The organism is Aquaspirillum sp. LM1 (genome assembly GCF_002002905.1).
Lineage (GTDB): Bacteria > Pseudomonadota > Gammaproteobacteria > Burkholderiales > Aquaspirillaceae > Rivihabitans.
Map to the genome: position 1 here is coordinate 3,560,569 of NZ_CP019509.1, position 230,686 is coordinate 3,791,254.

Here is a 230,686-nt window from a genome sequence, read left to right on the forward strand (position 1 = left end):
TGGTCAGACACTTGGTCGGCTTCCATTACCCAGAAATTTTCCACGCCACGCGTGTCCTGGACGGTCAGGGCGGTAATCACCGACAGCGGATGGCAGCCCAGGCTGGCCAGGGTGAGGATGTCGGCCTGAATGCCGGCGCCACCGGAAGGGTCAGACCCCGCCAATGTCATGACAATCGGCGGAAATTCGGCAACTTGGGTCAAGGTGGATTCTCGAACGGGGTGAACAATGTAGAATTTCATTTTACCTGTCCGACTCCGGAGCAACCACATGAAAACCTGGATGTGCCTTATTTGCGGTTTTATTTACGATGAAGCACAAGGCCGCCCCGAAGATGGCATTGCGCCAGGAACCCACTGGGAAGACGTGCCGATGAACTGGACTTGCCCGGATTGCGGTGCCCGCAAGGACGATTTCGAGATGATCGAAATCTGATCGACTGCCTGCCTGAGGAACGCTGATGGCCTACCTGTACCTGAAAGCCCTGCACCTGTTTTTTGTCGTGGCCTGGTTTGCCGGGCTGTTTTATCTGCCACGCATTTTTGTCAACCTGGCCATGGCCGGCGACATGGTGGAGCTGGCCCGGCTTAAGCTGATGGCCAGCAAGCTGTACCGCTTTATGACCCCGCTGGGCCTGATTGCGCTGGCGCTGGGCCTGGTGCTGTGGCTGGGTTACGGCGTGACTGGCGGCTGGCTGCATGCCAAGCTCACCCTGGTGGGCGGGCTGGTGGTTTATCACATTGCCTGCCGCCAGCTGTTGCAGGTGTTTTTGGCGGATGGCAATACCCGCAGCCACACCTGGTTTCGCGTGTTCAATGAGCTGCCGGTGCTGCTGCTGCTGGCCATTGTCATTCTGGTGATTGTCAAACCTTTTTAACTGCCATAGCCGGCTGTTTGCTGGTGTAGCAAGGAGTTGCCTGCATGGCAATGGAAATTGAACGCCGCTTTCTGGTCAGCGGCGACGGCTGGCGCACTGCGCCAGGCCGGGTGCTGAAGCAGGGGTTCATTGCGGTGTCGCGCGAGCGGGTGGTGCGGGTGCGCATCGACGGCGACACGGCCTGGCTGACCATCAAGGCGATGGTCACCCATACGTCGCGTCATGAATTCGAATACGCCATTCCGATGGCGGATGCCCAGACCATGCTCGACACCTTGTGTCCGGCGGTGATGGAAAAACTGCGCCGCCGGGTGACGGTGGGCAGCCATGTCTGGGAGGTGGATGAATTTTTTGGCGACAACGCGGGTCTGGTGCTGGCCGAAGTGGAACTGGCGCAGGAGGACGAAGCGTTTGTCACGCCAGACTGGCTGGGCGAGGAAGTCACCCAGGATGGCCGTTATACCAATGCCCATTTGAGCCAGCACCCGTATGGCCACTGGCCGGCGTGAGCCCCGATTGATTGTGTTTTTTCAGGAATATTTTTTATGAGCCGCAACCACACCTTATTTGAACGCGCCCGCCAGACCATTCCCGGTGGGGTCAACTCGCCAGTGCGCGCCTTTGGCAGCGTGGGCGGCACGCCGCTGTTTTTTCAGCGCGGCAACGGTGCCTATCTGTGGGATGCCGACAACACCCAGTACATCGACTATGTGGGCTCGTGGGGCCCGGCCATTGTCGGCCACGCCCACCCGGAGGTGATTGCCGCCGTGCAGGCGGCCGTGGTGAATGGCCTGTCGTTTGGCGCACCCACCGAAGCCGAAATCCTGATTGCCGAAGAAATCGTCAAGCTGGTGCCGTCGATTGAATCCGTGCGCCTGGTGTCGTCCGGCACTGAAGCCACCATGAGCGCTATTCGCCTGGCGCGCGGCTTTACTGGCCGGGACAAGATCGTCAAGTTTGAAGGCTGTTACCACGGCCATTCTGATAGCTTGCTGGTGAAGGCGGGTTCTGGCCTGCTGACCTTTGGCACGCCCAGCTCGGGTGGTGTACCGGCGGATTTCACCCGCCACACCCTGGTGCTGGAATACAACAACGTCGAACAACTGACGCAAACCTTTGCCGAGCTGGGCGACCAGCTGGCCTGCGTGATTCTGGAGCCGTTTGCCGGCAATATGAATCTGATCCGCCCCAGCGCCGAGTTTGTTGCCGCGCTGCGCGAGCTGTGCACCCGCCATGGCACGGTGCTGATTTACGACGAAGTGATGACCGGTTTCCGCGTGGCGCTGGGCGGCGCGCAGGAACTGCACGGCATTCGTCCGGACCTGACCACGCTGGGCAAGGTGGTGGGCGGCGGCATGCCGATTGGCGCGTTTGGTGGCCGCGCCGACATCATGGCCTGCATCGCCCCGCTGGGCTCGGTGTATCAGGCCGGCACGCTGTCGGGCAATCCGGTGGCGGTGGCTGCCGGGCTGACCACGCTCAAGCTGATCCAGGCCGAGGGCTTCCATGCCCGCTTGGGCGAGCGCACCCGCCAGCTGGTCGATGGCCTGGCCGCTGCCGCCCGCGAGACGGGTGTGACGTGCAGCACCGACAGCGTCGGTGGCATGTTCGGGCTGTATTTCACCGCTCAGGTGCCGCGCAGCTACGCCGAGGTGATGCAGGCCAACCGCGAGCAGTTCAACCGCTTCTTCCACGCCATGCTGGCCGAAGGCGTGTATCTGGCTCCGTCGGCGTTCGAGGCCGGGTTTGTCTCTGCCGCGCACAGCGAAGCCGATATCGACGCCACCGTGGCGGCAGCTCGCCGCGCGTTTGCCAAACTGGCCTGATTGTCCACTGGTGTCTCCATGCCGGGTGCGTCGTGCCAGATGGGCGACGCACCCGGTGTTTTTATGGGGAGCTTAGGGATGGGCTACGGCTCGCGCCGACGAAACGCCCACGCTCCGGCCAGCACGGTGAAGGTGGCCACCATCAGCACCAGTATCCAGAAGCCGTGGGGATTGTCCGCCAGCGGAATGCCGCCCACGTTCATGCCAAACAGGCCGGCCACCATATTGATGGGCAGCGCCAGCACGGTGACCAGGGTGAGCATGAACAAGGTGCGGTTGCCCTGTTCGTTTAACTGGGCGGCCAGCTCTTCCTGCAGCAGCTTCAGCCGTTCAACCAGCGCGCTCAGATCGCTGAGCACCACGGCAAATTCTTCGGTGGACTGGCGCAGGCCTTGTACCGCGTCGTGGTCCAGCCAGGCGGGCGGACGGTTGAGCAGGCGAAACAGCGCGGCAGGCTCTGGGGCCAGCAAGCGCTGCAGGCGCACCAGCACCCGGCGCATGCTGGCCAGGTCGGCGCGGCTATGGCGCAGGCGCTGGGCCAGCAGACGGTCTTCGATGCCATCCACGCTTTGCGAGGTTTCCCGCACAATCTGCATCAGCACATCGGCCTGACCACGCAGCAGATGCACCAGCAGATCCACCGGCGAGGTGAACACTTCCCCGCGCTTGACTGCCGCCCGCACCGTGTCCACCGAGCGCAAGGGTTTCAGCCGGGCGGTAATCAGGGTGTGCGGGTCGGCGTATACCCATAGCGAGGAGACTTCCACGGTGGCGCAGCCAAAGGTAAAAATCACATCGTTGATCACCGCCAGCAGCGCGTCGCCATCCAGGTGCTCAATCCGGGTGGACGCCGGCCCTTCGCGCAGGCCCTGGTAAAACGCTTCTGGCAGATTCAGGTGGGTGCGCAGCCATTTTTCGCTGCCGCTGTGCGCCAGATTCAGATGCAGCCAGACAAACCGTCCATCTCCGGCTTCTCCTTCGCCCAGACCCTCCAGCAGCTGTGCTGCCGGCATTTCAACCCCTGCCGCCGCCGGGTGAAAACGAAAGCCATAAATCAGCCCGGTCTGCTCGGTGCTGTAATGGGCCAGCTGTTCAGGGCCGCGCATGGCCACCCCCTTCGTTTGACAATGGGGCCAGCCTGCCAGAAATGTATGACAAAATGATGGGCGCAGGAGGGTTGGGTGTGACTGGGCTGGCATGGACGCAACACCTCTTGCGCCCATGCCAGCCCCATGCGATGCTTGCCCATCGGCAAAGCAGGCCTGACCGGTGTATGCTGGATGCCTTGCCATTTACAAGCGCTTGTCTGCGCCCCGGATATCGTGTCCTGGCGCACGGCAACTGAATCTTCCGTGGCCACAAGGAACCCGTACCATGCAGTTTGATGAAGTCAAACCCGAACACTTTTCCACCATCTCCCGTGACCCGTTCCCGCATATCCTGATCGACCGTGCGTTGATGCAGGTCGGCGGCAATGATTCCCGCGCGGCCAAGTTCCGCACCGACGCACTGGCCGCTGCCGGCTGGGCGCACAGCAATCTGGTGCCGTTTGGCCGCTACCCGGACCAGGCCGCTGCCGCATTCAACCGCCTGCGTGCCGCGCTGGAAATCACCGAGAAACCGGCGCAAGTGCTGGCCGAACTGGCCAAGCTGGGTTAAGGCGCATGACTTCCTTGCCCGGCGCGTTGGCGCTGGGCCGGGGCGTCGTGGCAGCAAGCTGTTCACAAGCTGGCAAATGATTGCTAGAATGCCTGCTTCTGTCTGAAGCACTCAGACCGGCGCCGGTATAGCTCAGTTGGTAGAGCAGCGCATTCGTAATGCGAAGGTCGGGGGTTCGACTCCTCTTACCGGCACCAAGTATCCAGCCAAAACGGCGCATCACACTTACATTGGTGTGATGCGCCGTTTTGCTTTTCCCCGCTCCGTTCCCGTGTCACACAACGCACGCCAGTGCACAGCCTGTCCATTTTGCATGATCACGCGCATACTTCTTGCACGCTCTGCCTGTCCATGCTGAACGAGGCCTGATCATGTCTGATTGTTTACTGCGTTTGCCGCTGACCCGACACAGCCAACCCTATCTGTGCCAGGTGCGTTATGGGTTTTTCCGTAATGGTATGCCCTGTTATCTGGTGGAAATGTTCGACGCCCAGCACACCCTGCTGGCGGTGGTGCAGGTGCATCCGCGTGATGCTGTGCATTCCCATCGCCCTGAAGAACTGGATGAACTGATCCGGCGGGTGTGCATCAGTGACTGGTTGCAGGCGTTTGATCAGTTGATGGTGCAGGCCGCGCGGGGCGAGGCGGTGTTGCCGGCATGGTTCAATCTGGGCTTTGAGCAGCTGTGAGCGTGGCGGCGGGCCAGCGGCTGCTGATTGATCTGGATGGCGTGCTGGCGGATTTTGATCTGGGCTTTGTCCGCGCCTGGCAGGCGCTGGGCGGTGAGCGCCCGCTGGTGGCTCCTGCTACGCGCCGGCATTTTCATCTGTGCGACGATTACCCGGCCATCTGGCGCGATGCGGTGACGGCCACCATTGCTCAGCCGGGGTTTTACCGTCAGCTGCCGCCCATGCCGGGGGCGCAGGCCGTGCTGGCGCAGCTGGCGCGGCAAGGGTATGCCCTGACCGTCTGCACCTCGCCGGGGCCATCGCTGGCCGAGCGGCAGGGCTGGCTGGCCGAGCACTTTGGCCCGGCGCTGGCCGCCAGCATGCTGGCGCTGGCCGACAAAACCCTGGCCGATGGTGACTGGCTGATCGACGACAATCCACACCCCTATGGCGCGCAGCCGCCGCGCTGGCAGCATGTGCTGTTTGACCAGCCGTATAATCGCCACCTACCCGGCCCCCGCGTGAGCTGGCTCAACTGGCCGACACACTGGCCGCCGATTCAGACGCTGGCCTGATTGGGCGAGTGTCCGGTTGGCGTGCAGCAAGCTGGTGTTTGGCATACGGGCCTGTTTAAATACACGGTATCCGTATTGCTTGCCGCAAAGGCTTTGCCATGACCACTCTGCCCGACCCGCCGTCTCTTTCGGCCCGCGCCACCGAGCTGGAAACTGCCGCCGCTCCGCTGGTGGCGCACTGGAACGCCTCGCTGGCTGCCCATGTGCTGTATCTGGCGCTCAACCTCAAATGCATGGCCGACTCGCGTCATTTGCCCCGGCTGGCCGAAGCGGCCAAGGGGCTGGTGCATTTTTTACATCACCGGATGAACCAGGGCCACGGCACGGTGGACATGCACTTTGCCGACGAGCTGCGCACCCGGCTGAGCATGATTGTCCAGTATGCCGCGCCGTCGGTGAAGGTGACGCCGATTGCCCACTCCCGCATTGGTCAGGTCAGTCTGCTGGCCCCGCAGGGCGACGATGCGCCGCTGGCGCGCCATCTGGAAAACTTTGGTATTCCGGTGCAGCGCTTCACCACGGTGTCGGGGCTGGCCGAAGCCGCCAGCCAGCAGGTGCCGGCGGCCGTGATTGTGCTGGGTGACCCACACGCCAACAATAATCATCTGTCGCATGTGCTGGCTGCGCTCAAGCACAGTGTGCTGCCGGAAAGCGTGATGCTGATTCTGTCACCGGACAGCAGCTTTGACGCGCGTCTGGCGGCGGTGCGCGCGGGCGCACGCGGGTTTTTGCCGTGGCCCTGCCCGTTCAGCGAGGTGCTGGACACGCTGACACCGCTGCTGGCCCGTGATGATCCGGTGCCGCTGCGGGTGCTGCTGGTGGAAGACATGGAATCGCTGGCCAGTTTTTACGCCACCGTGCTGGCCGAGCGCGGCATGGACAGCCGGGTAGTGAGCAACCCGCACACCCTGCTGGATACCATCATCACTTACCGGCCCGACCTGATTCTGCTGGATATGGCGCTGCCGGAGTGTTCCGGGCTGGAACTGGCCGGGGTGATTCGTCAGCAGCGTTATCTGGACAATATCCCCATTCTGTTCGTCACCAGCGAGAAACAGCGTCCGCGCCATCTGGATGCCCACGATATTGGCGTGGACGGGTTTCTGGTCAAGCCGGTGCCGGCGGATGTGCTGGCGATGACCGTGATGGCGCGGGCGCGTCGCCACCGCCGGCTGGCCGGGCATATCACCACCGACAGCCTGACTGGCCTGCTGAATCATTCACAGCTGCTGTCGCAGCTGGATATGGAATTGGCGCGTACCCTGCGCCAGCACGAGGTACTGTCGTTTGCCCTGCTTAATATCGACCACTTCAAGGATGTCAACGATACCCACGGCCATCCATCCGGCGACCAGGTGCTGCGCACGCTGGCGCGGATTCTGCGCGAGCGGCTGCGGCGCAGCGATATTGTGGGCCGCTTGGGTGGCGATGAATTTGGCGTGATCATGCCGGCCACGGAACCGGGCGAGGCCAAGGTGCTGCTGGAAAGCCTGATGGCGGCGTTTCGCCGGGTGGCGCACAGCGCCGACACGGCCACCTTCTGGCTGGGTTTTCGTGCCGGGGTGAGCTCCACCCATGGCGGGCAGGCATCGCGCACCTTGTTGGCCCAGGCGGCCCAGGCGGTGCAGCAGGCCAAGCTGGCGGGGGGTGAGCAGGTGTGGCTGGCCGACGTTGAGGCGCAGCCAGTGGCTGCACCGGTGGCGGGCGATGCCGGCACTGCGTGACAAGCCGGCGCATGGCACCGGCTGGCGGGTTTACTCGGTTTCTGGCGCGACGGGCTCACCCGGACGCGCCACATGCAGGCGCACATTCTTGTCCGACAGAATCGGCAGCAGTTCCACCGGCGGGTCGTCGTCGGTGAACACATCGTTCACCTCGCTGATATGGCACAGCTTCATCATGGCGTTGCGGCCAAACTTGCTGGAATCCACTGCCAGGTAACGCTGGCGGGCATTTTTCATCATCGCCTGGGCGGCGCGGACTTCGCGGTAGTCGTAGTCCATCAGCGAGCCATCCAGATCCACCCCGGATGCGCCGACAATGGCGTAATCGACGCGGAACTGTTCAATCATGTCCAGCGTGGCCACCCCGGTAATGCCGCCATCCTTGTGTCGCACCACACCGCCGGTGATGATGATTTCAAAATCCTGGCGGCGGGTCAGCACGGTGGCGACATTGATGCAATTGGTGACGATGCGCAGGTGCTTGTGGGTATTGCACAGCGCGCGCGCCACGGCTTCGATGGTGGTGCCAATATTCATGAACAGCGAGGCGTCGTCAGGAATATGGCTGGCCACCAGTTCACCGATACGGGCTTTTTCGGCTTGATGCTTGACCTTGCGCACCGAGTATTCTTCGTTTTCCACACTCGGGCCAAGGGCGGCGCCACCGTGAAAGCGGCGCAGCAGGTTTTCTTCGGAAAGCTGGTTGATGTCGCGGCGAATGGTTTGCGGCGTAACATCCAGACGGCGGGCGAGTTCTTCAATCGGCATGAAGCCGTTGGCACGGATCAGCTTGAGAATTTGCTCGTGACGGGGCAGGCGATTCATGAGAAATGAGGAGGGGTTGGTCGCGAAAAGACCTTTCGGTTTTAGCACGAAAAACACGATGGGCGCAAATCAGCCCAGGCAAAACGGCGCAAAACTGCAACTTTCTTTTCAGAAATGAACCTTTTTGGCCTGTGTGCTGTGTTTTGCCCCTTCGGTGTCGTGCCGTGCGCTGTGCGCTGGCCCTCGGGTGGGTCACCCCGCTGAGATGGCCCACCGGCCTGTGTGGCACGGGTTTTACCCCAGCGCAAAGGCCAGCCCAGCCTGCACATGCAGCGCAGCGGTGTCGTATAGCGGCAGACAGGCGTCGTCCGGGCCAAGCAGCAGGCCGATTTCGGTACAGCCCAGAATCACCGCTTCAGCACCAGCGCCGGCCAGCTGGGTAATCACCTGCTGGTAGGTTTCACGTGAAACATCACGCACCACCCCCTGGCACAATTCGTCGAAGATAATCTGGTGAACCTGATCGCGCGCGGGGGCGTCTGGCGTGACCACCTCCAGGCCGCGCTGGCGCAGGTGCTCAATCAGGAACGGCTGTTCCATGGTGTAGCGCGTGCCCAGCAGCCCGGCACGGCGCACGCCAGCTGCCAGTAGGGCATCGGCCACCACGTCACCGATGTGCAGCAGCGGCACCGAGACGGCGCGGGCAATCTGGTCGGCCACTTTGTGCATGGTATTGGTGGCAATCAGGATGGCGTCGGCCCCGGCGTGTTCCAGCCCGGCGGCCAGCTGCGCCAGATGGTCGCCTGCGGCCTGCCAGTCCCCTGCTTGCTGGTAGGCCACGATGTCGGCAAAGTCCACACTGGCCAGCAGCAGTTTGGCCGAGTGTTGCCCGCCCAGTCGGGCGCGCACGCCCTGGTTGAACAAGCGGTAGTACACCGTGGTGGATTCCCAGCTCATGCCGCCGAGTATGCCGAGGGTTTTCATTTGCCATCCTTGTGCTGTGAGGTGATCTGGCTACCTTAGCGCGGGCGGCAAGCGTTGCCCAGACACAGTGGGTGCGGCACTGTGCTGTTTCCCGGCCAGCACAGCACGGCCATCAGCGCTGGCTGGCGTCGGCAATCGCCAGCACCAGGTAGCGCTTGGGCGTGTCCTTGCCGCGTCGGCCCCGTTTGCCGGTAAAGTCGGCCAGCGCCAGTTTCACTTCATCCAGCCGCCCCGAGCGTGGGGTTTGCACCGACAGCAGCGCCCGGCCACTGTGTACCACGCCAAGCGCCACCACGCTTTCGCCGGGCTCCAGCGGCATCAGCTGCAAGCCGCGCCCGCGCGCCATCTGCTTGAGCTCGTCCAGCGCAAACGCCAGCACCCGGCTGGCCGAGCTGGCCACCACCAGCTGGCTGTGCGCCGGCAGGCTGGCGGCCAGCGGCAGCGGTGGCAGCGCGGTTTCGTCGGCTTCCACACTGAGGAAAGCTTTGCCCGCCTTGACCCGGCTGACCATGTCCTTGAGCTGGGTGGTAAAGCCATAACCGCCAGAACTGGCCACCAGATAGCGGCTGTCGTCGGCAGCCGATAGCACGGCCACCACCTTGGCCTGCTCCTGAATCTCCACCAGCGAGGTCAGCGGTACGCCGTCGCCGCGCCCGGTGGGCACGTCGCTGCTGTCCAGCGTATAGCTGCGGCCACGGCTGTCGAGCACCACCACGGGGTGGATGGTGCGGGTTTCCACCACCTGGCCGAAGGCGTCGCCATCTTTGAAGGTGAGCGTGCTGGTGTCCACATGGTGACCGCTGCGGGCACGAATCCAGCCGTTGCGCGACACAATCAGGCTGATGGCTTCGTCGGCCACGGTTTGCGTCAGCACTGCTTTGTCGGCGGGTTTGATTTCGCTGCGGCGGGCGTCGCCGTAGCGGGCGGCGTCGGCGTTGATTTCATCGGTCATCAGCCCACGGCGGGCGTCGGGATTGTCGAGCAGATGACGCAGGCTGCCGGCTTCGCCGCGCAGGGCGTCCAGTTCTTTTTCCAGCTTGAAGCCTTCCAGCCGGGCCAGCTGGCGCAGACGGATGTCGAGGATGTCTTCTGCCTGCACGTCAGACAGGCCAAAGCGCTGCATCAGCTCCGGCTTGGGTTCATCTGCTTCGCGAATGACGTGAATCACGTCTTCGATATGCAGGAACACCGTCATCCGGCCTTCCAGAATATGCATGCGCTGGTTGACCTTGCTCAGCCGGTGCGCCAGCCGGCGGGTCAGCGTGGCCATGCGGAAGTCCAGCCATTCGCTGAGGATGGACTTCAGGTCTTTCTGCCGGGGCCGGCCATCCAGGCCGATCATCACCAGATTCATTGACACATTGCATTCCAGGCTGGTCTGCGCCAGCAGCAAGGTGATGAAGGCTTCCGGATCCTGCCGGCTGGATTTGGGCTCGAACACCAGCCGCACCGGCTGTTGCTGGTCGGATTCGTCGCGCACCCGATCCAGCTGCGCCAGCATCAGCCCCTTGAGGTTTTGCTGTTCGGCGGACAGGGCTTTTTTGCCAGGGCGGACTTTCGGGTTGGTCAGCTCTTCAATTTCGGCCAGCACTTTTTGCGATGACGTGCCCGGCGGTAGCTCGTTGACCACCACCCGCCACTGGTTGCGCGCCAGCCGTTCGATGGTCCAGCGCGCCCGCACCCGCACACTGCCACGCCCGCTATGGTAAGCCTGGCGAATGTCGGCTGCCGGGGTGATGATGCGCCCGCCGCCGGGAAAATCCGGCCCGGGAATCAGCGTCAGCAGCTGGTCCAGGCTCAGTTCCGGCTGATGCAGCAAGGCCACTGCCGCGCTGGCCACTTCACGCAGATTGTGCGGCGGGATTTCTGTGGCCAGGCCCACGGCAATGCCGGATGCGCCATTGAGCAGCACCATGGGCAGGCGCGCCGGCAACAGCTGCGGCTCTTCAAAGGCACCGTCGTAGTTGGGAATGAATTCCACCGTGCCCTGGTCCAGCTCGCTGAGCAGCAGTTCGGCAATCGGCGTCAGCCGCGCTTCGGTGTAACGCATGGCGGCGGCACCGTCGCCGTCGCGGCTGCCAAAATTGCCCTGGCCGTCAATCAGCGGGTAGCGCATGACAAAATCCTGGGCCAGCCGCACCATGGCCTCGTAGGCCGAGCTGTCGCCGTGCGGATGGTATTTGCCCAGAATTTCACCCACCACTCGCGCCGATTTCACATGCTTGGCTCCGGCGGTCAGGCCCATTTCTTTCATGGCGTACAAGATGCGTCGTTGCACCGGCTTTTGCCCGTCGGCAACCTCCGGCAGGGCCCGGCCCTTGACCACGCTCATGGCGTATTCCAGATAGGCGCGCTCGGCGTAGGCATCCAGCGCCAGGGTATCATCGCCCCCGGCTGCCGGGGCGGATAAAGGATCGAACTGCTTGCTCATGAATTCAGGACTTCACAGGAGAACTGGCGTGCGCGCCAGAGGTAACACACAGGGGGACGCCCAGGGAGGGCCATGGCCGCGATTGTAGCGGGAGCTGGCAAGAATCACCATGTGCGTGCGGTCAGCAGTCGGGTGTTGCCTGAGTGACATACGTTGGTTTGAACGGCGATGCATGGTGTTCCACGTGGAACAGGATGCTACCGGATGCTACGATGCCGGGCTGAAATCATCTGATGTGGTGAGACCCCGATGTCTGTTGAACTGTCCTGGCACCTGTGCCGTTTTACCGAATTGTCTGTGGATGCTTTGTATGCCTTGTTACGCTTGCGCGACCAGGTGTTTGTGGTCGAGCAGGACTCGGTATACGGCGATGTGGATAACCTTGATCCGCTGGCCTGGCATGTGCAGGGCCTGGCCGCATCTGGGGCGTTGTTGGCCTACGCCAGGGTGTTGCCGCCGGGGGTGAAGGACACGCAGGCGGTGTGCATTGGCCGGGTGGTGGTAGCCGCAGCGGCGCGCGGTCTGGGCCTGGGGTCAGTATTGCTCGATCAGGCGCTGGCGTGCGCTGCACAACAGTGGCCGGAGGGGGCGATCATGCTGTCGGCGCAATGTGACAAGCAGGCGATGTACGCCCGACGCGGTTTTGTCGCCGAAGGGGAACCTTACGACGACGGCGGGGTGTGGCATGTCACCATGCGTCGGGCCGGATGATTGCTGCCTGCTGCCGGTTCTGCGTATGATGGCCGATTGATCACCTTGCCTGTGTGCGGAAAGCCCGAGCCCAATCATGTCGACGGATGCTGTTGAATCTCCCACGTATTTTGTTCACCCGCTGGCGGATGTGCAAACAAGCCAGATTGGCGCACATAGCAAGATCTGGCAGTTTTGCGTGGTGTTGGCCGGCGCGCGGATTGGCCGTAACTGCAATATCTGCTCGCATGGTTTTATTGAGAACCAGGTGGTGATCGGTGACGATGTCACAGTGAAAAACGGTGTGTATCTGTACGATGGTATTACCCTGGAAGACCAGGTGTTTATCGGCCCGAACGCCACGTTTACCAACGACAAGACCCCGCGCTCAAAGGTGTATCCCGAGGCGTTCCCGACCACGCTGGTCAAGCGTGGCGCTTCCATCGGCGGCGGCGCGGTGATTTTGCCGGGGGTGACCATTGGGGAATACGCGATGATTGGTGCCGGGGCCGTGGTGACCCGGGACGTGCCGGCCCATGCCACGGTGGTGGGCAATCCGGCTCGCCTGCACGCTCAGGGCTGATGACTTCGGTTTATGGCCGATATGCTTCTGCGCTTAGCCCATGCCGCGCCAGCTTGTCGTACAGGGTTTTGCGCGGTGTGCGCAGCAGTTCGGCGGCCTGCGCCACCTGGCCGTGGCACTGGCGCAGGGCAGCGATGATCAGCTGTTTTTCTGCGTCATCCACCTGTTCGGCCAGAGAGGCGCTGCCCAGGGATGCGCTGGCGGGAGCCTCTGCCGCCAGCGCATCCGGCAGGCCAAGTGCCCAGCGTTCGGCCATGTTTTTCAGTTCGCGCACATTGCCTGGCCAATCGTAGCCGGCCCAGCGCGCCAGATCCGCCGGCGTCCAGTCGGCCAGCGGGCGCTGGTAGCGTACCGCCGCGTCGTGCAGGAACGTGGCCATCAGCAGCGGAATATCCTCACGACGTTCGCGCAGCGGCGGGATGTCCAGGCTGACCACATTCAGCCGGTAAAGCAGATCGGCACGAAACTGGCCGGCGTCAGCTGCGGCTTTCAGGTTCACCTTGCTGGCCGCCACCACCCGACAATCCAGCGTAATGCTGTGATTGCTGCCCAGCCGCTCCAGCTGGCGCTCCTGCAGCACGCGCAACAGCTTCACCTGCAGATTCAGCGGCATGCTTTCAATTTCATCCAGAAACAGCGTGCCGCCGCTGGCGTGCTCGATCCGGCCAATCCGCCGTTTTCCGGCGCTGGTGAACGCGCCGGCTTCGTGGCCGAACAGCTCGCTTTCAAATACGGTTTCCAGCAGTGCGCCGCAATTGATTGCCACAAACGGTCCACGCCGGCCACTGGCTTCGTGAATCGCTCTGGCGACCACTTCCTTGCCGCAGCCGGTTTCACCATTGAGCAAAATATCCACCCCGGTGGCAGCCAGTGTGCTGACCAGCTGGCGGATGCGCTGCATGGCGGGCGACTGGCCAATCATCCGCGCCACGGCGCTGACGCCCACTTGCTCGCGCAGCTGGCGGTTTTCTTCAATCAGCGCGCGTTTTTCCAGCGCGCTGCGCACGGCGGCAACCAGCCGTTCTGATGGAAACGGTTTTTCAATAAAATCGTGCGCGCCTTCCCGCATGGCCGCCACCGCCATGGCCACATCGCCGTGGCCGGTCATCAGCAGCACTGGCAGGTTGCGGTCCAGCTGGCGCAGCTCGCGCAGCACTGCCAGGCCATCGCGGCCTGGCAAGCGCACATCGCTGACCACCAGCGCCGGGCGTGCGCCTGCCGCCAGCGCCGCCAGCAGGGCTTCTGCATCGGCAAAGCCGCGCACCGGAATATCGGCAATCGACAGCGCCTGTTCACAGCCTTTGCGCACGGCGCGGTCGTCTTCAATCAGGAATACTTCAACAGGCATCATCATGGTGGGCACGGGTGGGGAATGTCGTGTTTATCCTAGCCGGCAATGGACTCTGGGGCTACTCTGGCCACGTTGAAATACGCGGGAGTGTTCATCATGTCGGTTGTGGGTCACGTCGAATGGTCTGCCAGGGTGTGCTGGCTGTTACGGGGCATGGCGGTGTTGGGGCTGGTGCTACCCTGGGGATTTTATGTGTATGACTTCAGTCAGGGCGGCAGCTTGGCGATGTTTTGGCTGAAGGCCACGGCCAATCCGGTAGCGACGGCGATTACCCTGGATGTGTATCTGGCAGCGCTGGCGTTCAGTGTGTGGGTGCTGGCCGAGCGGCGCACGCGGCACCCGTGGCGCGTGGTGGTGGTGTGCTTTGCAGTGGGCTTGGCGTGTGCGTTGCCTTGGTATCTCGCCGGGCGGCTGGAATCGCAAGGGCGCGAAGAGGGACGTTTTGCTGTGCGCGAACCTGATTGAGCTAGGGTAATTCATCAACCCAGATGCAGGCCCACTTGCAGCGGCCAGTGTGGGGCGTGAGGGGGCTGGGGCGCGCGGAGTTCGCGCAGCGGTGCACCGGCCAGGCGGCGCAGTTCGCGAGCCATGTGCGACTGATCAAAAAAACCATGGTGTACGGCCAGGTCGGCACCCGTACCGGGTGTGCGCAATGCCGCCAGCAGGGTGGCTTGCATGCGCTGGGTGGCTTGGTATTGCTTGGGCGTGAGCCCCAGCATGGCCTGGCTGCGTCGTTGCAGTTGGCGCAGGCTGAGCCCCAGCATGGGCGGAGTGGCGGCCAGTGGGGCGCTGGCTAAGGCTTGGATGAGTTGCTGGCAGGCATGCAGGTTGGCCTGGTGGCGTGGGGCGTGCAGGATCGGGCGTAGCGCGGAAAACAGCCGTGCCAGCCGCTCGGTGTCGTCGGGCGCTTCGGCCAGTTGTTGGTGGGTATGCCGCCAGTGGGCGGCATCGGGCAAGGTATCCAGCGGCAGTGTGCATCCAGCCAGCCCGGTCAGGCTGCCACCCAGCAGGCAGGGCAGCGCCGCTGGGCGCAAGATCAAACCCAAGACCTGCACTGCACCCAGGTGTAGATAGGCGCGCGGTTGGGCGTGGGGCAGGATGAGCGCATTTGCCGGCAGCGGCTGGCCGTCGGCTTGATGGACATCACCCGCCAGCCGCATGGTGAGCATGCCGTCGCTGAGTGCCGGAAACTGGCTGGCGTGTAGCGCGCTATCGCCATGCAAGGCCACGCCTGCCTGTACCCAGGGGGCCAGATCCGGTGGTGGGGACATAATCAGCAACATGGGTGTGCCGCTCCGTGTGTTATTCAGCAGTGGCCAGCGGCAGGGTCAACACAAATTCTGCACCGCCGTCGGCCATATTATGTGCGCTAAGCCCACCTCCGTAGCTTTCTGCGATGGTCAGCGAAATCACCAACCCAAGGCCCAGGCCTTCGCCCACCGGCTTGGTGGTGTAAAACGGCTCGAACAAATGCTGCTGGGCCTCTGCCGACAAGCCAGGGCCGTAATCGCGCACGCTCAGCCGCACCCATGTGCCATCGGCATCTACGCGCACTTCCACCTGTGGCGTGGGTTGATCGTGCATCGCATCCAGGCTGTTGCGCAGCAGATTGACCAGCACCTGTTCCAGCCGGCCTGCTTCGGCCAGCACCTGTAATTCGCCGGCTGGTTCCACGTGAAACACTGCACCCAGCTCGCGGCGGCGCGGCTCGACGATCAATCGTGCATGGTCAATGGCTGCTGCCACCCGCACCGGCTGCGGTGTGGGCGCTTCTTTGCGGGCAAAGCTTTTTAGCTGGCGCACGATCTGCCCGGTGCGGGCAATCAGCTCGCTGATCATTTGCAGATTGTCGGCCACCTCGGCATGCCGGCCACGCGCCAGCAGCGCCTGGGCGTTGTCGGCAAAGGTTTGCAGTGCCGCCAGCGGCTGGTTCAGCTCATGGCTGATGCCCGCCGACATCTGACCCAGCGTGGCCAGCTTGCCTGCCTGCACCGCCGCGTCGCGGGTTTCGCGCAAAATTGCCTTGGTGCGTTCCAGCGCGTTGATTTGCTCGGTCAGGTCGGCGGTGCGTGCGGCGATGCGGTCTTCCAGCTCGGCGTACACCCGGCGCAGCTCGTCGCGCCGCCGCCGGCGGTGGCGCAAGTGGGCGGCCAGGCCCAATACAAAGGCGCTGGCAAACACGCTGGCCGCACCCACCGCCCAGGCCGCAGCGCGCGCCTCGCTGGGGTCGCCCAGTTGCACCAGCCGCCAGCCTTGTCCACCGACGGGGCGGCTGTGCACCAGCCAGTCGCGCGCGGGGGCATCGGCCAGCGCCAACCGCACGGGTGTGGCGGGGTTTAGCGGCACGGGGTGATTGGCCAGAGGGGGAATCGGCTGGCCGCCGTATTGGCGCGTGCTGGCCAGCCGCGTGGCCGTGGCGGCCAGCAGCGGCGTCAGTGTGTGATAACGCAAGCGACGTGCCGACGACAAAAACACCACGCCGTCGCCATCGGCCAGCAGCAGGGTGTTGCCGGCACCGGCCAGTGCGCGTTCCAGCGCGTCCAGATTCAGCTTGAGCGCCACCACCCCGCGCACCTGATTGCCCTCGCGCACCGGTGCCGCCAGAAAATACCCCGGCTCGCCGGTGGTGACGCCCACCCCATAAAACCGCCCCAAGCCGCCGGCCAGCGCCTCGCGAAAATACGGTCGGAACGCGTATTGGTGGCCCACAAAGCTTTGCGGCAGCCGCCAGTTGCTGGCTGCCAGCGTGCGCCCATCTGCCGCCAGCAAATAAGCCACCGCCACCGCTGCGCCTTGCTGAGCCGCTTCCAGGTAGGCATTGGCCGCTGCTTGCCGCGCCAGATTGTCCGGCTCGCGCAACAGCGCCAGCAAGGAAGGGTCCAGCGCCAAGAGACCGGGCAGGGATTCATGCCGCGATAGCGCTGCCTCCAGCGACAGGGCCAGGCCGTCCAGCTGCTGGGCGCTGGCCTGGCGCTCGCGCGCCAGATTGGCATTCAGGGTCAGTTGATAGCCGGCTTCACCCAGCAGGATGCAGGCAGCGGCAGCCAGCAGCAGCGCAGGCAGGCGAGAGTTCAGGAACATGACGGGCTTTCACGGGCATCTGTTGCAGCATCGGGCAGAAGCGGGCTGAGCACAAGCGTAAAAAAACGCCCTGCCCGGTTCGATGGCCGGCAGGGCGCTCAATTAGGATGGGCTAGGGGTCAATCCACCGCCGCCAGCTTCATTTCATCGTTGGCATGGCGTTGCTGCTCCTCCATCACCAGCGCGCCCAGTTCGCGCTTGAGGGCGTTAAAGGCGGCGGACGATGGGTCGCGTGGGCGCGGCATGTCCACAACCTGGTCGCGTTTGACCGTGCCGGGGCGGTAGGTCATCACCACAATGCGGTCGGCCAGATAGATCGACTCTTCAATCGAGTGGGTGACAAACAGGACGGTCTTGCCCAGCTTTTCCCAGATGCGCAGCAGCTCGTCCTGCAGATTGCGCCGGGTCAGCGCGTCCAGTGCGCCAAAGGGTTCGTCCATCAGCATGATTGGCGAATCCAGCGCCAGCACGCGGGCAATCGCCACCCGTTGGCGCATGCCGCCCGAGAGGTCTTTCGGGAAGCGGTCGCGGAAGTCTTTCAGATGCAGCAAATCCAGCAGCTGGTTGACGGTCTGCTCAATCTCGCCACGCGATTTCTTTTGCACTTCCAGGCCAAAAGCGATGTTCTGGGCAATGGTCATCCACGGAAACAGCGCGTATTCCTGAAACACCATGCCGCGATCCGGGCCGGGGCCGGTGATTTTTTTGCCTTCCACGGTAATTTCACCGCTGGAAGGCAGGGCAAAGCCGGCCACGGCGTTGAGCAGGGTGGATTTGCCGCAGCCCGACGGGCCAAGCAGGCAGACAAATTCACCGGCCTGGATGTCCAGCTGGATATCTTTCAGGGCAATTACGTCTTTTCCCGGTGTTTTGAACACTTTTTGCACATTATTGACGATGATCTGGCTCATATCAGTGCTCCAGGCCGCGATGCCAGCGCAGCAGGTGGTTGTTCAGGCGGCTGACCGCGGTGTCGATGGCCAGGCCCAACAGGCCGATGGTGATCATGCCGGCGATGATTTTGTCCGACCACATGAATTCACGCGCTTCCAGAATGCGGAAACCCAGGCCATCGTTGACGGCGATCATCTCGGAGACAATCACCACAATAAACGCCGTGCCGATGCCAATGCGTACGCCAGCCAGGATATACGGCGTGGCAGCGGGCAGGATGACGCGGGTGAACAGGGTCAGTTGGTTGACGCCCAGATTGCGTGCGGCGCGCAGGTAAATGCCGTCCACCTGGCGCACGCCGGCGATGGTGTTCATCAGCACCGGGAAAAACGCGCCAATGGCAATCAGAAAGAACGACGGCGGGTTGCCCAGGCCAAACCACAGGATGGCTAGCGGAATATAGGCAATCGGCGGGATCGGGCGCAGGATCTGCATCAGCGGGTTGAACAGCGCGTAAGTCCGCTGGCTGGCCCCCATCAAGAGACCCAGCGGCAGCGCCAGGCCAGCGCCAATCAGAAAGCCGGCCACTACCCGGTACAGGCTGGACCAGGCGTCGTGCAGCAGCTCGCCGGACAGCCACCAGGCCAGCGTGCTCTGGCCCGCTTCCTGCGCTTGGGCGGGCAGCAGGTAGGCCCACCATTTGGCCGCCACCGCACTGGGCGAGGGCAGCAGCACCGGGGAAAACAGCCCCAGCCGCGAGCCGGCCTCCCAGAGCAGCAAGAGTAGAACCGGCACCAGCGCGCCCTGCAGGAAATGCATCAGTTTGTTCATCGCCACGGCCTCACTTTACTTTCAGTTCGGTTTTGGCCTGTTGCAGCAGATCCAGCTTCACCCATTCGCTGGCCTTGGGCGGTTTGGCCATGCGGCCTACGCCGTATTTCTGCATGAAGTCGGTGGTGATGTCGATATGCGCCAGGGTGACATCGTAGGTGTAGTCGGCGTTGTCCATGGCGTCGCGGAAGTCCTGCGAGCTGATCTGGCCCTTGAACATCTGCTCACGGACGTATTTTTCTGCCAGGGCCGGGTCGCGGTTGAACTGGGCGGTGGTTTCGACAAAACACTTCATCAGCCGCTGGGCCACGTCTTTTTTCTCGTGGTACAGCTTTTCGGTCATCACCAGCAGCCGCACCGGCTCGCCCATCTTGGTGGTGTAGGGCTTCATGATCTCGACGCCGAACTTCTTGTTCAGCGCCTGCGACGATTGCGGCTCGGACTGGCACATGGCGTCGATCTGCTTGGCGGCCAGCGCCTGGTTCAGGTCGGCAAAGGCCAGGAAAACAATCTGCACATCCTTGCCCGGCTTGTCCGACCAGGTCAGCCCGGCTTTTTCCAGCTCGGCGTACAGCAAGAGCTCATGTGCGCCGCCACGGGTGACGCCCACTTTCTTGCCTTTCAGGTCAGCCAGGGTTTTGATGCCGGTGTCCACGCCAGCCACAATCCGCGCGCCGCCCTTGGCAAAGCCGGCCACGGTGTAGATCGGTACACCGTTGGCGCGGCCAGAAATGGCCCCGTCGGACGCCAGCGCGGCCACGTCGATTTCACCGGCGACAATCGCCGGCATGATGTCCGGGCCTTTGGGGAACATGCGTTCCTCCACTTTCAGGTTGTACTTGCCGCAGGCTTCCTTCATGTAGGACACCGCGCCGTAGTGGGCAAATTTCAGATTGCCCAGGCGAACGACATCAACGGCGTGGGCGGCCAGTGGGGTGGCCAGGGTCAAGGCAGCGGCCAGGGACAGGACTGTGCGCATCGGTTTCTCCTCCGGGTTATTGTTTGAGCGGAGCTTGGCTCCGGCATCATCCAATTGCACGATGCGTGCCACCGGTGGAGATTTTTAATCTATTGATTTTAAATGATTTGTTTGGATTTTTTTGCGCTGGGTGTGCGGTAATCCAGAATGGCCTCCGCAAAGATTCCGGATTACCGCACAAGGGTGCCACACGGTCATTGCCCGTGCTGATGAGGCGGACGGTTACGGTGCCGTTGTGCTCGCCTCGGGTTGCTGCCGCAGCTGCGTCATGATGGCATTGACCACCGGGATGGCCCCGGCATCGGATAAATGGTCGTCGTCAAAGTACAGCGGCAGGCCATGCAGTTGCGCGGCGCAACGCCCCTTGACCGCCGTGTCGCACAGCAGACTGGCCGGCTTGATCCGAATCAGCCGCGGATGCGCGCCGATCCGGTCGAGTGCGGCGTAGGTGTGCTGGTTGCGCTGGATAAAGCTGGCCAGGCTGGTTGAGGCGCTGTCGACAGACAGCTTGCCGTCGCGCAAATACAGGCGGGCCAGCCGGTTGGGCACATCCCAGCCCATTTCCGGAATCGGATACACCAGAATCACTGTTTTACCCTGGCGGAGCAGCCGCTGCACCGAATCGGCATAATCCTGCGCCAAGGCAGCCTGATACCCCAGTGTGGCAGTTTGGGCACTGTGCAGGCTGAACGAGGCACCTGGTTCCTGGCCGCCTTCGCCGTTGTTGCTGCGTTGCTGTTCCATGGCCAGCGTCCAGCGCGCGGCCAGAATCACCGTGGGTGGCAAGGCATTCAGGGTGGCTGGATCAAAGAATGCCTGGCGCAAGGCCTGGCAGGTCTGGCTGGTTTCATCGCGTTCAGTGGATTGGCTGGCCATCACCGGAATGCAGCTTCTGAAGGTGTAATCCAGGCCGTGGATGCCCTGTGCGCGAGCTTGCTGATGCAGCACATCCACCAGCGTGCCGGCGTGGCTGTCGCCAAACAGCACAAACGAGGCGGTTTGGCGGGTATCGCCCAGTTCGCAGGCGTGGGCAAAGCTGCGGTCACGGCTGAGCCGGGCCCAGCAGGCTTCGCGTTTTTGTGACTGGGTTTTGCTGTGGTCAATCGCCTTGACCGTGGCGTCAAATTTCCAGGCAAAGCCCTGGCTGAGTTGCCCGGCCAGCCCCAGCAGGAAGAATCCTGAGCACCCCACCAGGCTGCCGATAAAAATATGGCGGCGGCTGACGCCGTTTTTATGCCGGAACGGGCGTTCCACGTAGCGCCAGCTTAGCCAGGCCAGACCAAGAATCAGAAGCAGCAGGGCGGCCATGACCTCCGGACGGGGCTGTGTCATCAGATAGTAGCGGGCAAAGGCCAGCACTGGCTGGTGCCAGAGGTAGGCGCTGTAGCTGATCAGGCCGATACCCACCAGCAAGGGCGTGGCCAGCAGCTTGCCGACCCAGGTGCCCGGCTGGGCGCAGGCAATCATCAGCACCGCGCCCAGCGTGGGCAGTAGCGCGTACACGCCAGGAAACGGCGTGTGCTGATCAAAGCGCAGCACGGCATAGGTCACCATGGCCAGCCCCAACAGGCTGCCGGCCTGATTCAGTGCGGTGGCATGCGGGATACGGGTGGCCGGGCGGCTGTGGTAATAGGCCAGCAAGGCACCGGCCAGCAGTTCCCAGCCTCGGGTGGGCAGCAGATAAAACGCCAGCGAGGGCTGGTGTAGGGCTGCCCATTGCGCCAGCGCCAAGCTCAGCGCCGCACCGGCCCAGAGCACATGCGGCGTCCAGTGTGGCCGCCAGCGTGCCAGACCCAGCAGCAGCAGGGGAAAAACCATGTAGTACTGTTCTTCTACTCCCAGACTCCAGGTGTGCAGCAGCGGCTTGAGTTCCGAACTGGTATCAAAATAGCCGCTCTCACGCCAGAACAGGATATTCGACAGCGAAATGGCGGCGGCGGCCAGGCTGCGGGCAAAGGCTTTCAGGTCGCTGGGCAGCAGCCAGGCCCAGGCAAACGGCAGGCAGGCCAGCAGCACCACAAACAGCGCGGGTAAAATCCGCCGGGCCCGGCGTTCGTAAAACCCGGTCAGGGTGAATGTGCCGTTGGCCTGTTCGTTGATCAGAATGCCGGTAATCAGATAGCCACTGATTACAAAAAACACATCCACACCCACAAAGCCGCCGCTAAACCCGCTAAAGCCGGCGTGGAACAACATCACGGGAAGCACCGCGAGGGCGCGCAGGCCGTCAATTTCGCGTCGATAAATCATGGTCGTTGCTCGGAGAGTGAATCAGTGGCGGGCGCATGGGGCGGGTCGCTCTGACAGACTGACAACATGACGCCACCTTGACCTGCAAATTCTGGCTGCGGGTCAAGGTGGCGTCATCGGGGTTGGGAACGGCCTGTTGAGGTGCTCCCGGTGTGCTGGCCAGGGCTTACCCCAGCTTGCCGTGGCACTGCTTGTACTTCTTGCCCGACCCGCAGGGGCATGGGTCGTTGCGGCCCACGCGCAGGCCCTGGGCGGCCAGCGCTTCTGGTGCAAACGGGTTGCTGTCGTCGTCGCTGCCGAGTTCTGCCGCGCTGTCGCTGTCGGCCAGCGCCGGGTTGAACTCGGCGTGCTGGAACTGCATCGGGCGCTGGCGCTGCTCTTCGGCTTCCATGGCCGCCACTTCTTCGGCGCTCTGGATGCGCACGGTAAACAGCAGCTGGGCCACGTCGCGCTTGACGCTGTCGAGCATATTGGAAAACAGCTCGAACGCCTCGCGCTTGTATTCCTGCTTGGGGTTTTTCTGCGCATAGCCGCGCAGGTGGATGCCCTGGCGCAGGTGGTCCAGCGCGGCCAGATGTTCGCGCCAGTGCTGGTCCAGGTGTTGCAGCAGCACGGCGTGTTCAAACTGGCGCATGGTGGCTTCGCCGGCCATGTCTACCTTGGCCTGATAATGGGCTTCGCCCAGCGCAATCAGCTGGTCGCGGAACACCGCCACATCGGCTTCCGGTGCGGCTTTCATCCAGTCGCCCACTGGCGCTTGCAGCTGGTACTCGGCTTCCAGGGCTTTTTCCAGCCCGGCCACGTCCCATTGTTCTTCCAGCGATTCTGGCGGCAGATACAGGTCGAACAGCGCACCCAGCGCGCTGGTGCGCATATTGCTGACCATCTCCGACACATCCTGAGATTCCAGGATGTCATTGCGCTGCTGGTAGATCACCTTGCGCTGATCGTTGGCCACGTCGTCGTATTCCAGCAATTGCTTGCGGATGTCGAAGTTGCGGCCTTCCACCTTGCGCTGGGCGTTTTCGATGGCGCGGGTCACCCAGGTATGCTCGATGGCCTCGCCTTCCGGCATTTTCAGCCGTTCCATGATCGCCGACACCCGCTCCGAGGCAAAAATGCGCAGCAGCGGATCTTCCAGGCTCAGATAAAAGCGGCTGGAGCCCGGGTCGCCCTGGCGGCCAGAACGACCACGCAGCTGGTTGTCGATACGGCGTGATTCGTGGCGTTCGGTGCCGATGATGTGCAGGCCACCGGCGGCCAGCACCGCGTCGTGGCGCTGCTGCCATTCGGTTTTCAGCGCCGCTACCTTGGCGTCGCGCGCGCTGTCGCTCAGGCTGTCGTCAGCGGCAATCGCTTTCAGGTCGCTGGCAATGCTGCCGCCCAGCACGATGTCGGTGCCGCGACCGGCCATATTGGTGGCAATGGTGATGGCCCCGGCACGACCGGCCTGGGCAACGATGTCGGCTTCGCGGGCGTGCTGCTTGGCGTTGAGCACTTCGTGCGGCAGTTTTTCCTGCTTGAGGAAATTGGACAGCAGTTCCGAGCTTTCAATCGAGGTGGTGCCCACCAGCACCGGCTGGCCGCGCTGCTGGCAGTCGCGGATGTCGGCCACGATGGCCTGGTATTTTTCCGGGTTGGTGCGATACACCAGGTCCAGATTGTCTTTGCGGATCATCGGCTGGTTGGTGGGAATCACCACGGTTTCCAGGCCGTAAATCTGCTGGAATTCGTACGCCTCGGTGTCGGCGGTGCCGGTCATCCCCGACAGCTTTTGATACAGGCGGAAATAGTTCTGGAAGGTGATCGACGCCAGCGTCTGGTTTTCCCGGTTGACCGTCACCCCTTCCTTGGCTTCCACCGCCTGATGCAGGCCTTCGCTCCAGCGCCGCCCGGCCATCAGCCGGCCAGTGAATTCATCGACAATCACCACTTCATCATCCTGCACCACATAGTGCTGGTCGCGGTGGTACAGCGCATGCGCGCGCAGCGCCGCCATCAGGTGGTGCATCAGGGTGATGTTGGTGGCGGAATACAGGCTGTCGCCCTCGGCCAGCAGACCCAGCTGGGTGAGGATGGTTTCGGCGTGTTCATGGCCGGCTTCGGACAGCATCACCGAATGGGCTTTTTCATCCACCCAGTAATCGCCCTGGCCTTCTTCTTCGGTCTGGCGCACCAGCAGCGCCGGTACGGCGTTCATCCGCTGGTACATGTCGATATTGTCGTCTGCCGGCCCGGAAATCAGCAGCGGGGTGCGTGCCTCGTCAATCAGGATCGAGTCCACTTCATCGACCACGGCAAAGGCCAGCTTGCGCTGCACCTTCTCAGCCAGGCTGAACACCATATTGTCGCGCAGGTAATCAAAGCCGAATTCGTTATTGGTGCCGTAGGTAATGTCCGAGGCGTAGGCCGCCTGCTTGGTTTCGTGCGACATCTGCGACAGGTTCACCCCCACGCTCAGGCCGAGAAACTCATACAGGGGTGCCATCAGCCCGGCGTCGCGGCTAGCCAGGTAGTCGTTGACGGTGACGATATGCACGCCCTGGCCAGACAGCGAATTCAGATAGGCCGGCAGGGTGGCCACCAGGGTTTTGCCTTCCCCCGTGCGCATTTCGGCAATCCTGCCGTCGTTCAGCACCATGCCGCCAATCAGCTGCACATCAAAATGGCGCATGCCCAGCGCGCGGCGGCTGGCTTCGCGGCACACGGCAAAGGCTTCGGGCAGCAGCTGGTCCAGGGTTTCGCCCTGGGTGAAGCGCTGGCGGAACTCAACGGTTTTTGCGCCCAGCGCTTCATCACTCAGCCCGGTTACGCTGCTTTCCAGCGCATTGATGCGTGCCACGGTTTGCCGATATTGCTTGACCAGCCGGTCATTGCGGCTGCCGAACATTTTTTTGAGCAGGGTCGAGATCATGAAGGGCTTTCGGCCAGATGCCGGTAGAAAAATAGTCAAAATTTTAGCACAGCCGGGTGGGCTGTGCCGGATCGTGGATGGGCGGTGGTGCCTGGTCTGGCCACGCTGCGCATAGCGGGTGATCCGGTCGAGCGGCTGCGCCACTGCCCGCTTCCGGCGGGTGGGGCAGCGTCATGCTAAAATCGACCCACCTGCCGCCCTTTTCAAGCCCCCCATGAGTGCCGATCCGCTCACCGACATCGCCAACCGTGATACCCGCCTCAAGCGGCTGTTTGCCGTGGTCCGGCAAAACCAGCGTGCCGCCGCCGTGCTGAATGCCAGCTTGCCGCCAGGGCTGGCCGGCCAGTTTCGGGTGGTGCGCATCGAGCAGGGCGAGGTGCTGGTGTTTGCCCGCAATGGCGGCGTGGCCACCAAGTTGCGGCTGATGTCGGGACAGATGGTGGATACCCTGCGCCTGCGTGGGCTGGACGTGGCCAGCCTGAAGGTGAAGGTGCATGTGGACACCCCGGAGCCAGTGCGCCCGCCCAAGCGTCTGGCGCTGAGCGACAACGCCCGCGCGGCGCTGCAGCGCGCGGCTGCCGGAATTGCCAGCCCGACGCTGCGGGCGGCGATGGAACGGCTGGCGGGCGGCGACTGATTCAACCCGTCAGGCAGGCCATCAGAGGCAGTGCATCAGGTTTTAAACCGCCCCACCAGGTTTTCCAGCTGTGCCACCCGCGCCTGCAGTTCCGCCGTGGCCAGCGAGGTGCGGCGGATTTCTTCGTCGGTGTGGCGGGTCATGTCGTGAATGTCGGTGATATGGCTGGCAACCGTTTGGCTGGCCTGGCTGTGTTCCTGGGTGGCCTCGGCAATGCTGGTGGCGCTGCCCAGCAGGCTGCCCATGCTGTGCTGAATGCCGCTGATGGCCTGGGCGGTGTGGTCGGCCTGAGCCACGCCGTGCTGCATGCAGTCCAGCGTGGCGTGCATGTTCTGGCTGGCGCTGCCCATTTCGCGCTGAATGGCGGTGATCATGCCGGCAATTTCCTGCGTGGCTTTGGCGGTGCGTTCGGCCAGCTTGCGCACTTCGTCGGCCACCACGGCAAAGCCACGGCCTTGCTCGCCAGCGCGGGCGGCTTCGATGGCGGCGTTCAGCGCCAGCAGATTGGTCTGTTCGGCAATATCGTTGATCACCGCAATAATGCTGCCAATCTGGCTGGAACGTGTGCCTAAGGTGTTCAGCGTGCCGGCCAGATGCTGCACCGATTCCGCCGCGCGCTGAATCGCCTGGGCGGTGGCTTCTACTCCGCCGGCCAGCTCGCCCGACAGGCTGCCGGTGCGCTGCGCTTCATCGCGGCCAGCCTGTGCGCCGTGGGCAATCTGTACCATGCTGGCGGTGACTTCCTGCACCGTGTCGGCGGCAATTTGCGCGGCCAGCGCCTGCTGTTCCGAGGTTTGCGCCACGCTGGCGGTGCTGTCTACCAGATGCAGCAGGTGCTGATCCAATTCATGGCTGTGTTGCTTCACTTCGGCAAACATCTCACGCAAACAGTCGACAAAACGGTTGAACGCCGCCGACATCTGGCTGATTTCATCGTGGCCATCCACCGGCAGGCGGCGGGTCAGGTCGCCCTGGCCTTGCGCCAGCGCATCCATGGCACGCGCCATGCGGCTGAGCGGGCGCAGGGTGGTGCGCACAATCCAGCTGGTCAGCGCCAGCATGCAGACAAACCCGGCGGCGCTAATCAGCAGGGTATTGCGCACTACCGCCTGGGCGTCGGCCACCAGTTCTGCCGGGTCCACCGACACCGCCACCGCCCACGGTGCCACGCCATCACCCAGCGCAATCGGTGCCAGCACCATCCAGCGGCCATCGTTGCCCTGCCAGCGCCAGGCTTCGCCCTTGCCCAGCGCCTGACGGGCGGCGTCTGGCAGATCGGTCTGCGCCGACTGGCCAAGCTTGCCGGCTTGCGGGTGCGCCAGCCAGCGCCCCTGGCTGGATAGCAAGGCCAGATAGCCGCTGTCGTACAGTTTTACCGCCGCCAGGTCGGCCTGGATGCGGCTGAGGTCCAGCGTCACCCCCACCGCCCCCAGAAACTGCCCCCCCAGCATCACCGGTGTGGCAGCGCTGATTACCTTGAGCGTCTGACCATCAGCCTGGGCCTGCGTGTAGGGCTCGCTCAATACCGATTCCTGCCGCGCCTGCACCGTCTGGTATGGCCCGGTGGCATTGCTGTCGGCGTAGTCGCGCATGGCGGTGCTGGCCACTTCACTGCCACTGCGGTACCAGTGCGGCACAAAGCGCCCGCTGGCGTCGTGCATCGGCTGGTTTTTCCATTGGCTGTCGCGTCCTTCCAGTGCGTTGGTTTCCCAGACTGACCAAATGCCCTGAAACGCGGTGCGTTGTTCCAGGGTGTTGAGCAGCAGCCGCGCCAGCATGTCGCGGTCACTGATCTGGCTGCGCTTGAGTGACTCGTAGGTGGTGGCCAGTTCACGCGAGGTGTCCAGCGCGGCGCGCAGGCGTTCTTCCACCCAGCGAGCCTTCAATTCAGCCTGCAGTTCGGCTTCGCGCAGGCCCTGACTGCGCGCCTGGCGGATATGCTCAAACGCGCCATAACCGACTATCAGGGTAAAGCCGAGCAGCGACAGCAAGGTCACCATCAGCGAAATTTTCAGGGCCACACTCAATGTGCGGGGGCGGATGGGCATGGCAACACTCCGGTCAGCAGGGCAGACCAGAGTTCAGCAGAAACGGTGCCAGTGTATCTTGGTAGAAAAAACTATATAAAGTTTTGATTTATAATAATTTTATTGTATGACTGATTGGCGCGCGTCCGAAATTCCGACGATTGCCGCCGGAGGTGTCCGGTTTGCCGAACGCCTGAGCGCGCACTGGATCCGCGCATGTGGTGCACGGGTGCGGCTTTGGTCTATGCAGGAAAAATAAGCCGTGCTTGAGCTTTATTTCTATACGACGTATTATTTTATTCATCGTATAGAGATTTGTGAGCCATCCATGACGGTTTCTCCCCCCGCCGAACCAGGCCGCCGCGAACGCAAGCGCCTGCAACAGCTCGACCACCTGGCCGACACCGCCTGGGCGCTATTCGAAGCCGAAGGCTACGAGGCCGTCACCATGGAGCGCATCGCCGCCGAGGCCGACGTGGCCAAGGCCACGCTGTACAAGCACTTTCCGGTGAAAGAAGCCCTGCTGCGCCACCGCTTTCACCGCGACCTGCGCCAGTCGGTGGCCAGCTTGGGCGATGTGATTGCTGCCGAACCCGCCGGCACGGCCCGGCTGCGCAAGTTCTTTGCCCTGAGCGCGGCGTGGTCGGAACAGCACCGCGCCTATTTGCTGCCCTATGTGCAATACCGGCTGGCCGAGCGACGTTGTCCGGAGGATGACAGCCAGCGCAGCGGGTTGGAGCGCATTTTTACCGCGCTGATTGCCGAAGGCCAGGCCGCCGGCCAGTTTCGCACCGACATTGGCGCGCCAGCGCTGACGGTGTACCTGGAGTTTCTCTATCTGGCCGCGCTGCTGCGCTGGCTGACCGGCCAGGCCCCCGCGCTACAGGCCGAATTTGACACCATGCTGACGCTGTTTCTGGGCGGGCTGGAGGTGCGCGCATGAACGCCATATCGGATATATCCCATCGGGTGATCGACGACCACGCCGTGCTGGACACCCGCGCCGACGCGGTGGGCGGCAAAGCCTGGCAACTGGCGCAACTGCGCCGCTATGGCCTGCCGATGGCGGAGTTTATTGTCTTGCCCGCCGCTGCCACTGCGCCAGCGGATGAAGCCGAACACGCCTGGGCGGCGGTGCAGGCACGTGGCTGGGCCGAGGTGCCGCTGGCGGTGCGTTCGTCTGCCGTGGGTGAAGACGGCGCACACGCCTCGTTTGCCGGCATTCATCGCAGCTGCCTGAATGTCTGCGGCGCGGCGCAACTGGCCGAGGCGATTGCCGCCGTGCGCGCCTCTTTGGTGAGCGACAGCGCCCGCGCCTACCGCCAGCGGCTGGGCATTGCTGGCGAGGCGCGCATGGCGGTGATTGTCATGCCGCTGCTGCCAGCGGTGGCCGCTGGTATCGCCTTTACCTGCGACCCGCGTGATGGCCGCGAAGACCGTATGCTGATCCACGCCCACTGGGGGCTGGGTGAAGCCCTGGTGGGCGGCGAGGCCGACGGCGACGAATACCTGCTGGCCGAAGACCACACCGACAGCTGGCGCGTGCTCAACTGCCAGCTGGGCGGCAAGGCGCAGCAACGGCAATGCGCCGACGGTGGCGGCACCGAATTGCGCGCCACTCCCGCTGCGCAGACCACCCGGCAGGTGCTGAACACCACCCAGATTGAAACCCTGGCTGCGCTGTTGCGCGATGCCGCTTACGCGCTGGATTTTGTCACCCCGTTTTACGACCTGGAATGGCTATGGGATGGCGCGCACTTCTGGCTGACCCAGGCGCGACCGGTGACCGGCCGCCCGCACTATACCTATCCGGCGCTGCACGCCCAGCCGGCGATCTGGACACGTGGCAACACTTGCGAGCTGCTGCCCGACCCGCTGGCGGCATTTGACTGGAATTTCTCCCGGCGTGGGGTCAACGCCCTGCTGGAACAAGGCGCGCGGCTGGCCGGCTACCCCTTGCAAGACGGCGTGCAGCGCGCCGGGCTGTTTCATGGCCGCTTGTACCTGGAAGCCAGCATCATGCAATGGGAGCTGTGGAACGCGGTGGACGTGCCGCCGGCATCAATGAACGTGATGATGGGCGGCCATCAGCCAGAAATTACCGTGCCGGCGTCCACCTGGCGCGAACGCCTGCACCGTGGGCTGAACATGCTGCGTTATCTGCGTCGGGCCGGCGCGGTGCGTCAGCGCGGCGAGGCGGCCATTGTCCGCGTGCGCGCCATGGCCCAGCGCCTGCGCGCCGCGCCGCCGCCCACCGACTTTGCCCGCCTGCGCGCGGCAATGCACGAGGCTGGCCAGGTGGCGCGTAGCGAATTCGACATGTTCTTCTTGCAGGGGTCTGGCGGCGGCAGCCTGTCGCTGTTGCGCGACACGCTGGAAAAAGCCTTTCCTGGCGAAGGGGATGCGTTGGGCGCGGCGCTGCTGGCTGGCGGTGAAGCCAGCGTGACCGTGCAGCAAAACTATGCGCTGCTGGCGCTGGCGCAACAGGCACGCCAGTCGGGCCGCGATTTAGCCCCGTTTCAGCAGGCGCTGGCGGATTTTCTCCAGGCCTATGGCCATCGCGGCCATTACGAAACCTATTTTCGCAGCGCCAGCTGGCGCGAACAGCCCGACAGCCTGCTGGCCCAGCTGGACAGCCTGGCCGACATCGACGCCGACACGCTGCGTCAGCGCCAGCAACACGCCGCTGCGCAAGCCTGGGTGCGCATCCGCCAGCATGCGCCGTGGCCTACCCGTCTGCTGCTGCGCTGGCTGGCCCGCGCCGCCAACCGTGAATGCAACCAGCGCGAAGCGGCGCGCAGCGCGCTGATCGACAACCTGGACGCGGTGCGCCATCTGGGTAACGGTGCCATCGCCCTGCTGCGCCAGCACGGCGTGCTGCGCGCCGACGAAGGCCGCGATGCGCTGCAACACCTGTTTCCATGGGAAATCGACAGCGCTTGCCAGGGTGGTTTGCTTGCTGCCGGCCTGCGTGCGCGCCTGCTGGATCGCCAGGCACGCTTTGCCCGCTGGCAAGCGGAAACCGCACCGGATTATCTGCTGATCCAGCCCGATGGCCAGCGTGCGGCGGACGCGTTGCCCATCTCTCCAGTTCACGATAACGGCCAGGGCTGGCGCGGCGTGGCCACGGGTGCCGGGGTGGCACGTGGCCGCGTGCGCCGCATCCGCCACCCCGCCGAAGGCGTGGCGCTGCAAGCCGGCGAAATCCTGGTGGCCCCATCCACCGACCCCGGCTGGACGCCACTGTTTCTCAAGGCCGGCGGACTGGTGGTGGAAACCGGCGGTTATCTGTCGCACGCCGCCATCGTCGCCCGCGAATTTGCCCTGCCGGCGGTGGTGAATCTGCCGGGGATTATGGAGGCGCTACAAGATGGGGAATGGGTGGAGGTGGATGGCGGGCGTGGGGTGGTGCGGCGGGTGGGGGAGGGGTGAGATAGATGAAACGACGGCGGACTAAACCTCCGCCGTGTATTGCGCTTTAAGCGGGCGAGAATACCGCCCGCAACCAACTGACCAATGCTTGATATTGTTGCGCTGTTTCATCCAGCAACCCCGCCTCAATGCAGTGATACAAGCCTTGGCCCGGTTTTTTCTGCCAGGCCAGCCACGTCGCAATATTCGCCTTGGCTTGGTGCAAGGGTTTGAATAGTGGTTGCTCAGGTAATGCGTCCACACAGGTTTTGGCATATTCAAATAGTGATTTTTGCTCTCGGCTAATACATAGGCTCAACCAATCTTCCAGCGCCCCTTCATTATCATGGTTTGACATAATCCACAACCCAAAAGGATTTAATCCATCCTCGTGCGGAAACAAACAGCCGTTTTTTGCATCACTTTCTGGGAGAGTAAACCCGTGTTTTTTAGCTATTTCAGCCACACATAGCTTTGTATAAGAAGCGCCTTGATTATGCTCCTTAGCGTCTGCATCCACTACAATAGCAATTCTCTCAATCTTACTATCATTTATCTGCTCTAGGTGATCACTCAAAGCTTTAAATACATCTGTTTTACTATTGAATGCGCCCCCTATTTCTTTTGGTGTTGCCACAATGACAGAGACTCCTAAGCCTAGTGTTTTACACAGCTCCTTAAAAAATGAGGCATCGGTTGTGCCTTCGACAATTAAGAGGTTTTTGATATCTCTATGCTTTGATTTTCCCATTAGCGCACCTCAACATCAGTTTGCGTAATATTTTGAATTTGCTCTTCATCAAACACGGTGGCAATCACTCTGCCACGATCACTGATACGTGCGCTGCGTCCCATACGGAATAGTACGCCTTCGCTATTTTGGTATTCAATAGCCGTATTAATAAAACTCTCAATACAATCCCAACTATGAGTGGTAGCAAATACTTGAATATCCAATTGCTCGGCCAATTCAAAAATAAGCCCCCAGACTCTTTCCTGTACACTATAATGCAAGCCGTTTTCAAACTCATCAATTAATAAGAGACCTCCCTGGGCAGAAAATACCTTAAGTACAATTTGCAACACTCTCAACATGCCATCACCCATGCTTCCCAAGGGCACTGGCATTGGCTGCCCCTCTAGTTTAACTTTTGCTGTGCGCGTTAAAGAACGTTCGGGATAGCGACGAGAGCCTTCGCGCTCATCACGAACAAAAGAAATATCTACAAATTTTGAATCTATCAGGCGCAATGCCTCTTTAACTGTTTCTTGCTTTTCCGTTAGCGTGATTTTATCCCATTCATTAGCCAAATCATTAATGGAGATAAATCTTGTTGGAATAACTACACAAGGAAGATCATAAGGTGAATTTGAAACACCTCTCCAGCGAGGCTGACGAATCACCTCGTCAATACGAAAACCAAGCAGGCGCTCTCCTTTCTTAATAAATAGTGCGTCAATCAATGGAGACTCATCGGCTTTCTCAACTTCCGACTTAGGTATGCGCTTTAAGCGCTGGCGAGAAAAAACTTCTCCCGCCTCATCGATTAGCGACTCATCCCATTCAACATAATAACCATGCTCAATTATCAAGCATTGATTTGAGTCAACCTCACCGATTTCAATGCCTTCATCTCCTTCTGGAAAAGCCCGTCCAGTAAAAAAACTAGCAAAAGGCAAATCATAAATGGTTTGAGGCATTGTTTCCCAATCAGGGCGAGAAGGCTCACCATGACTTTCTGCCAACGTTTCCAATAAACGAGGATCCCCATTGTTTGCATAAATTTGCAATGCCTCTAATACAGTACTCTTGCCAGAGTTATTTTTGCCGACAATTAAATTGACGCGGCCCAGCTTGGGAACAACAAAGTCTTCCAGTGCTCGAAATCGCTTAATTTTTAGAGAGTTCAGCATAACAATACCTCCAGATTATGGGCTAGATTGTACGCGATTTTTTGGCCATGACCATGGGTCATGTGCTAGATGGTGCCCACGTTGTGCTGTAGCAGAACATTCATCTACAACAGCTGTGAACCTGCCCGGCAGCATGGACGCCCTGCAAGACGGAGAGTCGGTGGAGGTGGATGGTGGGCGCGGGGTGGTGCGGCGGGTGAGCGGGGAATGACGGCAGGAGCAGCTCGGCTCCTGCCGGGGTGATGGCCTCAGCCCTTCAAACGCGCAGCCACTTCCGCCACCCGCGCGCCGTAGCGCTTGGCGGTGTCGATATCACCATCAGGAATCGCCTCAGCGCCGGCGTCGGAAGGCGCTTGCACCAGCAGGCCGACCGAGCCGCCCAGGTTGTTCACGTCATTGCGGCTGGCGTTCAGCGTGTTGGACGGCGGCAGGCCCAGGCTGACCCAGATGCCGCCGTGCTGCGAGGCCAGGGTTTGCAGATTGATCAGGGTGACTTGCTTGTCGCCGTTCAGGCTGGCGCTGACGGTGAAGCCGCCAAACACCTTGTCTTGCCAGGCGCGGGTGAACCAGGCTTTCGAGCTGGCGTCGGCAAACTTTTTGAACTGCCAGGGCACGCTGCCCATATAGGTGGGCGCGCCAAAGATGATGGCGTCGGCGGCGGCCAGATCGTCCCAGGCGGCGTCCGGCACATTACCTTCGCTGTCCACCGCAATCAGCTGCGCGCTGGCGCCTTCAGCCACCGCTTGCGCCACGCGCAGGGTGTGGCCATAACCGGAAAAATACACCACGACTGTTTTGCTCATTGCCTTGTCCTTTGCTGGTCGGGCCTGTGCGCCCGGAGGGAGGAAAAACCCGCGCCCGGCATCAGGCGAGGTGTGACGTCATGGTATCCAGCAGAAACCAAGTATTCAATGAGGCACTTTCAGGTGCTCAGGTTTCCTGCAGGAAACCACCTCGCTTACATGGCTGGCCGCGCGCCCATGCGGTGCACGGTGGCGGTCTGCGCTGTGGCTTGCTCGATGGCGCTGTCGTAGGCGCTTTGCGCCGCCAGCACGGCGTCCATATTCAGCTCCGCCCAGTGCGTCAGCGCCGAGACGGTTTCGGTGAGGGTGTGCCCCAGCGGCGTCAGCGCGTATTCCACTGTCACCGGTGCGGTGGCATGCACCGTGCGGCTGACCAGGCCATCGCGCTCCAGCTTGCGCAGGGTTTGCGTCAGCACTTTTTGCGTGACGCGCTTGATGTCACGCTTGAGCGCGTTAAACCGCTGTGGGCCGTTTTCCAGTCGGTCGAGGATCAGCAGCGCCCATTTGTCGGCCAGCCGCTCCAGCACCAGCCGGGTGGGGCAGCGATCTTGGTAAACGTCGTAGTCGAGGGAGCACATGATGGGAGCCTGCGAGGGGTTAGGTAGTTTCTGAAATATACCATCGTTGCAGTGAGCGGTGCAGGCAGATACCGCCTGCCGCCACCGCCACAACGGGCTACCCCTGCCCCATGGCACTGCTGCTGTCTCCCGACAGATGCGCTAGCCGCTCGCTCAAAAAATCAATAAACACCCGCACCTTGGGCGACAGCCCGCGCCGGCTGGGGTAGACCGCGCCGATTTCGGTGGGTGGGCCTTCCCAGTCGGGCAGCACGGGCAGTAGCTGGCCGGATTCCACTTCCGGGCGGATCAGGATCAGCGGCAGCAGTGCCACGCCCAGGCCGGCCAGGGCGGCAAACTTGATTACGCCGGGGTCGTTGGCCACCAGTTGCGGGGTGATGGCCACTTCGTGCGCTTCACCGTTCTGCCGGGCCAGCGGCCAGTAAAAGCGGCCATGACGGCCCAGGCGCGACAGGGTGAGCGTGGGGCGGTGGATCAGTTCGTCCAGCGTGGCCGGCTGGCCGGCGCGCGCTAGGTAGTCGGGGCTGGCGTACAGTGCCAGCCGGCTTTCGGCCAGGTAACGCACCGCATATGAAGAATCCGCCAGCGGACCAATACGGATGGACAGGTCAAAGCCTTCGGCCACCAGGTCTACCGCGTCGTTGCGCAGTTCCAGTTGCAGACGGATTTCCGGGTAACGCGCCATGAATTCTGGCACCAGCGGCACCAGCGCGCCCATGCCAAACGAAAACGACGCCGACACGCGCAGCTCGCCACGCGGTACGGCCTGCACCCGGCCAACCGCCAGATTGGCTTCTTCCATGTCCTGGACAATACGGCTGCAGTATTCGTGGTAAATCGCCCCGGCTTCGGTCAGCGCCACCCGGCGGGTGGTGCGCTGCAGGAGCCGGGTGCCGAGGCGTTCTTCCAGTTCCTGCACCTTGCGGCTAACCGTGGTTTTGGGCAGGCCCAGCGCACGCGAGGCGGCGATGAAGCTGCCGTGCTCGACCACTTTGGCAAACACCAGCAGCTGGTTGAGGTCAGTGTTGAGCATGTGATTATCCTGATGGCGGAACAATGTTTCCCGTTTTAGCTGGCTTATCCCACAAGCGGCGCTGCGCTACAGTCAAGGCATGCCGCGCATCATCCTTGGCGCGCCCTTCTTTAACTTTGGATTTTCAAGGCTGCAGATCATGCGACAACACCGCTACCGCATTACCGTGGCACCCCTGGCCGATGCCCACGGTGTGCCTTCTACCCATGCCGCCCCACTGGTGTTTGAGGTGGGCAACCACGACGACATCCTGACGGTGGTCGAGCGCCTGCGCCAGCGCAGCGACCTGCCCGCCAACAGTGCCACCGCGCTGGGAGTAGGACTGAAACTGTTTGGTGAGGTGATGCTGGAAAACAAGACCCACCCGCTGTTTGCCGGCCTGTTGCCGCACTTTGGCGACTTCATGCGCCAGCTGAAAAAAAGCCTGCCCGCCGAAGGGTAGACGGCTGTCTGCACATGACGTACCGGGTCAGCGTGTCGGCGGTGTGTCCTTTCGGCATATTATCCCACCCAAGGAACAATGTTTCCCATTTTCGCCAGCTTATCCCGCCGATAGCACTGGCGTACAGTGTAGCCTTCCTGATTTTTGATGCTTGGCGATCATGCGCTACGTGTTTTCTTGTCTTGCCGCCGCCAGCGCTGTCTGGCTGACGGCGTGTGCCGGGCCGGGGGTGCCGGCGTTGCCGCTGACGGTGCCTGCCGCGCTGGCCGGGCCGCTGAGCCAGGGGCCGGCGGCGTGGCCACAGGCACAGTGGTGGCGCGCGCTGGCCGATCCGCAACTGGATGCGCTGATGGAACAGGCGCTGGCCGATGCGCCGTCCATGCAGCTGGCGCGGGCGCGTTTGCGCCAGGCGGTGGCGCTGAGTGAACAGGCCGACGCCCGGCTGCTGCCCGGCGCGGCGCTGAACGCCGACGTCACCCGTCAGCGCTACAGCGAACACGGCACCATTCCGCCGCCGCTGGCCGGCAGCTGGCGCACCTCGGGCCAGTTGAGCCTGGATTTTGCCTATGATCTGGATCTGGCCGGCGGCGAACGCGCCAGCCGGGATGCGGCGCAACACCGCGCCCAGGCGGCCGAGGCCGACCAGGCCGGCGCGCGCCTGTTGCTCAGTGCGGCGCTGACCCATGCTTACTGGGGGCTGGACCGTCTGTACGCGCTGGCGGCGATTGCCCGCGAAGCGCAAGCCAGCGCCGAAAGTGCGGCGGCATGGCATGCCCAGCGCCAACATGCCGGGCTGGCGCACGCTGGCGAGCTGGCTGCCGCGCATAGCCAGGCGGCGGCGGCCCGTCAGGAAACGCTGGCGCTGGCCGAGCAGATCACCCTGCAGCGTCATGCGCTGGCCGCGCTGGCCGGCCAGGGCCCAGGCTTTGCGCAAACACTGCGCCAGCCAGCCCTGCGCGCACCCGCCGGTGATGACTTGCCCAGCGTGCTGCCGGCGGATCTGCTGGGGCGTCGCCCGGATCTGGTGGCGGCCCGCTGGCGGGTGGAAGCTGGCGGACGCGAGGTGGACAGCGCCCGCGCCGCGTTTTACCCCAATATCAATCTGCTCAGTTTTATTGGCTATTCGGCCATTGGCATGAGCCAGCTATTGCAATCCGCCAGCCGGATGGTGGGCGTGGGCCCGGCCTTGAGCCTGCCGCTGTTTGACGGCGGTGCCCGTCGCGCTGCGCTGGGCGGCGCGCAAGCCAGCCGTGATGGGGCGATTGCCCAGTACAACCAGAGCTTGCTCGACGCCGTGCGTGAGGTGGCCGACCAGGCCGCCAGCCTGCGTGCGCTAACCGAGCAGGCGGTGCACACCCATGCCGCGCTTACCCAGGCCAGTCTGGCCCGCCACACCGCACAGGCGCGTGCTCGCGCCGGGCTGGAGAGCGAACTGTCCGCGCTGGCACTGGACGCGCCCTGGCTGGCGCAACGCCGTCAGGCCGTCGAACTGAACACCCGCCGCCAGCAGGCCCGCATTGGCCTGATCAAGGCGCTGGGCGGCGCTTACCACGGCGACCTGCCCGCTTCTGCCCTGCTTTCCCGGAGTCATGCATCATGAGTCAAGCCCCCGTTGCCCCGACGCCGTCAGGCCGTCGCACCCAGCTGTTGATCCGGCTGGCCGCGCTGCTGCTGCTGGCCAGCCTGGCGTACACCGCCTGGTGGGCGCTGGTTGCCCGCTACCACGAACACACCGACAACGCCTACGTCAGCGGCAATCTGGTGCAGATCACCCCGCAAACCAGCGGCACCGTGCTGGCCATTCAGGCTGACGATACCGACTACGTGACCGCTGGCCAGCCGCTGGTGCTGCTCGACCCGGCTGATGCGCGGGTGGCGCTGGAGCAGGCCGAGGCCGATCTGGCCCAGCAGGTGCGCCTGGCGCGCAACCTGTTTGCCAGCCGCGCAGCGGCGGCGGCCCAACTGGCGGTGCGCCAGGCCGAACTGACCCGCGCCGAGGCCGATCTGGCCCGGCGTCAGCAGGCGGCTGGTGGTGCGGTGGCGCAGGAAGAGCTGGCCCACGCCCAGTCGGCAGTGCTGACTGCCCGGGCCGCGCAGACCAGCGCGAAAGAACAACTGAGCGCCAGCGAGGCGCAAACCGAAGGCACCACGCCGGCAGAACATCCGGCGGTGCAACGCGCAGCGGCCAAGGTGCGCGAAGCGCATCTGGCCATGACCCGCGCCATGCTGCCCGCCCCGGTGAGCGGCTATGTGGCCAAGCGCAGCGTGCAGGTGGGCCAGCGCATCCAGCCTGGCGCACCGCTGATGGCGATTGTGCCGCTGACCGGCCTGTGGGTGGAGGCCAATTTCAAGGAAAGCCAGCTGGCGCGCATGCGCATTGGCCAGCCGGTGACATTGCGCGCCGATGTGTACGGCAGCCAGGTGGAATACCACGGCAAGGTGCTGGGCCTGGGTGCCGGTACGGGTGGGGTGTTCTCGCTGCTGCCGGCGCAAAACGCCACCGGCAACTGGATCAAAGTGGTGCAGCGGGTGCCGGTGCGGGTCAGCCTGGACGCCGCCGAACTGGCGGCGCATCCGCTGCGGGTGGGGCTGTCGATGCTGGCCGAGGTGGATTTGCATGACCAGTCTGGCCCGGTGCTGGGCACCACGCCGCGCCAGGCTCCGGCGCTGCAGACCACGGTGTTTGGCGCGAAAGACCAGCAGGCGGAACAGCGCATTGCGCGGATTATTGCTGCCAATCTGGGCAAGAGCCGCTGATGAGCGCCGCTGCTCATCCGCCCGTCGGGCACGCACCATTGCAGGGGCCGGCGCTGGTGGCCGGCACCGTGGCCTTGTCGCTGGCCACCTTTATGAATGTGCTGGACACCACCATTGCCAATGTGTCGATTCCGGCGATTGCCGGCGACCTGGGCGTGTCGTCGTCGCAGGGCACCTGGGTGATTACCTCGTTTGCCGTGGCCAATGCCATTGCCGTGCCACTCACCGGCTGGCTGACCCAGCGCTTTGGCCAGGTGCGGCTGTTTGTTGCGTCGGTGCTGCTGTTTGTGCTGGCGTCGCTGTTGTGCGGGCTGGCACCCAATCTGGAGCTGCTGATTGCTTTCCGGATTGTGCAGGGCGCGGTGGCCGGGCCGATGATTCCGCTGTCGCAGGCGCTGTTGCTCAGCTCCTACCCGCCAGCCAAAAGCGGCATGGCGCTGGCCATGTGGTCGATGACCACCATGGTGGCCCCGGTGATCGGGCCGATTCTGGGCGGCTGGCTGTCGGACAATGTGTCCTGGCCGTGGATTTTTTACATCAATATCCCGGTGGGCCTGCTGGCCGCCTGGGTGACCTGGCAAATTTATCGCCCGCGTGAAAGCCCAACCCGCATTGTGCCAATCGACAAGCCCGGCCTGATTGCCCTGGTGATCTGGGTGGGCGCGCTGCAAATCATGCTGGACAAGGGCAAGGAGCTGGACTGGTTCAACTCGGGCGAAATTGTGGCACTGGGCCTGGTGGCGCTGGTGGCGTTTGTGTTTTTTCTGGTGTGGGAGCTGAACGAAGCACACCCGGTGGTGGATTTGTCGCTGTTTGCCCGGCGCAATTTTGTGGCGGGCACGCTCACCCTGGCGATGGCCTACGGGCTGTTTTTTGGCGGCATCGTGATTATCCCGCTGTGGCTGCAAACCCAGATGGGCTACACCGCCACCCTGGCCGGGCTGACTGCCGCGCCAGTGGGGATTCTGGCGCTGCTGCTGTCGCCCATCATTGGTAAATCCCTGCCCAGGGTGGACCCACGCTGGCTGGCCAGTGCCTCGTTTGTGATTCTGGCCAGTGTGTCTTTCATGCGCGCCGGCTTTACCACTGGGGTGGATAATTTTACCGTGGTGCTGCCGCAAATCGTGCTGGGGGCGGGCATGGCCACGCTGTTTCTGCCGCTGACTGCCATCCTGCTGTCCGGCGTGCCACCGGCGCGCATTCCGGCGGCGTCGGGCTTGTCCAACTTCTGCCGGATCACTGCTGGCGCATTTGGCACCTCAATCGCCACCACGGTGTGGGAAGACCGCACCCACCTGCACCACGCCCAACTGGTGGAACAGCTTACGCCGTATAGCCCCGGCGCGGTGCAGGCGCAAGCCAGCCTGTCCAGCGCCGGCCTGAGTCCGGAGCAAACCCTGGGCACGCTGGAGCGGATGGTAACGGGCCAGGCGGCGGTGCTGGCGTCGAATGAGTATTTCTGGCTGTCGGGGTTTTTGTTTCTTTCCCTGCTTGGCCTGGTGTGGCTGGCGCGACCCCAGGCGCGGGTGGCGATGGGGCCGGGGGCGGATCATTAAGAACGCGCTGATGGATTCATAAAAATCGTTTTTGTGAACGAGGTGAGGGCATCACGCCTTGCCTCGACCCACGATGCCTGCGCCCCCCACGCCCACGGTGTGTTCGCCGAATGGCTTATCCCCTGACCTGGCCATCTCCCAGCACAATCCACTTCTGGCTGGTCAGCCCATGCAAGCCCACCGGGCCACGGGCGTGGATCTTGTCGGTGGAAATACCAATTTCAGCGCCCAGGCCGTATTCAAAGCCGTCGGCAAAGCGGGTGCTGGCGTTCACCATCACGCTGGACGAATCCACCTCGCGCAAGAAGCGCCGGGCGGTGGTGTAGTTTTCGGTGATGATGGCATCGGTGTGATGGCTGCCGTAGTGGTTGATGTGGTTGATGGCCTCGTCCAGGCTGTCCACCACTTTCAGCGCCACAATCGGTGCGGCGTATTCGGTAAACCAGTCGTCTTCGCTGGCCGGTTTGACCTGAGCACCGATGATCTCTTGCGCGCGCGGGCAGCCGCGCAGTTCCACGCCCTTGCTCAGGTAGATGGCGCTGATCACCGGCAGGAACGCCACCGCCACGGTGTGGTGTACCAGCAGGGTTTCCATGGTGTTGCAGGTGCCATAGCGCTGGGTTTTGGCGTTGTCGGCAATCCGCCCAGCCTTTACCAGGTCGGCGTCCACGTCCACATACACATGACAGTTGCCGTCCAGGTGCTTGATCACCGGCACGCGCGCCTCGGCGGACACGCGGGCAATCAGGCCCTTGCCGCCACGCGGCACAATCACATCGACGTATTCGGTCATGGTGACCAGCTCGCCGACGGTAGCGCGGTCGGTGGTGTTGATCACCTGCACCGCACCTTCCGGCAGGCCAGCTTCACGCAGGCCCTCATGCACGCAGGCGGCAATGGCCTGGTTGCTGCGAATGGCTTCCGAGCCGCCGCGCAGGATGCAGGCGTTGCCGGATTTCAGGCACAGGCCGGCGGCATCGGCAGTGACGTTGGGGCGGGCTTCGTAAATGATGCCAATCACGCCTAGCGGCACGCGCATCTTGCCCAGCTGGATGCCGGACGGGCGGTAGGCAAATTCGCCCATTTCGCCCACCGGGTCGGGCAGGGCGGCAATCTGGCGCAGGCCTTCGGCCATTTGCGCCACGCCAGTGGCCGACAGTGTCAGCCGGTCGAGCATGGCCGGCTCCAGCCCGGCGTCACGGGCGGCGGCCAGGTCGGCCTGGTTGGCGGCCACCAGCGCGTCGGCCTCGCGCGTCAGGGCGTCGGCGATGGCGTGCAGGGCGCGGTTTTTTTGCTGAGTGTCGGCTTTGGCCAGTTCGCGGCTGGCGGTGCGGGCAGCGCGGCCCAGCGTCTGCATGTAGGCGTGAATGTCCATCGTATGTCTTTCGCTATGCCCATGGGCCGCTTGGGGGCCGCGTCGGGGCGGAATGGGGAGAGGCCGGTGATCAAGGCCAGCCAGAAGGGATGATAACGAAAATTTATTGATATGTTGTCGATAAATTGTGTTTATTGGCTGGCCCTGTGCTGCTCTGGCCACAATAAAGATGCCAAAGACTAGTTTATGTCGATGCTACATGCCATTACACTTGCCTTTGTGATGTTTTGACCGGGCAAATCGCTGTGGTAGGCTGTGTTTTTCATGGCAAGGCATGGTGGACATGACTGAGTCGCTGATGTTTTTGGGCGTCATGGCGTTTATGGCCGGCCTGATTGACGCTGCGGTGGGCGGTGGCGGGCTGATCCAGATTCCGGCCTTGTTCAACGCGCTGCCTGGCGCGGCTCCGGCGGTGGTGTTTGGCACCAACAAGGTGGCGGCGGTGTCGGGCACGTTGTTTGCCGCGCGCAGCTATGTGCGCCGGGTGCGCTTGCCGTGGCGGCTGGTGCTGCCGGCGGCGCTGGCAGCGTTTGCGCTGTCGTTTGTCGGGGCCAGCGCGGTCAGTTTGATTCCCAAGGCGGTGATGCGTCCGCTGGTGCTGGCGCTCTTGCTGGTGATGGCGGTCTATACGCTGTGGAAGAAGGATTTTGGTGCACTGCACACGCCGGTGACAGTAGGGCGACGCCAGCGCATCCAGGCCATGCTGCTAGGTGGGGCCATTGGTTTTTATGATGGCCTGTTTGGTCCGGGCACAGGCAGCTTCCTGATTTTTTTGTTCATCCGCTGCTTTGCCTTTGATTTTTTGCATGCGTCGGCAGCAGCCAAGTTTGTCAATATCGCCACCAATCTGGCAGCACTGGCGTATTTTTTGCCGCAAGATCAAGTGCTTTGGCATTATGCGTTGCCCATGGCAGTGTGCAATGTGCTGGGGGCGCTCAGCGGCTCGTGGCTGGCCTTGCGCGGTGGCAGCCAGCTGGTGCGCGGGGTGTTTTTGCTGCTGCTGGTGGTGCTGATTGGTCGGTTTGCTTACGAAATTGTGGCCTGAGTGTGACGGCAGTATTTTGCAGTGCAGCATAGGCTGGCCCGACTCCGGGCCGGTTAATTTTTTACTGTAACGCTTGATGTAACAGTGACTTTGGTAATAGTCGCTATGGATTCATGCAGATAGCGCCTTTGGTCATAAGGTCTGACCAAAGACAAGGGGGTGGGATAAGCTGAGGATAAAAATATTGCATTGCATCAAGTTGTTGGTTTATAACGTCGCTTATTCGTAAAAACACTTCACAAAAAGGACGTTGTATGGCTTAAATATGCATAAGGGTAAAACAAGCGTTTGAAATGCGCCGTGAGCCGACTGGCCTTGCCTGCCCGTCGATTGACGACGCCTTTCCGACCGGAACACGCCAGTACTTTCTGACGATTGCGGCCGGCTCTTTGTCCGGGCAGGGTAAGCCCCTGTACCGCCTTCGCCCTTCGCTGGCATGTCATAGGCAATCCATTTTTCAACTCCGCGAGGTTCATCCACATGCATATTGCCATTCCCGCCGAACAGGCGGCCGGCGAAAGCCGGGTGGCGGCGACACCGGACACGGTGAAGAAGTACGTCGCCCTGGGTCATTCTGTGGCCGTCGAAACCGGAGCAGGGCGGGCATCCGCCGTGCTTGACGAAGCTTATATCGCCGCTGGCGCTACCGTGGTGGGCGACCGCTCGGCCTTGTTGGCAGCTGCCGACATTGTGCTGACCGTGCGCACCCTGCCGGCTGCCGATATTGCGTCGCTCAAATCCGGTGCCGTGCTGATCGGCATGCTCGATCCGCACAACAACCCCACCCTGGCCGAGCTGACCAGCCGTCAGGTCAGTGCGTTTGCCATGGAACTGCTGCCGCGCACCACGCGCGCGCAGAGCATGGACGTGCTGTCCAGCCAGAACAACATTGCCGGCTACCGCGCGGTGTTGCTGGCCACCCAGTTCTACCCGCGCTTCATGCCCATGCTGATGACCGCTGCCGGCACGGTGAAAGCCGCCAAGGTGCTGGTGCTGGGCGCTGGCGTGGCCGGTTTGCAGGCGATTGCCACCGCCAAGCGCCTGGGTGCCGTGGTGGAGGCGTTCGACGTGCGTCCGGCCACCAAGGAACAGGTGGAGTCGCTCGGTGCCAAGTTTGTTGAAGTGCCGATGACCGACGAAGAGAAAAAAGCCAACGACGGGGTGTACGCCAAAGAGATGTCCGACGACTACAAGCGTCGTCAGGGCGAACTGATGGCCAAGCACGCCAAGGCTGCCGACATTGTCATCACCACCGCGCTGATTCCGGGCAAGAAAGCCCCGATCCTGCTGGAAGCCGACATTGTCGCCGGCATGAAGCCGGGCGCGGTGATTGTGGACATCGCCGCCGAATCGGGCGGCAACTGTCCGCTGACCCAGGCCGGTCAGGTGATCACCACCGACCAGGGCGTGACTGTGGTGGGCTTTACCAACCTGCCGGGCCTGGTGGCGGCTGACGCCTCCAGCCTGTACGCCAAAAACCTGCTGACCTTCCTGAGCCTGATGCTCACCAAGGAAGGTTTCTCGCTGAACCTGGAAGACGACCTGCTGGCGGCCACCCTGATTACCCATCAGGGCGTGCAACGCTTTGGCCAGCCGGCGTAAGCGACAAGGAGCTCAATCATGACTGATCCGTTCATCATCAGCCTGACCATTTTCGTGCTGGCCGTCTTTGTGGGCTACCACGTGGTGTGGAACGTTACCCCGGCCCTGCATACCCCGCTGATGGCGGTGACCAATGCCATTTCCGGCATCATCATCGTCGGTGCCATGCTGCAAGTGGTGGATATCAACGGCGAAACCCTGACCATCACCTCGATTCTGGGCGCGGTGGGGATTTTCCTGGCCAGCATCAACATCTTCGGCGGCTTCCTGGTCACCCAGCGCATGCTCGATATGTTCAAGAAGAAGAAATAAGGAGCCCGCCATGCAAAATCTGTCTGCTGTGTTGTATCTGATTTCGGCGGTGCTGTTCATTCTGTCGCTCAAGGGCCTGTCTTCTCCGGCCAGCTCGCGCAAGGGCAATACCTACGGCATGATCGGCATGCTGATTGCCGTGGCCACCACCTTCATGGTGCTGGACAAGCCGGTGCTGCTGCTGATTGTGGGGGCCATTGCCGCTGGCGCTGCGATTGGCGCATTCAAGGCCAAAACCGTGGAAATGACCCACATGCCAGAGCTGGTTGCCGCCATGCACTCGCTGGTGGGCCTGTCGGCAGTGCTGATTGCCGTGGCGGCCATCTTCCACACCGGGGTGGAGCATAGCCCGGTGCAAAAGATCGAGCTGTTCATCGGCGCGTTCATTGGCGCGATTACCTTCACCGCCTCGGTGATTGCCTATGGCAAGCTGTCGGGCAAGTTTGGTGCCAAAGCGCTGAACTTCAGCGGCCAGCATCTGCTTAACCTGGTGATGGCGCTGGCGATGGTGGGCTTTGGCGCGGTGTATTTCTTCACCGACAGCCACGCGGCCTTCCTGGTGATGGTGGCGATTGCCCTGGTGCTGGGCGTGACCCTGATTGTGCCGATTGGCGGTGCCGACATGCCGGTGGTGGTGTCGATGCTCAACAGCTACTCGGGCTGGGCTGCCGCTGGTATTGGCTTTACCCTGAACAACCCGGTGCTGATCATTGCCGGTGCATGTGTGGGGGCTTCCGGCGCGATTCTGTCTTACATCATGTGTAAAGCCATGAACCGCTCGATCGTCAGCGTGCTGTTGGGTGGCTTTGGTGCCGAAGTGGCAACAGGTGGCGGCGGCGACAGCGGCCCGAAGAACTACAAGTCGGGTTCGGCAGAAGACGCCGGCTTCCTGATGGCCAACGCCGACAGCGTGGTGATTGTGCCGGGTTACGGCCTGGCCGTATCGCGCGCCCAGCATGCGCTGCAGGAGTTTGCCGAGCTGCTGCATGAAAAGGGCGTCAAGGTTCGCTACGCCATTCACCCGGTGGCGGGCCGGATGCCGGGGCATATGAACGTGCTGCTGGCCGAAGCCGAAGTGCCGTATGACCAGGTGCTGGAAATGGAAGAAATCAACTCGGACTTTGCCGACACCGACGTGGTACTGGTGATTGGTGCCAACGACGTGGTCAACCCGGCTGCGCTGAAGGACAAGAGCAGCTCAATCTATGGCATGCCGATTCTGGAAGCGCACAAGGCGCGTACCATTATTGTGGTCAAGCGTTCGATGAGCGTGGGCTACGCCGGCCTGGACAACGAACTGTTCTACATGGATAAAACCATGATGGTGTTTGGCGATGCCAAGAAAGTGGTGGAAGATCTGGTGAAGTCGGTGGTGCATTAAGCCCCTGGCTGTGCTTCTGCCCCCCGCCCGGCTGGTTTCTGGCCCGGCGGGGGTTTTTGCATTTGCTGGGCGGGCGTGAACACCGGCCAGGCCCAAATCCGGCACAGCAGGCAGTTTGTGGCCTGATGCGCCGTTTATTCGTGCAATTGTCCTGCTGAACCCTGCACGATGGGCGGAATTTTGTTACTATTTCAACACGTTCCCTCATTGTCAGCCATGCACCCCAACGACCCCATTTCCAAGCAGCTGCCCTTGCGCTTTGCCAACGGGCAAACCATCCGCCGTTTTGCCAAACACTGCCCCGCCTGCAAGCAGGTGGTGGACAGCCAATACATGCACGGCATTGCCCAGCTGGTTCAGGAGCGCGTGGTGATTGCCGCCCAGGCCAAATGCCCCGCCTGCGGCCACGCCTTTGCCGTCACCTGCGTGGTGACCGACGACAAGGAGGTACACCGCGTGCTGGTGCCGGGCTGGGTGCTGCGCTGGTGGCTGGGCCGCCAGTCGGCAGATGCGCCGCGTCTGCGCGACCGCGACAGCCGCGAATGGGAATACGAAGACACCCCGCCTGCTGCTGCGGCCACTCCTGCCGCTGCGCCCACCCCCTCATCGCCCGCCCCCAGCCTGAGCCTGGGCGATTCCGTTGCCGCTGAAGAATCCATCGGCCAGTATCAGGGCGCGCCAATCCCGGCCTGGATTGAAAGCCAGGGCCAGCGCTATGTGTTTCAGCGTGCCACCCCGGACGGCCCGCGCACCCGGCTGGGCGAGGGAGAAGTGCTGTACCAGGAGCGGCTGGTGTATTTGCGAGCCGGTGTCAACCTGAGCGCCTGAACCGGCGCAAAGCCAAGACAATACGCAAAAACGCCCGCCTGCAATCCATCGCAGGCGGGCGTTTTTTAATCTGCTGCGGTGCATCGTCGGTCTTTGTTGTCTGACTGCATCCGCCACAAAGACCTGGCCGGGCCTTATTCGCAGTCAGAAATCAGGATTTTGCAGGCTGCATCGCCGCATTCATCCAGCGCGCGCGCTTCAGCAATTTTCTTGGTGGCACCGTAGCCCACGCCGGAATACTTGCGCGAGTTGGCGTAAGCGCCACATTTGTTGAACCACACCGCCACGGTGCAGTTTTTGTTGCCGCTGTTGCGGCATTCTTTCAGGGCACCTGCTTTGGCTTCTTTTTCCGAGCTCATCCCGGTTACGTAGCCGTAGCCAGGTTCGAGTTCGCCCACTTCATCATCCACGGCAATTGCGCCTACGGCAAAAGCGGACATCGGCAGGGCCAGCAGCAGGGCGGCAAACAGCGAACGGGTCATTTTTTTCAAGGGATTCTCCAGGGTGGTTCAACAAGAAACAGCTGCTGTGTCACTTGGGGGTGACATCGTTATTCTGGGGCTGGGGTCGCCGGGTGAGACAGCCGTCTGGCCGTATTGAACCGCTGGCGGTGACCACAGTGTTGCCATGACAAACAAAATCATATGGGGAGCATATATAGCGTGATTGGCTTTGGCAAGCACCGTGCGGGAGCGTGGCGGGTTATGCTTAAAACATATGATATATGTTTAGTTTGCACGCAATAACTGAGTATCTCTATGACGTTGACGGGCGTTTTTTATTTAAATACGTCGATAAGCCAGTGAAAAATCTCAGTTTGCTGTCCGTTTGACCCTGGTGTGGTACAACTGGGTCAGCAGCGTTTCAAATCCACGGGCAAAGCCTGCTGCATTACATAACGGTGACGCCAGCATGCGGGCGCGCAGCGTCTGGCGCAGGGTGGCCAGATAGGGCAGCCTGGCGGCCAGGTCCACGGCTATCTGCACATAGTCCTCGCCGGTGTGTCCGGCCAGTTCGGTCAGGCCCAGCGCTGACAAAAACGCCCAGGTTTGCCGGCTGACTGGCCGCGCCTGCGGCCAACTGACCACCGGCACGCCCATCCACAATGCCTCGCAGCTGGTATGCCCGCCGGTAAACGGAAACGGGTCCAGTGCGATATCCATATCGGCATATTCGCCCAGCAGCTCGGCGTGACAGGAAAACGGACGCAATGTCATCCGCTCCGGGTCAATCCCGCGTCGGGCAAACGCATCCCGCACCTGCTGCCGGGCGCTGGCTTCGCTGTAATCCCGCCATTTCAACAGCAGGCGTGAATCGGGCACAGCAGCCAAAATCTGCGCCCAGCGGTCAAACACCCCATCGTGGTATTTAGCCGGATTATTGAAACTGCCAAAGGTAATATAACCCCGCTGAAGCGCCGGGGGCGGGGCAACAGCCGGGGCAAATCCGGGTGCCCGATAGCAAAACCGCCCGGCAGGCAAATACGCCACCTGCTCGGTAAACTGTGTTTCTGCGCCTGCTGGCACATGCCAGCGATCCATCAGCACATAATCCATCGCCGGCACCCCGGTGGTGGCAAAGTAGCCCAGCCACGACACCTGCAGCGGCGCGGCCCGCCGGGCCAGCACGGCCAGCCGGTGGCCAGCGGTGTGTCCGGACAGATCCACCAGCACGTCCAGCTGATGGCTGCGCAAAGTGGCCAGCAGCGAAGCCGAATCCAGCGCCGACACATCCAGCCAGGCCGCCTGCTGCTTCAGCGCCTGGCGCGTGTCATCGTCGCGTCCGCCAGTGCTATACAACACCGGCTGGATGCGTTGCCGGTCCAGCGCATCCAGCACCGGCAACAGAAACATCCCCACCGGATGGTCGCATAAATCCGGCGACAGGAACCCCACCCGCAATGGCTGCCCCGCCTGGGGTGGCCGGTCCGGCATGGGATCTGCTGGCGGGCACAGCGCGGCAAACGCCTGCGCCTGTTGATACAAGCGCGTTGTTTCCACCGGCTGGTACTGCATCGCCATCAGCCGGGTGGACAGCAGCGCAGCCAGATTGTCTTGGGCTAGCGCCAGGTTTGGCTCCAGCTGCAGCGCCTGGCGCAATGCCTGCTCCGCGGCATCCCATTCCGCCACATCCGCCAGCGCCACGCCCAGATTACACTGCGCCAGCGCCCAGCCCGGCTGCCGTTCGGTGGCCAGGCGAAACGCCGCCACTGCCTCGGCAGGGCGATGGGCGGCACGCAGGGCATTGCCTAAATTATACGCCGCATGCTGATTCGACCCCGGCAGCGCCACCGCACGCTGCAGCAGTCCGATGGCTTCTTCCAACTGGCCGTGCTGGCGCAAGATGCTGCCCAGATTGGTCAGCGCGGGCAGGGTGTCTGGCGCGATGGCCAGCACCGCCCGATAGCCTGTCACCGCCTGATCCAGCTGCCCGGCACGATGGGCAGCAATGGCGTCGGCCAACTGGGTAGAAGAGGCAGGGGCGGTGTTCATGGGATAAGACAATAATTGGTGAGCACTGGGGCGTGCGGAGGATAGGAGGAGGGCGAAGATGAATGCATAGCGGTTGTGCTGCCAGCGATGGAATGACAGGCCTGGGACCCTAACCATGGAGCAAGTCACACTATATTAACACTAACATCCATGCACAAACCTGCTTTGCAGCGCCAGGACACACATCCGCACCGCCATCCATGAGTCGGCAGTGCTCTGGAATTCAATCAGCAGGTAAAGATACACCCATTCGCCGTCGGCCTTCAGTCGTCGGGGATGAAGCCCAGGGCAATCGCATGAACGGATATCAGCCCAAGTCCGCAGAACAGTTGATGGCCATTCTCATGAAATGAACACTCTGCCAGCCGCTACGGGCCTTCTTTGTCCATGATTCCGTCCAAAAAAACCACAAGTAGAGAGGGTGTGGACAGTCTCTGGCTTGTCGGTTGTGGGTAAACACCAGTCAATCGCATGATAAAAACATTCATGCGATTGCCCTGGGATGAAGCCCAGCACCAAGTCACGCACCACTTCGGGGGCGGAGAACAGCAGCTTGTAGGAAGCATCGGTGTCGTGGGGCACGGTGGGTTGTGTAGCGCTTGTCAGGCGTGCTCAAACACCTCGGCCAATGTCTTGGCGTCCAGCACCCGGTCACTCCACCGCTCCAGTTGCGCGGAACTCGCGGAACGGATTCGAGCGACGCAGTCAGCAGGCAGTGCGCCAAAGCGGCGGGTGAGCAAGCGTTGCAGCAACAGGGCTTCGCCTTCTTGTCGACCCTCTTGCTTGCCACGCTGTTCATGCTGCTGTGCCCACTGGTCAAACCGTTCTGCCAAGGTCATTTTCAGCTCCTTCAAGTCGCGCACCTTGGGCAAGGCCAGGGTGTGTTTGCTTTGTCTTAACAGCACGGCCCGGATCCAGATGGCAAACGTGCGTTTCAGCTCTGGCTTGCCTTCCAGCCATTCGTTCAACAGATCAATCAGTTGCAGCAGTGCCTGTTCGTTTTCCGGGTGTTCTACCCGGATGATGGCCGCCACCAGGTTTTTCAGCTCGGCCAGATCGGCGTCGGTGTAGCGGTTTTCGTCGATCAGCAGGTATTCCAGCTTGGGCAGGTGTTTGGCCACCAGGCCGGGGGCTTTGGGAATCAGATCGGCGATGTCGGTGGCGGCGCGCCAGTTGCCCTGGCCGTTATACAGCACAATCGGCAGCACGGGCGGCAACCGCCGGCCTGGCAGTACGTCGCCGCGCCGGATCAGGTCCTGATAGAGCAGGCCGAGGTAAGTCATCATTCGCACCGCCATCCACGGGTCGGCGGTGCTCTGGAATTCAATCAGCAGGTAAAGATACACCCATTCACCGTCGGCCTTGACTCGCCAGACCACATCATCGGCGCGGTCGCGCAGGTCGTCGGTGACGTAGCTGCCGGGGATTTTTTCCAGGGTGGTGTAATCCAGACTGTGCAGCCAGTCGTCGGGGATGAAGCCCAGCACCAGGTCATGCACCACTTCGGGGGCGGAGAACAGCAGCTTGTAAGAGGCGTCGGTGTCGTGGGGCATGGGGGTATTGTCGATCTTGGTCAGGCTTGCTCAAACACCTCAGCTAATGTCCTGGCGTCCAGCACCCGATCACTCCACTGCTCCAGTTGCCCGGAACTTGCGGCCCGGATTCGAGTTACGCAGTCGGCAGGCAGTGCGCCAAAGCGGCGGGTGAGCAAGCGTTGCAGCAGCAGGGCTTCACCTTCTTGCCGACCCTCTTGTCGCCCTTCTTGTCGACCTTCTTGTCGACCTTCTTGTCGACCTTGCTGCTGACCTTTCTGCAAGCCCTCCTGCCACCCCACCAGCTTGCCACGCTGCTCATACTGCTGCGCCCACTGGTCAAACCGTTCGGCCAAGGTCATCTTCAGCTCCTTCAAGTCGCGCACCTTGGGCAAGGCCAGGGTGTGTTTGCTTTGTCTTAACAGCACGGCCCGGATCCAGATGGCAAACGTGCGTTTCAGCTCTGGCTTGCCTTCCAGCCATTCGTTCAACAGATCAATCAGTTGCAGCAGTGCCTGTTCGTTTTCCGGATGTTCTACCCGGATGATGGCCGCCACCAGGTTTTTCAGCTCAGCCAGATCGGCGTCGGTGTAGCGGTTTTCGTCGATCAGCAGGTATTCCAGCTTGGGCAGGTGTTTGGCCACCAGGCCGGGGGCTTTGGGAATCAGATCGGCGATGTCGGTGGCGGCCCGCCAGTTGCCCTGGCCGTTATACAGCACAATCGGCAGCACGGGCGGCAACCGCCGGCCTGGCAGTACGTCGCCGCGCCGGATCAGGTCCTGATAGAGCAGGCCAAGGTAAGTCATCATCCGCACCGCCATCCACGGGTCGGCAGTGCTCTGGAATTCAATCAGCAGGTAAAGATACACCCATTCGCCGTCGGCCTTGACTCGCCAGACCACATCATCGGCGCGGTCGCGCAGGTCGTCGGTGACGTAGCTGCCGGGGATTTTTTCCAGGGTGGTGTAATCCAGACTGTGCAGCCAGTCGTCGGGGATGAAGCCCAGCACCAGGTCATGCACCACTTCGGGGGCGGAGAACAGCAGCTTGTAGGAGGCGTCGGTGTCGTGGGGCATGGGGGTATTGTAGCGGTCAGTGGGGCGATGCAGAAGGTGTTGCCATTGTTGGCGTGACGGGCTCCTCTTGCTGCAGGTTAGCATATTCGCTAACATTTAATGATGAACTGGTCAATCAATTACTTCAATGAGCGTGTCCAACGAGAAATCGCTGAATGGCCAGTGGGGATTTACGCTGACTTTCTGCGCTTGGTGAGCCTCATGGAGAACCATGGTGCCGATCTTCGACTACCGCACTCACGGGCGATGGGCGAAGGTTTGTTCGAGCTACGTTGCAAGGGTAGTGAAGGGATCGGCCGCGCTTTTTACTGCACGATGGTTGGTCACCAGATCGTCATTCTGCACAGCTTCATCAAGAAAACACCGGAAACGCCAGCCCACGAACTCAAAACGGCCCGCAAGCGACTCAAGGAGATTAAACATGGATAACGACCGCTACAATCCAGTTCGCCTAGATATCCAGGCAGAACTTGCTCACGCGATGCAGCGGCCAGGCTTTCAGGCAGCCTGGGAAGCGTCAGAAGAAGAATATGCCGCGATCAGCGAGCTGCTGCAGGCGCGCAAGGAAGCAGGGCTGACACAGGAAGAAGTCGCCACTCGCATGGGCACAACCAAAAGCGCCATCTCGCGTCTGGAAGCCTCAATTCGTAGCAACAGCCATTCCCCTTCATTCGCTACACTACGCAAATATGCACACGCCTGTGGCAAGCGGCTGATCATCAAGATGGTGTGATGTCTCACCTCACCGCCTACGCCACACGCATCCCTGCCATCCCCATCTCTTCATCCCGTTGACCCACGTGCAGGTAAGCTCCATCGCTTAACGGCTACCAGTACAAGCCGCTTGATAAGAGGCATCGGTACGCGGGGCATGGGGTAGCGGAGTGGTTGATCAGGCCGGATCAAACACCTCGGCCAGCGTCCGGGCATCAAGCACCTGGTCACTCCACTGCTCCAGCTGCCCGGAACTCGCCGCCTGAATTCGGGCGATATAGTCAGCGGGCAAGGGGCCAAAGCGGCGGGTGAGCAGGCGCAGCAACAGCAGGGCTTCGCCTTCTTGCCGGCCCTCCTGTCGCCCTTGCTGTTGGCCTTTCTGCAAGCCTTCCTGCCACCCCACCTGTTTGCCGCGCTGTTCGTACTGCTGCGCCCACTGGTCAAACCGTTCTGCCAAGGTCATCTTCAGCTCCTTCAAGTCGCGCACCTTGGGCAAGGCCAGGGTGTGTTTGCTTTGTCTTAACAGCACGGCCTGGATCCAGATGGCAAACGTGCGTTTCAGCTCTGGCTTGCCTTCCAGCCATTCGTTCAACAGATCAATCAGTTGCAGCAGTGCCTGTTCGTTTTCCGGGTGTTCTACCCGGATGATGGCCGCCACCAGGTTTTTCAGCTCGGCCAGATCGGCGTCGGTGTAGCGGTTTTCGTCGATCAGCAGGTATTCCAGCTTGGGCAGGTGTTTGGCCACCAGGCCGGGGGCTTTGGGAATCAGGTCGGCAATGTCGGTGGCGGCGCGCCAGTTGCCCTGGCCGTTATACAGCACAATCGGCAGCACGGGCGGCAACCGCCGGCCTGGCAGTACGTCGCCGCGCCGGATCAGGTCCTGATAGAGCAGGCCAAGGTAAGTCATCATCCGCACCGCCATCCACGGGTCGGCAGTGCTCTGGAATTCAATCAGCAGGTAAAGATACACCCACTCGCCGTCGGCCTTGACCCGCCAGACCACATCATCGGCGCGGTCGCGCAGGTCGTCGGTGATGTAGCTGCCGGGGATTTTTTCCAGGGTGGTGTAATCCAGGCTGTGCAGCCAGTCGTCGGGGATGAAGCCCAGCACCAGGTCACGCACCACTTCGGGGGCGGAGAACAGCAGCTTGTAAGAGGCATCGGTGTCGCGGGGCATGGGGGTATTGTCGATCTTGGTCAGGCTTGCTCAAACACCTCAGCTAATGTCCTGGCGTCCAGTACCCGGTCACTCCACCGCTCCAGTTGCCCGGAACTCGCTGTGCGGATTCGAGTTACGCAGTCGGCAGGCAGTGCGCCAAAGCGGCGGGTAAGCAAGCGTTGCAGCAATCGTGCCTCACCCGTTTGTTCGCCTTCTAGTCGCCCTTCTTGTCGCCCTTCTTGCCACCCCACCAGCTTGCCACGCTGCTCGTACTGCTGCGCCCATTGATCAAACCGTTCTGCCAAGGTCATCTTCAGCTCCTTCAAGTCGCGCACCTTGGGCAAGGCCAGGGTGTGTTTGCTTTGTCTTAACAGCACGGCCCGGATCCAGATGGCAAACGTGCGTTTCAGCTCTGGCTTGCCTTCCAGCCATTCGTTCAACAGATCAATCAGTTGCAGCAGTGCCTGTTCGTTTTCCGGATGTTCTACCCGAATGATGGCCGCCACCAGGTTTTTCAGCTCGGCCAGATCGGCGTCGGTGTAGCGGTTTTCGTCGATCAGCAGGTATTCCAGCTTGGGCAGGTGTTTGGCCACCAGGCCGGGGGCTTTGGGAATCAGATCGGCGATGTCGGTGGCGGCGCGCCAGTTGCCCTGGCCGTTATACAGCACAATCGGCAGCACGGGCGGCAACCGCCGGCCTGGCAGTACGTCGCCGCGCCGGATCAGGTCCTGATAGAGCAGGCCGAGGTAAGTCATCATTCGCACCGCCATCCACGGGTCGGCGGTGCTCTGGAATTCAATCAGCAGGTAAAGATACACCCATTCACCGTCGGCCTTGACTCGCCAGACCACATCATCGGCGCGGTCGCGCAGGTCGTCGGTGACGTAGCTGCCGGGGATTTTTTCCAGCGTGGTGTAATCCAGGCTGTGCAGCCAGTCATCGGGGATGAAGCCCAGCACCAGGTCACGCACCACTTCGGGGGCGGAGAACAGCAGCTTGTAGGAGGCGTCGGTGTCGTGGGGCATGGGGGTATTGTAGCGCTTGTCAGGTGTGCTCAAACACCTCTCACGCCGAGTGATTTTTTCTTCGTCGCGTATTCCAGTTCGGAAAAGCTGGCTTGCTTTGTCATGTCACCATCCACGTTCAATGGGCTGATGTTCGCTGATCAGGAGGCTTAGATCCAGCGGTTGGGGAATAAATCAGTGTGTCCCCAGATACGTTCTTTGATACTGGGAAGTAAATTACCTATACTGTCAACGTATCTACATTTGTTTCAACGGAGATCGGCATGGCACTTCAATTCGTTAAGAAATGGGGTAACAGTCCCGCAGTGCGTTTGCCGGCCGCCATCATGGAAGCCGCACACCTCTCGCTTGATCAGCCCGTCGAAGTGCGAGCTGAGAATGGCCGTATCGTCATCGAGCCGGCAGCACCGGTCTACAGCCTGGATGATCTGCTGGCCGGCATTACAGCCAAGAACCGGCATACCGAGCAGGACTTTGGGTTGCCACAGGGTCAGGAGTTGCTCTGATGGCGGTGTACGTACCGGATGAGGGCGACATTGTCTGGTTGAATTTCACGCCACAGAGCGGACACGAGCAGGCAGGGCGGCGACCGGCTGTCGTCTTGAGTCCGAAGGCCTACAACCAGCGCTCGGGGCTATTGATCTGCGTGCCGATCACCAACCAGATCAAGGGTTATCCTTTCGAGGTCGTGCTTGGGGGGAATGGCGCAACCGGTGCAGCACTGGCCGACCAAGTCAAGAATCTCGACTGGAAATCCCGGCAAGCTGAACGCAAGGGGCAAGCCACACCGACCGAGATGGCCGAGATCAAGGCGAAGATCAAGGTGCTGCTCAAATTTGCCTGAGCTGCGTCAAAAAACCGTCGCCTGTCCCCTATATTCAGTTCGTCATAGCGCATCGCTGGGCGGTGGGAAACCATCAAGAAACAGCGGATAGTCCCCCGTTGGATGCCGATAGCTAGTAGCCAGTCACCATGATCTGAATCGACTGACAGGCGATTAGACCGTTTTCGGCATGAGTTTCATCTGACGTGTCGTTCCCGCGCAGGCGGGAACCCAGACCGCACCACAGTGTGCGCGGTGGGCATGGCGCAGGTAAGCGCTCGTGAGAACTCACCCCGCTGTGCGCTGTGGACACGCCTGGATTCCCGCCTGCGCGGGAATGACTCGGTGTCGTGCGGCGAGTAGTTCTTCATGGCGACATGAACCCTTGTGTTTCAACGTGACTGGCTACTAGGTTAAGCCGAACGAGCACGGTTTGCTTCGCGGTCTTAAACATTCAATGCCGTGTCAGCGTGGGGGCAGCAGGTGACGGGATGGCGTTGAGTTGAAAGGCTTGCCCCCGGTGAGCAGGGGGATTAGGGAGTCGACAGATTAAACGGAGTCTGTTCCCTATTGTTCCTCAGGCAGAAGGGATTTGCCATCCCCAAAACAAATGAGAACCATTGTCAAAAACTATCCTACCCGCTACCATATCCACCAGTATCATGTTTGTCAGCACCCTCAGGCATGACACCCCGCGCCAGCCATTCGCTCCTCTGTGACCCAATCTCGGTCCCTGCCCGGTTCAGATCACAGAGTCACGCCCAGCCAGCCTTGCAGCAGCCAGCACATCCGCATGCCCCCTGACAAAAGCGGTATCACCATGGGAAAATAGCGGATTATCTGGCACACAGCAGCCAGTGCGCTGCATTGAACCCCAACCGCCCTTCCCCAACGCACGCGGAAGCGCCACGTATCCGGCCTGCGGTTGCACCACCCAGCCCAATCCACAAGAGAGACACTGATGGCAAAGGTTTATTTAAGTAGCAACGACAGCTTTATCTTGTCCAGCCTGGCCCCCGTATACGGTGCGGAAGGCAGTGAAAAGCTGATTGCCGATACTGGTTCCGCCGGGGTGGTGGCCGACCAGAATATCGAGCGCATTGAACTGCCGGGCGCATCTAGCAGTTACAGTTTTCAGCAAACGGGAAATCAGCTGCGGATTTACCAGGGCAGCACCCTGTTTGCCACCCTGACCATTCAGGACGACAGCGATGGCACCTTGCTGGTGTTCAGCAATGGCGCGGTAGCGGTAAAAATCAGCAATGCTGGCATGACCCTGGGTGGCAGCAGCGTGCCTGCCAGCGCCGCCAGCCCGGTAACGCCGCTGACGCTGGATACCGGCACGCTGAGCACGGCCAAACAAGGACAAAGTGCAGGACAGAAATTTACCCTGACCAGCGCCACAGATACGCTGGTGCTCACCCAGGGCAATGACACCATTGATGGGGCCAGCGTAGCCAACAGCATCAGCGGCGATGTCATTGTAGACAGCAGCAGTACCGATAACGATATTGCCACCCTCAAGCTGACGCAAACCCCTGCCCGCCCGACCATCAGCCATGTGGAAACCATTGATGTGGCTTTTGAGGGGTTTAATGTCGTGTTTGATGCCACCACCGTGGACCACAGCACCATCAAGGTATCCACCACCACCGACAGCCAGACCAAAGCCAGCCTGACCGGGCTGAACACCAACCAAGTCAACGTGGACGTAAGCACAGGCATCAGCAATCTGGTGTTGGACAGCCTGGCAAACGGCACTGGCAGCAGCACCGTCAAGCTGGCCGGGGGCGCGCTCACCCTGTCCGCCAGCGCCAACCATCTGGCCACGCTCGGCCTGAATAGCGCGGGCAGCAGCGCCAATACCGTGACGCTGACCCACAACCCCGGTGCACTGGAGATTTCTGGCAACCAGAATCTGACCCTGGCAGGGGCGTTAGCCAATTTTAGCGGTGACACGCTGACCAATGGCCTGAGCAGCGGCGCAACCCTGACACTGAAAAATACCAGCACATTGGCCACGGCGGTCAACCTGAGCCAGGTAACGGTACGGCTATATGATCTGTCGGCAGATTCAGGCGGCCAGACGGTCACCCTGATGGCCGGAACAACCGACCTCACCCTGAATGACAGCAAGGCCCATGCCGCTACGTTTACCGCCAATGGCTCGGCCAGCAATGATGTGTTGAATGTCAGCGCCAAGCAAACCTACGGCGCTGGCGCATTCAAAACCGTGGGCTATGAAACGGTGAAAATCACCGACAGCACAAACACCGCCCAAACCCTGACCAGCGCTGATTTTGGCGCGGCCAACGTCAGCATCAGCAATCCCCAAAGCTACACCTTTGCCGGGTCGCTGGTGGCGGGCAATCTGGATGCCTCCGGACTGAGTGGCAGCGCCACACTGAGCGTCAGTGATTTTAGCAATGGCTCTGCCACCAGCAGCACTTTGATCGGCACTAATAATAACGATGTGATTGTGGTGGATAATAATCCAGGTGAGTTCATCACTGTAGATGCCAAAGAGGGTGCAAACAGTATCAGTGTCAAATCTGCGAGCGACACCAGCAATATGCTATTCAAAACAGGAGCAGGTGCAGATACACTAACCGGAGGGGGAGGGAACGATAATTTCATCAGTGGTGCTGGCGCAGATAGTATTACCATGGGTGCAGGTAATGACTTGGTGTTCGCCGAGGCAGGTGATGACAATATTATTGCAGGAATCAACCTAACTGCTACTGACACTCTGCAAGGGGGGGATGGTACGGACACGCTGACAGTGAGCGATGACACGGCATCTACCGACCTAGACAATGTTAGCAGTTTTGAAACTCTCACCCTGGCTTTGACGGGCAATGCGGCATGGGTGACTCGTGATCGCCTGATTGCCTCTGGCGCCACGTTGACGGTGACCCAAACCAACAACTTTTCACTGAACCTAGACGCCTCGGCGGAAACCGACGGCAAGCTGAGTGTCACCGCCAATGGCTCCAGCGCTCACACGGTGATTGGTGGTGCTGGAGCCGACACCATCACCATGGCGGCGTCCGCCACCGGGGCGAACAAAATCACCGGCGGTGGCGGCGCAGACACCATCGCACTGGGTGGCTCTAACAGCGGTGTGGTCTACCTGATTAACCCGACAGACTCCACCGTCAGCAGCTACGACACGATCACCGGTTTTCACAGCGGGTTTGACACCATTAATCTATCCGCAACCAACCTGAATCAGACATTTACCATTGCTGCCAATGTCACTGCTGCCGCTGGGGTGACTAACGGCATTGCCACTGGTAAATTCACTTTTGATAAAGCCGCCGCCACTTCATTAGCTGATGCAATCAGCCGGGTGGGGCAGGATGTCAAAACCAGCGGTAACGCTGTGGTGTTCACCTATAGCTCGAACGTGTATTTCTTTGCCGATATGGACAATACCACCGCCACCAGCAGTGATATCCTGATCAAACTGACTGGTGCAACAATGACCGACCTGATCGCCACAGGCGAAGCATTTGCCATGGCTTTATAAGAAGGTCAAGCACAGTCCCTCTGTCTCGCCAGAAAAACCCTGTAGCACAGCGCATTCACGCCCACTAAAGTGTAGCGCTGTGCTGCCACCTCTCTAACGCCCAAGCTGAATTGTCACAAGCCATACAGGCTAATAACGACTTAGCCATATTGCGTATAAAATAATGGTGGGCATATCCATTCGAGACATTATAACCATGTGGCTATGTGTGATATATCTTCCCCTAAAACTACACATCTAATGAAATTCATAGGGTTTGTAAGGTTATTTCCGAGCCAATGAACTGTTTAATTAATAAGAAACCGCCTCGTACAAGACGAGGCGGTTTCTTTGCCGTGATGAACTGGTGCGGGCAAGTCAATGCAACAGAACAAATACTTGCTGCACCATTTCATCCATCCTAATTAAGCCAGGAACAGGAAGTTAGCAGTTGCGACAGTGGTGACATCCGTGATACCGGTCAGGGTAACCAGCTCGGTGTAAGTGCCAGCAGAAGTCGGGGTGGTCGCGGTGGTGGCCAGGTTGTAGCCGCCGACGTGACCGTTGGTGCCATCAGTCCACACGATGATCAAGTCATCGTTGGCGCTCGGAGCACCAGCCAAGGTCAGAGCGCGGGAGCCACCAGACTCAATCGCCACTTTCATTGCGGCGGACGAAGAGAAGGTACCGTCAATCACGATCACGTTTTCGCCAGCAACCAGGCTCTTCGCTGCAGCAACGTGAACAACCTTGGCCACGGTGCCGGCAGTGATAGCCGTGGTACCGCTACCGTCCTTCGGAACACTCAGGGTGGAAGTGTCACCGATCGAGAAGGCGATCACGTCAGCACCGTTGGTGCCACTGATGGAGAAGTCACTGATGGTGTCAATGGTTGCGCCGTTGGCGATCACAAAACGATCGTCGCCGGTACCGCCGGTCAGGGTGTCAGCAAATGCACCACCGTTGATGGTGTCGTTGCCAGCACCGCCACGCAGGTTGTCAGCAGCACCGCCGCCGGTGATGCTGTCGTTGCTGGAGCCGCCAACCACGGTGGCAGCATTTGCACCAACGGTCACGGTCAGCTTGCCGGTCAGGCTGGAAGCAGTCAGCAGTTCGTTGGTGGTAGCAGTCCAGGTGCCGATGTTCAGGTCCTTGCTGCCGCTCACCACAACGGTGTCCACGGTAGTCGCGGTAGCATTAGTGTTCAACACGGTCAGGGTGGAGTCGATGGTGTTGTTGGTGATCACCAAGGTGCCCACGCCAGCGCCAGTCGTCACCGAATCTTGCACAGCGGCGGTAGCCGAAGTACCGGTCAGGTCCAGCTTCAGGCTGCCGCCACCAGCAGTGATGGCGGTGGTGCTGGCGTTGTCCACGTCGTAAGTCCGGGTGCCGTTATTAACCGAGAGCTTCAGGGTGGTGGCTTCGTTGATGGTGATGTTTGCACCAGTAGTGGCCGTCACGTTGATGGTGTCCACAGCCGCACGGTTGAAGAAGCTAGGAGCCGAAGTCAGGGTGCCGGTGGAGTGTTGCAAAGTAACAGCACCTGCACCAGCAGCCTTCTCAATCGCCACACCGCTTGTACGGGCGGCACCAGCCACAAAGTCCAGGTTGCCCTTCAGGGTCAGCGCTTGATCGCCACCCACGGTCACCTTGTTGCCAGTCGCCACGCCAGCCAGGGCAGCGGTGTTGGCCATGGTGATGGTGTTAGCAGCGGTCTTGCTGTTCAGGGTCAGCGTTTCGATGGTGCCAGCAGTCACGGTCAGACCGTTTGCGCCACCAGTCAGATTCACGGTGAAGGCATCAGTGCCAGTACCACCATCCAGAGTCAGAGTGGAGTTGGCCACAGCGTTCAGGGTGACGGTGTCACCGCCAGCGCCGCCAGTGATCGACACGGTGCTGGCAGCAGCGCCAGCGGTCACGTCAACGTTGCTGCCAGTGCCAGTAGCGGCAGTGCTGAAGCCCAGGATCGACACGTTGTCAGCAGTCACCACAGCAGCAGCCTTAGTGGCAGCGGCGTTGGCGACGGTGGCAGTAGCGCCAGACACGCCTGCAGCCAGCTTCAGGGTCTTGGTGCCGGTCACGTTGGCCAGATCCAGGCCCACGGAAGCGTAGGTGCCGGTAGCGTTGATGGTTTCAACGTTGGTGATGGTGGCGGTTGTGGACACGTAGCCGTTCATCGCCAGATTCAGGGTGTCCGAATCGGTGGTGCTGGAGTCGATCACCAGGTCGGTGGAAGCCAGGGTGCCAGCGGCGCCGGTGACAGTGTCGTTGCCAGTGGTCAGAACCAGGGCGTCCGGGGTGGAGTTGCTGGTCAAACTGAAAGCTTGGCCAGTGGTAGTGGTGCCGGTGGAGGAACCCGAACCAGTAGTGACGGTTGCGTCGATGGTGGTCGGGGTCACGGCAGCAGCAGCAGCGGACGGCACGGTAGCGCCACCCAGGGTCATGCCGGTAGCAGCAACTTTCACGCTCACGGAACCGTTGGTGAACACCACTTGGGTACCGTCGGTGTCATCTTGCACCGGAATGGTGGCCACCAGGGTGGTGCCGCTGAACACCTTCAGTTGGTTGCCCGACTGTTGGAAGGTGTAAGCGCTGGAAGCGCCGGCCAGGTCAACACGTTCCACGTTCTGGTCAGCCACCACGCCGGTTGCGCCGGAGTTGACGATCAGCTTTTCGGTGCCGGTAGAACCGAACACGGAAGCAGCGCCGGACAGGGTGAAGGTGTCGCCAGAATCAAGATAAATCTTAGCCATCTTTAAAAGCTCCTAAAAATTTTCCGGTTCCCCACTGAGCCAGTCAGCTCAGTGAGGGAACATTACAAGTTAATTACCCGAAATTAATCAGGCCAGGCTACCAGCACCGAAGGCGGTGTTGAAGGAGGACACACCGAAGATACCGGCATCGGTTGCTGCCGGGATACCGGTCAGTTGAACCACCACGGTTTGACCACCGGAAGCGTACTGCACTTCAACGATACCATCGGTAAAGCTGGCGTTGTTGACAGTGGCCAGGCCAGCGGTCGGGAACACCAGCTTGTCGCCAGCGCCAAAGCCAGCGATGTTGTAGGTGTAGTTGCCCAGCGCCACGTTGAAGGTGGTGTTGGTAGCTGCGGTTTCGGTAACCGAACCAGCAGCAGTCACAGCCACGGTGCCAGCGGTGCCGGTACCAGTGCCAGTACCACCAGTGCCAGCGGTGCCGTTCAAGCCGGTCGGGCCGTTGGTCAGGAAGTAGTTGGTGGCGCTGGAGTTGGTGAAGTTGGCAGCGGTCAGGCTGGTCCAAGCCACGTCGGCCAGGTCGATGGTGCCTTGCAGGGTGGCCACAGCGTTGGAGGCACCAGCAGCGTCAACCACGGTGTACACCGAAGCGACGTTGTGTGCGTTCACCGACAGGAACACGTGGTCTTGTGCAGCAGCGTTGGCAGCGTTGAACAGGGCTTCAACGGCAGCCTTTTCGGTCACGGTAGCCGAGGTTGCCAGGGTGGTGGCGGCCTGGATGGTGATCGACTTGTCGGTGGTGTAAGCCGCGGTCAGGGTGGTGCCCTTCAGCGCGGTGAAGTCGAAGTAGTCTTGACCGAAGCCGCTGTCGTCGAAGTTCACCACGGTGTCGTTACCGAAGCTGGTGCCGATCACGATGGTTTCGTTGCTGGAAGCAGCAGCGGAGGTGCCTTCGGTGGTGCCCAGCACGATCACGTCGTTGTCAGCGCCCGGCAGAACCAGGTTGTCGCTGGTGGACAGGCTGTTGTTGCCGGTGATGCTGGCAGCGCCGTCGTTGGCCATAGCGGTGACGTAGTCGCCGTTGGTCACGCTGAATGCGGTGTAGGCAGCAGCGATGGCAGCAGACACGGTAGCAGCGGTCGGAGCGGTCAGGCCGTAAGCAGCGCCAGCAGCAGCAATTTCGGTAGCCGACAGGGCAGCCACTTCAGTTGCGGTCAGCGGGGTCAGGGTGACGGCCAGATCGGTGGTGGCCATTGCGCCGTCGATCAGGGACTTCACCACCAGGCTGTTAGCCGGGCCGTCTTCGGCAACCAGCAGCTTGCTCAGCACGGCGTCGCCGTTGATGGCCTTCTTGATGGCCTGGTTGATTTCCAGGTCGGTGGTCTTGTAGCTGGTGCCGGTCACGGTCACAGCGGTAGCGGTCGGGATGCCTTGGAAGGTGACAACCAGCTTGCTGTTGTAGAAGTTGTACGATTCGTTGGTGTCCGAACGCAGGTCGTTGATGTTGCGACCGGAAGCGCCGTACAGGCCAGCAGCCGGAGCAGCGCCGAAGGCGGTCACTTGGTCAACGGTGTTGAACACCCACTGGCCCTTCACGTAGGAAGTGGCAGCGCCGCTGTAGCCGGTAGCGCCCGAGGTGGTCACGGCTTGGAAGCCGGTGTTGTCGGTGTAGATGGTGTCGTTACCAGCGCCACCGTCGATCTTCACATCGCCAGCACCCGGGGTCCAGATGGTGTCGTTGCCAGCGCCGCCGCTCACGGTGACGTTGTTGTTCAGATCCTGGTTGTTGTACCAGTTTTGGCCATTACCCGGGTTGTTGCGCACGCCAGCAACGATGTCGTTGTTGATCAGCTTCAGGGTGATGGAGTCGTTACCTGCGCCACCGTCGATGTTGAAGGTGAAGTCTTCACGGCCAGCAACCACCAGGCTGCGGCTGGATACCACGGAGCCATCAACGTCAACCACGATCTTGTCGTTGCCGGTGCCGGTCAGGTAGTTGAAGTTGGCGATCGAGCCAGTGCCGAAGCCATTCACGCCGTCGCCGGTGTTAACGGTTTCTTTCGGGTTGGCTTGGGTGTCAACCAGGTTCATGTACTTGGCGATGGAGCGTGCGGTCACTTCAGCGGTGAACGACAGGTCGCCAGCAAATGCAGCGTTGGTGGCCACACCAGCGGAGTTGGACGATGCGCCGGAAGCGTCGATCAGGCGAACGTCGGAGAAACCGTAGGCGTTGTGCTGGGTAGCGGAACCCGGCAGGGCGGCGTCGATGCCGGTGCCGTAGCTGGTGGCGGTGCCGGTGGTGGACACAGCGGTCGGAGCCACGTTGTTGTCAACGTTGCTGTTGCCCAGGGTCAGTGCCACGTTGCCATTGACAGTCAGGTCGCCCTTGTCTTTTTCGGTGGTCACGTAGGCAAAGCTGCTGCTGGTGGTGGCACCATTCTTGATCACAACTTCTTGCAGGGTGTTGTTGGTCGAGTTGATGGTTTGCAGCTTGCTGTTGTCGCGCACTTCGATTTCGAAGCGTTCAACGCCCAGGGAGGTGGAGGTGTCGCCCACGGACAGGCCACCGATTACCAGGTCGCCACCGGTGGAGCCACGGCCCACGTCGTCCAGGATAACCTTGGAGGTGACTTTTTCGGTGCTGGTGCTGGCAGCGGTAGACATGTTGGTGTGCAGGCCGGAGCTCGGCGGCACGGCGCCAGCGGCAACCCAGCCAGAGCCGGTGCCGGTGGTCACTGCTTCACCCTTGGTGCTGGTCAGGGTGATGGTGGTGCCGGTTTGCGGGCTGCCCAGGGTGTCGGACACGGTGAACGAACGACCAAAGTCAACGGTGAAGTTGGCCAGTTCCGGCACAGCCTTGACGGCGTCGGTGATGGCGGTTTTCAGTTCGGCGTAGGTCAGCGCGTTGTCGATGGCGGTGGAAGCAACCTTCACCAGCTTGCCGTTCACGTAGAACTGGAAGCCGTTGTACGGGTTGTCTTTCAGCGGGCCGGTGCCGGCAGCGTTGGAACGGGTGTCCATCACTTCCAGGGTCAGGGTGCTGCTGGCGTTGTTGGTGGCGCGCAGGGACAGTTGGTCGAAGTACACACCGTAGTCAACATGGCCCGGGTCGGTTTCGACCATGGCGATGGTGATGTCCTTGGTGATCTGGGTGTCCAGAATGCGGACATCTTCGATCAGCAGGTCAGCACGGCTGTTGTTGGATTCCCACTGGTTCACGCCAACCATGCGTTGTGCGTCGATTTGCACTTCGCTGGTGGAAGCAGTGTTGTTGTCGGTGCTGTCCTTGGATACGGCTTGGGCGCGGATCGACACGGTTTCCACATCGCTGGTTTCAGCGGTGATGGCAAAGTTTTGCGAGTTGCCGATGTCGGCGCTCAGGGTGTCGGTGCCGCCGCCGCCAGCGATCTTGTCACCGGATTGCAGGGTGTTCGAGTTGTCGAAGATGCGAGCGGTAAAGGTGTCGTTGCCGGTGGTGCCAACGATGTTGTCCTGGCCGGTGGTCAGCGAGGCACTCAGCGAAGCAGCAGCAGCGCCGCTGGCCACGGTGGTGGTCAGGGCCGGCAGGGCAGCGGTGGCAGCGGTCACGGTGGACGCTTGGTCGGTCACGGCGCTCAGCCAGGTCTTCACTTGGGACAGGGTGGCGTTGCTGGCTTGTGCGTAGCCAACGATTTCCGAGGTGGTGTCCAGAGCGGTGGTGAACGAGGTGGCAGCAGCAACCTTGTTGTCGATGATGGTCTTGTCGGTGCCTTGGGCGCCAGCGTTCACGGCGTTGGCGATGTTGCCCACGGTGACCTTGCCTGCGTCCAGCTGGCCAACCCAGTAGTTCAGGCCAGCCACGTCCGGGCTACGGCCAAACAGGTTTTGGTAAACGGTATTCACAACTTGGGTGCTGTTCTGACCGGTGAACAGGGCCTTGTACTCTTGCGAACCAGCAAAAGCGTTGAACAGGTCAGCGATGCTGCCGTTGTAGCTGGTCCAGTAGTTCAGGCCAGCAACGTCAGCCGGGCGATTGAAAAACGCCACATAAGCATTTTGAATTTGTGCGGTGGTCAAAGCCATTGTTTACAGCTCCTTGGAAGAATATTCTTGTTAAGACACCCGCCGGCCAACCGGAGACACTGACAGGCGCCTGGTGCAGTAGATTGCGAAGCGTATAGTGTCAGGTTGTGGTTGCCGAGGGTGTGATGTACGTCACATTTCATGGCAGAGCGTGCGAGTGTTGCGTAATAGCAACAGCGGCCATTTTATGGGGCGTTGACGTGCTGTCAAGCTTGATTCGGTGGATGGTTTTGTGGATAAGCCGTGTATTGTTTGGGTGTTGATTGAATTTATTTTTGTTTTTCAATCGGTTACCAGTGGCCAGTTTACCGCACTATCAGCAGGGCGTGTGCCGTGAATTTGTGCTGGAATGCACAAATTGTGTGTAAGGGGCTTGATGGGGAGCGGAGTGGTACTTGGAGGCGATGTGCTTGGTTCGCCGCCCTGCGGCTGATGAATGCCAGCGCGTGGCTTTCTGCTGTTGCGGGGTCGCGCTCATGGAGACCAAGCATCGACTACAGCGATGGGACGGGTGCGGAGGTCGCCAGAACAATGCTCAATGCCGGGTTTCACCAAACACCTCGTCCAGCGATTTGGCCTCCAGCACACGATCACCCCAGGTTTCCAGCTGGGCGGGCGTGGCAGCGGCAATGCTGGCCAGGTGCATGGCCGACAGCGCGCCAAAGCGGCGGGTCAGTTGTCGTTGCAGTAACAAGGCTTCACCCTGTTGCATGCCCTGCTGGATACCTTGCTGCATCCCCTTGGCAATCGCCTGCGCTTCCCAGCGGTCAATATTGGTTTCCAGCATTTCCATCCCTTTCGTCAATTCTTCGGCATCGGGCACGGCCAGTCCGGGCATTTTGCGCTGCAACCGGTGTTTTATCCAGCGCGTCACCACCCGGTCGATGCGTTGCTTGAACGGGGAGTGGGCGACGGCGTCAGCCAGGTTGCGGATGGCGCGTTTGGCAGCGGCGGTGTCTGGCGTGTGTTCAAAACAAAAGATGGCTGCCACCACCCGGTGCATATCTTCCAGTTCGGCGGCGGCAAACGCGCCTTGATCGAGCAGCCAGAATTTCAGCCGGGGCTGAAACGGCTTGAGCACCTGCGGATGGACGCGGATCAGATCGTAGAGTTCGCTGCTTTGCCGCCAGCGGGCGTCGCCGTTGTACAGCACGATGGGCAATACCGGGGGCAGCCCTTCGGCGGGATTGACTGCCTTGCTGCGCAGCAGATGGTCGTAAAGCGCAGCCACATATTGCAGCATCCGCGCCGGCATGGTGTCGTCCGGGGTGGATTGGAATTCCAGCAGCAAATACAAGTAAATCCGCCGTCCCTGCAATTCGACCGACCAGACAAGATCATCCGCGCGCGGCTTCATCGCTGGAGTGACGTAGTTGCCGTTTTCCAGCCGCAAGGTGGTGTAATCCAGCAAAGCGGACACCCCCGGCGGGGCAAAAGCTTCCAGCAGTTCCTGCACCAGTTCGGCGTGGGAAAACAGGTATTTATAACCGCTGTCGTGGAGGTGTGCCATCGCCCAAGTGTAGCGTGACGGATGGGTGGGCTCAAGCTGCTACTTCAGGGCGGCAGAGGGTTGATGCGCTTGCCCTGGGGATACGACGCCCGGCAGCCGGGCGTCGCACTGAGCCACGCGCCCAATCTGCTATTTCTTCACGCCCCACAACGCCACGCCGGTGGCAACGGTCAGGTCGTCGATCCGGGATTGAAAGGTATAGCCGGCCTGGGTGCTGGCTTGAGCGCCGGCCAATACGCCTTGCACGGTCATGTTATTGCCGTCCAGAAACTGGCTGGCGCAGCTGAAGGTGCCATCACTGCCTTGGATCGAAAATAACCTATTTGCCAAAAAAACCTAATAGGTTACAATCAGCGTATGGAAAAAAGCATTCCGCACAACAAGTTGCATGTGGTCAAGGCATTGATCAAGGCCGGTCAGGTCAGAGCCACGGCTACCGCGTTTTGTGGAGCGCGTGAGCTGGGTATCAACAACTTGGCAGGGATGTGCGCAGTGGTGAAGGCGCTTACTTCCGCTGATTTCTACAAAAGCATGACCACTCACGCCGACCACCGTATTTGGCAAGATGTGTACCGCACTCGGTTAGCGGGCGAAGCTGAGGTGTACCTAAAGTTGACAGTGATTGATGACTTGCTGGTTGTTTCGTTCAAGGAGCTTTAACCATGAAATGTCCTGTATGCGGCGCGGTTGAGTTGATTCACGATACGCGCGACATTTCCTATGCCTACAAGGGCGAATCCACCATGATCCCTGCGGTGACGGGCGAGTTCTGCCCTGCGTGTGGCGAAGTTGTTCTGAACCGCGAGCACGGCGATCGTTATAGTGAAATGATTGGTGTATTCCAGCGACAGGTGAATTCGGCATTCGTCGATCCTGGCTATATCACCCGGGTGCGTAGAAAACTTGATCTCGATCAGCGTCAGGCAGCCGAACTCTTTGGCGGTGGTGTGAATGCGTTTTCACGCTACGAAAACGGCAAGACCAAGCCACCGCTGGCTTTGGTCAAGCTGTTCAAACTGCTAGACCGTCATCCTGATCTACTCGACGAATTGAGAGCCACCTAAACTTGCCGCTAATCGGAACCCACCGGCGATGAAGGGACCAAAGACGCGCTGATTTATTCAGAAAAATCGTTTTTGCCAAAAACAGAACTCAGCAAAATCAAAACCCTGGATCCCCACCTTCGCGGGGATCCAGGGTTTTTTCAGCGTTCCCTGGGCACAGCAGCCCCCCCAATCACTATTTCTTCACGCCCCACAACGCCACGCCGGTGGCAACGGTCAGGTCGTCGATCCGGGATTGAAAGGTATAGCCGGCCTGGGTGCTGGCTTGAGCGCCGGCCAGCACGCCCTGTACGGTCATGTTATTGCCGTCCAGAAACTGGCTGGCACTGCTGAAGGTGCCATCACTGCCTACATTGCCTTGCGCCTGGCGCGTCAGGCGGATGTCTTGTGACACCAGGTCAAACTGGGTGGCAAAGCGGCTGCGGTCAAAGTCGATCGACAGGCTGGCATTTTCCAGGCTGGCCAGCTGGGTGGCACCATTGCGCTGAAACTGCGCCATGCTGCCTTGCAGGGCAAAGTTCAGGTTGCCAGTCGGGGCTTGCCAGCTGGCGTTCTGGTGGCGCAGCAGGGCAAAGTCGCCGGTCAGGGCAGCCATCCGGTAGCCTTCGGTGCCCAGGGTGTCCAGATTGATGCTGGCCGATTGTTCGGCAATGGTTTTCCAGCGCCCCCAGCTGATGGGTGCTACCGAGTTGGGCAGGGTGACAGCCGGTGCCGTGCTGCCGTTTACCACGGTGGCTTTATCCAGTTCGGCCAGCTTGAGCGGCACCAGGCTGGATTCCAGGCTGGTGTCGGATGAGCGGCGGATGCTGTTGCGCGAAGTTTTGCCTGGCTCATCCGGAAGCGGCGGGGTGTTCACATCGGGCAATAGCGCCTTGCCCCGGATCAGTTCGGGCACTTGCTGGCCCCGGCTGATTTGCAGCACTTCGGCACTTTGCCGGGCAAACAGTTCGCGGCTGTTCGGGCTTTCGCACGGGCCGTTGCCATCGGGTGAGCAACCCTGGCCGAAGCCGCTGACCACGACGCCTCCGGATAAAACCGCAATACGGGTGGTTTGTGCATCGGTAAATACGGTAAAGTCGGTGCCCCGCACGCCGATAGCAGCAATTGGCGTGTTGAACCGGAAATTTTGCCGGGCATTTTTCACCGCCTGGCCGGAAATACTGCGCGCCACACCCTGCTGGAGCTCAATTTTGAACCGACTGTTGGCCGGTGTGTCAGTATCGGCCTGGTAGGCGACAATGCTGGCTTCACTGTTTGGCCGCAAAATCAGGAAACCGTTGTCCACCGTCTTGATGTAGAGATAGCCATCTGCGCCAGTGCTCAGACGGTCGCCGGGCTGAACGCTGTTGCCGGCCTTGGCCGGCTGGCCCTGCAGGCGGACTTCGCCCACGCTGAGCACCACCTTGCCGGCTTCGCCGGCCCAGCAAACAGTGGCCAGGCTAAACAGCACAGCAGCAAGCAGGTGGCGGATAGGGGTATGGATGCCCATTATTCGGTACTCCCTGTGAAACTCTCTTCATGCAGCCATGCCAGCAGCGTGTTCGCCAGCGGGTTGGCTGCATGTTTGAATATAGCGTAGATGGATCATTCAAGTAGATGGATAGCATAGCATTGTGGGTGTTCCCCAACACGGAAAAATTGCTGGAATGAGGGTCCCACATTCTGCCGGACAAGCGGCAAACACACGCGGCATCCGTTGCTGGGCCACCTTGCTGCTCGGCCTGCTGATGCTGCTGCCTTTCCCTGCGTGGGCGGATACTGACGCCCCTGCTGCCAACCCGTATCTGGAGGCGATGCAACCGCTGATCGAAGGCCGTTTTGAAGAGGCCAGCGAAGCGTTGCACCGGCTGGTGGCGCAGGAGCCGGAACACGCCGGAGCCTGGCTGGATCTGGCCATCCTGCAATGCCGGCTGGGCAATGCCGAAGAAGCCGAAATCCTGTTTCAGGCGATTGAGGTGCGCTTTGATCCCCCCCCCGGCATCCGGGAAATCATTGCCCTGCAGCGCGCCAAAGGCTGTCAGGCTCCTGCGCCACGCTGGGAAGGACGCCTGCGCCTGAGTCGCGGCAGTGACGACAATGTCAATCAGGGGGCGAGCAATCCCAACTTTACTATCGGCCAGGGCAGCAATCTGTTGAGCCTGGTGCTGTCACCCGAGTTTACCCCGCAGCGCGACCGCTTTAATAATCTGTCGCTGGAGGGGTCGGTCAGCGGCGCGAATGGCTGGCAAGGGTATGCCCAGTTACAGGCCCGCCGCTACGATCATCTCTCGCGCTACAACAGCGTGTCCACTTCGGTGGGGGCGGAGCGGGTGCGCCGCTTTGCCGGCTGGGATACCCGGCTGGGGGGCTCACTGGGGCTGACCCAGTTGGGCGGGAAGGACTACCAGCGCTATGTCTCGCTGAATGCCTGGCTGACCCCGCCGCTGCCGCTGCCTGCAGGTTGGCAATTGAGTGGGCTGACCGGGGTCAGCCACGTGATGTACCCGTCGCGCTCGTATTTTGACTCCAGCCTGTGGGAAGCCCGTGGCGTGCTGACCTATCAGCAAGGCCCCATCTGGCTACAGGGCAGCGGCGGCTACGGGGTGGATATTGGCAATGGTGCCCGCGCCGGCGGCGACCGGCACGGCCTGTTTGCCAGCCTGTCGGCACGCGCCGCACTGGGGGGCGGCATGCTGGGTGAACTGGGCTGGTTGTATCAGAGCTGGGCGGGTGCCCGCAGCTATTCTCCCGGCCTGATCGACGTGGCCCGCCGCCAGCACACCCAGCTGTTGCGGGCGATGGTTTCGCTGCCGCTGAGCAAGGAACACGGGCTGTTTCTGGAGTATCGCATGGTGCGCAATCGGGAGAATATTTCCCTGTTTGCCTACCAGAGCCGCAGCGTGCAGCTGGGCTGGCAGTGGCAGTTTGGCCGCTAGCAAACACGGGGAAATCATCTTGGCGCCCCCCCCTGATGTTTGCCTCTGACCGACGGTAATGCCTACAATACCCCATGGCACATCTGCACGATACCGGTTACAAGTTCCTGTTTTCACACGCCGATCTGGTGCGTGAGCTGCTGGAAACCTTCGCCCCGCCAGGCCTGGCCCCCTTGCTGGACTACGCCACCCTGCGCCGCGAAACCGGCAGTTTTATCACCCCGGCCATGAAACAGCGTGAAGACGATATTGTCTGGTCGGTCGAGTTGAGCGGCCAGCGCATCTATCTGTATCTGCTGCTGGAGTTTCAATCCTCGGTGGACCGAGGCATGCCGGTGCGGATCATGCAATATGTGTCGGCCTTGTATGACCATCTGGTGCGCAGCAAAACCGTTGACCTGGCCCAGGGCTTGCCGCCCGTGCTGCCGATTGTGTTGTATAACGGCGACGCCCGCTGGAAGTACAGCCCGGAAGTGTTCAACCTGATCCAGCCGCATCCCACGGTATTGAGCGAATTCCAGCCACGGCTGAAGTTCTGGCTGCTGGACGAAGGCCGTTTCAGCGCCAACTATCTGGAAGGCTTGCAAGGCGTGGTGGCGGCCATCTTCCGGATGGAACACCCGAATGACACCGAAGAAACCCGACAGGCCATCCGCTATTTTGGCCAGATGGTGGCCGACTCACCGTTCAGGGCAAGCATTGGCCGGGCCGCGATGGAGTGGCTGCACTACCGCCTGAGCCACAAAATGCCAGGCCTGGATGTCCCTGATATCGACCAACTGCTGAAAGGAACCGACATGCTGGAAACCCGCGTGGCCAAATGGCGTAGTGACGCAGTGCTGGAAGGAAAACGGGAAGGGCTGCAGGAGGGAAGGCAGGAAGGACGGCGAGAGGGCCGACAGGAAGGGCGGCAAGAAGGGCGAAAAGAAGGACGGCAGGAGGGCCGACAGGAAGCGGAACACAGCACCCGGCTTCAGCTGTTGCAACTGCTGCTCAACAAGCGCTTTGGCCCGCTCGATCCGGCGATTCTGGCACGCTTGCCACTGGCCAGCACGGCCCAGTTGGATGACTGGTTTCAGCGCGCGCTGGATGCTGCCAGCCTGGCTGAGGTGTTTGACCTGCACTGAGCGCCAGCGACTTATCTGGATGCTATATCAGCGCCTGCACGTTATGATACCCCATGGCACATCTGCACGATACCGGCTACAAGTTCCTGTTTTCACACGCCGACCTGGTGCGTGAGCTGCTGGAAACCTTCGCTCCACCAGGCCTGGCCCCCTTGCTGGACTACGCCACCCTGCGCCGCGAAACCGGCAGTTTTATCACCCCGGCCATGAAACAGCGTGAAGACGATATTGTCTGGTCGGTCGAGCTGAGCGGCCAGCGCATCTATCTGTATCTGCTGCTGGAGTTTCAATCCTCGGTGGACCGGGGCATGCCGGTGCGGATCATGCAATATGTGTCGGCCTTGTATGACCATCTGGTGCGCAGCAAAACCGTTGACCTGGCCCAGGGTTTGCCGCCCGTGCTGCCGATTGTGTTGTATAACGGCGACGCCCGCTGGAAGCACAGCCCGGAAGTGTTCGACCTGATCCAGCCGCACCCCACGGTACTGAGCGAATTCCAGCCACGGCTGAAGTTCTGGCTGCTGGACGAAGGCCGTTTCAGCGCCAACTATCTGGAAGGCTTGCAAGGCGTGGTGGCGGCCATTTTCCGGATGGAACACCCGAACGACACCGAAGAAACCCGACAGGCCATCCGCTATTTTGGCCAGATGGTGGCCGATTCACCGTTCAGGGCAAGTATTGGCCGGGCCGCGATGGAATGGCTGCACTACCGCCTGAGCCATAAAATGCCAGGCCTGGATGTCCCTGATATCGACCAACTGCTGAAAGGAACCGACATGCTGGAAACCCGCGTGGCCAAATGGCGTAGTGACGCAGTGCTGGAAGGAAAACGGGAAGGGCTTCAGGAAGGGCGAAAAGAAGGACGGCAGGAAGGCCGGCAAGAAGCGGAACACAGCACCCGGCTTCAACTGTTGCAACTGCTGCTCAATAAGCGCTTTGGCCCGCTTGATCCGGCCATTCTGGCCCGCTTGCCACTGGCCAGCACCGCCCAGCTGGATGACTGGTTTCAGCGCGCGCTGGATGCTGCCAGCCTGGCCGAGGTGTTTGACCTGCACTGAGCGCCAGCGACTTATCTGGATGCTATATCAGCGCCTGCACGTTATGATACCCCATGGCACATCTGCACGATACCGGCTACAAGTTCCTGTTTTCACACGCCGACCTGGTGCGTGAGCTGCTGGAAACCTTCGCTCCACCAGGCCTGGCCCCCTTGCTGGACTACGCCACCCTGCGCCGCGAAACCGGCAGTTTTATCACCCCGGCCATGAAACAGCGTGAAGACGATATTGTCTGGTCGGTCGAGCTGAGCGGCCAGCGCATCTATCTGTATCTGCTGCTGGAGTTTCAATCCTCGGTGGACCGGGGCATGCCGGTGCGGATCATGCAATATGTGTCGGCCTTGTATGACCATCTGGTGCGCAGCAAAACCGTTGACCTGGCCCAGGGTTTGCCGCCCGTGCTGCCGATTGTGTTGTATAACGGCGACGCCCGCTGGAAGCACAGCCCGGAAGTGTTCGACCTGATCCAGCCGCACCCCACGGTACTGAGCGAATTCCAGCCACGGCTGAAGTTCTGGCTGCTGGACGAAGGCCGTTTCAGCGCCAACTATCTGGAAGGCTTGCAAGGCGTGGTGGCGGCCATTTTCCGGATGGAACACCCGAACGACACCGAAGAAACCCGACAGGCCATCCGCTATTTTGGCCAGATGGTGGCCGATTCACCGTTCAGGGCAAGTATTGGCCGGGCCGCGATGGAATGGCTGCACTACCGCCTGAGCCATAAAATGCCAGGCCTGGATGTCCCTGATATCGACCAACTGCTGAAAGGAACCGACATGCTGGAAACCCGCGTGGCCAAATGGCGTAGTGACGCAGTGCTGGAAGGAAAACGGGAAGGGCTTCAGGAAGGGCGAAAAGAAGGACGGCAGGAGGGCCGACAGGAAGCGGAACACAGCACCCGGCTTCAGCTGTTGCAACTGCTGCTCAACAAGCGCTTTGGCCCGCTCGATCCGGCGATTCTGGCACGCTTGCCACTGGCCAGCACGGCCCAGTTGGATGACTGGTTTCAGCGCGCGCTGGATGCTGCCAGCCTGGCTGAGGTGTTTGACCTGCACTGAGCGCCCTCCGTGCATCTCGTTACCCGGCGTGTCCCCGACCTACCGTAAACACCGCCATCATCGACTCGGTACCACGCAGCTGAATGCTGCCCAGCGGAATCAGCGTGTGCTGGGTGATGCGGCTGGCGGCTTCGCTGCCAATGATGATATCTGCCGGCAGGGTGCGCGCGGCGGATTCCAGCCGTGAGGCAAAGTTGATGCAGTCGCCCACGGCGGTATAGCTGCTGCGGAAGGTGGTGCCCAGGTCGCCCACCAGTGCCAGGCCGCTTTCGATGCCGATGCGCACGCGCAATGGCGGCAGCGCCTCGGCATGGCGTTGCTGGTTGAGCGCAGCCACTGCCTGCAAAATATCCAGTGCCGCTGACACCGCGCTGTCAGCCTGTTCCGGGCAGGGCAGCGGCGCGCCCCAGAACGCCACCAGGCCATCTCCGGTGTATTTGTCCAGGGTGCCGCTGTGCGCCAGGACGGGCGCGGTCAGCCGTTCGAGAAAGTCCCGGATCAGCCGGGCGGCGTCGGGCAGCGACAGCGCGGCCATGGTGCGAGTGTAGCTTTCCATGTCGGCTATCAGGATGGTGACTTCGCGCAGGGTGGGGGTCAGGGTGTCGAGCATACCCCGGCGCACCAGTTCATTGAGCACCGATGGCGCGACATAGCGGGAAAACGTGCTGAGCAGGCGCTTGTTGCGCTGCTGGGTTTGCCACCATTCAAACGGGATGGCGGTGGCCAGTAGCAGCAAATAGGCGCTGAGTGGCGCGCTGATGGACCACTCGGCCCCGCGCTGCACGCCCCACAGCCCGAGCAGCAGCCAGCTGCCGGTCAGCAACAGCAGTAACAGCACATTGCCCCAGGCGGGCAGGCGCGGCATGGTGAAGACAAACAGCAGCGCGCTGGTCAGCACCCACAGCGCCAGCAGGCCACGGCCATGCCAGGGGTGCTGGCCACTGCCCTGCTGCACATCCAGCAGCGCCGACAGGCTGGCGGCATGCACCAGCACGCCGGCATTCAGCGGGGCCAGCGGCGTGCTGACATGGTCGCCCAGGCTCAGCGATGAGGCCCCCACCAGCACATAGCGTCCGCCCAGCAGGGAGGGTTCCACCCGCTGCTGCAGGATGTCGGCGGCAGAAATCACCGTATACGCCTGCCATTGGTAGGGGTAGGGAATCCGCCAGGTGGCTTCGTCCAGCTGGGGCAAGCTGGAGGGGCTGCCCGGCGGCTGGGCGCAATCCAGTACAGTGGCGGCAAACAGCGGATAGTCGCGGCCCTGAAACCGGGTGAGCGGGGCCAGCCGGCGCAGCACGCCGTCGCTGTCTGGCCGATAGCCAATATTGCCCAGGCAGCGCGCCTGGCTCAGGCCGGCATGGTTGGCAATATAGCCGTGGGCCGCCACAACCTGAGCCGGGTCAGCCCGCGCCGGCTGGCCGCCGCTCAGTTGCCCTTGCTGCAGCGGCACACTGCGGGCGGTGTAGTCAAAGATTTGCGCCAGGGTGACGGGCGCGTGTTCGGCCAGCAAGGCCAGCCGGGCGTCGCCGGCGGGGTCGGCGGGCTCGGGAAACAGGATATCCACGCCAATGCCGCGCACCTGGTAGTGGGTGAGCAGAATTTCCAGCAGGTCGGCAATGCGCTGGCGCGGCCATGGCCACGGTCCGAGCTGCTGCAGGCTGGCTTCGTCGATGTCAATTACCGCCACCCGGTGTTCGGGCTGCTGGCTGGCGCTGACCTGATGCTGCAGGTCGCGCAGTGCTTCGTCAAACCGGGTCAGCAGTTGCGGGCGCTGCCACTCCACCCAGCCGGCCAGGCAGCAGGCCAGCAGCACCAGCCCCAGGCGAATGCCAAGCAGTTGGGCCGGGCGGGGCAAGCGCATCGCACGCGATCAGGCCAGGCCGCGCGACTGCAGCACGCGCCGGTATACCGCCAGGGTTTCGGCGGCGCATTTTTCCCAGCTGAACGCGGTGGCCTGCACCAGGCCCAGATCTGCCCGGCGGCGGGCTTCGTCGCGGTCGTCGAGCAGGCGATGCAGCCCTTCGCGCATGGCATCCACGTCGTCTGGTGCCACTTGCACACCGGCGTCGCCCACCACTTCCGGCAGCGAGGTGGTGTTAGACACCAGCACCGGTACCCCGGAGGCCATGGCTTCCAGGGGCGGCAGGCCAAAGCCTTCATAACGCGACGGGTAGGCAAATGCCGCTGCGCCGGCATACAACAGCGGCAGCACGGCGTCGTCCACATAGCCCATGAAGCGCAGTTCGCCCCGGCTGACCAACTGCTGGGCCGACGCCATCAGGCCTTCGGTGCGCCAGCCCGGCATGCCCACCACCACCAGCGGATAGCGCTGGCGCACGGCGTCGGGCAGGCCGGCGTAGGCTTCAAACAGGGTGGTGAGGTTTTTGCGCGGCTCCAGCGTGCCCACGCTGAGCAAATAGCCGCCAGGGTTCAGTGCCAGCTCGGCCAGTGCCGGCTTCAGGCTGTCGGCAGAACGCGGGGCAAACCGGGGGTCGGCGGCCAGCAGGGTGACGGTAATGCGCGAGTCGTCCACGCCAAAACGCTGCTGCACGGCCCGGCGGGTGGCTTCGGAAATCACAATGATGTGATCGACCCGCTCCACCGCAGGCGGCAGCTCGCGGTGCATGATGCTGACCCGTTCCTCCGGATGGGTTTCCGGATGGTCAAAACAGGACAGGTCATGCAGGGTGATGACCGTCGGGCCTTCGTAGGGCAGCGGCAGCAGGTTTGGCTCGTGGTACAGATAGCCCTCGCGCAGGATCCGCCGGCTGGTCCAGGTAAAGCGGGTTTCTTCCACCAGCCGTTTCAGCTGGCGTGGACGCGGCAGGATTTTGCGCAACAGGCTGTAGCCGGCCTGCAGGGAGCGGGTGGTGTTGGCGGAGGGCAGATGCAGACCGCGTTCGTAGCGCATGCCATACGACATCAGCAAGTCGATGTCTGGCTGGCGCACCAGCTCGCTGCACAGCTGGCGGGTGTACTGGCCAATGCCGGTCAGCGGAGACAGCAGGGGAATACCGTTTACAAGAAGTTTCATGCTTGATAGAGCCCTTCCGGGGCCAAACTGATAAAAATCACTGCGGCCAGCAAACCCAGCATATTCCCGAGCATGTCGTACCAGCAAAACCCGCTGCCATAGCGGGCGTCCCAGATTTCCTTGCCCAGCCCGGCCAGCCACACGGCCAGCAGTGCCCAAGGCATGGGCCAGAGGATACACGCACCCTGCATCAGCCAGAAGCTCCACAGCATATGCTGCTGTTTATCTTCTTCGCGCAGCTTGTCTTCCAGATGAGCCCATCCGGCGCGCAGGCGCGGCCACAGGCCGCTCACTGCCCTGCCTGCGCAGACGAAGCAGCTGCCAGGCTGGGGTCTTCGAGGGCCATTTTACGCAATAGCTCGGGTTGGCGAACAATCAGACGCCGCATGTCTTTTTCCACTACTTTCTTTTGTAACAACACCTGCAGCGCGCGCGACACGGTTTCCCGGCTGGTGTTCACCATGGCGGCAATGTCCTGCTGGGTGGGCATGCTGGCAATCACCACCATATTGCCCGGCACCGGCTTGGCCAGCTGGTTGAGCACGGCATACACGCGCTGGAAGGCGTTGGGAATGCTCAGGATGGCCCGGTTGGCGGCGGCGGCGCGGATGGTGCCGGCCATGCGCGTCATCACCCGTTCGGCCACCAGCGGGTTGGTGTAAATCAGCTGCAGCGACTGGGCACGCGGCAAAAATGCCACCAGCGCGGTTTCATTGGCCTGCACCGATGCCGACCGCGGCTGACCGTCAATCACCGCCATTTCACCCACATAGTCTCCCGGTGCCAGGGTAGCCAGGTGAATTTCCCGGCCATCTTCGGTCACGTCCAGCACATGCAGATGGCCCGATAGCAAAAACACCAGATGCTCGCCGGCGCTGCCCTTGTGCATCACATACGTGCCTTTTTCCACCGTGCGGAACTGCATGGCCTGGCCCAACTGCTGCAACACCGCCGGGGCCAGCCCGGTCAGCAGCGGGATATTGTTCAGGTGGATGGTGATGACCTGCTTGACTGCCGCGCTCAACGACGCATCCGCCCCTTCCGTCCCGGCGGGATCGGGAGGAATCGCAGAAAAGTCGCTGGGCAAGGCAATATCGGTCATCGGCCTGGGTCACTCGGTTGATCGGACGGGCGGGAGCACGGCATGCAACAACGCCTGGGTGCTGGCTTGCCAGGTCAGCCACGGCATGGCGCCGGAGCGCGGATGGCTGCCAATCGCGTAGCTGTCCAGCCAGTCGCGCACGGCCTGGGCCAGCGCATCGGGCTGGCTGGCGCTGAAATAGCTGGCATGCACACCGGCTACTTCGCGGAATACGGCAATGTCGCGGGCCAGAATCGGCAAGTCGTGCTGGGCGGCTTCAATCAGCGGCAGGCCAAATCCTTCGCATTCCGATGCCGCAATCAGACAATCGGTATGCCGGTAGATTTTTTCAAGATACTCGTCGCTGGTGCTTTCCAGCCAGAGCAGCCGCTGGCCATATTCGGCGTGCTGGCGCAGGCGCTCGGCCAGCTCGGTGATATTCCAGCCAGCCTTGCCCACCAGCACCAGCCGGCAATCCAGCCCGGCAGCCCACAGCTGCTCAAACGCCTCCAGCACCAGGGTGTGACCCTTGCGCGGCTCAATCGTGCCCACCATCAAAAAGCTGGTGTGGGCATCCAGGTTGGCCAGCATGCTGGCAGCGTTATCCGGTAGGCCCGTGCTCGGGCTGGACTGGTCAAGGTCGGCACCCAGATGGAAATGGCCAATTGCCGGCAGCGGCAGTTCAGGATGCTGTTGCAACAGCCAGTGGCGCACATCCTGCGCCACGGCGTCGGAAATGCACATCAGGCCGTCGGCGTGGCGGGCCAAGCCGCTGAGCCAGTGGGCAAACGCTTCGCTGATACCGGCCACGGTCAGATGAGGGTAACGCAGCGGAATAATATCGTACACCACGTAATGCACCTGCGCGCCAGCCAGGCGGAAGGCCGCCAGCTGGCTTTCTACCTCGGGGAAGAGATGCGCGGCCAGATCCAGGCCCAGGAAAATATCCCCGGCGTTGACCCGGATCGGCTGTTCGTCCTGCGGACTTGCACCATGCGGGGCAAATTTGTCGGTATAGCGGAAGGGTTCGCCCTGGCTGGCGTACACCGGGCAAACCGCATACCCTGCTGGCGGCGCGCGAAACAGTTCGTTAAGCACGCTGCGCACCACGCGCTGGATGCCGGTGCGGGCGTCGCGGTGGTATAGCTCTGACACATCCACCAGCAGCTGCTTGCCATGCGCGGCGGCCCAGTCTGCCTGCCAGGCCTGGCGCGCTGGGGCAATGGCCTGGGCCAGCTGGCGTTCGCCGCGCAGGCTGTGCATCACCGTCAGCAGCCGCGCCGACAGCGTGTCCCAATCGCGGGCGCGCAGCCACTGGCGCTGACGCTCCACCAGCGCCGTACACACGTCGGCCTGACGGGACAGGGTAAGCACCGCCTGCACAATATCGTCGGCTTCGTGGCCGTCCATGCGCCAGGTCACATCGGGCAGGTCGGAAAAAATCTCCAGCGGGCTGACCAGCACTGGCTTGAGGGTGGACAGGCCGATGGTGACCGCGCCGCTGGCGCTTTCGCGGGTGTATTTGTACGGAAACACCACATAGTCGGCCACACCCAGCAGTTGCTGGCATTCGGTAATGGGCCGGTAGTCGGTGATCCAGTGTACCTGCCCGGCCACGCCCAGCGCCTGCGCCTGTTCCTGGCAGTGCTGGATCATCTGTTCGCTGCGCGGGTCGAGCACCGAATTCAGCCCAAGCAGATGCACGCGGCGGCCACTGGCCTGTTCCAGTGGGCGCACGGTATCCACCAGAGTGTCGATGCCCTTGTGCGGCAGGGCAAAGCCAAAGCAACCCAGCACCAGTGCGTCGGCAGGAATCCCCAGCGCGGCGCGGGTGGCGGCTTCTGCCGGGTCGGCCAGCGGTTGTACCACGCCCAGGGTGAGCAGCATCACATTGTTGCTCAGTCCCAGCGCCAGCAGATGGTTCAGGTCTTCCGGCTTGTGCACGATAATGCGGTCCAGCTCGGCCAGTGCCGCCACGCCCTGCGCCGACACCCGGCATTCGGCCAGCAGCGGCTGGGTGGAGTGCAGCTCGAGCATCACCACCCGGCCCTGACGATGCAGCTGGGCCAGTTGCGCGCAGCAATTGTCCGATAGCGGGAACAGGCTGGGCTGGTGCTGCACCAGCACCACCTGGGCATTGCCGTGGCCAATTTGTTCCAGCACCAGCGGCACGCTGTCGTTCATCCCCAGCGTCCAGCACACCTGGGCACCGGCGCTGGCCGCCGGGTCGGTGCGCTCGTCGCAGTAAATGCTGACGGCCACTTCGGGCGGGGCCATGGCGCGCAGCAGCTCCTGGCTGTACTCGGCAATACCGCAGCGGGTGGCCCATGGGCTGAGCAGCGCCAGACGCAGCGGGCCACTGTGGGCCGGCTGCTGCTCAAGCCAGTCAGCGCTGGCCAGCAGCGCCTGGGCGGCATTGTCCCAGCGGTAGGTATCGCGCACATGCTGCTGGCCAGCCTGGCGCTGCGTGGTCAGTGCCGGGTCCGCGTCCAGAATGCGCTGGCGCAGCTGGCGCAGTTTGGCGGCCAAATCCACCGGATCAGGCTCCAGCCAGCAGGCGTCGCTGGCGCGCAGGTGGCTGCGCGAGGCGGCAAAGCGGAAATTCACCAGGGTGGCGGTGTCATGGCAGCAGAAATCCGCCTGGGCACTGTGGCCGGTGGTGATGACTGGCAGCCCCATGGCCAGCGCTTCCGCCGCCGGTAGGTTAAAGCCTTCGCCCCGGGTGGGCAGTACCATGGCGTGGGCGCTGCGGTAGAGCGCCAGCATGCCGGCGTCGTCCAGCGGCGCTTCGTCGATGATCACCCGCGCCGACATGTCGCGCCCGGCGGTCAGCGCCGCCAGTTGGGCGTGAATCTGGTTATGCGGGTTGGGGAAGGTCTTGATGTACAGCTCGACTGCATCGTCGGCGCTGAAGGCGTCCAGGTAGGCGGCCAGCAGCACATCCACGCCCTTGCGCTCAAACGCCGACGACACATGCAAGAATCGCAGCGGCTGGCCTTCGCGTACCGATAGCGTGGTCAGCGGGGCGGTGTGCGGGCCAATCAGATGGTCGATGCCGATGGGAATCACCCGCACGGGTGGGCGGCAGCCGGAGTTCAGCAAGGCGCGCTTGACCGACTCACTGGCCACCAGCACCAGATCAAACTGGCTATTCAGATGGGCGATGGTGTCCGCCGGCACCGAGGTTTCTTCCCAGAAAAACACGATGGCGCGCAGCGCAGCCGGCTGTGGGTCGTGGATGAACGGGTAGTGGTGCACCAGCGAAATGGCCCGATCGGCTTCGTGTTCGGGCAGTTGACGGCGCAAGGCGGCGTGCAGTGGCGCATCTTGCTCGGGCGGCAGTTGTGGTGGCTCGGCGTAGGGCTGGCCGTGGTAAGGGACAAACTGCAAGCGTCCATCGGTGAGCTGTTCCAGCGCGCCAGCCAGCCCCCGGTTGACGATGGCCAGGCTGTAATGGCCTTCCACATGGCCGGTCAGCCGCACCCAGGGCGCGTCCGTTGCCGGTGCGGGCAGCAACAGCGCTTCGGGCAGGCGCGGCGACACCGGTAGCACATGCGGGTGCAGGCGGGTGAGCCGGCACGCCGGCGTGGGCACGGCAACGGGCGCAGGTGCGGGCGTCGGGGTCGGCTCGGCAATAGGAGCCTCCACGGGTGCAGGCTGGCCGCGCAGCCGGTTGCGCCAGTCGCGCACCAGGGTAAACGCAGCACGCAGTGGGGCCGTCAGCTTCCACGATTTGCTGTTGAGCAGCCCCTCCAGCGCGGCATGCGCTTCGGCAGCGCGTTGTTCGGCCTGGGCGGTGCGTTGTTCAATGTGCGCAGTCAGCGCCTCCAGCCGGTCCAGCCGCTCTTGCAGATTGCGTTCAAAGCGGCCAGACAGGTTTTCGATATCCAGGCCGTAACGGCGATTGAATGCACTGGCAAACGGAGCCAGCAGCGCCGCCGGCGCGTGTTTTTGCGCAACAATGGCGTAATCCGGGCTCACCCCGCTGAGCACGTCATACAGGCGGATATGCGGGCTGTTGACCAGGATCTTCGGCTCCTGCAACAACACCACCTTGGTGCGGTAAAAACCCTGATGTTCGGGCACAAAGCGCAGCAATCCCGGCGGCAGCGGGCGCTGGTGGGTGGGGTCCAGGTAAAAGCCGGACGAGCCCACCATGATGTTTTCCGGGTTGGGCGTTTCCAGAATCAGCAAGCCGCCCGGCTTGAGCACGCGCAGCGCTTCGCGGACCAGGGTTTGCAGCACCTCAAACGGCATGTGCTCGGCAATATGAAAGCCGGACACAATCGCCTGGCTGGCGTCGGCCAGCTCGGCCAGGGCGGCGATGGCGTCCTGGTTTTTTACCGGCAGCTGGCGCTCCAGGCAGGCGGCCAGCATGCCGTCGTCCAGGTCCACACCATGGGCGTCAAAGCCCTGTTCGCGCAGCACTTCCAGCCATTCACCCCTGCCACAGCCCAGGTCGATGCCGCTGCCCTGGGGGTAAATGCCCTGCAGCGGCAGGATGAACGGGTTATACGCCTGCAGCCGCTGTTTGATCAGTTCGCGCGAGCCCCGGTATTTTTCTTCAAACGCGCGATAAAAGCTCTGGGTGTCACTCACGGGAAAACTCCACCGCCGACGGCAGCCAGGCCGTGCCGACAAATTCGGGCTGGCTGGTGTTGATCATGTTGAAAATCAGCGCGCGGTCGCGCCATTCATAATTGCCGGCAACATGGGTGTCCGACGCATGCAGCGCCACCGCCACCGAATACGAGCCCGCGCCCAGGTTGGCCGGAAAGCGCAGGGTGTAATGAATCTGCTCGCCGGGCTGCAACTGGGTTTGCTCGGCCCCCAGATGGTAGGTGTTGGTGCCAAAGGCGGCCTGGCCCAGCCGATCCTTGATGGCGTAGCCCAGCACCAGCGAATCCAGCGGCGCGTTGACCCTGGCGGTGACCCGCAAGGCCACTTCCTCGCCGCACTTGACCACTTCCACCGGCTCGCCTTCGGCGTTGTACAGGCCAATGGCGGTGATGCTGGCCTCGCCCGAGCCCGACTGGGTTTGCGTGCGGCCATCAGCCAGGGTGGCCTGCTGCACCGTGCGGTTGCCGTTTTCGGCAATCAGCGCGTTATAGTAGTCCATCACCGCTTCCGGCTCGCCTTCCATCGCCACCCGGCCATGCTCCAGCAGGATGGCGCGGTTGCAGATCGACTGAATCGCGGCTTTATCGTGCGAGACAATCAGCAGGGTGGTGCCCTGTTTGCCGAATTCGCGGATGCGGTTAAAGCTTTTGTGCTGAAAATACGCATCGCCCACCGACAGCGCTTCATCAACAATCAGGATGTCCGGGCGCTGGCAGGTGGCAATACTGAATGCCAGGCGCATCGACATTCCGCTGGAATACACCCGCACCGGCATGTCGAGATAGTCGCCAATTTCGGCAAAGGCTTCGATTTCCGGCATCAGCCGGGTAATGTCGTCGGCAGACAGGCCAATCAGCTGGCCGGCCATATAGGCATTTTGCCGGCCAGTAAAATCCGGGTGAAAGCCCATGCCCAGTTCCAGCAACGCCGCCACCCGGCCTTGAATAGCCACCGTGCCGCAGCTTGGCTGGGTGGTGCCGGTAATCAGTTTCAGCAGCGTGCTCTTGCCGGCACCATTCACGCCGACAATCCCCACCGCCTCGCCGGGTGCCACGGCAAAGGAGATGTCATGCAGGATCCATTTTTTTTGATGGCGCGGACGCGATGACGGCAGCAGCCATTCGGCCAGGCGACCCCAGCGGCTGGCATATTGTCGATAGGCCTTGCCCAGACCAGTTACCTGAATCGTGCCCATCAGAGTTCATCCACCATTTCGCCCGCGTGGCGCTTGAAAAGCTGTGCCGCCAGCACGCACATGACCACCGACAGCAGGGTGACCGGCAGTAGCCCGGCCCAGTCCGGTGCCCGGCCATGCACAAAAATCTGCTGATACGCGCCCACCAACGACGCCATCGGGTTGAACGCCAGCCAGTGCGCCAGCGAGGCCGGCAGAATATTGGCCGGGTAGACAATCGGGGTGAACCAGAACCAGAAATTGATCACCACGGCAAACAACTGGCCGACATCGCGGAAAAAGACATTGAATACACCCAGGGTAATCCCCAGGCCAATGGAAAACAGCACCTGAATCAGCAGCACCGGCAGCGCCGTCAGCGCCACCCAGCCCGGAAACAGCCCGGCCAGCAGCAAGAAGCCGATAAACAACCCGGCAATGATGGCAAAATTCAACAGGGCGTTGAGCACCACAATGAGTGGCAGGCACAGGGTAGGGAAACTGAGTTTTTTCAGCAGGTTGGCGTTGTCGATAAAGATGGTTTGCGCCCGGCTGACAATTTCCACAAACAGGCCCCAGGTCAGCACCCCGGCGCACAGATAAATACTGTAGGCAAAGCCGCCTTCCACGCCGGGCAGCTTGGATTTCATCATGTGGGAAAAAATCACCGTATACACCAGGATCATCGACAGCGGATGAATCACCATCCAGGCCGCCCCGAGCAGGGAGTTCCGGTATTTGGACTGGAATTCCCGTTTGACACTGGTCAGGACAAATCCCCTGAACCTCCAGACAGCACGCAGTGCGTTATTCATGACCTACATTCAACCTTATCCGCTGCCAGCCGGGGCGCAGCGCCACCGGCCAGACCAAGTCTGCCGGGGCGCCAGCCCGGAAAAATTTCAGGCAGGAGACTGACGCCATGGGAGCGTCGCCATCCTGCCTGCTGAGTCATGCCGCTGCCACTCAGCTGCGGCCATAATTATCGGCAAAACGCACAATGTCGTCCTCGCCCAGATACTCCCCGCTTTGCACTTCAATCATCACCAGATCAATCACGCCAGGGTTTTCCAGCCGGTGTTTGTGGCCCGCCGGAATATAGGTGGATTCATTGGTGTTCACCATGAACTCGCCGCGCTCGCCGTTCACTACCTTGGCCATGCCGCTGACCACCACCCAGTGTTCGCTACGATGGTGGTGCATCTGCAGCGACAGCGATGCACCAGGTTTCACCTCGATGCGCTTGATCTTGTAGTGCTCACCTTCTTCCAGCACGGTATACGTGCCCCACGGGCGCGACACGGTGCGGTGCAGGCGGTAGCAATCGTGGCCCATGGTCTTGAGCTTTTGCACCACCTTTTTTACATCCTGGGTGTTGTCCTTGTGGCTGATCAACAGCGCATCCGGAGTGTCCACCACAATTAGGTCATCCACGCCCAGCGCGGCAATCAGCCGGTCGTCGCCGTGGATGTAGCAGCCATGGCTGGCAAAGGTGATCACCTCGCCCAGGCTGCGGTTATTGTCGGCGTCGGGCTCCACCAGCTGGCTCATGGCGTTCCACGAGCCAATATCGCTCCAGTCGAAGGTGGCCGGCACCACCACCACATTGTCGGCCTTTTCCATGATGGCGTAATCGATGGAAATATCGTCCAGCGCGGCAAAGCTGTCGGCATCGATTTCCGTGGTCAGCCCGGCTTCGCCACGGCTGGCTGCCCAGCAGGCTTCGGCAGCGGCGTACAGGGCCGGGCAATGGGCGCGAAACGCCGCCAGCAGCGTGCCGGCGGTAAAGCAGAACATGCCCGAGTTCCACAGGTAGTTGCCACTGGCCAGGTATTGCTCGGCCACCGGCAGCGATGGCTTTTCCACAAAGCCCTGCACCTGGCGGGTGTGGCCGTCAGCGCTGGCGGCACCGCAGGCAATATAGCCAAAGCCGGTTTCCGGCGCGGTGGGCACAATGCCAAAGGTCACCAGCTGGCCTTGCGCGGCAGCGGCCACGGCGTATTGCACATGGCGGGCAAAGCCCACGGTGTCGGCAATCAGGTGGTCGGCGGGCAGCACCAGCAGGGTGGCCGCTTCGCCGTGGCTGTCGCGCACCTTGAACGCCCCCAGCAGAATGGCCGGCGCGGTGTTGCGCCCCACCGGCTCCAGCAGGAAGGTGTGCCGCAGGCTGGCATCGCGCAAGCGCAAGGCGGCGTATTCGTCCTTGCTGCGAAAGTAATAGTCGCGGTTGGTGATGGTCAGCACTTCACCCACGCCTTCCTGACGCACGCCGCGCAGAAAGGTTTTTTGCAGCAGGCTCTGACCATCGGCCAGACGCATGAATGGCTTGGGATGCCCCTCGCGGGACACTGGCCACAACCGGGTGCCGGCTCCGCCGGACAAGACGACAGGAACGAGCATGGTGTTATTCTTTGCCTACGCGACGCAGGTCGGCGTCCACCATCATGGTGATCAGGGTGGTCAGATCGGTTTTCGGCTCCCAGCCCAGCTTGGTCTTGGCCTTGGTCGGGTCACCCAGCAGCACTTCCACTTCCGCCGGGCGGAAAAACGCCGGATCAATCACCAGATGGTCTTCGGCTTTCAGGCCAACGTGGGCAAAGGCAATGTTGACCATGTCGCGCACGGTGGTGGTCACGCCGGTGGCCACCACGTAGTCGTCCGGCGTGTCCTGCTGCAGCATCAGCCACATGGCTTCCACATAGTCGCCGGCAAAACCCCAGTCGCGCTTGGCGTCGATATTGCCCAGGCGCAGTTCCTTTTGCTTGCCCAGCTTGATGCGCGCCACAGCGTCGGTCACCTTGCGGGTGACAAACTCAATGCCGCGCAGCGGCGATTCGTGGTTGAACAGAATGCCGCTGGAGGCGTGCAGCTTGAAGCTTTCGCGGTAGTTGATGGTGATCCAGTGGCCGTACAGCTTGGCCACGCCATACGGGCTGCGCGGGTAGAATGGCGTGCTCTCGCTCTGGCGCTCGGCCTGGATCAGGCCAAACATTTCGCTGGTGGAGGCCTGATAGAAGCGGGCTTGCGGATTGACAAAGCGGATGGCTTCCAGCAGTTTGGTCACCGCCGTGCCGCACACTTCGGCGGTCAGCACCGGCTGGTTCCACGAGGTGCCAACAAAACTTTGCGCGCCCAGGTTGTACACTTCTTCGGCCTGGCTTTGCTGCATGGCGCGGATCAGCGCGCCCTGGTCGGTCAGGTCGCCTTCAATGATGCGCACGTCACCGGTAATGCCCAGCTCGTCCAGCCGCCAGTACATATTGTCCGAACTGCGCCGGGCCACCAGCCCGTAGACTTCGTAACCCTTGTTCAGCAACAGCTGGGCCAGATACGCGCCATCCTGGCCGGTCACCCCGGTAATCAGTGCATGTTTGCTCATAGAAATCTGCTTCCGGGTCTGGGCCCGGCTCCTTGCATTGAGATAAATCATTTACACTTGCCCGGCCCGATTGACCGGCAAGTCTTGAAACCTGACCAAAACCATGACCCAACACCGTATTTTTCTGACTGGCGGCAGCGGTTTTGTTGCCTCGCGCATGGTGGCGCATCTGGCGCACACCCACCCTGATGCCTATCAAGTGTGTGCTTGCACCACGGATATTCTGTCCGGCGCGCCGCTGCGCGAGGCGCTGGCGGCATTCCAACCCGATATTGTGCTGCATCTGGCGGCACAAAGTCATGTTCCCACTGCATTCCGTCAGCCGGAACTGACCCTGCAGGTCAATCTGGAAGGCACCCGCCAGCTGTTGGCGGCGCTGGACAGTCTGGCGTTTGCCGGCACGCTGCTGTTTGTCGGCTCGGGCGACATGTACGGTCTGGTAGCCGACAGCGCGCTGCCGGTGGCCGAGCATCAGCCGCTCAGGCCGCGCAACCCCTACGCCGCCAGCAAGGTGGCCGCCGAGGCCTGGTGCTACCAGCACAGCCTGCACTGCGCCTACCGCATCGTGATGGCGCGGGCGTTCAATCATATTGGCCGGGGCCAGAGCAATCAGTTTGTGCTGCCAGCCATGGCCGAACAACTGGTGGCAATTGAACGCGGCCTGCGTCCGCCGCTGCTGGAAACCGGCGATCTGGACGTGACCCGCGACTTTACCAATGTGTCCGATGTGCTTGAAGCGTATCTGGCACTGGCGCAAAACGGCACAAGCGGCGAAGTTTACAACGTTTGCTCCGGAATTGAATATCGCGTTCGCGATCTGGTGGAACAAATGATGGCGCTGACCGGCCTGCCGATTGCGCTGAAAAACGACCCGGCGCGCTTCCGGCGTGCCGAACAGACCCGCGTGGTGGGCGACAACCGCAAGCTGCGCGCCGACACCGGCTGGGCACCCCAGGTCAGCATGACCGACAGCCTGGCCGAAATCCTCAACGACTGGCGCAGCCGCTGAGGCAATACGCCATCATGCCTGGCCACTTCAAGCCATCCGATACCGCCGTGCGCCAGCGCGTCACGCCCACCACAGGGGCATAAAACGCGTGACGCAGGTACAAACCGTTACAAACCGTTGCAGAAGCAGCATGGTAGACTGCGTGCCAGTTGTGGTGGGTGGTGGAAAATCCGTCACCACCTGGCCTGCCAGGTGTGCGTATAGGCCGCTTTGGTCCAACTTTTTTCTTGTTGTGAGCGAATGAAAAAACATCTAATTCCCCGTACTGAACTGGGCGACGCCCTGTACAGTTTTCGCAAAAGCTTTTATCAGCTTGGCGCATTCAGCTTTGTCATCAACCTGCTGGGCTTGATGCCATCCATCTATATGTTGCAGGTGTACGACCGGGTGCTGGCCAGCAGCAATGAAACCACGCTGCTGATGCTGACGCTGATGACGCTGGCGCTGTATGGCCTGATGGAGCTGCTGGAGCTGGTGCGCTCTACCGTGCTGATCCGCATTGGCAACAAGCTGGACATGATGCTGAACAAGCGGGTGTTCACCGCTTCGTTTGAACGCAACCTCAAGCGCTCTGGCGGCAACCCGTCGCAGGCCATCCACGACCTGACCAATGTGCGCCAGTTCCTCACCGGTAATGGCCTGTTTGCCTTCTTTGACGCCCCGTGGACGCCGATTTACCTGCTGGTGTGCTTCCTGTTCCACCCGCTGCTCGGGCTGACCGTGCTGATTGGCGCCATCTTGCTGTTTGGCCTGGCCTACCTGACCGAAGTCAGCACGCGCAAGCCGCTGGCTGACGCCAACCAGGCCGCCATGGCCTCGTCGGCATTTGCCAACAACAACCTGCGCAACGCCGAAGTGATTGAAGCCATGGGCATGCTGCCGGCGATTCGCGAACGCTGGTTTGGCTACCATCGCCGGATTCTGGACAACCAGACGCTGGCTTCCGACCGCAACGCCCGCATCAGCGTGGCCACCAAATTCATCCGCATCAGCCTGCAATCGCTGATTCTGGGCCTGGGTGCCTTGCTGGTGATTGAAGGCAAGCTGACCCCAGGGATGATGATTGCCTGCTCGATCCTGATGGGCAAGGCGCTGCAGCCGGTTGAGCTGGCCATCGGCACCTGGAAACAGCTGCTGGGCGTGCGTACCGCTTACACCCGCCTGGATGAAATGCTGAAAGAATGCCCGCCGCGTGGCGCTGGCATGTCGCTGCCGGCCCCGGCTGGCCAGATTACCGTGGAAGGCGTGATTGCCGTGCCGCCGGGTGGCCAGCATGCCGTGCTGCGCGGGCTGACCTTTGCCGTGCAGCCGGGCGATGTGGTGGGCGTGATTGGCCCGTCGGCGTCGGGCAAATCTACCCTGGCCCGTCTGCTGGTAGGCGTATGGCCCACCCAGGCTGGCAAGGTGCGCCTGGATGGCGCGGATATCTTCCAGTGGAACAAGGACGAACTTGGCCCATGGATTGGCTACCTGCCGCAGGATATCGAACTGTTTGAAGGCACCATCGCCGAAAACATTGCCCGCTTTGGCAAGATTGACTCCGACCAGGTGATTCATGCCGCCCAACGCGCCGGGGTGCACGACATGATCCTGCGCTTCCCGCAGGGTTACGACACCCGTCTGGGCCTGGATGGCGGCATGCTGTCTGGCGGCCAGAAGCAGCGCATTGGCCTGGCCCGTGCCATCTATGGCAACCCGTCGGTGATTGTGCTGGACGAACCCAACTCCAACCTGGATGACGTGGGCGAGGCCGCACTGGTGCGCACGGTGCAGGACCTGAAAGCCCGTGGCAAAACCGTGATCCTGATTACCCACCGCACCAGCATCATCAACTCGGTGGACAAACTGCTGGTGGTGCGCGAAGGGGAAATGGCCGCGTATGGCCCGCGTGACCAGGTGCTGGCCCACCTGATGCAGGCCCAGCAACAAGCCCAGGCCCAGGCTGCTGCCGCGCAGCAACAGGCACAGCAACAGGCGGCTGCTGCCCAACAGGCCAAGGCCGCCCAGGTGGCCGCCGCACCGCAAGCGCCTGCCGTGGCAGCCCAGCCGGCCCAAGACGCCGCCGAGTAATTGCAAGGGATAATGATCAGAATGAACTGGCTCAAACGCTTGAAAGGGCCGTCGAAAGCGACGGCCCAGACTGAACACCTGGTGCCCTTTGACCAACAGCCGGCCATCACCGTGGATGTGGATGCCCACTCTCCGGCACGCTGGGGGATGATGGTGCTGGGCATTGGCTTTGGCGGATTTCTGCTGTGGGCGGCTTTTGCCCCGCTGGACGCCGGGGTGGCCACGGAAGGCACGGTCAAGGTGGCCTCCAACCGTAAAACCATCCAGCATCTGACCGGTGGCATTGTTGATGCCATCGAAGTCAAGGAAGGCCAGGCGGTCAAGAAAGACCAAGTACTGGTGCGGCTGAATCCGACCACGGCCAATGCCCAGTTGGGCATTGTTCAGTCACAATACCTGTCGGCCCAGGCCACCACCGACCGGCTGACCGCCGAGCGTGACGGCAAGTCGGAGATTACCTTCTCGCCTGCGCTGACAGAAAAATTTGCCAGCGACAGCCGTGCCAAGGAAGCCATGGCGCTGCAAACCCAGCTGTTCACCTCGCGCCGCGCCGCACTACAGGCCGAACTGGGCATGCTGCGGGAAAACAGCCAGGGCACCCAGGAACAGCTCAAGGGCCTGGAATCGCTGAAACAGTCGCGCGAGCAGCAGCTGGCCTTCGTCAATGAAGAGCTCAAGGGCGTGCGCGACATGGCCGCGCAAGGCTATGTGCCGCGCAACCGCATGCTGCAGCTGGAACGCACCGTGTCGGAAATCAGTGGTCAGTTGGCCGAAAACATCGCCAATATTGGCCGCACCAAGAATGCCCTGTCTGAACTCAAGCTGCGCATGCTGCAACGGCAAAAAGAGTATCAGAAAGAAGTGGAAACCCAGCTGACCGAGCTGCAGAAGGAAACCCGCGCCCAAGCCGACCGGCTGGCCGCGCTGGAATACGAAATGGCCAACACCCAGATCAAGTCGCCAATTGACGGCGTGGTGGTGGGCATCAATGTGCATACCGTTGGCGGGGTGATTCAGCCGGGCTTCCACATCATGGACGTGGTGCCGCAGCACGAACCCATGGTCATTGAAGCCAAAATTCCGACCACGCTGATCGACAAAATGCACCCTGGCCTGCCGGTGGACCTGACCTTTGCCGCCTTTAACCACGCCCAGACGCCGAATGTGCCTGGTGAAGTGGAAACTGTTGGTGCTGACGTGCTGATCGACGAGCTCAGCCGCATGCCGTACTACCCGATCAAGGTCAAGGTCAGCGCTGCCGGGATGAAAACCCTGAGCAAGCATCAGATTCGCCCTGGCATGCCGGTCACGGTGACGGTGAAAACAGGTGAACGCACCATGCTGAACTACCTGATCAAACCGATGACGGCCCGTATCGGCTCGGCGTTCAAGGAGGAATGATCGTGCGCCTTCGCAAGCTGACCACGCTGGTGACGCTGGCGCTGTGCCTGAACCCCGCCGTGCCGGCCTCGGCGCTGGGGTTCATGGAAGCCTACCGCGCCGCCCTGCAAAACGACCCGACCTACCAGGCCGCCATTTCGGAAAACGAAGCCGGCCAGCAGAACAGCGCACTGGGCCGCGCCGGGCTGCTGCCGCAGATTTCCGCGTCCGGCTCACGCTTCAAGGTGCGCGGGGATCGGGAATATCCCGTGCAAACCGTGCTGGGCCCAACCGAAGTCAAGGACAGGCTGGACTACCGCAGCAACTCGAAAACCGTGCAGCTGCGCCAGTCGGTGTTCAACCTGGCCAATGTGTCCAACTTCCGCCAGGGCCGCGCCCGCGCTGCCTACAGCAGTGAAGTGTTCCGCGCCAAACAGCAGGACCTGGCCATGCGCCTGTCCAGCGCCTACTTTCAGGCACTGCTGTCTCAGCACGGCATCGACCTGGCTGAAGCCAAGCTGCAGTCGATTGGCGAGCGGCTGAAAACCGCCGAAATCCAGTACAAGTCGGGCGACGGCACGGTGACCGACGTGGATGAAGCACGTGCCCGTCGTGACCTGGCCAGCGCCCAGTTGATCGAGGCGCGCAACCAGCTGACCGTGGCGATTCGTTCGCTGCAGGAGCTGGTGGGCGAGCGCCCGGTCAGCCTGGCCACGCTGAAAGCCGACTTTGCCCAGCAACTGCGTCCGGAGCCGGATACGCTGGATGCCTGGCTGGACCGCGCGCTGGAAACCAGCGCCGACATCGCCGCACAGCGCCGGGCACTGGAAGTGGCGGAGCGCGAAGTGGACAAGAACCGCGCCGGTCATTTGCCAACGGTGGATTTTGTGGCCTCGTACAACCGTTCGCTGTCCGATAGCGTGACCAGCATCAACCAGGAATATCGCACTCGTCAGGTGGGGATTCAGGTCAACATCCCGATTTTTTCCGGCGGCTACACCAATGCGCTGACCACCCAGGCAGTGGCCAATCGCGAACGGGTGCGCAGCGAGCTGGAAGCCACCGTGAACAAGACCCATATCGAAGTCACCAAGCAGTATTCCGGGGTGATCTCGGGACTGGCCAAGGTGCAGGCGCTGGAACTGGCGGTCAAATCCAGCGAACGGGCGCTGGAATCGACCAAAATGGGCTTTACTGCCGGCATGCGCACCAATGTGGACATTCTCAACGCAGAAGAACAGGTGTACACCTCCCGGCGCGACCTGGCCGAGGCCAAGTATCTGTACCTGCTCAGCCGCCTGCGGCTGAAAACCGCCGCCGGCATGCTGTCTGAAGTGGACATGGGGGAAATCGACAGCTATTTTGGCGTAGAGAAACCCTTGCGCGATCCCAAGCTGGTGCAAAAACGCCGTAATAACGTATCGTAACGGCCTGCAGCATTTTTCTGCTGACCACGGACGCCCAGCAGGGCGTCCGTCGTTTTATCCACCATAAGGGAAACCGGCCATGCATGTGATTGATACCCCCCTGCACGGGGTGAAACTGATTGAACCCCGCGTGTTTGGTGACGAGCGGGGATTTTTTTACGAAAGCTACAACGCCCGCGCCTTTGCCGAAGCCATCGGCCACAGCGTGACCTTTGTGCAGGACAACCACTCGCGCTCCGGCAGCAATGTGCTGCGCGGCCTGCACTACCAGATCCAGCACGCGCAGGGCAAGCTGGTGCGGGTGGCGCACGGTGAAGTGTTTGACGTGGCAGTGGATTTGCGCGCCGGCTCGCCCAGCTTTGGCCAGTGGACCGGCCAGTATCTGTCGGCGGCCAACAAGCGGCAGATGTGGGTGCCGGCAGGCTTTGCCCATGGTTTCCTGGTAGTCAGTGAATTTGCCGAACTGCTGTACAAAACCACCGACTTCTATATGCCGGAACACGAACGCTGCATTGCCTGGGACGACCCCACGCTGAACATTCAGTGGCCGCTGCCAGAAGGCATTGCCCCGATTGTGTCGGCCAAGGACCGCATCGGGCTGGCACTGGCCGATGCCGAGGTGTTTGCATGAAAAAACCGATTTTGCTGACCGGCCATCGCGGCCAGCTGGGCCATGAACTGCTGCGCAGCCTGTCGGTGCTTGGGCCGGTACTCACCGCCGAACGCAGCCAGCTGGACCTGACCAACCCGGACAGCATGACCCGCTGGATACGCGAGCACCGCCCCGGCCTGATTATCAACGCCGCCGCCTACACCGCAGTGGACAAGGCCGAAACCGACGTGGAACTGGCCTGGGCGGTGAATGCCCGCGCGCCGCGCATTCTGGCCGAAGAAGCCGCCCGGCTGGGGGCTGGCCTAGTGCACTACTCCACGGATTATGTGTTTGCCGGCGACGCCAGCGCGCCCTACCGTGAGGCCGACCCCACCGCGCCGTTGAACGTCTACGGCACCAGCAAGCTGGCGGGCGAACAGGCGATTGCCGCCATTGGCGCGCCACATCTGATCTTGCGCACCAGCTGGGTGTACGGCCATCACGGCCAGAATTTTGTTCGCACCATCCTGCGCCTGGCCGCCGAGTGCACCACCTTGCGCGTGGTCAACGACCAAGTGGGGGCACCCACCAGCAGCCGTTTTCTGGCCGATTGCACCCTGGCGCTGCTCAATCAGGACTGGCGCGCCCAGGGCGGGCTATACCATCTCACCCCCAGCGGCCACACCAGCTGGCATGGGTTTGCCTGCGCAATTGTCGATGCCGCCCGCCAGCGCGGCCAGCCTTTGTTGCTCAGTGCAGACGCGATTGAAGCCATTCCCAGCACCGACTACCCCACCCCGGCCCGCCGCCCGGCCAACTCCCGGCTGGACACCCAGGCGATTCAGCAAGCGTTTGGCCTGCACCTGCCAGACTGGCACACGGTGTTTGCCCGGCATATGGCGTATTGAGCGCAGGGGAGACGCCCATGCCCCGGCGCGTGATGGCCTGGCCACCTCTGGCATCGCCCCTGGCCGTGGGCACATCCTCCCAACGGGGTGTCCCCCAATACCAAACCCGACGCCCCGGCTTTTCGCACCGTTGCCCGGAAAGTTGCCGCAGGGCAGTCGCGCGCCCCCCCTGACAATCCCACTGTCTTGGCGGTTCATCGCTTCTGGCGGTGTGCTACGTCCTGCGTTTTTGGCCCGAGGCATGGCAAACAAGCACAGCAGCATCTTGAGCCCCTCCATCCGCCACGCTACACTCCAGTGATGGCACATCTCCACGACAGCGGTTATAAATACCTGTTTTCCCACGCCGAACTGGTGCAGGAACTGCTGGAAGCTTTTGCCCCGCCGGGTGTGTCCGCTTTGTTGGACTACACCACGCTCCGGCTGGAAAACGGCAACTACGTCACCCCAGCGATGAAGCCGCGTGCGGATGATCTTGTCTGGTCGGTGGAGTTGCAGGGACGGCGGATTTATTTGTATTTGCTGCTGGAGTTTCAATCCACCCCAGACGACACCATGCCGGCGCGCATGCTGCAATATGTGGCCGCACTTTACGACCACCTGCTGCGCAGCAAGGCGGTCAATACCGCCGAAGGGCTGCCCCCGGTATTGCCCATCGTGCTGTACAACGGCGACGCCCGCTGGCGGCAAAGCAGCGAACTCTACGATCTGATTCGCGTCCATCCGCAAGTGCTCAAAGCCTTTCAGCCCCGGCTGAAATTCTGGCTGCTGGACGAAGGGGCATTCCCCGCTGCCGAGCTGGAAGACATGCAGCGCGTGGTAGCGGCCATCTTTCGCTTCGAGCACACGCCAGATAGCGCAGCGGCCAAGCAAGCCATCCGTTGTCTTGCCCAAGCGATTGCTCACTCCCCGTTCAAGCAACGCATCGACCGGGTGGTGACGCGCTGGATAAAACACCGGCTGCAGCGCAAAATGCCCGGACTGGCCGTGCCCGATGCCGAAGAATTGACGAAAGGGATGGAAATGCTGGAAACCAATATTGACCGCTGGGAAGCGCAGGCGATTGCCAAGGGGATGGAGCAGGGTATTCTTCAGGGGATGCAGCAAGGCATTCAGCAGGGCATGCAGCAGGGTGAAGCCTTGTTGCTGCAACGTCAGCTGACCCGCCGTTTCGGCGCGCTGTCGGCCACACAGCTGGCCAGCATTGCCGCCGCCACGCCCGCCCAGCTGGAAACCTGGGGTGATCGCGTGCTGGAAGCCAAGTCGCTGGATGAGGTATTTGGCGACACCCGGCACTGAGCGTGGATTTCCCGTTGCGCTCGGGGGCGAATTGCTGCGGCCATGCCAAAGCAGCGCCCCTCCGATGGTCTTCATGCCCCCGCAATGGCTGTTCACCAGCCCTTGATTATCTAGCTTCCCGCTTTTTTGGGCGCGGCATGCGGCAATCGGATGTGTGTCTCCATCCCGCGCAAGCGGCGGCATCAAGGTGCGTCGCTTGGTTGCGGCAACGTTGAATGAATACCGTGAGCCGCACTTCGGACTTGGGGGGTGTGAATTATGCGATTGCCCGGAAAGTTGCCGCCCATGGCCGCAATCGGCGATAATCACATGATTTTGTTACCGGCTTTGCCGGCCCTCACTTTGCACAAGAGGTTCGTATTTCATGGTCTCCCGCAGCGATCTTGCCAACGCCATCCGTGTCCTGTCCATGGATGCCGTGCAGAAAGCCAATTCCGGTCATCCGGGCATGCCCATGGGCATGGCTGATATTGCCGAATCCCTCTGGCGTCATCACCTGAAGCACAGCCCGGCCAACCCTGGCTGGTTTGACCGCGACCGCTTTGTGCTGTCCAACGGCCATGGCTCGATGCTGCTGTACAGCCTGCTGCACCTCTCCGGCTACGATCTGTCGATTGACGACCTGAAAGCCTTCCGTCAATGGCACAGCAAAACCCCTGGCCACCCGGAATACGGCTATGCGCCGGGCGTGGAAACCACCACCGGCCCGCTGGGTCAGGGCATCACCAACGCGGTGGGCATGGCGCTGGCGGAAAAAATCCTGGCGGATGAATTCAACCGCGACGGTCACGCCATTGTCGATCACCACACCTGGGTGTTCCTCGGCGATGGCTGTCTGATGGAAGGCATCTCGCACGAAGCCTGCTCGCTGGCCGGTACCTGGGGCCTGGGCAAGCTGATTGCCTTCTACGACGACAACGGCATTTCGATTGATGGCGACGTGGAAGGCTGGTTTACCGACGACACCGTCAAGCGCTTTGAAGCCTACGGCTGGCAAGTGATTCCGGCCATCGACGGCCATGATTTTGCCGCGCTGGACGCCGCCATCGCTAGCGCGAAGGCCGACACCACCCGCCCGACGCTGATCTGCTGCCGCACCAAAATCGGCAAGGGCGCGCCCAATAAAGAAGGCGGTCACGATGTGCACGGCGCGCCGCTGGGCGATGCCGAAATTGCCGCCACCCGCGCCCACCTGAACTGGCCCTACGCGCCGTTCGAGATTCCGGCTGACATTGCCAGCGCCTGGAATGCCCGTGAAGCGGGTACCGCGCGCGAAGCCGAGTGGGACAGCCGCTTTGCCGCCTATCGTGCCGCCTTCCCGGCTGAAGCCGCCGAGTTCGAGCGCCGCATGCGTGGCGAACTGCCGGCCAACTGGGCCGCACACGCGGCTGCCGCGATTGAAAAAATCAACGCCAAGGGCGAAACCATCGCCACCCGCAAGGCCTCGCAGAACGCCATTGAAGCGTTTGCCCCGGCACTGCCGGAGCTGTTGGGCGGCTCGGCTGACCTGGCCAGCTCCAACCTCACGCTGTGGAGCGGCTCCAAAGGCGTCAGCCGCGAGCATGGCGGCAACTATGTGTACTACGGCGTGCGCGAATTCGGCATGGCCGCCATCATGAACGGTGCCACCCTGCACGGCGGCTTCAAGCCCTACGGTGCCACCTTCCTGATGTTCAGCGAATACGCCCGCAATGCGCTGCGCATGGCGGCGCTGATGAAGATCAACCCGATTTTTGTCTTTACCCACGACTCGATCGGTCTGGGCGAAGACGGCCCGACCCACCAGCCGGTCGAGCAAATTGCCACCCTGCGTCTGATCCCGAACATGGACACCTGGCGTCCGGCTGACACGGTGGAATCCGCCGTGGCCTGGCAGGCCGCCATCGAACGTCAGGATGGCCCGTCCACGCTGATTTTCAGCCGGCAGAACCTGCCGTTTATTGCCCGCAGCGCCGGCCAGATTGCCGACATCCGCCGTGGCGGCTATGTGCTGAGCGACGCCGACCAGCCCCGTGCCGTGCTGATTGCCACCGGCTCGGAAGTGGAGCTGGCACTGAAGGCCCAGGCCCAGCTGGCGGCGGAAGGCATTGCCGTGCGCGTGGTGTCGATGCCGTCCACCAATGTATTCGACCGTCAGGACAAGGCCTATATTGCCTCGGTGCTGCCGGTTGGCGTGCCGCGCGTGGCGGTGGAAGCCGGTGTCACTGACATCTGGCGCAAATACGTTGGCCTGGAAGGTGCCGTGGTGGGCATTGACCACTTTGGCGAATCGGCCCCGGCGAAAAAGCTGTTTGAAGCCTTTGGCTTTACCGCCGACAACGTGGCACAGACCGTCAAGTCCGTGCTCTGATTCCCCCCATCCCCTGATGGCCCGCGCAGGACGCGGGCCACGCCATGATGATTCACAGGAGAAAAGTTTCATGTCCATTCGCATCGCCATCAACGGTTATGGCCGTATCGGTCGTCAAGTGCTGCGCGCCATCTACGAAAACAATCTGCGCAGCGAATTTGAAGTGGTGGCCGTCAATGCCTCCGGCGACCTGGCCACCAATGCCCACCTGACCCAGTTTGACACCGTGCATGGCCGCTTCAATGCCCAGATCAGCCATGACGACAAAAACCTGGTGGTCAATGGCGATGTGATTCCGTTCTTCTCCACCCGTAACCCGGCTGAGCTGCCGTGGGCCGCGCTGAAGGTAGACCTGGTGCTGGAATGCACCGGCGCGTTCACCAGCAAGGAAAAATGCCAGGCCCACATCACCGCTGGTGCCAAGAAAGTGCTGATTTCGGCACCGGGCGGCGATGACGTGGACGCCACCATCGTCTACGGCGTCAACCACAATGTGCTGACCGCCGACATGACCGTGGTGTCCAATGCCTCCTGCACCACCAACTGCCTGGCCCCGGTGGCCAAGGCGCTGAACGACGGCCTGGGCATCGTCAAGGGGCTGATGACCACCATCCACGCCTTCACCAACGACCAGGTGCTGACCGACGTGCGCCACAAGGACCTGCGTCGCGCCCGCAGCGCCACCCAGAACATGATCCCGACCAAGACCGGTGCCGCCAAGGCCGTTGGCCTGGTGCTGCCGGAAATGAACGGCAAGCTGGATGGCTTTGCCGTGCGCGTGCCGACCATCAATGTGTCGCTGGTTGACCTCACCTTCGAAGCCGCCCGCACCACCACCGTGGCCGAAGTCAACGCCATCGTCAAGGCCGCTGCCGAAGGCCCGATGAAGGGCGTGCTGGGCTATAACGTGCTGCCGCTGGTGTCGATGGACTTCAACCACACCCCGGAAGCCTCGCACTTTGACTCCACCCTGACCAAAGTCTCCAACGGCAATATGGTCAAGGTGCTGGCCTGGTACGACAACGAATGGGGCTTCTCCTGCCAGATGCTGAACACCGCCCGCGCGATGTTTGCCGCCTGACTGGCCTGAGGCGGTTGGGCCGCTGCCGCGCCCAACCCGGTTTTTTCTTCGCCGTTGCCAGGCCTGCCCGGCAACGGCGTTGCCACGGAATGCATGATGAAATTCAAGAAACTCACTGACCAAACCCTGGCCGGCCAGCGCGTGCTGATTCGCGTGGACATGAATGTGCCGGTGAAAAACGGCGTGATTGGCGACGACACCCGCATCCGCGCCTCGCTGGCCTCCATCCAGCATGCGCTGTACAACGGCGCAGCGGTGATCCTGATGACCCACCTGGGCCGCCCGACCGAAGGCGAACCCAAGCCGGAAGACAGCCTGGCCCCGGTGGCCGCCCGCCTGGGTGAGCTGCTGGGCAAAACCGTGCCGGTGGTGGCCGACTGGCAAGCCGGCCTGACGCTGAATGCCGGCGATGTGGTGATGCTGGAGAACGTGCGCCTGAACAAGGGCGAAAAGAAAAACAATCAGGACCTGGGCCGCGCCTACGCCAGCCTGTGCGATGTGTTTGTCAACGACGCCTTTGGCACCGCCCACCGCGCCGAAGCCTCCACCCACGCCGTGGCCCAGTTTGCCCCGCTGGCCTGCGCCGGCATTCTGCTGGCCGCCGAGCTGGAAGCGCTGGGCAAGGCGCTGGAAGCCCCCGCCCGCCCGCTGGTGGCCATCGTCGCCGGCTCCAAGGTATCGACCAAGCTGACCATTCTGGAATCCCTGGCTGACAAGGTGGACCAGCTGATTGTGGGTGGCGGCATTGCCAACACCTTCCTGCTGGCCGAAGGCAAGGCCATTGGCAAGAGCCTGGCCGAAGCCGAGCTGGTAGGCGAAGCACAAAAAGTCATGGCCAAGATCAAGGCCCATGGCGGCGTGGTGCCGCTGCCGATCGACGTGGTGGTGGCACCGGAGTTCTCGGAAAATGCCGACGACACCCTCAAGCCGGTCAGCGAAGTGACCAAAGAAGACATGATCCTCGACATTGGCCCGCAATCGGCGCAAGTGCTGGCCGATATCATTGCCAAGGCCGGCACCGTGGTGTGGAATGGCCCGGTGGGCGTGTTCGAATTTGACCAGTTTGCCAGCGGCACGCAAACCCTGGCCAAGGCGATTGCCGACAGCCCGGCTTTCTCGATTGCCGGCGGCGGCGACACCCTGGCGGCCATTGCCAAGTTCGGCGTAACCGATAAAATCAGCTATATCTCGACTGGCGGCGGCGCTTTTCTGGAGTTTCTCGAAGGCAAGGAGCTGCCGGCGGTGGCCATTCTGGCCGACCGCGCCTGATTGACCCCAGCGCGGGGGCATACGCCCCCGCCATCACTGAACTGACCCCAAGCAAGGAGCTGTTGATGATCCGTTTCGCCCGTTCCCTCGCGGTGGCTGTTGCCGCCGCTGCACTGAGCAGTGCCTGCGTCAATGTCAGCGTCAACCCAGGCCATATGGCGGCCCAGGTCAGCAGCAGCGCCAGCAAGGTCACCCCCATTGCCACCGAAGCCGAAATTGCCGCGCTGTTCGACCGCTGGAACGCCTCGCTGGCCACCGGCAACCCTGACGATGTAGCGGCCAATTATGCGGTGGACGCCATCCTGCTGCCGACCGTCTCCAACAAGGTGCGCCACAACCACGCAGAAATCCGCGATTACTTTGTCCATTTTCTGGAAAAGAAACCGCGTGGCGTCATCCTGGAGCGCAATATCCGCTTCCCGGCCAATCATGTTGCCATCGACTCCGGCACTTACGCTTTTGACACCACCAGTGGCCGGGTACCCGCCCGCTATACCTTTGTGTACCGCAAAACCGGCAAGGAATGGCTGATTGTCGAGCATCACTCGTCGGCCATGCCAGAAAAACCGGGCAGCAAAAGCCATTAATTGACCCCCTCCCACCCGGAAAGCTTGCATGACCTTATCCACCTGGCTGATCTACCTGGCCACCGTGCTGGTGGTATCCGCCACCCCCGGCCCAAACATGCTGCTGGCGATGACCCACGGCATCCGCTACGGCCTGCGTCGCACCCTACCCACCCTGCTGGGCCTGTTGTTGGCGCTGGCGCTGATCATGACCGCGTCAGCCGCCGGCCTGGGCGCACTGCTGGCCACCTCGGAATGGCTGTTTGCCGGGGTAAAATACGCCGGGGCAGCGTATCTGCTCTGGCTGGGCATCAAAACCTGGCGGGCCGAGCCCCAGGCGCTGGATGAAAGCAGCGACACTCTGACCGGCAGCGGCTGGACCGGGTTTCGCACCGGGTTTCTGGTGGCCATGAGCAACCCGAAAGCCATTGTGTTTTTTACCGCGCTGTTCCCCCAGTTCATGGACCCCAATACAGCGCAAGGCCCGCAGCTGCTGGTGCTGGCCGCCACCTTCTTTGTGGTGGAAACCAGCTGGCAATGCGCCTATGCCGCCGGCGGGGCCAAGCTAAAAACCTGGCTGAACACCCCGCGCCGGCTGCGCCTGATGAACCGTGTAGCGGGCGGTTCGTTTGTAGCTGCCGGTCTGGCCTTGTCCAGCGCCAGCCGCCAGTAAGAGCGGCGAACAAACCCCTCCTGGCGTGGTGGCACGACCTTGCCGTTGTCTGCGGTCGCGCCCCTGGCCAGGATCGTTGCGCTGAGTTTTGTGAGCGGCTCTAGCCCACGCCCCACAAGCCGGCACCAAGCCCGGATTTTTACCGTGCGGCGCACCGCCGCACCGATCATGTTTTTGGAGAGACACCCATGGCACTCGTTTCAATGCGCCAACTGCTCGATCACGCAGCAGAATTCAGCTACGGCCTGCCGGCCTTCAATGTGAACAACCTGGAACAAATGCGCGCCATCATGGAAGCCGCCGACAAGTGCGATGCCCCGGTGATCGTGCAAGCTTCGGCTGGCGCGCGCAAATATGCCGGCGCGCCGTTTCTGCGCCACCTGATCCTGGCCGCCGTCGAAGAGTTTCCGCATATCCCGGTGGTGATGCACCAGGACCACGGTACCAGCCCGGATGTCTGTCAGCGTTCCATCCAGCTGGGTTTCAGCTCGGTGATGATGGACGGCTCGCTGAAATCCGACGGCAAGACCCCGGCAGACTACGCCTACAACGTGGACGTGACCCGTACCGTGGTGAATTTCTCCCACGCCTGCGGCGTGTCGGTTGAAGGTGAAATCGGCTGCCTGGGCAGCCTGGAAACCGGCATGGCCGGCGAAGAAGACGGCGTAGGTGCCGAAGGCGTGCTGGACCACAGCCAGCTGCTGACCGACCCGGAAGAAGCTGCCCAGTTTGTGAAGGATACCGGCGTGGACGCGCTGGCCATCGCCATTGGCACCAGCCATGGCGCGTACAAATTCAGCAAGAAGCCCACCGGCGACGTATTGCGCATCGACCGCATCAAGGAAATCCACGCCCGCATCCCCAACACCCATCTGGTGATGCACGGCAGCTCCAGCGTGCCGCAAGAGTGGCTGGCCATCATCAATGAGTTTGGCGGTGACCTGGGCGAAACCTACGGCGTGCCGGTGGAAGAAATTGTTGAAGGCATCAAGCACGGCGTGCGCAAGGTGAACATCGACACCGACCTGCGCCTGGCCAGCACCGGTGCCATCCGCCGCTTCATGGCCCAACACCCGGCAGAATTCGACCCGCGCAAATACCTGGCCGCCAGTACCCTCGCCATGCGCGACATCGTGATTGCCCGCTACGAAGCCTTTGGCTCCGCCGGCATGGCCAGCAAGATCAAGCCGGTGAGCCTGGATGCCATGGCCAATAAATACCTGAAGGGCGAGCTGGCACAGATCGTCAAATAAGCACGCACGCCACACAGCAGCCCAATACAACACCCGGCCCGCCGGGTGTTGTGCCTCTCCCGCCGCCGTAGCGTACCGCCACATCACCCCCAACGCGACGCACCAAGCGCACTCACACTGACGCACTCACACTGATGTCTCCGCCTGCGGCAGATCACCAGGGCGCTTTTGCACCGTGCCCACCACACTCCCAACCACATTGGCCGCCTCAATCAGCGCTGCCGGCGACAAATGCGCGTAGCGCATGGTCATCTTCGGGTCATGGTGGCCCAGCAGGCGCTGGACTTCATACAGCGAACGTCCGGAATTAACCAGGAAGCTGGCAAACGAATGGCGCAGGTCGTGCAAGCGCACCTCATCCAGCCCCACTTTACGGCGGATTGTGTCCCATGCATAAAAAATGGAGACGGGTGGCTTGCGCGTTTTGGGGTTAAAAAATACCCAGGGAATATCGGTTTCACGCGGTAGGGATTGCAGCAATGCCACGGCAGCATCTGACAAGGGGATGTGGCGCGGCTTGCCCGACTTGGACAGCGGAACAGTCAGAATCTGCCGGCCCAGATCCAGATGCTCCCAGCGCGCATCCAGGATCTCGCGCTTGCGGGCTCCAGTCAGCAGCAGCAGCTGGATCACCCATCCCACCTGCACATTCCGGTTCTTTGCCAGCTCGTCAAACAGCAACTGAACCTCGTCTACCGACAGGTAGCGCTCACGCGCCCCCCGATCCTCAAACAATGCCACACCACTACAAGGATTACTGCCTGCTGGCAAGACATCCCAACGAATGGCACAATTGAAGATAAATTTAAGTAACACAAGTATCCGGTTGCATGTTCCGGCGGCATAACCTTGTTCTTTGATGGCCTGATGCATGTTGATCACGTCAGAACGCATAATCCGATTCATACGGAATTCGCCAAATAGTGGCAATAAATGGTTACGCAACAGGGTTTCATCAATTGCCCAGCTGCGTTTTCGGGACTGGGCATAGGAGAGATAGCGCTCAGCGCTGAACTCGGCAAACGTGGGCACCTCTTTCAGTCGATGACGCTCCACCCTGGGGTCTCCCCCCTCCTGCACCATCACGCGCAAGCAGTGCGCCTTGGCTCTGGCATCGGCCAGCGTGATGCCAGGAAAGTGACCAATGCGAAACAAACGCACCTTGCTGTTGGCATCACGATAACGGAAATACCAGGTTGCCCCACCGCTGGCGCGATGCTCCAGCATGAATCCACGAACTTCGGAGTCGAAATAACACACCATGCCCCGAGATGGCTGACGCTCTGGAAGCGAGGCAAGGAATTCAGCAGTAAATGCTTGCGTAGGCATGGTGTAACCCTTCATCCGAGTGCCTGCGGATATTAACACAATGCATCCATAAAGAAACAAAAAATAGCTTAATGGCTGTATTGAACCCATGACAGGAGATCATCAATGCTGGATGGAAGACAAATCCGCGCGGCCAGGGCCATGTTGGGATGGAGCCGGGAAGACCTGCTGAAAGCGGCAGGCATTTCAATGTCAGCATTACTCAGAATGGAAAGTGGCCAGGCAGATAGCCGGGGTTCCACCTTGAGCAAGGTTATCCACGCCCTGGCCAGCGCCGGCATTGAACTGGTGCACCGCGATGATGGCGCGATTGGTATACTGCTTAAAAAACAGGAGGTTAGCCAGCAGTTCTCCTGGCGATGCGACCCTGAGGCCGCACCCTGCCAACTGAACCGAAAGTAGGAAAGTAGTATGATTTTTTGGGGAGAAGCGGGCTTCCCAGCCCGAGGTTTTTGCTTGTAACCATATGAAAAATATGAGTTTTTCAAATGGCGGTTCAGCCGGTGGTGGCTGATGTGATATGAAACTGATATGAACAGCCAGTCAGTAAGTCACATGTACTAAGATAACCTGATGATTTTTAACAGAGCATAAGGTTATGTGACTTTCAGTTTGACTACCAACAAAGATATTTTTGCTGGCAACTCTGGCAACGACACCTTCAATGCCACTCTGGACAACAGCATCAATCAGGCTGACATCGTGTCTGATGGCAGCGCCACTGATTCGGACACACTGAACGCAGCAATCAGTGCAAATGCAGCTACGGCCCTGACGGCAGTCAATATTGAAAACATCAACCTCGACCTCAAAGGCTTCGGTCTGACTTTTGATGCTGCCGGTGTGACCAAAGGCACTGTCACTGTATCCACCACTCAAGCCGGTGTAAATAGCGTTACGGTAAACAACATTGATGGTTCTGCGGGTGTCGCTGTTAAGGCAAGCACTGGCATCTTGACCTTGAATGCAGACAACATTCAGAAAAATGCTGCCATTGATGTGGGCGCAGCAACGACACTGAAACTGGATGGTGTTGCTACGCTGGGTGATTCGACAGCTACCATCAAGCTGAATGGCAATGCCAATACGGTTGCCTTGACGGCAGGTACTCAGGACATGTCGGTGCTGACATTGAATAGCACCACTGCGGCTAACACTGTTTCGCTGGCGACCAGCGTGATTGCTGGTTCCGGTTCGAACATTGCCGTTACCGGTGATAAGAGCCTGACCATCAAGACGGCTGACACCAGCACTCTGACTGCCGCAACGTTGACCAATGGCATCACTAAATCCCTGACCGCAGGGGCAAAGCTGACGGTTGAAGTCGACGCAACCAGCTCGGGCAATGATTTGTCGAAAGTTACCGCAGATACGTTCTATTTCTCTGCAGCAGGCTCTCATGCGGCAGACACCCTGACATTTGCTAACAATGCTGCGTTGAAATTGGTTGCCGATGCTGATGTGCTCACCATCAAATCGGCTGCAACAGGTAGCCTGACGGACGCTATCTCGGTAGAAATCACTGGTGATGTGGCCATTACCAATGACGCGGAAGCATTTAACACGATCAACCTGTCTTCTACCAAGAGCTCGTCTGGTGCTGTGACAGCTACCCTGCTTGCGGGGACTGCAAGTACGGTGAATCTGTCTGGCGCCAAGGCAATTAGTTTGGCCGCGACTTCGACAGCAAAAGCAGTCAATGCTTCAGCGCTGACCGAAGTGCTGACCGTGACTTACGATACTACCAGCGATATTGCTACCGTAACTGGTGGTTCGGCTAATGATGTATTTGCCCTGACCACGGGTGCGGTCACTGCCACCATTGATGGTGGCGCAGGTACGGGCGACAAGATCACACTGGCTATTGGCACTGGCGACATCACCAACATTAACTTCAGCAATATTGAAGTGCTGGATGTCACTAACGTTGGCATTACCAACTCTTCCTCGGCGCAGTTCTCGGGTAAAGAAATGGTGATCGTGGCAACGGGTGCTGGTACTGGTGCGCAAACCATCGTGATTGACACTTTTGCTTCGACAAGTGTTGACCTGAGCAAGATTACGGTTGACACCACGACTTCCCCGTCCACTGATTCTGTCCGGATTGATGCCAACGCTTTGTCGATGAATATGAACATCACCGGCACTAATACTGCTGACTCGATCCGAGGCGGCTCCTCGGCAGACACCATCTCTGGTGGTGCTGGCACGGATAAATTGATCGGGAATGGTGGTGCAGATGTAATTACCGGTGGTGAAGGTACAGACACCATCACTGGTGGCGCAGGTAATGACACCATTAATCTGACCGAGTCTATCTTGGCAGCTGACAATGTTGCGTTCTCTAGTGGTGCGACGAATGGTGTTGACACTATCACCGGCTGGAAGTCCAATGATCTTATCAACGTTGCCGCGCTGGGTGACGGCAGTACTGGGAGTAGTTCGACTGCAATCACCTCGGCTCGTGCACAGTCTACTCTGACTGATGACCGTTCCTTGGTAATCAATACCGATGGTACTGCAGCTAATTTGACCACTGGTGGCACCAAGGTAATCACCGATTGGACGAATATGACCCAAGTGGCAGATTACCTGAATGAAGCGTTTACCACCACTACCAGCACTGAGCAAGTTTTCATTATCAACAACACGGCTTCGGGTGCTAACACCACCTATGTTTACAGCTATGTGGATGCAGGCACTGCTACTATCGCGGCAGCTGAAGTGGTGCTGGTTGGGGTGATTAACAATGGCGGCTCTATGTTGGTTGATGCTAATGTTGTTTATGCTTGATAAGCAGTAACAATAGGGGACAGACCACGTTTAACCGGTTAACCCCCTAAGCCCCCATCTCACCGGGGGTAGCAACAAGCCCTTCAACCCCATCCCGTCAACAGCGGGGTGGGGGTTTTCATGAGCGGGTTCAAAACACACTTGGAACAACACAAACAACATTTTAGGGGACAGACCACGTTTAATCGGTTAACCCCCTAAGCCCCCAGCTCATCAGAGGGTAGCGATAAGCCTTTCAACCCCATCCTATCCAAGCAGGGTGGGGGTTTTTATAAACAATAGAAGGCGGAACCCGATAAACGTAAGCTACCGCGCTGACAAGGTGGCAGCCCACTGCCGCGAAAATAGCCACATCGCATGACCCTACCGTCATTTATAAGCCCGGTGACGGCGTGGTTTCTTCCGGTTCGGCTTACGTGGCGGCGCTGGCTTGCCAGGCCGTCGTTTGCTGATCTGCCCAGCAATTCCAGCAAACAAGGCCGGCCCAATCCTGTCGATTGATGCCGAGTCTTCCAGCAACTGCGGCAGATACAAACGCACCAGATGTGTGGCATGAGTCAGGTTTGGCACCAGCGTGGCCGCATCCAGCTCCTGTTCCGCCAACACATCCTGCGCGGCAATGATGGTCAGATTGTGCAACAGGATTGAGGCGTGGAACTCCTGACGAATCGCCTGTGGCGTCTCTCCGCCAAACTGCTCCAGTTGCAAGCGACATTTGAGATGCCGGAACGCCTCTTCGATGCGCCAGCGTTGCTGATACAGCGCTGCAAAGTCTACTGCGGGCCAGCGTGACGCATCCAGCAGCGACGTGGCCAGAATTTCAATCTGGCCTGTTTTGAGCGGAACACGCACCAGGCGCACCGAGAATGCATCCATCGGCAGCTGGTGCTGGACAAAATCCTGGCGCTGCCCGTGGCCAGGCTGCATCCTGATGACAGCACAAGCCTGACCAGACGCCACAAAAGCCTGAACCTGTGGCGAAAAACTCTGTGGCAGACGAATGCAGAAATGTTGCTGGCGCGCCAGCAACAAGGCAAACAGCCAATAAGCCGGATACCCGCGATCCAACACCAACAAATCGTCAGGGCGCAGATGCTCAAACTGTTCGGCCAACATGCTGCGTTCGTCACGGGTGTCGGCAGCCAGACTGGCGTGCAGAATCAGACCTGAACTGGTTTCACACAAGGCGCTGGCGCGGGCAAGACTGTAGATGCCGCCCTGCGAGTGGTAGCAGTTGAATCCATCTGGGCCGCTGCTGATGGTGTCAGGGTGTGTGGTGGGCAGATAAAGCGTGGTGCCATCGCAGGCAACCACACGCAAGCCGTGCCAATCTGGTGCGGGATGGAGGTCTGCCAGAACCGCCTGGTTAAGTTCGACAAAGGCTTGCCAACGCAACTTCTTGCGCGCCATGCGGAAAGCATCGTCATGAGCGCGACGGCCCAAGGGCAAGGAAATCCGGGAGAAGAACTGATCAAGCTCGACTTGCAGCGAGCGCATCAGATTGACGAGCAAGACGCCGACGACACGCTCGAAGGTGAAAACGGCGCGGCGGGTAAAGTCGCGAGCAGCCTGGCGATGTCGGGCAATGAAGTCCACGGACGTGATGAGGGTGTGAATTTTATGGATTGAACTGGAGTATTGAGAGGGGCGGTTTTTTTGTCATTTTTACATACTGATCAATTGGTTGTGCGCGCTATTCTACCGTAAGGGAAGGTTGCACGGTGTATGATTTTTAGCTAATTTCGCGGCAGTGGGTGGCAGCCTGCCTTAAAACACAAAAAACCTGATAGACTCAATCGCTCTCCGCAGCCACACATCTCTACGCCCTGAATCTACCCGCCAAAGACCATTTTCAGCCAAAATTTCACATAACATGACCCTCTCTCTCCTCTCCTGCCTGAACACGCTAGCCTGTCAAGTCCCGCCTGGTTATAAATGCGCTTCTTGAACAATTCAGGTTTTTTCTTCTGCCATTCTTTCAGCGCCTGAATGGGCGAAAGATGGTTGAGCGCACGCTGCGGAATCTGCTGGTTGTAAGTGTTCACATAGCGCTTAAGCGTTGTCTCCAACTCAGCCGCTGAAGCAAATCGGGTCTGGTTCACCACCTCACTGATTCGGCCATTGAAGCGCTCAACCATCCCGTTTGTCTGCGGGTGGCGCGGCGGGCACAGGCGGTGCTCAATATTCAGCGTCATGCAACGGACATCAAAGGCGTGGCGTCCGGTTGGCTCACGCTTTTTGCTGGTGAAGCGGTCGGTGAACTGACTGCCGTTGTCAGTGAGCAATTTGACGATCTTCATCGGTGCCGCGCGTTCCAGCCGGTTTAAAAAGTCCACGCTGCTTTGCTCACTTTGGTCGGCATAGATATGCATGAACACCCAGCGTGTGGCGCGGTCGATGGCTACAAACAGGTAACGTCGCTCTTTCTCGTCAGGCATCCGCGGCAAGTACTTGATATCCATGTGCAGGAAGCCAGGTTCGTAATCCTTGAAGGTTTTGACCTGTGGCTCAACCTGGCCGGCATCAGCCAGCGCCTGGGCTTGCAGTTGACGCAAATTGGCCACGCCATGGCGGCGCAGACAGCGATCCAGCCCAGAGCGAGAGACGTCTGGATTGATGAATTCGCGCACCACAGCGACCAGGTCATCCAATCCCAGTAGCGTCAGGCTTCGCAAGGCCACGGCAATCGCCTCTTGTGCCGGAGTCAGCGTGGTGCAGAGCTTGTGCGGGCGATGGGATAAATCCTCCGGGCTGTCGCGCTGTTTCCACTTGCGTGCGGTTGCCACGCTGATGTTGTAGCGTTTTGCCAACTCAAGCAACGATGCGGCTGAATTCTTGATCTCCGCTCGCGTACGAGGGGTGGTTCGAGCCTGGGCGTGGACTTCACTCATGTTGATTGCTCTGCTTTCAAGGTCTCAATTAGACCACGCATCATGTCTCTTGCCCAGAAGAGTGGCCTGCTACGAATTGGAATATGATCACACGGGATGCAACAGCTAGCCCACCACGCCCCTCAAACCAATTCACTGCACACCAGCCTGGAACAGGCCCAGGTGCTTTTGCAGGAAGAAACAGATGCACTGGAGAATCTTCAGCGCACATTATGTATGCTGGAACAAAAAGCCCGGCAGCTGAATACCATCAAGCAGCATATTGCGCTACAGCTGGAACAGCAGCATCAGCGCTATGTGCAAGCCAACACGCCGCCAGGCCAGGTTATTCCTATTGATGGTTTGGGGGTATTTGCTGCCGAGGTATGTTTTGGTGTACCCAGGCATGCAGAATATGCTGTGATTAAAGATCGGCTGGCGTTGTTTTGTGCCCAGATTTCCACCAGCAAAACGATCCTCCAGCAAATACGCGCCACCCGGCACTACCAGCAGGATGTGGTGGATGAGGGTGATTCTCAGGCAAGCGATTTTCAGATTGCCATATTGAAACAACATCAGCAGGATGAAGAAAACGCACAGCATCAGGTCGGCCAGCTGTGGCGCACATAAGAATGAAGCCGGCCTGCTGCGAAGGGCAGTAGAGTAACTGTTGCATCCCGTGTGATCATATTCCAATTCGTAGCAGGCCACTCTTCTGGGCAAGAGACATGATGCGTGGTCTAATTGAGACCTTGAAAGCAGAGCAATCAACATGAGTGAAGTCCACGCCCAGGCTCGAACCACCCCTCGTACGCGAGCGGAGATCAAGAATTCAGCCGCATCGTTGCTTGAGTTGGCAAAACGCTACAACATCAGCGTGGCAACCGCACGCAAGTGGAAACAGCGCGACAGCCCGGAGGATTTATCCCATCGCCCGCACAAGCTCTGCACCACGCTGACTCCGGCACAAGAGGCGATTGCCGTGGCCTTGCGAAGCCTGACGCTACTGGGATTGGATGACCTGGTCGCTGTGGTGCGCGAATTCATCAATCCAGACGTCTCTCGCTCTGGGCTGGATCGCTGTCTGCGCCGCCATGGCGTGGCCAATTTGCGTCAACTGCAAGCCCAGGCGCTGGCTGATGCCGGCCAGGTTGAGCCACAGGTCAAAACCTTCAAGGATTACGAACCTGGCTTCCTGCACATGGATATCAAGTACTTGCCGCGGATGCCTGACGAGAAAGAGCGACGTTACCTGTTTGTAGCCATCGACCGCGCCACACGCTGGGTGTTCATGCATATCTATGCCGACCAAAGTGAGCAAAGCAGCGTGGACTTTTTAAACCGGCTGGAACGCGCGGCACCGATGAAGATCGTCAAATTGCTCACTGACAACGGCAGTCAGTTCACCGACCGCTTCACCAGCAAAAAGCGTGAGCCAACCGGACGCCACGCCTTTGATGTCCGTTGCATGACGCTGAATATTGAGCACCGCCTGTGCCCGCCGCGCCACCCGCAGACAAACGGGATGGTTGAGCGCTTCAATGGCCGAATCAGTGAGGTGGTGAACCAGACCCGATTTGCTTCAGCGGCTGAGTTGGAGACAACGCTTAAGCGCTATGTGAACACTTACAACCAGCAGATTCCGCAGCGTGCGCTCAACCATCTTTCGCCCATTCAGGCGCTGAAAGAATGGCAGAAGAAAAAACCTGAATTGTTCAAGAAGCGCATTTATAACCAGGCGGGACTTGACAGATAGCGTTCATTCTTTAGCCATATGTCTTGATCATGGAAGCCTATTGGAGGTGCCCCATGATGCGGCAACCACAGCACTCAAGCGTGAGCGCTGGACGATGCTCGGCCTTGACGGCGGATTCGCATTACCCTGGCGGCAAGCTTCTCTGGATGAACATGACTTCGAACATCGCCGTACAAGAGTTTGTCAGCGCTCGCTTTGGCCATGATGACGCGCAACGGCTCGAACACATTGCCCGTGGTGGCAAGAGCAATAAAAAGGGGGCGGATTTCGAAGGGTGCTATGCGGTTTATGTGATTGCGTCCATTGGGGCAGCGACTACGCCAGCGGAGTGCGCACATCATCATATCAGCAGCCAGGAAACTGCATTTGTGGATGATTTGTGCGTACGTAATCAGGCAATCGGCACAAAGCGCAATTATCAGGCGAAGAACTCCGATGGCTCCGCCGCAGACTGGACGGACGAGCTGCGTGCGCGCTTTGAAAAGCAGATCATCGTGGATATCGAGCATCACCGTGTGCAACAACAGGAACAAGTTCTGGTGGTCAGCTGCGCAGACAAGGCCGCAGCCAATCAGAAAAAAATTCCACACGCCATGCAAAGCTGTTGCCGGGCGGAATATTTTCCTTACGAGCTGACGTCAATTGCATTGCTGATGAGCCATACCCCCCTTCAGTCTGTCTTTGCCAAGTTATGCAACTCGCGTCAGCTCGCCCGTCTGGATGAGGCTTTCAGGATCATTCTTGGGCAATGGCACGCAGACAATCATGCCGGGCGAACTGTGCTGGATGTGCTGACCAAGGCCAAAGCCAGTGCTCGGCCAGATATTTTTGGTGGGTTTCACCCGCCTCAGCTCTGTTGGCAGGAGGGGGCATCAGTGCCGCCATGCACGCCGCCATCATGGCTGACAGAGGTGCTGGATCGTTTTCAAATGGGGGGGACGACGGTAGAATGCGCTGCTTTCAAAGTCAGCTACAATGGGTTGGAAGTGCAGGTGGCGGCTCATGCCCCCGCTCCCCACCCTGACGCGCTTGCCAGCCTGACCAGCCCTCGTGATGTTTTCATGCTGCTGATGTCTGTTGAAGCGGAGATGCTTGCCGCCTCGCCACCTACAGAGGGACACCCACAATGAGCATGGTCAACAGAAGCTACAGCGCCCTTGCCGCAGAAGAAGCCAAGGCCTGCTTGGGAAACCTTCTGTCGTTTGTTGATGCGCCGGACAGCTACACCGAGGAAATGCATAAGCTTGGCATGCTCCTGGGTAAATTGCTCAGCGAGAAAATTCCCTCGACCACGCCCTGCCTGTTGGTCGCCACCGCCGAAGACGCCGATTACCTGGGTCGTGGCATTTATGACTGTCTGAAGCAGGCGCACCCCACCAAAGCAGCGGTGTTCTGGAACAACCATTACACCATTCCCGGTGGTGGCAGCATTGCGCCGGTGGTGCACAAGTTTCTGGAGCCTGGCTACGAAAGTGCGGAAGTATTGATCATCGCAAAGTCTGTCATTTCCGGCAGCTGCGTGGTGCGGACCAACCTTCTGGAACTGATCGACACCCTCTCCCCCCAGAAAATCTTCATTGTTTCTCCGGTCATGTATCGCCAGTCCGAAGAATGGCTGAGGCAGGAATTTCCGTGCGCGATCTCGGAAAAGTTCGAGTTCATGGTGTTTGCCACTGATGCAGAGCGTACCGAAAGTGGCGAAGTCAAACCCGGTATCGGTGGAGAAGTCTACCCGCTGCTGGGACTGGCAGATCAGCCTGCCCGCTTTGGTTTCATGCCCAAGCTGGTGCAGGAGTTGGCCGCGCTGTGATGACATAGCCGGCTTTTTCCATCAGTGTGCGGCCAGCCTACCCAAAAAAATCCCCCGTCTGGCAACGGGGGATAAGCTGGGGAACTGCTGTGCTGGAACAGGCTATCTGGCAAAGGAGTTAAAACGAATGGCGCAGGCCCACGGCAAAGCCCTTCGGATCCGCCCCGGCGGCCACGCCGCCGATGCTGCCAATGGCAAAGTCATACTTCGCCGCGCTGTTGTTGCGAATCTCGCTGTACAGCACCTTCACCAGGGTCCGTTTGGACAGATCATGTTCGTAGCCCAGTTCGTAGTGCTGCGCCTTGCCGCTGTCGGCCAGGCTGCTGTTGCCGCCACTGAGCTTGCCGGCCTGGCCGTATTGCGCAATCAGCCGGCCATTGGCACCGATGCCCAGCGAGCCATTCACATACCATACCGACTGCTTCAGGCTGCGGTTGCCGTACAGCCTGGCCCCGGCCTGGGTCAGATCGCCTTCGGTGCGGTCGTAGATCACCCCGATGCGGGTGTTGGCCGAGAAGCGGTAAATCGCGGCGGCGCGCAGGTCGTCCACCCGGCGGAAGGCGCTGGTGCTCAGCGCTGCGCCATCGTCCACCCCGGTGGTGGAACGGGTATAAGCCAGCCCGGCATACAGGCTGCCGTTGTCGTATTTCACCCCCAGGTTGGCGTTGTAGGCGCGTGGGCCGCTGCTGTTCTCGCCGGCGCTGTACAGCGCGCTGGCCGAGAAGTGGCTGAAGGTGGGCGTGGTGTACTGCACCGAGTTGCGCAGACGGTTGTCAAATTGGCCGATCTGGCCGGCAGCCTGGGTTTTCAGCGCCGGGTCGGTAATGGCAAAGTTGCCCAGCTTGCCCAGCAGGGCAGCGGACAAGCCAATGCCGGTGGCGGCCTTGTTGATGTCGTAAATCCCACCCATGGCACGCGCCGACGAGGTGAGCAAGCCCAACTGCAGCATGCCCAGGCTCGGGCTGGTGAGGCCGACAAAGCTGTCGCGGGTGGCAAAGTTGCCGGCACCGGTGTCCAGGGCGATGCTGTTTTCCACTTGCCAGATGGCTTTCAGGCCATTGCCGAGATCTTCGCTGCCCTTGAAGCCGATGAAGGTGCTGTTGGAGTTGATGCGGGTGGTCTGGCCGATGTTTTGCGCGCTGTTGGCCGCGCCCCGGGCGGAGACGCTTTCCAGGGTTTCGTCGATGGAGCCGTACAGGGTGACGTCGGCCAGGGCGGCGCTGCTCAGGCTGGCAATGGCGATGGCCAGCAGGGTGTGCGGGTGTTTCATGGTGTTTTCTCCCTTGTGTTGTCGTGTGCCGGTATGTCCGGCTGGTGTGGTGGCGAGGCTGGCCTGGTGCGTCATGCGCTGGGCGCTTTGAGCTGCCGCCAAAACACTAACATGATAGTAATATGGTTACTGCGATATTAGCAATATGGCGTTTCACCACACCTTTTGCCGGCAGACATATGCTGCATCGTAAAAAACACTACGATATTAGGATAATGCCCGGCAACTTACGGTAAAATTCGCCTTCCCCCTGTACATGCTTGACGCACAAAGGCCGTTATGGATCGCCGGATTTCTTATCGCAACCTCCCGCAGTTGTTTTTAAAGGCCCGTGAAGAACTGCTCTGCCACTTTCGCCCGATCATCAACCACTTTGGCCTGACCGAGCAGCAATGGCGGATCCTGCGCACCCTGAGCGAGCACGAACAGCTGGAGCCGCGTGAAATTTGTGAAATCTGCCACATTCTCAGCCCCAGTCTGGCCGGGGTGCTGGCGCGGATGGACGATCTGGGCGTGGTAATTCGCAGCCGGATGCCGGAAGACCAGCGTCGGGTGCTGGTGCGGCTCAGCCCCAAGGGTGAAGCAATTGTGGCGCAGATGGCCCCGCTGGTGCAGGCGCAGTACCGGTTGCTGGAAGACGCGCTGGGCAAGGAGTTGATTCAGGAGGTGTATCAGGTGGTGGATAAGCTGCTGATTGCCCAGCAAACCACGCGGGTGCCACGGGTGGCGCTGCCAGAGTTAGACGCCAGCCTGGCGCGGGAAGCCCCGTCGGGTGAATAAGCGTTGCTGATCGGTTGCACGACAATGTAGCGACCTAATCTTTTCGAACATGCCACCCGTTCATCGCAATTTTATCCCAGCGTTTCAAACGCGCAGTTACCAAACAAATCGTTCCGCAACTGCACCGCCAAACGCTGTGATGAGCTTGATCTGGGCGAGACACTGCGGGCCGGTGCTGGGTCACCCTGTACCACGCCGAGCCTGACCCCAGACCAGCACGCTGCCGGTCAGCTACAGCTGAACGGCGCATCGCCAAGGCGGACAGCGAAATCCTGAAAAACCTGTTTCCTTGTTTGACCGCGCTTACCCCAGCCGCGCCGGCAGCGGGTGTCCAGCCAGAAATTCACGCACAGCCAGGCGTTTGCCGCCAGCGGCCTGCAGCTGGGTGGCCAGCAGCGCGCCCTCACCGGTGGCGATGCGCACGCCTTCGGCACTGTGCGCCAGAATCTGGCCGGGCTCGCCATGGCCGTCGCAGACGTGCGCCTGCCAGATTTTCAGCGGCGCGCCGTCGGCCAGGGTGCTGGCACCGGGAAAGGGGTTGAAGGCGCGAATCTTGCGGTCCAGCACGGTGGCCGGCAAGGTCCAGTCCAGCTGGGCTTCGGCCTTGCCGATTTTCTCGGCATAGGTCACCCCCTGTTCAGGCTGCGGGGTGGCAGTCAGTTGATCCAGCTGGGCCAGTGCGTCCACCATCGCCTGGGCTCCCAGCGTGGCCAGACGGTCGTGCAGGCTGGCGGTGGTGTCGTCGGCGCGGATCGGTTCGCGTACGGTCAGCAGCATGTCGCCCGTATCCAGGCCGACATCCATCTGCATGATGGTGACGCCGGTTTCGGCGTCGCCGGCTTCGATGGCGCGGTGAATCGGCGCGGCACCGCGCCAGCGCGGCAGCAGCGAGGCGTGAATATTCAGGCAGCCGCGCGTGGGCATGTCCAGCACCACCTTGGGCAGAATCAGCCCGTAGGCGGCTACCACCATCAGTTCGGCACCCACCGCCGCGATTTCCGCCTGGGCATCAGTGGTTTTCAGCGTCAGCGGCTGGCTCACGGGCAGTTGGTGCGCCAGTGCCAGGGCTTTTACCGGGCTGGCTTTCAGCTTCATGCCGCGCCCGGCGGGGCGGTCGGGCTGGGTCAGCACCAGGGCAATCTCGTGGCCGGCATCAATCAGCGCCTGCAGCGCGCTGGCGGCAAATTCCGGGGTTCCGGCAAAAATCAGTTTCATCGGGGGCTATCCTGGGCAGGGGCGGGCCGCCGGGGCAGGCCCGCCGGGCGTCACATCGTGCGTTTTTCCAGCTTTTTCAGCTTGGTGCGGATGCGGTTTTGCTTGAGCGCAGACAGGTATTCGACAAACACCTTGCCTTCCAGGTGGTCAAGTTCGTGTTGCAGGCACACCGCCAGCAGACCATCGGCCTCCAGGGTGAAGGGCTTGCCATTGCCGTCCAGCGCCTGCACGGTCACCTGGGTGGCGCGCGAGACGTTGTCGTACACCAGCGGCACCGACAGGCAGCCTTCTTCGCCGATGGCCTGTTCGTCGGAACGGGCGATGATGGTCGGGTTGATGAACACTTGCAGCTGATTTTTTTCTTCCGACAGGTCAATTACCACCAGACGTTCGTGAACATTGACCTGGGTGGCGGCCAGGCCAATGCCGTGGGCGGCATACATGGTTTCGCCCATGTCGGCAATCAGGGTGCGGATGCGGTCGTCCACCTGAGCCACCGGCTTGGCGCGGGTGTGCAGGCGGGGGTCGGGGTAGTGCAGGATATTCAGCAGGGCCATGGCGTGCGGGTGTCGTTCAGCAGGTTTTTGGGGAAATGGGCGCACGGCGGCGCCACAGAAGTCTCTGCATTATATCGTGTGTTGCCGGCGCTCACCTGTTTGCGGGCAATCCGGGCCGGGCGGCCTGCTACTGGCTGCGTGCTTGTTATGGATGAGCACCGGCAAAACAAAAACTGCCCCAAGTCGCCAGATGAACTCCCGTCTGATTGAAGCTGGGATGTTATGATCCGGGACGCTATTTCCGGATCATCAAAGCACGAGTGCACTTATGACCAAAAAAGGTGAAGATCGCCTTCCCATCATTCACTTCACCAGCCACGATTTGTCTGCTGACGAAAACTACACGGTCTGGTGTCAGGCCACAGACGCACTTTTCGATATTGATTTTCATGGCGCAGACCACCCTGTCCGTTTTCAGGCTGATCTGACTTCGTATTCCATGGGCTCCATTCTGCTGGGCCGTACCCGATCGGTGGCGCAGCGGTTTTCCCGCTCCACCGCCACCATTGCCCGCAGCGGCATCGACCATATCATCGTGCAGCTTTATATGGTGGGCGGTTATCACGGCCACGCCGGCTCGGCCAGTATTGTGGTGCAGGCCGGGGATATTTGCGTGCTGGATTGCGCCGAAACCTTTGCCACCCAGGCCAGCGATTTTGAAAACCTCACCCTGGTGATTCCACGGGCGATTCTGGAGACAAAATTGCCCCGGCTGGAAGCGCTGCACGGACTGGTGCTGAAAGCAGGATCCACCTGGAACCGGATTCTGTCGCAACATCTGCTGGTGCTGTTTGAGCAGGCCCCGAGCATGACCCTGCGCGAATGCGAAAGAATCGCCAACGGCTCGATTGCCTTGCTGGCCGCCTGCCTGCAAGGTGAAATCGAGGCGCGCGACGAACAGACTGCGAGTGCCAGCGTCACCAGTATGGTGCTGCAGATTCGCCGCCATATCGACGCCCATCTGTCCGACCCCGCCCTGGGCGCAGACCAGGTGGCGGCCCGGTTCGCCCTGTCACGCGCCACGCTGTACCGCCTGTTCGAGCCATTGGGTGGGGTGGCCGACTATATCCGCGCTCGTCGGCTGCGCCGGGCATTCTTTGCCTTGCGCGCCCGCGAACTGGCCAATTTGCGCATCAGCGAAATTGCCCAGCGCTGTGGCTTTGCCAGCATGGCCACGTTTACCCGTGCCTTCAAGGCGGCTTATGGCATTACCCCTGCCGCATTGCGCAGCGTGTCGGCATTGAATCCGACATCACCAGCACTGCACGACGCCACCCAGGGTGAAGCACTGAGTATTACCCGGTGGATGCATGAAATCACGGCGGATAAAAGCGGTTGAACCACCACCTGCCAGCCTGGCAACCACCATTTCATCGCAAAGATCAATCAGTCTGTCTTAATTCCTCTGACCACGATTGACTTTTCCTGAGGCCATGGCCAACATCCAAGCACACTGAGCAGTGCCGATCCATCCTGTGGCAATTCCACAGATGAATCATGGTGTGCGTGTCGCCGCTTGCGTGAAATGGCTTATCCGGGTTTTAGACCAGGGCAGCACACCGATGCGCACGCAAGACATTGCATGCAGTCAAGGGAGCCATGACCGCGCGGGTCATCATTGATTGTACAAAACACCACTGCGCACGCTAGTTTATCAACACATATATATGCTTTTGGCGTGATGCCCGTTTTGTGAAACCGCACCATTCACAAAACGGGCATAGGCCGGGCTTGTCACGTCCGCAAATCCGTGCATGACGGCTTGGCGATGGGTAAGGTTGGGTCATCCGCAACAATATCGGCACGCTGAACCAATATCCAAAGGCAGAGTGTAAAAACCACAGCAGGAAATATCATGCAATTTTTTTACAAAGCCGGGAATTTCTCCAGCGGATATTCTAACGTGCATGTCATGAAAGCGGCTGGGTCGCCTGCTGTCATCACCTATCCCAGCCTGGATGTGACCGCGAACGGCAGCACGAGCATCGTGATTCAGGTCTATAGCGGTAGCTGGAGAATGAACAACTCGGGGGTGAACAATGGTGGTGCCACCTCCCTTCTTGACACCGCTTCCAATGGACTTTCGACAAGCACCTACGGCGTTCTTCTGTCCTGGAGCGGCCATAGCTCGACGGCCCGCTTTGTCGGGGGAAATTGGGGCGATGTGCTGGAAGGTGGCAGTGGCCATGACACGCTTGAGGGCGGCGGCGGCCACGATAGCCTCACGGCAGGCGCAGGCAACGACAGCCTGCTGGGCGGCAATAATAATGACACCCTGCTCGGCGGCGATGGCGATGACATCTTGAGCGGTGACGCTGACGCTGATGTACTGGACGGCGGCAATGGCAATGATATTTTCCTGGACCCCAATGGCGACACCATTACCACGTTTGAGGCTGCCGACACCATTCGGCTGACCAACGGCGCAGCCCAGGCGCTGACTGCCAGCCATCTGCAATACGACAGCGCAAGCAAAACGCTGACCATCGACTTTGATAAAAACGGCACGTTTGGCGGTGGCAGCGACGTGGTGGTGACATTCACCAATGCACCCGCCACGCAGAGCTTCCAGGTCAACAACAACGGCGGATTTGCCGACATCACCCTGGCCCCGCCCTCTCTCACCAGTGCCAGCTACGACGCCAGCACCGGCGTGCTGGCCGTCACGGTTGCCGGTAATGTGGGGGTAGGCGACACCATCGCGGTGAATAAACTCACCCTGAGCGGCGAAGACAACAGCGCCTACACACTGACCAGCAGCGATGTCACCACCACCAGCACCAGCGCATTTTCCGTCACGCTCAATGCCACCGACCAGGCGGCGGTCAATCAGATTCTGAACAAGGCCGGCACCAGCGCCACCGGGGGTGCCACCTTCAACCTGGCCGGCGCAGCAGGCTGGGACAGCACAGCCAATGCCCCGGCAGACCTGACTGACAATGGCGTAACGGTCAGCAACCCGACCATCCCCACCATCACCAGCGCCAGCTACAGCGCCGCGACTGGCGTGCTGACCGTCACCGGATCAGGGTTTTTGCAGCTCGCTGGCACCAATAATGACATCAATGTCAGCAAGTTCACCGTGCATGGCGACGCCACCGATTACACCCTGACCAGCAGCAGCGTGGACATCACCAGCGGCACAAGCTTTACCGTTACCCTGAACGCTACCGATCAGGCCGAGCTGGCCAGCCGGGTGAATAAAAGCGGAACCAGCTCGATTGGCAGCGTCACCTATAACCTGGCCGCCGCAGAAGACTGGGCGGCAGGAGCCGAAGCCGCGGTCAACGTGGCGGATTTGACCGGTAACAGCGTCACCGCCTTATTACCCAACGTGGCGCCAACCATCACCTCCGCCGCCATCGCCAGCGTTGCCGAAAACACTGCCACCAGCACCGTGGTCTACACCGCTACTGCCACCGACCCGGAAGGCGACGCCCTGACCTACGCGCTGACCGGCACCGACGCTGCGTCATTCTCCATCAACGCCACCACCGGCCAGGTGCGCCTGCTCACCCCGGCTGATTACGAAACCCAAAGCAGCTACAGCCTGAACATCATGGTTTCTGACACCGCCAGCCACACCAGCAGCCAGGCGCTGACGGTCAGCGTGAGCAATGTCAACGAGAAACCGCTGATTAGTGCGCCGACCACGCAAAATGTCACCCAGGGCGTCGCCACCGCGCTGACCGGGATCAGCCTGGCCGATCCGGACGCCGGCAGCAGCGTGCTGACCCTGTCGGTGTCTGGCGAGCCGGGGGTGTATCAGGCCATCAGCGGCAATGGCGTGACCGTCAGCGGCTCGGGCTCGCCCAGCATCACGCTGACCGGCTCGCAAAGCGACCTGAATGCCTTTCTGGCGGCCGGTCAGCTCAGTGGCACCATGCCCGCCGGCATGGCCGGCCCGTTTACCATCAGTCTGGACAGCAACGATGGCGGCCACAGTGGCACAGGCAGCGCCCAGCAGGACAGCAAGACACTCACCGTTACCGGTGTTCCGGCCAACGTCGCGCCAGTCATCACCAGCGCCGCCAGCGCCAGTGTGGCGGAGAACACCGCCACCAGCACGGTGGTCTACACCGCCACGGCAACCGATGCCGAGAGCGACACCGTGACCTACTCGCTGTCCGGTACTGACGCAGCGGCGTGCACCATTGACGCTACCACCGGCCAGATCAAGCTGCTCACCCCGGCAGACTTTGAAACCCAGTCCAGCTACAGCATCACCATCAACGCCAAGGATGCGACCCACACCACCACCAAGGCGGTGACCCTCAATGTTTCTGACGTCAACGAAGCCCCAACCAATATCAGCCTGTCGGCCAGTAGCGTGGCGGAAAACACCAGTACCGCCACCGCGCTGACCATCGGCGCGCTGACCAGCACCGACCCGGATGCTGGCAACACCTTGACCTACAGCATCGTTGGCGGCGCGGACCAGGCGCGTTTTCAGGTCAGCGGGAGCAATCTGCAATTCAAGGCCGGCACAGTTCTCGACTACGAAACCCAGAACAGCTATGCGGTAGCCGTGCGCAGCACCGACCAGGGTGGGCTGACGTATGACAAGACGCTGACCATCACCCTGACCGACGCCAACGACACGCCACTGCTCACCGCACCAGGCACCCAAACTATCACCCTGGCCACCGCCACCGCGCTGACCGGCATCAGCGTGGCCGATCAGGACGCCGGCAGCGCCAGCCTCAGCGTTACCCTGGCGGCCAGCGCCGGCACACTGGCCGCTACCAGCGGCGGCGGCGTGACGGTCACCGGCTCTGGCAGCGCCAGCCTGACCCTGACTGGGGCGCAAAGCGCAATCAACAGCCTGCTGGCCGCCAGCGGCGTCAGCTATACCCCGGATGCCGGGGCCAGCGCCGGAACCAGCGCCACGCTTAGCCTCAGCAGCAACGACAATGGACACACTGGCGGCACAGCACAAACCGACAGCAAAACCCTCACCCTGAATCTGGTCGCAGCCAGCAATGGCGGCGGTGGCGGTGGGGCACCCACTCCGCCAGACCCGACGCCCCCCGTCACGCCGGTAACCCCCACCACACCCACGGTGCCAATCGAGCCAACCACACCCACCGTGCCCACCCCGCCGACGGAACCAAGCACTCCGACGACACCCACGGTGCCGACCACGCCCACCGCGCCGACGGAACCCACCGCGCCAACCACGCCCACTGTGCCGGTTGACCCAACGCCGACGACCCCAACCGTGCCCACCCCGCCAGTGGCCCCCACCCTTCCGCTAGTCGATGGCGTGGTCATCACCCACTACACCCGCGCCCGCCCGGATGGCGGCACCGTCAATGCGCTGAATATTCCGGTGATCAGCAGTGAGCGTCAGGACCAGGACAGCAGCAGCCCACAGGCGGATATTGCCCTGGCCGTCAGCCAGGGCCAGACGCTGCTCAAGGCCGAAGTGCCCACCGGCATTGGCATGGCAGTAGAAGACCTGTCCGACACCCCGTCCCGCCGCACCGATCTGCTGGACGCGATCAAGAGCCGCACCACCGCGCAACTGACCGACCAGAGTCAGATGGTCAAGCTGGGACAAACGTTTCTGGCGTCGCTGCCCGACGCCGCCAATCTGTGGGTGCGCACGGTGATTATCAGCCAGGCCTCCAACAGCGACGCCAGCGGCAACCTTACCTTCCGTGGTGTCAGCGACAGCAGCAACCCCAGTGCCCTGGTGCTCGACTTTACCAGCCTGCCGAAAAACAGCACCGTCGCGCTGGAAAATGTCCAGTTTGGTGCCATCGTCGGTGAAGTCTCGGTCACTACCGGCGACGGCAATCAATTGCTGGCCGCCGACAGCAAAGCACAAACCCTCGACCTGGGGGCCGGCAACGACACCGTCTACGCCGGATCGGGCAACGATATCCTGAACAACAGCCAGGGTAATGACAAGCTGTTTGGCCAGAGTGGCAATGATGTGTTCAACGCCGAAAACGGCCAGAACATCCTGCACGGCGGCACCGACTCCGACACCGCTAAATTCACCGGCAAAGCCGACGACTACACCGTGGAAAAACACCATGGCTTCGTCAAGGTGATCAACAAAGCCGACCCAAGCAAGAGCACGCTGGTGATCAATACCGAAACCCTGCAGTTTGCTGACAACGCACTGAACGTGCAAAACCCACCCGCGCTGAATGCGTTGGCCGGCATGTACCAGCAGGTGCTCGGACGTCAGGCGGATATTGATGGCTTTGACTACTTTGGTGAGCTGCAGGCCAAGGGCTACAGCATGGGCAGCATGGCGTTGAACATGATGAAAACCGCTGAAGGCCAGGCGCGTGGCTGGGCGCTGACCGGCGACCCGGTGAACGACGTGGAAATGCTGTACCAGGGGTTGCTGGGCCGGGCGTCGGACGCGGGTGGCAAGGCGGCGTGGGTACAGTTACTGAAGTCGGGCTTTATGTCGCTGGATCAGGTGGCGACGGCGTTTGTTGAGTCGCCGGAGATGAAAACCCATTATGTCGGGCCCACCGGATGGGATTTCTTGGTTTAGTGCCGTTTCCCTCCTGACATGGTTGCACCGCCTGGCCGTACGGCTTCTTGTCCTGCCTGGCGGCTGCGCCCCTGACCAGAAACGCTACGCAGAGGGTTGTAAGCCGCTCTTACGCTACTTTACTACATTGCCAGGGAGCGGTTCTCTCTGGCGCAACGGATCAGCGCCTGTCACCCGAGGCGCACCTTTGGCAAATCACTGCGCATCAATCACAACCACCAAAAAGCCAGCACAGATCAATCACCTTGGCTGTATGGCTACTTGGCCGCCAACTGCATTTCCTTTCACCCCGGATGATTCTCCATGCCCACCGCCGCTCCCAAGCAAATTGCCCTGATAGACACTTCATTGCCTGATTGGCCACGCCTGGCCGCTAGCCTGCCGACCAACATAGCGATCGAAACTTTCTCCAGCCTGGCGCAGCTCAGCCAATGGGCATCCAGCCATGCTGGCGAATATACGGCGCTACACCTGTTTACCCACGGCGCATCTGGCAAGCTGCAACTGGGGAAAGAGACGCTGGATGCCTCCGGACTGAACCAAGCCGGCGTACAAGGGCAACTGCAGGCGCTGGCGCAGGCGTTGACCCCGGATGGCGATCTGCTGCTGTATGGCTGTAATGTGGCCGATGGCCAGGGTGGCCTTGAATTTATCAGCAAGTTGGCCCAAACCACCCAGGCCGATATCGCCGCCTCTACCAACCTGACCGGCATGCACGGCGACTGGGCGCTGGAAAGTACCTACGGCGTACTGGAAACCATCCCTCTGGCCACCGACTGGCAAGGCGAGCTGGCAATGAGCATCACGCCAGTACGGATGGGCTCTCCCGGCAAAGCGGCCGGGGAATACCGCAACGGAAACGCCTTTGCCGCATTGAAAATCGATGGCAGCGTGGTCACCTGGGGCGATGGCAGCAACGGCGGCAACAGCAGCGCGGTGGCCGCCAGCCTGAGCAGTGGCGTCAGCCAGATTTACAGCACCGGCGCGGCCTTTGCCGCCCTGAAAAGCGATGGCAGCGTCGTGGCTTGGGGGCATGCCAGTTACGGCGGCGATAGCAGCGCGGTGACCGCCAGTCTGAGCAGCGGCGTCAGCCAGATTTACAGCACCGGCACCGCCTTTGCTGCGCTGAAAAGCGATGGCAGTGTGGTGGTTTGGGGGCATGCCAGTTACGGCGGCGACAGCAGCGCGGTGACCGCCAGCCTGAGCAGCGGCGTCAGCCAGATTTACAGCACCACCTACGCCTTTGCCGCACGCAAAAGCGATGGCAGTGTGGTGGCCTGGGGGCATGCCAGTTACGGCGGCGATAGCAGCGCGGTGGCCGCCAGCCTGAGCAGTGGCGTCAGCCAGATTTACAGCGCAGGCGGCGCTTTTGCCGCGCTGAAAAACAATGGCAGCGTGGTCACTTGGGGCGATGCCAGTTACGGCGGCGATAGCAGCGCGGTGGACGCCAGCCTGAGCAGCGGCGTCAGCCAGATTTATAGCACCGGCTTTGCCTTTGCCGCCGTCAAAAACGATGGCAGTATGGTGGCCTGGGGGCATGCCAATTACGGCGGCGATAGCAGCGCGGTGGACGCCAGCCTGAGCAGCGGCGTCAGCCAGATTTACAGCACCGGCTTTGCCTTTGCCGCGCTGAAAAACGATGGCAGTGTGGTGGCCTGGGGCGATAGCAGCAATGGCGGCAACAGCAGCGCGGTGGCCGCCAGCCTGAGCAGTGGCGTCAGCCAGATTTACAGCGCAGGCGGCGCTTTTGCCGCGCTGAAAAACGATGGCAGCGTGGTCACCTGGGGCGATAGCAGCAATGGCGGCAACAGCAGCGCGGTGGCCGCCAGCCTGACCAGTGGCGTCAGCCAGATTTACGCCACCCACACCGCCTTTGCCGCGCTGAAAAGCGATGGCAGCGTGGTCACCTGGGGCGATGGCAGCCAGGCCGGCAACAGCAGCGCGGTGGCCGCTAGCCTGACCAGTGGCGTCAGCCAGATTTACAGCACCGACTCGGCCTTTGCCGCCCTGAAAAGTGACGGCAGCGTGGTCACCTGGGGCGATGGCGGCCATGGCGGCAACAGCAGCGCCGTGGCCGCCAGCCTGGCCAGCGGCGTGGTGGGGCTGGCCAATATCGCGACCGATGACCGCTACAGCAATTCGGCACCGACCCACATCGCCCTGAGCCATAGCAGCGTGGCAGAAAACACCGCCACCGCCGGCGCTTTGACCATCGGTGCACTGACCAGTACCGACCCGGATACCGGCAACACCTTCAGCTACAGCGTGGTTGGCGGCACCGATCAGGCGCGCTTTCAGGTGAGCGGCGCCAATCTGCAATTCAAGGCCGGCACCACGCTGGATTACGAAACCCAGAGTAGCTACGCCGTCACCGTACGCAGCACCGACCAAGGCGGGCTGACTTACGACAAGACACTGACCGTCAGCCTGAGCAACGTCAACGAAACTCCCACTGCGGCCAGTTTCACCAGCGCCGGGCTGGATAACACCACCGCCATCACTGGCGCTGCGGTCGGCACGCTGGCCGCCGTGGACCCGGATGCGGGCGACACCCACACCTTTACCCTGGTGGCGGGCAATGGCAGCAATGATGCCGACAACAGTAAATTTACCGTCACCGGTAATACGCTGAAAGTGGGCAGCACCGCACTGACCGCCGGCACCTACCAGGTGATGACCCGCGCCACTGACGCCGGAAGCCTGACCGTCGATCAAGCGCAGACCATCACGATTAGCGCGCTTAATGCTGCGCCTACCATCACCAGTGGGGCCAGCGGCAGCGTGGCGGAAAACGCCGCCACCAGCACCGTGGTCTACACCTCCGCCGCCACCGACACCGACAGCGATACCCTCACCTATTCGCTCACTGGCACCGATGCTGCATCGTTCTCGATCAACGCCACCACTGGCCAGGTGCGCCTGCTCACCCCGGCAGACTATGAAACCAAGTCCAGCTACAGCATCACCGTCAACGCCAAGGATGCGACTCATACCACCACCCAGGCGGTGACCATCAATGTCACCGATGTGAACGAAGCACCCAGCATCACCAGCGGGGCCACTGGCAGCGTGGCCGAAAATGCCGCCACCAGCACCGTGGTCTACACCGCCACCGCCACCGACCCGGAAAGCGATACCCTCAGCTATTCGCTCACCGGCACCGATGCTGCGTCGTTTACCATCAACACGGCAGGTGCCGTGAAACTGGTCACCCCCGCCGACTTTGAAACCAAGGCCAGCTACAGCGTCACCGTGAACGCGATGGACGCGACCCACACCACCACCCAGGCGGTGACCATCAATGCCACCAACGTCAACGAAGCGCCCACCGCCGCCAACTTCACCAGCGCCGGGCTGGGTAACACTACCGCAATCACCGGTGCTTCGGTAGGCACGCTGGCCGCCGTGGACCCGGATGCTGGCGACACCCACACCTTTACCCTGGTGGCCGGCAATGGCAGCAATGATGCCGATAATGGCAAATTCACCATTACCGGTAATACGCTGAAAGTGGGCGGCACCGCACTGGCCGCCGGCACCTACCAAGTGATGACCCGCGCGACTGATGCTGGCGGGCTGACCGTCGATCAGGCACAGACCGTGACGATCACTGCAGCCAATATCGCGCCCACCATCAGTAGCAGTTCTACCGGTAGCGTGGCGGAAAACGCCGTCACCAGCACGGTGGTTTACACCGCCGCCGCCACCGATGCGGAAAGTGACACTCTCACCTACTCGCTGACCGGCACCGATGCCGCGTCGTTCTCGATTGACGCCAGCACCGGTCAGGTCAAGCTGCTCACCCCGGCAGACTTTGAAGTCAAGAGCAGCTACAGCATCACCGTCAACGCCAAGGATGCGACCAACACCACCACCAAGGCGGTGACCATCAATGTCACCGATGTGAACGAAGCACCCAGCATCACCAGCGGGGCCACTGGCAGCGTGGCGGAAAACGCCGCCACCAGCACCGTGGTCTACACCGCCACCGCCACCGACCCGGAAAGCGATACCCTCAGCTATTCGCTCACCGGCACCGATGCCGCGTCGTTTACCATCAACACGGCAGGTGCCGTGAAACTGGTCACCCCCGCCGACTTTGAAACCAAGGCCAGCTACAGCGTGACCGTGAACGCGATGGACGCGACCCACACCACCACCCAGGCGGTGACCATCAATGCCACCAACGTCAACGAAGCCCCCACCGCCGCCAACTTCACCAGCGCCGGGCTGGACGCTTCCACCGCCATTACCGGCGCTTCGGTCGGCACGCTGGCCGCCGTGGACCCGGATGCGGGCGACACCCACACCTTTACCCTGGTGGCGGGCAATGGCACCAATGACGCTGATAACAGCAAGTTCACGATGGTGGGTAACACCCTCAAAGTGGGCGGAACTGCGCTGACCGGTGGCACCTACCATGTACTGACCCGTGCCACCGATGCTGGCGGCCTGACCGTTGATCAAGCGCAGACGATCACGATTAGCGCTGCTCCAGTCATCACCTCTGGTGCCAGCGCCAGCGTCGCCGAAAACGCCGTTTCCAGCACCGTGGTCTACACCTCCGCCGCCACCGACGCCGACAGCGACGCCCTGACCTATGCGCTGACCGGCACTGACGCTGCGTCGTTCTCGATTGACGCCACCACCGGCCAGGTCAAGCTGCTCACCCCGGCAGACTTTGAAGTCAAGAGCAGCTACAGCATCACCGTCAACGCCAAGGATGCGACTCATACCACCACCCAGGCGGTGACCATCAATGTCACCGATGTGAACGAAGCACCCAGCATCACCAGCGGGGCCACTGGCAGCGTGGCCGAAAATGCCGCCACCAGCACCGTGGTCTACACCGCCACCGCCACCGACCCGGAAAGCGATACCCTCAGTTATTCGCTGACCGGCACCGATGCTGCGTCGTTTACCATCAACACGGCAGGTGCCGTGAAACTGGTCACCCCCGCCGACTTTGAAACCAAGGCCAGCTACAGCGTGACCGTGAACGCGATGGACGCGACCCACACCACCACCCAGGCGGTGACCATCAATGCCACCAACGTCAACGAAACCCCCACTGCCGCCAACTTCACCAGTGCCGGGCTGACCAGCAGCACCGCCGTCACCGGTGCTTCGGTAGGCACGCTGGCCGCCGTGGATCCGGACGCTGGCGACACCCACACCTTTACCCTGGTGGCAGGCAATGGCACCAATGATGCCGACAACAGCAAGTTCACGATGGTGGGTAACACACTCAAAGTAGGCGGAACGGCACTGACCACCGGCACCTACCAGGTGATGACCCGCGCCACTGACGCCGGCGGCCTGACCGTCGATCAAGCGCAGACCATCACGATTAGCGCTGCCGGTGGCGGCGGAGGCGGTGGCGGTGGTGGCGGTGGTGGCGGCGATCCGACCCCGCCGGACCCGACACCTCCCACTACCCCAACCACACCGACGGTGCCGACCACGCCAACGGAACCGACGACGCCCACGGTGCCGACCACGCCCACCACGCCGACGGAACCCACCACACCGACCACGCCCACCGTGCCGGTGGATCCGACGCCACCCACGCCTAGCGTGCCCGAGCCACCTGCGCCAGTCACGCCCACACCGCCGGTCACCCCCAGCATTCCGCTGGTCGATGGCGTGGCGGTGGCGTCCACCACCATGACCCGCGTCGATGGCTCACAAGTCAATACGCTGATTATTCCGGTGATCAGCCGTGAGCGGCAGGAGCAGGACACTTCCAGTGGCAGCGCCGACATTCCGCTGGCAGTCAGCGATGGGCGCACCCAGATCAAGGGCGAGATTCCCACCGGCATCGGCATGACCGTGGAAGGCGGCGACAGCACCCAGCCAGGCAACACCGACCTGCTCATCGCCATCCGCAGCCACACCACCGAGCAATCCGCTGACCAGACCGCCATGGTGAGCCTGGGGCAATCTTTCCTTAACGCCCTGCCCGGCAGCACCGCGCTGTGGGTGCGCACCGTGGTGGTCCGCGCTGACTCCAGCCAGGATGCCAGTGGCACACTGGTATTCCGTGACCAGACCGCAGACAGCAACACCGACACCGCCCTGGTGCTGGACTTCACCCACTTGCCAACCAACAGCACCGTGGGTCTGGAGAACGTGAACTTTGCCGCCATTGTTGGCAGCGTGTCGGTGACCACTGGCGATGGCAACCAGCTGCTGGTGGCCGACGGCAAGGCGCAAACCCTCGACCTGGGCGCTGGCGACGACACCGTCTACGCTGGATCGGGCAACGATGTCCTGACCAACACCCGTGGCAACGACAAACTGTTTGGCCAGGGCGGCAACGACACCCTCAGCGGGGAAAACGGCCAGAACATCCTGCACGGCGGCACCGACTCCGACACCGCCAAATTCACCGGCAAGGCCGACGACTACACCGTGGAAAAACACCATGGCTTCGTCAAGGTGATCAACAAAGCCGACCCAAGCAAGAGCACGCTGGTGATCAATACCGAAACCCTGCAGTTTGCTGACAACGCACTGAACGTGCAAAACCCACCCGCGCTGAATGCGCTGGCCGGGATGTACCAGAAGGTACTCGGACGTCAGGCGGATATTTATGGCTTTGACTACTTTGGTGATCTGCAAGCCAAGGGCTACAGCATGGGCAGCATGGCACTGAACATGATGAAAACCGCCGAAGGCCAGGCGCGTGGCTGGGCGCTGACCGGCGACCCGGTGAACGACATGGAAGTGCTCTACCAGGGGCTGCTGGGGCGCAATGCCGACGCCGGTGGCAAGGCAGCCTGGGTGCAGTTGCTCAAGTCAGGTTCGGTATCGCTGGATCAGGTGGCGACGGCGTTTGTGGAATCGCCAGAAATGAAAACCCATTATGTCGGGCCCACCGGATGGGATTTTTTCATTTGAATTCAATTCATCTGCTGGACCCCCGGAGAGACATGCCTCTCTGGAGCAATTGACCGACCCAAGCGGGACCACCGCTTGGGCGGGCTTGTTGAGTGCAGCAAGTCGCTCATGCCATTCTCTTCCCTCTGGACAACACGCCATGCACACCGTTTTCCCCCAGCCCATTGCCCTGATAGACGCCTCGTTGCCCAACTGGCAAACCCTGGCGGCTGGTCTGCCAGCAGGCACCGACATCGAAACATTTACCAGTCTGGCTCAGCTTGGCCAATGGGCGCTCAGCCATGCCGGTGAATATTCTGCGCTGCACCTGTTTACCCACGGCGCATCTGGCAAGCTGCAACTGGGAAAAGATACCCTGGATGCCTCCGGACTGAACCAAGCCGGCGTGCAGGGGCAACTACATGCGCTGGGCCAGGCGCTGACCCCGGATGGCGACCTGCTGCTGTATGGATGTGATGTGGCCGAAGGCCAGAGCGGCCTTGAATTCATCAGCAAGCTGGCCCAAGCCACTCAGGCCGACATTGCCGCCTCCACCAACCTGACGGGCATGCACGGCGACTGGGTACTGGAAAGTGCATACGGCGTGCTGGAAGCCGCTCCCCTGGCCACCGACTGGCAAGGCGATCTGAGCATGAGCATCACCCCGGTGCGGATGAGCTACCCCGGCAAGGCCTCGGGAGAGTTCAGAAACGACTACGCCTTTGCCGCATTGAAAATTGATGGCAGCGTGGTCACCTGGGGAGGCAGCACCAATGGCGGCGACAGCAGCGCCGTGGCCGCCAGTCTGAGCAGTGGCGTCAGCCAGATTTACAGCACCGGCTTTGCCTTTGCCGCCCTGAAAAGCGATGGCAGCGTGGTCACCTGGGGGGGCGGTGCCAATGGCGGCAACAGCAGTGGAGTCGCCGCCAGCCTGACCAGCAACGTCAGCCAGATTTACAGCACCGGCTTTGCCTTTGCCGCCGTCAAAAACGATGGCAGCGTGGTCACCTGGGGGGACTCCATCAACGGAGGCAGTAGCAGCGCAGTCAGCGCCAGCCTGGCCAGCGGTGTCAGTCAGATCAGCAGCACGGCCTACGCCTTTGCCGCACGTAAAAGCGACGGTAGCGTGGTCACTTGGGGCGATGGCATCTATGGCGGCAACAGCAGCGCAGTGGCCGCCAGCCTGAGCAGCGGCGTCAGCCAGATTTACAGCACCGGCACCGCCTTTGCCGCGCTGAAAAGCGATGGCAGTGTGGTGGCCTGGGGGCATGCCAGTTACGGTGGCAACAGCAGCGCGGTGGCCGCCAGCCTCACCAGTGGCGTCAGCCAGATTTACAGCACCGGCGCGGCCTTTGCTGCATTGAAAAGTGACGGCAGCGTCGTCACCTGGGGCGACGGCAGCAACGGCGGCAACAGCAGCGCGGTGGCCGCCAGCCTGAGCAGCGGCGTCAGCCAGATTTACAGCGCAGGCGGCGCTTTTGCCGCGCTGAAAAGCGATGGCAGCGTCGTCACCTGGGGCGATAGCAGCAACGGCGGCAACAGCAGCGCGGTGGCCGCCAGCCTCACCAGCGGCGTCAGCCAGATTTACGCCACCCACACCGCCTTTGCCGCGCTGAAAAGTGACGGCAGCGTGGTCACCTGGGGAAGCAGCGTCAGCGGCGGCAACAGCAGTGCCGTGGCCGCCAGCCTGGCCAGTGGCGTCAGCCGGATCTACAGCACCAATTCCGCCTTTGCTGCGCTAAAAAGCGATGGCAGCGTGGTCACCTGGGGCAGCAGCAGCTATGGCGGCAACAGCAGCACGGTGGCCGCCAGCCTCACCAGCGGCGTCAGCCAGATTTACAGTACAGGTGCCGCTTTTGCTGCACTGAAAAGTGATGGTAGCGTGGTTGCCTGGGGAGATGCCGCTAACGGCGGCAACAGCAGCGCAGTGGCCGCCAGCCTGACCAGCGGCGTGGTTGGACTGGCCAATTTCGCCACCGATGACCGCTACAGCAATTCAGCGCCCACAGATATCGCCCTGTCTCCCAGCAGCGTGCAGGAAAACACCTCCACTGCCACCGCGCTGACCATCGGCGCACTGAGCAGCACCGACCCGGATGCCGGCAACACCTTCAGCTACAGCATTGTGGGCGGCGCGGATCAGGCCAGCTTTCAGATCAATGGGGCCAACCTGCAATTCCAGGCGGGTGCCACACTGAATTACGAAACCCAGAGCAGTTATGCCGTCACCGTGCGCAGCACCGACCAAGGTGGCCTGAGCTACGACAAAACGTTGACAGTCAGCCTCGGTAATGTCAATGAAGCGCCCACCGCTGCCAATTTCACCAGCGCCGGGCTGGATTCGGCAACCGCCATTACCGGGTCCACGGTAGGCACGCTGGCCGCCGTGGACCCGGACGCCAGCGACACCCACACCTTTACCCTGGTGGCGGGCAATGGCAGCAATGATGCCGACAACGGCAAATTCACCCTCATCGGCAATACCCTCAAAGTAGGTACAAGCGCACTGACCGCTGGCACTTACCATGTGCTGACCCGCGCCACCGATGCCGGCGGCTACTATATCAATCAGGCGCAGACCCTCACCATCGGCGCGGCCAATACCGCACCGACGATAAGCTCTGGCACCAGCGCCAGCGTGGCGGAGAATGCCGCCACCAGCACCGTGGTCTACACCGCCGCCGCCACCGATGCGGAAAGTGATGCCCTCACCTACGCGCTGACCGGCACCGATGCAGCCGCATTCTCGATTGACGCCACCACCGGCCAGGTCAAGCTGCTCACCCCGGCAGACTTTGAGGTCAAGAGCAGCTACAGCATCACCGTCAATGCCAAGGATGCGACTCATACCACCACCAAGGCGGTGACCATCAGCGTGACCGATGTCAACGAAGCACCCAGCATCACCAGTGGCACTACTGGCAGCGTGGCGGAAAACGCCGCCACCAGCACCGTGGTCTATACCGCTGCCTCCACCGACCCGGAAAGCGACACCCTGACCTACGCGCTGACCGGCACCGATGCAGCCGCGTTCTCGATTGACGCCACCACCGGCCAGGTCAAGCTGCTCACCCCGGCGGACTTTGAAACCAAGGCCAGCTACAGCGTGACCGTGAACGCGATGGACGCGACCCACACCACCCCCCAGGCGGTGACCATCAATGCCACCAACGTCAACGAAGCGCCCACCGCCGCCAACTTCACCAGCGCCGGACTGGATAACACCACCGCCATTACTGGCGCTTCGGTCGGCACGCTGGCCGCTGTGGACCCGGATGCCAGCGACACCCACACCTTCACCCTGGTGGCCGGCAATGGCAGCAATGATGCCGACAACAGCAAGTTCACTATCGTCGGCAACACCCTCAAAGTGGGCACCACGCCGCTGACAGGCGGCACTTACCATGTGCTGACCCGCGCCAATGACGCGGGTGGCTTGATGTTTGATCAGGCGCAAACCATCGTGATTAGCACGCTCAACGCTGCACCAGTCATCACTTCCGGTGCCAGCGTCAGCGTGGCGGAGAATACCGTCTCCAGTACCGTGGTCTACACTGCCACGGCCACCGATGCCGAAAGCGATGCCCTGACCTACGCGCTCACCGGCACCGATGCCGCGTCGTTCTCGATTGATGCCACCACTGGCCAGGTCAAGCTGCTCACCCCGGCAGACTATGAAGTCAAGAGCAGCTACAGCATCACCGTCCACGCCAAGGATGCGGGCCACACCACCACCCAGGCCGTGACCCTCAACATCACCGACGTCAATGAAGCGCCCACCTTCACCAGCGGGTCTACCGGTTCCGTGGCCGAAAACGCCGCCACCGGTACTACCGTTTACACCGCTGCCGCCACCGATCCGGAAACCGGCACCGTCACCTATTCGCTGTCGGGCACCGACGCCAGCGCTTTCAGCGTGGGCAGCAGCACCGGCGTGGTCACGCTGAATGGCTCGGCCAACTACGAAACCAAATCCAGTTACAGCCTCTCCGTCATCGCCGCAGACGCCGCCAGCAACACCAGCAGCAAGGCGGTGGCGATCAGTGTCACCAACGTTAACGAAACGCCCACCGCCGCCAACTTCACCAGTGCCGGGCTGACCAGCAGCACCGCCATCACCGGTGCTTCGGTGGGTACACTGGCCGCCGTGGACCCGGATACCGGGGACACCCACACCTTTACCCTGGTGGCCGGCAATGGCAGCAATGACGCCGATAATGGCAAATTCACCGTCACCGGCAACACGCTGAAAGTAGGTGGAACCGCACTGACCGCTGGCACTTACCAGGTGATGACCCGCGCCACTGATGCTGGCGGGTTGACCGTGGATCAAGCGCAGACCATCACGATTAGCGCTGCCGGCGGTGGCGGCGGTGGCGGCGATCCGACCCCGCCGGACCCGGCGCCGCCGATCACCCCAACTCCCCCAACCCCACCGACAGTACCCACCCCGCCGACGGAACCGACGACACCCACGGTGCCGACCACGCCCACGGTGCCCACCACGCCGACGGAACCCACCGCGCCAACCACGCCCAGCGTGCCGGTTGACCCAACGCCGACGACCCCAACCGTGCCAACTCCGCCGGTGACCCCCACCCTTCCGCTAGTCGATGGCGTGGTCATCACCCACTACACCCGCGCCCGCCCGGATGGCGGCACGGTCAATGCGCTGAATATTCCGGTGATCAGCAGTGAGCGTCAGGACCAGGACAGCAGCAGCCCACAGGCGGATATTGCCCTGGCCGTCAGCCAGGGCCAGACGCTGCTCAAGGCCGAAGTGCCCACCGGCATTGGCATGGCAGTGGAAGACCTGTCCGACACCCCGTCCCGTCGCACCGATCTGCTGGACGCGATCAAGAGCCGTACCACCGCGCAACTGACCGACCAGAATCAGATGCTCAAGCTGGGACAAACATTTCTGGCGTCGCTGCCCAGCAGCATTGACCTCTGGGTGCGCACCGTGGTGGTCCGCGCTGACTCCAGCCAGGATGCCAGTGGCACACTGGTATTCCGTGACCAGACCGCAGACAGCAACACCGACACCGCCCTGGTGCTGGACTTCACCCACTTGCCGACAAACAGCACCGTGGGTCTGGAGAACGTGAACTTTGCTGCCATTGTGGGCAGCGTGTCGGTGACCACCGGCGACGGCAACCAGCTGCTGGTGGCCGACAGCAAGGCGCAAACCCTCGACCTGGGTGCTGGCAACGACACCGTCTACGCCGGATCGGGCAACGATGTCCTGACCAACACCCGTGGCAACGACAAACTGTTTGGCCAGGGCGGCAACGACACCCTCAGCGGGGAAAACGGCCAGAACATCCTGCACGGCGGCGCGGACTCCGACACCGCCAAATTCACCGGCAAGGCCGACGACTACACCGTGGAAAAACACCATGGCTTCGTCAAGGTGATCAACAAAGCCGACCCAAGCAAGAGCACGCTGGTGATCAATACCGAAACCCTGCAGTTTGCTGACAACGCACTGAACGTGCAAAACCCACCCGCGCTGAATGCGTTGGCCGGCATGTACCAGCAGGAGCTCGGACGTCAGGCGGATATTGATGGCTTTGACTACTTTGGTGAGCTGCAGGCCAAGGGCTACAGCATGGGCAGCATGGCGTTGAACATGATGAAAACCGCTGAAGGCCAGGCGCGCGGCTGGGCGCTGACCGGCGACCCGGTGAACGACGTGGAAATGCTCTACCAGGCACTGCTGGGGCGTAATTCCGATGCAGGCGGCAAGGCGGCGTGGGTGCAGTTGCTGAAGTCGGGTTCGGTGTCGCTGGATCAGGTGGCGACGGCGTTTGTTGAGTCGCCGGAGATGAAAACCCACTATATTGGCCCGACAGGATGGGATTTTCTGGTGTAAGCAGGTTGCACCCAGGTGCGCATGGGCTACTGGGCAGTAACGTCCGTGTGCACCAACTGCATCAGCAGCCCGATCAATTGGCTTCTTTCCTCCGCCGTCAACGCCCCACGCAGCCATTCACCCGCATTGGCCACGGTCTCCGCCATGGCCTGTTCAATCAGTGCCTTGCCATCTGTCGTCAGCCGCACCGGCTTGATGCGGCGGTCGTCGTCGCGGCATAGCCGGGCAATCAGCCCGCGCGCTTCCAGTTGCGCCATCACCTTGCTCAAGCCCCCGGAGGTGAGCAGCATCTGCGTCAGCAGTTGCGAGGGGGTCAGGGTGTGTTCCGGTTCGGCATTGCGCAGGGTGGCCAGCAGGTCGAACTCGGCACTGGACAACCCATGCCGGGCCAGCGTGGGCTGCATGGGTTGCAGCGAGCGGCGATGCGCCCATTGCAGCCAGAGGAACACCGGCACGGTGTGCGGGTCCAGGGAGACATCCCAGTGGTGGTGTTGCAGGCTATTCATCCGTTTGCCTTTTTTGCGGTGGCGTGGCGGCCCCGCCATGCACGACGGTGTGTGCGCCATGTAACATAAAGTAAAACCTCACCGGATATCTTGCTGGAAAGATAGTGTCAGCATACCCTTATCCCCTTTGGACACGCTGATTTATTCAGAGCAATCGTTGTTGCCAAACGCAAAACCCAGCAAAATCAACACCCTGGATTCCTGCTCTCGCGGGAATGACGATTTTTTCAGCGTTTCCCTTGGCCATCCAACTGAATTCCAACCCGCCGCCAGTCTACCTTCTGATCCCGACAAAGGAACCCGCCATGACGCTTGTGAAGCGCCGTTTTTGTTCATCCTTATCGTGCCGTCCCTCCCGCACGGCCTGGCTGGCCATGGCCTGCGCGGGGGCTTTGCTGGCCGGTTGCGGCGAGAAAAAAGCCGATGCCCCGCCGCCGCAAGGCCCCATGCCGGTTACCGTGCTGGAGATGCAGCCGCAAAAGGCACCGATCCGTGTCGAGGTGATGGGCCAGGCCGAAGGTGCGCGCGAGGCCGAGGTGCGCGCGCGGGTGGGCGGCATTTTGCTCAAGCGCCTGTATCAGGAAGGCGAGCCGGTGAAGGCCGGGCAGGCGCTGTTCCAGATCGACCGCGCGCCGTATGAAATCGCCGCTGCCGAGGCGCGCGCCCGCGCCGAGCAAACCGCGCGCGAAGTGGCGCGGCTGAAAGGGCTGGCCGAGGCCAAGGCCGTGGCACAAAAAGACTACGACGACGCGGTGTCAGCCAATACCATGGCCCAGGCGGCGCTCAGGCAGGCCGAGCTGAATTTGTCGTGGACCACGGTCACCGCGCCGGTGGCCGGGGTGGCCGGGCGGGCGGTGAAATCCGAAGGCAATCTGATTTCCAGCGCCGACAGCCTGCTGACCTCGGTGCAGCAGCCCAACCCGGCCTGGGTGCGTTTTGCATTGGGCGAGGGCGATCTGGCCAAGTTTCCGGCGCGCCGGGTGACGGCCAACGCCGTGCAGAGGGTGGAGCTGGTGTTGCCGGATGGCTCGGTGTCTCCCACGCGCGGCAAGCTGAATTTTGTCGCCAGCAATATCGACACCACGCTGGGCACGCAGCAGCTGCGCGCCGAGTTTGACAACAGCGAACAGCAGATTCTGCCTGGCCAGTTTGTGCGCGTGCGCCTGGTCACCGGCGAGCGTGACGGGGTGTTTCTGGTGCCGCAAACCGCCGTGGCGCAGGGTGAGCAGGGTGCGCGGGTGATGACGGTGAGCGCCGACAACAAGGCCACGCCACGCCCGGTGCAGGCCGGCGAATGGCTGGGCAAGGACTGGGTGATCCTGGGCGGGCTGAAGGCCGGTGACAAGGTGATTATCGACAATCTGATCAAGCTCAAGCCGGGCATGCCGGTCACCCCGCGCGCGCCGAGCGCAGCAGGCGGCGACAAGCCGGCTGCTGATGGCAAGAAAGGCTGAGCCATGGCCAAATTTTTTATTAACCGGCCAATTTTTGCCTCGGTGATTTCCATCATTATCGTGATTGCCGGGCTGGTGGCCATGCAGGTGCTGCCGATTGCGCAATACCCGCAAATTGCCCCGCCCACCGTGGTGATCACCGCCACCTATCCGGGTGCATCGGCAGAAACCCTGTCCAAAACAGTGGCGGCACCGATTGAAGAGCAGCTCAACGGCGTGGAAAACATGCTGTATTTCACCTCGTCGGCAGCGGCCAATGGCGTGGTGAGCATCACCGCCACCTTCGAGGTGGGCACCAATGCCGATATGGCGGCGGTGAACGTCAATAACCGGGTGAAAGCCGCCGAGCCGCGCCTGCCAGAAACCGTGCGGCGCAATGGCGTGGTGGTGCAAAAGCGCTCCACCGATATTCTGCAGGTGGTGGCGCTGAAATCCGATGGCGGCAAGTACAACACGTTGTTCTTGTCCAACTACGCCTCGCTGAACATTGTGGATGAACTCAAGCGGGTGAACGGCGTGGGCGATGTGACGGTGTTTGGCGCGCAGGATTACTCCATGCGCATCTGGCTCAAGCCCGACCGCATGGCCCAGCTGGCGGTCACCACCAGCGAAATTGCCGCCGCCATCAACGCCCAGAATGCGCAAAACGCCGCAGGCAAGATTGGCCAGGAGCCGGCCCCGAATGACCAGCAACTGGTCTACACCGTGACCGCCAAGGGCCGGCTGCTGAGCGAGGCAGAATTTGGCAATATCGTCATCCGCGCCAGCGGCCCCGGCGGCGTGCTGCGGCTGAAGGATGTGGCGCGCATCGAGCTGGGGGCCTACAGCTACGAGCAACGGGTGACACTGGACGGCCAGCCCACCATCGCCATGGGCGTGTTTCTGCAAACCGGGGCCAATGCGCTGGAGGTGGCCGAGCAGGTGCGCAGCAAGATGCAGGCGCTGCAACAGAAGTTCCCGCCGGGCATGGGCTATGTGATTCCGGTGGACAGCACCCGCTTTGTCACCGCCTCGATCAAGGAGGTCACCAACACCCTGATTGAAGCCATGGTGCTGGTGATTGCCGTGGTGTTTTTGTTCCTGCAAAGCTGGCGCGCCACGCTGATTCCGATGGTGGCGGTGCCGATTTCGCTGATTGGCACCTTTGCCGGGCTGTGGCTGTTTGGCTTCTCGATCAACACGCTGACCCTGTTTGCCATGGTGCTGGCCATCGGCATTGTGGTGGATGACGCCATTGTGGTGCTGGAAAACGTCGAACGGCTGATGGCAGAAGAAAAACTCTCGCCCAAGCAGGCGGCCATCAAGGCCATGCACGAAGTGACCGGCGCGCTGATTGCCATTGTGCTGGTGCTGTGTGCGGTGTTTGTGCCGGTGGCTTTTCTGGGGGGCATTGCCGGCCAGTTGTACAAGCAGTTTGCCGTGACCGTGGCGGTGGCGGTGGTGCTTTCCGGCGTGGTGGCGCTGACGCTGACCCCGGCCTTGTGTGCCTTGCTGCTGAAAGCCCAGCACACCGAAAACAAGCTGTTTGCCCCGTTCAACCGGGCCTTTGACCGGCTGACCACCCGCTACACCGGCACCGTGCGCTTTACCCTGCGCCACGGTGTGGTGGGCGTGCTGGTGTTTGCCGGGGTGATTGCCATGACCGCCCTGCTGTTCAAGATCACCCCCGGCGGCTTTGTGCCCTCCGAAGACCAGGGCCGGCTGATTTCGGCACTGAGCCTGCCCGACGGTGCCACGCTCAAGCGCACCGAAGCCACCGGCGAGCGCATGCGCCAGATGGTAACCAAGGATGAGGCGGTGGAGCACACCTTTATTGTCTCGGGTTTTGATTTGATCAGCGGCGGCAACAAAACCAACGCCGGCACGGTGTTCGTTACCCTGAAAGACTGGTCAGAGCGCCAGGGCAAGGCGCAGGATCTGGTCGGCAAGTTCATGGGCTACGGCATGCGCCAGCCAGACGGCATGGCGCTGGTGTTCAATCCGGCACCGATTCAGGGCCTGGGCACCACCGGCGGTTTTGAGGTGTATGTGCAAAACCGGGTGGATGGCGACCCGAAAAAGCTGAACGCCGTGCTGGAAGCTTTTATGGACGCGCTGAAGAAACACCCGGAATTCACCCGGATTTCCACCTTCTTCCGCCCCACCGTGCCGCAGCTGTTTGTCGAAGTAGACGAGCAAAAAGCCCTGGCGCTGGGCATTGCCATCACGGACGTATACACCACGCTGCAAAGCACCCTGGGCGCTTACTACGTCAACGACTTCAACAAGGCGGGGCGGGTGTATCGGGTGCAGTTGCAAGCCGAAGCGTCATACCGGATGAAGCCGGACGACATCAACCGGCTGTACGTCAAGAGCCAGCTCAGCCAGGCAATGATTCCGCTGTCGGCGATTGCCACGGTGAAAAACGTGGTCGGCCCCGAGCAGGTGGAGCGCTTCAATGGCTTTATTGCCGCCAAGGTGATGGGCGACAGCAAGCCGGGGGTAAGCTCGGGTCAGGCCATGCAGTTGGTCGAGGACGTGGCTGCGGCCACGCTGCCGGAGGGCTACAGCATTGCCTGGACCGGCCAGGCTTTCCAGGAAAAGCGCAGCGCCGGCTCGTCGCTGCAAGCCTTTGGTTTTGCCATCATCATGGTGTTTTTGATCCTGGCCGCCCAGTATGAAAAATGGTCGCTGCCCATCGCCGTGGTGATGTCGGTGCCGTTTGCGCTGATGGGCGCGCTCACCGCCATCTGGCTGCGCGGCATGCCCAACGACATTTACTTCCAGATTGGCCTGGTGGTGCTGATCGGGCTGGCGTCGAAAAACGCCATCCTGATTGTCGAGTTTGCCGCGCAGAAATACCGCGAAGGCCTGAGCGCCGCCGATGCTGCCATTGAGGCGGCACGGCTGCGCTTGCGGCCCATCATCATGACCTCGCTGGCCTTTGTGCTGGGCGTGTTCCCGCTGGTCAAGGCCACCGGGGCCGGCGCTGGCGCACGGCAGTCGATGGGCACCGGGGTGTTTGGCGGCATGCTGGCCGCCACCTTTATTGCCACGCTGTTTGTGCCGCTGTTCTTCAAGTGGCTGGAGCGCGGCAAGCAAGTGGATCCGGCGCACATCGACGCCGACGACGAGGAGAAACAGGCATGATGGCGCGCATTACTCCCCTGGCCGCTGCACTGGCGGTGCTGACCCTGGCGGGCTGCGCCATCGGGCCGGATTACCAGCGCCCCAGCGCCGCGCTGCCGGCCAGCTTTGATACCAGCGTCGCCGGCAGCACTGGCGCGGCCAGCACCACGGTGGCCGCCGACTGGTGGACGCTGTTCCAGGACCCCACGCTGAATCAGCTGGTCACGCAGGCGCTGGCGCACAATGCCGACATGCGCCTGTCGGTGGCACGGGTGGAGCAGGCCGACGCCGTGGCCCGTGAAGCCGGCGCGGCATTTTTGCCGGAAATCGACGGGGGGGCCAGCGCCAGCAAGACCCAGGCCAGCACCCGCACCGCCAGCTATTCGGCCAGCTCGCCACGCCTGCGCACCGCGCGCAGCGCCACGCTGAGCACCTCCTACGAGCTGGACGTGTGGGGCCGGGTGCGCCGCGCCAATGAATCGGTGCGCGCCAGCCTGCTGGCCAGCCAGTATGCACGCGATGCCGTGCGCCTGTCGGTGGCCGGCGTGGTCACCAGCGCTTACCTGGATCTGCGTGCGCTGGATGCCCAGCTGGCGGTGGTGGGCGACACCGTGCGCACGCGCGAGGACAGCCAGCGGCTGATGCAGCTGCGGCTAAACGCCGGCCTCAGCTCGCTGGTGGACAGCCAGGCGGCGGATAACGCCCTGCAGGCCGCCCGTGCCCAGCAGGCCGAGCTGCGCCGCCAGCGTGCGCTGGCCGGCCACCAGCTGGCGCTGCTGAGCGGCCAGCCAGAACTGACCCTGACTGCCGGTGATGTGCGCCAACTGCCGCTGCCACCGCATCCCCCCGCCGGCCTGCCGGCAAGGTTGATCGAGGCGCGCCCGGATGTGATGCAGGCCGAACAGCAGCTGGTGGCGGCCAACGCCAATATCGGCGTGGCCAAGGCCGGGTATTTTCCGCGCTTTACCCTCACCGGCAGCACCGGCAGCGAAAGCCAGACCCTGGCCGATTTATTCAGCGCCGGTGCCGGGGCGTGGTCGCTGGGGATTTCCGCGCTGATGCCGATTCTGGATTTTGGCCGCACCTCGGCACGGGTGGATCAGGCGCGCGCGCTCAATCAGCAATCGTTGATCAGCTGGCAAAACGCCCTGCAAGTGGCCTACAAAGAGGTGCGCGATGCACTGGTCAGCCTGCGTGAAGATGGCGAAGCCGAGCGCGCCCAGGCCAGCCGGGTGGCCAACGCCCGTCACACGCTGGGCCTGACCCAGCTGCGCCAGCAAGCCGGCCACGCCAACCTGCTGGACGTGCTGGACAGCCAGCGCACCTTCAACGACACCCAACTGACACACATCGCCGCCCGCCAGGCGCAGCTGAATGCCAGCGTGGCACTGTTCAAGGCGCTGGGCGGTGGCTGGGAGCCTGCGCCTTCTGCTCGCTGACACTTTCCCGCCCGCCTTGCCCCGACAACACGGAGTAGCGGGCGGGACGGCGCAGCAAACCCCTGTTTTTGCATGGGCTTTTGCTGCGCCGCATCAGCGCCAACTATGCCGTCGCGGCATGGCGTGATGAACAAACAGCATTGGTCAGCCGTTTGCCGGCATGGCTATAGTCCGCTCCCGTTGTTCCCCATGCCTGACTGGACTTTTCCCCGATGACTTCGCCTGCCTCCCGCCTTGAACACGACCTGCTGGGCGCGCGCCACCTGCCTGAGCACGCCTATTACGGCATTCACACCCTGCGTGCGCTGGAGAATTTTCCCATCAGCGGCGCGCCGATTTCGGTGTATCCCGAGCTGATCCGCGCGCTGGCCTGCGTCAAGCAGGCCGCTGCCGAGGCCAATGCCGAGCTGGGGCTGCTGCCCGAGGCCAAGCGCCGGGCGATTGTGGCCGCCTGCACCGAAATCCGTGCCGGCGCGCTGCACGAGCAGTTTGTGGTGGATGTGATTCAGGGCGGTGCCGGCACCTCGACCAATATGAACGCCAACGAGGTGATTGCCAACCGCGCACTGGAGCTGATGGGCCATCCGCGTGGCGATTACCAGCATCTGCACCCGCACCAGGACGTCAACCTGAGCCAGAGCACCAACGATGTCTACCCCACCGCGCTGAAGCTGGCCGCCTACTTTGGCATCAGCCGGCTGCGCGAAGCCATGGCCCACCTGCGGCTGGCGTTTGCCGACCGCGCCGAGGCATTTGCCGATGTGCTGAAAATGGGCCGCACCCAATTGCAGGATGCGGTGCCAATGACGCTGGGGCAGGAATTTGGCACCTATGCGGTGATGCTGGGCGAAGACGAAGCCCGCCTGGGCGAGGCGTCCTTGCTGATTACCGAAATCAATCTGGGCGCTACCGCCATTGGCACCGGCATCAACACCCATCCGGATTACGCCCATGTCGCCTGCCGCCACCTGGCGCGCATCAGCGGCGTGCCGGTGTCCACGGCGGATAATCTGGTAGAAGCCTCGCAGGATTGCGGCAGCTTTGTGCAGCTGTCTGGCGTGCTCAAGCGGGTGGCGGTCAAGCTGTCGAAAACCTGCAACGACCTGCGCCTGCTGTCGTCCGGCCCACGCGCCGGCCTGGGCGAAATCAACCTGCCGGCCACCCAGGCTGGCTCCAGCATCATCCCCGGCAAGGTCAACCCGGTGATTCCGGAAGTGGTCAACCAGATTGCCTTTGAAGTGATTGGCAACGACCTGACAGTGAGCTTTGCTGCCGAGGCTGGCCAGCTGCAGCACAACGCCTTCGAGCCGATCATCGCCCACAGCCTGTTCAAGAGCATCACCCACCTGCGCAATGGCTGCCTGGTGCTGGCCGACCGCTGCGTGCGCGGCATCACCGCCAACCGCGAGCACATGCGCGCCCAGGTGGAAAACTCGATCGGCATTGTCACCGCGCTGACGCCGTATATTGGCTACGAACAGGCCACCGAGCTGGCGCAGGACGCGCTGCAAACCGGGCGCAGTGTGTACAAACTGGCGCTGGCCAAGGGCTTGCTCACCCGCGAGGCGCTGGAAGAAATTCTCAAGCCCGAACGGCTGACCCGCCCGCGCAAGTTTGTGCCGCTGCGCTGACAGGCCAGTAGCCCGTCACGATGATATGGACCGAATGACTGGCGGCTAGACCGCTTTCGGCATGAGTTTCACCTGACATGTCGTTCCCGCGCAGGCGGGAACCCAGACCGCGCCACAGCGTGCGCCGTGGGCCGTTGAGCTTTGCAGGGTCGTCAGCACACGGTGGATGCCCCTGGATTCCCGCCTGCGCGGGAATGACGCGGCGGGGTGCAGCGAATGGTTCATCGTTTCAAGTCAAGGTGTTGTTTTGAAATAAATTAAGCAAGGCATCCGACGTCGGCTTGCTCGCAAGCACCCTCGTGTTTCAACGTGACTGACGACTAGTAGCCAGTCACCATGATCTGAATCGACTGACTGGCGATTAGACCGTTTTCGGCATGAGTTTCATCTGACGTGTCGTTCCCGCGCAGGAGGGAACCCAGACCGCACCACAGTGTACGCGGTGGGCATGGCGCAGGTAAGCGCTCGTGAGAACTCACCCCGCTGTGCGCTGTGGACACGCCTGGATTCCCGCCTGCGCGGGAATGACGCGGTGGGGCGCGGCGAGTGGTTCGTCGTGGAACGTGAGCCATCGTATTTCAACGTGACTGACGACTAAGGTGGTCTGGCCCAGCCGGCTTACGCGGCGCAGCGCAGCGGTATGGCGGTGGGCAGCAGCCGGGTGGCCACTTCGCTACCGCCCTGCTTGCGCCCGACAAACGCCACGCTGATGCGCTGGTCGCGGGCAATCGCCTTCATGCGCCGGGCCAGCGTGTGGTTGACAAACTCCAGCAGGATGACCATGTGGGTCACCCCGGTAGGCAGAGGGCGTTTCAGGTCGTTGTTCTTGCGGCCACTCCAGTGCACCACGTCGGTATAGCCCGAGGCGTAGAGGGCGCGTTTGGTGGTGTCGACATGGTCGCCACCGACTATCAATGCTCGCATGTCTGTTTCCTTGAAAAAAACTCAGCCAAGCCACCAGGCAAAAGTGGGCAGGCCACACCTGAACGCCTGCGGGTGGCTTGGGTGAATTTTTTTGCTGATGGTGGCGGGCAACAGCGGCCATGACACCCGGCGCTGCCGCCCCCCTCTTACCGTCGCTAGACAATCTCGGCCACATCGGCAAATGCCAGGCGCGGGCCGCGCGGTGACACGCCTTCACGCACGCCATAGCCCAGATTGACCAGCAGCAGGCTCTTGTACTGGCCATCGGCAAAAAACGCCTGGTCCACCGCGCTGGCGTCAAATCCGGCCATTGGCCCGGCGTCCAGCCCCAGCGCCCTGGCGGCCAGAATCAGGTAAGCCGCCTGCAGGGTGGCGCTGCTGCGGGCGGTGGGTTCAATCTGCTGCGGATGCTGCTCATAAAACCCTTTGGCGTTGAACGCCGGAAACTGGCTGGGCAGTTGCTGATGAAAGGCGCTGTCGTAGGCAACAATCACCGTCAGCGGCGCGGCCAGGGTTTTCTCGCGGTTATTGCCGGCCAGCGCCGGTGCCAGCCGGGCCTTGGCCTCACTACTGCGCACAAACACATAACGTCCAGGCTGGCCGTTAAATGCGGTTGGCCCCCATTTCAGCAATGCATACAGGGCTTCAATCTCGGCATCGCTGACCGGCTGGTCGGTAAAGCGGTGAATGGAACGGGCCTGGCGGAACAGTTGGTCCAGCGCGGCGTCGGGCAAAGTGGCCATGGCAGATCCTTTTGGTGAATAGTCGCTCACAAAACGCTCCTGGCGTTGTGGCGTGACCTTGCCGTACTCCCTTGTACTGTCTGCGGTCACACGCCTGGCCAGGATCGCTTCGCTGAGTTTTGTGAGCGACTCGACGCGGAAAACGTCCCCTGCCTTAAGCTGTGAAGCGTGGCCGGCAGGGGAGAGCGGCTCAAGAAGCCGGTGGGTGGGCCACGACTTACAGCGTGGCGATCGACACCTCGGTGGACTTCACAAATGCCACCACTTCGGTGCCCACCTTGAGTTGCAGCTCCTTGACCGAACGGGTGGTGATCACCGAGGTGACAATGCCCGAAGCGGTTTGCACGTCCACTTCCGACAGCACCGGCCCTTCGATGATTTCCTTGATGGCGCCGCGAAACTGGTTGCGTACATTGATCGATTGAATGGTCATGGCAAATATCCTGAAAAGTAAGGGGAATGGCTGCTGGGCGGGTTTCCGGCGGAAATCACAGCGCCCAGTTCAGTTGTGAAAAATGAATGGTGGCCGGTTCTGCCGCAGCCAGCCCGGTGTGCTGACTCTCCGAGCCATCCGGGCCTTGCAGCACCCGGCGCAAAATGGTGTGTTCCAGGCGGACAAAGCCCGGATGGGCGTGGTCGCGGCTGCGTGGCAGGGCAATGGGCACATCCAGCGCCACCTGGCCGTCTTCCACCAGCACCACCCGGTCGGCCAGCGCCACCGCTTCGCTGACGTCATGCGTCACCAGCACCGTGGTGCAGCGATGCGCCAGCCACAGCCGTTCGATCAGCCCCTGCATTTCCAGCCGGGTGAGCGCGTCCAGCGCGCCCAGTGGCTCGTCCAGCAACAGCAGGCGCGGGCGATGCACCAGGGCGCGGGCCAATGCCACCCGCTGCCGCTGGCCGCCAGACAGGCGGGCCGGCCATTCCTCGGCGCGATCGGCCAGACCCACTTCGGCCAGCGCCTCACGCGCCTGCGCCCGCCCGCTGGCTGGCAAGCCCAGCGCCACATTGTCGAGCACCGACTTCCAGGGCAGCAGGCGGGCTTCCTGAAACATCACCCGCACGGTCTGCCCTTCCGGCTGAATCAGTTCGCCACCATCGGCCTGATCCAACCCGGCCAGCAGGCGCAGCAGCGTGCTCTTGCCGCAGCCGGAGCGGCCCACTACGGCCAGAAACTGCCCGTCAGGAATGGTCAGGTCCAGCTGTTTGAGCACCGTGCGGCTGCCAAACTGGCGCGACAGGCCACGCAAGTGGATCGACGCGCTGTCGGCGGGAAAATCATTGAGTTTCATCATGTCCTTTCCGCACTCAGGCCGGCTGAAAATACGACGGATGCCATTGCAACCAGCGCCGCTCCAGCCAGCGGGCGGCAGAATCCACCAGCTTGCCCAGCAGGGCATACAGCAGGATGGACAGCACGACGATTTCGGTTTGCAAAAACTCGCGAGCATTCGATGCCAGGTAGCCAATGCCGCTGGTGGCCGACAGGGTTTCCGCCACAATCAGCAAAATCCAGGCAATCCCCAGCGCATAGCGCACTCCGACCAGAATCGACGGCATGGCACCAGGCAGCACCACCTGGCGGAACAGTTCGCGCCCGGTCACGCCGTAGCTGCGCGCCATTTCCAGCAGGGTCGGGTCGATCGAGCGGATGCCGTGGTAAGTGTTCAGGTACACCGGAAACAGCGTGCCAAACGCCACCAGAAACACCTTGGCCGATTCATCAATGCCAAACCACAAAATCACCAGCGGCAAAATCGCCAGCGGCGGGATGTTGCGCAGCATTTGCAGCGTGGTGTCGAACAACGCCTCGCCAAACCGCGACAGCCCGGCAATCAGCCCCAGCACCAGCCCCAGGCCGCCACCAATCAGAAAACCACTGGCGGCACGGCCAAAACTGCTGGCCAGATGACGAAACAAATCCCCGCTGATCAGCAACTCCCATCCCGACACCAGCACCGCCAGCGGTGCCGGCAATACCCGGTGGTTGATCCAGCCCAGCATGGAAAACCCCTGCCAGACCAGCAGCAGCGCCAGCGGCACCAGCCAGGGCACCCAGCGCGAGGTACTCAGCGAAAACGTCACAGGTTTCTGGCTCATGATGCGGACACCAGTCGGGGCACATGCTGGTTAGCCATCACCTCGCCGGCGGCATTGCCGGTGGGCGTGGCCTGCTGACGGCCAGGCAGGTGCGGAAACAGCAGCTCGGCCACCCGATAGGCTTCGTCCAGATGCGGGTAGCCGGACAGCACAAAGGTGTCCACCCCCAGCGCGGCGTATTCCTGCATGCGCTGGGCCACGGTCGGGCCATCGCCCACCAGCGCGGTGCCGGCACCGCCGCGCACCAGGCCCACCCCGGCCCACAGATTGGGGGCGATTTCCAGCTGCTCGCGCCGGCCACCGTGCAGCGCCGCCATGCGTCGCTGGCCTTCGGAATCCGCCCGGCCCAGGGTGCGCTGGGCGGTGGCGATGGTGTCATCGTCCAGCTTGCTGATCAGTTGCTCGGCGGCGCGCCAGGCTTCCTCGTTGGTTTCACGCACAATCACATGCACGCGCAGGCCAAAGCGGACAATCCGTCCACGCTTGGCCGCCCTGGCGCGCACATCCTGAATTTTTTTCGCCACGTCCTCCAGCGGCTCGCCCCAGCTCAGATACACATCCACGTGTTCGGCGGCCAGCTCATGCGCGGCTTCCGACGAACCACCAAAGTACACTGGCGGATGCGGCTGGCTGACCGGGGGAAACAGCTGTTGCGCGCCTTTCACCTGAATGTGCTTGCCGTCCAGGTCCACCACATCGCCGGACAGCACACCTTTCCACACCGTCAGAAACTCGCTGGCGGCTTGGTAACGCTCATCGTGGCTCAGCCAGGAGCCATCACCCGCCAGCTCCACCGGGTCGCCGCCGGCCACCACATTAATCAACAAACGGCCCTTGGAATGGCGGTCAAAACTGGCGGCCATCCGCGCCGCCACGGTGGGCGACATGATGCCGGGACGCACCGCCACCAGAAACTTCAGCCGCTGCGTGGCCGGAATCAGGCTGGCGGCGGTGACCCAGGGGTCTTCACACGAGCGGCCAGTGGGAATCAGCGCACCATCAAAGCCCAGCGAATCGGCTGCGCGGGCAATCTGGGTCAGGTAGTCATGATCTACCGTGCGCGCCCCTTCGGTGCTGCCCAGATAGCGGCCATCGCCGTGGGTGGGAAAAAACCAGAACACATTCATGTCAGCAGGCTCCTGCAAAAATCAGATCAAATTCAGCGTGGGCAAGGGGGCTGGCGGATCAGGGCCGTGACGGGCGCCAGGCGGCGTCCTGCACCTTGATCGGGCGCGGAATCAGGCCCAGCCCATGAAAGGCGTCCGCCACCTTTTGCTGGTCCTGCAATACCGCCGGGGTGAGGTAGTCCACGCTGTAGTTGGGGTGGCGGCTGAGCATCACTTCGTAGGTGGCGGCGTCCAGCCCGGTGTAACCAGACAGCGTGGCCGCCACCTTTTTCACCTCGCCACTCAACTGGGCGTTGTTGTCGGTCAAGGCCTTGAATACCAGATCAATCACCCTGGGATTGGCCTGGGCAAAGCTGCGGGCGGCCAGATAAAAGGTATTGTTGCTGGTCAGCCCCTTGCCCGACGCCAGCACGCGCACCCCGCCAGCGCGCTGCGCAGCGGCGTAGTACGGATCCCAGATGGTCCAGGCATCAACGCTGCCGCGCTCAAAGGCGGCGCGGGCTTCTGACGGACTGAGATACACCGGCTGAATATCGCTGTAGGCAATCCCGGCTTTTTGCAGCGCGCTCAAGGTCAGGTAATGCGCGCTGGAGCCTTTGGTAAAGGCAATTTTCTTGCCCTTCAAATCGGCCAGGGTTTTAATCGTGGATTGGGTGGGCACCAGAATCGCCGAGGATTCCGGCTTGGCTGGCTCCTGGCCGATATACACAATCTCGGCACCCGCTGACTGGGCAAAAATCGGCGGAGAATCGCCGGTCATGCCCACACTGATACTGCCGGCATTCATGGCTTCCAGAATCGGCGGGCCGGCCTGAAATTCAAACCATTTCACCTCAACCCCCAGCGGCTTGAGTTTTTGCTCAAGCACGCCCTGGGCTTTTAACGAGGCCAGATTGACCGCGCTTTTCTGGTAGCCGATATTCAGGTCCAGCGCCAGCACCGGCGCAGCCAGCACCAGCCAGGCCGTCAGGGTGGCCATCAGCCGGCGGGAAGACATCAGGGAAGCAGGCATGGACGCGCTCCGGGGCAGGGGTTACAGGCTGATGCGCTGGGACAGCCACTGGCTGCTGGGCGGCGGCGGCGTGATGGTCCGGCGCGGGGTGCGGCCGGGCAGACGGTCGATGAATTCGCTGACCGCCGCTTCCAGCCGCGCCGCCAGGTCTTCGGCCAGTTGTGGCTGGGTGTGCGCGTCGCGGGCAATCTGTGCCTCGACGGCAAACACGCCTTGATGGATGTCACTGGCTTTCAGCGCTGCCAGCACCGGTTTGATGGCGTAATCCACCGCCAGCAGATGGCCAGGAGAACCGCCACTGGCCAGCGGCAGCACCGGCTTGCCGGTCAGCCCGCCTTCCGGAATCAGGTCGAGCAGCACTTTCAGCGCACCAGCATAAGCCGCCTTGTATACCGGGGTGGCAATAATAATGCCCTGCGCCCGCGCCACTTGCTGCTGAAACTGTTTGACGGCCTCGCTGGAAAAATCAGCATGCAATAATGCCTGCGCCGGAAAATCGTGAATGCTGCTGCGCTGCAGTTGAATATCGGCAACCTGCAGAATCTCCGCTGCCCGATCAACCAATTTGGCAGTGCGGGAGGGGTGGCTTGGGCTGCCCAATATGGCAAGGACGGTCATGGCACATCAATCATCAATCAAAAAGTAAATTGATCCTAGCATGCAGGGCGCAGCCGGATAACCAAGATAAAATCAGATCGATTGCAGGTTTTCTTCTAAGGCCGTGCTGATTTATTCAGAAAAAATCGTGTTTGCCAAAAGCAATATCCAGCAAAATCAACACGCTGGATTCCCGCCTTCACGGGAATGACGATTTTTTCAGCGTTTCCCTCATGAAATGGACTGCGCCGGACATTCTTCCAGCAAGAAATGCCCCCAAGAAATGCCCCTTCAGGCAGTCGGCCAGCGCCCATCCGTCGGCGGCCAACCGGTCTGCGCCGGGCCTGGCCGCCACTCTGCGCGCCAGCGCACCGACGCCCCGGCGAACGCCGTGCATGGTGTCGACACCGGCTCTGCGCATCTTCGCGGGAGACGGGAGACATTGGGAAGATCACCATGCATCCACCGATCAAGCAGTCCGTCCCCTTCTGGCCATTCACGCCAGCGGCGCACCCAGACCCCGACACTCACGAGCCGCATCCGGTCAGGGCCAGCAGCCCGTCCAGCGCCGCCAAGCGCTGTTACCCCCACGTACAAGAATGGAAAAAATCATGAATCTGCCCAGCGTTGAACAAATTCAAGGCAAATGGAAACAACATGTTGGTGCCGCCAAAATTGCCTGGGGCGAGCTGACCGAAGATGAACTGCTGCAAACCGAAGGCCATGTGCAAAAGCTGACGGGGCTGGTGCAGGAACGCTACGCCATCAGCCAGGAAGAAGCCGATATCCAGGTGAAGCATTTCTTCAATAAACACGCCAGTTGAAGCCTGGCCCGCTGGTCAGGGCAGGCAGGCTCACCCTGGCCAGCGGGCACTTCAAGAGGAGGCGTCACCCATCACTTCGACCCCGTCACCGACGGCAAATAGGGCAACAGACGGTCGGTTTCTTTTTTGACTACCGCATAGCACTCGCAGCACAGCGCTTCCAGCTTGGGACGATTCAGCACGGTGATATGGCCACGGCTGTATTCAATCACTCCGAGCTTTTGCAGCTTGCCCGCCGCTTCGGTCACCCCTTCGCGGCGCACGCCGAGCATGTTGGCAATCAGTTCCTGGGTCATCACCAGGTCTGGCCCGGACAGCCGGTCCAGCGACAGCAACAACCAGCGGCACAGTTGCTGATCAATCGAATGGTGGCGGTTGCACACCGCGGTTTGCGCCATCTGGGTAATCAGCGCCTGCGAATAGCGCAGCATCAGATGGAGCATTTCGTTATGGCGATTGAATTCTTCCTTGAACAGGCTGCCCAGCAGGCGGTAGCCGTGGCCAGCGCTTTGCACAATCGCCCGGCTGGTGGTGCTTTCCCCGCCCATGAACAGCGCCACGCCAATCAAGCCTTCGTTGCCCACCACCGAAATTTCTGCCGATGCGCCACTTTCCATCACATACAGCAAGGACACGATGGAGTCGGTGGGAAAGTACACATGGCGCAATGTATCGCCTGATTCGTACAGCACCTTGCCCAATGGCAGCAACACCGGCTCCAGAGCAGGAAACAGGCGGCTTTGCACCTCTGCGGGCAGGGCGGCCAGCAGATGGTTCTGGTACGGCGAAAGGGGGTCCGACATGGCGATCTCCGGTCACGGGGCATGACATCGCAGTATAGCGGGATGGCGGTTCCGCTCTGTGCGCTAACGCACAGACAATCTGGTGTATCTGTGTATTCCACCCAGCGCACCAGGAGGTCCATTTTATCCATGCAGGCAGAGCGGGCTGTCGCCCGCCATCACTTCATCGAAAGGCTTCATCATGCTTGAAACCATTGCCGTTATTCTGTTGGTCCTGTGGGCGCTCGGGCTGGTATCGTCATACACCGTCGGCGGATTCATTCATGTGCTGCTGGTGCTGGCGGTGGTGGTGATCCTGATCCGGGTGATCCAGGGCCGGCGCCTATAAACGCCCCAGCTTGAACCGCCCCACCTCGCTGTCCAATTGCTGAACAATACTTTTCAGCTGCTGGGCCAGGGTAATCGCCTGGTCGGCGTTGACACTGAAGGTGGCCGCCGAATGGGCCACCTGGCCGGTGCGCTGGCCAATGTGCTGCGCCGCCTGATTTTGCTCGGCCAGCGCGTCAAGCAGCCGGGTCAGCTCGCTGTGCGCCGACTGCGCACCCTGGCGCAATTCGGCAAACGGTGCCAGCAGCTCGCCAATCAGCTTCACGCCAAACGCCACCAGATCCTCGCCCTGCAGCAGATTGTCGGCTGAGGCGCGGGTTTGCTGCTGGATGGCGGCAATGGTGTCGACAATTTCCTGGGTCGAGCGCGTGGTGTGCTCAGACAATTTGCGGATTTCGTCGGCCACCACGGCAAACCCGCGTCCGGCCTCACCCGCGCGGGCCGCCTCAATCGCGGCGTTCAGTGCCAGCAGATTGGTCTGCTCGGCAATCGAACGAATCACCCCAACCACCCGATGAATTTCGTCAGTTTTGCCTGCCAGCTCGGCCACCTCCCGCGACGAGGCATGAATGGTGTCCACCATGCGGTGAATTTCTCCGGCGGCTTCGCGCAGCAGCTGGTCGCCACGTTCGGACAGGGTCAGCGCCCGCGCCGACACCGCCTGCACCTGATGCGAGCTGGCCGACAGCCGCTCGATATTGCGCCCAAGCTGGTCCACTGCCGTGGCCATGGCTGCGGTGGCATCGGTTTGCCCCGCCGCCCCCCGATGAATATGCTCGCACAGCGAACTCATATTGCAGGCCGCACCGGACACACCGCCGGCGGCCTGCTGAATTCGCGCCACCAGGGCATGCAACTGGGCGCGCATCCGCTCCAGATTGGCCATCAGGCTGTGCGGGCTGGCCTGCGGAGCAACGATATGATGGGTGAGGTTGCCCTCGGCAATACTGGCCAGCGCCAAGGCGGCATGGCGCGGGTCGCCACCCAGCGGCTGCTGCACACTGCGCAAAATGCCCAGCCCCACCCCCAGCGCCGCCAGGCCGCTGAACAGGGTCAGCCCCCAGAGCAGCTGGCGCTGTTGCTGGCCAGTGGCTTCGGCCTGCTCCGCCGCCTGGCGCAGCAATCCTTCCTGCAACGCCAGAAATTCACGCATCCGTGTGGTGTAGTCGTGCAGCACCGGCACGCCCTCACGGGCAAACAGGTCACGCGCTTCTGGCTCCTGCCCGCTTTGCAGCAGCGCCACCAGCTGCGGCGTCACCGCGCTAAGCGCCTGATGCTGGGTTTGCAGCCGGCCCAACAGCGCCTTGCCTTCCGGCAGTGTCACCAGCTGGCCCACTGCCGCCAGCTCGGCACGAATGGCGGCGTCGCGCTTGGGCAGGCTGGTGCTGAAGCGGCGCAGGTCGGCAGCAGTGGGGTTTTCGTTCACCAGCGCGTAAATATCGCGCTCCATATCGTTAATCAGGAACAGCGTCCGGGTGGCGTGGGTCACTTTAGCCGCTTCCACCTGGGTGAGCTGACGCGAACTGGCCTGCATGCGCGACATGCCATAGCCCGAGGCCAGGCTCAGCACGGCAAACAGGGCAATCAGCAAAATCACGCCCAGACGGATACGCCAGATCAGGCTCAGGGACGACAGCATGGCAGACACTCCAGCAATGGCAGGCAGCCGGCGCACCGGCTGCTGCCGTCGGTCAATGGGCGGGCGGGGAGGCAAACAGGGTGTGCAGGGTGTGTTGCAAAGCCAGTATGCGCTGGCCAAGATCGTGCAGTTCACGGCGCAGGGCGTGGCTGGAGTGGTAAGTGGCAGGTTTCATCGGGGTCATCCTCCAAAAAAAACGGCAAGGCCGGGTCATGCCTTGCCGTCATAGCCAGTGACAAGTCGAGAAGAAGCGGAAGGTTTCCGCACTACCGACTGTAACGGGGGATAGGCAGATCAAAAAGTAATGAATGATTAGATTTTAATTGCTAATTGATCTAAGAAACACCCGGACACACTGCCCCATTGCAGCAAACCGCCCGAAGGCTGCCGCGCATTTGCGTCCGTGCGCCAGGCAACGCCAGACAAAAAAAGGGCATGCCCCTCAGCATGCCCCCAAACGTCCTCGCTACTTTTACCAAGTGTGCGGAAAGCCTCGTCCTTCAGGGCGGGGATGAATAGCACGAAGGCGTAGCCGTCTTTTCGCTGCACTTAATGTGGCGTCTGCTGTTGTTCAATGTACTGCCGGATGACGGCAATCGGCGCACCACCACAACTGCCTGCAAAATAGCTGGGTGACCATAGCGCACCATCCCACAGTTTTTGCTTAATACTGGGGTAGTTTTTTTTGCGAATCATACGGCTCGATACACCTTTCAGACTGTTCATCAGATTAGATACAGCCACTTTCGGTGGATAGTTCACTAGTAGCCAGTCACGTTGAAACACGATGGCTCACGTTCCACGACGAACCACTCGCCGCACCCCACCGCGTCATTCCCGCGCAGGCGGGAATCCAGGCGTGTCCACAGCGTACAGCGGGGTGAGCGCTCATCAGCGCTACCTGCGCCATGCCCACCGCGCACGCTGTGGCGCGGTCTGGGTTCCCGCCTTCGCGGGAACGACACCTGAGGTGAAACTCATGCCGAAAGCGGTCTAATCGCCTGTCAGTCGATTCAGATCATGGTGACTGGCTACTAGTAGGTGAACATGGTCGTCTTCGCCGTCAAACGTGCCGAATATTGTTGTCATTTGTCATATGCCAAACTATACTTCAAGGCATGGAACGCCTACAAGCCTTCAAATTCGAGCTACAGCCCAATGGCGAACAGCAGCGCAATATGCGCCGCTTCGCGGGCTCATGTCGCTTCGTGTTTAACAAAGCATTGGCGTTGCAGCAGGAACGACGCGAGCAAGGCGAAAAGAAACTGAGCTATGCGGGGCTGTGCAAAGTGCTGACCGAATGGAAAGCACAACCAGAAACGATTTGGCTGAAAGAAACGCACTCGCAGCCATTGCAGCAGAAGCTCAAGGACTTGGAACGCGCCTACGTTAATTTCTTCGAGAAACGTGCGGACTTCCCGCGCTTCAAGAAAAAAGGCATGGGTGACAGCTTCCGCTTTCCGCAAGGCTGCAAGCTAGAGCAAACCAATTCCCGTATCTTTTTGCCCAAGCTGGGCTGGCTGCGCTATCGCAACTCACGTCCCGTTTTGGGTGATGTATGCAATGTCACGGTCAGTCAGTCGGGCGGCAAGTGGTTTGTGTCGATTCAAACTCGGCGCGAAGTTGAAACAGAGCAACCACAAGGCGGCATTGTCGGTCTCGACATGGGGATTGCCCGTTTCACCACTTTGAGTGATGGCAGCCACTACGACCCGCTCAACAGTTTCAAAAAACACCAGCAACGCCTTAAAAGGTACCAACGCCGTATGGCGCGAAAGGTGAAATTCAGCGCCAATTGGAAGAAAGCCAAGGCCAAAGTCACGCAAGTGCATATCGACATTGGCAACGCCCGCAAGGACTATCTGCACAAAGCTTCAACAATAATCAGCCAAAACCACGCGATTGTATGTATCGAAGATTTGCAGATACGGAATATGTCCAAGTCCAGCAAGGGCAATGTTGAGCAGCACGGCAAAAAAGTGGCACAAAAGTCCGGCTTGAATCGGTCGATTCTCGACCAAGGCTGGGGCGAGTTTCGCCGCCAGTTGGACTACAAGCTGGCGTGGCGCGGAGGGCACTTAATTGCCGTGCCACCGCACAACACCAGCCGGACGTGTCCCGCTTGCGGTCATGTCTCCGGCGAAAATCGCCAGACACAGGCCAAGTTCGAGTGCGTCGAATGTGGTTATGAAAATAACGCTGACTATGTTGGCGCGATTAATGTATTAGAGCGCGGACAGCGCTTGTTAGCCTGTGGAGAATTGGCGCAGTCAGGCCGTTCTGCGAAGCAGGAACTCGCCGAAGCGAGTCAGGCGCAAGCCTAACCGCAGTAGGAATCCCCTTCCTTCCCGCTCTTAAGAGCGGCGAGCCATAGGCGAGAGGGAGGGGAGGATGTCAAAACTCAATCACCGTCAGCGTTTCCCGTGCGCCAACCGTTTGACCACTGCCACCAGGGCATCCACTTCCTCGCAGGTGTTGTAAAACGCCAGCGACGGACGCACGGTGGCTTCCAGGCCAAAGCGCCGCAAAATCGGTTGGGCACAGTGGTGGCCGGAGCGCACGGCAATGCCTTCGCGATTCAGCGCCGCGCCGATTTCCTCGGAGCGGTAGCCCGGCAGCACAAACGACAGCACGCTGGCCTTGTGCTGCGCGGTGCCAATCAGGCGCAGGCCGGGCACGCTTTGCAGACCATGGGTGGCGTAGCCCAGCAGGTCGTGCTCGTACTGGGCAATCCGCTCGATCCCGATGCTTTCCACGTAGTCAATCGCGGCACCCAGGCCCACGGCATCGGCAATATTGCCGGTGCCGGCTTCAAACCGGTTGGGTGCCGGCTGGTACACGGTTTTCTCAAAGGTCACGTCGGCAATCATATTGCCGCCGCCCTGCCAGGGCGGCATGGCCTCCAGCAGCGCCGCCTTGCCATACACCGCACCAATGCCGGTGGGCGCAAACACCTTGTGTCCGGAAAACACAAAGAAGTCGGCGTCGATGGCCTGCACATTCACCCGCATATGCGACACCGACTGCGCGCCATCCACCAGCACCCTGGCCCCCGCCGCATGCGCCAGCGCGACGATGGTTTCCACCGGCGTGATGGTGCCCAGTGCATTCGACACCTGGGTGATGGCCACCAGCTTGGTGCGGCTGTTGAGCAACTGACGGTATTCATCCAGCAGGATTTGCCCGCTGTCGTCTACCGGAATCACCCGGATGGTGGCACCCACCCGCTGCGCCAGCAATTGCCACGGCACGATATTGGCGTGGTGTTCCAGCTGCGACACCACGATTTCATCGCCGGCACCGATGTTCTGCTGGCCCCAGGTGTTGGCCACCAGATTGATGGCCTCGGTGGCCCCGCGCACAAAGATGATTTCATCCGGCGAGGCGGCACCGATAAAGCGCGCCACTTTCTGCCGGGCCGCTTCGTAAGCGTCGGTGGCCCTGGCGGCCAGTTCATGCGCCGCACGGTGGATGTTGGAGTTTTCGTGCTGGTAAAAATACGCCAGCCGGTCAATCACCGCCTGCGGCTTGTGCGTGGTGGCGGCATTGTCCAGCCAGATCAGCGGCTTGCCGTTTACCCGCTCAGCCAGGATGGGAAAATCCCGGCGCACGGCCTGCACGTCCAGCCCACTGCTGTGCTGGCCTGCGCGTGGCGTGGCGTCTGGCGCAGCGTCCAGGCGCGGCACGTCGCCGTCCAGAAAGTAAAACGACGACGGCGTGGCCGGGGCGGCGCTGACCGGTGCCGCCGGCTGACGCGGCGACTCGCTCAGCAAATCCCGCAGGCTGTCTTCGCTGGGCAAGCCAAACGAGCGAGCCACCACGGCGTCGTCGCCAATCGGCAGCTGCGGCGTGGCCGGTACATTCGGACCCGCGCGGCTGAACAACGCGCCGCTTTCGGCCAGAAAGTAATAGCCGCTGGCGCTGTCCTGAGGCGGACGAGCCGGCTGCGGCAGCTCGGGCAAGCCGGCGCCGTAACCCACCGGCACGGCAAACGACGCCGGGCCAGCGCGGCCAAAGTCGCTCAGGCCGGGTGTGCTGCCATTGGCCCCGCCCACACCGGGCGAGGACGGCGGCGCAGACGGCAGCGCGCTTACCGACGGGGTGACGCTGCCTGCGGCGACCGGGCCAGCAGACGGAATGGCAGCGGGAGCCTGTGCCGCTTCAATCGGCGTGGGGGCCTGGCCGGGCAGGCTGGCAAAGAAGCTGTTGGCCAGTTGGGTCAGTGTGGCGATGTCAGGCAAGCCTGCCGCCGGATCACTTGTAAGTATTGGGGTAGTCATGGTACTTGCCAATCTCCACATCATCGAGCACGGCCACGGCATCTTCGGTCAGCACGGCCAGCGAGCAATACAGCGAAATCAGGTAGGAGGCGATGGCATTGCGGCTGATGCCCATGAAGCGCACCGACAGACCGGGGCTTTGTTCGCCCGCCAGGCCCGGCTGGAACAGGCCCACCACGCCCTGACGCTTTTCGCCTACGCGCAGCAGCACAATCTTGGTTTTGCCATCCTCGATCGGCAGCTTGTCCGACGGCACCAGCGGCACGCCGCGCCAGGTGAGGAACTGCGAACCAAACAGACTGACGGTCGGCGGCGGCACGCCACGGCGGGTACATTCGCGGCCAAAGGCAGCAATGGCCAGCGGGTGCGCCAGGAAGAAGCCCGGTTCTTTCCACACCTTGGTCAGCAGTTCGTCCAGATCATCCGGGGTGGGTGCGCCGCTCAGGGTGCTGATGCGCTGGGTGGCGTCCACATTGTGCAGCAGGCCGTATTCCGGATTGTTGATCAGTTCGCTTTCCTGGCGCTCTTTGATGGTTTCAATGGTCAGGCGCAGCTGTTCGCGAATCTGGTCGTGCGGGCTGCTGTACAGATCCGACACGCGGGTGTGTACGTCCAGCACGGTGGTGACCGCATTGAGGAAATACTCGCGCGGGTTCTGTTCGTAATCGACATAGGTTTGCGGCAGTTCGGCTTCATCGCGCTGCGAGCAGGCCACTTGCACGTTCGAGGCGTTTTTCACCCGGTTCAGACGGAAGATACCCGCTTCCACCGGCAGCCATTGCAGCATGTGCACCAGCCAGCGCGGCGAAATGGTGGACAGCTGCGGCACGGTTTTGGTGGCATTGGCCAGCTGGCGGGCGGCATGGTCGCCCAGTGCTTGCGGGACCGTCGTATAATCTGTCATTTTTAAAACTCCTTGTCATAATTAAAGGGTGCTACTGCCCCGTCCTGAACCATTCAGGCCGGGTCAATCCAAAAGCAGCCCACACACCGGCAGCGCAGGGTTGGAGAGGCGCTGATTGATTGAAAAATCGTTTTTCCAAAACCGAAATCCAGCAAAATCAACGCTCTGGATTCACACCTTCGCGGGAATGGCGATTTTTTCAGCGTCTCCTTAGCTCAATTCGCCGGCGCGCACCTCGCTTTGCACATTGGCCTGGGTCACCTGGCTGCCGGGGGGCACGCTGCGGGTCAGCCAGACATTGCCGCCTATACTGGCACCCTTGCCGATGGTGATCCGCCCCAGCACGGTGGCACCGGCGTAAATCACCACGTCGTCCTCCACCACCGGATGACGCGGCGCGCCTTTTTCCAGCGAGCCATCTGCCGTGGTGGCAAAGCGCTTGGCCCCCAGCGTGACCGCCTGATACAGCCGCACCCGCTCGCCAATCACGGCGGTTTCGCCAATCACCACGCCGGTGCCGTGGTCGATGAAAAATCCACGGCCAATCTGCGCGCCGGGGTGAATGTCGATGCCGGTTTGCGCGTGCGCCAGTTCGGCAATCATCCGCGCCAGCAGCGGCGCACCGGTCTGGTACAGCTGGTGGGCCAGGCGGTGATGAACAATCGCCAGAATGCCGGGGTAGCACAGCAGCACTTCATCCACACTACGCGCCGCCGGATCACCGTGAAACGCCGCCATCACATCGTCGTCGAGCAGGCTGCGCAGGCCTGGCAGCGCGGCGGCAAAGTCCTGCACGATATGCACGGCACGCAGCTTGAGCACCTGGCTGTCGCGCGGGTCGTGGCGGGCCTGGTAATACAGCTCCAGCTTGACCTGCGCCAGCAGCGCATTCAGGGCGATGTCCAGGGTGTGGCCAACGTAAAAATCCTCGCTTTCCTCGCGCACATCCGGCGGCCCCAGCCGCATCGGAAACAGCGCACCGCATAGCGCCGACACAATCTCGGCCAGCGCTTCCCGCGAGGGCAGCTCGCGCCCGCCCAGTTCGCGGCTGCGGCCCTGGCGCTTGCGCCAGGCCATGCGCGCCACCCGCAATCGCGCCACCACATCGGCCAGCGCCCACTGGCCGCCAAAGGTTTCCGGCAATACTCCGGCGCGAACGCTGTCGTTCATGCTGTGCGCTCCTGATTCATCCTGCATGTCAGTCTTGCACCCACGGCAAGCCCCTGTGCCGCCAGCCGCCGCTGTCTCCTCGACGCTGCAGCGGGTCGAGTTCGCCTTCAAAGCCTTCCAGCACGTTGTACACGGCGGTGAATCCGGCCAGCGCAGCGGCCTCAGCCGCCGCCGCCGAGCGTTTGCCGCTGCGACACAGCAACAGCAGCACGCTGTCCTTGCTGGCAATTTTTTCCAGCTCGCGGATAAAGCGCGGATTTTTCAGCAGCGCTGCGCCGGTCATCCACGCCACGTGCTGACTGCCCGGCACATGGCCAACAAATTTCAGTTCTTCTGCCGAGCGCACATCCACCAACTGCGCCGCCCCCGCACTGAACAGCGCCCAGGCTTCCGGCGGATACACCCCGCCGGCGTAAATCACCCCGGCCTGCTGGCCGCGCTCACGGCCAGCACGGAGAAGGTCAGCCGGAGACTGCGGGGTCTGCGCAGCAGAAAGGTCGGTGCGGATCGGGTCAAGCGTGGCAGTCGACATGGGATGGCTCCTTGGCAAAAACAGAAAAGAAACAGCGCATGTCAGCCACTATACCGGCCCGTTATATTTCCATTTGAAAGAAAATAAGATTTTTATATATCTAACAAATATATTGATTTGCGGCAGTCAATACAGACACAGCGCAAGGCTGTCACGCAGAAAAATGGCGCAGTGCGTGGCCATTAGCAAATATGCTAACTTGCAGCAAGAGGGGCCAGTAATGCCAACAATGGCAACAACTTCTGCATCGCCGCGCTGACCGCTACAATACCCCCATGCCCCACGACACCGACGCCTCCTACAAGTTGCTGTTCTCCGCCCCCGAAGTGGTGCGTGACCTGGTGCTGGGCTTCATCCCCGATGACTGGCTGCACAGCCTGGATTACACCACCCTGGAAAAAATCCCCGGCAGCTACGTCACCGATGACCTGCGCGACCGCGCCGATGATGTGGTCTGGCGAGTCAAGGCCGACGGCGAGTGGGTGTATCTTTACCTGCTGATTGAATTCCAGAGCACCGCCGACCCGTGGATGGCGGTGCGGATGATGACTTACCTTGGCCTGCTCTATCAGGACCTGATCCGGCGCGGCGACGTACTGCCAGGCCGGCGGTTGCCGCCCGTGCTGCCGATTGTGCTATATAACGGCCAGGGCAACTGGCGTGCCGCCACCGACATTGCCGACCTGATTCCCAAAGCCCCCGGCCTGGTGGCCAAACACCTGCCCAAGCTGGAATACCTGCTGATCGACGAAAACCGCTACACCGACGCCGATCTGGCCGAGCTGAAAAACCTGGTGGCGGCCATTATCCGGGTGGAACACCCGGAAAACGAACAGGCACTGCTGCAACTGATTGATCTGTTGAACGAATGGCTGGAAGGCAAGCCAGAGCTGAAACGCACGTTTGCCATCTGGATCCGGGCCGTGCTGTTAAGACAAAGCAAACACACCCTGGCCTTGCCCAAGGTGCGCGACTTGAAGGAGCTGAAGATGACCTTGGCAGAACGGTTTGATCAATGGGCGCAGCAGTACGAGCAGCGCGGCAAGCTGGTGGGGTGGCAGGAGGGCTTGCAGAAAGGTCAGCAGCAAGGTCGACAAGAAGGCCGGCAAGAAGGGCGACAAGAGGGTCGGCAAGAAGGCGAAGCCCTGCTGCTGCAACGCTTGCTCACCCGCCGCTTTGGCGCACTGCCTGCCGACTGCGTAACTCGAATCCGCACAGCGAGTTCCGGGCAACTGGAGCGGTGGAGCGACCGGGTGCTGGACGCCAGGACACTGGCCGAGGTGTTTGAGCAAGCCTGACCTGACCAAGCACTACCCACCATGGCCTCATCACCCGGACATCATATTAATTCGAGCCCAAGTACCCGGACTCGTTCTTCGTCCGACCATGCTGTGGCCTTGCGCTTCATGCGCAAGCTCATCTTGTCTTGCCGTTTTTTCCCATCGGAACCGGTCGCACCAGATTCAGCACCATCTTTTTCAATAACGACAGGTTCTGCGGCGCGTCATCCTTGCGCACCGTACTGGCCTCCTCGCCAAATCCCACATCCAGCATCCAGTGCAGCCGGTTTTCGATGCCCCAGTGCGCGCGTACCGCACGCCCCAGCGCCTCACCGTCCAGATCGCGCGAACTGATGTAATAACGCCGCTCCCATTGCGCCGGCTTGTCGCCCACCCGCCGCCACGAATCGATCACGCCGATACTCTTGCACGCTGGCCAGGCCGTTGTGTCGATATGCCCTGCGGCCGGAATCACCCGCGCCGTTTGCACCACTTGCCGGCCATGGCTGTTAGGGTTGGTTACCTTTGACCGCCAGCAGGTAATCACCCTCCTGCCGGTGAATTTGTGCCGCAATGTCGCGCTGGCAACCCATGACATCGATGCTGACCAGCAAGCCCTTGAGGTACAGGCTTTCCAAAGTGCCTTGGCCCTGGCTTCCCATTAGAGAAACGCTGAAAAAATCGTCATTCCCGCGAAGGCGGGAATCCAGGGTGTTGATTTTGCTGGGTTTTGCTTTTGGCAAACACGGTTTTTCTGAATAAATCAGCGCGTCCCTAGGTGTCAAGTCCCGCCTGGTTATAAATGCGCTTCTTGAACAATTCAGGTTTTTTCTTCTGCCATTCTTTCAGCGCCTGAATGGGCGAAAGATGGTTGAGCGCACGCTGCGGAATCTGCTGGTTGTAAGTGTTCACATAGCGCTTAAGCGTTGTCTCCAACTCAGCCGCTGAAGCAAATCGGGTCTGGTTCACCACCTCACTGATTCGGCCATTGAAGCGCTCAACCATCCCGTTTGTCTGCGGGTGGCGCGGCGGGCACAGGCGGTGCTCAATATTCAGCGTCATGCAACGGACATCAAAGGCGTGGCGTCCGGTTGGCTCACGCTTTTTGCTGGTGAAGCGGTCGGTGAACTGACTGCCGTTGTCAGTGAGCAATTTGACGATCTTCATCGGTGCCGCGCGTTCCAGCCGGTTTAAAAAGTCCACGCTGCTTTGCTCACTTTGGTCGGCATAGATATGCATGAACACCCAGCGTGTGGCGCGGTCGATGGCTACAAACAGGTAACGTCGCTCTTTCTCGTCAGGCATCCGCGGCAAGTACTTGATATCCATGTGCAGGAAGCCAGGTTCGTAATCCTTGAAGGTTTTGACCTGTGGCTCAACCTGGCCGGCATCAGCCAGCGCCTGGGCTTGCAGTTGACGCAAATTGGCCACGCCATGGCGGCGCAGACAGCGATCCAGCCCAGAGCGAGAGACGTCTGGATTGATGAATTCGCGCACCACAGCGACCAGGTCATCCAATCCCAGTAGCGTCAGGCTTCGCAAGGCCACGGCAATCGCCTCTTGTGCCGGAGTCAGCGTGGTGCAGAGCTTGTGCGGGCGATGGGATAAATCCTCCGGGCTGTCGCGCTGTTTCCACTTGCGTGCGGTTGCCACGCTGATGTTGTAGCGTTTTGCCAACTCAAGCAACGATGCGGCTGAATTCTTGATCTCCGCTCGCGTACGAGGGGTGGTTCGAGCCTGGGCGTGGACTTCACTCATGTTGATTGCTCTGCTTTCAAGGTCTCAATTAGACCACGCATCATGTCTCTTGCCCAGAAGAGTGGCCTGCTACGAATTGGAATATGATCACACGGGATGCAACAGCTATCATATCAGGCAAACTCTCCCAAGAGGGCGCACGCAAAAAGGCTTTGCGCCTCATTTTTGACTGGTTTGCCTGCGCGGATTAAGCAAAAACGGCCCGATCATCGGGCCGTCTGCTGTTGGTTTACCAAAAAGCTTCAGCTGCTCAACATCGCCTGATGCTTGCTCCCCAGCCCCAGATACGCCTCCACCACCCGAGGATCATCCGCCAGTTCGCGCGCCGGGCCTTGCATATGCACTTGCCCGTTTTCCAGCACATAGGCGTAGTCGGCCACTTGCAGCGCGGCGCGGGCGTTTTGTTCCACCAGCAGGATCGACACGCCGCGCCGGCGCAGTTCGGCGATGATGCGGAAAATATCGCGCACAATCAGCGGGGCCAGGCCCAGGCTGGGTTCGTCCAGCATCAGCAGCCGGGGCTTGCCCATCAGTGCGCGGCCCACCGCCAGCATTTGCCGCTCGCCGCCAGACATCGTTCCGGCGGCTTGTTTGCGCCGTTCTTTCAGCCGGGGAAACAGCGCGTAGACTTCTTCCATGGCGGCGGCGTGGTCGCGGTGGCCCAGCCGGTGGCGCTGAAACGCGCCCAGCAGCAGATTGTCTTCCACGCTCATTTCGGCAAACAGCTCGCGTTTTTCCGGCACCAGGCACAGGCCGCGCGCCACCAGGGTTTCCACCTCGGGCGTGGGTTGTGGTTCGCCGGCAAACACCAGGTCGCCACGCGACGCCAGCAGGCCCATGATGGCCGACAGCAGGGTGGTTTTGCCGGCACCGTTGGGGCCGATCACGGTCACGATCTGCCCTTCGCCCACGGTGAGGCTGATATTGCTGACCGCCTCCACCTTGCCATAGGCCACTGACAGCTGGCGCACGTCCAGCACCGGATTTACAGGGTGATGCAGGCTCATACGCCCCCCAGATAGGCTTCCAGCACGGCTGGATTCTGTTGCACTTCTTCCGGCAGGCCTTCGGCGATTTTTTCGCCGAATTCCATCACCACCACCCGATCCACCAGGCCCATGACAAAGTCCATGTCGTGCTCCACCAGCAAAATGGCCATGCCGTCGGCGCGCAATTGGCGTAGCAGCGCCGCCAGCGCGGCTTTTTCCTGATGGCGCAGGCCGGCGGCGGGTTCGTCCAGCAGCAGCACGCACGGGTCGGCGCACAGGGCGCGGGCGATTTCCAGAATCCGCTGCTGGCCCAGCGCCAGGCTGCCGGCTTCTTCGTGCAGCATGTCGCCCAGCCCCACCCGGCGCAGTTGCCGCGCCGCTTCGGCCAGCAGGCGGGCTTCTTCGCTGCGGTCCAGCCGCCAGGCAGCGGACAACACCCCGCGCTCGCCGCGCAGGTGGGTGCCAATTGCCACGTTTTCCAGCACGCTCATGCTTGGCAGTAGCTTCACATGCTGAAAGGTGCGGCTCATGCCCATGCGGGCAATGTGGCGGGAGTCCTGGCCGGTGACCGGCTGGCCGCGAAACAGCACCTCGCCCGAAGTGGGCGTGTCCACCCCGGAGAGCTGGTTGAACATGGTGCTTTTGCCGGCACCGTTGGGGCCGATCAGCGCCAGGATTTCACCGGCTTTGACATGCAGGCTCATGTTGTTATTGGCGACCAGGCCGCCAAACTGGCGGGTGACACCGCGCGCCTCCAGCACCACTTGCCCGGCGGGCGGCGGCGGCTTGTGTGCCAGCGCCGGCGCGTGCTCGTCCACCGTGCGCACCACGCGGCGCACCGGCACCCAGCGCGCCAGCAGCGGCCACAAGCCCTGGCTGCTGCGTTGCAGGATGAACACCATCAGCACGCCAAACACAATCACTTCAAAGTTGCCACTGTCGCCCAGTACCAGCGGCAACAGGTTTTGCAGCCATTGCTTGAGCACGGTCAACACCCCGGCCCCCAGCAGCGCACCCCACACCTGGCCGGCCCCGCCAATCACCGCCATGAACAGAAACTCAATGCCGCTGGACAGGCTGAATGGGCTGGGGTTGATAAAGCGCTGCATGTGCGCGTACAGCCAGCCAGCAGCAGCGGCGTGCAGCGCGGCGATGACAAAAATCACCATGCGTGAACGCGAAGTGTTCACCCCCATGGCCTCGGCCATCACCATGCCGCCCTTGAGCGCACGAATCGCCCGGCCCTCGCGTGAATCCAGCAGGTTTTGCGTGGTGAACATGGCGCACAGCAAAAACGCCCAGATCAGATAAAACATCTCGTGCGCGTCGTCCAGCAGCCAGCCGCCAATGGCGACCGGCGGAATGCCCGACACCCCGGAATGCCCGCCAAGAAATTCCAGCGTGCCAAACAGGAAGTACAGCGAGATGCCCCAGGCGATGGTGCCCAGCGGTAAAAAATAGCCCGACAGCTTCAGGCTCAGCGAGCCCAGCACCAGCGCCAGGGTGGCCGTCAGCAGCAGGCCGCCCAGCAGCCCCAGCCAGGGCGACTGACCGGCCCAGGCCAGCCAGCCGGGCAAGGTGCTTGAGGTACACAATACAGCCGTGGTGTACGCGCCCAGGCCGACAAATGCCGCCTGGCCAAAGCTGGTCAGCCCGCCCACGCCGGTCAGCAGCACCAGGCCCAGCGCGGCCAGGGCGTACAGGCCGATATAGTTGAGCAAGGTCAGGTAAAACGGCGGCAGCAGCCACGGGCTGAGCAGCATCAGCAACAGAAAAATGCCCAACACCCAATGTGCGGAAAGCGGCTTCATTCTTCGTCCTCCATGTGGTGGCTTTTCAGCGAGCGCCACAGCAGCACCGGGATAATCAGGGTGAATACGATCACTTCCTTGTAGGTGCTGGCCCAGAACGAGGCAAACGCCTCAAGCAGGCCCACCACCAGCGCGCCAGCGGCGGCCACCGGATAACTGGCCAGCCCGCCGATGATGGCGCCAACAAAACCCTTGAGTGCAATCAGAAACCCGGTGTCGTAATAAATGGTGGTCATCGGGGCAATCAGGATGCCGGACAGTGCGCCAATCAGCGCCGCCAGAAAAAACGTCAGCCGACCGGCCAGCACCGGCGAAAAGCCCATCAGCCGCGCGCCCACCCGGTTAAACGCGGTGGCCTTGAGCACCTTGCCGTACAGGCTGCGCTCAAAAAACACATACAGCGCGGCAATCAGCGCCAGCGAAGCCAGCACCACCCAGAGACTTTGCCCACTGATTTGCATCACCTCGTTAACGGAAAACCGCGCATCGCTAAACGGAGGCGTGCGCTGGCCTTCGGCACCAAAAAACAGCAGGCCCAGCCCGGCCATCGTCACATGCACCGCCATCGAGGTAATCAGCAGGATCAGCACCGACGCCGAGGCAATCGGCTGGTACACCAGCCGGTAAATCAACGGCCCCATCGGCACCACCACCGCCAGCGCCAGGACAATCTGCCCCAGCATGGGCAAGCGGGCCAGCGGCAGCCCGGCCAGCGCCAGCCACAGCAAAAGCGGATAGGCCAGGTTCCAGCCCAGTACCCGGCCCAGCCGGGCAAACTGGCGCTTGCGCACGGCGGGCACGCCGTCGAGCACGCAGGCGGCAACGCCCATGGCCAGCAGCAGCCACAGCGTGGCCGGCAGTTGGCCGGTCTGGATCATCGCCAGGGTGAGCGCCCCATAGGCGACAAACTCGCCCTGGGGAATGAAAATAACGCGTGTCACGGCAAACACCAGCACCAGCGCCAGCGCCAGCAGGGCATAAATGGCCCCGGTGGTGACGCCGTCTTGCGCCAGGAACAGTGCAATCTGTACATCCATGGCAAACCCCACGCCGCCAGGCCGGCTCATGGCCGCTGGCGGAATCCGGTAAACAGTGAAAATCCCGCCGGGGCAGACCGCCCCGGCGCATCAGACCCCAGCACAGGCTGGGGGAATTACGGCACCAGCACCCATTTGCCGGCGCTGATTTGCACCATCACCCGCGAACGCTCGTCCTGGCCGAGGTGATTGCCCGGGCTCAGGGTGTACACGCCATGCACGCCGGCCACTTCCTTGCTGGCTTCCAGCGCATCACGCAAGGCGGCGCGGAAGGCCGGCGTGCCTGGTTTGGCCGTTTTCAGCGCCACGGGAAAGGCATTGACCAGCAGCTGGCCAGCGTCCCAGGCATAGCCGCCAAACATCGATGTACTGCCCTTGCCATAGGCGGCTTCGTATTTGCCGACATACGCCAGCGCGGCTTTTTTCACCGGGCTGGCTGCTGGCAGCTGGTCGGCCACCAGCATTGGGCCTACCGGCAGGAAAGCACCGTCGCAATCCTTGCCGCAGACGCGCAGGAAGTCCTGGTTGGCCACGCCGTGGGTTTGATAAATCTTGCCGGCAAAGCCGCGCTCCTTGAGCGTTTTTTGCGGCAGCGCCGCCGGGGTGCCGGACGCGGCGATAAACACTGCATCCGGGCGGGTGGTCAGGGTTTTCAGCACCTGGCCGCTGACCGAGGTGTCGGCGCGGTTGAAGCGCTCGGTAGACACCAGCTGGATGCCCTGCGCCTGCAGCGACACAGTGATGTTTTTCAGCCAGTTATCGCCGTAGGCGTCGGAAAACCCGATGAACGCCACGCTCTTGATCCCGGTTTTTTTCATGTGCGCGGCAATCAGTGCGGTCATCTGCGCTTCGCTTTGCGGGGTGCGAAACACCCAGCGCTGTTTTTTCGGGTCGGCGGGTTCGGCAATCGGGGCAAAGGCAATCATCGCCACCTGCTCGCTGGCGGCGACATCCACCATGGCCAATGAATTGGGCGTGGTGGTCGAGCCGAGAATCACGTCCACCTTGTCTTCGGCAATCAGCTTGCGCACGTTCTTGACCGCCTGGGTGGTGTCGGAGGCGTCGTCCAGAATGGTGTAGTGGATTTTTTCTCCGCCCACCTGGGTGGGCAGCAGGGCAATGGTGTTTTTTTCGGCAATGCCCAGCGAAGCCGCCGGGCCGGTGGCGGAAATGGTCACGCCCACCTGAATGTCGGCCAGCGCCGGGGCGGCGCTCAGGCTGGTCAGCGCCGAAAGTGCCAGCAGGGTTGGGTATTTCATGAAAAGTCTCCTCGTGATGGATCGATCAGGGTCGATCTGTTGTGTTGTATAGGTTGGGTTGACGGCGGGTCATTCGATCTGGCGCGCCAGGTTGCGCAGGCTGTGCGCCGGGTCTTGCAACACAGCGAGGGGCAGCCGCGCCTGTTTGGCAATCAGTTGTCTGGCGCTGCGCATTTCCCGGCCCTGGTTGACAGTAATCGCACCGGTCAGCACGCCGTCATCCAGGCCAAACAGCACGGCCTGGCCTTGGGCCAGTTCGCCGCGCACCCCCCATTCCGGTGCTTGCATATCACCAGCAAACTGGATATTCAGCCCGCACTGATCGGTCCAGAACCACGGTACATCCACAACGGGCAGCGGCAGGCCCAGCATGGCGTGGGCGGCGGCCACCGCCTGGTTTTTGGCGCTTTCCCAGGTTTCCCGGCGCAGGTACTGGCCACTGGCCGGGTCGATCTGGCAGCAGGCATCGCCTGCGGCGTAGATGTCCGGGTGTGAGGTCCGGCTGCTGGGGTCAATCACAATCCCCTGCGCCACCGCGAGCCCGGCCTGTTCGGCCAGGGTGGTGTCGGGGATGACGCCAATGCCGTACACCACCGCGTCGCCAGTCAGTTGCTGGCCATCGGCCAGGGTCAGCGTGATATCGCCGCTGGCGTGGCGCTGTGCCGCCACCAGCGGCTGGCCCAGATGCACCGCCACACCGCGCTGCCGGTGCAAGTCGGTCAGGAAGTCGCGCAGCAGCGGCGGCGCGCAGCGGGCCATGATGCTCGGGCTGCATTCAATCACGCTGGCATGTACCCCCAGCTCGCAGGCGCTGGCGGCCAGCTCCATGCCGATGACGCCGCCGCCCACCAGCAACACCCGCTGGCCAGGGCGCAGCACCGCCCGCAAACGCTGAGCGTCGTCCAGGCTGCGCAGGGTGTACACGTCGTCGCCCAGTTGATCCAGCAGCGGCAGGCGGCGCACCGTCGCGCCAGGGGTGAGCAACAGTTTGTCGAATGCCTGGGTGCTGCCGTCGCTGAGCTGCAGCTGATGCGCGGCGGGGTCAATCGCCAGCACCGACACCCCCAGCTTCAGGGTGATGGCCTGCTGCTGATAAAACGTGTCGGCAAAAATCGGGCAGTGCGGGCGTTCCGGCTGCAGCAGCGCGTCCTTGGACAGCGGTGGGCGTTCGTAGGGCAGGTGGGGTTCCGCCCCGATCAGGATCAGCTGGCCGGTAAAGCCTTGCTGGCGCAGTTCAGCGGCGGCCATGGCCCCGGCCTGGCCGGCACCCACGATGACAAAAACAGCTTCAGTCACGCGCGGCTCCCGTTCACTGGCCCACCGGCTGGGCGCTCATCATGCCCATGCCGGCGATCCATTCCTGGATTGGGTGGTAGTAGCGCACTTCGGCGTGGTAGGGGCCAAACTCGGCCAGCGCGGCAAAGGCGGCAATCCAGGCGCGGATTTCCTGGCCACCCCGGCCACCATCGCGCAGGATGGCTTCGTCGCTGAGCGCGGCCAGCGCGTCAAAATCGCCGATGCGGAAGGCTTCCATCAGCTGTTTATCCCAGTCAGCGTTCAATGGCAGCGACGCGCCTTCGCCGCGCGCCAGCGCCTGGCCGGTGGCCACCACCCGTGCCTGACGCGCCTGGCGCGCTTCTGGCGTCGGGTTGCGCCCGCCAATCAGAAATTCTTCCACCTCGGGCGGCACCGAGCCCATTTGCGGGGTGGGCGGGTCGTGCGACAACCCACCCGAGCCAATCAGCAGAATGCGCTGCTGGCTGCCGGCCAGATGGCGGCCAATGGCACGGCCCAGCGCCACGCTGCGCCGGCACGACGGCAAGGGTTTGGCCGCGCCGTTGACAAACACCGGAATGGCCGGGTAGCGGGTGATACTGCCGCACAGCAGCTCCAGCGGCTGGGTAAAGCCGTGGTCGGCCTGCATGCGGTAGGAGTAGGCCACGTCCACATCGTCAGCCAGCACCGCCTTGACCAGGTCCAGCGCCTGGGCTTCCGGCACCGCCAGCGGGCCGTGGCCGATGTCCCAGTCGCCGGCAGCGGCGGCGCGCACGCCAATGCAGAACGACGGCATCAGGTCATAGAAAAACCCATTGAAGTGGTCGGGGCCAAACACCACCACCAGCTCAGGGTGGTAGTCGCGCACTTCGGCGGCCAGGGTGGCAAAGGTATCGCGCACCGCGCGTTCCACCTCGGCACCGGGCGAACAGAAGTCCATCAGCGGGGTATGCGAGGCGCAGATCAGTTTGACAGGCATGCCAGTCTCCAGGCCCAGCGCCACCGGATGGCACTGGGCGGTTCAGTAGGGGAAATCCGGGGGGTTACAGGTGCAGGCCACCTGCCACATGGCGGATGCCGCGAATGCCCAGCCCGGCGTCGGCGTTGATCAGCACGCCGCTGAGCGTGCGGTTATTGGCGCGCGAGGCCAGCAGCACAAACGGGCCGGTGAAGTCCGCCGCGTCGGGAAAGAATTGCAGCGGCAGAATGCTGGCAATCGCCTCCGGCGTGCGCGAATCCATGATGCGCAGCTGGTCTTGCCCCAGCGAGGCCGGGCCGCGCAAATCGCTGGCCATGCCACACGGGGCCACGCCGTTGACGCGCACCTTGGGGGCCAGCTCGTAGGCCAGCTGGCGAATCAGCCCCACCGCCGCGTGCTTGCTGGCGGTGTACAGCGGGCCGCCACCGCCGGGGTAAAACGCCGCGTTGGACAGGCTGAAAATCATGCTGCCCTGCGAGGCAATCAGCGCCGCCGATGCCGCCTTGGCCCCCAGCAGGTAGCCTTTGACATTGATGGCAAACAGCTCGTCAAAGCCCTGGTCCAGTTGCTCGGCGGACAACCCGGTCAGGCTGGCGGCGTGGTCCCACACCGCTGCATTGCCGATAAAGCAATCCAGCTTGCCAAAGCGCTCAAGGGTGGCGTCCACCGCGCGCTGGTTGTCGGCGTAGCGGGTCACGTCGCCCTGCACGGCGACGATTTCATCGCCAAAACGCTCGCGCAGCAGCGCCACCTTGTCGGCGGAACGCTGAATCACCGCTACCTTGGCACCTTCTTGCAGAAAACGCTCGACCAGGGCCAGGCCCAGGCCTGAGCCACCGCCGGTAATCAGCGCCACTTCATTGTTCAGCCAGCTCATGCTGATTCCTCCGGGACTTCCACATAAATCGCTCCGCCGTCTTCCACCACCGGGAAGGTACGCAACGGGTCGGTGGCGGGCAGGCACAGCGCCCGCCCGGTTTTCAGGCAAAACCGCGCAGCGTGCAGCGGGCACTCCACCGTGCCGTCGTCTTCCAGATAGCCTTCCGACATCGAGGCATTGCCATGGCTGCACATATCCAGGGTGGCGTACAGCACGCCCCCGGAATTGAACACCGCCAGTGCGGCGGGCTGGCAGTCCACCTTGCGGGCATCGCCCTCGGCCAGCTCGCCGGTCTTGCAGACAAAAACCCGGCGCATGATCAGAAAAACACGCTCAGGTTGTGCGAGGTGAGCACCACTTGATCGAGCACGATTTCGCGCTTGCACACCTGCCAGCCCGCCGCGCCGGCTACCTTGCGCAGCCGGTCAAAGCGCACGCCAACGTAAAAGGTTTCGTCGCGTTCCTTTTGCGAGCGGTACAGCAGGTAGTTCACCCGCACGTCAAATTCACCACACACTTCGGTGGGGGTGATGGTCAGGTTGTTGACCAGATGACGGGTGCGCGATGGCGGCTCTTCTGCCCAGGCCATGCCGGTTTCCAGCCGCGCCACCCGGCGCTCCAGCTGGAACTTGTTTTCATTGAAAATCCAGGTGGTGGGCGGCTGCACGCCGCGACGGCGGTCGCGGGTTTGCGCATTGACCACGGTGCGCATGGCGTAGTGGATGTCCTCGCCCAGCAGGTCCAGCCAGTCGCGGAACTTCCAGTCGTCCAGCAGGTTGGCTTCGTGGTAGAGAAACTGGGCGATTTCGTGGTGCAGCTCAATCGACACCGGGGTCAGGGCAGTTTCGGCAAGCGTGCTCACTTCAGAATCTCCTGCTGGAATTGTTGGGTGCGGGCCTGGACTTCTTCCCAGCTGTCAGAAATCAGCAGGTCAGCCCAGCGGCGGTACATGCCGCGCGCGCCGGTTTCGGAAAAAATATAATTGGTGATGCCGGGAATGCCGTCGTCGCGCAGGCGCTCCTGGCCCAGGCCCATTTCCAGGCACAGCGGCGAAGTGCGGGCGCGCTGGCCGCGCAGGATTTTTTGCACTTCCACCCAGTTTTCCGAGTCGTCCTGCTCCAGAAAACCCGCCGGGCCAAAGGCGCGGGTGGCGCTGCGTTCAAAGGCGGTTTTCACTTCGTCCGGGGCATTTTTGTCGGCAATGCAGAACGCCCACACTTCCACCTGGTTGGGGCCGCGCGGGTGCCACACGCGCAGGGTGGCGGTGCCATTGAGCCAGGACAGGTTGGGGAACATATTGTTGTGGCCGGCCAGGCGCAGCGCGCGCACCTTGCCCAGCCGCTGCTCGGCCTCGGCGTAGGTGTCGCGGAAGTATTGCGACACTTCGCCATCCACCCAGACATTGGCGTCGGGTTTTTCGGTAAAGAAAAAGCCGCTGCCGTGGCCATCCTGGCCGTATTGCAGCGCGTCCTTGGCGGTTTCCCACACCGGGCGCGGCGTTTGCCCGCTGCCCAGCGGCTTGTTGACGTCTTCCGGCTTGACACCGAGCACCTGCACGGCAGAGGCGTGCGAGAACAGCGCGTGGTATTGGTCGCTGGCAAACTGCTCAGCCGGGAACTTCCAGTTGCACTCAATCACCCACTTGTGCACGCCACCGATGATTTCGGTACCGCCCTCGCGGCGGTCGAGCACGCCGTCCAGATACCAGGCCATGTCGCCCATGTACGCTTCCAGGCTGGGCGCGGTGGCGTCCCAGTTGCCAAAGATCAGGCCCTTGTAGCTGGTCACCCGGGTGACTTCCTGCAGCCCCCATTTTTCCTTGCACAGCCCTTGCGGATAGGCGCGCGGCTCCAGCGGCACTTCAATCAGCTGACCATCCACCCCATACGACCAGCCATGGTAAGGACAGGTAAAAGCGCGGGTATTGCCCGAATCGGCGTAGCTCACCCGCATTGAGCGGTGGCGGCACTGATTGAGAAAAGCCTTGACCGAACCATCTTTTTGCCGCACCACCACAATGGGGTCTTCGCCCATATAGGTGTTGAAAAAATCACCGGCTTTGGGGATTTGGCTTTCATGGGCCAGAAATAACCAGCAACGGCCAAATACCCGCTCCAGTTCGAGCTGATAAATATCCGGATCGGTATAAATCAGCGGGGTCACCCGGCCCTGTTGCGCATCAACCAGCGCATTAATATCTAACTTGTGGTTCATTTAGACCTCTCCTCCTTGTGTCCCCTTGCCTTGGGGTGTGGGAGAGATCATCGGGGCACTTGACAGCCAAGTGAAATATTTTGTTTATTGTAATTAAGACATTCTAACGATCAATAGGGGGAAACATGGAACTTCGACACTTGCGTTACTTTCTGGCCGTGGCCGACGAGCTGAATTTCACCCGCGCCGCCTTGCGCCTGCATACCGCCCAGCCCTCGCTCAGCCAGCAGATCCGCGATCTGGAAGACGAAATTGGCACCCAGTTGTTCGAACGTTCCAAGCGCAAGGTGGATCTGACCGACGCTGGCCGGGTGTTCATGGCCGAAGCGCGGCTGACCCTGGCCCAGGCCGACCGGGCGGTGGCCCGCGCCCGTCAGGTGGCGCTGCAGCGCCAGGCCACGCTGACCATCGGCTTTGTGCCCGCTGCCGAGGTCAAGATCTTTCCGGTGATCCTGCCCATGCTGCGCATGCGCTTTCCGCAGCTGAATGTGGAACTGCGCAGCCTGCCCACCCTGGAGCAGGAAGATGCCCTGCTGCGCGGCGACATCGACATTGCCTTTATGCGGCCACCCATTCAATCCACTGAATTAAAAGGAGAAGTGGTGTTTGACGAACCGTTTATCCTGCTGCTGCCGGCCACCCATCCGCTGACGGCACTGGAACAGGTACCCAGAGACAAGCTGAATGGCGAGGCATTTGTCTGCACCTACCGGCAGTACTCCGGACGGGTGTACGACGTGGTGGAAGAGTACTGCGCCACCCATCAGATTCAACGCAATGTGGTGCAGCAGGCGTCCAATATCCTGCTCAACCTGAACCTGGTGGGCATGGGCATGGGCTGTGCGCTGCTGCCGGCTTATGTTTCAGCGCTGACCAATGAATCCATTTGCTGTCGTCCGCTGGCCGAAGCGCCGCCCAGCGTCGAGCTGATGATGGTGTGGCGGGCAGACAATCACGCTGCCGAACTGGCCGGTTTGTGTGAGCTGGTGCGCGGCGCATTTGCTGCGACGCACCATAACTAAGCGTTTTTTTCTATTACTGGGCAGAAAATAAATATTGGCGAATTCTCGGTCTTGTTTTCATGCTAATGGCCACAGCTCATCGATAGCCATCATGGAAGGAGACACCAGAATGACCCAGCATTCCCCTATGCATGTCCCGGTTCAACCGGAATTGCGCGCCCTGTGGTCCGCCGTCGCTGGCGGCGAATTCAAGCTACACCATGTCAATGTCAAAGGAATCAACACCCGCGTGCTGGAGGCGGGTAGCGGACCGGATACGCTGATTTTTCTGCATGGCATTGCCGGCCATCTTGAAGCCTATATGCGCAATATCCTGCCGCACGCCGCCCATTTTCGCGTGCTGGCGATTGATATGCTTGGCCATGGATTTACTGACAAACCGGCGCGGGATTATCAGGTCAGCGATTATGTCGAGCATTTGCATGATTTGCTCGATACGCTGGGTCTGGACAGCGTGCATTTGTCCGGCGAATCGCTTGGCGGCTGGGTGGCGGCGCGCTTTGCCGCCCAGTACCCGCAGCGGATCAAACGGCTGGTGCTGAACACTGCTGGCGGCATGATTGCCGACCCCAAGGTGATGGAGCGCCTGCGCACGCTGAGCCTGAACGCGGTGCAAAACCCCGACCGCGAAGCCACCCGCAAGCGCCTGGAATTCCTGATGGAAGACCCGAGCATCGTCACCGAAGACCTGGTGGAATCGCGCTTTGCCGTCTATCGCCTGCCAGACATGCCGCCGGCCATGGCCAGTATCATGTGTCTGCAAGATATGGACGTCCGCCTGAAAAACCTGCTCACCGACGACGAGCTGGGCCGCATCGAAGCGGAAACCCTGGTGCTGTGGACCACCCACGACCCCACCGCGCCGGTGTCGGTGGGCGAACGGCTGGCCAGCCTGGTCAAGCGCAGCCGCATGGTGGTGATGGAAAACTGTGGCCACTGGCCGCAGTACGAAGACCCCGACACCTTCAACACCCTGCATATTGATTTTCTGCTCAACGGCTGAAAGGGTGCGCCCGATGTCCCACTCTGCCCTGACCGCCGCCGACGCCGCCGCCCTGCTGCACCATGCCGCCACCAGCGGCCAGCCCATTGCCCCACTGCGCGATCGCCTGGCCACCCCGGATGCAGACAGCGCCTACGCCATCCAGAACCACAACACCGAACGCGCACTGGCCGCAGGCCGGCGTCTGGTCGGTCGCAAGATCGGCCTCACCTCGCTGGCCGTCCAGGCCCAGCTCGGCGTTGATCAACCCGACTTCGGCATGCTGTTTGCCGACATGGCCGTCGGCGATGGCGAAGCCATTGCCACAGGCCGGCTGATCCAGCCCAAGGTCGAAGCCGAAATCGCCCTGGTGCTGGGGCGAGATCTCACCCACGAGCGTCACACCTACGCCGACCTGATCCGCGCCACTGACTACGCGCTGCCCGCCATTGAGGTGGTGGACAGCCGTATTGCCCACTGGAACATCCGCTTTGTCGATACCGTGGCCGACAACGCCTCCAGCGGCCTGTTTGTGCTCGGCAGCCAGCCGCGCCGGCTGGGAGAATTCGACCTGGCCGCCTGCGCCATGGAAATGCGACAGGGCGACGAGGTGGTGTCGCGCGGCAACGGTCGCGCCTGCCTGGGCAACCCGCTGAACGCCGCCGTCTGGCTGGCCGACGTGATGGTGCGCTATGGCCGTCCGCTGCAGGCCGGCGACATGGTGCTGACCGGGGCCTTGGGCCCCATGGTGAATGCCGGGCCAGGCCAGACCTTTGTCGCCGAGATTGCCGGTCTGGGTTCAGTCACTGCCGTGTTCGCTTGAGTCGCCTCCCCCCACGAGAGAATTGCAATGAGCCAAAAAATCAAATGCGCGCTGATCGGCCCCGGCAACATCGGCACCGACCTGCTCTACAAACTCCGCCGCAGCCCCGTCCTTGACCCGGTCTGGATGGTCGGCATCGACCCGGAATCCGAAGGCCTCAAACGCGCCGCCGAACTGGGGTTGAAGACCACCGCTGACGGCGTCGATGGTCTGCTCCCCCATGTGCTGGCCGATGGCGTACAAATCGCCTTTGACGCCACCTCGGCTTATGTCCACGCCGAGAACACCCGCAAGCTCAATGCACTGGGGGTGTTGATGATTGATCTGACCCCAGCCGCCATTGGCCCGTACTGTGTCCCGCCAGTGAATCTGGCCCAGCATGTTGGCCGCGGTGAGATGAATGTGAATATGGTCACCTGCGGTGGCCAGGCCACCATCCCGATGGTCGCCGCCATCAGCCGGGTCCAGCCCGTGGCGTATGGCGAGATTGTCGCCACCGTCTCCAGCAAGAGCGCCGGGCCGGGCACACGCAAGAACATCGACGAGTTCACCCGCACCACTGCTGGCGCAGTGGAGAAAGTTGGCGGCGCCAAGAAGGGCAAGGCGATCATCATCATCAACCCGGCAGAACCGCCGCTGATCATGCGCGATACCGTGCATTGCCTGACCGAAACCACACCCGACCAGGCCGCCATCACCGCATCCATCCACGCCATGATCCACGAGGTGCAGAAGTATGTGCCCGGCTATCGTCTGGTCAATGGCCCGGTATTTGACGGCAATCGGGTATCGGTGTTTCTGGAAGTACAAGGCCTGGGCGACTTCCTGCCCACCTACGCCGGCAACCTGGACATCATGACCGCCGCCGGTGCGCGCACCGCCGAAATGTTTGCCGAACAGATCCTCGCCGGTCGGCTGACACTGACCCCGACCGACACCGTGGGCATCGCCCGCACCGCCGGTTGCGGCGCGCACTGAGTCCCCCTGGAGAATTTGTGATGACCTTGAACGGCAAAAAGATCACCGTCCACGACATGACCCTGCGTGACGGCATGCACCCCAAGCGCCATTTGATGACGCTGGAACAAATGGTCAGCATCGCCACCGGCCTGGACCAAGCCGGTGTACCACTGATTGAAGTCACCCATGGCGATGGCCTGGGCGGCTCCTCAGTGAATTACGGCTTCCCGGCGCATACCGACGAAGAATACCTCGGTGCGGTGATCCCGAAGATGACCCAGGCCAAAGTCTCCGCCCTGCTATTGCCCGGCATCGGCACCGTCGATCACCTGAAAATGGCACGTGACCTGGGCGTACACACCATCCGCGTCGCCACCCACTGCACCGAAGCGGATGTGTCGGAACAGCACATCACCCTGGCGCGCAAACTGGACATGGACACCGTTGGCTTTTTGATGATGAGCCATATGAACAGCCCGGAGGGCTTGGTCAAACAAGCCAGGCTGATGGAAAGCTATGGGGCCAACTGTATCTACATCACCGACTCCGCCGGCCATCTGTTGCCCGATGGCGTCAAAGCCCGCCTCGGCGCAGTACGTGACGCCCTCAAACCAGACACCGAACTCGGCTTCCACGGCCATCACAACCTGGCCATGGGCGTGGCCAACAGCATTGCCGCCATTGAAGTCGGCGCCACACGGATTGACGCCGCTGCCGCTGGCTTGGGAGCTGGAGCCGGCAACACCCCCATGGAAGTGCTGATTGCCGTGTGCAGCCTGATGGGCATCGACACCGGGGTGGATGTGGCGAAGATCACCGACGTGGCCGAGGACCTGGTAGTGCCGATGATGGACTTCCCGATCCGCATTGACCGCGATGCGCTGACCCTGGGCTATGCCGGGGTGTATGGGTCGTTCCTGCTGTTTGCCAAACGGGCCAGCCAGAAGTATGGGGTGCCGGCGCGGGAGATTCTGGTGGAGCTGGGCCGGCGTGGGATGGTGGGGGGGCAGGAGGATATGATTGAGGATACGGCGATGACGATGGCGCGCCAGCGCGGGCAACTGGGGTAAGGCACCCGCTCGGGCGGGAACGCGGTCGATTGACGCGTTTTCCGCCCCACACGGCAGCACAGCCCCCCTCAGCCATCCAGTATTCAGCGCATCACACGCTGCTGATGCCACCCCGTCAGAATAGGGCGTGCAGTTGTCCTGATCTGTCCGCAATGTGTCCGCATCCCCGCTGGCAAGGCAGGGGCCGCCCGGGTAATCTGCCTGATCTGTTTCCTCCACCGAAAGCCCTCGCCATGCTGGAACTGCGCCCCACCTGCGAACACTGCAATACACCGCTGCCACCCGACTCCCCCGACGCGCGGATTTGCTCCTACGAATGCACCTTCTGCGCCCATTGCGCCGACACCGTGCTGGGCCACACCTGCCCCAATTGCGGCGGCGGCTTTGTGCCGCGCCCGATCCGCCCGGCGCGCAACTGGAAAAACGGCAATTTTCTCGGCAATGATCCCGCCAGCACCGTGGTGAAATACCGCCCGGCTGACCTGGCCGCGCACGCCGAGCTGCTGGCGCAGCTGGCTGATGTGCCGGCGCAAGCACGTTAATCGCACCATGTCTTCAGCGCACGCCAGCCAATAGCCCCTGACACTTCTCCTGCAAAAACTCGCGCAGCAGACGCACGGTAGGCGACAGCTGGCGGCGGTCGGCGCACAGCATGTACAGCGGTGCAGGTTCGCCCTGCCAGTCGTGGCATAGGCTGACCAGCCGGCCAGCGGCCAGGTCGGGGGCAAGGTCGAGCTGGGATTTGTAGATAATGCCATGGCCAGCCACGGCCCAGCGGCGCACCACGTCGGCGTCGTCGGCGCTGCGGTCGCCATGCACTTGCTGGGTGTGCAGCTGGCCATCGCGCCAGAAGTGCCAGCGGTCATGCAGCCGCTCGCCAATCATGAAGCACAGGCAGTTATGCCCGGTCAGCGCCTGCGGGCTGTCCGGCTGGCCATGGCGGGCCAGATAGTCCGGCGAGGCACACAGCATGCGCCGGCAGTCGGCGGCCAGTGGCAGCGCCACCAGGCTGGAATCAGGCGGCTGGCCAAAGCGGATGGCCAGGTCTACCGGCTCGCGGTACATGTCGCTCAACCGGTCGGATACGCTCAGGCGCAGCTGCACATCGGGGTGTTGCTGCTGAAACTGGTCAAGCCAGCCCAGCGCCAGGTTGCGACCAAAATCCGATGGCATCGACAGGTGCAGCGAATCGCGCAGCAGCGCGCCATCCGGGTGCAGCGCAGCGCGGGCTTGCTGGTAGGTGTCCAGCAACTGGCGGGCGTGGGTTAAAAACCGCTCACCGGCCTGGGTCAGGCGCAGGCTGCGGGTGGAACGCAGGCACAGCACGCTGTCCAGCTCATCTTCCAGCCGCTTGATTGCCAGGCTGGCCACGGCAGGCGACAACCCCAGTTCGCGCGCCGCCGCCGACACGCTGCCGCGCTCGGCGGTGCGGACAAACACTTCCAGATCCTGCATGCCGCGCATTTTCAAGTTCCTGTTGAAAGTGAATTGCTGATTGGCAAGTTTATCTGGAAAGTAAAATCGCGCACACTGCGGGCTGTCGTGTTCTTCTTTTGCCATCCTGTCGAGGTTTGCCATGAATATTGCCCAGCTTGCCACCCGCCGCTACACCACCAAGTCGTTTGACCCCAGCCGCAAGATTCCCGCCGAGCAGGTGGAGCAGCTGAAAACCCTGCTGCGCTACAGCCCGTCGTCGACCAATTCGCAGCCGTGGCACTTTGTGCTGGCCAGCAGTGACGCCGGCAAGGCCAAGGTGGCCGAGGCCACCAGCGGGTTTTATGTGTTCAACGCCGCCAAGGTGCAAAACGCGTCGCATGTGGTGGTGTTGTGTGCGCGCAGCGAAATCAACGAAGCGCATCTGGCCCGCCTGCTGGCGCAGGAAGATCAGGATGGCCGCTTTGCCACGGCGGAAGCCAAGGCTGGGCAAAACAATGGCCGCACTTATTTTGCCAATATGCACCGCTTTGACCTGAAAGACGCGCAGCACTGGATGGAAAAACAGGTGTATCTGGCGCTAGGCACACTGCTGCTGGGTGCCGCCGCGCTGGAAATTGACGCTTGCCCGATTGAAGGCTTTGACGTGAAGCTGCTCAACGATGCGCTGGATCTGCGCGCCAAGGGGCTTTCTGCCGTGGTGGTGGTGGCGCTGGGCTATCGGGCGGCGGATGATTTCAATGCGGCGCTGCCAAAATCGCGTTTGCCGATGGATGAGGTGCTGAGCGAGATTTAAACTGACCACCGACCATTCCTTGCCGCTCACGGCCCGCCTAGCGGGCCGTTTCTCATCGACTTTGCCTGTGCCGTACAATGCGGCTTTGCGCATGCAGCGGACCCTCCGATGACCATCACCGTCCTGTTTCCCACCGCCACCGAGGCCAGCCAGTTTCAGCACCCCAGGGTGCGCAGCGTGATTTCCGGCGTCGGGCTGACCGCCACCGCCTACGCCACGGGCAAGCTGATTCACCAGGAACGCCCGGACTGGCTGATTCTGGCCGGGATTGCCGGGGTGTACCCGCATGCCGCGCTGTCGATTGGTCAGATGGCGCTGGTGGCGTCGGAAGTGGAAGGCGATCTGGGGTTCTTTACCCCACAGGGCTTTACCCATCTGGCCGAGCTGCCGCTGGACATGGACTTTGCACGTCGCCACACCCTGCGCTGTCCGCATGTTGAAGCCGTCAGCGGTTTTCAGCTGGCGCGCAGCCTGTCATTGAACGCGGCAATGGCACCGTTTGTGAACAGTGCGGCGGTGGACATTGAAAACATGGAAGGTGCCGCATTCTTTCATGTCTGCCTGCAGGAAAATGTCCGCTTTTTGCAGCTGCGCGCCATTTCCAATGTGGTGGCACCGGGGCACGACGACTGGGACATGGCCGGTTCGGTGCAGGCGCTGACCGAGGGTTTGCACCAGTTGCTGGGCCAGTTGGACGGGTAAGCGTAGCCCCCCTCCTGGCGTTGTTGCGCGACCTTGCCATGTCTGCGGCCTTGCGCTGCAATCTGAGGATCTGACGGCGTGGCGCATAAAAAAAGCCCGCCATGACGGCGGGCCCAACTCTCAAGGGAAACGTTTTCCGACAGCGGACTTCCCGGTACGCCGCCGGCATGCAGTGCGCTTACTTCATGGTGGGCATGACAAATTCCGCACCGCTGGCACGCTGCGGCCAGCGGGTGGTGACGGTTTTCAGCCGGGTGTAGAAGCGCACACCCTCCATGCCATGAACGTGCTGGTCGCCAAACAGTGACGCTTTCCAGCCACCAAAGCTGTGAAACGCCATCGGTACCGGAATCGGCACATTCACCCCCACCATGCCGGCCTGAACCCGATGGGCAAAAGCGCGCGCAGTGGCACCGTCGCGGGTGAACAGGCTGGTGCCGTTGCCATACGGGTGATCGTTGATCAATTGCAGCGCCTGCTCAAAGCTGGCCACCCGCACCACGGCCAGTACCGGGCCAAAAATTTCTTCGCGGTAAATGGTCATCTCCGGGGTGACGTGGTCAAACAGCGTGCCACCCAAAAAGAAGCCCTGCTCGCAGCCGGGCACGCTCAGCGTGCGGCCATCCACCACCAGTTGCGCGCCTTCGGCCACGCCGCTGTCGATATAGCCGGCCACCTTGGCGCGGTGCTCGGCGGTGATCAGCGGGCCCATTTCGGCATCGGGCACTGTGCCAGCGTTGACCTTCAGCGCACGCACCCGCTCGGCCAGCTGCGCCACCAGCGCATCGCCCACCTCACCCACCGCCAAGGCCACCGAAATGGCCATGCAACGCTCGCCGGCTGAGCCATACGCCGCGCCCATCAGCGCGTCTACGGTCAGCTCCAGGTCGGCGTCCGGCATCACCACCATATGATTCTTGGCCCCGCCCAGCGCCTGCACGCGCTTGCCGTGGTGCGCGCCGGTTTCGTAGATATAGCGGGCAATCGGTGTCGAGCCGACAAAGCTCACCGCCTGCACGTCCGGGTGGGCCAGCAGCGCATCCACGGCGGTCTTGTCGCCGTGCAGCACAGTGAACACCCCAGCCGGCAAGCCGGCCTCGGCCAGCCAGTCAGCCAGCAACAGACTGGCCGACGGATCGCGCTCGGACGGCTTGAGCACAAAGCAGTTGCCGCAGGCCAGCGCCACCGGGATCATCCACAACGGCACCATGGCCGGAAAATTGAACGGCGTGATGCCGGCCACCACCCCCAGCGGCTGGCGGGTGGCGTAGCTGTCAATGCCCGAGCCCACTTCCTCGGTGTAATCACCCTTGAGCAAATGCGGAATGCCGCAGGCAAACTCCACCACCTCCAGACCACGGGTGACCTCGCCCAGCGCGTCGCTGACCACTTTGCCGTGTTCACGGCTGATGCATTCGGCCAGTTGCAACTGGCGGGCTTCCAGAATTTCCTTGAAACGGAACATCACCCGCGCCCGCTTCAGCGGCGGGGTGGCGGCCCAGGCTGGCCACGCCGCCTGCGCGGCGGCCATGGCAGCCTGCACATCAGCCACACTGGCCAACGGCACCTCAGCCACTGCCTCACCCAAGGCCGGGTCAAACACCCGCGCCCACCGCGCGCCCTCACCCAAGGTGCGCTCACCTGCCCAATAATGCGGAATCTGTTTCATGCTGGGGAACACTCCATCGCAAATCATCACCATCCCACCACCAGCTGGCGATGGGGAAATTCTTATCTTCACAGCGGATTTTGGGCGCTTGGCACGATTACCGCGCTCCATGCACCGCTCATCGCGCTCCACCTCGTCATTCCCGCGCAGGCGGGAATCCAGACACTCGCCACGGTGTGGTACGGGTGAATGCTCAACAAATGCTGGCAAAAGCCTGTTTCCCCGTCGGCACGCCGTAGAGGCTTGCCTGGGTCCCCGCCTGCGCGGGGACGACGCGGCGGAGGGTGTCAATCGGCCAGCGTGACGCCACTGCTGTGCTACGCCATTGCTCCGCCATGTCCATTCACCCTCCACCCGTCGCGTTTATTTATGCACCACCCGTTGCGCCCCACTCCGTCATTCCCGCGCAGGCGGGAATCCAGGCACTCGCCACGGCGTGGTACCTGCTCATGCTCAACAAATGCTGGCAAAAGCCAGCCTCCCCGTCGGCACGCCGTGGAGACCTGCCTGGGTCCCCGCCTGCGCGGGGACGACGCGGCGGAGGGTGTCAATCGGCCAGCGTGACGCCACTGGTGTACTACGCCATTGCTCCGCCATGTCCATTCACCCTCCACCCGTCGCGTCTATTTATGCTCCACCCGTTGCGCCCCACTCCGTCATTCCCGCGCAGGCGGGAATCCAGACACTCGCCACGTTGTGGTACGGGTGAATGCTCAACAAATGCCGGCAAAAGCCAGCCTCCCCTCCTGCACGCCGTGGAGGCTTGCCTGGGTCCCCGCCTGCGCGGGGACGACGCGGCGGAGGGTGTCAATCGGCCAGCGTGACGCCACTGCTGTGCTACGCCATTGCTCCGCCATGTCCATTCACCCTCCACCCGTCGCGTTTATTTATGCACCACCCGTTGCGCCCCACTCCGTCATTCCCGCGCAGGCGGGAATCCAGGCACTCGCCACGTTGTGGTACGGGTGAATGCTCAACAAATACCGGCAAAAGCCAGCCTCCCCTCCTGCACGCCGTGGAGGCTTGCCTGGGTCCCCGCCTGCGCGGGGACGACGCGGCGGAGGGTGTCAATCGGCCAGCGTGACGCCACTGCTGTGCTACGCCATTGCTCCGCCATGTCCATTCACCCTCCACCCGTCGCGTTTATTTATGCTCCACCCGTTGCGCCCCACACCGTCATTCCCGCGCAGGCGGGAATCCAGACACTCGCCACGGTGTGACGTCGGCTCATGCTTAACACACGGCGGGAAAAGCCAGTTTCCCCGCCTGCGAAGGGACGACGATTTTCTCCGGCATTCCCATGCTGATACAAAGCGCTGCTCGTCGCGCTTAACCGCTTTACCCCCCGTAAAGCCCGCCGAGCATCGCAGACAGTCAGGGGGCTGTCCGGCACGGTTGTTTGAGCGGCGGCATAGCCGACGCGAGTTTCCGGGCCGGCCCTGACTGTCGAGAAGCGCAGGGCACCCGAAGGGCGGGCGTCCCGGGTCGCCTTTCTTTGCCTCCTTTCTTTGGCGAAGCAAAGAAAGGAGGTCGGCTGCGGGACGAACTCCCGCTTTAAATCAAACTCCAGCCGCCCCGCGCATCAGCGCGGCACACCGCCCTCTTTCTGTCTCAACGACACCCCTCCACCGCCTCCGCCACCACCGCAAACAAGTGCGCAATCTGCGCCGGCTCAATAATCAACGGCGGCGACACCGCAATCGTGTCCCCGGTAAAACGCACCATCACCCCGCGCTCCCAGCACGCCTGAAACACCGCATACCCGCGCGCGCCAGCCGGCTTGCCCGCCCATGGCGTCAGCTCAATGCCGGCCACCAGGCCCAGCGTGCGCACATCCTTCACCCCCGACGCGCTTTGCAGCGACAGGGCCGTGTCCATGAACACATCCTGCAGGGCTGCCGCACGGGCAAACAGTTGTTCGTCTTCATACAGCTTGAGCGTGGCCAGCGCCGCCGCTGCCGCCAGCGGATGGCCGGAATAGGTGTAGCCATGCGGAAACTCAATGGCGTATTCCGGCGCGGCGGCCATGAAAGCATCGTGAATTTCCGGTTTGACCAGCACCGCGCCCATTGGCACGCAGCCATTGGTCAGGCCCTTGGCGCAGGTCAGGATGTCTGGCAGCACGTCAAAGCGGTTGGCGGCCCAGTCGGCACCCAGGCGGCCAAAGCCGGTGATCACTTCATCAAAAATCAGCAAAATGCCGTGGCGGTCGCAGATTTCGCGCAGGCGCTTCAAATAACCCTTGGGCGGCAAAATCACCCCAGTGGAGCCTTGCATCGGCTCGACAATCACCGCCGCAATGGTGGACGGGTCGTGCAGGGTAACAATGCGCTGCTCCAGCTCGTCGGCCAGCTCGATGCCAAATTCCGGCTCGCCCCGGCTGAAAGCATTACGGGCAATGTCCAGCGGGTGGCGCAGGTGGTCCACACAGGGCAGCGACGCCGGAAAATGCTTGCGATTGCCGGCCATGCCACCCACCGCCACACCGCCAAAGTTCACCCCGTGGTAGCCACGTTCGCGGCCAATCAGCTTGATGCGGGCGGCGTCGCCGCGCGCGCGGTGGTAGGCCAGGGCGATTTTCAGCGCGGTGTCGGCGGCTTCCGAGCCGGAGTTGCAGAAAAACACCTTGGACAAGCCCTTGGGTGCCATCGCCGCCAGCGCCTCGGCGGCTTCGAATTCCACCGGATGGCCCATCTGGAACGGCGGCGCATAGTCCAGCGTGGCGGCCTGGTGCTGAATGGCCTCGACAATCGGGCGGCGGTTATGGCCGGCGTTCACACACCATAGTCCGGCGCAGCCGTCCAGCACCTGGCGGCCATCGGCATCGGTGTAATACATGCCATCAGCGCTGACCAGCATGCGCGGGTTGGCCTTGAACTGGCGGTTGGCGGTAAACGGCATCCACAGGGCATTCATTGCAGTCATCGAAACACTCCAGAAGTCAGATTCAGGCAGGCGGGGGGAATCCAGCGCGCGGCGCACACTGCGTCCAGCCCGGTTGGCCGGCAGCAGCGTGCGCAGAAGCAGGGGAATATCTTGACGACAAACCCATACAGTTGGCAGTACAGTGATGGCTTATTGCATCGATACTGTATGGGTAAATTAGGCATGACACTTTGCTGGACAGCATTGCAGCGCGAACAGCCGCTGGTGGAACAGATCGTTGACCAGCTGCGCGCCGGCATTGACCAGCGCCAGCTGCGCCCCGGCAGCCGGGTGCCGTCAATCCGCCAGCTGGCCATGCAATTGCACGTCAGCCCATCCACCGTGGTGGAAGCCTACGACCGACTAGCGGCGCTGGGGGTGTTGCACGCCCGGCGCGGGGCCGGGTTTTTTGTCCAGGAGCGCCGTGGCCGACCGGTGCGCGAGCGCGGGCCAAAAGTGACGGAACTGGCGGTGGATGCGCACTGGCTGTCGCGCAATGTGTATGAAACCGACGCCCACGCCCTGCAGGCCGGTTGCGGCTGGTTTCCGCCGGCGTGGTTTGACCGCGACAGCCGCCAGCGCGCGCTCAAGCAAGCTGCCCGTTACGACAGCGCGCTGGCCGAGTATGGCCACCCGCAGGGCTACGCGCCGCTGCGCCGCTATCTGGAAGACTGGCTGGGCGAGGCCGGCATTGCCACCCAGGCCGAACATATCCTGCTCACCCAGGGGGCCAGCCAGGCGCTGGATCTGGTGGCCTGCTGCGTGGCACGCCCCGGCGACGTGGTGCTGGTGGACGATCCTGGCTACTGTAATTTGCTGTCCTGCCTGACTCTGCGCGGCTTTACCGTGGTGGGCGTGCCGTGGACGCCGCACGGGCCAGACACCACCGCGCTGGAACACCTGCTGCAAACCCATCAGCCCAAGGCATTTTTCACCAACCCCTGGCTGCAAAACCCCACCGGTGCCAGCTACAGCCCGGCCACCGCCTACCGGGTGCTGCAACTGGCCGAGCAATACGGCTGTTATGTGGTGGAAGACAATGTCTCGGCTGAGCTGCTGGCCACGCGCACGCAAACCCTGGCGGCGATGGAAGGGCTGCACCGGGTGATTTACATCGGCAGCTTCTCGAAAACCCTGTCGCCCGGCCTGCGTGTGGGCTTTGTCACCGCCGCGCCCGCGCTGATTGACGCGCTGACCCACGCCAAGATGATTGCCGGGCTCACCTCGTCCACCCTGGCCGAACGCCTGGCGCTGGCCATGCTGACCGATGGCCGCTACCGCAAGAATCTGGAGCGGCTGAAAGCCCGGCTGGCCAGCGCCCAGGACGCCAGCCACGCCATGTTCACCACGCTGGGCTGGCAGTTGTTCACCACCCCGGCGGGCGGCCTGTTTGTCTGGGCCAGCCCCGGCCACGCCGGCCCCGACCCGTTGCGTCTGGCCGAATCGGCGCGCAGCCACGCCATCCTGCTGGCACCAGGCTGCCTGTTTCGTCCGAACCAGACGGCTACGCCGTGGCTGCGCTTCAATGTGGCGTTCAGCCACGGCAACGATTTGCTGCAGTTTTTGCGCGGGGCAAAATAAGCCAGCCTCGCCTTGTCCTCTTGCCTGACGCGTTTCCGACATCTCTTCTCTGTGGTCCTGATGCGGCATTCTTCTCCGTCTTGTCAGGCGATTCCTACGGTGGATTTACCCATGCGAAGCTTCGTTTCTCTCCAAGAAACCCTTGTTCTATCAGGGATAAATTCATCAGCCCAGCGATGCTCTATGTTAAAATAAAGTGAATTATTATTTTGCCCAATCGGCAGGCTGCCGAATTTATCAGACTGGTCAGGGTCGGCAGATGGCCAAACAGACCAGCGGAGTGGATCATGTTTGGACGTAAAAAAGTGGCCGACCTGCAAAGTCGTCTGGCCATACTGGAAGAAGAGCGCCGGGTGCTGCAGCGCGAGCTGCACGACGCCCAGACCGCCTTGAGCGGCAGTCAGCAGCAGTATCAGGGGCTGTATGGCGAGGTGGAACAAAACCGGATATTGCGCAACCCGTTTGCCGAATTCTGCCAGAGCATTGTCGATATCCGTGCCTCGTTTTCCACCCTGGCCGAGCGGATGGACAGCTGCTTTGTCACCGCCGCCGATGCCGCCACCACGCTGCACGGCACCCGCAGCATGGTCAATGTGCTGACCGACAGCTTTACCCATATTGCCGCCACCCAGCAGGAAACCCGCCAGCACATGGACACGCTGGACAGCAAGACCGGCGAAATCCGCCAGTTTGTCCAGCTGATCAAGGAAGTGGCCGACCAGACCAATCTGCTGGCGCTGAATGCCGCGATTGAAGCCGCCCGCGCCGGCGAATCAGGCCGGGGGTTTGCCGTGGTGGCCGACGAAGTGCGCAAGCTGGCCGAACGCACCGCCGCCGCCACCCGCGAAATCGACACCCTGGTGGAAGTCATCGCCCAGGCATCCGGTGCCACCAAGCAGCAGGTGCACGAAGCCAGCGAACAAATCCTGCACTATCGCGAAATCGGCGGGCGCACCACGGCCAGCATTCACCGGCTGGTGGACGATACCCACGACATGGCGCAAACCATTGCCTATGGGGCCAATGTCAGCTTCATGGAAGTGGTCAAGCTCGACCATATCGTTTTCAAGCTGGAAATCTACAAGGCAGTGATGGGCTATCACAGCCTGAACCCGGACGCGATTGCCTCGCACCAGACCTGTCGGCTGGGCAAATGGTACTACCAGGGGCGCGGTCAGCAGGAATGTGGCGACCTGCCGGCATTTCGCCAGCTGGAAACACCACACCAGCAGGTGCACGACTACGCCCGCCACGCGCTGGTGGCGCTGGAAATCGGTGACCGCAAGGAAGCCGAGCAGTCGCTGCTGCGCATGGAGCGCGCCTCTGCCCAGGTGATGACGCTGCTGACCGAGATGGAAAGCATTCCCTGTGCGTATACGCTGGAAGGCACGGTGGACAAACGGGAAAAAGTGGCGGCCTGACCCGCTGAGGCAGCTTGACAGCGCCCCACCCGCCGGGTGAAGATAAGCCCACTATGGCACAGCACATTTTGAACGCACATTCGTATTATTGGTGGCGCACCGACTCCGGGCGTCACCTGTTTGCGTTTTTCTGCTGAAAGCCAGCGCCGAATCCCGCACACATGCCGCCCCGGTTGGGCGGCGTGTGTGTTTTAGGGGTTGGTTTTTTCACGCCAGACTTCCTGCACCCAGGCTCCTGACCGCGAACCCGCGAAAGTTATTCAATCCAGGAGCCCACCATGTCCGACCTGAGCCTGCAACACCATCTGAGCCATTCCCAGCAACTGGCCGACACCCTGCACCATTTGCTGCATCAGCATCCCGACCACACCCTGCCGCTGGTGGTGGTGCTGGCCGACCGCGACTTTATCGACGCCACCCCTGGCCGCAACCAGGCCTGCCGCCAGCGTGCGCTGCATCTGGCGGCGCAATGCCAGACGGCAGGCGATGCAGTGCAGTGCGTACTGGAAAGCTTGCTGCCGCCGCAGCGCGGGCTGGCGCACCAGTTGCAGGCCCGCCACGCCGGCTGCGCCAGCCACGCCAGCCCAGCGGCCCAGCTGGCCGCACTGCAACTGGCGCTGGGCGCACGCCACTGCCATGCGCCGGATGAGCTGGCCGAACATGTTGACCAACTCCTGGCCGGCCAGGAGTTGCCCAGCCAGCCGCTGCGAGTGCTGCGCCTGAGCCTGGAAGGCGTGAACGCCGAACCCATCGCCGATGAAGCCGCCACCCTGGGCCGTCTGCTGGCCGACAGCCAGGCGCTGGCGGCACAGATGCGCGGGCGCTGAAAAACTGGCATTCCCGGCAGGCCGGAATTCAGCCAGTGGTTTTTGCTGACGGGGCGTGTCGCCAACACAATGTATCTGAATTCATCCGTATGTCTCCCGGCTTGCCCTGAATGAGGTGCCAATGGCAGGATTGCCATTTTCCGCGCAAATATGGACAAGCCATGAAGGCCATCGCCCTGCTGTTGCCCGAACAGTTTTTTGCCAGCGGTGTGGCCGGGTTGATTGACGCCTTTGCCATCGCCAATTTTCAGGCGGCGGCCAGCGGGTCGGCGGTATTGCGCTGGCGGTTGCTCAGCGTGGATGGCTTGCCGGTGCGCGCCTCATCCGGACTGGAGTTTGCCGCCGATGGACGCTATGACCAGGTGCAGCCGGGCGAACTGCTGATTGTGCCCGGTCTGATCTACCGCACCATCCCCAGCCTTGAACACACCCTGCAGCAGCAAGCCGGATTGATTGCCCAACTGCGTCAGTGGCACGCTGCCGGGCATGTGCTGGCCGGGTGTTGCACCGGCGTGGCATTGCTGGCAGAAAGCGGTGTGCTCGACCACCAGCCGGCTACCATCAGTTGGTGGCTGGCCGGCTGGTTCAAACGCCGCTACCCGGCAGTGCGGCTAAGCCCGCACGCGCTGCTGACCGACAGCCCGCAACTGCTGTGCAGCGGGGCCACCACCGCCTACCTAGACCTGGCGCTGCGCCTGATCGAACGACTGGTCGGCCCCGATATCGCCCAGGCTTGCGCCCGCGTGCTGTTGCTCGACCCACACCGGGCGTCGCAAGCGCCTTACACCAGCCTGCCCAGCTACAGCGGCCACAACGACCCGATGGTGAGCGATTGCCAGCGCTGGCTGCACGCCCATCTGGAACAACCATTCCGCCTGGCCGCCTTGGCCAGCGCGGTGAATTGCAGCGAACGCACGCTGATGCGACGCTTTCGTCTGGCGCTGGACGATACGCCGCTGCATTATCTGCAAAAACTACGCCTGTTTGCCGCCCGCCGGCTGCTGGAAACCACCGCACTGGGCCTGGGCGAGATTGCCCAGCGAGTGGGCTACAGCGATGTCAGCGCCTTTCGCCGGCTGTTCATCCGCGAGGTGGAATGTACCCCGGCAGACTATCGGCGGCGATTTGGCGGGCAGGCAGGGGGGCGGGATCATGCAGGGTGCTGAAATAATCGGCAAGATGGGCAATCTGTGGTCGAGATGACTATCTGCTTCATCCCGAGTGATCATATCCCCATTCGTGGCAGGCCACTCTTCTTGGCAAGAGACGTGATGCGTGGTCTGATTGAAACCTTGAAAGCGGAGCAATCGACATGAGCGAAGTCCACGCCCAGGCCCGAGTCACCCCTCGTGCGCGAGCTGAGATCAAGAACTCAGCAGCCTCATTGCTTGAGTTGGCCGAACGCGACACCATCAGTGTGGCAACCGCGCGTAAGTGGAAACAGCGCGACAGCGATGTCCGCTGTGCGGCGCTGAACATCAAGCACCGCCTGTGCCCGCCACGCCACTCACAGACAAACGGCATGGTGGAGCGCTTCAATGGCCACCGAATCAGTCAGGTGGTAAGCCAGACCCGATTTGCTTCAGCGGCTGAGTTGGCAACGACGCTTGAGCGCTATGTGAACACTTACCATCAGCAGATTCCGCCACGCGCACTCAACCCTCTTTCGCCCGTTCAATGGAGGATGTTTGAATGACAGCCCCAAGGCTATCGAATAAAACCGACCGGATTTGTTCGGTCACCATCGAAGGTTTTCGCAGTCTGAAAAATATTCAGAACCTGGTGCTGCCGCCGTTGACGGTGCTGATCGGGGCCAATGGCGCAGGCAAATCCACCTTGATTCGCTTTTTCGAGATGCTGAGCTGGATGCTCAGGACGAAGAGCTTGCAAGAGTTTGTGCTGCGCCATGGTGGCGGTGATGACCAGTTTTTTATGGGCGCGCGCGTCACCCCAATCATTCGGGCAGAAGTCTGCACCGAACTGGATGACATGGGCTTCAAGTATGGATTTGAGCTGGATTATCTCCCTGCCAAGGATTCCGTGTTGATTCGGGGTGAGCATTGGCATCGTGAGCAGAATGCATTTCCGGTGAGTGCGGTGACATCTCACTTCGGCGGTGCATCTCTGGAATCCCTGTTGCCGGAGGTTGACGATTCAGGCGCGCAGGCCCTCTGTCGTTTTTTCAGCCGGTGTGTCACTTACCAGTTTCATGATACTTCCCCTCTTGCGAACATCCATAAGCGCTGGGATGTCACCGAGTCGTTCCGCCTGCGCTCGGATGGCGGCAATCTGGCGGCGGTGTTGCTGGATTTGCGCAATACGGATGGCAAACGCTATGAACTGATCGTCAAGCAGGTTAGCCGTGTCTTGCCGGCGTTCAAGGATTTTGTCTTGGAAGAAGAGGCTGGCAAGGTGCTGTTGCGCTGGGAGGGTAGGCAAAGCGACAAGGTGTTTGGCTCGCATCTCACGTCAGATGGATCGCTGCGCCTGTTCTGCCTGTTGACCTTGCTGAACCTGCCGCCCGAGCGGCTGCCGAATGTGATGTTCTTCGACGAGCCCGAGCTGGGCCTGCATCCGCATGCCATGACTTTGGTGGCGGAGATGTTCAAGCGTTTGTCGAAAAAACGGCAAATCTTTATCGCCACGCAATCGCCTTATTTGGTGGATTGCTTCGAGCTGGAAAACATCATCGTAGCCAGCGCCAATCATGGGGAGACAGTGCTGCGCAACCTGCCGCGCAAGCACTATCAGCGCTGGCTGGATGAGGAATACCAGCTTTCTGACATCTGGTTGCAGCAGGCCACAGGCGGCGTGGCTTGGTTGGGGGACACTCTGCCTGTCCAGCGGGAAGATGCCGCAGAGGCAGGGAGGGGCGCATGATCCGGGTGTGCATTATCTGCGAAGGTGCTACCGAGGCGGAGTTCGTCAATCGCTGCCTGGAGCCCTACCTGCGGCCCAGCGGCGTCAGCGCCTATGGCACGGTGTTGAGCGCCAGGTCGGGGCGCCATCGTGGCGGACGCGTCACCGTGGATCGGCTGGCCAACAAAATCTCTTTGCATTATAGCGAGGCTGACCGCGTTTCCACACTGGTGGATTTTTACGGTTTTCAAGACCGTGCAAGCCGCACCCGCGCCCAGCTCGAAGCTGACATCGGGGCAGCCGCCCAGGCCATGACTACGGGCTATAACCCACGCTATGTGCTGCCCTATGTGCAAATGCATGAGTTCGAGGGTTTATTATTCACCAACCCCATCGACTTTGAGTGGGTAGAAGACGGCTGGAGCGAAGAGGTAAAAGCTGCGCTGATGGCGGTGGCGCAGGCATTCCCAAGCCCGGAAGACATCAACGACAGCCCTGAGACGGCACCGTCCAAGCGGATTTTGAACATCTTTCCCGATGGTAGCTACTCAAAGCCCGAGCACGGCCCATTGATTGCTGAAGCTACCGGCATGGATGCGATTCGAGCCAAATGCCCGGCCTTCAACGAGTGGGTGGGAAAACTGCAAGCGTGGGGAGGCGGCCAAACATGGCGCTAAAAAAACAGGCAGGCTTGGAAAGCCGCCATGTGCTGTTTATGGGGGACGGTAGTCGTGTGTATTTGCAAAAGCTGTTTGCTGCGCTGACCTGAGTGGGGCGGGCTCACCGGCGTGCACAGCTTCACCAGAAAGCCATTGAGGTTGCTGACATAGACGATGGCCTGCCCCCATGGCTTCTCTCGGTGGGCACGTGCACCCACTGCGCGCCGACGGCCCGCGCGTCGCACGCACGGGGGATTTTGCTTACTTTTTCTGTGGCTTTTGCTGGCTGGCCAGCACCGGAGTCGTCCGCGCTTGCAGCAGTTGGTTCACCCCGGCCAGCACCTCCTGATTGAGCTGGCCGACGGCGGCGGCCAGTTGCAGGCGGGCCATCAGGTACTGGTAGCGCGCCTGGGCCAGGTCGCGGCGGGATTCATACACCTTGCGTTCGGCGTTGAGCAGGTCCACGCTGGTGCGCACCCCCACTTCGCGGCCCAGTCGGGTGGCGTCCAGCTGGCTTTTGCTGGAGGCCAGTACCTGTTCACGCGCGGTGACTTGCGCGGCACCGCTGGTCACCCCCAGATAGGCGGTACGGGTGGCTTGCTCGACCTGGCGACGGGTGTCTTCCAGATCCTGACGCGCCTGTTCTTCCAGCGCCTTGGCTTCGCGCACTTTCGACTGGGTCAGTCCGCCGGAAAAAATCGGCAGGGTGATCTGCACACCGATTGAACTGCCCCGGGTATCCACACTGGCCAGCTGGCTGGTGGTGCGGTCGTTGTAGCCGGCCACCAGGCTGACGCTGGGCAGATGGCCGCTCAGGCTGGTGTCCACGTCCTTTTGCGCCACAATCAGCTGTTTACGCCGAATCGCCAGCGGATAGCTGCCATCTTCGGACTGGCGCACCCAGCTGGGAATATCCGCCGGGCTGGGCAAGTCCAGCGCCACCTTGGCCTTCAGCGGGTCAAGCCGCGAGGTGTCCACGCCGGCCTGGAGGGCAAGCTTGTGGCGCTTGACTTCCAGGTCATTGATGGCCGCCAGTTCGCTGGCCACGGCGGAGTCGTAGCTGGCCTGGGCTTCGTAGGTGTCGGTGATGGTGGCGCTGCCTACTTCAAACGACTTTTTTGCCTGTTCCAGCTGTTTGGCGTAGGCATCCTTGGCCGCACGGGTGAATTCCAGCGTGTCTTCGGCCAGCAGCACGTCAAAATACGCCTGCGCGGTGCGCAGGATCAGCTCCTGTTCGGCATGTTTCAGCTGGTCATCGGCAATCAGTGTGGCTTGCCGGCCTTTTTCCAGCCCGGCAAAGCGGCCCCAGTCAAACAGGGTTTGCGTCAATTGCACGCCGGCGCTGGCGCTGCGGTAGCGGCCAACCGCTGCCGGGCGTTCGGCCTTGTTGCGGGTGTAGTCGCCGCTGGCGTTCAGTTGCGGCAGCAGCGGCGCACGGCCCTGCACGGCTTTTTCCTGGCCAGCTTCCCAGCTGGCGCGGGCCGAGGCGTAGGCGGCGTCGTGCTGGCGGGCGGCCTGCCACACGTCGATCAGATCCAGCGCCAGCAGCGGGGCGGACAGGCTGGCCAGGGTGGTGGCCAGCAGGGTCTGTTTCCATGTCCACATGAGAATGTCTTTCTCCGGAGTGTGTCCGTCAGGCCCGGCGACTTACGCCGGGCGTTTAACCTTGAACCATGCCGCGTACAGCGCCGGCAAGAATAGCAGTGTCAGCATGGTGGCGACCAGCAGCCCGCCCATGATGGCCACGGCCATCGGCCCCCAGAAGGTGCTGCGGGTGAGCGGAATCATGGCCAGAATAGCGGCAGCGGCGGTGAGCATGATCGGGCGGAAGCGGCGCACGGTGGAGCCAATCACTGCTTCCCAGCGGTCGATGCCCTCGCGGATGTCGTGCTCGATCTGGTCAACCAGAATCACCGAATTGCGCATGATCATCCCGGCCAGGGCAATCACCCCAAGCATGGCAACAAAGCCAAACGGCGCGGCAAAGACAATCAGCGTCAGCGTCACCCCGATCATGCCCAGCGGCGCGGTCAGCAGCACCAGCAGGGTGCGCTGGAAGCTGTGCAGCTGGAACATCAGCAATGAAATCACCACCACCAGCATCAGCGGTTGCACAGCGGCAATCGCGGTTTGCGATTTCTGGCTGGATTCCAGCGAGCCGCCCAGTTCGATGTGATAGCCGCCAGGCAGGGTTTTTTCCAGCGCCTGCATCTTGGGCCACAGTGCAATGGCCACATCGGCGGCCTGCACGCCGTCTACCACGTCGGCGCGCACGGTCAGCGTTGGCAGGCGGTTGCGCCGCCAGACAATGCTTTCCTCCGGCTGGTATTCCACCCGCGCCAGCTGCGCCACTGGCACAAAACGGCCCGAGGCGGTCTGGATCATCAGCGACGGCAGGCGCTCAATGCTGCTGCGCTCATCGGAGCCCAGGCGGGCAATCACTTCCAGCGAGCGGTCGGCTTCGCGGAAATCGCTGACCGTGGCACCCGACAGCAACATTTGCAGCTGGCGGGCCAGCGACTGGCTGGACACGCCCAGCGCACGCGCCTTGTCCTGATCGACCACCACGCGCATCACTCGCAGCTGTTCGCCCCAGTCGTTATTCACCTGACGGGTGCCCGGATAATCACGCAGCATGCCTTCCATCTGCCGGGCAATCTGGCGCAGCTGGCCAGGGTCGGGGCCCAGCACGCGGAATTGCACCGGGTAGCCCACCGGTGGGCCGTTTTCCAGGCGGATCACCCGGCCACGCACATTGGGAAAGCCCTGGTCAAACAGCTCGGCTACCTTGTGCTTGACGCCGTCGCGCACTTTTTCGTCGCGGGTCATGATCATCATCTGCGCATAGTTCAGATGCTGTTGCTGCTGATCCAGCGGCAGATAAAAGCGCGGCGAGCCGCCGCCAACGTAGCTGGTGATCGACACAATCCGCTCGTCGTTCTTGAGCAGGGCCTCCATGTGCTTGACTTCACGCTCGGTGGCTTCGTAGCTGGCGCTTTGCGGCAGCCAGAAGTCCACCAGCAGCTCCACCCGGCTGGACGCCGGGAAAAACTGCTGCTGCACAAACAGCTTGAAGCACACCAGCGACAGCACAAAGGCGGCAAAGGTGGCGGCAATCACGGTTTTGCGATGGTCCAGGCACCATTCCAGCAGCCGGCGAAAGCGGACATAAAACGGCTTGTCGTACACATCGCCGTGAACGCCGTGCTCGGTACCGGGCTGGTGTTCTGCCAGCAGCTTGTGGCCGATGAACGGGGTGAACAGCACGGCAACAAACCAGGAAATCACCAGCGCCAGACCCACCACGGCAAACAGGCTGAAGGTGTATTCACCGGCATTGGACTTGGCCAGCCCCACCGGCAGAAAGGTGGCGGCAGTAATCAGCGTGCCGGTCAGCATCGGAAAGGCGGTGCTGGTGTAGGCGTAGGTGGCGGCGTTCAGCCGGTTCCAGCCCTGTTCCAGCTTCAGCGCCATCATTTCTACCGCAATAATGGCATCGTCCACCAACAGGCCCAGCGCGATAATCAGCGACCCCAGCGAGATGCGTTGTAACTCCATATTGAAGAAATACATGGCCAGAAAGGTAATCGCCAGCACCAGCGGAATCGACAGCGCCACCACAATGCCGGTGCGCCAGCCCAGGCTGACAAAACTGACGCCCAGCACAATCACCACCGCTTCGAGCAGCGACTGCATGAATTCGTTGACCGAGCTTTTCACCACACGCGGCTGGTCGGACACCGGGTCGATCTTGACGCCCACCGGCAGTTCGGTGCTGACCTGGGCCATCAGCGCGTTCAGCGTCTCGCCCAGCTTGATCACGTCGCCGCCCTTTTTCATGCTGATGGCCAGGCCCAGCGCCGGCTTGCCGTTGAAGCGCATGGCAAAGCTGGGCGGGGTGGCATAGCCACGGCTGACGCTGGCCACATCGCCCAGCCGGAAACTGCGGCCATTGGCGCTGAGCAACAGCGCGCGCACGGATTCCACGCTGGACAAGGCTCCGCTGACCCGCACCGGCACATGGTCGGTGGCGGTGTCGATCGCGCCCGCTGGCGTGACGGCATTTTGCTCGGCCAGGGCTTTCCACAGCTGCTGCACGTCCATGCCCAGCCCGGCCAGCCGGGCGGTGTCCAGGGTCAGGTAGATTTTTTCTTCCTGCTCGCCAATGATGTCGGCCTTGGCCACGTCAGGCAGGCGCAGCGCCTCGCGCTTGACGTATTCGACATAGCGGCGCAGGTCTTCGTAGCCCAGGCCGTCGCCGGTAAAGGCGTAGATATTGCCGAAGGTGTCGCCAAACTCATCGTTGAAAAACGGCCCCTTGATATCAGCGGGCAATTGCTGGCGAATATCGCCCAGCTTTTTGCGTACCTGATACCAGGCGTTGGGCACATCCTTGGGCGGCAGGCTTTCCTTCAGGTTGACAATCAGCACCGATTCGCCGGGCTTGGTGTAGCTTTTTACAAAGTCCAGATCCGGGTGTTCCATCAGCTTTTTTTCCACCCGGTCGGTGACTTGCAGCTGCATGTCGTCGGTGCTGGCCCCTGGCCACACCACGCGCACCAGCATGGCCTTGAAGGTGAACTCGGGGTCTTCCTTCTGCCCCAGCTTGCCGTACGACCACACCCCGCCAATCAGCAGGATCACCATCAGGTAGCGCACCAGCGAGGCGTGGCGGATGGCCCATTCGGAGAGATTGATCCGTTTCATTTGGCCTGGGTCCCCACCGCTTGCGCCGGGTCGGCAGTCAGCCGGCGCACCGGCTGGCCGTCACGCAGCAAATGCACGCCGGCAGTCACCACTTCCTGGCCGGTGTGTGCCCCGCTGGCAATCCAGGCGGTGTCGCTGCTGACCTGCGCCAGTTTCACCTCAGTGCGCTTGACCTGGGCGTCCTTGCCGCTGATCACCCACAGATAATGCCGGTTGTTTTCATCCAGCACCGCGCTCAGCGGCACGCTCAGCCCGACCGGGCCGCTGCCTTGCGGAAACACTCTGGCAGTCATGCCCAGCTGCACCGCGCCATCGGCGTCATTCAGGGCAATCCGGGCGGTGTAGGTGCGCGTCACCGGGTCGGCATCCGGCGACAGTTCACGCAAGCTGCCGCGATAATGTTTGCTGCTCTGGCCCAGCTGCACGGCAAAGCCGCTGGCCGCGCGCAGCGCCGCCAGCTGCGATTCGGCCACGGCAATCACTGCCTCGCGCTGGCCAGGTTCGGCCACCCGCGCCACCACCTGGCCGGCATTCACCACCTGGCCCACCTCGGCGTCGAGAAAGGTCACCACCCCGGCGCGATCGGCGTTCAGTGTGGTGTAGTGCTGCTGGTTTTCCCCCAGCTGGGCCGTGGCCAGCGCCGACTGATACCCGCCCTTGGCCGCTGCCAGCGCGCTGGTGCGCCGGTCAAACTCGGCCTGGCTGATGAAGTTTTGCGCCAGCAGTTCGCGGTAGCGCCGGATATCGGCTTCGTTCTGCTTCCAGTCGGCTTCGGCGGCGGCCAGCTTGGCCCGGCGCGCCGCCAGATCCAGCTCGACATCGTTGCTTTCCAGTCGGGCCAGCGCCTGACCCGCCTTGACCTCGGCCCCCACATCCACCAGCCGGGCCACCACTTTGCCCCCCACCCGAAACGCCAGGCGCGCCTCATGGCGGGCGCGAATTTCGCCAGCGTGAAAACTGCCCGCCAGTCCGGCGGCGCTGCCCAGCACCACACTGCGCACTGGTCGCACGGCTTCGGCCTGTGGCGCGGGTTTGCTGCAGCCGGTCAACACCAGGCCCACGGCCAGACCAGCCAGCCCAAGATGATGAAACTTCATTGCTTCTTCCTTCATGTAGTCACCCCTTCTGGCGCTGGCCGAGGCGGCCTGCCGGCGCAGAAGGTGATCAGACAGAAACGGGCGATATATTCCGCCTTGTGTTCAATGGGGGGGTGCGTGTTGTGGGTATTGCCCCTGGGCGGCCTGGCCGGCCAGGGTTTATGTGAAACTATAAAACATTTATCTGGAACAGCATAGCGGCCTGAGCAGTTGCCCGCAGGCAACCTTTCAGACCGCAACAAACGTTAAATACTTGAGCCAGAGGGTCTGAATCAGCGCACTTTCAGCCCGTTGAGCAGCACATCCAGCACATTGTCCAGGTGGGCCGGCATGTCGAACTTGGCCGATTCAAAATTATGAAACGAATGCTTCCACACCATGGCCAGCAGCAGCGGGGCAATGACAATTTCCACCGCATGATCCATGTTCAAAATACGAAACTCCTGGCGTGCCACCCCGTCTTCCAGCACATGGCGCACCATATTGCGACAGCGCACAATCACTTCGGCGTGGTAAAAACTGGCCAGCTCGGGAAAATTGGCCGCTTCGGCAATCATCAGCTTGGACAGCCCGGCCAGCCGGGTATTGCCAATGGATTCCCACCAGCGGTAAATCACCTGGCGCAGGCGCACCTCGGCGCTGGCTTCATCCTGACCGGACAAGCCTTCGAGCTCGTCAAACTTGGTCAGCATGCCCTCGCGGATCACCGCCTTGAAAATTTCTTCCTTGTTTTCGTAGTACAGGTACGGCGTGCCCTTGGTCACTCCGGCCTCGCGGGCGATGTCTTCCATCTTGGTGGCGCGAAAGCCTTTTTCGACAAATAGCTTGAGTGCAGCCTCCAGAATCTCGCCGGGGCGGACATCTTTGCGGCGCGACCAGCGCGTGGCGGGAGGAGTGGCGGGGATTGCCGTCATGAGGGTTCCATGCGTTCAGAGTATCAGACTTACTTTATAGTAAGGGGCGTCTGCCGGCAAGGTATAGGTAAATGTAAATTCAGATAAACCCTGGCCGGCGTTGCGTTTACAATACGCCCTTCCCTTCCCTTTGCGACAGGAAACCACCCATGACGCTCACTCCGCATCTGGCCCAGGACAAGGCGGCCATCCTCTCCGAGGCTCTGCCCTATATCCGCAAGTTCAGCGGCAAAACCATTGTGATCAAGTACGGCGGCAACGCCATGACCGACGACGCCCTGAAAGAAGGCTTTGCCAAGGATGTGGTGCTGCTCAAGCTGGTGGGGCTCAATCCGGTGGTGGTCCACGGCGGCGGCCCGCAAATCAACCAGCTGCTGTCCCGGATTGGCAAGCAGGGCGAGTTCATCCAGGGCATGCGCGTGACCGACAGTGAAACCATGGACGTGGTGGAAATGGTGCTGGGCGGCCTGGTGAACAAAGAAATCGTCAGCCTGATCAATCAGCACGGCGGCAAGGCCGTGGGCCTGACGGGCAAGGACGGCAGCTTTATCCGCGCCCACAAGCTGTTTCTGAAAACCGACGACGGCGAAGAATCCATCGACATCGGCCAGGTGGGTGAAATCGAATCGATCGACCCCAGCCTGATTGCGCTGATGGACACCCGCGACTTTATTCCGGTGATTGCCCCGATTGGCGTCGGCCACGATGGTGCCGCTTACAACATCAACGCCGACCTGGTGGCCGGCAAGCTGGCAGAAACCCTGGGTGCCGAAAAGCTGATTCTGATGACCAACACCGAAGGCGTGCTGGACAAGGATGGCCAATTGCTCACCGGCCTGACCGCCAGCCAGGTGGACGGCCTGTTTGCCGATGGCACCATCCACGGCGGCATGCTGCCAAAAATCAGCTCGGCGCTGGATGCGGCCAAAAATGGCGTGCAGTCGGTACACATCATTGATGGCCGGGTGAAGCACGCGCTGCTGCTGGAAATTCTCACCGACGCCGGGGTGGGCACCATGATCCGGGCGGATTAAGCCAAAAACTGCCGCTGGCCGAAAGCGGACGGCCTGCGGCGTTGGCGCAGTGTCCCGGATCGCATGCCAAATCTGTTCGCGCATCCGAAGCAAATATCGCTTATAACTCAAGAGCACGCTTGTCGCGTGCTCTTTTTTGTGCGCGGCACACCGACCAGAAACATCCATCTCAAGGGGATTTGACCATGTTGACCGTTCGCCAACTGCTGCAACAGAAACAACCTGCCGGTTTTGTCAGCGTCCCGCTGGAAGCTACCGTGTTCCAGACTTTGCAAATCATGGCCGAACACAATATCGGTGCCGTGCTGGTGATGAACGGCGAGAGCCTGTGCGGGATTTTTTCCGAACGCGACTACGCCCGCCGGGTGGTGTTGCAGGGCAAAACCTCGGCCAGCACCCTGGTGGGCGAGATCATGACCAACAAGGTGTGTTACGTGGGCCCGGAGCATACGGTAGACCAGTGCATGGCGCTGATGAGCGACAAGAATATTCGCCACTTGCCGGTGCTGGAGCACGGTGCGGTGATGGGCGTGGTGTCGATGCGCGACGTGGTGCGCGCCACGCTGGATGAGCAGGCGCAAACGATTGAGCAACTGGTGAGTTACATCCAGCAGTAAGCGCAGCTCAGGATACGCTGAAAAAATCGTCATTCCCGCGAAGGCGGGAATCCAGGACGTTGATTTTTCTGGGTTTTGCTTGTGGCACAAACGATTTTTCTGAATAAATCAGCGCGTCCCTAAGTGGCCTCAAGGTGCGTCACCCCGCTGGGGCGACGCACCCGGCGCGCGGCGGTCATGCTAAGCTTGCCCGCCCTGGCCGCCTTCAATGAAACCCTGTCATGCCCCGTTCTGCCCGCCTGTGGCTGTTTGACCTCGACAACACCCTGCATCATGCCGGCATCGGCATTTTTCCACGCATCAACCAGCAAATGACGGATTACATCGTCCAGCATCTGGCACTGACGCCCGACGAGGCGCAGCAGCTGCGGGTAGATTACTGGCAGCGCTACGGTGCCACGCTGACCGGTCTGGTGCGCCATCACGCGGTGGACCCCCGGCATTTTCTGCACCATACCCACCCACTGCCGGAATTGCTGGCGCATGTGCACCATGATGCCGGCCTTCCCGCGCTGATTGCCCGCTTGCCGGGGCGCAAGGTGGTGTTTTCCAATGGACCGACCGACTATGTGCAGGCCGTGTGCCGGCATTTGCGCCTGCTGCCGCATCTGCAGCAGGTGTTTGGCGTCGATCGGGTAGGCTTTCACCCCAAGCCGGAACGGCGGGGGTATCTGCGTTTGCTGGCGCAGCTGGGTCGCCCGGCGTCGCGCTGCATTCTGGTGGAAGACAGCCTGGCCAACCTGGCCACGGCCAAGGCCCTGGGCATGCGCACGGTGTGGCTGGCACCGCAGGCGGCGGCGGTGCCAGGCTATGTGGATGTGTGCGTGCGGCGGATTGGCGAACTGGCGCGGCACGCCGGGCTGGCGCGCTGAATCCGGCCAGGTCAGCTCAGTCGGCCTGATCCGGCAGGCTTAAGCCCAGTTCGTTCAGCACTTCCCGCGCGGCGCGAAAGCCTTCCACCGCCGCTGGCGCGCCGGCGTACACCGCACTGTGCAACAGCACTTCGCGCAATTCCACCAGCGAGGCACCATTGTTGATGGCACCGCGCACATGGCCTTTCAGCTCGGTGCTGCGTCCCAGCGCCGCCAGCATGCCCACCGTCACCAGGCTGCGGGTTTTCAGATCGATGCCGCCGCGCTGCCAGGTAGCGCCCCAGGCGTGCTCGGTAATGTACTCCTGCAGCGGGCGGGAAAACCCGTCTAGCTCGGAGAAGGCGCGATCGACAAACGCCTGGCCCATCACTTGGGTGCGGGTGGCCAGGCCACGGTCGAAGTCTTGCTGGCTCATGGATAAAGTTTCCTTGCTTGGCGCACGCCTTCAGCAGCTGGCGCGCGCGGGATGGGCGCTGTCACAGCGTGGAGCGGGGCTGCCGCTCAGTTGGGCGCGGCGCAGTGGGTCGTCCTGGTAGGCCCAGTGCCGCCGCCAGGCCCCCAGTACCAGATCGGGGTAGTCGGCTTTGCCCAGGCTGCCGTTGTAGCGGCCCAGCGCGCGAAACAGGTCGCCGCGTTCGCGGTCGAGGTAGTGGCGCAGGATGGTGCAGCCGTAGCGCAGATTGGTGGTGAGGTCGAACAGGCTGTGTTCGGCCACGCCAATCTGGCGCACCCAGAACGGCATCACCTGCATCAGCCCACGCGCGCCAGCCGGCGAAATAGCGTACTTGTTGAAACCGCTTTCCACCTGAATCAGGCCCAGCACCATCTGTGGGTCGAGCCCGGCGCGGGTGGCTTCGTAGTGCACGGCGGTGAGCAGGCGGCGGCGCATGAATTCATCTGGCACCTTGCTGGCCAGCCGGGCGGACATGGCATCCAGCCAGGCCTGGGCTTCCTGTGGCTGGTCGAACACCAGCCGGGGCGGGTTGGGGTCTACCAGTGCCCGGCGCAGGGTCGAGGCCACATTGGCGGCCAGGTCTTCCTCACGCTGGGCACCAGCCCACACCGGGCCGGCCAGCGTCAGGCACAGCAGCGCCAGTAGCCCGCACCTGCGCATCTCAGGCACTCAGACGCGCCTGCACCCAGGCGGCAATGTCGGTCAGCGCCACACTGGTGGCGGCGGCATCACGGCGGGCCTGGTATTCCACCATGCCTTCCTTCAGGCCACGGTCGCCAATCACCACCCGGTGCGGAATGCCAATCAGCTCGCAGTCGGCCAGCAGCACGCCGGGGCGTTCGTCGCGGTCGTCCAGCAGCACATCCACGCCAGCGGCCTTCAGCTCGGCGTATAGCGCATCGGCAGCGGCCTGCACCGCTTCGCTGCGGCGGTAGCCCATCGGCACGATGCTGACGGTGAACGGGGCCATGGCGTCGGTGAAAATAATGCCACGCTCGTCAAAGTTCTGCTCGATGGCGGCACCCACAATGCGCGACACGCCAATGCCGTAGCAACCCATTTCCATCACTTGCTGCTTGCCGTCGCGGTCCAGGTAGGTGGCACCCATCGCTTCGGAATACTTGGTGCGCAGCTGGAACACATGGCCCACTTCAATGCCGCGACACAGCGCCAGCACGCCCTGGCCATCCGGGCTCGGGTCGCCGTCCACCACATTGCGCAGGTCAGCCACTTCCGGTTCCGGGCAATCGCGGCCCCAGTTCACCCCAGTGTGGTGGGTGTCATCCTGGTTGGCACCGGCAATCATGTCGGCCATCAGCGCCACAGTGCGGTCGGCCACCACCCGGCCACGGAAGCCCACCGGGCCGAGCGAACCCGGCTTGGCACCAAAGGCGTCCTCGATGGCGGCCGGGCTGGCAAACGTCAGCGGCGAGTTGATGCCGGCCAGTTTTTCTGCCTTGATTTCGTTAAGCTGATGGTCACCGCGCAGCAACAGCAGCACCGGCTGCTTGTCATCGCCCTCCACCACCACCGCCTTGATGGTCTGGCGGATGTCGACGTTGAGGAATTCCACCAGTTCGGCGATGGTTTTCACCTTGGGCGTGCTCACTGCCGTCAGCGTCGCAGTGGGGGCCGGGCGCGGCGTGCTCGGGGCCACAGCTTCGGCCAGTTCGATATTGGCGGCGTAGGGTGAGGTCGGGCAGTAGGCAATCACGTCTTCGCCGCTGTCGGCCAGCACCTGGAATTCATGGCTGCCGGTGCCGCCAATCGAGCCCGTATCCGCCGCCACCGGGCGGAAACTCAGGCCCAGACGGGTGAACACCTGGCAGTAGGCGTCGTACATGCCCTGGTAAGTGGTTTTCAGGCTGTCGAAATCGGTGTGGAAAGAATACGCGTCCTTCATGATGAATTCACGCGCGCGCATCACGCCAAAGCGCGGGCGCACTTCGTCGCGGAACTTGGTTTGCACCTGATAGAAATTCAGCGGCAGCTGCTTGTAGCTGCGCACTTCCTTGCGCACGATGTCGGTGATGACTTCTTCGTGGGTGGGGCCGACACAGAACTCGCGCTCATGGCGGTCTTTCAGGCGCAGCAACTCCTTGCCGTAAAACTCCCAGCGACCAGATTCCTGCCACAGTTCAGCCGGCTGCACTGCCGGCATCAGCAATTCGATGGCACCCGCGCGGTCCATTTCTTCGCGCACGATGCGTTCAACTTTTTTCAGCACCCGGTAACCCAGCGGCATCCAGCTGTACAGGCCGCTGGCCAGACGCTTGATCAGGCCGGCACGCAGCATCAGCTTGTGGCTGGGCAGTTCGGCTTCGGAAGGCGCTTCCTTGAGGGTGGACAGAAAAAATTGCGAGGCGCGCATGAGTGGAGTTCCTGGAAGTTGGCGGGCGAGGGAGCGATGTCAGTCTGCCATTGTAACGAGGGCGGGGTTTATTGCACAAATGGCAGGGCTTGCGTACCCGCCCTGCATCCGGGTGGCGACAGGCAGGGCAGCAGCTGACAGGTGTCGCGATTGTGCAACGCAATAGCGCACAGAAGAACCATTCCGGTGCATTCCTGTCGCCACCTTGACGGTAAGAGTTGGCGCAACACCGTAAAGTTACTACCATTCGGGTTTGGCACCTCTCCGGCTTCTCATATGTCCTCTGCTTCCGGCCACAAACCGGCGCTGCCTGCGCTAACCCTTGCTGCCTTAGGGATTGTTTACGGCGACATCGGCACCAGCCCGCTGTATACGCTGAAAGAATGTTTCAGCGCCCACACCCACCTGACCCCCACGGTGGCCAATGTAAACGGCATTCTGTCGCTTATTTTCTGGTCGATCATCTTTGTGGTCACCCTCAAGTACATCTCGTTTGTGCTGCGTGCCGACAACAAGGGCGAAGGCGGCATTCTCACCCTGGCGGCGCTGGCCGGACGCCGGCTGAACGGACTGCCCAGTGTATTGGTGCTGGTGCTGGGCTTGCTGGGGGCCGGGCTGTTTTTTGGTGAAGTGGTGATCACCCCGGCCATTTCCGTGCTGTCTGCGGTGGAAGGGCTGGAAGTGGTGGCCCCTGAACTGGAGGCCTATATCCTGCCGCTGGCGCTGGGCGTGCTGATTGCGCTGTTCCTGATCCAGAAAAGCGGCACCGCCAAGGTGGGCGCATTTTTTGGCCCGATCATGGGATTGTGGTTCCTCACCCTGGGGGCGTTGGGGGTGCACGGCATTCTCAGTCAGCCGGCGGTGCTGCAGGCCATCAACCCGATGTACGGGCTGAACTTCCTGCTAGATCACGGCTGGGCCAGCCTGCTGGCGCTGGGGTCGGTGGTGCTGGCGCTGACCGGGGCCGAGGCGCTGTACGCCGACATGGGCCACTTTGGCCGCAAGCCAATCCGCTACGCCTGGTTCAGCCTGGTATTGCCGGCCTTGCTGCTCAACTACTTTGGCCAGGGCGCACACCTGCTGAGCAACCCGGAAGCAGTGGAAAACCCGTTTTTCCACCTGGCACCGGACTGGGCCACCATGCCGCTGGTGATTCTGGCCACGGCGGCCACGGTGATTGCCTCGCAGGCGGTGATTTCCGGCGTGTTTTCGCTCACCCGTCAGGCGGTGCAGCAAGGGCTGCTGTCGCGGCTGACCATTCAGCACACCTCCGACCATGAAATCGGCCAGATCTATATTCCGGCAGTGAACTGGATGCTGCTGGCGTCGGTGATTGTGGTGGTGCTGGTATTCCAGACCTCCAGCGCGCTGGCTGCTGCCTACGGCATTGCCGTGACTGGCACCATGATCATCACCTCGATTCTGGCCTGCACCGTGGCCCGCCGCCAGTGGGGCTGGCCGCTGGCCGCCGCGCTGTCGCTGCTGACCGTATTGCTGGTCATTGACGTGCCGTTCTTTATTGCCAACGTGCTCAAGCTGTTCTCTGGTGGCTGGCTGCCGCTGGTGATTGGCTGCATGATGTTCATCATCATGAGCACCTGGCGGCGTGGCCGCGAGCTGCTGTTGCAGCGCCTGCAGGAACAGGCCTTGCCGCTGGATTCGTTCATCGACAACCTGGAAACCTATCCGCCCACCCGGGTGCAGGGCACGGCAGTGTTTCTGAACAGCGCCACGCTGGGGGTGCCGCATGCGCTGCTGCACAACCTCAAGCACAACAAGGTGCTGCACGAACGCATCGTGCTGCTGACCGTGCAAAACGTGGACGAGCCATACATCAAGCCAGAAAACCGGGTGACGGTGACCCAGCTGTCGGCCAGCTTCTGGCAGGTGGTGGCGCGTTACGGCTTCAAGGAAATGCCCAATGTGCCGGAAATTCTCGAACTGTGCGCGGCCAGGGGGCTGGAGTTCGAATCCATGGACACCTCGTTCTTCCTGTCGCGTGAGACGCTGATTTCCACCGACCGCCCCGGCATGGCGCGCTGGCGGGAAAAGCTGTTTGTACTGCAGTCGAAGAATGCCCTGCGCGCCACCGATTTCTTCCAGATTCCGGCCAACCGGGTGGTAGAAATGGGCACGCAGGTGGAGCTGTAAGAACGTGTTCAAAGCCTAGCGAACGACGGGTCAGCCAAGGCGAAATGAACCAAAAAGGCGCAGTTGACACGCGGTCAATGCGCATTTTGGGGGCATTTCAACGCAGGATCACCCGAGTCTCGCAGACGTTGAACACACGCTAAGCGCGCTCAGGCCTCGCCCGGCCACACCGGTAGCCCGCACACTGCTGCCGCCCGCACCCAGTCAAACGACGGGCCGGGATCGGTTTTGCGGCCAGGGGCAATCTGCTCGTGGCCGGTCATTTCCACCAGCGGCAGCTGGCTGGCCAGCAGCGTGACCAGCTGGCCCAGCCGGGTGTACTGGGCGTCGGTATAGGTCAGTTCGCCAGTGCCTTCCAGTTCCACGCCCAGGGCAAAGTCATTGCACACCGGACGGCCACGCCAGCACGACGCCCCGGCGTGCCAGGCGCGCTGCGCGGTGCTGACAAACTGCACCAGCTCGCCATCCCGGCGAATCAGAAAATGCGCCGATACCCGCAATGCGGCAATCCAGTGGTAGTCCGGATGGGCGTTAGGGTCCAGCGTATTGGTGAACAGCCGCTCGATATCATCGCCGCCAAACTGGCCAGGGGGCAGGCTGATATGGTGTACCACCAGCAGGCAGGGAGGTTCCGGCTGGGCATCGTGATTGGGCGAGGGCACATGTCGGGCCGGGTGAACCCAGCCGGCGGCATCCAGAGTCAGAGGGGCGAACATGGCGGGCGGGCCGGTGTGGAAGAAGCCCGCATGATAGCGCAACGGCTTGCATCCGGTAGCCACCGCCCATCCCCTGTGTGACAAGGAGGCATCGCCGCCACATAAGGCGCGTTCTCCGTGGCGCGCGCTGGCTGTTTCTCACCCGACAAGGTGCCTGCCGCATGAATCTTTTGCGTCAGCATCGCCAGCTTGTTGCACAATATCCGCGACAGAACTGTTTGCCCAGCCGGCTTTACCGGCTTGGCAAACCGTTTTGATCTCTTGGAGTTTTTCATGTTGCCATCCGAACCGCTGGCCAGCCCGGCTGCCGCCAGCTTTGACGCCCCGCTGGACATGCTCACCACCTGTCATCAAAAGGTGCTGCGCTTCTGCGCCCAGCTGGAAAAGCTGCCGGGCTACCTGGACACGCACGGCATCACCCCCACCGTGGTGACCACGCTGGAAGGGGTGTTGCGCTACTTTGACGTGGCTGGCCCGCTGCACCACGCCGACGAAGAGCGCGACCTGTTTCCGCTACTGGCGCAACGCGCACCGGACAGCCAGCCGCTGCTGACCGAAATTGCCATTGAACACATCACCCTGGAAGGCATGTGGAGCCGTCTGCGTGAACAGCTGCAGGCGGTGAATGCCGGTGAAGCGCAGGCGCTGGATGTGCATCTGAGTCAGGCCTTTGTCCAGCGCTACCGCGCGCACATCGACCACGAAGAAAACCAGCTGCTGCCGCTGGCGCATCAACTGCTCAGCGCCGATGAGCTGGAACAGATTGGCGACACCATGAGCGCACGCCGCCGCGACTGAGCCCCTACCCGGCTGAGCTGACAAACAATCTGCCCCGCGCGCCAGAAGGCGGGCGGGGCAGATTATCCCAGCAAGGTGCAGGCCTCAGGCGGTCAGTGCCAGCAAGGCAGCAAACGCCTCGTCAAACAGCTTCAGCCCGTCGCGCTGCAGTTGCTCGCCAATGGCCGACACATCCACGCCAGCCGCCGCCACCCCGGCCAGCACAGCCTGACTGTCTGCCGGATCACTCAAGGTATCCGCCGCCACGCCATGGTCGCGAAACGCCAGCAGGGTGGCGTCCGGCACGGTGTTCACCGTGCGCGGGCCGATCAGGCTTTCCACATACAGCACATCAGAGTAAGCCGGGTTTTTGGTGCCGGTGCTGGCCCACAGCAGCCATTGCGGCTGCGCGCCAGCCTGACTCAGCTCGGCCCAGGCCGGGCTGTCCAGCCGCGCCTGCCAGCGGGCGTACACATCGCGCGCCAGCGCCACGGCGGTTTTGCCGCGCAGGGCCTCGGGCAATTGCCCATCCAGCAGGCTATCAATCCGAGACAGGAAAAAACTGGCCACCGAACGCACCTGCCCCACCGGCAGACCGTCGGCCAGCCGGGCGCGCAGACCGGCTTCATGGGCCGCCCAGGTGGCCTCCACCTGCGCCAGCGAAAACAGCAGGGTGATATTGACGTTGATTCCTTCGTGAATCAGCGTGGCAAGCGCAGCCACACCCGCTGCGGTGGCCGGCACCTTGATCATGGCGTTGGGCCGGTCAATTTCCTGCCACAAACGGCGGGCGGCGTTCAGCGTGCCAGCCTCGTCGTGAGCCAGCTCGGGCGACACCTCCAGGCTGACATAGCCGTCATCGCCGCCGCTGGCACGGTATTGGTCCAGCAGCAAATCGCAGGCGGCCTGAATATCGGGAATCACCAACTGCTCGTAACGCTGCTCGGCGTCGAGGTCGGGCAGTGCTTTCAGCGCCAGCAGCGCGGTGGCGTAGCGGGCATCGTCGCGGATGGCCTTGTGGAAAATCGCCGGGTTGGAGGTCACCCCGGCAATCCCGTCCTCGTTGATCCAGCGGGACAATTCACCGCTGTGCAGCAGGTCGCGGGAGAGGTTGTCCAGCCAGATGCGCTGGCCGAACGGACGGATGGCTTGCAATCGATTCATACGGATCTTTCTGGCGGTGCGAAGAGGGCGGAGCACATGCCGCGCAGCGGCAAAACCCCATTATGCCAGCAGCACGGCGCAGGGGAAGCAGGAAATGCGCCACATGGCGCAGAATTCATTTGGCTGTCACGTCACGGGGTGGTGGCGCATGTGCGGAATTTAAACGAATTCGTTTTAAAACGATTGTGTTTTAAAACGAATTCGTTTAAATTCCCTATGCCACCCTAGCCCACCCTGAACACAGGCCGTGAGCTTCTGTTGGCGCTGCCATTCCCCGCTTAGCGGCGCTTAAACACTGCCTCACGGAGATTTTTTCATGTTCTACCGCCAAAAATCCTATGGCCGCAACACCGAAGCCACTGAAATTTATCGTCATTTTTCCGCTGGCCAAGACCTGCACATGCCCGGCCCGCGCCGGCTGGGCAAATCGTTTTTGCTGGATCGTCTGGTGGACGCTGGCCCCGAGCACGGCTGGCGCACCATCAAGATAGAGCTGGCCGGCGTCAGCGATGCTGCAAGCTGTTATGCGCGGCTCAGTGAAGCCATCGGGGCTAGCCTGCCCGCCATGCACAAGATCAAAGTCTGGCTGGCGCAGCACGCGCATCAGGTGTTCAGCAGCAGCAAGCCCGCCGGCAGCAGCCTGCCTCAGCACCTGCTGACCCATGACAGTGAGGGCCATCTGGAGCGCCTGTTGGTCAGCCTGGCCGACGAACCGCAGCCCTTGGCCATTTTGCTGGATGAGCTGCCGATTTTTCTCAGCGCTCTGCACCACAAAGGCCCGGATGGCGTGGCTCAGGCGCGCGAGTTCATGAACACCCTCAGCCGCATGCGCGACAAGGCGCGCCATGTGCGCTGGCTGATCACTGGCTCGATTGGCATTGACCCTCTGGCGCGTTTTGGTCAGTATCAGGGCGCGCTGGCCAAATACACCTTGTACCGTCTGGCACCGTTGATGGCCGGGCAAGCCAAGGACTTACTGCAAGACAGTGCAACGGATGGCCAGTTGATCCACCGTCAGCGCATCACCGACGCCGAAGCGCAGGCGCTGATTGAGCAAACCGGCTGGCTGTCGGCGTTCTATCTGCTGGAGCTGGCCGGGTGCTTGCGCGGCGCGCCCTGTGAGGATGCCGCACAGGCGGCGCAACAAGTAGAAAACGCCGCCGCTAAGCTGCTGGGTGACGCCAATAGCAATACGTTTTCCACCTGGGAAGAACACCTGCGCAAACATTATCCCGACCCGCAACGCGGCCAGGTCTTTGCCCTGCTGGCCGAACTGGCGCTTCGCCCCGGCCCGCACACCCTGAACACCCTGCTGGCCGGGCTGGCCGACGCCACCGTCAGCGAGCCATCATTGCGCGCGCTGTTGTTGCGCCTGGATGGCGAAGGCTTTGTCAGCGTCGACTGGGACAATGCCGACTCGCCCACCTTGATGTTTCGCAACCCTCTGCTGCGGCGCTGGTGGGCACGCTATCAACCCACCGCCGCGTAAACCGCCATGGACCTGACCTTTTTTAACCCGCGCGCACAAAAAGAAGCCGACTTTCTGGCCGCATTTTGCGCACGGCAAAACACCCTGGAATTTTTTCTGCGCCAATTGCGTCGCCTGGCGGGCCGTCCGGTGTCGGCACAGCACCATTTGATTGTCGCCCCGCGCGGCTATGGCAAAACCTCGCTGCTGCGGCGCATCGCCATCGCCATCCGCCAGGACGACAGCCTGCGCGCGCACTGGCTGCCGCTGAGCTTTCGCGAGGAACAGCACAACGTCATCAGTCTGGACGTGCTCTGGCAGAACTGCCTGCAATCACTGCAAGAAGCCCTGGACAGCGAAGGCGCCGACGACGCCATGCTGGACGCGCTGGACGACGTGATCGACCAGCACGCCCCGCGCAGCCAGCTCAAGCGCGAAGCACAAGACGGCCGCCCGGCAGAAGCCTATTTAATGGACTACTGCCGCCGCCATGGCCGCCGCCCGCTGCTGCTGATCGACAATCTGGACGCCCTGCTGGCCGGGCTGAGCACCGAACACCAATGGGCCTGGCGCGCCAGCCTGCAAGCGGCAAACGGCCCTGTGCTGCTGGCCGCCGCCGCGCGCTACCCAGATGCCCTGCGCGACCACGACGCGGCGTTTTATGATTTTTTCCGCCTCCACCCGCTGGAGCGGTTGAGCGACGCCGAAGTGATGCAATGCTTAAGCCACATCGCCCGCCAGCGCGGCGACAAAGGCGTGGCGGTGCTTAATCAGCTTCAGCGCCAGCCCGGCAAAATCGCCACGCTCAACACCCTGGCCGGCGGCAACCCGCGCACCCTCAGCGTGCTGTACAGCGTGCTGGAAGCGCATATGAACGAAGACGTGCTGGACAACCTCAGCGCCATGCTGGATCAATTCACCGGCTGGTATCAGGCGCGCACCGAAGAGTTGCCCATGCAGGCGCGCGCCGTATTCGACGCCGTCGCCCTGCACTGGGACCCGATCACCGCCGCCCAGCTGGCCAGCGTCACCGGCCTGGAGGTCACCGTCGTCAACAGCCAGCTGTCGCGGCTGGACAAACAAGGCTATATCGAAGCCGTCAAACTATCCCACAGCGGCAAAGGCCGCAACGCCTACCAAGTCAGCGAGCGCTTTTACAATATCTGGTATCTGATGCGTCACGGCTCACGCCGCCTGGAGCGGCGCATCCGCTTTCTCACCGCCTTTTTGCAAAGCCTGTACACCCCGGACGAATGCCAGCAACTGGGTGAGCGCCTGCTGCAACGCCCCCGCGTTGAACCTGCCACCGCGCTGGCGCTGGCGCATAACCTGCCGGCCAGTGAGATGCGCCAACGCCTGCTGAACGCCGTGGAAGCGCAGTTGGACGATGACGCCAGCCTGGCGCAGGAATACCACAAAGTGCGGCGCATTCTGGCTGAGCAAGACCAGGCCGCCAGCTCATCCTCGCGCATCCCCCCATGGCCGGAGTCGGTGGCGACGCTGATAGAGCAAGAGCGTTATACACAAGCCGAAGTGGTGCTGCGTCAGGCCTTAGCGCACACCCCAGACGATGCTTCGCTGTGGTTTCACCTGGGCCGGTTGCTGCACAAGCATCTAGGGCGCTACGAGGAGGCGGAAGCGGCCTACCGGCAAGCCATTGAGTTAGATGCCAAGGATGCCACTCCGTGGAATGGCCTGGGCCATCTGCTGCAATATCGTTTGGCGCACTACGAGGAGGCAGAGGCGGCCTACCTGCAGGCGATTAAGTTAGATGCCAAGTATGCCAATCCGTGGAATGGTCTGGGCAATCTGCTGCAATATCGCTTGGCGCGCTACGACGAGGCAGAGGCGGCCTACCTGCAGGCTATTAAGTTAGATGCCAAGTATGCCAATCCGTGGAATGGTCTGGGCAATCTGCTGCAATATCGCTTGGCGCGCTACGACGAGGCAGAGATGGCCTACCGGCAAGCCATTGAGTTAGATGCTAAGGATGCCTATCCGTGGAATGGCCTGGGCCATCTGCTGCAACGTCGTTTGGCGCGCTACGATGAGGCAGAGACGGCCTACCGGCAGGCCATTAAGTTAGATGCCAAGTACGCCAATCCGTGGAATGGTCTGGGCAATCTGCTGCAACATCGTTTGGCGCGCTACGACGAGGCAGAGACGGCCTACCGGCAGGCGATTGAGTTAGATGCCAAGTATGCCTATCCGTGGAATAACCTGGGCAATCTGCTGCACTATCGTTTGGCGCGCTACGACGAGGCAGAGGCAGCCTACCGACAGGCGATTGAGTTAGATGCCAAGTATGCTACTCCGTGGAATGGCCTAGGCAATTTGTTGCACTATCGTTTGGCGCGCTACGACGAGGCAGAGGCGGCCTACCGACAAGCGATTGAGTTAAATGCCAAGGATGCCACTCCGTGGGCTGGCCTGGGCGATCTGCTGCAAGATCATTTGGCGCGCTACGACGAGGCGGAGGCGGCCTACCGGCAAGCCATTGCATTAGATGCCAAGGACGCCACTCCATGGGCTAACCTGGGCAATCTGCTGCACTATCGTTTGGCGCGTTACGATGAGGCAGAGGCGACCTACCAGCAAGCCATTGCGTTAGATGCCAAGGATGCCGCTCCGTGGAATGGTCTGGGCCATCTGCTGCAAGATCATTTGGCGCGCCATGACGAGGCAGAGGCAGCCTACCGGCAAGCCATTGAGTTAGATGCCAAGGACGCCACTCCGTGGACTAACCTGGGCAATCTGCTGCAAGATCATTTGGCGCGCTACGACGAGGCAGAGGCAGCCTACCGGCAAGCCATTGAGTTAGATGCCAAGGATGCCTATCCGTGGAATGGCTTGGGCAATCTGCTGAAAAATCATTTGGGGCGCTACGACGAGGCAGAGGTGGCCTACCGGCAAGCGATTGCGTTAGATGCCAAGGATGCCACTCCGTGGGCTAATCTGGGCAATTTGCTGCAAGCTTATTTTGCGCGCTACGACGAGGCAGAGGTAGCCTACCAGCAGGCGATTGTGCTGGATGCTGAGGATGTCTTTCCGTGGGCTTGCTTGGGTTACCTGCTGCAATATCATTTGGCGCGCCCCGACGAGGCGGAGGCGGCGTATCGGCAGGCAATTGTACTGGATGCCAAGAATGTTGTTCTGTGGGCTTGCTTGGGTGACCTGCTGCAAATTCACATGGCGCGCTACGAGGAAGCAGAAGCGTCCTATCGGCAAGCCATTGCGCTGGATGCCAAGTTTGCTTATTCGTGGAATGGCTTAGGTAACCTGCTGCAAGAGCATTTGGAGCGCTACGACGAGGCGGAGGCGGCTTACCGGCAGGCGATTGAGTTAGATGCTAAGAATGCCCGTCCATGGACTAACCTGGGCAATCTGCTGCAAGAGCATTTGGCGCGCTACGACGAAGCGGAGGCGGCCTACCGGCAAGCCATTGAGTTAGATGCCAAGTATGCCTATCCGTGGAATGGCCTGGGCAATCTGCTGCAATATCATTTGGTGCGCTACGAAGAAGCTGAGGCCGCATATCGGCGGGCGATTGAATTGGATTCAGCGCTCAGTGATCTCTGGAATCGTCTGGGCAATCTCCGGCAGGATCGTCTCGGTTGGCTAGATGCCGCCCAAGAGGCGTATCTGGCTGGTTTGGCGCTGGAGCCTGATAATGGTTTCCTGAACACCAATCTGGCGTATTTGCTCAGTTTGCGTTTGCAGCAGCCTCGGGTGGCACAGCCTTATCTGGAAAAAGCGCTGAACTCGGTATGGCTATCTACCGCTGGGCAGCGTTTGTTGCATGCGCTGGCGCAGGCATCCGCCGGCCCGGCTTCGGTGTGGTCAGCGGTGCAGCAGGCCTTGGCCAGCGAAGACCCTGAGTTATTCGGTTCTTATCAAAACGAGTTGCAGCGCCTGTTGGTCTGGCTGGTGGAGCAGGGGCATGGCGCCGAGATGCGTGTGCAGATGCTGGCCGATAAGTATGACGAGCGCTATGCGCCTTTGTATCACGCGGTGATTGCCCTGCTGGATGGGGAGGATCATTTGCTGACGATCAACCCGGAAACCCGCAGCGCAGCGCAGCGCTTGTATGCGGGCATGGTGCAGATGCGCCGTTGCTGGCGGGTGCCGCTGGCTGGTTGAGGACAGGGGACGGCGCGCCATCCGCTGGCTGGTGCGCCTGACGTGGTTTACTGGGCAAACACCCCGGCCAGACTGTCCGCATCCAGCGCCCGATCCAGCCATAACTCCAACTCATCAATGCTGGCGGCTTGCAGGCGGGCGAGCACGTCTTCCGACAGCGGACCGAAGCGTTTTTGCAGTAGGCGGCGCAGGGCGTAGGCTTCGCCCTTGGCGATGCCGCTTTGCTCGCCCTCCAGACGGCCCTGCAGCAAGCCCTTCTCAATCCCAATCTGCTCCACAGAAGTCACGTAACGCATTTTTTCTTGCTCCTCAAGCACTTCGATATTGTGCCACAGCGACCGTTTCAACTGCTCTGGCAGCCGCATCATCCAGTCCATCACGCTGAACAGATCAATCACCCGCTGTTTGTCCCAGCCACGCTGGTATAACAACTGCACCAGCTTCCACTTGGCGGCAAAGCGGGCGTGCATGTCTTGCCGGGTGGCCTGGGTCAGCAGGTGGGCCAGGGTGACCAGGGCAAAGGGGTTGGGGTTGCTGTACAGCGCGTCCTGATCTTGCCCGTAATCCAGCAGCTTGGCCGTGGGGAAATTCAGCACAATCGAACAGCCCAGCGCCTGATAGCTAAACTGGCTGGGTCGCCAGTTGGCGGTGGTGTCGGCTAACAAGGCCAGGCTGGCAATCGGCTGCCGGTAACGATCAAACAGCCGGTAGTGATAGACAAACATCCGCTCGGCAAATTCTGCCTGGGCGCTGCCTTGCACTTCCAGGTGCACATACACCCAGCGCTCGCTGCCGTCTTGCAGGGCCACCTTGGCCAGTTTATCGACAAAGCGCTTGCCCAGTTCAGCATCCTGCACCACGGCGCGCAGTTCCTGATCGAGAAATTCATGACCACGCGCCCAGTTTATTTGCTGGCTGGCGTGGTGAAAGTAAAAGGTGATGAACTCGGGAAAGTAATGCTCAACGGCGTCTTTCCACGGGCTGTCGTAGTCGTCGGGGGTGTCCATGCGGGGCTTTCGGGCAGTGGTGACGCGCTCAGCATAGGACAGGATACGGGCATAAGCTATTCGGAGAAATACGCAATCGGGCGGCTGAACCACCGCCCGCGCACAACAGCATTACTGGCTAAACACCCCGGCCAGGTTGTCCGCATCCAGCGCCCGATCCAGCCATAACTCCAACTCATCAATGCTGGCGGCTTGCAGGCGAGTGGGCACGTCTTCCGACAGCGGACCGAAGCGTTTTTCCAGCAGACGGCGCAGTGCTTTTGCCTCGCCGCTTTGCTCGCCTTCCAGACGGCCCTGCATCAAGCCCTGCAACATTCCTTGCTGCATCCCCTTCTCAATCCCGATCTGCTCCACAGAAGTCACGTAACGCATTTTTTCTTGCTCCTCAAGCACTTCGATATTGTGCCACAGCGACCGTTTCAGGTGCTCTGGCAAGCGCATCATCCAGTCCATCACGCTGAACAGATCAATCACCCGCTGTTTGTCCCAGCCGCGCTGGTATAACAACTGCACCAGCTTCCACTTGGCGGCGAAGCGGGCGTGCATGTCTTGCCGGGTGGCTTGGGTGAGTAAATGGGCCAGGGTGACCAGGGCGAATGGGTTGGGGTTGTGATAGAGCTGGTCTTGATCGGCTGCGTAGTCCAGCAGCTTCACCGCCGGAAAGCGCAGTTCGTGTTCGCAGCCCAAAACCGCAAATCCAAACCGGTTTGGCCGCCAATTGGCGGTGGTGTCGGCTAACACCGCCAAACTGGCCACCGGCTGGCGGTAGCGGTCATACAGGCGGTAGTTCAAGCCTTACGCGCCCGGTGCCAGATGGTCGGCGTTGAACCACACTGAAAACGTGCTGCCGCGCTCCAGCTCGCTGCGCACTTCCAGCCGGGCGTGGTGGCGGGCGAGCACATGTTTGACGATGGCCAGGCCCAGGCCGGTGCCGCCGGTGCCGCGTGAGCGGCCACGGTCGATGCGGTAAAAGCGTTCGGTCAGCCGGGGGATGTGTTGCGGGGCAATGCCGATGCCGGTGTCGCTGACGCTGAACACGCCGCGTCCACGCTCCATGCGCCAGGCCAGGCGGATGACGCCGTCTTCCGGGGTGTAGCGCACGGCGTTGGACACCAGGTTGCCAAACGCGCTGTGCAGTTCGCTGGCGTTGCCCCACAGGCTGGCGCTGTCGCAGGCATCCAGTACGATCTGGTGGCGGCCCTGCGACAGGCCTTCGGCTTCCACGCGCAGGGTGTTGAGCAGCGCGGCCATGTCCACTTTTTCCAGGGTGGTGGTTTTGCTGCCGTTTTCCAGCCGCGACAGGGTGAGCAGGTCTTCCACCAGGCTTTGCATGCGCTTGGCCTGTTCCATCATCATCGGCAGAAACTGGCGGGTGACGTCCGGGGTGGGCTCGGGCATGTCGGCCAGGGTTTCCAGAAAGCCGCCAATCACTGTCAGCGGGGTGCGCAGTTCGTGCGACACGTTGGCCACAAAATCGCGGTGGACGGTCTGCACCCGATCCAGCTGGGTGATATCGCGAGAAATCAGCAGCTTGCGGGTGGAGTCAAACGGCACCAGCTGCACCGACAGCACCTGTTCCACCGGCTGGCTCAGGCGCAGCAGCAGTGGCTGGCTGTAGTTCTGCGCGGTGAGGTAGTCGTGAAACCCCGGCTGGCGCACCAGATTGGCCACCATATTGCCCACGTCGCGCTTGCGGTCGAGCTGAAAGTGCTCCACCGCCATCGGGTTGAGCCACTCGATGCGGTCGTGCTCGTCGAGCACCACCACGGCGTCGGGCATGGCTTCACCTGCGTTGATGAAGCGCTCCAGTGCATTGGTCAGCTTTTTTTGCGACAGGCTTTGCTGGCGGCTTTGCCGGTAGAGCGAGGAAAACACGTCCTGCCAGCTGCCCATGCCTTCCGGCACCCGGTCAGGCGCGGGGCTTTCCAGCCAGCGCAGCAGTTTGTTCAGGTAGTAAAGCTGAAAGCCCAGCCAGGCCAGCAGCCCCCCGACTGCCAGCGCCAGACCATACGCGCTGCCCAGCAGGCCGCCCACCAGCAGGGAAGCCAGGGTGAGGCCAAGCAGCCAAAATGCACAACGTTGCAGAAAAGGGCGCATGCGCATCCTTACAGACAGGGGGTGGAAAAACGGCGCAGACGGCCCGCAGGGTCAGGGTTGGGCAGAAAACCGGTAGCCGGTGCCGCGCACGGTCTGAATCAGGCTGTCATGGCGGGAAGGCTCCAGCGCGCTGCGCAGACGGCGGATATGCACATCCACCGTGCGTTCTTCCACAAACACATGGTCACCCCACACCTGATCCAGCAGCTGGGCCCGCGAGTGTACCCGCTCCGGATGGGTCATGAAAAAGTGCAGCAGGCGGAATTCGGTCGGCCCCAGGTCAATCGGCTCGCCATGGCCGTGCACCCGGTGGGTCACCGGGTCAAGCCGCAGGCCGTTGGTGTCCACAGCGTCGTCGGTCATTTGCGGCGCGCGCCGGCGCAGCACCGCCTTGATGCGGGCCTGCAGTTCACGCGGGGAAAACGGCTTGGTGATGTAGTCGTCTGCGCCGGTTTCCAGCCCGGTAATCTTGTCCTGCTCGTCAGAACGGGCGGTGAGCATGATGATCGGCACGCCACGGGTGCGCTCGTCGGCGCGCAGCTTTTTGGCAAACTCCACCCCGGAGGCTCCCGGCAGCATCCAGTCCAGCAAAATCAGGTCGGGCAGGGCGTTTTTCACCAGCGTCATGGCGTTTTCCGCCGAGGCGGCGCGCAGCACGTGATGGCCGGCCTGGGTCAGGTTGAAGGCAATCAGTTCCTGAATGGCCGGCTCGTCTTCGACCAGCAGAATATTGGCGGGCATGGCGATGTTCCGTTTGAAGAAATTATGGCAAGGATAGAAACTTGCTGTTACGGAAACATGACAAGTCGCCAGCTAATTGTTGGCCAGGGGGCAAAAGCTGTCATGTCCCGGTCAAACCACACGGGCAGACTGGGGGCTGTTTCCTTGCTGGCACAGGATCACATGTTACCGGATACCCTGATTGACCGTGTGTGGCTGGCGATTGGCCTGTTGGGCCAATTATTGTTTGCCGGGCGTTTTATCTGGCAGTGGTGGGCCAGCGAAAAACGCGGGCGCAGTGTGGTGCCGGTGGCGTTCTGGTATCTCTCGCTGTCTGGCGGGTTGATTCTGACTGCCTATGCGATTTACCGCCAGGACGTGGTGTTTGCCCTGGGCCAGGCGTCTGGGCTGGCGGTGTACGGGCGGAATTTGCAGTTGATTCGCCGCCGGCTGACCACACGAAGGGCGAAGCCGGCGGGATGAGCGATACCGCGATTCAGGCGGGCCATCCGGTGTGGGCGGCGCTTTGAACACGCTCTTAGAGCCGCTAACAAAACTCAGCGCAGCGGCCCTGGCTAGGCGTGCGGCCGCAGACAGTACAAGCAGTACGGCAAGGCCGCACAACGACGCCAGGGGGTTTTGTTAGCGGCGCTTAGCGCGCCCGCCACTGCGGCAGGCTGATCCATACCACGGCGGCAATGATCACCGCCATGGCCGCCATTTCTGCTGTGCCAATCTGTTCCCCGGCAAACGCCACGCCCAGCCCCACCGCCACCACCGGATTGACGTAGGCGTAGCTGGTGGCCACCGCCGGGCGCACGGTTTTCAGCAGGTACAGATAGGCGGAAAACGCCACCAGCGAGCCAAACACCACCAGATACAGCAGCGCCAACCAGCCTTCCTGCGTAGGCCAGTGCTGCAGGCGCTCACCGCTGAGCAGGCTGCCCAGCGCCAGCACTGTGCCGCCGGCCAGCATTTCTGCCGCCGGGGCCATGGCACCGGCAGGCAGGTCCAGACGTTTGCCCCACACCGAGCCCAATGCCCAGCTGGCCGACGCCAGCAACAACAGCGCCGCTCCCAGTGGGCTGGCCTGCAGATTGGCCCCCAAATTCAGCAGCACGATGCCGCCCAGGCCCAGGGCGATGCCCCACCATTCCCGCGCCGAACCGCGCTGGCCGCCCAGCTGGGCAAACGCCAGGGTAAACAGCGGCACCGTGGCCACCGCCAGCGCGGCCACGCCCGACGCCACCCATTGTTCGGCCAGGGTGACGCCGCCATTGCCCATCGACAGCAAGAGCGTGCCAATCAGCGCCGCATGCCGCCACTGGCGGGCGCTGGGGGCGGGCGCGCCACGCCAGCGCAGCCAGGCGTACAAGGCACCGCCTGCCAGCAAAAACCGGGCGGCGGCCATCAGCAGCGGCGGCCAGCTGGCCACACCAATACGGATGGCCAGATAGGTGGACCCCCAGATCAGGTACAAGGCAGCAAAGGCCGCCAGCAGGTGCCAGCGTGAGGCAACAGGGGTGGGGGCGGACATCAGTCGGGCTCCTGGCAGGTCATCGGACAGCCTTTGATTGTATAAGGCCAAACCGGCAAAATGCACAGCAAAACCATGGTTATTTGCCATAAAAAACTTATAAAATATGATTTTTATGTAATTATCCCTTGGATTATAAAAATGGCAGAACTGGACCGATTTGACCGGCTGATTCTTGAGGCGCTGCAGCACAACGCCCGCTTGTCTGGTGCGGAGCTGGCGCGGCGGGTCAATCTGTCGGCCCCTGCGGTGGCCGAGCGGATGGCCAAGCTGGAGCGCAACGGGGTGATTCGCGGCTATCAGGCAGTGCTCGACCCGGCGCAGCTGGGTTACCCGATTCAATGCCTGATTGAGCTGACTTTGTACCGGGCCGACTATCCGCATGCACAGGCCACGCTGGCGGGGTTTCCCGAGTTGATCGACTGCCACCGGGTGACCGGCGACGCCTGCATGGTGCTCAAGGCGGCGGTGAGTTCAATGGCGCATTTGCAGGCGCTGATTGAGCGCCTCACCGAGCTGGGCGGGACCAAAACGGCGATTATCTTGTCCAGCCCGTTTACTGGCCGTGTGCCACCGTGGCCGGTGGAGGGTGCATCGACGTGAAGCTTGGCTGGTTTGGCCCGCCGGATTGGGCGCGCCAGTCGCCAGTCACGTTGAAACACAAGGGTTCATACAAGCCAGTTTCTGCCGGGTGTCCCGGCTTAATTTTTGTTAAAACAAAACCTGATTTTGCCACAGTGAACTGTCTTCCACGCCCTACCGCGTCATTCCCGCGCAGGCGGGAATCCAGGAGCATCCACAGCGTGCATCGGGTGTGCGCGCTCACCACCGCTCCGCCCCACACCCACGGCGCACGCAGTGGCGTGGTCTGGGTTCCCGCCTGCGCGGAAACGACAAGTGGGTGAAACTCATTGCCCGAAGAGGGCTGGCCCCCGATGAGGCATCCGGTTTAGTTTCTGTTAAAACAAAGCTTTACCTTTACATGGCAACAGCGAACCACCCACCGCACCCCACCCCGTCATTCCCGCGCAGGCGGGAATCCAGGAGCATCCACAGCGTGCATCGGGGATGTGTGTTCACGACTGTCCGCCTGCTCCACACCCACGGCGCACGCGGTGGCGTGGTCTGGGTTCCCGCCTGCGCAGGAACGACAAGCCGGGTGAGATTCAACCGACAGCGGTCGAGTCGCCGTCTCGTTGAAATACCCGCACGCAGGCGAGCGCGCTGACCCTGGATCTCTGTGCCAATGGTCGGTTCATATCAGGGTGACTGGCGACGAAGCTATTGGCTTGCCCAGGCCAGCACTGCGCGCGGGCAGCGCCATGCTGGTGCATGTGTCCCGTGCCAGTGGGCATCGCCATGGTGCATGCTGAGCCAGACGCTCGCTGCAATGCAGCATAAAGTGGCTGAATGACAAGGATTTTCCCCTGGTTTTCATCGGCACGAAATTTGCGTAAACGTCCAGAACAGAACGCCCGTTCAGATGGCGCAACCGGCCCCATGCCGGATAAAAAACCGAGGGAATCACCATGACCATCCATCGTTCTCCCCCTTTGCCGGTCAAGGGCTGGCTACCGTTGTCGCTGGCTGGCCGTGCCCGCCTGACCTTTGCCCTGCTGATGCTGGCCACCCTGCCGCTGGTGCTGGCGGTTGAGCAGGACAGGCAATGGTCAGCGTGGACACTGGCTGGCGTGGGCTGGCTGGTGGCCTTGCTGGCCGGCTTGTTTACCGTGCGCATCGCCCATCAGGACTGGCGCTCGCTGCGCGATGCGCTGGCCGCACTGGCCGAACGCAACCTCACCCAGCGGGTCCACCTGTACCGCACCGACGCTGTGGGTGCGGTGGCCGACTGGCTGAATCTGGGCACGCGTCGGCTGGCGGATATTTTTGTTGACCTGCACCGCACCGGCACCGAGCTGCGCCATGCCGCCAGCGAAGTCAGCCACGCTGCCGATACGCTCAGTCACAGCATGGACCAGCAACGCGACCTGACCCTGGCCTCCACCGCCACCCTGGAGCAGCTCAGCGCCAGCCTGGATGCGATGACCGACACCATGCGCGACACCGCCCGCAGTGCCGATGCCGGCCATCAGGCCGCCACCGTGGGCGCGACAGAAGCCCAGCAGGTGGCCAGCGCCATGGCCGATCTGGCTGCCGAAACCCGCGCGCTGCGCCACACCCTGGACGGGCTGAGCCAACGGTCAGGCGAAATCACCCAGGTGGTGGCACTGATTCGTGAGGTGGCAACGCAAACCAATTTGCTGGCGCTGAACGCCTCGATTGAAGCCGCCCGCGCCGGCGAGCAGGGGCGCGGTTTTGCCGTGGTGGCCGATGAAGTGCGCAATCTGGCCCAGCGCACCCAGCTTGCCACCGAAGACATCACCCAGGTGGTCAGCGCCATCCAGCATGATGTCAGCCATGCGGTCACCCGCATCGGCGTGTGCGAAAGCAAGGCCGAGCACAGCCAGCACCAGGCCAGCAACGCCGCCACCCGGCTGGAGCAGATCTGTCTGGCCACCGCCGACACCCGCCAGCTCAGCGAACAGATGGCCAGCGCGGTCAGCGAACAGCGTGACGCCAGCCACGCGCTGACCTGCAATGTGGCCGCGCGCGATGTGCTGGCCCAGGACAATGCCCGCCATGTCCACGAAACCGCTGATGTGTCGCGCTATCTGGAACAACTGGCCATCAAGCTGGAAAAACTGGTCAGCACCCACACCCTGTAACCCGCTGTCTGCGCTGGCTGCGGCCTGCCACCCGCCCCCGGAGGAAAGACCATGGAAGCCCTGGAATTGTTACCGATTGCCAGCATGACCCTGCTGGGTGCCGTCACCGCATTGCGCAGCCGTTGGCACGGCCAGCGCTGGCAGCGTCAGCGCCGCCATGAAGGCGTGCAATGGTGCCAGTCGCTGCAGCAGCTGGTGATGCACCTGCAACGCCATCGCGGCTTGTCCAGCATGTGCCTGAACGGTGATACACGCGCCGCCACCCGGCTGGCGCGCGAACGTGAAGACGCCAACCGGCTGATTCACACCCTGGCCCAGCTGCCCGATAGCCATCTGAGCGCAGCCGACGTGCTGCCCAAGGCGCAATGGCAGCAGTTTTGCCACGACTGGCAGCAGCTGTGCAGCACGCTGGAGGGCCTGGACGCCGCCGACAGCATTCACCAGCACACCGAGCTGATTACCCTGGTGCTGAACTGGCTGCGTGCCATTGGCGAAGCCAGCCTGAGCCGCTCCAGCGCCGACCATGCTTGGGTAGGCGTGCTGGTGGACCAACTGCCCGCCTTGTCCGAAGCGCTGGGCCAGGCACGCGCCATCAGCGCCGGCATTGCCGTGCGCGGCCAGTGTTCGGCAGTGGCACGGGTGCGGCTGGCGTATCTGATCAGCCGGATAGAGGGGCTGGCGCACACCTGCCGCCAGGCGCTGAGCGCCGACCGCCACGGTCATCACCCAGCCATGCGCGAGGGCCTGAGCCGCATCGACGCCGCTACCCAGCATATGCTCACCTGCCTGCGCTGCCAGATGAGCGGCAACCCGTCAGCCAATGGCAGCGACTGCTTTGCCGTGGCCACCGAGGCAATTGATGCGGTATTTGCGCTGATGGCCGGTCTGCTGGCCGGCGCGGCACCCCAGCCAGATTTGCCGCTGGCCGCGTAACCTGGCTAACTGGGCAGACGCCTTGGTACTGCGTGGCCTCAGCCTGCTGGCGTGGCGTCGGCCTGGCCGCCATCGGCGGTTGCCGGCGCGTCAGCCTCCTGCGCAGCCGGCACATCGCCCACCCGTCCCAGCACGCGGAATTCCACATCCAGGGTCAGTTCGTCGATGCGCACAATCGCCAGGCGCACCTTGTCGCCAGCTTGCAGGCCGTCGGGCAGGCCAGCCAGGCGGGTGACCATCGGCAGGCCGTCAATGCGGATCAGATCTTCCTTGATCCAGCTGGCCTGCAGGGTGTCGATGCCTTCCTGGGTAAACCAGCGCAGGCACCAGAAGCGCTCCATCTGGTCCTGGAACTGGTTGTAGGCACTGTAAGCGGCGTCGAAGTCGCGCAGGATGCCAAACAGCTTGGCGTCGCCCGGTGCAAACACCGGCGGCTGTTCACGGATCATCGCCACAATCTGGCGCTGATTGACAAAGTCCACCGCGCGGCGCAGCGGCGAGCTGGACCAGGCGTATTGCGCCACGCCCAGACCCACATGCGGCTGGGCGGTGGTGACCATCTTCACCTTGCCCTGGGTCTGCGCACGGTAAATGGCCGGGAAGCCGGCGCGGTCGAGCGCGCCGCCCCATTCGCAGTTGACCAGAATCATCAGCTCGGACACCAGCTTGTCCATTGGCGAACCGCGTTTGCGCCGGGTGATGATCACCTTGCCGTCTTCAATGGCAAAGTTGTAGTCCAGCTGCGGCGGGCGGGTGGGGTCGGCCTTGCCGCGCCGCACTTCCAGTGCATTGGCAAACTCCCACAGCCAGCGCAGCTCGGCCTTGTACGGGTAGTCCACGCCGGGGTCGTTGGCCAGGGTGTCTTCGTTGAACAGCGGCTCCAGTGTGTCGTGGCGCAGGTTGGCGGCGACAAACACCCGGTCTACCCGGCTGTGGTGACTCAGCACGGTAAAGTCGGGGCTCACTTCAAGGTACATGCTCACCGCCGGGCAGGTTTCGCCTTCTTTCAGGGTGAACTGGCTGACCACGTCGTCGGGCAGCATGGTGATCTTGTCGCCGGGGAAGTACACGGTGGACAGGCGGTTGTACACCAGTTTTTCCAGGTCGCTGTCCACGTCAATGCCCAGCGTTGGCGCGGCAATATGCACGCCCACGCGCCAGTTGCCGTTATCCAGCCGGGACAGCGAGAAGGCGTCGTCGATTTCGGTGGTGGCGGCGTCGTCAATTGAAAACGCCTGAACGCCAGCGTCTTCCAGCGCGTCGGGGGCCGGGGTGGCCGGGGCGCAGGCCGGGAAGCCGCGTCCCTTGGGAAAATGTTCCATCAGGAAGCCGGCCAGCAGATAGTCTGGCACCGACGGAATGCCGCCAGCGGCAGCAATCAGGCGCAGCGGCGGCTGGTTGGCGTCGCGGCTGGCGGCGTCCAGGGCTTTCCATTCCAGGGTGTTCTTGTCCGGGCGGTGCAGCAGGGTCATCAGCTGGCTGCGCAGCACGTCGGGGATGGTACCGGCGCACAGGGTGGCGGCCCATTCGTCGATTTGCAGCTGCTGCTGGCGACGCTTTTCCTGACCGGCCAGCGCGGCCTTGAGGGTGTCTTCCGGCGCGGCCTTGTAGTGGCCACGGCCTTTGCGATAGAAGTACATCGGCGCGCCATGCAGGCGCAGGGCAATCGCGGCGGCTTCCACTGCCGACGGTGCATGGCCCCAGTAGTCAGCAGCCAGCGCTTCAAAGCCAAATTCATCACTGCCGCAGCATTCCCACAGGAAATCCACGTCGATGTCGTTGGCAGCGGTTTCTGCCGCAGGCAAAAAATCCGCCAGCGGCGAGGTAAATTTCAGCAGCACGGCCGCCGCCTTGATTTTGCTGCGCTTGCCGTGCGGGGCTTCCACCTGCAGGCTGGCATCGGTGGTGGACATTACCGCGCCAACCTTGAAAGCGCCGTCTTCTTCGTAAAACACGTTCATGTGAGGGTTCCCGTGCGGGAGAGTGGTTAGCCGGACATTATAGCAGTCCGGGATGCGGGGGCTGTGGGTCGGCGCGCTGGCGTTGGGCAGCAAGGCACACCATCGCCCTTACAATGCACATCGCCCCTGGCGTCAGGACTCGACGCCAGGGGCGATGGGTTGTGCTGGCCGTACCGGCCAGCCGGGGTCGGCTCGGGCGCTTACGCGTCTTCCTTGCCCGGTTTCGGTTCCGGCGGAATCACCACTTCGCTGTAGCCGCATTCTTTTTGCGGGCAAACTTTCTCGGTACCGCGTCGTTTGGTCACTTTCAGCGTCAGGATCGGCCAGCCGCATTTCGGGCAGGACTCGGCCACCGGCGGGTTCCAGGTGGCGTACTTGCACTTGGGGTAGGTGTTGCAGCTGTAAAACAGCTTGCCGTAGCGGCTCTTGCGCTCGATCAGATGGCCGGTTTTGCATTCCGGGCAGGCCACGCCGGTGTCCTTGGGCTTTTCCAGCGGCTCGATATGCTTGCACTTCGGGTAGTTGGCGCAGCCGATGAACTTGCCATACGGGCCGTTTTTCACCACCAGCTGACCGCCGTCCTCGGGGCAGACGCGGTCTTCGATCACCACCGGGACTTCCGGCGGGGCGTTGGGGTCGTCGTTCAGGTTACGGGTGTAGTCACATTCCGGGTAGCCGGTGCAGCCGATGAAGCGGCCACGCTTGCCAAAGCGGATGTTCAGCGGCTTGCTGCACTTGGGGCAGGCTTCGTCCAGCGCTTCGGTGGTGACTTCGGCACGGCTGATGCCTTCTTTTTCCACCAGCTGCTTGTGAAAGCCCTTCCAGAAGCCATCCAGCACCGGCACCCATTCGCGCTTGCCGGTGGAAATGTCGTCCAACTGGTCTTCCAGCTTGGCGGTGAAGTTGTAATCCACGTACTGCTGGAAATGCTCGGTGAGGAATTTATTGACGATGTCGCCGGTGTCGGTGGGGATAAAGCGCTTTTTATCCAGGGTGACGTATTCGCGGTCTTTCAGCGTCTTGATGATCGAGGCGTAGGTGGAAGGCCGGCCAATGCCGAATTCTTCCAGCGCCTTTACCAGGCTGGCTTCAGAAAAACGCGGCGGGGCCTGGGTGAAGTGCTGTTCGCCGGAGAGTTTGTCCACCGGCAGCACATCGCCCACTTCCAGCGCCGGCAGCTTGGCCTCGCCTTCGTCGGCCACGTCGTCTTCGCCTTCCTGATACACGGCGATAAAGCCAGGAAACACCAGAATCTGGCCGCTGGCGCGGAAGGTGCTGAGTTCGCCGCCCACGGTGATGTCCACGCTGGTGGTGTCGAACTTGGCCGGCGTCATCTGACAGGCCAGCGTGCGCTTCCAGATCATGTCGTACAGCTTGAACTGCTCGGCGGTCAGGAAGGGCTTGACGGCTTCCGGGGTGCGGTAGATCGAGGTTGGGCGCACCGCT

General features: G+C 61.8%; 186 protein-coding genes, 1 tRNA gene and 5 pseudogenes (2 of these 192 running past the window's edge). 95 read left to right on the forward strand and 97 right to left on the reverse strand.

Going from position 1 to position 230,686, the window contains the following annotated elements:
* A protein-coding gene (locus BXU06_RS15430; protein WP_374754334.1) for a hydroxymethylpyrimidine/phosphomethylpyrimidine kinase crosses the window boundary here: on the reverse strand, positions 1-170 show its beginning. The gene continues 661 nt to the left of window position 1, outside the view; the window shows 170 of its 831 coding nt (coding positions 1-170); it begins with the start codon at positions 168-170; its stop codon lies off the left edge, out of view.
* A 100-nt stretch (positions 171-270) separates the two neighbouring features.
* Here BXU06_RS15430 and BXU06_RS15435 point away from each other — a divergent pair, with 100 nt between their 5' ends.
* The 4 genes from BXU06_RS15435 to hemL are packed head-to-tail and all read left to right on the forward strand — an operon-like array spanning position 271 to position 2,703.
* Entirely contained in the window at positions 271-435 is a 165-nt protein-coding gene (locus BXU06_RS15435; protein ID WP_077301603.1) for a rubredoxin, read from the forward strand.
* 25 nt (positions 436-460) lie between these two features.
* Positions 461-877: a CopD family protein gene (locus BXU06_RS15440; RefSeq protein WP_077301605.1), complete on the forward strand. Its 417-nt coding sequence runs from the start codon at positions 461-463 to the stop codon at positions 875-877.
* Positions 878-921: 44 nt separating this feature from the next.
* Positions 922-1,386 (forward strand): CYTH domain-containing protein, encoded by a 465-nt coding sequence (locus BXU06_RS15445; protein ID WP_077301608.1) that lies wholly within the window; start codon positions 922-924, stop codon positions 1,384-1,386.
* A 36-nt stretch (positions 1,387-1,422) separates the two neighbouring features.
* The gene (hemL, locus tag BXU06_RS15450) at positions 1,423-2,703 is read left to right on the forward strand and encodes a glutamate-1-semialdehyde 2,1-aminomutase (protein WP_077301611.1); all 1,281 of its coding nucleotides are present in this window, start codon (positions 1,423-1,425) and stop codon (positions 2,701-2,703) included.
* 83 nt (positions 2,704-2,786) lie between these two features.
* Here hemL and BXU06_RS15455 read toward each other — a convergent pair whose 3' ends face one another.
* Positions 2,787-3,809, reverse strand: a complete 1,023-nt coding sequence (locus BXU06_RS15455) for a transporter (protein WP_077301614.1) — start codon at positions 3,807-3,809, stop codon at positions 2,787-2,789.
* Between the two features lie 268 nt (positions 3,810-4,077).
* Between BXU06_RS15455 and BXU06_RS15460 the strand changes: the two genes are divergently transcribed.
* From BXU06_RS15460 to BXU06_RS15480, 5 genes are all read left to right on the forward strand, one after another.
* The gene (locus BXU06_RS15460) at positions 4,078-4,362 is read left to right on the forward strand and encodes a hypothetical protein (RefSeq protein ID WP_077301617.1); all 285 of its coding nucleotides are present in this window, start codon (positions 4,078-4,080) and stop codon (positions 4,360-4,362) included.
* 121 nt (positions 4,363-4,483) lie between these two features.
* Positions 4,484-4,559 (forward strand) — tRNA-Thr (locus BXU06_RS15465).
* Positions 4,560-4,733: 174 nt separating this feature from the next.
* Positions 4,734-5,051, forward strand: a complete 318-nt coding sequence (locus BXU06_RS15470; RefSeq protein ID WP_150125235.1) for a hypothetical protein — start codon at positions 4,734-4,736, stop codon at positions 5,049-5,051.
* A complete protein-coding gene (locus BXU06_RS15475; RefSeq protein WP_077301623.1) occupies positions 5,048-5,605 on the forward strand; it encodes a hypothetical protein in 558 nt (185 codons plus the stop codon). The genes BXU06_RS15470 and BXU06_RS15475 overlap by 4 nt, the downstream gene beginning before the upstream one ends.
* Positions 5,606-5,703: 98 nt before the next feature.
* Positions 5,704-7,329: a diguanylate cyclase domain-containing protein gene (locus BXU06_RS15480; RefSeq protein WP_077301626.1), complete on the forward strand. Its 1,626-nt coding sequence runs from the start codon at positions 5,704-5,706 to the stop codon at positions 7,327-7,329.
* 30 nt (positions 7,330-7,359) lie between these two features.
* Here the strand turns inward: BXU06_RS15480 and BXU06_RS15485 are convergent, their stop codons facing one another.
* From BXU06_RS15485 to parC, 3 genes are all read right to left on the reverse strand, one after another.
* On the reverse strand, positions 7,360-8,154 hold the full coding sequence (locus BXU06_RS15485) for a DeoR/GlpR family DNA-binding transcription regulator (protein WP_077301629.1): 795 nt from the start codon (positions 8,152-8,154) through the stop codon (positions 7,360-7,362).
* Between the two features lie 234 nt (positions 8,155-8,388).
* A complete protein-coding gene (locus tag BXU06_RS15490) occupies positions 8,389-9,078 on the reverse strand; it encodes an aspartate/glutamate racemase family protein (protein WP_077301632.1) in 690 nt (229 codons plus the stop codon).
* A gap of 112 nt (positions 9,079-9,190) precedes the next feature.
* Positions 9,191-11,509, reverse strand: coding sequence for a DNA topoisomerase IV subunit A (gene parC, locus BXU06_RS15495; protein ID WP_077301635.1), 2,319 nt, complete (start codon positions 11,507-11,509; stop codon positions 9,191-9,193).
* Between the two features lie 249 nt (positions 11,510-11,758).
* Here parC and BXU06_RS15500 point away from each other — a divergent pair, with 249 nt between their 5' ends.
* Both BXU06_RS15500 and BXU06_RS18525 read left to right on the forward strand, forming a co-directional pair.
* Positions 11,759-12,220: a GNAT family N-acetyltransferase gene (locus BXU06_RS15500; RefSeq protein ID WP_077301638.1), complete on the forward strand. Its 462-nt coding sequence runs from the start codon at positions 11,759-11,761 to the stop codon at positions 12,218-12,220.
* 76 nt (positions 12,221-12,296) lie between these two features.
* Complete coding sequence (locus tag BXU06_RS18525) at positions 12,297-12,782, forward strand: acyltransferase (RefSeq protein ID WP_077301641.1); 486 nt, start codon at positions 12,297-12,299, stop codon at positions 12,780-12,782.
* A gap of 10 nt (positions 12,783-12,792) precedes the next feature.
* Here the strand turns inward: BXU06_RS18525 and BXU06_RS15510 are convergent, their stop codons facing one another.
* On the reverse strand, positions 12,793-14,136 hold the full coding sequence (locus BXU06_RS15510) for a sigma-54 dependent transcriptional regulator (protein ID WP_171982242.1): 1,344 nt from the start codon (positions 14,134-14,136) through the stop codon (positions 12,793-12,795).
* Positions 14,137-14,229: 93 nt separating this feature from the next.
* On the opposite strand from BXU06_RS15510, the gene BXU06_RS15515 reads away from it, so the two are divergent.
* Positions 14,230-14,598 carry a DUF2834 domain-containing protein gene (locus tag BXU06_RS15515; RefSeq protein ID WP_077302969.1) on the forward strand — a complete coding sequence of 123 codons (369 nt, stop codon included), beginning with the start codon at positions 14,230-14,232 and terminating at the stop codon, positions 14,596-14,598.
* A gap of 14 nt (positions 14,599-14,612) precedes the next feature.
* Here BXU06_RS15515 and BXU06_RS15520 read toward each other — a convergent pair whose 3' ends face one another.
* From BXU06_RS15520 to secA, 7 genes are all read right to left on the reverse strand, one after another.
* Complete coding sequence (locus BXU06_RS15520) at positions 14,613-15,416, reverse strand: helix-turn-helix domain-containing protein (protein ID WP_077301644.1); 804 nt, start codon at positions 15,414-15,416, stop codon at positions 14,613-14,615.
* A gap of 19 nt (positions 15,417-15,435) precedes the next feature.
* Complete coding sequence (locus BXU06_RS15525; protein WP_077301647.1) at positions 15,436-17,214, reverse strand: ATP-binding protein; 1,779 nt, start codon at positions 17,212-17,214, stop codon at positions 15,436-15,438.
* Positions 17,215-17,333: 119 nt separating this feature from the next.
* A complete protein-coding gene (locus tag BXU06_RS15530) occupies positions 17,334-18,125 on the reverse strand; it encodes an ABC transporter ATP-binding protein (protein ID WP_077301650.1) in 792 nt (263 codons plus the stop codon).
* Between the two features lies 1 nt (position 18,126).
* The gene (locus BXU06_RS15535) at positions 18,127-18,939 is read right to left on the reverse strand and encodes an ABC transporter permease (protein WP_077301653.1); all 813 of its coding nucleotides are present in this window, start codon (positions 18,937-18,939) and stop codon (positions 18,127-18,129) included.
* A 10-nt stretch (positions 18,940-18,949) separates the two neighbouring features.
* A complete protein-coding gene (locus BXU06_RS15540; RefSeq protein WP_077301656.1) occupies positions 18,950-19,918 on the reverse strand; it encodes an ABC transporter substrate-binding protein in 969 nt (322 codons plus the stop codon).
* 222 nt (positions 19,919-20,140) lie between these two features.
* On the reverse strand, positions 20,141-22,168 hold the full coding sequence (locus tag BXU06_RS15545; RefSeq protein ID WP_077301659.1) for an acyltransferase family protein: 2,028 nt from the start codon (positions 22,166-22,168) through the stop codon (positions 20,141-20,143).
* Positions 22,169-22,334: 166 nt separating this feature from the next.
* Positions 22,335-25,082 carry a preprotein translocase subunit SecA gene (secA, locus tag BXU06_RS15550; protein WP_077301662.1) on the reverse strand — a complete coding sequence of 916 codons (2,748 nt, stop codon included), beginning with the start codon at positions 25,080-25,082 and terminating at the stop codon, positions 22,335-22,337.
* Between the two features lie 214 nt (positions 25,083-25,296).
* On the opposite strand from secA, the gene BXU06_RS15555 reads away from it, so the two are divergent.
* Positions 25,297-25,719 (forward strand): DciA family protein, encoded by a 423-nt coding sequence (locus BXU06_RS15555; RefSeq protein WP_077301664.1) that lies wholly within the window; start codon positions 25,297-25,299, stop codon positions 25,717-25,719.
* 35 nt (positions 25,720-25,754) lie between these two features.
* On the opposite strand, the gene BXU06_RS15560 is transcribed toward BXU06_RS15555, so the two are convergent.
* The gene (locus BXU06_RS15560; protein ID WP_077301667.1) at positions 25,755-27,767 is read right to left on the reverse strand and encodes a methyl-accepting chemotaxis protein; all 2,013 of its coding nucleotides are present in this window, start codon (positions 27,765-27,767) and stop codon (positions 25,755-25,757) included.
* Positions 27,768-28,074: 307 nt separating this feature from the next.
* On the opposite strand from BXU06_RS15560, the gene BXU06_RS15565 reads away from it, so the two are divergent.
* Together BXU06_RS15565 and BXU06_RS15570 are read left to right on the forward strand one after the other, a co-directional pair.
* Complete coding sequence (locus BXU06_RS15565; RefSeq protein ID WP_077301670.1) at positions 28,075-28,689, forward strand: TetR/AcrR family transcriptional regulator; 615 nt, start codon at positions 28,075-28,077, stop codon at positions 28,687-28,689.
* Positions 28,686-31,178, forward strand: a complete 2,493-nt coding sequence (locus tag BXU06_RS15570) for a PEP/pyruvate-binding domain-containing protein (RefSeq protein WP_150125237.1) — start codon at positions 28,686-28,688, stop codon at positions 31,176-31,178. The genes BXU06_RS15565 and BXU06_RS15570 overlap by 4 nt, the downstream gene beginning before the upstream one ends.
* Before the next feature lie 46 nt (positions 31,179-31,224).
* Here the strand turns inward: BXU06_RS15570 and BXU06_RS17540 are convergent, their stop codons facing one another.
* The 5 genes from BXU06_RS17540 to BXU06_RS15590 form a co-directional block, all read right to left on the reverse strand.
* Positions 31,225-31,908: a DUF3226 domain-containing protein gene (locus tag BXU06_RS17540; protein WP_150125238.1), complete on the reverse strand. Its 684-nt coding sequence runs from the start codon at positions 31,906-31,908 to the stop codon at positions 31,225-31,227.
* On the reverse strand, positions 31,908-33,071 hold the full coding sequence (locus tag BXU06_RS15575) for an ATP/GTP-binding protein (protein ID WP_077301673.1): 1,164 nt from the start codon (positions 33,069-33,071) through the stop codon (positions 31,908-31,910). Before BXU06_RS15575 ends, BXU06_RS17540 begins: the two co-directional genes overlap by 1 nt.
* A gap of 248 nt (positions 33,072-33,319) precedes the next feature.
* The gene (locus BXU06_RS15580) at positions 33,320-33,874 is read right to left on the reverse strand and encodes a flavodoxin family protein (RefSeq protein WP_077301676.1); all 555 of its coding nucleotides are present in this window, start codon (positions 33,872-33,874) and stop codon (positions 33,320-33,322) included.
* Between the two features lie 155 nt (positions 33,875-34,029).
* Positions 34,030-34,452 carry a helix-turn-helix domain-containing protein gene (locus BXU06_RS15585; protein WP_077301679.1) on the reverse strand — a complete coding sequence of 141 codons (423 nt, stop codon included), beginning with the start codon at positions 34,450-34,452 and terminating at the stop codon, positions 34,030-34,032.
* Positions 34,453-34,549: 97 nt separating this feature from the next.
* Positions 34,550-35,485, reverse strand: coding sequence for a LysR family transcriptional regulator (locus tag BXU06_RS15590; RefSeq protein WP_077301682.1), 936 nt, complete (start codon positions 35,483-35,485; stop codon positions 34,550-34,552).
* A gap of 139 nt (positions 35,486-35,624) precedes the next feature.
* Between BXU06_RS15590 and BXU06_RS15595 the strand changes: the two genes are divergently transcribed.
* The 4 genes from BXU06_RS15595 (at position 35,625) to BXU06_RS15610 (ending at position 40,240) form a co-directional block, all read left to right on the forward strand.
* Complete coding sequence (locus tag BXU06_RS15595) at positions 35,625-35,927, forward strand: DUF3861 domain-containing protein (protein WP_077302973.1); 303 nt, start codon at positions 35,625-35,627, stop codon at positions 35,925-35,927.
* A gap of 160 nt (positions 35,928-36,087) precedes the next feature.
* Positions 36,088-37,527, forward strand: a complete 1,440-nt coding sequence (locus BXU06_RS15600; protein ID WP_077301685.1) for an efflux transporter outer membrane subunit — start codon at positions 36,088-36,090, stop codon at positions 37,525-37,527.
* Positions 37,524-38,684: an HlyD family efflux transporter periplasmic adaptor subunit gene (locus tag BXU06_RS15605; protein WP_077301688.1), complete on the forward strand. Its 1,161-nt coding sequence runs from the start codon at positions 37,524-37,526 to the stop codon at positions 38,682-38,684. The genes BXU06_RS15600 and BXU06_RS15605 overlap by 4 nt, the downstream gene beginning before the upstream one ends.
* Complete coding sequence (locus BXU06_RS15610) at positions 38,684-40,240, forward strand: DHA2 family efflux MFS transporter permease subunit (protein ID WP_077301691.1); 1,557 nt, start codon at positions 38,684-38,686, stop codon at positions 40,238-40,240. Before BXU06_RS15605 ends, BXU06_RS15610 begins: the two co-directional genes overlap by 1 nt.
* A gap of 115 nt (positions 40,241-40,355) precedes the next feature.
* Here the strand turns inward: BXU06_RS15610 and BXU06_RS15615 are convergent, their stop codons facing one another.
* On the reverse strand, positions 40,356-41,615 hold the full coding sequence (locus tag BXU06_RS15615; protein ID WP_077301694.1) for a glutamate-5-semialdehyde dehydrogenase: 1,260 nt from the start codon (positions 41,613-41,615) through the stop codon (positions 40,356-40,358).
* A gap of 283 nt (positions 41,616-41,898) precedes the next feature.
* Between BXU06_RS15615 and BXU06_RS15620 the strand changes: the two genes are divergently transcribed.
* From BXU06_RS15620 to BXU06_RS15640, 5 genes are all read left to right on the forward strand, one after another.
* Positions 41,899-42,660, forward strand: a complete 762-nt coding sequence (locus BXU06_RS15620; protein ID WP_216352497.1) for a TSUP family transporter — start codon at positions 41,899-41,901, stop codon at positions 42,658-42,660.
* Between the two features lie 480 nt (positions 42,661-43,140).
* Entirely contained in the window at positions 43,141-44,262 is a 1,122-nt protein-coding gene (locus tag BXU06_RS15625; RefSeq protein WP_077301700.1) for a Re/Si-specific NAD(P)(+) transhydrogenase subunit alpha, read from the forward strand.
* A gap of 18 nt (positions 44,263-44,280) precedes the next feature.
* On the forward strand, positions 44,281-44,574 hold the full coding sequence (locus BXU06_RS15630) for a proton-translocating transhydrogenase family protein (RefSeq protein WP_077301703.1): 294 nt from the start codon (positions 44,281-44,283) through the stop codon (positions 44,572-44,574).
* 10 nt (positions 44,575-44,584) lie between these two features.
* Complete coding sequence (locus tag BXU06_RS15635; protein ID WP_077301706.1) at positions 44,585-45,955, forward strand: NAD(P)(+) transhydrogenase (Re/Si-specific) subunit beta; 1,371 nt, start codon at positions 44,585-44,587, stop codon at positions 45,953-45,955.
* Positions 45,956-46,171: 216 nt separating this feature from the next.
* Positions 46,172-46,783, forward strand: coding sequence for a hypothetical protein (locus BXU06_RS15640; RefSeq protein WP_077301709.1), 612 nt, complete (start codon positions 46,172-46,174; stop codon positions 46,781-46,783).
* Positions 46,784-46,917: 134 nt separating this feature from the next.
* On the opposite strand, the gene BXU06_RS15645 is transcribed toward BXU06_RS15640, so the two are convergent.
* The 5 genes from BXU06_RS15645 to BXU06_RS15660 all read right to left on the reverse strand — a co-directional run bounded on the left by BXU06_RS15645 (position 46,918) and on the right by BXU06_RS15660 (position 51,883).
* A complete protein-coding gene (locus tag BXU06_RS15645; RefSeq protein ID WP_077302975.1) occupies positions 46,918-47,265 on the reverse strand; it encodes a DUF4189 domain-containing protein in 348 nt (115 codons plus the stop codon).
* A 330-nt stretch (positions 47,266-47,595) separates the two neighbouring features.
* On the reverse strand, positions 47,596-49,275 hold the full coding sequence (locus BXU06_RS15650) for a tetratricopeptide repeat protein (RefSeq protein WP_171982243.1): 1,680 nt from the start codon (positions 49,273-49,275) through the stop codon (positions 47,596-47,598).
* A 141-nt stretch (positions 49,276-49,416) separates the two neighbouring features.
* A complete protein-coding gene (locus BXU06_RS18680; protein WP_374754319.1) occupies positions 49,417-49,521 on the reverse strand; it encodes an Rpn family recombination-promoting nuclease/putative transposase in 105 nt (34 codons plus the stop codon).
* Positions 49,522-49,877: 356 nt separating this feature from the next.
* Complete coding sequence (locus tag BXU06_RS15655) at positions 49,878-50,828, reverse strand: Rpn family recombination-promoting nuclease/putative transposase (protein WP_077301715.1); 951 nt, start codon at positions 50,826-50,828, stop codon at positions 49,878-49,880.
* Between the two features lie 20 nt (positions 50,829-50,848).
* A complete protein-coding gene (locus BXU06_RS15660) occupies positions 50,849-51,883 on the reverse strand; it encodes an Rpn family recombination-promoting nuclease/putative transposase (protein ID WP_077301719.1) in 1,035 nt (344 codons plus the stop codon).
* 102 nt (positions 51,884-51,985) lie between these two features.
* Here BXU06_RS15660 and BXU06_RS15665 point away from each other — a divergent pair, with 102 nt between their 5' ends.
* Positions 51,986-52,312 (forward strand): type II toxin-antitoxin system RelE/ParE family toxin, encoded by a 327-nt coding sequence (locus tag BXU06_RS15665; RefSeq protein ID WP_077302977.1) that lies wholly within the window; start codon positions 51,986-51,988, stop codon positions 52,310-52,312.
* Entirely contained in the window at positions 52,305-52,616 is a 312-nt protein-coding gene (locus BXU06_RS15670; protein WP_077301722.1) for a helix-turn-helix transcriptional regulator, read from the forward strand. Before BXU06_RS15665 ends, BXU06_RS15670 begins: the two co-directional genes overlap by 8 nt.
* 159 nt (positions 52,617-52,775) lie before the next feature.
* Here the strand turns inward: BXU06_RS15670 and BXU06_RS15675 are convergent, their stop codons facing one another.
* Both BXU06_RS15675 and BXU06_RS15680 read right to left on the reverse strand, forming a co-directional pair.
* Positions 52,776-53,774, reverse strand: a complete 999-nt coding sequence (locus tag BXU06_RS15675; protein WP_077301725.1) for an Rpn family recombination-promoting nuclease/putative transposase — start codon at positions 53,772-53,774, stop codon at positions 52,776-52,778.
* A 20-nt stretch (positions 53,775-53,794) separates the two neighbouring features.
* Positions 53,795-54,781: an Rpn family recombination-promoting nuclease/putative transposase gene (locus BXU06_RS15680; RefSeq protein WP_077301728.1), complete on the reverse strand. Its 987-nt coding sequence runs from the start codon at positions 54,779-54,781 to the stop codon at positions 53,795-53,797.
* Positions 54,782-55,044: 263 nt separating this feature from the next.
* On the opposite strand from BXU06_RS15680, the gene BXU06_RS15685 reads away from it, so the two are divergent.
* Together BXU06_RS15685 and mazF are read left to right on the forward strand one after the other, a co-directional pair.
* On the forward strand, positions 55,045-55,287 hold the full coding sequence (locus tag BXU06_RS15685; protein ID WP_077301731.1) for an AbrB/MazE/SpoVT family DNA-binding domain-containing protein: 243 nt from the start codon (positions 55,045-55,047) through the stop codon (positions 55,285-55,287).
* Positions 55,287-55,625: an endoribonuclease MazF gene (mazF, locus tag BXU06_RS15690; protein ID WP_077301734.1), complete on the forward strand. Its 339-nt coding sequence runs from the start codon at positions 55,287-55,289 to the stop codon at positions 55,623-55,625. Before BXU06_RS15685 ends, mazF begins: the two co-directional genes overlap by 1 nt.
* A gap of 955 nt (positions 55,626-56,580) precedes the next feature.
* On the opposite strand, the gene BXU06_RS17770 is transcribed toward mazF, so the two are convergent.
* Positions 56,581-57,165 (reverse strand): hypothetical protein, encoded by a 585-nt coding sequence (locus BXU06_RS17770; protein ID WP_171982244.1) that lies wholly within the window; start codon positions 57,163-57,165, stop codon positions 56,581-56,583.
* Here BXU06_RS17770 and BXU06_RS15695 point away from each other — a divergent pair, their 5' ends adjacent.
* Positions 57,166-59,136: an S-layer family protein gene (locus BXU06_RS15695; protein ID WP_171982245.1), complete on the forward strand. Its 1,971-nt coding sequence runs from the start codon at positions 57,166-57,168 to the stop codon at positions 59,134-59,136.
* A gap of 404 nt (positions 59,137-59,540) precedes the next feature.
* Here BXU06_RS15695 and BXU06_RS18280 read toward each other — a convergent pair whose 3' ends face one another.
* From BXU06_RS18280 to BXU06_RS18415, 4 genes are all read right to left on the reverse strand, one after another.
* Complete coding sequence (locus tag BXU06_RS18280; protein ID WP_077301740.1) at positions 59,541-61,868, reverse strand: calcium-binding protein; 2,328 nt, start codon at positions 61,866-61,868, stop codon at positions 59,541-59,543.
* A gap of 87 nt (positions 61,869-61,955) precedes the next feature.
* A complete protein-coding gene (locus tag BXU06_RS15705) occupies positions 61,956-65,891 on the reverse strand; it encodes a DUF4214 domain-containing protein (protein ID WP_077301743.1) in 3,936 nt (1,311 codons plus the stop codon).
* Positions 65,892-66,426: 535 nt separating this feature from the next.
* Entirely contained in the window at positions 66,427-67,401 is a 975-nt protein-coding gene (locus BXU06_RS15710; protein WP_077301747.1) for an Rpn family recombination-promoting nuclease/putative transposase, read from the reverse strand.
* Between the two features lie 129 nt (positions 67,402-67,530).
* Complete coding sequence (locus BXU06_RS18415; RefSeq protein ID WP_256364051.1) at positions 67,531-67,653, reverse strand: hypothetical protein; 123 nt, start codon at positions 67,651-67,653, stop codon at positions 67,531-67,533.
* 105 nt (positions 67,654-67,758) lie between these two features.
* On the opposite strand from BXU06_RS18415, the gene BXU06_RS15720 reads away from it, so the two are divergent.
* Both BXU06_RS15720 and BXU06_RS15725 read left to right on the forward strand, forming a co-directional pair.
* On the forward strand, positions 67,759-68,061 hold the full coding sequence (locus tag BXU06_RS15720) for a type II toxin-antitoxin system MqsR family toxin (RefSeq protein WP_077301753.1): 303 nt from the start codon (positions 67,759-67,761) through the stop codon (positions 68,059-68,061).
* Positions 68,062-68,063: 2 nt separating this feature from the next.
* Positions 68,064-68,465 (forward strand): type II toxin-antitoxin system MqsA family antitoxin, encoded by a 402-nt coding sequence (locus BXU06_RS15725; protein WP_077301756.1) that lies wholly within the window; start codon positions 68,064-68,066, stop codon positions 68,463-68,465.
* Positions 68,466-68,640: 175 nt separating this feature from the next.
* Here BXU06_RS15725 and BXU06_RS15730 read toward each other — a convergent pair whose 3' ends face one another.
* Complete coding sequence (locus tag BXU06_RS15730) at positions 68,641-69,954, reverse strand: FecR domain-containing protein (RefSeq protein ID WP_077301759.1); 1,314 nt, start codon at positions 69,952-69,954, stop codon at positions 68,641-68,643.
* Positions 69,955-70,111: 157 nt separating this feature from the next.
* Here BXU06_RS15730 and BXU06_RS15735 point away from each other — a divergent pair, with 157 nt between their 5' ends.
* From BXU06_RS15735 to BXU06_RS15750, 4 genes are all read left to right on the forward strand, one after another.
* The gene (locus BXU06_RS15735) at positions 70,112-71,380 is read left to right on the forward strand and encodes a tetratricopeptide repeat protein (RefSeq protein ID WP_077301762.1); all 1,269 of its coding nucleotides are present in this window, start codon (positions 70,112-70,114) and stop codon (positions 71,378-71,380) included.
* Positions 71,381-71,454: 74 nt separating this feature from the next.
* Positions 71,455-72,507, forward strand: a complete 1,053-nt coding sequence (locus BXU06_RS15740) for an Rpn family recombination-promoting nuclease/putative transposase (protein ID WP_077301765.1) — start codon at positions 71,455-71,457, stop codon at positions 72,505-72,507.
* Positions 72,508-72,560: 53 nt separating this feature from the next.
* The gene (locus tag BXU06_RS15745; RefSeq protein ID WP_077301768.1) at positions 72,561-73,565 is read left to right on the forward strand and encodes an Rpn family recombination-promoting nuclease/putative transposase; all 1,005 of its coding nucleotides are present in this window, start codon (positions 72,561-72,563) and stop codon (positions 73,563-73,565) included.
* A gap of 53 nt (positions 73,566-73,618) precedes the next feature.
* Positions 73,619-74,623 carry an Rpn family recombination-promoting nuclease/putative transposase gene (locus BXU06_RS15750; RefSeq protein WP_077301768.1) on the forward strand — a complete coding sequence of 335 codons (1,005 nt, stop codon included), beginning with the start codon at positions 73,619-73,621 and terminating at the stop codon, positions 74,621-74,623.
* Between the two features lie 19 nt (positions 74,624-74,642).
* On the opposite strand, the gene BXU06_RS15755 is transcribed toward BXU06_RS15750, so the two are convergent.
* The 9 genes from BXU06_RS15755 to gmd all read right to left on the reverse strand — a co-directional run bounded on the left by BXU06_RS15755 (position 74,643) and on the right by gmd (position 87,911).
* Positions 74,643-76,484, reverse strand: a complete 1,842-nt coding sequence (locus BXU06_RS15755) for a CHASE2 domain-containing protein (protein ID WP_077301771.1) — start codon at positions 76,482-76,484, stop codon at positions 74,643-74,645.
* 9 nt (positions 76,485-76,493) lie between these two features.
* A complete protein-coding gene (locus BXU06_RS15760) occupies positions 76,494-77,657 on the reverse strand; it encodes a glycosyltransferase family 1 protein (RefSeq protein ID WP_077301774.1) in 1,164 nt (387 codons plus the stop codon).
* Positions 77,654-77,950 (reverse strand): hypothetical protein, encoded by a 297-nt coding sequence (locus tag BXU06_RS15765; protein WP_077301777.1) that lies wholly within the window; start codon positions 77,948-77,950, stop codon positions 77,654-77,656. Before BXU06_RS15765 ends, BXU06_RS15760 begins: the two co-directional genes overlap by 4 nt.
* Entirely contained in the window at positions 77,947-78,759 is an 813-nt protein-coding gene (locus tag BXU06_RS15770; RefSeq protein WP_077301780.1) for a Crp/Fnr family transcriptional regulator, read from the reverse strand. The genes BXU06_RS15765 and BXU06_RS15770 overlap by 4 nt, the downstream gene beginning before the upstream one ends.
* Before the next feature lie 9 nt (positions 78,760-78,768).
* Positions 78,769-83,337, reverse strand: a complete 4,569-nt coding sequence (locus tag BXU06_RS15775) for a glycosyltransferase (protein ID WP_150125240.1) — start codon at positions 83,335-83,337, stop codon at positions 78,769-78,771.
* Positions 83,330-84,553, reverse strand: a complete 1,224-nt coding sequence (locus tag BXU06_RS15780) for an ABC transporter ATP-binding protein (protein WP_077301786.1) — start codon at positions 84,551-84,553, stop codon at positions 83,330-83,332. Before BXU06_RS15780 ends, BXU06_RS15775 begins: the two co-directional genes overlap by 8 nt.
* Entirely contained in the window at positions 84,553-85,347 is a 795-nt protein-coding gene (locus BXU06_RS15785) for an ABC transporter permease (RefSeq protein ID WP_077301789.1), read from the reverse strand. Before BXU06_RS15785 ends, BXU06_RS15780 begins: the two co-directional genes overlap by 1 nt.
* A gap of 151 nt (positions 85,348-85,498) precedes the next feature.
* On the reverse strand, positions 85,499-86,932 hold the full coding sequence (locus BXU06_RS15790) for a mannose-1-phosphate guanylyltransferase/mannose-6-phosphate isomerase (RefSeq protein ID WP_077301792.1): 1,434 nt from the start codon (positions 86,930-86,932) through the stop codon (positions 85,499-85,501).
* A gap of 4 nt (positions 86,933-86,936) precedes the next feature.
* The gene (gmd, locus tag BXU06_RS15795; protein WP_077301795.1) at positions 86,937-87,911 is read right to left on the reverse strand and encodes a GDP-mannose 4,6-dehydratase; all 975 of its coding nucleotides are present in this window, start codon (positions 87,909-87,911) and stop codon (positions 86,937-86,939) included.
* 103 nt (positions 87,912-88,014) lie between these two features.
* On the opposite strand from gmd, the gene BXU06_RS15800 reads away from it, so the two are divergent.
* The 13 genes from BXU06_RS15800 to fba all read left to right on the forward strand — a co-directional run bounded on the left by BXU06_RS15800 (position 88,015) and on the right by fba (position 103,788).
* Positions 88,015-88,920, forward strand: a complete 906-nt coding sequence (locus tag BXU06_RS15800; RefSeq protein ID WP_077301799.1) for a GDP-mannose 4,6-dehydratase — start codon at positions 88,015-88,017, stop codon at positions 88,918-88,920.
* Positions 88,921-89,160: 240 nt separating this feature from the next.
* Positions 89,161-90,990 (forward strand): type I secretion system permease/ATPase, encoded by a 1,830-nt coding sequence (locus BXU06_RS15805; RefSeq protein ID WP_077301802.1) that lies wholly within the window; start codon positions 89,161-89,163, stop codon positions 90,988-90,990.
* 81 nt (positions 90,991-91,071) lie between these two features.
* Positions 91,072-92,391 carry an HlyD family type I secretion periplasmic adaptor subunit gene (locus tag BXU06_RS15810; RefSeq protein WP_216352499.1) on the forward strand — a complete coding sequence of 440 codons (1,320 nt, stop codon included), beginning with the start codon at positions 91,072-91,074 and terminating at the stop codon, positions 92,389-92,391.
* A 2-nt stretch (positions 92,392-92,393) separates the two neighbouring features.
* Complete coding sequence (locus BXU06_RS15815; protein ID WP_171982246.1) at positions 92,394-93,797, forward strand: TolC family outer membrane protein; 1,404 nt, start codon at positions 92,394-92,396, stop codon at positions 93,795-93,797.
* A gap of 79 nt (positions 93,798-93,876) precedes the next feature.
* Positions 93,877-94,428, forward strand: coding sequence for a dTDP-4-dehydrorhamnose 3,5-epimerase (gene rfbC / locus BXU06_RS15820; protein ID WP_077301812.1), 552 nt, complete (start codon positions 93,877-93,879; stop codon positions 94,426-94,428).
* Complete coding sequence (gene rfbD, locus BXU06_RS15825; RefSeq protein ID WP_077301815.1) at positions 94,425-95,297, forward strand: dTDP-4-dehydrorhamnose reductase; 873 nt, start codon at positions 94,425-94,427, stop codon at positions 95,295-95,297. Before rfbC ends, rfbD begins: the two co-directional genes overlap by 4 nt.
* Before the next feature lie 300 nt (positions 95,298-95,597).
* Positions 95,598-96,596, forward strand: a complete 999-nt coding sequence (locus BXU06_RS15830; RefSeq protein ID WP_077301818.1) for an Rpn family recombination-promoting nuclease/putative transposase — start codon at positions 95,598-95,600, stop codon at positions 96,594-96,596.
* Positions 96,597-96,960: 364 nt separating this feature from the next.
* Complete coding sequence (gene tkt, locus BXU06_RS15835; protein WP_077301821.1) at positions 96,961-98,946, forward strand: transketolase; 1,986 nt, start codon at positions 96,961-96,963, stop codon at positions 98,944-98,946.
* A 70-nt stretch (positions 98,947-99,016) separates the two neighbouring features.
* Positions 99,017-100,027: a type I glyceraldehyde-3-phosphate dehydrogenase gene (gene gap / locus BXU06_RS15840; RefSeq protein WP_077301824.1), complete on the forward strand. Its 1,011-nt coding sequence runs from the start codon at positions 99,017-99,019 to the stop codon at positions 100,025-100,027.
* 96 nt (positions 100,028-100,123) lie between these two features.
* Positions 100,124-101,296 (forward strand): phosphoglycerate kinase, encoded by a 1,173-nt coding sequence (locus BXU06_RS15845; protein ID WP_077301827.1) that lies wholly within the window; start codon positions 100,124-100,126, stop codon positions 101,294-101,296.
* Between the two features lie 65 nt (positions 101,297-101,361).
* Complete coding sequence (locus BXU06_RS15850) at positions 101,362-101,883, forward strand: SgcJ/EcaC family oxidoreductase (RefSeq protein WP_077301830.1); 522 nt, start codon at positions 101,362-101,364, stop codon at positions 101,881-101,883.
* A 28-nt stretch (positions 101,884-101,911) separates the two neighbouring features.
* A complete protein-coding gene (locus BXU06_RS15855) occupies positions 101,912-102,535 on the forward strand; it encodes a LysE family translocator (RefSeq protein ID WP_077301833.1) in 624 nt (207 codons plus the stop codon).
* 188 nt (positions 102,536-102,723) lie between these two features.
* Complete coding sequence (gene fba / locus BXU06_RS15860) at positions 102,724-103,788, forward strand: class II fructose-bisphosphate aldolase (protein WP_077301836.1); 1,065 nt, start codon at positions 102,724-102,726, stop codon at positions 103,786-103,788.
* Positions 103,789-103,914: 126 nt separating this feature from the next.
* Here fba and BXU06_RS15865 read toward each other — a convergent pair whose 3' ends face one another.
* Complete coding sequence (locus BXU06_RS15865) at positions 103,915-105,132, reverse strand: site-specific integrase (protein ID WP_171982247.1); 1,218 nt, start codon at positions 105,130-105,132, stop codon at positions 103,915-103,917.
* 90 nt (positions 105,133-105,222) lie between these two features.
* Here BXU06_RS15865 and BXU06_RS15870 point away from each other — a divergent pair, with 90 nt between their 5' ends.
* The gene (locus tag BXU06_RS15870) at positions 105,223-105,519 is read left to right on the forward strand and encodes a helix-turn-helix domain-containing protein (protein WP_077301842.1); all 297 of its coding nucleotides are present in this window, start codon (positions 105,223-105,225) and stop codon (positions 105,517-105,519) included.
* 210 nt (positions 105,520-105,729) lie between these two features.
* A complete protein-coding gene (locus tag BXU06_RS17550; protein WP_150125241.1) occupies positions 105,730-107,910 on the forward strand; it encodes an S-layer family protein in 2,181 nt (726 codons plus the stop codon).
* Positions 107,911-108,279: 369 nt separating this feature from the next.
* On the opposite strand, the gene BXU06_RS15885 is transcribed toward BXU06_RS17550, so the two are convergent.
* Positions 108,280-109,506 (reverse strand): IS4 family transposase, encoded by a 1,227-nt coding sequence (locus BXU06_RS15885; protein WP_171982248.1) that lies wholly within the window; start codon positions 109,504-109,506, stop codon positions 108,280-108,282.
* Positions 109,507-109,823: 317 nt separating this feature from the next.
* Positions 109,824-110,801: pseudogene (locus BXU06_RS15890) on the reverse strand (IS481 family transposase); the annotation flags it as partial.
* Between the two features lie 96 nt (positions 110,802-110,897).
* On the opposite strand from BXU06_RS15890, the gene BXU06_RS15895 reads away from it, so the two are divergent.
* The 4 genes from BXU06_RS15895 to BXU06_RS15910 all read left to right on the forward strand — a co-directional run bounded on the left by BXU06_RS15895 (position 110,898) and on the right by BXU06_RS15910 (position 114,346).
* Entirely contained in the window at positions 110,898-111,410 is a 513-nt protein-coding gene (locus BXU06_RS15895; RefSeq protein ID WP_077301853.1) for a hypothetical protein, read from the forward strand.
* Between the two features lie 142 nt (positions 111,411-111,552).
* Positions 111,553-112,536, forward strand: a complete 984-nt coding sequence (locus BXU06_RS15900; RefSeq protein ID WP_077298762.1) for an IS481 family transposase — start codon at positions 111,553-111,555, stop codon at positions 112,534-112,536.
* 53 nt (positions 112,537-112,589) lie between these two features.
* Positions 112,590-113,666, forward strand: coding sequence for a hypothetical protein (locus BXU06_RS15905; protein WP_150125243.1), 1,077 nt, complete (start codon positions 112,590-112,592; stop codon positions 113,664-113,666).
* Entirely contained in the window at positions 113,663-114,346 is a 684-nt protein-coding gene (locus BXU06_RS15910) for a hypothetical protein (protein ID WP_077301859.1), read from the forward strand. Before BXU06_RS15905 ends, BXU06_RS15910 begins: the two co-directional genes overlap by 4 nt.
* A 118-nt stretch (positions 114,347-114,464) precedes the next feature.
* On the opposite strand, the gene BXU06_RS15915 is transcribed toward BXU06_RS15910, so the two are convergent.
* Positions 114,465-115,616: a porin gene (locus BXU06_RS15915; protein WP_171982249.1), complete on the reverse strand. Its 1,152-nt coding sequence runs from the start codon at positions 115,614-115,616 to the stop codon at positions 114,465-114,467.
* A 279-nt stretch (positions 115,617-115,895) separates the two neighbouring features.
* Between BXU06_RS15915 and hpaR the strand changes: the two genes are divergently transcribed.
* Positions 115,896-116,396, forward strand: a complete 501-nt coding sequence (gene hpaR / locus BXU06_RS15920) for a homoprotocatechuate degradation operon regulator HpaR (RefSeq protein WP_077301865.1) — start codon at positions 115,896-115,898, stop codon at positions 116,394-116,396.
* A 303-nt stretch (positions 116,397-116,699) separates the two neighbouring features.
* On the opposite strand, the gene fmt is transcribed toward hpaR, so the two are convergent.
* The gene (gene fmt, locus BXU06_RS15925; RefSeq protein WP_077301868.1) at positions 116,700-117,611 is read right to left on the reverse strand and encodes a methionyl-tRNA formyltransferase; all 912 of its coding nucleotides are present in this window, start codon (positions 117,609-117,611) and stop codon (positions 116,700-116,702) included.
* A gap of 50 nt (positions 117,612-117,661) precedes the next feature.
* Entirely contained in the window at positions 117,662-118,168 is a 507-nt protein-coding gene (gene def, locus BXU06_RS15930) for a peptide deformylase (RefSeq protein WP_077301871.1), read from the reverse strand.
* Between the two features lie 268 nt (positions 118,169-118,436).
* Here def and BXU06_RS15935 point away from each other — a divergent pair, with 268 nt between their 5' ends.
* The 4 genes from BXU06_RS15935 to BXU06_RS15950 all read left to right on the forward strand — a co-directional run bounded on the left by BXU06_RS15935 (position 118,437) and on the right by BXU06_RS15950 (position 137,445).
* Positions 118,437-119,507: a helix-turn-helix domain-containing protein gene (locus BXU06_RS15935; protein ID WP_077301874.1), complete on the forward strand. Its 1,071-nt coding sequence runs from the start codon at positions 118,437-118,439 to the stop codon at positions 119,505-119,507.
* A 573-nt stretch (positions 119,508-120,080) separates the two neighbouring features.
* Positions 120,081-124,688, forward strand: coding sequence for a cadherin domain-containing protein (locus tag BXU06_RS15940; RefSeq protein WP_253189582.1), 4,608 nt, complete (start codon positions 120,081-120,083; stop codon positions 124,686-124,688).
* Between the two features lie 303 nt (positions 124,689-124,991).
* Positions 124,992-131,591 carry a cadherin domain-containing protein gene (locus BXU06_RS15945; RefSeq protein ID WP_077301880.1) on the forward strand — a complete coding sequence of 2,200 codons (6,600 nt, stop codon included), beginning with the start codon at positions 124,992-124,994 and terminating at the stop codon, positions 131,589-131,591.
* A 139-nt stretch (positions 131,592-131,730) separates the two neighbouring features.
* Positions 131,731-137,445, forward strand: coding sequence for a cadherin domain-containing protein (locus tag BXU06_RS15950; protein ID WP_171982251.1), 5,715 nt, complete (start codon positions 131,731-131,733; stop codon positions 137,443-137,445).
* A gap of 26 nt (positions 137,446-137,471) precedes the next feature.
* Here BXU06_RS15950 and BXU06_RS15955 read toward each other — a convergent pair whose 3' ends face one another.
* Complete coding sequence (locus BXU06_RS15955; RefSeq protein WP_171982252.1) at positions 137,472-137,951, reverse strand: MarR family winged helix-turn-helix transcriptional regulator; 480 nt, start codon at positions 137,949-137,951, stop codon at positions 137,472-137,474.
* A 305-nt stretch (positions 137,952-138,256) separates the two neighbouring features.
* Here BXU06_RS15955 and BXU06_RS15960 point away from each other — a divergent pair, with 305 nt between their 5' ends.
* The 4 genes from BXU06_RS15960 to aspA all read left to right on the forward strand — a co-directional run bounded on the left by BXU06_RS15960 (position 138,257) and on the right by aspA (position 145,583).
* Positions 138,257-139,405: an efflux RND transporter periplasmic adaptor subunit gene (locus tag BXU06_RS15960; RefSeq protein WP_077301889.1), complete on the forward strand. Its 1,149-nt coding sequence runs from the start codon at positions 138,257-138,259 to the stop codon at positions 139,403-139,405.
* A 3-nt stretch (positions 139,406-139,408) separates the two neighbouring features.
* On the forward strand, positions 139,409-142,534 hold the full coding sequence (locus BXU06_RS15965) for an efflux RND transporter permease subunit (RefSeq protein WP_077301892.1): 3,126 nt from the start codon (positions 139,409-139,411) through the stop codon (positions 142,532-142,534).
* A complete protein-coding gene (locus tag BXU06_RS15970) occupies positions 142,531-143,952 on the forward strand; it encodes an efflux transporter outer membrane subunit (protein ID WP_077301895.1) in 1,422 nt (473 codons plus the stop codon). Before BXU06_RS15965 ends, BXU06_RS15970 begins: the two co-directional genes overlap by 4 nt.
* A 212-nt stretch (positions 143,953-144,164) precedes the next feature.
* The gene (gene aspA, locus BXU06_RS15975) at positions 144,165-145,583 is read left to right on the forward strand and encodes an aspartate ammonia-lyase (protein ID WP_077301898.1); all 1,419 of its coding nucleotides are present in this window, start codon (positions 144,165-144,167) and stop codon (positions 145,581-145,583) included.
* A gap of 618 nt (positions 145,584-146,201) precedes the next feature.
* Here the strand turns inward: aspA and BXU06_RS15980 are convergent.
* From BXU06_RS15980 to ssuE, 8 genes are all read right to left on the reverse strand, one after another.
* Positions 146,202-146,507, reverse strand: a complete 306-nt coding sequence (locus tag BXU06_RS15980) for a DUF2325 domain-containing protein (RefSeq protein ID WP_077301900.1) — start codon at positions 146,505-146,507, stop codon at positions 146,202-146,204.
* A 155-nt stretch (positions 146,508-146,662) separates the two neighbouring features.
* Positions 146,663-147,250, reverse strand: a complete 588-nt coding sequence (locus BXU06_RS15985; RefSeq protein WP_077301903.1) for a malonic semialdehyde reductase — start codon at positions 147,248-147,250, stop codon at positions 146,663-146,665.
* Between the two features lie 217 nt (positions 147,251-147,467).
* Positions 147,468-147,683 carry a molybdopterin-binding protein gene (locus tag BXU06_RS15990; protein ID WP_077301906.1) on the reverse strand — a complete coding sequence of 72 codons (216 nt, stop codon included), beginning with the start codon at positions 147,681-147,683 and terminating at the stop codon, positions 147,468-147,470.
* 55 nt (positions 147,684-147,738) lie between these two features.
* Complete coding sequence (locus BXU06_RS15995; RefSeq protein ID WP_077301908.1) at positions 147,739-148,545, reverse strand: ATP-binding cassette domain-containing protein; 807 nt, start codon at positions 148,543-148,545, stop codon at positions 147,739-147,741.
* Positions 148,546-148,558: 13 nt separating this feature from the next.
* Positions 148,559-149,350, reverse strand: coding sequence for an aliphatic sulfonate ABC transporter permease SsuC (gene ssuC / locus BXU06_RS16000; RefSeq protein ID WP_077301911.1), 792 nt, complete (start codon positions 149,348-149,350; stop codon positions 148,559-148,561).
* Positions 149,347-150,477, reverse strand: a complete 1,131-nt coding sequence (gene ssuD / locus BXU06_RS16005) for an FMNH2-dependent alkanesulfonate monooxygenase (RefSeq protein ID WP_077301914.1) — start codon at positions 150,475-150,477, stop codon at positions 149,347-149,349. Before ssuD ends, ssuC begins: the two co-directional genes overlap by 4 nt.
* 58 nt (positions 150,478-150,535) lie before the next feature.
* Positions 150,536-151,489 (reverse strand): sulfonate ABC transporter substrate-binding protein, encoded by a 954-nt coding sequence (locus BXU06_RS16010; RefSeq protein WP_253189483.1) that lies wholly within the window; start codon positions 151,487-151,489, stop codon positions 150,536-150,538.
* A 21-nt stretch (positions 151,490-151,510) separates the two neighbouring features.
* Positions 151,511-152,107 (reverse strand): NADPH-dependent FMN reductase, encoded by a 597-nt coding sequence (gene ssuE, locus BXU06_RS16015; RefSeq protein ID WP_077301917.1) that lies wholly within the window; start codon positions 152,105-152,107, stop codon positions 151,511-151,513.
* A 590-nt stretch (positions 152,108-152,697) separates the two neighbouring features.
* Here ssuE and BXU06_RS16020 point away from each other — a divergent pair.
* Positions 152,698-152,910, forward strand: a complete 213-nt coding sequence (locus BXU06_RS16020; protein WP_077301920.1) for a CsbD family protein — start codon at positions 152,698-152,700, stop codon at positions 152,908-152,910.
* A 71-nt stretch (positions 152,911-152,981) separates the two neighbouring features.
* Here BXU06_RS16020 and BXU06_RS16025 read toward each other — a convergent pair whose 3' ends face one another.
* Positions 152,982-153,713 carry a Crp/Fnr family transcriptional regulator gene (locus BXU06_RS16025; RefSeq protein ID WP_077301923.1) on the reverse strand — a complete coding sequence of 244 codons (732 nt, stop codon included), beginning with the start codon at positions 153,711-153,713 and terminating at the stop codon, positions 152,982-152,984.
* Positions 153,714-153,894: 181 nt separating this feature from the next.
* On the opposite strand from BXU06_RS16025, the gene BXU06_RS17555 reads away from it, so the two are divergent.
* On the forward strand, positions 153,895-154,041 hold the full coding sequence (locus BXU06_RS17555; protein WP_150125244.1) for a lmo0937 family membrane protein: 147 nt from the start codon (positions 153,895-153,897) through the stop codon (positions 154,039-154,041).
* Here BXU06_RS17555 and BXU06_RS16030 read toward each other — a convergent pair.
* From BXU06_RS16030 to tnpA, 3 genes and pseudogenes are all read right to left on the reverse strand, one after another.
* Positions 154,036-155,679 (reverse strand): methyl-accepting chemotaxis protein, encoded by a 1,644-nt coding sequence (locus BXU06_RS16030; RefSeq protein ID WP_077301925.1) that lies wholly within the window; start codon positions 155,677-155,679, stop codon positions 154,036-154,038. The two genes, BXU06_RS17555 and BXU06_RS16030, sit on opposite strands and share 6 nt — an antisense overlap.
* A gap of 52 nt (positions 155,680-155,731) precedes the next feature.
* Positions 155,732-155,854 (reverse strand): hypothetical protein, encoded by a 123-nt coding sequence (locus BXU06_RS18420; protein WP_256364052.1) that lies wholly within the window; start codon positions 155,852-155,854, stop codon positions 155,732-155,734.
* Between the two features lie 374 nt (positions 155,855-156,228).
* Positions 156,229-156,447, reverse strand: a pseudogene (tnpA, locus tag BXU06_RS16040) (IS200/IS605 family transposase); the annotation flags it as partial.
* Between the two features lie 350 nt (positions 156,448-156,797).
* Here tnpA and BXU06_RS16045 point away from each other — a divergent pair.
* Positions 156,798-158,003, forward strand: coding sequence for an RNA-guided endonuclease TnpB family protein (locus BXU06_RS16045; RefSeq protein ID WP_150125245.1), 1,206 nt, complete (start codon positions 156,798-156,800; stop codon positions 158,001-158,003).
* An 87-nt stretch (positions 158,004-158,090) separates the two neighbouring features.
* On the opposite strand, the gene BXU06_RS16050 is transcribed toward BXU06_RS16045, so the two are convergent.
* The 4 genes from BXU06_RS16050 to BXU06_RS16065 form a co-directional block, all read right to left on the reverse strand.
* On the reverse strand, positions 158,091-159,959 hold the full coding sequence (locus BXU06_RS16050; protein ID WP_077301931.1) for a family 2A encapsulin nanocompartment cargo protein cysteine desulfurase: 1,869 nt from the start codon (positions 159,957-159,959) through the stop codon (positions 158,091-158,093).
* Positions 159,934-160,863 carry a family 2A encapsulin nanocompartment shell protein gene (locus tag BXU06_RS16055; RefSeq protein WP_077301934.1) on the reverse strand — a complete coding sequence of 310 codons (930 nt, stop codon included), beginning with the start codon at positions 160,861-160,863 and terminating at the stop codon, positions 159,934-159,936. Before BXU06_RS16055 ends, BXU06_RS16050 begins: the two co-directional genes overlap by 26 nt.
* A gap of 210 nt (positions 160,864-161,073) precedes the next feature.
* A complete protein-coding gene (gene epsC / locus BXU06_RS16060; protein WP_077301937.1) occupies positions 161,074-162,033 on the reverse strand; it encodes a serine O-acetyltransferase EpsC in 960 nt (319 codons plus the stop codon).
* 28 nt (positions 162,034-162,061) lie between these two features.
* Positions 162,062-162,565 (reverse strand): rhodanese-like domain-containing protein, encoded by a 504-nt coding sequence (locus tag BXU06_RS16065; RefSeq protein ID WP_077301940.1) that lies wholly within the window; start codon positions 162,563-162,565, stop codon positions 162,062-162,064.
* Here BXU06_RS16065 and BXU06_RS17560 point away from each other — a divergent pair.
* Entirely contained in the window at positions 162,564-162,824 is a 261-nt protein-coding gene (locus BXU06_RS17560; protein ID WP_150125246.1) for a hypothetical protein, read from the forward strand. The genes BXU06_RS16065 and BXU06_RS17560 overlap by 2 nt on opposite strands.
* 16 nt (positions 162,825-162,840) lie before the next feature.
* Complete coding sequence (locus BXU06_RS16070; protein ID WP_077301943.1) at positions 162,841-163,863, forward strand: Rpn family recombination-promoting nuclease/putative transposase; 1,023 nt, start codon at positions 162,841-162,843, stop codon at positions 163,861-163,863.
* A gap of 118 nt (positions 163,864-163,981) precedes the next feature.
* Here the strand turns inward: BXU06_RS16070 and BXU06_RS16075 are convergent, their stop codons facing one another.
* The 13 genes and pseudogenes from BXU06_RS16075 to hcaE all read right to left on the reverse strand — a co-directional run bounded on the left by BXU06_RS16075 (position 163,982) and on the right by hcaE (position 176,047).
* Positions 163,982-164,392: an ISAs1 family transposase gene (locus tag BXU06_RS16075; RefSeq protein ID WP_374754335.1), complete on the reverse strand. Its 411-nt coding sequence runs from the start codon at positions 164,390-164,392 to the stop codon at positions 163,982-163,984.
* A pseudogene (locus BXU06_RS18685) lies at positions 164,358-164,483 on the reverse strand (ISAs1 family transposase); the annotation flags it as partial. The gene BXU06_RS16075 and the pseudogene BXU06_RS18685, both read right to left, overlap by 35 nt.
* Before the next feature lie 136 nt (positions 164,484-164,619).
* Positions 164,620-165,603: an IS481 family transposase gene (locus BXU06_RS16080; protein WP_077301949.1), complete on the reverse strand. Its 984-nt coding sequence runs from the start codon at positions 165,601-165,603 to the stop codon at positions 164,620-164,622.
* 242 nt (positions 165,604-165,845) lie between these two features.
* Positions 165,846-166,583 carry an ABC transporter ATP-binding protein gene (locus BXU06_RS16085; protein WP_374754336.1) on the reverse strand — a complete coding sequence of 246 codons (738 nt, stop codon included), beginning with the start codon at positions 166,581-166,583 and terminating at the stop codon, positions 165,846-165,848.
* Between the two features lie 23 nt (positions 166,584-166,606).
* Positions 166,607-168,403, reverse strand: coding sequence for an ATP-binding cassette domain-containing protein (locus BXU06_RS16090; RefSeq protein ID WP_077301955.1), 1,797 nt, complete (start codon positions 168,401-168,403; stop codon positions 166,607-166,609).
* Entirely contained in the window at positions 168,400-169,470 is a 1,071-nt protein-coding gene (locus tag BXU06_RS16095) for a branched-chain amino acid ABC transporter permease (RefSeq protein WP_216352500.1), read from the reverse strand. Before BXU06_RS16095 ends, BXU06_RS16090 begins: the two co-directional genes overlap by 4 nt.
* An 86-nt stretch (positions 169,471-169,556) precedes the next feature.
* Positions 169,557-170,699, reverse strand: a complete 1,143-nt coding sequence (locus BXU06_RS16100) for an ABC transporter substrate-binding protein (protein WP_077301958.1) — start codon at positions 170,697-170,699, stop codon at positions 169,557-169,559.
* Positions 170,700-170,768: 69 nt separating this feature from the next.
* The gene (gene hcaD / locus BXU06_RS16105; protein ID WP_077301961.1) at positions 170,769-171,995 is read right to left on the reverse strand and encodes a 3-phenylpropionate/cinnamic acid dioxygenase ferredoxin--NAD(+) reductase subunit; all 1,227 of its coding nucleotides are present in this window, start codon (positions 171,993-171,995) and stop codon (positions 170,769-170,771) included.
* 13 nt (positions 171,996-172,008) lie between these two features.
* Positions 172,009-172,953, reverse strand: coding sequence for a 3-carboxyethylcatechol 2,3-dioxygenase (locus BXU06_RS16110; RefSeq protein WP_077301964.1), 945 nt, complete (start codon positions 172,951-172,953; stop codon positions 172,009-172,011).
* A gap of 64 nt (positions 172,954-173,017) precedes the next feature.
* Positions 173,018-173,830, reverse strand: a complete 813-nt coding sequence (gene hcaB, locus BXU06_RS16115; protein ID WP_077301967.1) for a 3-phenylpropionate-dihydrodiol/cinnamic acid-dihydrodiol dehydrogenase — start codon at positions 173,828-173,830, stop codon at positions 173,018-173,020.
* Positions 173,827-174,150 carry a 3-phenylpropionate/cinnamic acid dioxygenase ferredoxin subunit gene (hcaC, locus tag BXU06_RS16120; protein WP_077301970.1) on the reverse strand — a complete coding sequence of 108 codons (324 nt, stop codon included), beginning with the start codon at positions 174,148-174,150 and terminating at the stop codon, positions 173,827-173,829. Before hcaC ends, hcaB begins: the two co-directional genes overlap by 4 nt.
* A 2-nt stretch (positions 174,151-174,152) precedes the next feature.
* Positions 174,153-174,695 (reverse strand): 3-phenylpropionate/cinnamic acid dioxygenase subunit beta, encoded by a 543-nt coding sequence (hcaF, locus tag BXU06_RS16125; RefSeq protein WP_216352501.1) that lies wholly within the window; start codon positions 174,693-174,695, stop codon positions 174,153-174,155.
* Positions 174,692-176,047, reverse strand: coding sequence for a 3-phenylpropionate/cinnamic acid dioxygenase subunit alpha (gene hcaE / locus BXU06_RS16130; protein ID WP_077301973.1), 1,356 nt, complete (start codon positions 176,045-176,047; stop codon positions 174,692-174,694). Before hcaE ends, hcaF begins: the two co-directional genes overlap by 4 nt.
* A gap of 125 nt (positions 176,048-176,172) precedes the next feature.
* Between hcaE and hcaR the strand changes: the two genes are divergently transcribed.
* The 6 genes from hcaR to BXU06_RS16160 all read left to right on the forward strand — a co-directional run bounded on the left by hcaR (position 176,173) and on the right by BXU06_RS16160 (position 181,446).
* Positions 176,173-177,069, forward strand: a complete 897-nt coding sequence (hcaR, locus tag BXU06_RS16135) for a DNA-binding transcriptional regulator HcaR (RefSeq protein WP_077301976.1) — start codon at positions 176,173-176,175, stop codon at positions 177,067-177,069.
* A 109-nt stretch (positions 177,070-177,178) separates the two neighbouring features.
* A complete protein-coding gene (locus BXU06_RS16140; RefSeq protein ID WP_150125247.1) occupies positions 177,179-178,072 on the forward strand; it encodes an alpha/beta fold hydrolase in 894 nt (297 codons plus the stop codon).
* 13 nt (positions 178,073-178,085) lie between these two features.
* The gene (gene mhpD, locus BXU06_RS16145; RefSeq protein ID WP_077301981.1) at positions 178,086-178,874 is read left to right on the forward strand and encodes a 2-keto-4-pentenoate hydratase; all 789 of its coding nucleotides are present in this window, start codon (positions 178,086-178,088) and stop codon (positions 178,872-178,874) included.
* Positions 178,875-178,901: 27 nt separating this feature from the next.
* Positions 178,902-179,852 carry an acetaldehyde dehydrogenase (acetylating) gene (locus BXU06_RS16150; protein ID WP_077301984.1) on the forward strand — a complete coding sequence of 317 codons (951 nt, stop codon included), beginning with the start codon at positions 178,902-178,904 and terminating at the stop codon, positions 179,850-179,852.
* A gap of 20 nt (positions 179,853-179,872) precedes the next feature.
* A complete protein-coding gene (gene dmpG / locus BXU06_RS16155; RefSeq protein WP_077301987.1) occupies positions 179,873-180,904 on the forward strand; it encodes a 4-hydroxy-2-oxovalerate aldolase in 1,032 nt (343 codons plus the stop codon).
* 233 nt (positions 180,905-181,137) lie between these two features.
* Entirely contained in the window at positions 181,138-181,446 is a 309-nt protein-coding gene (locus tag BXU06_RS16160) for a DUF1272 domain-containing protein (protein ID WP_077301990.1), read from the forward strand.
* A 13-nt stretch (positions 181,447-181,459) separates the two neighbouring features.
* Here the strand turns inward: BXU06_RS16160 and BXU06_RS16165 are convergent, their stop codons facing one another.
* Positions 181,460-182,368, reverse strand: coding sequence for a LysR family transcriptional regulator (locus BXU06_RS16165; RefSeq protein WP_077302985.1), 909 nt, complete (start codon positions 182,366-182,368; stop codon positions 181,460-181,462).
* A gap of 112 nt (positions 182,369-182,480) precedes the next feature.
* On the opposite strand from BXU06_RS16165, the gene nfsB reads away from it, so the two are divergent.
* Positions 182,481-183,134 (forward strand): oxygen-insensitive NAD(P)H nitroreductase, encoded by a 654-nt coding sequence (gene nfsB / locus BXU06_RS16170; RefSeq protein WP_077301993.1) that lies wholly within the window; start codon positions 182,481-182,483, stop codon positions 183,132-183,134.
* Positions 183,135-183,242: 108 nt separating this feature from the next.
* Positions 183,243-183,836, forward strand: a complete 594-nt coding sequence (locus BXU06_RS16175) for a purine phosphorylase (RefSeq protein ID WP_077301995.1) — start codon at positions 183,243-183,245, stop codon at positions 183,834-183,836.
* A 178-nt stretch (positions 183,837-184,014) separates the two neighbouring features.
* On the opposite strand, the gene BXU06_RS16180 is transcribed toward BXU06_RS16175, so the two are convergent.
* Together BXU06_RS16180 and BXU06_RS16185 are read right to left on the reverse strand one after the other, a co-directional pair.
* Positions 184,015-185,505 carry a CoA-acylating methylmalonate-semialdehyde dehydrogenase gene (locus BXU06_RS16180; RefSeq protein WP_077301998.1) on the reverse strand — a complete coding sequence of 497 codons (1,491 nt, stop codon included), beginning with the start codon at positions 185,503-185,505 and terminating at the stop codon, positions 184,015-184,017.
* Positions 185,506-187,116: 1,611 nt separating this feature from the next.
* The gene (locus BXU06_RS16185) at positions 187,117-188,430 is read right to left on the reverse strand and encodes an aspartate aminotransferase family protein (protein ID WP_253189484.1); all 1,314 of its coding nucleotides are present in this window, start codon (positions 188,428-188,430) and stop codon (positions 187,117-187,119) included.
* Positions 188,431-188,613: 183 nt separating this feature from the next.
* On the opposite strand from BXU06_RS16185, the gene BXU06_RS16190 reads away from it, so the two are divergent.
* From BXU06_RS16190 to BXU06_RS16220, 8 genes and pseudogenes are all read left to right on the forward strand, one after another.
* Positions 188,614-190,011 carry a PLP-dependent aminotransferase family protein gene (locus tag BXU06_RS16190; RefSeq protein ID WP_150125248.1) on the forward strand — a complete coding sequence of 466 codons (1,398 nt, stop codon included), beginning with the start codon at positions 188,614-188,616 and terminating at the stop codon, positions 190,009-190,011.
* Positions 190,012-190,706: 695 nt separating this feature from the next.
* Positions 190,707-190,961 (forward strand): annotated as a pseudogene (locus tag BXU06_RS18285) (methyl-accepting chemotaxis protein); the annotation flags it as partial.
* 84 nt (positions 190,962-191,045) lie between these two features.
* Entirely contained in the window at positions 191,046-191,432 is a 387-nt protein-coding gene (locus BXU06_RS18290) for a CZB domain-containing protein (protein ID WP_256364080.1), read from the forward strand.
* A 278-nt stretch (positions 191,433-191,710) separates the two neighbouring features.
* On the forward strand, positions 191,711-192,259 hold the full coding sequence (locus tag BXU06_RS16200) for a hypothetical protein (protein WP_077302007.1): 549 nt from the start codon (positions 191,711-191,713) through the stop codon (positions 192,257-192,259).
* A gap of 161 nt (positions 192,260-192,420) precedes the next feature.
* On the forward strand, positions 192,421-193,425 hold the full coding sequence (locus tag BXU06_RS16205; protein WP_171982253.1) for a GlxA family transcriptional regulator: 1,005 nt from the start codon (positions 192,421-192,423) through the stop codon (positions 193,423-193,425).
* Positions 193,426-193,712: 287 nt separating this feature from the next.
* Positions 193,713-193,937 (forward strand): annotated as a pseudogene (locus tag BXU06_RS18295) (integrase core domain-containing protein); the annotation flags it as partial.
* Positions 193,938-193,951: 14 nt separating this feature from the next.
* Positions 193,952-195,139 (forward strand): AAA family ATPase, encoded by a 1,188-nt coding sequence (locus BXU06_RS16215; RefSeq protein WP_077302016.1) that lies wholly within the window; start codon positions 193,952-193,954, stop codon positions 195,137-195,139.
* Positions 195,136-195,795, forward strand: a complete 660-nt coding sequence (locus BXU06_RS16220) for a DUF4276 family protein (protein ID WP_077302019.1) — start codon at positions 195,136-195,138, stop codon at positions 195,793-195,795. Before BXU06_RS16215 ends, BXU06_RS16220 begins: the two co-directional genes overlap by 4 nt.
* Positions 195,796-196,038: 243 nt before the next feature.
* On the opposite strand, the gene BXU06_RS16225 is transcribed toward BXU06_RS16220, so the two are convergent.
* The 4 genes from BXU06_RS16225 to BXU06_RS16240 all read right to left on the reverse strand — a co-directional run bounded on the left by BXU06_RS16225 (position 196,039) and on the right by BXU06_RS16240 (position 202,495).
* Positions 196,039-197,382: a TolC family outer membrane protein gene (locus BXU06_RS16225; protein ID WP_077302022.1), complete on the reverse strand. Its 1,344-nt coding sequence runs from the start codon at positions 197,380-197,382 to the stop codon at positions 196,039-196,041.
* A 42-nt stretch (positions 197,383-197,424) separates the two neighbouring features.
* Entirely contained in the window at positions 197,425-200,484 is a 3,060-nt protein-coding gene (locus BXU06_RS16230; RefSeq protein ID WP_077302025.1) for an efflux RND transporter permease subunit, read from the reverse strand.
* Complete coding sequence (locus tag BXU06_RS16235; RefSeq protein WP_253189485.1) at positions 200,481-201,596, reverse strand: efflux RND transporter periplasmic adaptor subunit; 1,116 nt, start codon at positions 201,594-201,596, stop codon at positions 200,481-200,483. The genes BXU06_RS16230 and BXU06_RS16235 overlap by 4 nt, the downstream gene beginning before the upstream one ends.
* A gap of 257 nt (positions 201,597-201,853) precedes the next feature.
* Complete coding sequence (locus BXU06_RS16240; protein ID WP_077302031.1) at positions 201,854-202,495, reverse strand: TetR/AcrR family transcriptional regulator; 642 nt, start codon at positions 202,493-202,495, stop codon at positions 201,854-201,856.
* A 149-nt stretch (positions 202,496-202,644) separates the two neighbouring features.
* On the opposite strand from BXU06_RS16240, the gene argB reads away from it, so the two are divergent.
* The 3 genes from argB to BXU06_RS16255 all read left to right on the forward strand — a co-directional run bounded on the left by argB (position 202,645) and on the right by BXU06_RS16255 (position 205,018).
* A complete protein-coding gene (argB, locus tag BXU06_RS16245; protein ID WP_077302034.1) occupies positions 202,645-203,529 on the forward strand; it encodes an acetylglutamate kinase in 885 nt (294 codons plus the stop codon).
* 185 nt (positions 203,530-203,714) lie between these two features.
* A complete protein-coding gene (locus BXU06_RS16250) occupies positions 203,715-204,146 on the forward strand; it encodes a CBS domain-containing protein (protein ID WP_077302037.1) in 432 nt (143 codons plus the stop codon).
* A 221-nt stretch (positions 204,147-204,367) separates the two neighbouring features.
* Positions 204,368-205,018 carry a pyrimidine 5'-nucleotidase gene (locus tag BXU06_RS16255; RefSeq protein ID WP_077302040.1) on the forward strand — a complete coding sequence of 217 codons (651 nt, stop codon included), beginning with the start codon at positions 204,368-204,370 and terminating at the stop codon, positions 205,016-205,018.
* Positions 205,019-205,034: 16 nt separating this feature from the next.
* Here BXU06_RS16255 and BXU06_RS16260 read toward each other — a convergent pair whose 3' ends face one another.
* Genes BXU06_RS16260 through BXU06_RS16270 form a run of 3 tightly spaced genes read right to left on the reverse strand, consistent with a single transcriptional unit; the run spans position 205,035 to position 207,843 of the window.
* Positions 205,035-205,433 (reverse strand): carboxymuconolactone decarboxylase family protein, encoded by a 399-nt coding sequence (locus BXU06_RS16260; protein ID WP_077302042.1) that lies wholly within the window; start codon positions 205,431-205,433, stop codon positions 205,035-205,037.
* A 30-nt stretch (positions 205,434-205,463) separates the two neighbouring features.
* Complete coding sequence (locus BXU06_RS16265) at positions 205,464-206,132, reverse strand: lytic transglycosylase domain-containing protein (RefSeq protein WP_077302045.1); 669 nt, start codon at positions 206,130-206,132, stop codon at positions 205,464-205,466.
* Between the two features lies 1 nt (position 206,133).
* A complete protein-coding gene (locus BXU06_RS16270) occupies positions 206,134-207,843 on the reverse strand; it encodes a proline--tRNA ligase (RefSeq protein WP_077302048.1) in 1,710 nt (569 codons plus the stop codon).
* A 276-nt stretch (positions 207,844-208,119) separates the two neighbouring features.
* On the opposite strand from BXU06_RS16270, the gene kup reads away from it, so the two are divergent.
* Positions 208,120-209,994, forward strand: coding sequence for a low affinity potassium transporter Kup (kup, locus tag BXU06_RS16275; RefSeq protein ID WP_077302051.1), 1,875 nt, complete (start codon positions 208,120-208,122; stop codon positions 209,992-209,994).
* A 149-nt stretch (positions 209,995-210,143) separates the two neighbouring features.
* On the opposite strand, the gene ampD is transcribed toward kup, so the two are convergent.
* Positions 210,144-210,710 carry a 1,6-anhydro-N-acetylmuramyl-L-alanine amidase AmpD gene (gene ampD, locus BXU06_RS16280; RefSeq protein WP_077302989.1) on the reverse strand — a complete coding sequence of 189 codons (567 nt, stop codon included), beginning with the start codon at positions 210,708-210,710 and terminating at the stop codon, positions 210,144-210,146.
* Between the two features lie 273 nt (positions 210,711-210,983).
* Here ampD and BXU06_RS16285 point away from each other — a divergent pair, with 273 nt between their 5' ends.
* Complete coding sequence (locus BXU06_RS16285; protein WP_077302054.1) at positions 210,984-211,508, forward strand: hemerythrin domain-containing protein; 525 nt, start codon at positions 210,984-210,986, stop codon at positions 211,506-211,508.
* An 84-nt stretch (positions 211,509-211,592) separates the two neighbouring features.
* Here BXU06_RS16285 and tal read toward each other — a convergent pair whose 3' ends face one another.
* A complete protein-coding gene (gene tal, locus BXU06_RS16290) occupies positions 211,593-212,651 on the reverse strand; it encodes a transaldolase (protein WP_077302057.1) in 1,059 nt (352 codons plus the stop codon).
* 316 nt (positions 212,652-212,967) lie between these two features.
* On the opposite strand from tal, the gene BXU06_RS16295 reads away from it, so the two are divergent.
* Both BXU06_RS16295 and BXU06_RS17940 read left to right on the forward strand, forming a co-directional pair.
* The gene (locus BXU06_RS16295) at positions 212,968-214,140 is read left to right on the forward strand and encodes a hypothetical protein (protein ID WP_077302060.1); all 1,173 of its coding nucleotides are present in this window, start codon (positions 212,968-212,970) and stop codon (positions 214,138-214,140) included.
* Positions 214,141-214,146: 6 nt separating this feature from the next.
* Complete coding sequence (locus tag BXU06_RS17940) at positions 214,147-218,259, forward strand: tetratricopeptide repeat protein (protein WP_077302063.1); 4,113 nt, start codon at positions 214,147-214,149, stop codon at positions 218,257-218,259.
* Between the two features lie 47 nt (positions 218,260-218,306).
* Here BXU06_RS17940 and BXU06_RS16305 read toward each other — a convergent pair whose 3' ends face one another.
* From BXU06_RS16305 to phoB, 4 genes are all read right to left on the reverse strand, one after another.
* The gene (locus BXU06_RS16305) at positions 218,307-219,266 is read right to left on the reverse strand and encodes a cytosolic protein (RefSeq protein ID WP_077302066.1); all 960 of its coding nucleotides are present in this window, start codon (positions 219,264-219,266) and stop codon (positions 218,307-218,309) included.
* 111 nt (positions 219,267-219,377) lie between these two features.
* On the reverse strand, positions 219,378-220,058 hold the full coding sequence (locus BXU06_RS16310) for a DUF4351 domain-containing protein (RefSeq protein WP_077302069.1): 681 nt from the start codon (positions 220,056-220,058) through the stop codon (positions 219,378-219,380).
* A gap of 3 nt (positions 220,059-220,061) precedes the next feature.
* Positions 220,062-221,363: a phosphate regulon sensor histidine kinase PhoR gene (gene phoR / locus BXU06_RS16315; RefSeq protein WP_077302072.1), complete on the reverse strand. Its 1,302-nt coding sequence runs from the start codon at positions 221,361-221,363 to the stop codon at positions 220,062-220,064.
* 51 nt (positions 221,364-221,414) lie between these two features.
* A complete protein-coding gene (gene phoB / locus BXU06_RS16320) occupies positions 221,415-222,104 on the reverse strand; it encodes a phosphate regulon transcriptional regulator PhoB (RefSeq protein WP_077302075.1) in 690 nt (229 codons plus the stop codon).
* A gap of 162 nt (positions 222,105-222,266) precedes the next feature.
* Between phoB and BXU06_RS16325 the strand changes: the two genes are divergently transcribed.
* Positions 222,267-222,566 (forward strand): lipid-A-disaccharide synthase N-terminal domain-containing protein, encoded by a 300-nt coding sequence (locus BXU06_RS16325; protein WP_077302078.1) that lies wholly within the window; start codon positions 222,267-222,269, stop codon positions 222,564-222,566.
* Between the two features lie 169 nt (positions 222,567-222,735).
* On the opposite strand, the gene yedA is transcribed toward BXU06_RS16325, so the two are convergent.
* Complete coding sequence (yedA, locus tag BXU06_RS16330; protein WP_077302991.1) at positions 222,736-223,620, reverse strand: drug/metabolite exporter YedA; 885 nt, start codon at positions 223,618-223,620, stop codon at positions 222,736-222,738.
* Between the two features lie 141 nt (positions 223,621-223,761).
* On the opposite strand from yedA, the gene BXU06_RS16335 reads away from it, so the two are divergent.
* The 3 genes from BXU06_RS16335 (at position 223,762) to BXU06_RS16345 (ending at position 227,279) form a co-directional block, all read left to right on the forward strand.
* On the forward strand, positions 223,762-224,223 hold the full coding sequence (locus BXU06_RS16335; protein WP_253189486.1) for an Lrp/AsnC family transcriptional regulator: 462 nt from the start codon (positions 223,762-223,764) through the stop codon (positions 224,221-224,223).
* A 926-nt stretch (positions 224,224-225,149) separates the two neighbouring features.
* Positions 225,150-226,346 carry a methyl-accepting chemotaxis protein gene (locus tag BXU06_RS16340; RefSeq protein ID WP_077302081.1) on the forward strand — a complete coding sequence of 399 codons (1,197 nt, stop codon included), beginning with the start codon at positions 225,150-225,152 and terminating at the stop codon, positions 226,344-226,346.
* Positions 226,347-226,397: 51 nt separating this feature from the next.
* On the forward strand, positions 226,398-227,279 hold the full coding sequence (locus BXU06_RS16345; protein ID WP_077302084.1) for a nitrate- and nitrite sensing domain-containing protein: 882 nt from the start codon (positions 226,398-226,400) through the stop codon (positions 227,277-227,279).
* Between the two features lie 38 nt (positions 227,280-227,317).
* Here the strand turns inward: BXU06_RS16345 and BXU06_RS16350 are convergent, their stop codons facing one another.
* Together BXU06_RS16350 and topA are read right to left on the reverse strand one after the other, a co-directional pair.
* Entirely contained in the window at positions 227,318-229,240 is a 1,923-nt protein-coding gene (locus BXU06_RS16350) for a ribonuclease catalytic domain-containing protein (RefSeq protein ID WP_077302087.1), read from the reverse strand.
* Between the two features lie 200 nt (positions 229,241-229,440).
* Positions 229,441-230,686, reverse strand: partial view of a type I DNA topoisomerase gene (gene topA, locus BXU06_RS16355; protein WP_077302090.1) — the 3' portion only. It continues 1,055 nt past the right edge of the window; only the last 1,246 of its 2,301 coding nucleotides appear in the window; its start codon lies beyond the right edge, outside the window; it ends in the stop codon at positions 229,441-229,443.

Coding starts and splice junctions, on each gene's coding strand:
- BXU06_RS15650 (WP_171982243.1), bottom strand. CDS start 49,275: ATGAACACCGCCCCTGCCTCTTCTACCCAGTTGGCCGACGCCATTGCT.
- hemL (WP_077301611.1), top strand. CDS start 1,423: ATGAGCCGCAACCACACCTTATTTGAACGCGCCCGCCAGACCATTCCC.
- parC (WP_077301635.1), bottom strand. CDS start 11,509: ATGAGCAAGCAGTTCGATCCTTTATCCGCCCCGGCAGCCGGGGGCGAT.
- BXU06_RS15460 (WP_077301617.1), top strand. CDS start 4,078: ATGCAGTTTGATGAAGTCAAACCCGAACACTTTTCCACCATCTCCCGT.
- BXU06_RS15735 (WP_077301762.1), top strand. CDS start 70,112: ATGAGGGTCCCACATTCTGCCGGACAAGCGGCAAACACACGCGGCATC.
- BXU06_RS15970 (WP_077301895.1), top strand. CDS start 142,531: ATGATGGCGCGCATTACTCCCCTGGCCGCTGCACTGGCGGTGCTGACC.
- BXU06_RS18415 (WP_256364051.1), bottom strand. CDS start 67,653: ATGACCGTGCAAGGCGTATTGGCCGGCGCTCAAGCCAGCACCCAGGCC.
- BXU06_RS15720 (WP_077301753.1), top strand. CDS start 67,759: ATGGAAAAAAGCATTCCGCACAACAAGTTGCATGTGGTCAAGGCATTG.
- BXU06_RS16050 (WP_077301931.1), bottom strand. CDS start 159,959: ATGACTACCCCAATACTTACAAGTGATCCGGCGGCAGGCTTGCCTGAC.
- BXU06_RS15750 (WP_077301768.1), top strand. CDS start 73,619: ATGGCACATCTGCACGATACCGGCTACAAGTTCCTGTTTTCACACGCC.
- BXU06_RS15960 (WP_077301889.1), top strand. CDS start 138,257: ATGACGCTTGTGAAGCGCCGTTTTTGTTCATCCTTATCGTGCCGTCCC.
- BXU06_RS16180 (WP_077301998.1), bottom strand. CDS start 185,505: ATGAAACAGATTCCGCATTATTGGGCAGGTGAGCGCACCTTGGGTGAG.
- BXU06_RS15910 (WP_077301859.1), top strand. CDS start 113,663: ATGAGCATGGTCAACAGAAGCTACAGCGCCCTTGCCGCAGAAGAAGCC.
- BXU06_RS15900 (WP_077298762.1), top strand. CDS start 111,553: ATGAGTGAAGTCCACGCCCAGGCTCGAACCACCCCTCGTACGCGAGCG.
- BXU06_RS15790 (WP_077301792.1), bottom strand. CDS start 86,932: ATGCTCGTTCCTGTCGTCTTGTCCGGCGGAGCCGGCACCCGGTTGTGG.
- BXU06_RS15895 (WP_077301853.1), top strand. CDS start 110,898: ATGCAACAGCTAGCCCACCACGCCCCTCAAACCAATTCACTGCACACC.
- BXU06_RS15585 (WP_077301679.1), bottom strand. CDS start 34,452: ATGTGCTCCCTCGACTACGACGTTTACCAAGATCGCTGCCCCACCCGG.
- BXU06_RS16190 (WP_150125248.1), top strand. CDS start 188,614: ATGACACTTTGCTGGACAGCATTGCAGCGCGAACAGCCGCTGGTGGAA.
- BXU06_RS16020 (WP_077301920.1), top strand. CDS start 152,698: ATGAATCTGCCCAGCGTTGAACAAATTCAAGGCAAATGGAAACAACAT.
- BXU06_RS16080 (WP_077301949.1), bottom strand. CDS start 165,603: ATGAGTGAAGTCCACGCCCAGGCTCGAACCACCCCTCGTACGCGAGCG.
- BXU06_RS16285 (WP_077302054.1), top strand. CDS start 210,984: ATGTTGCCATCCGAACCGCTGGCCAGCCCGGCTGCCGCCAGCTTTGAC.
- fba (WP_077301836.1), top strand. CDS start 102,724: ATGGCACTCGTTTCAATGCGCCAACTGCTCGATCACGCAGCAGAATTC.
- BXU06_RS16100 (WP_077301958.1), bottom strand. CDS start 170,699: ATGAAATACCCAACCCTGCTGGCACTTTCGGCGCTGACCAGCCTGAGC.
- BXU06_RS15520 (WP_077301644.1), bottom strand. CDS start 15,416: ATGTTGCTGATTATGTCCCCACCACCGGATCTGGCCCCCTGGGTACAG.
- ampD (WP_077302989.1), bottom strand. CDS start 210,710: ATGTTCGCCCCTCTGACTCTGGATGCCGCCGGCTGGGTTCACCCGGCC.
- BXU06_RS16250 (WP_077302037.1), top strand. CDS start 203,715: ATGTTGACCGTTCGCCAACTGCTGCAACAGAAACAACCTGCCGGTTTT.
- BXU06_RS15560 (WP_077301667.1), bottom strand. CDS start 27,767: ATGCCCATCCGCCCCCGCACATTGAGTGTGGCCCTGAAAATTTCGCTG.
- BXU06_RS18280 (WP_077301740.1), bottom strand. CDS start 61,868: ATGGCTAAGATTTATCTTGATTCTGGCGACACCTTCACCCTGTCCGGC.
- BXU06_RS15940 (WP_253189582.1), top strand. CDS start 120,081: ATGAAAGCGGCTGGGTCGCCTGCTGTCATCACCTATCCCAGCCTGGAT.
- BXU06_RS16090 (WP_077301955.1), bottom strand. CDS start 168,403: ATGAAGCCGCTTTCCGCACATTGGGTGTTGGGCATTTTTCTGTTGCTG.
- BXU06_RS15635 (WP_077301706.1), top strand. CDS start 44,585: ATGCAAAATCTGTCTGCTGTGTTGTATCTGATTTCGGCGGTGCTGTTC.
- phoB (WP_077302075.1), bottom strand. CDS start 222,104: ATGCCCGCCAATATTCTGCTGGTCGAAGACGAGCCGGCCATTCAGGAA.
- ssuC (WP_077301911.1), bottom strand. CDS start 149,350: ATGAGCCAGAAACCTGTGACGTTTTCGCTGAGTACCTCGCGCTGGGTG.
- BXU06_RS17560 (WP_150125246.1), top strand. CDS start 162,564: ATGGGATGGCTCCTTGGCAAAAACAGAAAAGAAACAGCGCATGTCAGC.
- BXU06_RS16295 (WP_077302060.1), top strand. CDS start 212,968: ATGTTCTACCGCCAAAAATCCTATGGCCGCAACACCGAAGCCACTGAA.
- BXU06_RS15745 (WP_077301768.1), top strand. CDS start 72,561: ATGGCACATCTGCACGATACCGGCTACAAGTTCCTGTTTTCACACGCC.
- BXU06_RS16065 (WP_077301940.1), bottom strand. CDS start 162,565: ATGTCGACTGCCACGCTTGACCCGATCCGCACCGACCTTTCTGCTGCG.
- BXU06_RS16045 (WP_150125245.1), top strand. CDS start 156,798: ATGGAACGCCTACAAGCCTTCAAATTCGAGCTACAGCCCAATGGCGAA.
- gap (WP_077301824.1), top strand. CDS start 99,017: ATGTCCATTCGCATCGCCATCAACGGTTATGGCCGTATCGGTCGTCAA.
- BXU06_RS16200 (WP_077302007.1), top strand. CDS start 191,711: ATGTCCGACCTGAGCCTGCAACACCATCTGAGCCATTCCCAGCAACTG.
- BXU06_RS15675 (WP_077301725.1), bottom strand. CDS start 53,774: ATGCCCCGCGACACCGATGCCTCTTACAAGCTGCTGTTCTCCGCCCCC.
- BXU06_RS15595 (WP_077302973.1), top strand. CDS start 35,625: ATGCGACAACACCGCTACCGCATTACCGTGGCACCCCTGGCCGATGCC.
- BXU06_RS15625 (WP_077301700.1), top strand. CDS start 43,141: ATGCATATTGCCATTCCCGCCGAACAGGCGGCCGGCGAAAGCCGGGTG.
- BXU06_RS15870 (WP_077301842.1), top strand. CDS start 105,223: ATGCTGGATGGAAGACAAATCCGCGCGGCCAGGGCCATGTTGGGATGG.
- hcaB (WP_077301967.1), bottom strand. CDS start 173,830: ATGAGCTGGCTGAACAATGAAGTGGCGCTGATTACCGGCGGTGGCTCA.
- BXU06_RS18420 (WP_256364052.1), bottom strand. CDS start 155,854: ATGAAACCTGCCACTTACCACTCCAGCCACGCCCTGCGCCGTGAACTG.
- BXU06_RS16160 (WP_077301990.1), top strand. CDS start 181,138: ATGCTGGAACTGCGCCCCACCTGCGAACACTGCAATACACCGCTGCCA.
- BXU06_RS15455 (WP_077301614.1), bottom strand. CDS start 3,809: ATGCGCGGCCCTGAACAGCTGGCCCATTACAGCACCGAGCAGACCGGG.
- BXU06_RS17770 (WP_171982244.1), bottom strand. CDS start 57,165: ATGGCTGATGGTCGGGCGGGCAGGGGTTTGCGTCAGCTTGAGGGTGGC.
- BXU06_RS15540 (WP_077301656.1), bottom strand. CDS start 19,918: ATGCGCACAGTCCTGTCCCTGGCCGCTGCCTTGACCCTGGCCACCCCA.
- BXU06_RS15955 (WP_171982252.1), bottom strand. CDS start 137,951: ATGAATAGCCTGCAACACCACCACTGGGATGTCTCCCTGGACCCGCAC.
- BXU06_RS15570 (WP_150125237.1), top strand. CDS start 28,686: ATGAACGCCATATCGGATATATCCCATCGGGTGATCGACGACCACGCC.
- dmpG (WP_077301987.1), top strand. CDS start 179,873: ATGACCTTGAACGGCAAAAAGATCACCGTCCACGACATGACCCTGCGT.
- hcaE (WP_077301973.1), bottom strand. CDS start 176,047: ATGAACCACAAGTTAGATATTAATGCGCTGGTTGATGCGCAACAGGGC.
- tkt (WP_077301821.1), top strand. CDS start 96,961: ATGGTCTCCCGCAGCGATCTTGCCAACGCCATCCGTGTCCTGTCCATG.
- BXU06_RS15565 (WP_077301670.1), top strand. CDS start 28,075: ATGACGGTTTCTCCCCCCGCCGAACCAGGCCGCCGCGAACGCAAGCGC.
- hcaR (WP_077301976.1), top strand. CDS start 176,173: ATGGAACTTCGACACTTGCGTTACTTTCTGGCCGTGGCCGACGAGCTG.
- BXU06_RS16185 (WP_253189484.1), bottom strand. CDS start 188,430: ATGACTGCAATGAATGCCCTGTGGATGCCGTTTACCGCCAACCGCCAG.
- hcaC (WP_077301970.1), bottom strand. CDS start 174,150: ATGCGCCGGGTTTTTGTCTGCAAGACCGGCGAGCTGGCCGAGGGCGAT.
- BXU06_RS15725 (WP_077301756.1), top strand. CDS start 68,064: ATGAAATGTCCTGTATGCGGCGCGGTTGAGTTGATTCACGATACGCGC.
- tal (WP_077302057.1), bottom strand. CDS start 212,651: ATGAATCGATTGCAAGCCATCCGTCCGTTCGGCCAGCGCATCTGGCTG.
- BXU06_RS15730 (WP_077301759.1), bottom strand. CDS start 69,954: ATGGGCATCCATACCCCTATCCGCCACCTGCTTGCTGCTGTGCTGTTT.
- BXU06_RS16110 (WP_077301964.1), bottom strand. CDS start 172,953: ATGCCTGTCAAACTGATCTGCGCCTCGCATACCCCGCTGATGGACTTC.
- BXU06_RS16220 (WP_077302019.1), top strand. CDS start 195,136: ATGATCCGGGTGTGCATTATCTGCGAAGGTGCTACCGAGGCGGAGTTC.
- BXU06_RS17540 (WP_150125238.1), bottom strand. CDS start 31,908: ATGGGAAAATCAAAGCATAGAGATATCAAAAACCTCTTAATTGTCGAA.
- phoR (WP_077302072.1), bottom strand. CDS start 221,363: ATGCGCCCTTTTCTGCAACGTTGTGCATTTTGGCTGCTTGGCCTCACC.
- BXU06_RS15980 (WP_077301900.1), bottom strand. CDS start 146,507: ATGCGAGCATTGATAGTCGGTGGCGACCATGTCGACACCACCAAACGC.
- def (WP_077301871.1), bottom strand. CDS start 118,168: ATGGCCCTGCTGAATATCCTGCACTACCCCGACCCCCGCCTGCACACC.
- BXU06_RS15680 (WP_077301728.1), bottom strand. CDS start 54,781: ATGCCCCACGACACCGACGCCTCCTACAAGCTGCTGTTCTCCGCCCCC.
- BXU06_RS16095 (WP_216352500.1), bottom strand. CDS start 169,470: ATGAGCCGGCCTGGCGGCGTGGGGTTTGCCATGGATGTACAGATTGCA.
- BXU06_RS16070 (WP_077301943.1), top strand. CDS start 162,841: ATGCCCCACGACACCGACGCCTCCTACAAGTTGCTGTTCTCCGCCCCC.
- BXU06_RS16265 (WP_077302045.1), bottom strand. CDS start 206,132: ATGCGCAGGTGCGGGCTACTGGCGCTGCTGTGCCTGACGCTGGCCGGC.
- BXU06_RS15445 (WP_077301608.1), top strand. CDS start 922: ATGGCAATGGAAATTGAACGCCGCTTTCTGGTCAGCGGCGACGGCTGG.
- BXU06_RS15965 (WP_077301892.1), top strand. CDS start 139,409: ATGGCCAAATTTTTTATTAACCGGCCAATTTTTGCCTCGGTGATTTCC.
- BXU06_RS15665 (WP_077302977.1), top strand. CDS start 51,986: ATGAACTGGTCAATCAATTACTTCAATGAGCGTGTCCAACGAGAAATC.
- BXU06_RS15485 (WP_077301629.1), bottom strand. CDS start 8,154: ATGAATCGCCTGCCCCGTCACGAGCAAATTCTCAAGCTGATCCGTGCC.
- BXU06_RS17940 (WP_077302063.1), top strand. CDS start 214,147: ATGGACCTGACCTTTTTTAACCCGCGCGCACAAAAAGAAGCCGACTTT.
- ssuD (WP_077301914.1), bottom strand. CDS start 150,477: ATGAATGTGTTCTGGTTTTTTCCCACCCACGGCGATGGCCGCTATCTG.
- BXU06_RS15630 (WP_077301703.1), top strand. CDS start 44,281: ATGACTGATCCGTTCATCATCAGCCTGACCATTTTCGTGCTGGCCGTC.
- mhpD (WP_077301981.1), top strand. CDS start 178,086: ATGTCCCACTCTGCCCTGACCGCCGCCGACGCCGCCGCCCTGCTGCAC.
- aspA (WP_077301898.1), top strand. CDS start 144,165: ATGACTTCGCCTGCCTCCCGCCTTGAACACGACCTGCTGGGCGCGCGC.
- BXU06_RS16055 (WP_077301934.1), bottom strand. CDS start 160,863: ATGACAGATTATACGACGGTCCCGCAAGCACTGGGCGACCATGCCGCC.
- BXU06_RS15705 (WP_077301743.1), bottom strand. CDS start 65,891: ATGGCTTTGACCACCGCACAAATTCAAAATGCTTATGTGGCGTTTTTC.
- BXU06_RS18290 (WP_256364080.1), top strand. CDS start 191,046: ATGGAAGTGGTCAAGCTCGACCATATCGTTTTCAAGCTGGAAATCTAC.
- BXU06_RS15525 (WP_077301647.1), bottom strand. CDS start 17,214: ATGTTCCTGAACTCTCGCCTGCCTGCGCTGCTGCTGGCTGCCGCTGCC.
- BXU06_RS16235 (WP_253189485.1), bottom strand. CDS start 201,596: ATGAAGGAAGAAGCAATGAAGTTTCATCATCTTGGGCTGGCTGGTCTG.
- ssuE (WP_077301917.1), bottom strand. CDS start 152,107: ATGACCGTCCTTGCCATATTGGGCAGCCCAAGCCACCCCTCCCGCACT.
- BXU06_RS15605 (WP_077301688.1), top strand. CDS start 37,524: ATGAGTCAAGCCCCCGTTGCCCCGACGCCGTCAGGCCGTCGCACCCAG.
- BXU06_RS15800 (WP_077301799.1), top strand. CDS start 88,015: ATGACCCAACACCGTATTTTTCTGACTGGCGGCAGCGGTTTTGTTGCC.
- BXU06_RS15655 (WP_077301715.1), bottom strand. CDS start 50,828: ATGCCCCACGACACCGACGCCTCTTACAAGCTGCTGTTCTCCGCCCCC.
- BXU06_RS15710 (WP_077301747.1), bottom strand. CDS start 67,401: ATGGCACACCTCCACGACAGCGGTTATAAATACCTGTTTTCCCACGCC.
- BXU06_RS15470 (WP_150125235.1), top strand. CDS start 4,734: ATGTCTGATTGTTTACTGCGTTTGCCGCTGACCCGACACAGCCAACCC.
- BXU06_RS16305 (WP_077302066.1), bottom strand. CDS start 219,266: ATGGACACCCCCGACGACTACGACAGCCCGTGGAAAGACGCCGTTGAG.
- BXU06_RS15740 (WP_077301765.1), top strand. CDS start 71,455: ATGGCACATCTGCACGATACCGGTTACAAGTTCCTGTTTTCACACGCC.
- rfbD (WP_077301815.1), top strand. CDS start 94,425: ATGAAAAAACCGATTTTGCTGACCGGCCATCGCGGCCAGCTGGGCCAT.
- BXU06_RS15530 (WP_077301650.1), bottom strand. CDS start 18,125: ATGAGCCAGATCATCGTCAATAATGTGCAAAAAGTGTTCAAAACACCG.
- BXU06_RS15575 (WP_077301673.1), bottom strand. CDS start 33,071: ATGCTGAACTCTCTAAAAATTAAGCGATTTCGAGCACTGGAAGACTTT.
- BXU06_RS15760 (WP_077301774.1), bottom strand. CDS start 77,657: ATGAAACTTCTTGTAAACGGTATTCCCCTGCTGTCTCCGCTGACCGGC.
- BXU06_RS15670 (WP_077301722.1), top strand. CDS start 52,305: ATGGATAACGACCGCTACAATCCAGTTCGCCTAGATATCCAGGCAGAA.
- BXU06_RS15865 (WP_171982247.1), bottom strand. CDS start 105,132: ATGAAGGGTTACACCATGCCTACGCAAGCATTTACTGCTGAATTCCTT.
- BXU06_RS15480 (WP_077301626.1), top strand. CDS start 5,704: ATGACCACTCTGCCCGACCCGCCGTCTCTTTCGGCCCGCGCCACCGAG.
- BXU06_RS15805 (WP_077301802.1), top strand. CDS start 89,161: ATGAAAAAACATCTAATTCCCCGTACTGAACTGGGCGACGCCCTGTAC.
- BXU06_RS15435 (WP_077301603.1), top strand. CDS start 271: ATGAAAACCTGGATGTGCCTTATTTGCGGTTTTATTTACGATGAAGCA.
- BXU06_RS15545 (WP_077301659.1), bottom strand. CDS start 22,168: ATGATTTATCGACGCGAAATTGACGGCCTGCGCGCCCTCGCGGTGCTT.
- BXU06_RS15440 (WP_077301605.1), top strand. CDS start 461: ATGGCCTACCTGTACCTGAAAGCCCTGCACCTGTTTTTTGTCGTGGCC.
- BXU06_RS16025 (WP_077301923.1), bottom strand. CDS start 153,713: ATGTCGGACCCCCTTTCGCCGTACCAGAACCATCTGCTGGCCGCCCTG.
- BXU06_RS15785 (WP_077301789.1), bottom strand. CDS start 85,347: ATGAATAACGCACTGCGTGCTGTCTGGAGGTTCAGGGGATTTGTCCTG.
- BXU06_RS16010 (WP_253189483.1), bottom strand. CDS start 151,489: ATGCCTGCTTCCCTGATGTCTTCCCGCCGGCTGATGGCCACCCTGACG.
- BXU06_RS16340 (WP_077302081.1), top strand. CDS start 225,150: ATGACCATCCATCGTTCTCCCCCTTTGCCGGTCAAGGGCTGGCTACCG.
- BXU06_RS15640 (WP_077301709.1), top strand. CDS start 46,172: ATGCACCCCAACGACCCCATTTCCAAGCAGCTGCCCTTGCGCTTTGCC.
- BXU06_RS16260 (WP_077302042.1), bottom strand. CDS start 205,433: ATGAGCCAGCAAGACTTCGACCGTGGCCTGGCCACCCGCACCCAAGTG.
- BXU06_RS15780 (WP_077301786.1), bottom strand. CDS start 84,553: ATGGGCACGATTCAGGTAACTGGTCTGGGCAAGGCCTATCGACAATAT.
- BXU06_RS15660 (WP_077301719.1), bottom strand. CDS start 51,883: ATGCCCCACGACACCGACGCCTCCTACAAGCTGCTGTTCTCCGCCCCC.
- BXU06_RS15515 (WP_077302969.1), top strand. CDS start 14,230: ATGTCGGTTGTGGGTCACGTCGAATGGTCTGCCAGGGTGTGCTGGCTG.
- BXU06_RS15490 (WP_077301632.1), bottom strand. CDS start 9,078: ATGAAAACCCTCGGCATACTCGGCGGCATGAGCTGGGAATCCACCACG.
- yedA (WP_077302991.1), bottom strand. CDS start 223,620: ATGTCCGCCCCCACCCCTGTTGCCTCACGCTGGCACCTGCTGGCGGCC.
- epsC (WP_077301937.1), bottom strand. CDS start 162,033: ATGAACGACAGCGTTCGCGCCGGAGTATTGCCGGAAACCTTTGGCGGC.
- BXU06_RS16230 (WP_077302025.1), bottom strand. CDS start 200,484: ATGAAACGGATCAATCTCTCCGAATGGGCCATCCGCCACGCCTCGCTG.
- BXU06_RS15995 (WP_077301908.1), bottom strand. CDS start 148,545: ATGATGAAACTCAATGATTTTCCCGCCGACAGCGCGTCGATCCACTTG.
- BXU06_RS17555 (WP_150125244.1), top strand. CDS start 153,895: ATGCTTGAAACCATTGCCGTTATTCTGTTGGTCCTGTGGGCGCTCGGG.
- BXU06_RS15510 (WP_171982242.1), bottom strand. CDS start 14,136: ATGATGATGCCTGTTGAAGTATTCCTGATTGAAGACGACCGCGCCGTG.
- BXU06_RS16150 (WP_077301984.1), top strand. CDS start 178,902: ATGAGCCAAAAAATCAAATGCGCGCTGATCGGCCCCGGCAACATCGGC.
- BXU06_RS15850 (WP_077301830.1), top strand. CDS start 101,362: ATGATCCGTTTCGCCCGTTCCCTCGCGGTGGCTGTTGCCGCCGCTGCA.
- BXU06_RS16325 (WP_077302078.1), top strand. CDS start 222,267: ATGTTACCGGATACCCTGATTGACCGTGTGTGGCTGGCGATTGGCCTG.
- BXU06_RS16215 (WP_077302016.1), top strand. CDS start 193,952: ATGACAGCCCCAAGGCTATCGAATAAAACCGACCGGATTTGTTCGGTC.
- BXU06_RS15645 (WP_077302975.1), bottom strand. CDS start 47,265: ATGACCCGTTCGCTGTTTGCCGCCCTGCTGCTGGCCCTGCCGATGTCC.
- hpaR (WP_077301865.1), top strand. CDS start 115,896: ATGGATCGCCGGATTTCTTATCGCAACCTCCCGCAGTTGTTTTTAAAG.
- BXU06_RS16240 (WP_077302031.1), bottom strand. CDS start 202,495: ATGACGGCAATCCCCGCCACTCCTCCCGCCACGCGCTGGTCGCGCCGC.
- BXU06_RS16345 (WP_077302084.1), top strand. CDS start 226,398: ATGGAAGCCCTGGAATTGTTACCGATTGCCAGCATGACCCTGCTGGGT.
- BXU06_RS15620 (WP_216352497.1), top strand. CDS start 41,899: ATGACTGAGTCGCTGATGTTTTTGGGCGTCATGGCGTTTATGGCCGGC.
- BXU06_RS15830 (WP_077301818.1), top strand. CDS start 95,598: ATGGCACATCTCCACGACAGCGGTTATAAATACCTGTTTTCCCACGCC.
- BXU06_RS15535 (WP_077301653.1), bottom strand. CDS start 18,939: ATGAACAAACTGATGCATTTCCTGCAGGGCGCGCTGGTGCCGGTTCTA.
- BXU06_RS15590 (WP_077301682.1), bottom strand. CDS start 35,485: ATGCTCAACACTGACCTCAACCAGCTGCTGGTGTTTGCCAAAGTGGTC.
- BXU06_RS16205 (WP_171982253.1), top strand. CDS start 192,421: ATGAAGGCCATCGCCCTGCTGTTGCCCGAACAGTTTTTTGCCAGCGGT.
- BXU06_RS15555 (WP_077301664.1), top strand. CDS start 25,297: ATGAGTGCCGATCCGCTCACCGACATCGCCAACCGTGATACCCGCCTC.
- BXU06_RS15600 (WP_077301685.1), top strand. CDS start 36,088: ATGCGCTACGTGTTTTCTTGTCTTGCCGCCGCCAGCGCTGTCTGGCTG.
- BXU06_RS16225 (WP_077302022.1), bottom strand. CDS start 197,382: ATGTGGACATGGAAACAGACCCTGCTGGCCACCACCCTGGCCAGCCTG.
- BXU06_RS15500 (WP_077301638.1), top strand. CDS start 11,759: ATGTCTGTTGAACTGTCCTGGCACCTGTGCCGTTTTACCGAATTGTCT.
- BXU06_RS16030 (WP_077301925.1), bottom strand. CDS start 155,679: ATGCTGTCGTCCCTGAGCCTGATCTGGCGTATCCGTCTGGGCGTGATT.
- argB (WP_077302034.1), top strand. CDS start 202,645: ATGACGCTCACTCCGCATCTGGCCCAGGACAAGGCGGCCATCCTCTCC.
- BXU06_RS15855 (WP_077301833.1), top strand. CDS start 101,912: ATGACCTTATCCACCTGGCTGATCTACCTGGCCACCGTGCTGGTGGTA.
- BXU06_RS15685 (WP_077301731.1), top strand. CDS start 55,045: ATGGCACTTCAATTCGTTAAGAAATGGGGTAACAGTCCCGCAGTGCGT.
- BXU06_RS15610 (WP_077301691.1), top strand. CDS start 38,684: ATGAGCGCCGCTGCTCATCCGCCCGTCGGGCACGCACCATTGCAGGGG.
- BXU06_RS15950 (WP_171982251.1), top strand. CDS start 131,731: ATGCACACCGTTTTCCCCCAGCCCATTGCCCTGATAGACGCCTCGTTG.
- BXU06_RS16335 (WP_253189486.1), top strand. CDS start 223,762: ATGGCAGAACTGGACCGATTTGACCGGCTGATTCTTGAGGCGCTGCAG.
- secA (WP_077301662.1), bottom strand. CDS start 25,082: ATGATCTCGACCCTGCTCAAAAAAATGTTCGGCAGCCGCAATGACCGG.
- BXU06_RS16350 (WP_077302087.1), bottom strand. CDS start 229,240: ATGAACGTGTTTTACGAAGAAGACGGCGCTTTCAAGGTTGGCGCGGTA.
- gmd (WP_077301795.1), bottom strand. CDS start 87,911: ATGAGCAAACATGCACTGATTACCGGGGTGACCGGCCAGGATGGCGCG.
- BXU06_RS18525 (WP_077301641.1), top strand. CDS start 12,297: ATGTCGACGGATGCTGTTGAATCTCCCACGTATTTTGTTCACCCGCTG.
- BXU06_RS16255 (WP_077302040.1), top strand. CDS start 204,368: ATGCCCCGTTCTGCCCGCCTGTGGCTGTTTGACCTCGACAACACCCTG.
- BXU06_RS16270 (WP_077302048.1), bottom strand. CDS start 207,843: ATGCGCGCCTCGCAATTTTTTCTGTCCACCCTCAAGGAAGCGCCTTCC.
- BXU06_RS15905 (WP_150125243.1), top strand. CDS start 112,590: ATGATGCGGCAACCACAGCACTCAAGCGTGAGCGCTGGACGATGCTCG.
- BXU06_RS16175 (WP_077301995.1), top strand. CDS start 183,243: ATGACCATCACCGTCCTGTTTCCCACCGCCACCGAGGCCAGCCAGTTT.
- BXU06_RS15935 (WP_077301874.1), top strand. CDS start 118,437: ATGACCAAAAAAGGTGAAGATCGCCTTCCCATCATTCACTTCACCAGC.
- BXU06_RS15915 (WP_171982249.1), bottom strand. CDS start 115,616: ATGAAACACCCGCACACCCTGCTGGCCATCGCCATTGCCAGCCTGAGC.
- nfsB (WP_077301993.1), top strand. CDS start 182,481: ATGAATATTGCCCAGCTTGCCACCCGCCGCTACACCACCAAGTCGTTT.
- mazF (WP_077301734.1), top strand. CDS start 55,287: ATGGCGGTGTACGTACCGGATGAGGGCGACATTGTCTGGTTGAATTTC.
- BXU06_RS15990 (WP_077301906.1), bottom strand. CDS start 147,683: ATGACCATTCAATCGATCAATGTACGCAACCAGTTTCGCGGCGCCATC.
- kup (WP_077302051.1), top strand. CDS start 208,120: ATGTCCTCTGCTTCCGGCCACAAACCGGCGCTGCCTGCGCTAACCCTT.
- BXU06_RS15580 (WP_077301676.1), bottom strand. CDS start 33,874: ATGAGCAAAACAGTCGTGGTGTATTTTTCCGGTTATGGCCACACCCTG.
- fmt (WP_077301868.1), bottom strand. CDS start 117,611: ATGAAACTGATTTTTGCCGGAACCCCGGAATTTGCCGCCAGCGCGCTG.
- BXU06_RS15770 (WP_077301780.1), bottom strand. CDS start 78,759: ATGACCGATATTGCCTTGCCCAGCGACTTTTCTGCGATTCCTCCCGAT.
- rfbC (WP_077301812.1), top strand. CDS start 93,877: ATGCATGTGATTGATACCCCCCTGCACGGGGTGAAACTGATTGAACCC.
- BXU06_RS16140 (WP_150125247.1), top strand. CDS start 177,179: ATGACCCAGCATTCCCCTATGCATGTCCCGGTTCAACCGGAATTGCGC.
- BXU06_RS15755 (WP_077301771.1), bottom strand. CDS start 76,484: ATGCGCTTGCCCCGCCCGGCCCAACTGCTTGGCATTCGCCTGGGGCTG.
- BXU06_RS15945 (WP_077301880.1), top strand. CDS start 124,992: ATGCCCACCGCCGCTCCCAAGCAAATTGCCCTGATAGACACTTCATTG.
- BXU06_RS15985 (WP_077301903.1), bottom strand. CDS start 147,250: ATGGCCACTTTGCCCGACGCCGCGCTGGACCAACTGTTCCGCCAGGCC.
- BXU06_RS16165 (WP_077302985.1), bottom strand. CDS start 182,368: ATGCGCGGCATGCAGGATCTGGAAGTGTTTGTCCGCACCGCCGAGCGC.
- BXU06_RS15615 (WP_077301694.1), bottom strand. CDS start 41,615: ATGGACATTCACGCCTACATGCAGACGCTGGGCCGCGCTGCCCGCACC.
- BXU06_RS15845 (WP_077301827.1), top strand. CDS start 100,124: ATGAAATTCAAGAAACTCACTGACCAAACCCTGGCCGGCCAGCGCGTG.